This is a genomic window from Rhodanobacter soli (assembly GCF_039523495.1).
Classification (GTDB): Bacteria; Pseudomonadota; Gammaproteobacteria; order Xanthomonadales; family Rhodanobacteraceae; genus Rhodanobacter; species Rhodanobacter soli.
Map to the genome: position 1 here is coordinate 2,205,380 of NZ_BAAAFK010000001.1, position 163,001 is coordinate 2,368,380.

Below are 163,001 nucleotides of genomic sequence, written 5' to 3' on the forward strand. Positions count from 1 at the left end.
GATCGTCTGCCATACCGGCAACGGCGCCGTGGTACGCCTGCTGGATCGACTGCAGCCCGCCGGTGATGCCGAACCGCCATCACCCGGCTTTCTCGCCAGTTGTTCCGCACTCGCCGCGCGGCTTTCGCTGCAGGTTGCGCAGCACTGGGAGTTGCCCCAACGCGTGATCGACGCGATAACGGAATGCCAGGCCCCGGCGACGCCAGCGGCATCGCCGTTGGGCAAGGCCCTGTCCGTGGCCGACCTGCTGGCGATGGCCCAACTGTTGATCGAGCACGAACGGCTCGCCGACAACCCGGATCTCAGCCAAAGTTGGCCCGGTGTCTTTGCGCCAACCCTGATCGCGCGTTGCCAGCAGGATCTCCAGCGCAACTTCCTGATACCGAAAAGCGCGTGAGCTGATCCGCAGGTCACGCCGCCCCGATCAATTGTCGTGACGATGTCGGTGCAGGACAACCGCACAAACCGGGAAACCGCAGCTTGGCATGCTCTGATTTTTTCAAAGTATTCCTTGACCCAGCGGCGCTCATCCCGCCAGCTCCAGGTGCATCGGCTGGGTGACCAGACCAGTACTGCTGGTCGCCAGCGGCCCGCTGGGCACAAAACCGAAGTGCAGGTACACCGGCACCGCCATCGCCGAAGCATTCAGGGTGAAGCGGTGCGTACCGGCGCGCCGCACTGCATCGCACATGGCGCGTTGCCACAGCCGGCGTGCGATGCCACGGCCGTGCATGCGGGTCGCGACGAAAAATTGGAACAGATGGGAATCCTCGCGCATCGCCGCCACTCCGACCAGGCGTCCGTCGTCCCGCCACGCGAGGTGGAAGCGCTGGCCGGCCAGGATCTTCCTGCGGATCACCCGTGCGCTCATGCCGAGCATCAACGGCGGCACCGCACTGGGCGGTTGCTCCGGCAAAATCCAGCGCCGCGTTACCCGGCGCGCCAATACGCCGATCGCGAGCGCGTCCTGCGGACCGGCGAGACGGTAGTGGATGCGCATTGCCTGGCTCATTCCTGCGCGCGAAAGACCCGGCGGCAGCCGGTCATCGCGCCTTCGACCTTGTGCAGCGCGGAAGCGCCGACGGCCGTCATCCGGAAGCCGGCGTCGACCAGCCGCCGACGGCAGAACTGACTTCACGGGTCACGGCGATCCACATGGCTCCTCCTCGGCAGACGCTACTCAGGGATGACGGGCGCGCCACGCGGCCAGCGCGGCCTCGTAACGCTCGAGTGCCTCCTCGTAGACGTCATACACGCAACGCACGCATCCCTCGCCGCAACAGTCGGCGGCATCCGGCTCGGTCGGTCGCACCGGCGGCGGATCGTCCGGGACACGCTCCGGCGCGGTAGGGTCAACGGGATTCACGGCACTCCTCGGCATCGTGCGCCAGGCGTGGGGCCTGGATGACCGATGGTGCCGCCAATCGCCACCGCAGCTCAAGCGGGCCGCGCGATGCATGCACGCGGTCCGCTTGAGTGCGGACCGTTATTTCGCCGGCTTGCGGAAGCGATAGACGAACTGGTCGGTGTGGCCGCGTATCGACTTGTCGAACACCTTGAGATCATGTGCATCGGCCGGGTTGCGCAGCGCGTCGCTTTCGCCGTCGAACACGAAACCGGCCGCTTCCACTTCCTGCTTCACCACCGCCGGATCGATGCGGTGCAAGGTATCGGTGTCGGCGAGACCGGAGCCGGCCGGGGCCGCGTGGTCGATCACCACGAACAGGCCGCCGGGCTTGAGCGCGTCGTAGACCTGCTTGCCGAAGCCGGCCATGTCCACCGGCCCCATGAACGGGTCATGGTAGTCGTGGTAGTTCTGCGCGGTGAACACCAGGTCGACCGACTCCGGCGCGCTCAACTGCGCCGCCGGCTGCTGCAACAGGCTGACGTTGGCGTAATGCGGCGTGGCGACCAGCTTCTGCCATTCCGCAAGGCTCTTGTCGGAGTACTTCGCCATCTCGCCCGGCCAGACCGTATAGACGTGCCCCTGCGGACCGACGATGGCACTGAACACGCGCGTCCAGTAGCCGCTTCCCGGCACCAGCTCCAGCACTTTCTGGCCCGGCTTCACCTCGGCGAACATCATCACCGCGCCGACCTTGCGGCGGGCATCCTCGGAACGATCGGCGTGGCGGGCCGGATCATTGACCGCTTTCTGCACCGCGGCGGAAACCGCCACTTCGTGCGGGTTCGCAGGCTGGGCCAGGGCCACGGCAGGAAGGGCGACGGCAAGCAACACAGCAAGGACAGCGGGACGCATGGTCATACTCCTCAAGTGAGCAAGGGTCCCCGGATTGTGCTCCCGAATCGCGGCGATGGCCCTGTGCCGCTTGGCACAGGGCACCGCCACGGTTCATGCTCCATGCTCGACCGCGGCCATGCCCGCCCGGGCTGGCCATCCGCGCACGTCCCGGCGTGCTGCCACGCGACAGCCTGCGCGTGCCCGTAAAACAGGCAGACGACCTCCCGAACACCGTGTCAGGAGAACCCGATGCCAAACCGTACCCCCTTCCGCGTGTTCGGCCTTGCGCTTGGATTGTGCCTGCCCGGCCTGCCGGGTCACGCGCAGTCGGCCTCGCAATGGCAGGCGGCACAACTCGCCGCATCGCAGAAGTCCGAGCAGATCATGCACGAGGCCAACAAGCACAAGAGCCTGCTGGCCCAGTATCAGGTGATGCGCTATCCGTACGCCACCAACCCTGACCCCGCCTTCCACATCATTTTTGGCCAGTACCTGAGCTGGTACCAGACCTTCATCGGCGACTATCCGGATGCCGCGACCAGCTTCTCGATCAAGCAGCCGGCGCTGCCGGACGACCAGGCCTCACCGCTGGACAACCCCGACTACCGCGCCAGGCCGGCGCTGGAAGCGATTCCCGAGCTGGCCAGGAATTACCGTGCGGTGTTCTTCAACGAGGCACACAACATACCGCTCACCCGCACGCTGACCGTGCAGCTGCTGGGCAAGCTGCGCGCGGAAGGTTTCGACTATTTCGCCGCCGAGACGCTTTACCAGACCGATACCGGGCTGCAAGCGCGCGGCTACCCGATCGCCGACAGCGGTTTCTATACACAGGAACCGATCTGCGCCGAGATGGTGCGTACCGCCTTGAAGCTGGGCTTCAAGGTAGTCGCCTACGAAGCGCTCTCCGATGCCAGCGGCGATGCCCGCGAAGCCGAGCAGGCTCGCAACCTCTACGACCAGGTATTCAAGAACAATCCGAAGGCGCGACTGGTGGTCAACGCCGGTTACGCGCACATCCAGGAATCGGGCGTCTATCTGGGCGGTTCCACGATGGCCGAGCACCTGCACAAGCTCACCGGCATCGATCCGCTCACGGTGGAGCAGACCATGTTGTATCCCCATCCGTCGGCCAGCGACGACCACCCCGACTACGCCTCGGTGATGGGGAAACTGCAGCCCAAGGCACCGCTCGTGTTCGTGAACAAGAAGGGCCGGCCGTGGTCGCTGCGCCCAGGCTATGACGTCAGCGTGTTCTTCCCGCCACGGGAGATCAAACACGGCCGCCCCACCTGGCTCGATCTCGGTGGCAGCCGCAAGCCGTACCTCGTCGGAGGCGAACGGTGCAACCACACCTATCCGTGCATGGTCGAGGCGCGTTATGCCGACGAGAGCAGCGACGCGGTTCCCGCCGATCGCCTGGTACTCGACCCGATCCCGTTGAACGCCGTCACCAGCGACCGTATCAGCAACGGGCTGGTCGAACCCCACAGCGTGCTCTACCTGCGCCCCGGCAAGTACAAACTGACCTACACGGATGCGGATGCGCGCCGGCTCTTCGCCCGGGATGTCACCATCCGGGACAGCGATGCGGCCCGGCCATCCGACCTCGGCGATCCGCCTCAGCCGGTGCAGCCGGCAGAATCCACCACAACCCAGGGGGAATGACCCATATGACCCGATACGCGATACGGCCCGTGCTGGCCCTGACCTGTCTGCTGGCAACCTTCGCCGTCGCCGCCGCGAACGCATCCGGTCACGCCGATGACGGCCCCATGTTCGGCTTCAGCACCGCCGCAGCGACTGCCGAACAAGACCTCGAACGGCGCTTCGACGCCCAGCTCGATCCCGCCGAACTGCGTAGCTGGCTCAAGCAGATGTCGTCGCAGCCCAACCAGGTCGGCTCGCCGCACGACCGGGCGAATGCCGAATTCATGCTGGCGAAGTTCCGCGAATGGGGCTGGGATGCGCACATCGAGACCTTCAACGTGCTCTACCCCACGCCAAAGAAAGTGGCACTGGAACTGCTGGGGCCGAAGCCCTACACCGCCGTGCTGAAGGAGCCGGCCATCGCCGGCGATGCCACCTCCAGCCTCGCCGGCGCCCTGCCGCCCTACAACGTCTACGGCGCCGATGGCGACGTCAGCGCGCCGCTGGTCTACGCCAACTACGGCATGCCGGACGACTACAAGGCGCTGGCCCGGCGCGGCATCGACGTGCGCGGCAAGATCGTGCTCACCCGCTACGGCGGCGGCTGGCGCGGACTGAAACCGAAGCTCGCGCAGCAGCATGGCGCGGTCGGCTGCCTGATCTACTCCGATCCGCATGACGACGGCTACGCCGAAGGCAACGTCTACCCCGAAGGCGGCTGGCGTCCAGCGCAGGGCGTGCAGCGCGGTTCGGTGGCCGACATGCAGGTCTATCCCGGCGATCCGCTGACCCCCGGCACGGGTTCCACCGCGGGCGCCAGGCGCCTGCCGTTGAAGGACGCGGCGACCCTGCTGAAGATCCCGGTGCTGCCGATCTCCTATGCCGACGCCACCCCGCTGCTGCAGGCGTTGAGCGGTCCGGTGGCGCCGGCCGGCTGGCGCGGCGCACTGCCGCTGACCTACCACGTCGGTCCGAGCACGGCGAACGTGCACATGACCGTGCAATCGGACTGGGGCCAGCAGCCGGTCTACGACGTGATCGCCACGATCAAGGGCTCGATCGAGCCGGACCAGTGGATCGTGCGCGGCAACCACCATGACGGCTGGGTGTTCGGTGCCTGGGACCCGCTGGCCGGCAACATCGTGCTGATGGCCGAAGCCAAGGCCATCGGCGGCCTGCTCAAGCAGGGCTGGCGGCCGCAGCGCACCCTGGTCTACGCCAGCTGGGACGGGGAGGAACCGGGCCTGATCGGTTCCACCGAATGGGCCGAGACACACGCCGCCGAACTGCAGCAGAAGGCCGCGCTGTACGTCAATTCCGATACCAACGGCCGCGGCTTCCTTGGCGCCGGCGGCAGCCACTCGCTGCAGCACCTGGTCAACCAGGTGGCCGCCGGCGTGGCCGATCCGGAAACCCACGTCAGCGTGCGCGAACGCCTGCGCGCGCACATGCGGGTGGCTGGCAGCAACAAGGACGCCAAGCCGGAGGTCAAGACGATCGCCGAGCTGGCGGCGGCCGGCGGCGACCTGCCGATCGGGGCGCTCGGCTCGGGCTCCGACTACAGCGCATTCCTGGAGCATCTCGGCATCGCCTCGCTGGATCTCGGCTTCGGCGGCGAGGACGACAATGGCGGCATCTACCACTCGCGCTACGACTCGTTCGACCATTACGCGCGCTTCGGCGACCCAAGCTTCGAATACGGCGTGGCGCTGGCCAAGGTCGCCGGCCACGTCGTACTGCGCACCGCGAACGCAAACATGCTGCCACTGCGCTTCGGCGACTTCAGCCACACGCTCGACCGCTACGTCGGCGAACTGCACAAGCTGGTGGACAGCACCCGCAAGGCCACCGGGCAGCAGCACAAGCTGCTGGACAGCCATGCGTTCGCGCTCGACGCCGACCCGACCCGGCCGGTCGCCCCGCCCGCGCGCGATTCGGACATGCCGGCGATCGACCTCGTCCCGCTCGACCGGGCGGCGAAACAGCTCGCGCAAAGCGCCAAGGCCTACCAGGCCGCGTACGACAAGCGCGCCGCCGCCGGCTTCGACTTGGCAGCCGCACAGCGGCAGCAACTGGACCGCTTGATCGGCAGCATGGAGCAGCGCCTCATCGACCCGTCCGGTCTGCCCGGCCGCGCCTGGTTCAAACACATGATCTACGCCCCCGGCATGCTCACCGGCTACGAGGTGAAGACCGTGCCTGGCGTGCGCGAGGCACTGGAGTCGCGTCGATGGGACGAAGCCGATCATTACGCCGTGGACACCGCGAAGGTGCTTGACGGCTATCGTGCGCAGCTCGACCAACTGACCACGTTACTGAAGCGGTAATCGCAAGTTGCTGCGTCACGCTCGATCAGGAGGCAGCCCGTGCTCCGCGCCCCCTGACCGCTTGATTGCCCCCGACCCTGCTGATCGCTATAAATGGCACCGGGGACGCGGCTGCACGCAAGATGCAGCCGCGAAATCACGACCGGGGGAGTTCAGATGATGAACGTGCGACGCTGGATCGTTGCGGCCTTGCTCTTGCCGTTTGCCGCTGGGTTGCATGCCCAGCCGGTTTCGTTCGCCGAACTGGCGCGACACGCCCAGTACGAGAAAGTCAAGATTTCCCCGGACGGGCAGTATCTCGCGGCCACCGCCGTGGTGAAGGGGCAGACCGTGCTGGCCCTGATCCACCTGTCCGACATGAAGGGCAAGCTGCTTCGTCCGCGCGAGGAAAACGACGTCACCAATTTCTGGTGGGCGTCGTCCACGCGCGTGCTGTACTCGGTAGGCACCCGTGTCGGCGGTTACGATGCGCCGCTGGCGACCGGCGAACTGTTTGCGGTCAATGCCGATGGCAACGGCGCCGACACGCTTTACGGCTACCGCCGGCCCGGCATGAGTACCGGCTCGCACATCCAGCATGCCACGGCGGAATATGGCAGCGCCCGGTTCATCGCCACGATTCCAGACGACCCCAACCATGTGCTGGTGGCGATCAGCTCGTGGTCGGCAGACGGCAACGAGCTGAGCCTGCCGACCGCTTACCGCATGGACGTGCGCAACGGCAACAAGTACCGGCTCATCGTCGCGCCGCTGCGCGGCGCGCAATTCGTCGCGGACCACCAGGGCAGAATCCGTTTCGCCGTGGGCTGGGACAACGACGGCAACACCAAGGTCTACCTGCACCCGCTCGACGGCGACGGCTGGCAGCTGCTGCCGGAGGAAAGCAAAAACCGCTCGACCCCGATCGAGTTCGACCGCGACGACACGGCGGCCTATTTCACCTGCCCCGCGCCTGGTGCTTTCGGCATCTGCCGATGGGATCCGGCGAAGCAGTCCCAGACGGTCGTGTGGAGCAACCCCACCGTCGAACCGGACAATCTGCTGCAAGGCCTGGCCGACGACAGCATCCTCGGCGTGGGCTTCATGGACGGCCGTACCGGCACCGCGCTGTTCGACGGCCAATCGACCGACGCGCAGGTCTTGCTGACCCTTATGAAGCAATTCCCCGGCGAGAGCGTGCGCTTTGTCTCGGGTACGCGCGACGGCAGCCAGAGCGTGGTGCTGGTGGGCGCCGATGTCGACCCGGGAACGTTCCTGCTGTACGACGCGAAAACGCGCAAGCTCACGCCCCTGCTCGCCCGCATGTCGTGGATCAAGCCGGAACGGATGGCGTTCAAGCAACCGTTCGACTTCGCCGCGCGTGACGGCATGAAGTTGCACGGTTACCTGAGCCTCCCGCCCGGCCAGGAAAACGCGAAACACCTGCCGATGGTGGTGCTGGTTCACGGCGGGCCGTTTGGCATGCGCGACCGCTGGGAGTACGACACCCTCGTGCAGCCCCTGGCCACCCGCGGCTATGCCGTGTTGCAGGTGAACTATCGCGGCTCCGGCGGCTACGGCTATGACTACGAACATGCCGGCTGGCGCGAGTGGGGCGGCAAGATGCAGGACGACGTCACCGACGCCACCCGCTGGGCGATCGCACAAGGTATCGCCAACCCCCAGCACATCTGTATCTACGGTGCCAGCTACGGCGGCTACGCGGCGCTCGAGGGGGCGGTGAAAGAACCCGGCCTGTACAAGTGCGCAATCGGTTACGTGGGCATCTACGACCTGCCGTTGATGTACCACCGCGGCGACATCCCGCAGTCCAGCTACGGCGAGGAATACCTCAAGCGGCAACTGGGCGATGACGTGGCCGTACTGGCCCGGCACTCGCCGATCAACCAGCTGGATGCTCTCAAGGCCCATGTGATGCTGGTCGTCGGTGGCAAGGACCAGCGTGTGCCCCCGATCCAGGGACTCAGCCTGCACCAGGCGTTGACGGACCGGCACATCGCGCACGAATGGTTGTTCAAGCCTGATGAAATGCACGGGTTCTACGACGAGGCGCACAACACCGAGTTGTATACCCAACTGGTGCAGTTCCTCGGCACGAACATCGGTCCTGGCGTGACGAAATAACGACGGCGCGCATCGGGCGACGACTGCTCGACCATGCTCCTGCCCGCAAACCGGCAAGGGCATGGTGAGAAGGTTCATGCCGCATGCCCCGGTCGCGCTCACCCAACCAATGGGCTACACGCTTCCGTCCATGTTCTGGCAGAGTGCAACGATCTGTCGTCGGCCGTCCCAGGGGAATCCATCATGCGTGTATCCGTTCGGCTCTCATTTGCCACTCTGCTGGCGCTTGGCACGGCTGGCGCCATGGCATCGGCCACTACGGGCGACGTGGCGATCACCGCATCGCCATACGCCCGCGACACGGCCCAGCCGATCGACCAGGCGTACACGGCGCAGATCCTGAAGTTCACCACCGACCCTTCGTTCAACTCGCCGCTGACTGACTACCTGCCCGCCTCCGCCAGCGTACCCACGCCGGACAAGGTGCTCGGCCACATCGCCGGCGCACCGAACTACCTGCCGCATGTGGCCGACGTCCACCGCTACTTCCGCGCACTGGCCGCCGCCAGCCCGCGGGTGAAGGTATTCTCGATCGGCAAGAGCGAAGAAGGCCGCGAGATGATCGCGGTGGCGATTGCCGACGAAAGCCTGCTAGCCGACCTCGACGCGAACAAGGCGCGCCTGGCCAAACTGGCTGACCCGCGCCGCATCGGCATGGACGACGCCACTGCCGACCAGCTGATCGCGCAGTCCACGCCGGTCTACTACATCACCGGCGCCATCCATTCCACCGAGACCGGCTCGCCCACCGCGCTGATGGAACTGGCCTACCGCCTGGCGGTGGACGAGGCGCCGTACATCCAGCACATCCGCTCGCACGTGATCACCCTGATCACCCCGGTGGTCGAGGTCGACGGCCGCGACCGCATGGCCGACCTGTACAACTGGCACCTGGCGCATCCGGGCCAGAATTACCCGCGGCTGCTGTACTGGGGCCACTACGTGGCGCACGACAACAACCGCGACGCGATGGGGATGACGCTGAACCTCACCCGCAACGTGGCCGACACCTTCGTCGGCTGGCACGCACAGGTGCTGCACGATCTGCACGAGTCGGTGCCGTTCCTGTACGACAACACCGTAGGCGACGGCCCGTACAACGCGTGGATCGACCCGATCCTCACCGGCGAGTGGCAGCAGCTGGGCTGGGACAACGTGCAGCAGCTGACCCGGCTCGGCATGCCCGGCGTGTTCACCCACGGCGACTTCGACACCTGGAGTCCGGGCTACCTGATGTTCATCGCCGCCATGCACAACGGCATCAGCCGCCTGTACGAAACTTTCGGCAACGCCGGCGCCGACACCGTGCAGCGCATCCTCGACCCCGAGGAATACCAGCGCACCTGGTACAAGCCGAACCCGCCGCTGCCGACCGTGCTGTGGTCGCAGCGCAACAACAACAACTACCAGCAGACCGGCCTGCTCACCGCGCTGGCCTACTTCTCCGGCAACGGCCAGCAGTTCCTGAAGAACTTCTACCTGAAGAGCAAGCGCTCAATCGAGAAACCGCAGCAGGCCGGCCCCGCCGCCTACGTGTTTCCGGCCGACGACAAGCGCCCCGGTTCGCGCGCCCAGCTGTTGCGGATTCTGCAACTGCAGCACGCGGAGATCAGCCGCACCAGCGCGCCGGTCACGGTGGCGCTGCCGAAGCGGGACGATGACAAGAAGAAAGCCGCGACGCAGACCTTCCCCGCCGGCAGCTACGTCGTGCGCATGGACCAGCCGTATTCGCGCATCGTCGATACCCTGCTCGACCGCCAGTACTGGTCGCCGAAGGACCCGCAGCAGCACCCCTACGACGACACCGGCTGGTCGATGGGCGACCTGTTCGACGTGCAGGTGGTACGGGTGACCGACACCGCGATCCTCAAGGCGCCGATGAGCCTGCTCGACGGGCCGATCGCCGTGCCGCAGGGCCTGGCCGCGGTCGACATGCCGCAGGCGAAACTGCCGCGCATCGCGCTGATGCACACCTGGCTGAGCACCCAGACCGAAGGCTGGTGGCGCATGGCGCTGGACAAGCTGCAGGTGCCGTACGACTACATCAGCACCCAGGACGTGGCGAAGGCCGGCGACCTGCGCGCGAAGTACGACGTGATCCTGTTCGGTCCGATCGGCGACGCCAGCGCCCAGCAGATCATCGACGGCCAGCCGATGTGGGGCAAGCCGCTGCCCTGGAAGACCACCGCATTGACGCCGAACCTGGGCCACATCGACGCCACCGACGATATCCGCCCCGGGCTGAGCGAGAGCGGCGTCGCGAACCTCAAGCGATTCGTGCAGGCCGGCGGCCTACTGATCACCGCCGAGGACACGGCGAAGTTCGCCATCGATGTCGGTCTGGCGCCGGGCGTCTTCGTCACGAAAACCGACAAGCTGAAAGTCGTCGGCAGCGTGCTGCAGGCAAAATTCGCCGACCGCAGCAGCCCGATCGCCGCAGGCTACAGCCGCGACGAACTGGCGCTGTACAGCGCGGCCGGCCAGTCGTTCAAGGTATCCAACCTGGTCACCGGCGACCGTGGCCTGCCGACCGCGAAGGACTTCCAGCGCCCGACCGGACGCGGTGGCCCGCACGACACGGACACCCCCGAAGGCCGCGCTTCGATCGCTCCGGCCGCCCTGCCCGACGTCAAGCCATGGCAGCCGCTGCCGCTGAACGCCGAGCAGATGCGCAACAACCCGTGGGTGATCCCCGCCGACCAGCGCCCGCGGGTGATCCTGCGCTACGCCGACGCGAAGAACCTCTTGATCTCCGGCCTGCTCGACGGCGGCGACGAGATGGCCGAACGCGCCGCCGTGGTCGACGCCCGCTACGGCAAGGGCCACGTGCTGCTGTTCGCCAGCAACCCGATCTGGCGCGGTGAAACCATCGGCAGTTACCCGCTGGTGTTCAACGCGATCGTCAACTTCGACAAGCTGGATACGCCGCCGGCGAAACCCTGAGGCCGGCGACGAACCCGCCCGGTTATTTCGACGCCGGCGCAGCCGGCTTCACCGGCGGCTTCATCATGGCATCGCGCGCGGCCTTGAACGGGCTGCCGGCATACCACTGCGGCCACACTCCCGCAAGGCTGAGGTGCTGGCCCAACTCATACAGCGCCTGGGTATCCGCGAGGATGCCCTGCAGGTCCCAGTGCGGATCGAACACGTCGTTCGTCGTGTGATAGCGGTGCGCCGTATAGTCGTCGGCCGCCTTCTGGCCGGCAGCCCTGCCGCCATCGAGCAGGTCGAGACCCGAACTGGCCAGCATCGCCGGCACGCCGGCCCGCGCAAAGTTGAAATGATCGGAACGGAAGTAGAAGCCGTTCTCCGGCGTGACCTCCGGCGAGATCACCCGGCCCTGCTTGCGCAACACGCCGGCAAGCATGTCCTCCAGCTCGGACTGGCCCTTGCCGATCACCGTCATGTCGCGTGCAGGGCCGATGACCGGCAACGCGTCGACGGCGATGTCGGCCACCGTGCGATTCAGCGGGAACACCGGCTTCGCCGCGTAGTACTGCGAACCGAGCAAGCCCGATTCCTCCAGCGTCGGCATGAAGAACAGCACGCTGCGCTCGGGCGGCCGCGCCTGGTGCGCGAACGCGCCGGCGATCTGCAGCAACATGCTCAGACCGGTGCCGTTGTCGATCGCGCCCGCATAGACCTGGTGGCCCTTGCGGGTCGGGTCGGTGCCCAGGTGGTCCCAGTGCGCGGTGTAGACCACCACCTCGTCGGGCTTGTCGCTGCCTTCAACCATCGCCACCACGTTCTTCGACTCGATGTGGCCGATCTTGTTGTGCAGGGTGATCGAGACCGTCGCGTGCAACGGCACCGGCTCGAAGCCCGGCCTCGCCGCGGCCCGTTCGAGTTCAGCGAAATCGAGGCCGGCTGCGGCGAACAGCCGGGTGGCCGCGTCGCGCGTCAGCCAGCCGGCCACCGGCAACCGCGGCGACGGATCGACACTGCCCGGCAGGCTCAGCTGCGGCCCGACCGAACCGTTCTGCAACACGCTCCACGGATAGCCGGCCGCGGCATCGCTGGTGTGCACGATGAAGCAGGCGGCAGCGCCCTGCAGCGCGGCCTCCGCATACTTGTACGGCCAACGGCCGTACCAGGTCATCGCACGGCCGTCGAACAGCTTCGGGTCGCGGCTGGCGAAGCCGGGGTCGTTGACCAGCACGATCACCGTCTTGCCCTTCACGTCGACACCCCGATAGTCGTTCCAGTGCCACGTGGGCGCGTCCGCGCCGTAACCGAGGAACACCACCGGCGAGTCCTTCAGCGCGACCTCGGGTTTCGCCTGCAGGGTCTGCGCCACCATGTCGGTGCGGTACGCCAGCTTCAGCGGCTTGCCGCGAGCGGTGACGTCCAGGGTGACGTCGGTATTCAGCAGCAAGGTGGAATCGGCCGGCACGGTCTGGTACCAGGAGCCGTGGTTGCCCGGCTGCAAACCCATCCGCTTGAACTCAGCCACCAGGAAATCGGTGGTGCGCTGCGCGCCGACCGTGCCGGGCTTGCGCCCGCCGAACGCGTCGGAACTGAGCGCCTTGTCGAAGCGCGCGAAATCGGCGGCGTTGATCGACGGCGCCCGTTCCACCTCCGGTCCCGTTGCCGCCTGCAGCGGAAACGCGATCAGGCCCAGGGCGGCCAGCAAGACGGAACTCCTGATGCGCATCGGAACGCTCCCATCGGTGGAATCGGTCACCTTTGTAACGCGCCCCCACCCGGCTGTCCACGCTGCGGGCCCCGTCCACGATCGCCGGTTACGGGGACAAACACGGAATGCTGCGGCCCCCAGCACTGTGATGTTGCCGCCATCGCAAGGACCGCAGGCCATCATGCGCCGCACGACGCTCAGTTGCGCATGCCGACGCCAAAAAGGCTGACCCGGTTGCGCCCCTCGTGCTTGGCCCGATACAGGGCGCGATCGGCATCGATCATCAGCTGCCGCAACTCATAATCGGAGTCGGCCGCGTTGGCCACGCCGAAGCTGGCCGAGATCGGGATGCCGGGCGCGTCTTTGGCGCCCGAAACGGCGGCGATCGCCGCGCGCATCTGCTCGACCCTCACCAGCACGTTGTCCAGCGTGCATTCGGGCAACAACATGCCGAACTCCTCCCCGCCGAGACGGCCGAACACGTCGGTGGAGCGCAGGTGCGCCTGGCAGGCATCGACCGCGCGCCTGAGCACCCGGTCGCCCACCGCATGTCCATGGGTGTCGTTGACCAGCTTGAAGTGATCCAGGTCGATCAGCACCAGGCAGACATCGCGCGCCGATTTGCGGCAATAACGCAACAGCCGCTCGGCCTCATTGACGAAGTGCTGCCGGTTGAAGATGCCGGTAAGGCCGTCGCGCCGCGCCAGCCGCATGAAGCGCAATTGCGAACGCTTGATCCGGTATGTCCACAGCGCAATGGATGCCAGCACCAGCAGCAGCAACGCGATGTACAAGCGGCTGGTTTCCACCGCCTTGCTGTCCAGCTCTCCCTGCAGGGTAAGAATCTTGTTCTTCTTGTCGAGCTCATCGATCTGCAGCTTTTTTGCCAGCACCTGCTGCTTGACGATTTGATAAGCGAGTGCTTTCGCGCTGAGCCGACTCAGGTAGCCATCGTGGGCTACGACGTATTTTTCAAGGTTTGCCATGGCACCATGGCTGTTGCCTACTTTCTTGTCGACTTCGTAAAGCACTTGATAGGCGTTGGCCGTCGATTCCGAATACAGCCTGTTGGCATTTGTCGCCAAGGCATCATTGGCAAATTTCGCTGCCAAGGCGAGATCGCCACTCTTCTGGTAAGCCCTGGCCAACGTAGCCTCGAACTGGGAAATCTGGGGCGGAAAGCCTGCACGCAACACCTTGGGATAGCTCCCTTGCAGCACATGGATCGCCGACTCAGGGCGACCCTGCCGCATCTCGAAGCTCGCCAGCAAATACTGGAAACTGAGGGAGAAAAGCGTATTGCCTGCCTTGCCGCATGCTTCCGCACCCTCGTGAAGTTGATCGACGGACAGCTGTGCGCCGCCACTTTCAAACAACGCATCCGACCTGTAGAACCAGCCTCGGCATGCATTTGGTGCGTCGGTACTTTCCTTGATTATTTGATCGGCATAGCGAACGGACGCATCGTATTGGCCCGCCTCCTTGTACAACTGCGCCGCGACACCGAGCCCTTGCATGCGGACGCCGTTTTCCTTCATGGTCGGCAGTTGGTCCAGCAATGGATTGAGCCTGGTGAAAGCCTCCTCGTATCGGGATTCGGCCACCAAGAGGTCAATCACCGTGGCACCGGCACGAAAAGCCAGAACGGGGTCCGCAGTTTGATCGGCAATCGCTGTCAACGACGGCAGGGCTTCGTCGTAGTTGCCTGCAAAGGCGACCTGTCGGGCCATAAGGTAACGTCGATGCAGCTTCTGCTCGGGTGAGAGCCGCATCGCGACTTGATCAAGTCGGCCCATGAGCTCGTTGAACTCGGCACGATCGGAGGGCTGGGCGCTTTCAGCCTGTCTCAGCAACTGCGCAGGATCGTTGGATGCAGGCACAGTCGCAGCAACTGCACTCGCAACAGACAAGAGCAGAAATGCGCAAGAGGAGAACATCCGTCTGTATCTGCCCACCTGGTTCATGAGCTATCCAGTGGTCACAGGCCCAAGAACGGCAAGTCGTGAAGCCAGACCTTTAATCCCCACCCTTTCTCTTATCATTTTCCTTGTCCTTGTCGTTCTTCTTCTCCTCACCATCTTCGCAGCTGCCGTCACATTCCTCCTGTTCCTCGTCTGGCTTGGCAGGGTTAATCAGGCAACAGAAGGGATCCTGTCCCAGCAACGCCTGCAATCCCTGTTCATCCCTGGCAAGGATCGCCACGCGCAACTCCGGATCAATCTCGGCACTGGACAGCGCAAGCCCCACTTCATCCTGCGATGCATGACGCAATTGCGCGTCCTGTCCCATTCTTTCCAGAAAATCGATCACATCGAACATCGGTCATCCCCCCTTGTCGGGATGATTGAGAGCTGGCGACCCGATGAAGGCCGCATCAATCCGTCTTGCAAGTCTTATCCCCACTACACCCCTACACGTGGCCCACTGCAAGCAGTAAACCTTGGCCCGCCCCAACGAACCGAAAATACACCTTTCCCCGACGGCGCACACAGCGAACCGGTTTTTCCTAGCCAGTCATCGGTAACCCCAGGCCGTCACCGGTTCCGCTGGAGACTCTCCCCAGTGCAAAACCCGTTGCCCGGGATTATCGGCACATTCGGCCCGTCGATCTCGCCCTCAGGCGGATGACGCTTCTGCCACCGAACCTTTCAAATAGCCCCAACCACGACTTGATCTGGCGCTGAAAGCCGCGCCAAACCTTGTGATCGACCTGCGTAGGGTGAACTGGCGACGCCACCATCACATCAGCCCTGCCTGCGTCGACCTGTGGCGGCGTGCAGAACGACAGCTGTTCAATCCGGGCAGGCCGGCAGACAAACGGAAACGGGGGTCACCGCACTCCTTCTGTCGCCACGCCAACAGCGCTCAGGCACGGTTTTTCACGACCGTCGCTCACGTTGATCCGGTTACGACCCTCACGCTTGGCCTGGTACAGCGCGTCGTCGGCAGCCACCAGCAGTTCGCGCAGCTCATAGCCGACATGTGTCGTGGAGGTCACGCCGAAACTGGCGGAAATGGGCACGTCAGGCACCTCGCCACCCTTCGTCGCCGTGGAGATGGCGCGCCGGATCAGTTCGACCCGGGCCAGCACCTGCTGCAGCGTGCAGTCGGGCAGCACGATGCCGAATTCTTCGCCACCGAGTCGACCGAAGATATCGGAGGAACGCAGATGCGCCTGGCAGGCCGTGACGGCGCGCTTGAGTACACGATCACCCACCGCATGACCATGGGTGTCGTTGACGGCCTTGAAATGATCCAGGTCGAGCAGCACCAGGCAGGCCTCGCGCGACGACTTCCTGCAGTACTTCAGCTGCAGCTCGACCTCATTGACGAAATGCTGCCGGTTGTAGATGCCGGTGAGACCGTCACGCCTCGCCAGTTTCATGAAACGCAGCTGCGAACGCTTGATGCGGTAGGTCCAGAAGGCGATGAATGCCAGCACAGTCATCAGCAGAATGATGTACAGCCGGCTTGTTTCAGTCGCCTTCCTGTCGAGAGTCTGTTGCAGCTGCAGGATTTCGTTCCGCTTGCTCAATGTGTCTAACTGCAGTTTTTTAGCTAAGAGTTGCTGCTGGACGATCTGGAAGGCGAGTGCCCTGGTACCCACCTCATCCAGCCAGCCCTTATTTGACGTCATATAGCGCTCATGATGATCAAGAGCGGCCTGCAGGTTTCCCTGTCGCTTGGCAATAAGATAGAGAACGCGCTCGGCAGTACTCATGGATTCCGAATACTTGTTTCCAGCGCTTCGAGCAACAACCTGGAGTGCCGATTGCTTCGATGAAGTGACCTGGCCAGCGCCTAAATATGCCTCAGCCAATAACGCATCAACCTGTGAGAGCAGCCACGAGTAACCGCTTCTCTGTACAGCGTCGTAATTGCTCTTCAAAAGCGTAATTGCCTTCTCAGAATGACCTCGTTGCAATGCCATTCTCGCCAAATACAGGCGAATGCCATTGGCATAAAGATCGTCGCCCACCTTCTGGCAAAGATCTATGCCTTGCTGGAACTGCACGTCAATTCCGTCCAGCCTGCCCGCCTTGTAAAGTGCCGCCAGTTTCGCGTAGCCGGCTTTACATATCCAATCGTTCGGCTGCTGTGTTTCACTGGAAAGCTGGTCAGCATAATTCCAGGCAAGGTCGTATTGCCCCGACTCTTGGTAGAGGAGCGCAGCGACGGTGAGCACCAAGGCACGCGCATCTGGGTCGGAAATTGTATGTAGCTGCGACAGCAGCAAGTTTAAGCGCCGGAATGCATCCTCGTAGCGGGAACGCTCTGCAAGAGAGTTCACCATGAAGGAACCAGTTTTAAAGCGTAAAACTGAGTCCTGCGAATGGTTCAACACCATATCGGCCAACCGATCCGATGTCGCATAGTCGCCCACGTAAGCCGCCTGCCACGCCTGGAGATAATGCAGATACTCCTGCTGCTCGGGCGGCAGCTTCGCAGCCTGCTTGTCGAGGCGCTGCAAGAGTTCCAGGAACCTGTCGTGGTTCTGTGTTCTGCTGCTATCAGCCTCCTTGAGCAGGGAAGCACTTTGGTCAACAGCCGGGAGTACGATCGCATAGGCAGTACTCCCGGATAGTCCGAACAGTAACCACCCCACAATCACCATCCAGCGATTCGTTGCGGACGCGAGCATTGACTTAACCAATCAACTCCGCAGCAGTCAACGCGGCGCGGCTGGTTTCGTCCTCGCGCTCAGGAGTTTCGCCGCCGTCTTCATCCTCCTGCTCTTCCTGCTCCTCGGCGGGCGCGAGCATCGCGCAATGCACCGCAATGCCGAGCAATGCCTCCAATGCCGATGAGTCCTTGGAGAGGATCGCATTCTGCAGAATCGAATCCAGCCCCGTGCTTGCCATTACATGCTCAAGCTCATTGCCCGATGCCCGGCTCAGCTGTGCGTCCTGCCCCATCCGTTCAAGAAATTCGACAACATCCGACATATGCAATTCCCCCGACTGTTGTTGGCTTCGTCAGCGTCCCGGGGAATGCGGCCTCGCTGACGTCTTGCGCCAGCGAGGCCATTCCGACTCAGGCACGCCGCTCTTCGTAGTGTTCATCTTCGTCGTTGATCCCAGGAACCAGCAAGCACCGTACCTGCGCGGGAACCAACAAGCAGCATACATTCTGTGCCCCCACCAGCGCTGTCAATCGTTGCTGATCCCTGGCCAGCACAGCTTGCTTGATATCCTGATCCAGCTGGCTATTGACCAGCATGTGCTGCATCTCCCCGTTCGAAGCGTAGCGCAGATTGGCATCCTGCCCGATGGTTTCCAGGAAATCGATGATATTGGACATGGCGTTCTCTCCTCGAGTGTACGGTTGGTTGGAATACGCAGGCCGCCCGGCCATCGAAACGGGATAAGCCCGTCCGATTACCGGCAACTGCAAGCCTGCGCCAAACCATCCTAGGGACGCCGCCAACGCCAACCTGTCTACCTGCTCACAGAATATCCACTTGGGCCGTAGCCTCCGCCCGATCCAGTTCGGCCAGACGCGCACGGATTTCCGTATTCGGCTGCAGCGGGCCTGCAGGAGGCACGACCACCGTATCCTCCATCTCGACCTTCGCCTGCGGCAGGTCGCGCAGCTTCACCCGCTCGATGCGCGCCTGCTGGATCGGCAAGGTGGCACTGCGGTAGATGGTGATCTCGTGATCGAGCGGGTAGTCGCGCGCCAGCACGTCGACCAGCACCTGCTTGTACGCGGGGCCCGTCGAGAAACGGGCCAGCGACTGATCGCCCACCAGGCCCACTTGCCACAGCACCAGATAGGCGGTCGGGTCGATCCGGCGCCGGTAGAACAGCAGCTGGCTGGCCTCGAAATGCTGGCAGCCGTAACGGCCCGGGTCGATGCCGAGGTCCGCGTAGAGGCAGTCCTCGGCGGAAATGCCCGGCTCCATATGCGCGGGATAGCCCTCGCTGCGGGCTACCTCGATCGACTTGTGCGGTGCCCAGGCGAATACGCCAGGATGACCGTAGAACACCCCGCACACCCGCTTGCCCGCGCGCACCTCGGTGAGGATCGCCTCGACCATCTCACGGTAGGTCTGCATGCGCGATTTGCCTTCGCGGTAATACGGCTGCAGGCTGCGCACGTCCGCATGCATCTTGTTCAGCCACAGCTCGACGATGCCGTCGGAGAGCCCGGCGAACACCACGTCCGCCTGTTCGATATGGCTGCGCGCCAGCGGGCCGAGGTGCGAGCCCAGGGTCATACCTAGGCCCACGCAGACCAGGCTTCCGGGTGAACGTGCTGCATCCATGGTGATCGCTCGTCTTGGCAGGAGGTGAGCGGCATTATTCACCCGCTTTGAACGTCTGCGCCAGTTCAGCGGTTCGAGATCGGATCGGACTTTACCGGGAATGCCTCCATCAGCGGGCGGATCAGGTCCAGCGGCAGCGGGAACACGATGGTCGAGGACTTGCCGTTGTTGGACATGTCGGCCAGCGTCTGCAGGTAGCGCAGCTGCAAAGCCTGCGGCTGCTGCGACAGCATCGCGGCGGCATCGCGCAGTTTCTCGGCAGCCTGCATTTCACCCTCGGCGTGGATCACCTTGGCGCGGCGTTCGCGCTCGGCCTCGGCCTGGCGGGCGATCGCGCGCACCATGGTCTCGTTGAGGTCGACGTCCTTGATCTCCACGTTGGCGACCTTGATGCCCCACGGGTCGGTGGCCTCGTCGAGGATGGTCTGCAAGGTGTGGTTGATCGAATCGCGTTGCGACAGGATCTCGTCCAGCTCGTGCTGGCCCAGCACCGAGCGCAGCCGGGTCTGCGCGAGCTGGCTGGTCGCCTGCAGGAAATTCTCCACCTGCAACACGGACTTGTCGGGTTCCACCACCCGAAAATAGACCACCGCATTCACGCGCACCGAGACGTTGTCGCGCGAGATCACGTCCTGCGGCGGCACGTCCATCACCGTCACGCGCAGGTCGACCCGAATCATCCGCTGCACGAACGGCACCAGCAGCACCAGTCCGGGGCCCTTGGTCCCGGTGTAGCGGCCCAGGGTCAGGATCACTCCGCGCTGGTACTCGGGCAGGATCTTCACCGCGGAGAACAGCAGCAGCGCGCCAAGAATTATCAGTACACCGACGAATCCGAACATGATCATCTCCTGCCTTTCATGAAATGGCCGCGCCGGGTCATGCCGGCTCGACCCGCAACAGCAACCCCTGCCGCGACACCACGCGCACCCGCGCACCGGCCGGCAATGCGGTATCGCAACGCGCGCGCCAGCGTTCGCCGCGCACCATCATCCAGGCCTCACCGCCGGCTTCCACCGGCTCCAGCAGTTCACCGACGTCCATCTGCATCGCCGCATCGCCGGTGACCTGATGGGCGCGGCGCGAACGGAATACCAGCCACACGATCAGCGCCAGCAACCCCGCCGCGCACGCCGCGATACCGGCGATGACGCCGAGATTGACGCCATAACCGGGCACCCCGGTATTCATCAGCATCACCGAGCCCACCACGAACGAGACCAGTCCGCCGGCGCCGAACGCGCCCACGCTGGGATTGACCGCCTCCGCCACCAGCAAACCGACACCCAGCGCCATCAAGGCCAGCCCGGCGTAGTTCACCGGCAGCAGTTGCAACGCGTACAGGCCCACCAACAGGCAGATGCCGCCGGCGATGCCCGGCAACATGGCACCGGGATGCATCGCCTCCAGGGCCAGGCCGAAGATGCCGCCCAGCAGCAGCAGGTAGGCGATGGTCGGATTGGTGATGATCGCCAGGAAGCGCGTGCGCGCACCGGGCGCATACTCGTGCACCGACGCGCCCTTGAGCTGCAGCGTGACGTCGCGATCGCGTACCTGCACCTTGCGCCCGTCCGCCTTGGCCAGCAGGTCGGCCACGTCCGCTGCCACGAAGTCGATCACATGCCGCTGCGCAGCCTCGCTGGCGGTCAGCGTGGCCGCGCCGCGCACTGCCTGTTCGGCCCACTGCGCGTTGCGCCCGCGCAACTGCGCCAGCGAGCGGATATAGGCGATCGCATCGTTCATGACCTTGTGCGATTCGGCGTCGTCGCCTGCTGCCGCCTGGTCTTTCGCAGCGGAACCCGCCGGCGCCGGCTGGTCGCCGGTTTTCGGCAGCGGCATCGGTGTGGTGCCACCCAGCTGCACCGGCGTTGCCGCGCCCAAGTGGGTGGCCGGCGCCATCGCGGCGACCTGCCCGGCATACAGGATGTACGTGCCGGCCGACGCCGCCCGCGCCCCGCCCGGAGCGACATACACCAGCACCGGCACCTCGCTGGACAACATGCTGGTGATGATCTGCCGCATCGAGTCGGCCAGCCCGCCGGGCGTATCCAGCCGCAGCACGATCGCCACCGCGCCATCGGCCACCGCGCGTTTCGAGGCGTCGTCGAAGTACTCCGCGGCGGCCGGGCCGATCGGGCCATCCAGCGTGATCTGCGCCACCATGCCATGGGTCGCCGTGCGGCCGGCAACCACTGGTTCGACGGCAGACGCCGCCTGCACCGGCAACGTCCAAAGGACCGCCACACAGACCAGCCACAGCCAACGCATCATCTCACCGACCTCCGCATGACATCAGCGACGATACCGTCACTGTAACCCGGTCGGCGTTCAAAAACCGATCGCCGACCGGTTCAGCGCAACCAGGATCTGGCCGGTGCACAATGATTCATCGAAAGCCGCCTCCCCATCGCTGCGAGGAACAAGCCATGCCGAAGGTCAATGTCGCCCAGGTTCCCGAGCACCGAGGCTCGGACTATCCGGCGCCTTACGGAGAACCCGTCAGCGGGCGCATCCGACAGGCGCTGGGCCGTGCCGGCGGCCTGACCGATTTCGGCGTCAACCTGACGCACCTGCCGCCGGGCGCGTGGTCGAGCCAGCGCCACTGGCACAGCCGTGAGGAGGAATTCGTCTATGTGCTGGCCGGCGAACTGACCCTGGTCACCGAAGCCGGCGAGCAGTTGCTGCGCGCCGGCGATGGTGCGGCATTTCCGAAAAACGTGCCCGATGGCCACCACATGATCAACCGCGGCAAAGAAACAGCCGTCTATCTCGACATCGGCACCCGCTGCGACGACGACACCTGCCATTACTCGGACATCGACCTGCACCTGAAACCGGGATCCGCCGAATACACGCACAAGGACGGAACAGCATACCGTTGAGTAATCAGTTGCCTCTCTGGGGGCGCCCCGGCGGCGCATTCACGTCGCTTACGCCCATGGTCGGCGTGCTCATGCTGTAGGGCGACGAGGAGCATTTCACCTCGGTATGTGCATTCTCGCGACACGCACCCTGCCCCAAGGTCTTGAGATAGGTCACGTACTCATATTCAGAGAGACGATGATCATGATCCAGGTCGTACTGTCCAAAATTCGCACGCAGACCACTCAGCTCCTTCGGCACCTCGGAGCGGCCGATACTGCCGTCACCATTTTTGTCGACATTGGCGAAGTAAAGCGGGGAATTCTTGGCATTCTCCGGCGTAATGTTCTGTGCCACGGCGAAATCGGAGGTCACCAAACCAGCAGTCATCGAGATCAGGCAAAACGTCACGAACCCGTAATTCTTCATGTAATGATTTCCCTGGCAGACTGAATCCATCGAAAGAGAGCCTGGCTGGACCCTTCGAAAACTGAAAATCGCGGTCCGCCGGTTGCCATGATGGATGATGCGCAACGCACCACACAACTGCCCCGACTCGCGCCCACGGCAATGCGATCGCGATTCTGCGGGGCAGCTGCAAAACACCTTCTGCCTCGATGCCGGATGACCAAGTCAGCCAAGCGACTTCCTCGCTGTCGACGAGAGGCATGCAGCAAGGAACCAAGCGCTTCACCCCGACGGCACCGGCAAGGGCCAGCGTGCAAGCACTTGATAATCCGCCTGGCCGGGAATGCTGTGAACCAGGGCGATCCCATCCATCCGCCATGCCACCGGTTCGATCGGGGTGACTTCCAGCAGTGCCGCATGGCTGTAGGCGACCGTGACATGCGGCGTAAAGCTGCGTGCGACATGGCGGCCCTGCCCGGCCAGCACCAGCGCATGGCGCAGATCCTGCCATAACTGTTGCAGCGGTTCGGGTACGCTCGAGCTGCGCAAGATGCACGGCGGTTGCCGGCCATGGAAGCTGGCCGCCTCATGCAGCACCCAATCAAACGGCACCATGTGCAGCTTGCCCGCGGCAGTCACGGCCGCGTCGACCACATCCTGCCGCAGCAGTGCGTGATCGCCGAGAAAATGCAGCGTGGCGTGATAGCGCGCCGGGTTGACCCAGCGCGCGCGCAGACCAGGATGGCTGGCCTTGAGTGCCTGCGCCGCCTGCGCCAGCCGTGCACGCGTCGCGGCGTCCGGCAGCAACGCGAAGAACAACCGGTGCACTTCGGCAGGCCGGGCATCGGCTGCTCCGAACAGGTCGAGCTGGGGCTGGTCGGAAGGCGTGGGTCGAATGGCCATCGCTGCGGTTCGCAAGCTGGGCGCGCGAGTCTACCCGGCCGTGTCCGCCGGCGCCGGATGCAGGTTCTGCCCGGTCAGCTGCGTGCGGATCGCGCGCAGCTTGGCCTTGATCTTCGCCGCGTTGGCGGGCCCCACGCGCAACAGCAGCTTCTGCCCGGTCGAGCGCGACTCCAGCGCGGGATCGGTATAGACGTAGAACGCCTTCGAGCGCACCAGGGTCGGCGGCTGGGTTGGTTGCGGCGCGGCCAGCAGGTCGTCGATCACCACGATCAGGCGGTCGTTGAAATAGCCCTTCGGGTAGCCCAGTTGCCGGTACGCTTGCTGGAACAGCGGATAGGCGTGCACGTACCAGGCCACCAGCGCCTGCGGGTCGACGGCATCGACGATCTGCATGTACGGCGCATAGCGGGCGTAGTTGCGTTCGCCGAGCATGACGGAGCCAGTGGCCTCATCGACGATGAACGCACCCTTCGGCACACGCGCCGGTAGCGTGAACATAGCCAGTCCATCGTGACGCGGCAGCGCATCGACGGTCGCCACGATGCGCGCGATGACCTGCTGGCGCACCAGTAGCGAGGACAGATCGTTGCCGCCGGCCAGCGCGGCGAGTGCGGCGACCACGCTGGCGTCGCTGTCGTCCAGCGCCGGCAATGCGCTGGTGGAAGCCGTCGCCGGCGCGATTTGCGCCTGTTCGATCGGGTGCTGGATCGGTGCACTGGCGGCACTCGCGGCGGCCGATGCGGATGCAGCGGGTGCGACCGTCGGTGGTGTGTCGGCATGCATCGCCTTGCGTGCCAGGTACGCGCCCGCCACCACGATAGCCAACACCACCACCACCGCCCCGATCCAGCTACCTGTCGATGCCTGTCTGCTCACGATCTCTCCCGTTCTGCCATCGAATGCCTGGTTGGACTTGTCCACGCCCTGTTCGTTCATCCGGCCCGATCGAGTCGGCCTGGCCGCAGCGTACCGACATTGCAGGTAAGCTGGCCATGCTTCCACTTCTCCCAGCGCCTCGCGGCGAATGCCGCTACGCGCTCCCTGCCCACGTTTCATCCCGCTTGCCGATGGCCGGGACGATGCCCTACGGGAGGTGCCCATGCCGGGCTATACCACGCGCGAACTCATGGTCCGCCTCGGCGGCCACGATTACCGCATCCGCGCACTCAGCGATCTGCAGCAATTCGCCGACCCGCACCATCTGGCCAACCGCATTGGCATCTCGTCGGCGCTGTGGAGCCTGTTCGGGCAGGTATGGCCGGCCGGTCGGGTACTGGCCGAGGCGATGGCCACTCACGACATCGTCGGCAAGCGCATCCTGGAACTCGGTTGCGGGCTGGGCCTGTCCAGCCTGGTACTGCAGCAGCGCCGTGCCGACATCACCGCCAGCGACCATCACCCGCTGGCCGAATCGTTCCTGAGCTACAACGCCACGCAGAACCAGCTGGCGGCCATCGTCTATCGCGACCTGCGCTGGGAAGTGCCCGACGTCACGCTGGGGCGCTTCGACCTGATCATCGGCAGCGACATTCTTTACGAAAGCGGCCACGCGGACCTGCTCGCGGCGATGGTCTCGCGCCATGCGCTGCCCGACGCCGAGGTGCTGGTCACCGATCCGGGCCGCGGCAACAGCGCGCCGTTCACCCGCGCGCTGGTCGGCCAGGGCTTCGCCGTCACCGAACTGCGCAGCCGTTTCGACGCAGCCGACGTCGCGCCGTTCCGCGGCCGCCTGCTCAGCTACCGGCGCGGCGCCGTGATGGCGAACGGTATGCCGACGCGGCCCCATTGAGTCGTTTTTGATAACAACCGTGTCACGTGCCCGCAACACGGTTGCTACAAGGATGGATACTGCTCGCCCGCCTTGCCCGCGCGGTACGCACGAGCTCCCGAGAACGCCGTCCGCGCGAGTGATGCCACGCCGCGGAACACGGAGGGAGACCTCATGAAAACCCGATGCGTATTCAGCACACCCGACCTGGCCGCGGCACGCGCCGCGATGGCCGCAGCACGCGCGGCCGGTATCGACGACGCCGACATCTCGCTGGTTGCCCGCGAGGACATCGAGCTGGAAAAGATCCCTGACCATCTGATGCAGGGACGCAATGACTTCTACCCCGCCGCCGTGCGTGGCGGCCTGTGCGGCGGCGGCACCGGCCTGCTGCTCGGACTCATCGCGGTTGCCGTGCCGCCATTGGGCGTGACGCTGGCCGGCGCTGCGGCGATGACCGTCGCCGGCGCCGCGTTCGGCACCTGCATCGGCGAGATGGTCGGCTTCGAGGTGCCGGACGTGGTCAGCCGCAAGTTCAAGGACGAGATCGCAGCCGGTCGCATCCTGGTGGTGATCGACGCCAGCAAGGACAAGCTCGGTGTGGCCGAGCCCGCTGTCGCGCGCACCGGTGCCACGCTGCTGCCGTTCCACGCGCATACCGCGCTGACCTGAGCCGGCTCAGGCTTTCAGCCGGTAGCCGCTGCGAAAGATCCACCACACCGCGGCCAGGCAGGCTGCGAGGAACACCAGGGTCATCCCCACGCTGACGCCCACGCCGACGTCGGCGACGCCGTAGAAGCTCCAGCGGAAGCCACTGATCAGGTAGACCACCGGATTGAACAGGGTGACCTTCTGCCAGATCGGCGGCAGCATGTGGATCGAGTAGAAGCTGCCGCCCAGAAACGTCAACGGCGTCACCACCAGCAGCGGCACCAGCTGCAGCTTCTCGAAGTTGTCCGCCCAGATGCCGATGATGAAGCCGAACAGACTGAAGGTCAGCGCAGTAAGCAGCAGGAACGCCAGCATCCACAGCGGATGCTCGATCTGGAACGGCACGAACAGCCGCGCGGTGACCAGGATGATCAGGCCGAGGATGATCGACTTGCTCGCCGCCGCGCCCACGTAGCCGGCGACGATCTCGAACGGCGACACCGGCGCCGACAGGATCTCGTAGATCGTGCCCACGAACTTCGGAAAGTAGATGCCGAACGAGGCGTTGGAAATGCTCTGCGTCAGCAGCGACAGCATGATCAGGCCCGGCACGATGAAGGCGCCGTAGCTGACCCCGTCGATCCCGTTCATGTGCGAGCCGATCGCCGCACCGAACACCACGAAGTACAGCGAGGTGGAGATCACCGGCGAGACGATGCTCTGCAACAGGGTGCGCCAGGTGCGCGCCATCTCGAAGCGGTAGATGGCGCGGATCGCGTAAATATTCATGTGCGCTCCCTCACCAGGCTGACGAAGATGTCTTCCAGCGAACTCTGGCTGGTCTGGAGGTCCTTGAAGTCGATGCCCGCCTCGCCAAGCCGGCGCAGCAGCACGTCGATGCCGGTGCGCTCGCCTTGGGCGTCGAAGGTATAGACCAGTGCGTTGCCGTCGGCCGACAGCTCCAGCGGATCATCGGCCAGCGCGGCGGGAATGCTTGCCAGCGGGTTCTGCAGGTGCAAGGTCAGCTGCTTGCGGCCGAGCTTGTTCATCAGCTCGGCCTTGTCCTCGACCAGGATCAATTCCCCCTTGTGGATCACCCCGATGCGATCGGCCATCTCCTCGGCTTCCTCGATGTAGTGGGTGGTCAGGATGATGGTGACGCCGGTGGCACGCAGTGCGCGCACCATCGCCCACATGTCGCGGCGCAGCTCCACATCGACGCCGGCGGTGGGCTCGTCCAGGAACAGGATCTGCGGCTCGTGCGACAGCGCCTTGGCGATCATCACGCGACGCTTCATGCCGCCGGACAGGGTGATCAGCTTGCTGTCCTTCTTGTTCCACAGCGAGAGATCCTTCAGCACCTTCTCGATGTGCGCCGGGTTCGCCGGTTTGCCGAACAGCCCGCGGCTGAAACTGACCGTGTTCCACACGGTCTCGAATGCGTCGGTGGTCAGCTCCTGCGGCACCAGGCCGATCTTCGCGCGCGCCGCACGGTAGTCGCGCACCACGTCGTGACCGTCGGCCAGCACCGTGCCCTCACTGGGGTTGACGATGCCGCAAACGATGCTGATCAGAGTGGTCTTGCCGGCGCCGTTGGGGCCCAGCAGGGCAAAGATCTCGCCTCGACGGATCTCCAGATCGATCTTCTTCAGCGCCTGGAATCCGGAGGCATAGGTCTTGCTGAGTTGGCTGACGGCGATGATCGGCTGCACGCGATTTCCTCGGCATGGGGCGGCGGCGGGGAGCGCCGATGGTATGCCCATCCGCGCCGTGGCAGCCAGCCCGACGCCAGCATGCTTGCCGCGACCTTCCCTCGACGACGCAACCGTTGTCTTGCTAAGGTCAAAAGCTCGCCGCTGGAACATGCATGAACTCGATCGAAGTAGCGTTGGCCATGCTGCTGGCCGTGGTCGGCAGTGGCTACCTGGTGCGCATGCTGCCGTTCTCGTTGCCGCTGCCGCTGGTGCAGATCGGGCTGGGCGCGGTGATCGCCGGCGTGTTCAAGCACGGCGTGGCGCTGGACCCGGACATCTTCTTCCTGTTGTTCCTGCCGCCGCTGCTGTTCCTCGACGGCTGGCGCATCCCCAAGGACGGGTTGATGCGCGACCGCGGCGCGATCCTGGCGCTGGCGCTGGGCCTGGTGGTGTTCACCGTGATCGGTGTCGGCTTCCTGATCCACTGGCTGATTCCCGTCATGCCGATGGCGGTGGCGTTCGCACTGGCCGCGATCGTGTCGCCGACCGACCCGGTGGCGGTGTCGTCGATCACCGCGCGCGTGCCGATCCCGAAGCGGCTGATGCACATCCTCGAAGGCGAGTCGCTGCTCAACGACGCGACCGGCCTGGTCTGCTTCCGCTTCGCCGTGGCGGCGGCGGTAACCGGCAGCTTCTCGCTGCTGTCGGCATCGCTGACCTTCCTGTGGGTGGCGCTGGCCGGGCTCGGCGTCGGCGTGCTGTTCACCGTGGCGGTGAGCTTCGCCCAGCGCTGGTTGTCGCGGCACTTCGGCCAGGAGGCCGGCTCGCCAATCCTGATCAGCCTGCTGATCCCGTTCGGTGCGTACCTGCTCGCCGAGCAAGTGCATGCCTCCGGCATCCTCGCCGCGGTCGCGGCGGGCATCACCATGAGCTACGTCGAACTCAGCGGCCGCCTGCTGGCGACCACGCGGGTGCAGCGCACGGCGGTGTGGAACACCGTACAGTTCGCCTTGAACGGCATGATGTTCGTGCTGCTGGGCGAGCAGCTGCCCGCCAGCCTGCAGGACGCGATGGCATCGGTGGCGCAGAGCGGCCATCGCAATCCGTGGTGGCTGCTGGTGTACGCGCTGGCGATCAACATCGGCCTGGCACTGCTGCGCCTTGCCTGGGTCTGGATCTCGCTGCGCTTGAACGTGCTGAAGGCGCAGCACCGTGGCGACCCGGTGAGCAAGCTGCACTGGCGACTGCTGCTGGCCACCTCGCTGGCCGGCGTGCGCGGCGCGATCACGCTGGCCGGCGTGATGACGCTGCCGCTGCTGCTGCCGGACGGCACGCCCTTCCCCGCGCGCGAGCTGGCGATCTTCCTCGCCACGGCGGTGATCCTGCTGTCGCTGCTGGCTGCCAGCATCGGCCTGCCGCCGTTGCTGAAAGGTCTGGAATTGCCGCCGGAACCGGCTGTTCAGCGGGAAGAAAACCTGGCCCGCCGGGCCGCCGCGACGGCGGCGATCGCCGCCGTCGAAAAGAGTCAGCACGAATTGCTGGAAAAGGCTCCGGCCAGCGACGTCGATACCTATACCAGCGCGGCCACCCGGGTGATCGCGCTGTACCAGCATTGGCTGGACGAGGACGACTCCAGCGAGGACGAGGCGCGGCAACTGCGCAAGGCCGACGTGGCCGAACGCGAATTGCGCCTGGCCGCGCTGCAGGGCCAGCGCGAGGCGATCTTCGAACTGGCGCGCCACCATCACGTCTCCGACGAGGTTTCGCGCCGGCTGGTACGCGAAATCGATCTTCAGGAAGCGCGCTACCGATAGCCGCAAGCAGTGCAGTATCTTGCCGGGGGGCCCTTGCCTTGTTCGCACCATGCATCTAACCAACGGAGTCAGCCCATGCGCATGTTCCGCCGACTGCTGATGGTTGCGCTGGTGGCTACTGCGCTGCCGACGGCGGCCGCCACCTTGCCGAATCAGCCCGTACCGTCGCTCGATATCAATCGCTACGCCGGCCAGTGGCACGAGATAGCGCGGCTGCCGATGTACTTCGAACGCAAGTGCCTGGACGCCGTGATCGCCACCTACACGCCGAACCCCGACGGCACGGTCCGGGTCCACAACACCTGTCGCACCGACAAGGGCCGGATGTCCGTCGAGGGAGTCGCGCGGATCAGAGACAACCAGCCCGCGGCGCTCGAAGTGCGTTTCGCGCCCGCCTGGCTGACCTGGCTACCGATGGCATGGGCCGACTACTGGGTGATCGAGGTGGATGCCGACTACCGGTGGGCCGTGATCGGCAGCCCCGAGCGCAAGCATCTATGGATACTCTCGCGCCAGCCCACGATGGATCGCGCACTGTTCCTGACCCTCAAGGAGCATTCGCGCCAGCGCGGCTACCAGGTCGACCAGCTGATCATGACCGCACCGCTGGATTGACCGCCAGGGCGCGCGACGAAAATCTCCGAACGAACCCGACGCCTCAGTCGACCGGAAAGATCGCTGCCGGCGCCAGCCCGAGTCCCAGACCAACGATCAGACGCAAACGCGCCTTGAGCGGCTGCAGGTTGCCCACCGGCAACAGGCCCTGCGCGATCAGGTCGCTCTCGGCTCCCTCGCCGCGGTAGGTGGAGGTCAGCACCGGACCGGCCGCGCAACGGCTGGCAAGCACCACCGGCATGCGCCGGGCCAGCACCCCCAGCACCTTCGCCGCCGCCGGCGGCACATGGCCGCCGCCCATGCCGGCGATTACCAGGCCGTCGGCGTAACGACCCGCCGCCTCGGCGAGACGGCCATCGTCGCCGCTGGCCATGGTCAGCAACTCGACCCGGTGCGACAGTTCACGCGGCCGCCCCAGTATCGGCCCCGCCGGCGCACCCCACAGACGCACGCGTCCCTCGCCGACGACGCCGACCGGGCCGGCATCGGGACTGGCGAATGCCGCGGGGCGACTGGTGTGCACCTTGGTCACCCAGCGCGCCGCGTGAATTTCATCACCGAATACCAGCAACGGCCCCAACGCGGCCGCGGCGGCCTGCGCGGCCACCGTGATCGCCGCAGCGAGATTGGCCGGGCCATCCGAGCCGGCGACCACGCCCGGACGCATCGCACCGGTCAGCACTACCGGCAACCGCGCGCCGCACATCAGCGCGAACAGGTAGGCGGTTTCCTCCAGTGTGTCGGTGCCCTGGCTGATCACCACACCGTCCGGCGGCTGCGCGCCGGCCGCGAGCGCCTCGACACGCTCCACCAGTTGCAATACGTCGGCCAGCGACATCGCGCGGCTCGGCACGGTGAGCGCGTCGACCGCGACGACTTCGATGCCCGCCGGCAACGTCACCCCCGCCAGCAGTTCGGCGCCACGGCCCGTCGGACGAAAACGGCCAGCCTCGTCGGCGTGACCAGCGATCGTTCCCCCGCACGCAATCAGTGTCACTCGGCGCATGTCCAGCCTTGTCAGTCCAGGTCCACCCGGGTGCACGGCACGATACGGCACCCGGCTTGCAGAAGCGGTCACAGGTAACGCGATTGGCCCGCCTTGTCAAAGGCAACGGACAAGAACGCCGGCCGGGTAAATCTCTCGCGTAGGAGATCGGCTACTTCACGCTGCCCAACGGGCTTGGCGCGCACCCCACCTTCTGCACGGTGTAGCTGACGCCGGCCACACGCCAGCCATCGGCGTTGCGCACCAGGCTGAAACTGTCGACGCCGCAGTGGGACAGTTTGCCGTCGACGTGGAAATCGTACGGCGCCCATACCTGGGCAAGGTTGTCCTGCACCATCACCTGCGCGTCCCAGATGCGCTCGCGGAACGCTTCCTTGTGCTGGCCCAGCGCATCCAGGTAGCCGGTGTCGGGCTCGATCTTCACCGTGCCATCGGGCAGCACCACCACGAAACTGGCGCCGGGCAGAATCAGCCGGCGCGAGGCGTCCACGTCATGCTTCGCCATCGCCGCGAACAGCGCATCCACCGCGCCGAGCGCTTCGCGCTGGGGCGCGCTGAAGGTGTCTTTCGCCTGCACGTTGCCGCCGGCCAGCACGGAGAATGCAGCGGCGGCCAGAGTCGCAAGGGTTGTCGTGCGAAGGTTCATGCAAGGGCCTCATGGTGGTTTTCAGCGGTCATCGCCATCACGTCATCGGCACGCCAGCCCGGCCGGCGTGCTGTACTGGTTTCGCGGCCGGTGCCCGCAACAACTCGGCCGTATCGAGCAACTGCACGCCGGACACCTGGGCCAGGTGTCCGCGCAGCCAGTAGCCATGTTCGGCGCCCACGATCACCACGATGCGCTTGCCCGGGTTCTCTTTCGCCGCCTGCAGGATGACGCCGAGAAACTGGCGGTTCCAGCGTTCCCAGCCGACGCGTTCGCCGTCGCCGACCATCGCCTGCTGCAGCTCATGCTTGGCGCGCAACACCGAATCGGTCACCGCATCGTTGACCCGTGCCGGCGATGTCCAGTACGTCTGCAGGCCGATATAGGCGCCGTCGCTGTAGCGCGAGAACGCCTCGGCCTGTTCCGGTGCCCGCACGCTGAAGTCGTGGCCGGCCTCGATGTACGGCTTGAGGATGTCGCTGTAGGTGGGCTCGGCCGGCTCCATCGCATACACGCGATAGTGATGACGGTCGATCAACGGATAGACGACGTCGGGATATTCCTGCTTGGTCGTTTCCGCTGGGCGCAGCTTCAGATCGTCCGGCTGCAGTTCGACGCACAGCACATCGGGCTGCAACTGCTCGATGGCACGGCCCAGTGTCTCGAATGAATAGGCCGGCGTGGTCGCATGCAGTTGGTGCAGCGTGGCGAGCACGGCCACCTGGGTCGGCGGAACCTTCGCCGCCGCCCATGCCGGCAACGCCATGGCCAGGACCAGCAGGACCCGCCTGAGCATCGGCGCGGTGAACACGCCCAGGTGGAGATGGGCCGTGCGGGTGGTCCGGAGGAAGCGATGGGGCAGCAACATGGTGTCCGGGTGCGGCAAGGGAGGCCGTGGCACTGTAACCGCGCCGCCACGCTGCGCCAACGTCGGCGGCGGATTTTCCAGTCGGCGCGCGGTGGTCAGCAGCCCGGCGTCATGCCTTGGCTATCCATGCCAGACGGATGGCCGGAGGCCATGCGGCGGCGAAAGATTGCAGCACGCCCGGGCGAGGGCCGGCATGGCGTCGAGAAGGTGCCCGTAGACCTTCTCTGCGCAGAATCAGGATAGGCTGCAAATCAGCGCTTCCGCCATGGCAAAAAACCACCACCTTGCGTGGGCACGAATGAACCAACCGCTTTCCCCGATCGAATCCGGCACGGGCCTCCCGTTCGGCAATGTGATGGATCTGCTGCTCGACGCAATCTGTGTGGTGGATGCCCGGGGCCACTACGTTTTCGTCAGTGCCGCCTTCGAACGCATCTTCGGCTACACGCCGGAAGAGGTCATCGGTCGGCCGATGATCGAGCTGGTCCACCCCGACGATCGCGAACGCACCCTGCAGGCGGCGAACGAGATCATGGCCGGCCAACCCAAGCCGCATTTCCAGAACCGCTATGTGCGCAAGGACGGTCGGGTCATCCACATCATGTGGTCGGCGCGCTGGTCGGAGGCGGACCAGGTGCGGATCGCGGTGGCTCGCGACGTCACCGAACTCAAGCGTGCCGAACTGATGCAGATGGCATTGCACGCCATTTCCGAGGCGGCGCACTCGGCGGAGGATCTGCTGGCGCTGTTCCGGCACATCCACCGGATCGTCGGCAAGCTGCTGCCGGCCAGAAATTTCTTCGTGGCCTTGTACGACGCGAAAAAGGACGAGCTGAGCTTCCCCTACTTCGTCGACGAGTACGACCAGCCACCCCCGACGCAGAGCCTGGACTCCAGCACGCTCAGCAGCGAGGTGATCCGCAGCGGACAGGCGCTGCTGCTGACGCCGGATACCCGGCTGGACCTGCCCGCGCGGGTACGCCCGATCATCGGCCGGGATTCGCTGGACTGGCTCGGTGTGCCGCTCAGCGGACAGCAGGGTGTGATCGGCGCACTGGTGGTTCAGAGTTATTCCGGTGAAGTGCGCTACAGCCAGCAGGACAAGGCGCTGCTGCAGTTCGTCTCCACCCAGATCGCCGCGGCGATCGAGCGCAAGAAGACCGAGACCCGGCTGCAACATCTTGCCCAGCACGACCAGCTCACCGACCTGCCCAACCGCGAACTGTTCCACGACCGCCTGTGCACTGCCCTGGCCAGGGCCCGGCGCGACCAGCAGCGACTGGCGGTGCTGTACCTCGACCTGGACCAGTTCAAACCGGTCAACGACAGTCATGGCCACGACATCGGCGACCTGCTGCTGTGCGAGGCGGCCGCGCGCATCAGCCAGTGCGTGCGCGAGTCCGATACGGTCGGCCGCATCGGCGGCGACGAATTCGTGGTGCTGCTCAACGGCATCGGCCTGCCCGAACACGCCACCGCGGTCGCCGCGAAGATCCATGCCGCATTCGAGCGGCCGTTCGAGCTGGCCGGCCGCCTGCTGCAGGTACCGGCGAGCATCGGCATAGCCATCTATCCCGACCACGGCGAGGACGACAAGCAACTGCTGCGGCATGCCGACGACGCCATGTACGACGCCAAGCGGCAAGGCGGCAACTGTGCGCTGATGACCGCCGTGTCGCCGTAGCCGGCGGCGCCGCGACTTTTCGCTGCATCCGTTGCCCCGTCGGCACCACCCGGTCGCGGCCACCTCGCCGGGCCGCGCGGCGTTTCGACCGCAGGAAAGTGCGGCCGACCACCATTGGCGCATGAATCCACTCTGCTGATAGGCTCAGAATTGCTGCGCGGTCGCCACCGGGGGCTTGTCTTCGGCGTCATGCGGCCAAGCAAGATGTTCCACCCATCCCAGCCAGCCTGACGAGACAATGCGTGGCCTTTGAGATCGAAGAACAACGCATGGATGTCGGCGACCTGCGGCTCGGCATGTTCGTATGCCGACTCGACCGGCCATGGGAGGAAACCCCGTTTCCCCTGCAAGGTGTCGAGCTGGCCGGCGAGGAGGAGCTCGATACGATCCGCGCGCTGTGTCGGTACGTCTATATCGACCTGCGTCGCCGGGTCGTCATCGCGCCGCGGCTGGCGCTGAGTCGCACCAGCCTTTCCGGCACGCGCTTCAGAAGCACGGTCCGCTACGCCGACCAGACCCCGGTCGAGGAGGAGGCGCCGCGGGCGCATGCCGCGCTGGACAACGCCTCCGAGATGGTCGATCGCATCTTCGAGGACGTCGTCAGCGGGCGCCAGTTGTCCGTCGAGCGCGTGGAGCAGGCCGTGCGCCCGCTGGTCGCCAGCGTGCTGCGCAACGCCGACGCGTTCTTCCTGGTCGAGGGCCTGCGCCGGCACGACAGCTATTCCTATGGCCATGCGGTCGGCTGCAGCGCACTGGCCGCGGCGTTCGGGCGGCACATGGGCTTCGCCGAGGAAACCATCCTCAGTCTGGCCGCCGGCGGTCTGCTGATGGATGTCGGCAAGACCCGTGTGCCCGAACCGCTGCTGCAGCACGCGGGTGCGCTCACGCCGGCCGAAACGGACACCGTGCGCACGCATGTCGCCGCGGGTCTGGCGATCGTGGCCGGCTCGGACATAACCAACCAAGACGTGCTGGATATTCTGCGCACGCACCACGAGCGCCACGACGGCAGCGGCTATCCCGACGGACTGGCCGGCAATCTCATCCCGATCACCGGCCGCATGCTCGGCATCATCGACACCTACGATGCGATGGTGAGCCCGCGCCCCTACCGCGCGGCGATTTCCCGGCACCGGGCGCTGCGGCAGATCTACGCCACGCGCAACAAGCTGTTCCAGGCCGAGATGATCGAGCAGTTCCAGGTCTGCCTTGGCGTGTACCCGACCGGCTCGCTGGTCGAGCTGAGCACCGGCGAGGTGGCGGTAGTGATGGCGCAGAACCAGGTGCGCCGGCTGCGCCCGAAGGTGGTCGTCCTGACCACGCCGGACAAGCAGCCCCTGACGGATTTCCGCCCGGCCGACCTGATGATGCACCAGGCCGACGACGACACCGCGATCGACATCACGCGCAGCCTGGCCGTGGGCGACTACGGCATCGACGCCGCCGGTCTTTTCCTGCAATGACCCGCAATCCGATGCCCGCCGCCCGCGTATCCGCCCCTCGAGTGAGGCTGCTCGACGCATGTTGAACCGACAGCCGATATTCGCCGCGATCCGGCAGCAGATCGCGTCCTGCGCCGACGCCGGCGGACGCTTCGCGGTGATGATGCTGCGCGCGCGCGGCCTGCATGAAATCAGCCTGCGCTTCGGCTATGAACAAGGCGAGCAGGCCGGCGAAAAGGCGCACGAGCTGATCGCAAAGTCACTGCGCCCGATCGACCGGGTCTTTCGTGCCGGCGACGACAGCTACGTGATGGTGTTGCCGGACATGCTCAGCCGCAACCACGTCCTGCTGGCGAGCGCGCGCCTGGCGCAGGCCTTCGAGCAGCCGTGGGCGGGCGCCGACTCGCCATGGCAGTTGCGCGCGGTGATGGGCGTGGCGCTGTATCCGGAACACGGGCTGGACGCCGATCTGCTGTGCCGACGCGCCGGCATGGCGCTGGACGAGGCGCAACACCGGCGCGAACCGTGCGTGGTCTACCAGCCGCACGACACCCAGGTGGAGATCTTCTACGAGGAACTGCGCGAGGCGATCGAGGCCAACCGCCTGCAGGTGTTCTTCCAGCCGGTGCACGACCTGCAGGTCGACCGCATTGCCGGCATCGAATCGCTGGCGCGCTGGACCAGCCCGCGTCACGGCGACGTGTCGCCGGCCAGCTTCGTGCCGTTCTCCGAGCAGAGCGACCTGATCTCGGTGCTGACGCGCTGGAGCATCAACGCCACCCTGCGCCACGCGGCACCGCTGTGCGAGGCACATGGACTGAGCTTCGCCATCAATCTTTCGCCGCAGGTGTTCTCCCGACCCGGCGTGGTCGAGCAGTTCATGGGCGCGCTCGACATCTGGGGCGTGGCGCCGACCGCCGTGATCGCCGAGATCACCGAGACTGCGCTGGCCAACGACCTCGAATTGAGCGTGCAGGTGCTGCGCCGGCTACGCGACCTGGGCGTGCGCATCGCCATCGACGACTTCGGCACCGGCTATGCATCGATCGCCTACCTGCGCCGCTTCCCCGCCACCGAACTGAAGATCGACCAGTCGCTGGTGGGCACCATGCGCGACGACCCACATACTTCCCGGCTGGTCAGCGCGATCATCAACATGGCTCACCACATGGACCTCACCACGATCGCCGAAGGCATCGAGGATCAGGCCACGCAGGACCTGCTCACCGGCATGGGCTGCGATTTCGGCCAGGGCTACCATCTGGGCCGCCCGGAGCCGGCGGCGGATTTCGTTAGCCGATTCAACGCCAGCATGGCCACGCCGTGACCCGCGATGTCCACGCCTGAGCCTGCCGCTGGCATCAGCTTTGCGCTGGAACAGGCCGGCAAGCGCTACGGCAAGGTGCGCGCGCTCGACCGAATCAGCCTGACGTTCCCCGCCGGCACCACCACGGCGCTGATCGGCAGCAGCGGCTCGGGCAAGTCCACCGTGCTGCGCCTGCTGCTCGGACTGGAGTGGCCGGACCACGGCCACATCGAAGTCGACGGCCATGCCCTGCAGCGCTGCGACGTGCTGGCGCTGCGCCGGCGGGTCGGCTACGTGATCCAGGATGGCGGCCTGTTCCCGCACCTCACCGCGCTGGGCAACCTGGCCCTGCTGCCGCGTCACCTCGGCTGGAACCGCGAGCGCATCCACCAGCGTGCGGAACAACTCGCCGCGCTGACTCATCTCCCGGTTGGCGTGCTGGAACGCTACCCGGCCGAACTGTCCGGCGGCCAGCGCCAGCGCGTGGCGCTGATGCGCGCACTGATGGCCGACCCCGACGCGTTGCTGCTGGACGAACCGCTTGGTGCGCTCGACCCGGTGGTGCGGCACGAACTGCAGGACGAGCTGAGGCAGATCTTCGACCAGCTCGGCAAGACCGTGATCGTGGTCACCCACGACCTGGCCGAAGCAGCCTGGTTCGCCGAACGGCTGGTGCTGCTGCGCCGGGGCGCCGTGCTGCAGGACGGGACGTTCCGGGACCTGCGCGACCGCCCCGCCGACGCGTTCGTCAGCCGCTTCGTCGCGGCGCAGCGACGCTTGCCGGAGCCCTTGTGATGCGCCGCCTGCTGAGCGCACTGATCCTGTTGCTGGGCACCTGCCTGCTGCCCGCGTCGGCACAGGACACGCCGGTGCGCATCGGCTCCAAGCAGTTCACCGAGTCGGTGATCCTCGGCGAACTGGCGCTGGCCGGTGCACGCGAGGCCGGCGTCGACGCGGTGCATCGGCGCGAACTGGGCGGCACCAGCATCCTGTGGCGCGCCCTGCTCGAAGGCGAGATCGACGCCTATCCCGAGTACACCGGCACGCTCACCCAGGAACTGTTGAAAGGCGTGCCGGCGAACGCGGATATCGCCACCCTGCGCACGCGGCTCCAGCCGCTCGGCATCGGCATCACCGACTCGCTCGGCTTCAGCGACACCTATGCGATCGGCATGCGCGCCGATGAAGCCACGCGGCTGGGCATCAGGAACATTTCCGACCTGCTGCAGCACCCCGGCCTGCGCTTCGGCTTCTCCAACGAGTTCATGGACCGCGGCGACGGCTGGCCCGGCCTGCGCCAGCACTATGGCCTGCCGCAGACGAACGTGAGCGGCCTCGACCACACGCTGTCGTATCGCGCGGTGGCCAGCGGTGCGGTCGATGCGATCGACCTGTACAGCACGGACGCGGAAATCCCCTACTACCACCTGCGCACGCTGCGCGACGACCGCGATTACTTTCCGCGCTACGAGGCGGTCTACTTGTACCGGCTCGCGCTGGAGCAGCGTGCGCCCGCCTTCGTCGGCGTGCTGCACAAGCTCACCGGCAGCATCGACGAGGACGCGATGCGCGCGATGAACGCGCGGGTGAAACTGCGCGGCACGAAGGAAAACATGGTGGCCGCCGATTTCCTCGGCATCCATGCGGACGACCACGACGGCGGACTGTGGCCGCACCTGCTCCAGCGCAGCGCCGAACACGTCAAGCTGGTGGCGGTCTCGCTGGGGCTGGCCATGCTGCTGGCGATCCCGCTGGGCATCCTGGCGGCCCGCCTGCGACGACTGGGCCAGTGGGTGATCGGCCTGACCGGCGTGCTGCAGACGGTGCCGTCGCTGGCGATGTTCGTGTTCATGATCCCGCTGCTCGGCATCGGCACCTGGCCGGCGATCGCCGCACTGTTCCTGTACAGCCTGCTGCCGATCGTGCGCAACACACACGCCGGCCTGGTCGGCATTGCGCCGGAATTGCGCGAATCCGCCGCCGCGCTGGGCCTGCCGCCCGGCGTGCGGCTGCGCCGGGTGGAGCTGCCGCTGGCGATGCGCTCGATCCTGGCCGGCATCAAGACCGCGGCGGTGATCAACGTGGGCACCGCCACGCTGGCGGCATTGATCGGCGCCGGCGGTTACGGCCAGCCGATCCTCACCGGCATCCGGCTGGACGACGTCGGCCTGATCCTGCAGGGCGCGATCCCGGCCGCGGTGCTGGCGTTGCTGGTGCAGGGCCTGTTCGAACTGGTCGAACGCTGGCTGACGCCGCGCGGGTTGCGGCTCGAAGCGCGCCAGTAGGTCCGCGCCGGCTCACGCCTTCTTGAGGAAACAGACCTTCAGCACCAGCCCCTTGATCTTGTCCGAGTTGCCTTCGATGTGCTCGTCGTCGCCGTCGACCAGGCGGATGTTGCGGATCATCGTGCCCTGCTTCAGCGGGATCGATGAACCCTTCACCTTCAGGTCCTTGATCACCGTCACCGTGTCGCCGCTGTTGAGCACGTTGCCGTTGACGTCGCGCACCACCAGCGCGGCATCCGCCGCATGCGCGCCCGCCGCGATCGGCCACTCGTGGCCGCAGTCGGCGCAGACGTAGTTGTCGCCGTCCGGGTAGGTGTTTTCCATCGCGCAGAGCGGGCAGGCGGGGATAGAGGGCATCGGTCGATCCTGGTCGTTCAATCAAGGAGACCGGCGATTATACGGGCGCGCGTCGCGTGCCTTCACGCGGCCGACATCGGCATGGCGTTAAATCTACGCGCACCGTCACGGAGACTCACCATGCAAGCTCACCAGGTTCTCGCCACGATTGTCGTGAGCGACTTCGCTGCCTCCAGCGCCTGGTACGCCCGCCTGTTCGGGCGTGTTCCCGACAACGGCCCGAACGCCTCCTGCGCCGAATGGCAGATCGCGCGGCGCACGCGGATCCAGGTGCTGCCCAGGAATGCACTGGCCGACGCAGGCAAGCGCACCGGCGCGTCGCTGGGCATCATCGTGGACGACCTCGATGAAATCCTGCTCGGCCTGCAGGGTCGGCAGATCGACGCGCCGCCGCCGCAACTGGCCACACACTATGTGCGCTTCGCTCCGGTATGCGACCCGGACGGCAACCTGGTCACTTTCGTGGAGTCGGCAACCGCTTGAGCCGCCAGCCCGGCTATCCTGACAGTCTCTCGTCAGAAGGCGCCCCGATGCACCGTCTACTCTTGTTGTGGCTGGCACTGGCCATATCCGTTCCCGCCGTCGCCGCCACGCCGGAGGAAGCCGCCATGGGCGGACTTCCCCATGTCGCGTTCCCGGCGCCGCATCGCGTGGCCTCCGGGCGATTGCAGGCGGGCGACATCGCCACGCTGAAGCGCGCCGGCATCCGGCAGGTGATCGACCTCAGCGTGGACAGCGAGACGCCCGGTTTCGACGAAGCCGCCGCCATGCGGGCGGCCGGCATCGGCTACCACAACCTGCCGATCCGCGACGCCGGCGACCTGACCCAGGCCAGGGTCGCGCAATTCGACCGCTTGCTGCTCGATGCCGGCGATCAACCGACCCTGGTGCACTGCGCCAGCAGTAACCGGGTCGGCGCGATGATCGCCTTGCGCGCCGCGCTGATCGACGGCCGGTCGACCGAGGCAGCACTGGCCGAAGGTCGCCGCTGGGGCCTGAAGAGTCTGGAACCCGCCGTGCGCGAACGGCTGCAAGCGTGGTCGAGCGACGGAACGGACGCTGCCGCCGCGCCACCCGCACGCTGAAGTCCGACGCTCAAGACACACGCGTTGCCGCCAGATGTGCGAAAGCCGATGTGCAAGTTGGGGTACCATGCGCGCCTGCTTGGCTATCCCACGGCACGGACCTGGATTCGACCCCCGCATCGCCGCCCTCCTCCACGCCGCTACCCGCACGCGCCGTGCTGCTGATGCTGGGCAGCGCCGGTCTGTTTGCCCTGATGGCGGTAACCATCCGCTTTGCCTCCACCCAGTTGCACCCATTCCAGATCACCTTCTTCCGCAGCACCTTCGGCGTGCTGTTCGCGCTGCCGCTGCTGTATGTGCACGGCTGGCAGTTGCTGCGCACACCGCGCCTCGGCTTTTACGTGATGCGCTGCGTGCTCGGCATGGGCGGCATGCTGGCCGGTTTCTGGGCGATCGTGAACCTGCCGCTGGCCGAGGCGGTGGCGCTGTCGTACTCCTCGCCGCTGTTCGTAACGATCGGCGCGGTGCTGTTCCTCGGCGAGGTGGTGCGCATGCGCCGCTGGAGTGCGGTGGTCGCCGGTTTCATCGGCGTGCTGGTGATCGTGCGGCCCGGCAGTGACGCGTTCACTGCCGGCAGCCTGGTCGCCCTGCTGGCGGCGGGGTTGACCGGCGCGGTGACGATCAGCATCAAGTCGCTGACCGGCAGCGAACCGGCCGATCGCATCGTGCTGCTGACCACCCTGCTGTGGGTGCCGCTGTCGCTGCCTGCCGCACTGCCCGTATGGCAATGGCCGCACGCGAACATCTGGCCGTGGCTGGTGCTGTCCGGTGCGCTCGGCACCGGCGGGCATTACTGCTGGACGCGCGCACTGCGCATGGCCGACGCCTCGCTGCTGGCGCCCTTCAGCTATCTGCAGCTGCTGATCGTGGCCGTGCTGGCCTGGTGGATCTTCGGCGAAGGCGTGGATCGCTACACCGTGGCGGGCGCAACCATCATCATCGGCGCCAGCCTGTACATCGCCCACCGCGAACACAGTCTGGCACGCCAACAGCGCCGGCAGGTACCGGCGGCGAACGCCGAACCGTCGATCTGACATCACGAGCCGCGCGGGTCATGCCTCGTCGGGCAGGTCGGGCAGATCCGTCAGGTTGGCCATCTCCGCCAGCATGTCGACCGGCTCGGGCACGGATGGCGCCGCCAGCGGCCAGCGGCCGATCGCCTCGTACCTGGATTCGCCGAAGAAACTGCGGATCAGCGCGAATTCGGACACCCACCAGCGAATCGTCGCGATGGATTCCTCGATCGCGTCGACCGCATGGCCGTGCAGCATGGTGACGTACGGCAGGAAACTGGACACCCCGCTGACCTGCAGGCCCACGCGAGCCTGTGCCGCGGCAATGGCCTTGCGCAGGCTCAACGCCGCCTCGGTGGTGGCGCCGTCCGCGCACAGCACGAACGGAAACTGCCCGTCCCTGGCGCTGAAGCGCATCGCCGAATCCAGGCTGGCGACGAACCCCGGGGCACGCACCTCGCCGGCCGCGGCCAGCAATGCCTCCTCCAGCGGCTGCCGCAACCGTTCGGGCCTGCCCATCGGGCACAGCGTCAGGTGCAGGCTGTCGATGCCGACCGGCGAGCCGCCGACCCGATGCGATTTGCGGAAACGCTCGCCCACGCCGGCGATCTCGGCGCGGGTCGGGCCATCCGGCAGCAACGCAAAAAAATAGTTGATGCCGGCGGCGAGTTCGGATGGGTTCGATAAGGTGGAAATGAGCTGTGCCTCCAAGCCATCACGCCAGTGATCGGTTACATGTGATTCCCACCCCGCCAGGGCCGCGATCGAAACCGAGCCGGCCCGGCCGATGGCACATGAGCTTGCCGTTTGTGGCCGGGCCATTCAAGTACTCGGCTTGTGCGGTGGTCGTCGATTTCGAGCAGCCCCGTTCATGGCCCTGACGAGAGGCCGCTGCGTCCCACGCGCGAATTGCCACGCCGGGCCCACCGAGGAGCAACGTCGTGACTGCCTGCTTCCAGCGCATCACCTCGTGAAGACGCTGCAGCAGGCGGCCGGGTGATCGCTAGCGCAGTTGGCTGTCCTTGCTGCCGCGGCGGTTGTACAGGCCGGAACTGCGCTGCTCCGCATCCTGCGCTTCCTGGCAGGCCACGCACAGGCGCACGCCGGGCACGGCTTTGCGCCGCGCCGCGGGAATCGGCGCATCGCATTCCTCGCAATGGGTCAGACCCGGGCCCTTGCGCAACTGCTGGCGCGCCCGCTGTACCGCATCGTTGACCGTGGCGTCGATCTGATCCTGCACGGCGCCATCGCCTGCCCAACCGGTTGCCATGGCACACCTCCGAGAAAGTTCGATGTGACCCCGGGCGATCAGTGCGACTTGGACCGCAGATCCTTGATATAGCCCAGTTCATCCAATGACTTGGGTTCGCCGGGCGGGAGTTTCAAGCAATCCCGGTACGCCGTCGCCCGCGCGGTGCACAACGAGCATAACCGAAGCGGCGCCGTGCGCCGGCTGCGTCGATTCGTGGCATGGCCAGTCACGGCGGAAGTGCCAGAATGCGATATCCACCTTCGCCCAGGAGAACGCGTCGTGAGTACCGCCCCGTCCGTCCCAACCGACAACGCCGCCCTGCGCAGCGACGACAGCGTCGCCAAGCAGCTGTTCCTGGGCAACATCCTGGAAGAGAACCTGTTCCCGTACCCTGAGATCCGCGCGCGCGACAAGGAAATGCTGGGCGCGATGACCGACGCGATCGACCAGTTCCTCGCCGACAAGGGCGCCGAACTGAAGCAGTACGACCGCGACGCCGAACAGCCGGCCGAGTTCATCCAGGCGTTGCGCGAGATGGGCCTGTTCGGCCTGATCATCCCGGAGGAATTCGGCGGCATGGAGCTGTCCAACGGCGCCTATGCGCGTGTGCTGGGTCAGACCAGCAGCCACGACAGCTCGGTCTCGCTGACCATCGGCGCGCACAGCTCGATCGGCATGAAGGGCGTGCTGCTGTTCGGCAGCGACGAACAGCAGCAGCGCTACCTGCCGAGGCTGGCCACCGGCGAAATGATCGCCGCGTTCTGCCTCACCGAATCCGGCGCCGGCTCCGACGCCGCATCCATCCGCACCAAAGCCGTGCGCAACGACGACGGCAGCTGGACGCTCTCCGGCGAGAAGATCTGGATCACCAACGGCGGCATCGCGGACTTCTACACCGTGTTTGCGCGCACCGACACGCCCGAGGGCAAGATCACCGCGTTCCTCGTCGAGGCCGCGTGGCCCGGCGTCAGCCACGGTCCGCACGAGGACAAGATGGGCATCCGCGCCTCGTCCACCACCACGGTCGCATTCGCCGACGTGCGGGTGCCGCCGGAAAACGTGCTGGGCCCGGTCGGCAAGGGCTTCAAGGTGGCGATGAGCATCTTGAACTCGGGCCGCACCGGCCTGGGCGGCGGCGCGGTCGGCGGCATGCGCTCGCTGATCCGCCTCGCCTGCGCACAGGCCAAGGAGCGCAAGCAGTTCGGCCAGCCGATCGCCGAGTTCGGCCTGGTGCGCGAGAAGATCGCGCAGATGACGGTGGACTGCTTCGCTGCCGAAAGCGCGGTGTGGATGGTCGCGCACCTGATCGACGGCGGCGGCAGCGACTACTCGGTCGAGGCGGCGATGAGCAAGGTGTTCGCCAGCGAGGCGGTGCAGCGCGCCTCCTACGAGGCGCTGCAGATCGCCGCCGGCAACGGCTTCATGCGCGACTTCCCGTACGAGCAGATCACCCGCGACACCCGCATCCTGTCGATCTTCGAAGGCACCAACGAAATCCTGCACCTGTACATCGCGCTGTCGGGCCTGAAGGGCGTGGGCGCGGGCCTGAGCGAGCTGAAGGCCGCCGTGGGCGACATCTTCAACGACCCGATCAAGGGCTTCGGCGTGCTCGGCACGTACACCGGCCGACGCATGCGCGAGGCCACCGGCTACGGCATCGACCGCATCGTGCACGAGCTGTCGCCGCGCCTGCGCAAGGTCGCCGCCACCTACGAGAAGTACACGGTGGAACTGTCCAAGTCCAGCGACGCGCTGCTGCGCCGCTACGGCAAGCAGGTAGCCGACCAGCAGCACGCGCAGAAGCGCCTGGCCGACATCGCGATCGACCTGTTCGTGGGCCTGTGCGTGCTCTCGCGTGCCGACAGCATGGCGAAGCAATTGCACCCCGCCGCCGACGAGGCGATCGGCATCGCCGAGATCTTCGCGAAGCAGGCGCGCCGGCGCATGGCGCGCAACGTGCGCGGCCTGGAGCGCAACGAGGACGCCGCAATCGAACAACTGGCCGGTGCGGTGCTGGCACACGACGGCTACATGTGGGACGTGATTTGAAACCAACCCCGGAGAAACCTGCCATGAGCTTACCCAGCGTCCGCGCCAGCACCGGCGATGCGCCTTACGCGGTCCACTTCACCGACGACCAGGGCAACACCTGGCAAGCCGACGAGCCGATCGAGGAAGGTGGCGCCAACACCGGCCCGGCGCCGCACCGGTTACTGTTGTCGGCGCTCGGCGCGTGCACCGCGATCACGCTGCAGATGTACGCGGCGCGCAAGCAATGGCCGCTGCAGCACGTCGACGTCGAACTCAAGTTCAATCCCGACGGCACGCCCGAGGCAGGCAACGACATCACCCGCGTGATCACTCTGCACGGCGAGCTGGACGACGAGCAACGCGAGCGCCTGCTGCAGATCGCCAACAAGTGCCCGATCCACAAGGTACTGACCGGCGAGGTGCGGATCGCCTCGAGACTTGGCAGCGATTCGCCGTAACGCGCCGAGACCCCGGCACGGCCGCGCCATGGCCGTCTGGAAGGCTGTTCCCCAACCAGGCTTCGGGCCGGAATCACGGCTTTCCGCCCGCCCCATGCTTCACCCTACCTTGACACCATCGCCAGGGTGGGAGTACATGGCCGGCACGTGGCGCTTTCCGGGGAGAGAACGACCATGATCTTGCAGAACGCGGTGTGGGTCATCACGCTGACGGGGATGGGGCTGGTGGCGCTGGGCTTCATCTATGCGATCACCCAGGCCGGCCGGCCGGCCGATGCGGCCGAAACTGCCAAGGCCAACCGAAGTTCCACCACCTTGCGCCGCGGCCTGTTCCTGGCGCTGCTGCTGCTGAGCATCGGGGTCACCTGGGCCAGCCTCCGGCACTTCCCCATCCCGTTGCAGCATGAGCCATTGCAGGCAGCGCAGGTGGTCGACGTGATCGGCCACCAATGGACATGGGATGTCAGCCAGACGCACTTGACGGCGGGCAAACCGGTGGAATTCCGGGTGACCGCCAGCGACGTCAACCATGGCTTCGCGATCTACGCCCCGGACGGCCGCATCGTCATCCAGACCCAGGCGATGCCCGGCTTCACCAACAAGATCCTCTACACGTTCCAGACCCCGGGCACCTACAGGATCATGTGCCTCGAATACTGTGGCGTCGCACACCACGGGATGACGGCCGAACTTGACGTTGCTGCCCCGGGGGACAAGTCATGAGCTCGCTCGAACTCTACCCGCAGGACGAAAAACTGCCGCGCGGCGAACACGCGGCGTTCAACCTGTACATGATCACCGCCTTGCTGCTGTTCGTGCTGATGATGCTGCTCGGCTTGACCATGCGCATGACCCAGGCCGAGTGGGCGCCGGTCCAGGCTGCCATGTTCTACAAGATCATGACCATGCACGGGGCCGGCATGGTCGGCACCATGAGCCTGGCCAGCACCGCAGTGATGTGGTTCTTCCTGCGCAAGTACGTGTCGTTGCACCTGTGGGCGTTCGTGAGCAACTACGTGCTGTTCATGCTGGGTGCGTTATGCATCATCTGGGCGGTATTCATGGGCGGTTTCGCCAGCGCGTGGACCTTCCTCTACCCGCTGCCGGTGCACTCGATGGGCCTGTGGAGCAACGGCGCAGCCGCGATCTTCATGGTCGGCTACCTGCTGATCGGCGTGGGCATGCTGCTGTTCTACCTGGATGCCGCCGCGGCGATCATCCGGCGCTACGGCAACCTCGGCCGCGGGCTGGGGCTGCCGTGGCTGTTCCGCGGCAGTATCGATCCGACCCACCCCAAGGCCGTCGTGGCCGGCACCATGGTGATCATCGCCAACTCGCTCGGCATCCTGGCCGGCGCGGTGGTGCTGGTGATGTGCCTGATCAACGCCTACGACCCCGGGGTCGCGCTCAACGCGCTGGTGGTGAAGAACCTGATCTACTGGTTCGGCCACATGGTGATCAACGCCACCATCTACATGGGCGTGATCGCGGTCTACGAACTGCTGCCGCGCTACACCGGCAAACCCTACGGGATCTCGCGGCCGTTCCTGTGGTCGTGGGCGGTGAGCACCGTGTTCGTGATCATCGTGTTTCCGCATCACCTGCTGATGGATTACGCCGAACCGCGCTGGATGCTGGTGATGGGCCAGGTCATTTCCTATGCGGCCGGCTTCCCGGTGTTCCTGGTCACCGCGTACGGCGTGCTCACCAACATCCACCGCTCCGGAATGCGCTGGAAGATGCCCTCGATGCTGGCCGTGCTGGCGCTGTTCGGCTGGGCCGCAGGCATCGTGCCGGCGATCATCGACGGCACCATCAGCGTCAACCGGGTGATGCACAACACTCAGTGGGTGCCGGGACATTTTCACTTCTACCTGTTGCTCGGCGTGCTGCCGATGATCCTCACCCTGCTCTACCACGTGGTCGGCAGCCGCAAACGGGCACCGGCGGACAGTCGCACGGACAGGCTCGGCCTCGCCCTGTATGTCGTGGGCGGCATCTGCTTCAGCATGGTGTTCCTCTACGCCGGCCACATGAGCGTGGCGCGACGCTTCGCGGCACATCTGCCGGAGTGGGTGCCGTACGACCGGGCCGGCTCGATCGCCGCGATGGTGCTGATCCTGGGCATGCTGCTGTTTGCCACCCGCCTCATCGTCGGTCTGCTGAAGGCGCCGGCCGATGTCGACCCTGCGCACCATACTGGCTAGCACCCTGCTGCTGGTGCTCGGTGGCGCCGTGCTGACGGTCGCCACCGACGGCTTCCATGCCTTCACCAGCGAAACCGCGCGTCGCCTGGCGGTGCAGCGACACCCGCCGATGGTGCCGGCGGTGTCGCTGGAAACCCAGTCCGGCGCGCAGCTGAACCTGGCCGACCTGCGCGGCAAGTGGCTGCTGGTCGACTTCGTCTACACCCGCTGCATCAGCTGGTGTCTGGTGCAAGGCGGCGAGTTCGCGCAATTGCAGGACCGGCTCGCCGAACCGCTGGCACAAGGCCGGCTGCTGCTGCTCAGCATCAGTTTCGATCCCGCGCATGACACGCCGGCGGAACTGGCCGCGTACCAGCAGCGCTTCCACGGCCGCGACGCCGGCTGGCTGGCGGTCCGGCCACTGCGCGCAGGCGACCTGCAACCGTTGCTGCATACCTTCGGTGTCACCGTGGTTCCCGACACGCTCGGCGGCTTCGTGCACAACAGCGCCGTCGCGGTCGTCGATCCACAGGGCCGGCTGGTACAGATCCTCGACATGGGCAACCCCGAGGCCGTTGCCGGGATCATGCGGCGGAATCTCGGGCCATGACCGCCGCGGCGTGGCGCCTTGCCCCGCCCGTCGCCGCGCTGCTGTTCGTGGCCTTGCTGCTGCCGCCGTCGCGGCGCCTGCTGGAAAGCAGCATGACCCTGCAGATGCTGGTGCAGCTCCCGCTGCTGATCAGCACGGGCTACCTGCTGCGCGAGGCCGTGCCGGCAACGCTCGCGGCGGCCATCGCACGCTGGAACCGGCACGGCATCAGCGGCCTGGTGCTGGCCAGCCTGGCCGGCATGTTCTGGATGCTGCCGCGCTCGCTCGATGCGGCGGTGAGCCTGCCGTGGATGGCGTTCGCCAAGTTCGCCAGCGTGCCGTTGCTGATCGGCCTGCCGCTGGGCCTGAGCTGGTCGCACATGGGCTTCATCGTCAGGGGCGTGTTCCTGCTCGAACTGATCGCCACGTTCTTCCGCCTGGGCTGGCTGTACCTGGTCTCGCCGGTGCGCCTGTGCAACAACTACCTGCTCGACGATCAGCAGCGCGCAGGCGAAACCATGCTGGTGATCGGCAGCGTGATCCTGGCCGGCGTGCTGGCCAAACTGTTGTGGGGTCGCTTCAATTCGACCTGAACGGCAGTCGCCACGACGTTGCCGGAACGCGGCCACCATCGGCGGTGAGGCCGGACATCACCATCCGCCTGAACGGTCCCAGCCGCGCGCCGGCGCCCAGGGCAAGTTTGCGCAACACCCGTGCCGGACGACGGTCATCGGTGTACAGCCCGGCCAGCATCTGCGTGGCCAGGTACAGCGGCCGCGTGGCCAGGCGATGTTCGCGTGCATAGCGTTGCAGCAGCGCCGGACTCCAGATCGGCCGCCCCGCGTCCACCGCCGCGCGCAGCTCGCGCGCCAGTGTGGCCTGCCCGAGCAGGCCGAAATTGAAGCCGTGCGCGGTCACCGGGTGCATGCCCACCGCCGCATCGCCGATCAACGCAAAACGCTCGGCCACGAAACGTTTCGCGTACACGCCCACCAGCGGATAGGAACAGCGCGGGCCGGCCATGCGCATCGCGCCCAGCCGCCCCTGGAACCGTTCGGCCAGCGCCGCTTCCAGCGCCGCATCGTCCAGTGCCAGCAAGACCTGCATCTGTTGCGGCCGCAGGGTCAGCACCACCGAGGACGTGTGCGGGTCGTGCAGCGGCAGCAGCGCCAGGGTCTGGCCGACGCCGAACCACTCCCACGCCACCTGCTCGTGCGGCACCTCGTGACGCATGCGCAGCACCAGCATGGTCTTGCCGAAATCGTGCATGCCGGCGGCGATGCCCATCGCACGGCGCGTCTCGGAGAAGCGGCTGTCCGCCGCCACCACCAGTTGCGCACGCAGCGTGTCGCCGTTGCCGAGGTCGACCTCGGCGCCATCGCCGCCGGTGCGTATCGAGCCGACCCGCGCGCCGGTGATGCGCTCGACCTCGGGCAGGGTCATCACTTCGGCATACGCGGCGCGACGGATCGCATGGTTCGACAGCAGCCAACCCAGCTGCGACTTGCCCGCCTCGTCGTGACGGAACATCAGGCCATCGCGATCATTGCCGTCGAGCACCATTGCATCGCGCAGAGTGCCGATCTCCTCCTCGCGCAGCCGCGCCCACAGGCCGAGCTCGCGCATCAGCCGCTGCGAGTGGTGGGTGATCGCGATCTCGCGCCCGTCATCCGCCGGCGCCACCAGTGCGGCCTCTTCCTGCCGCTCCACCAGCGCGATGCGCAAGCCGCTGCCGGCCAGCGACCGCGCGAAACACAGCCCGGTCGGGCCGGCTCCGACGATCACGATATCGAACGACATGGACAGCACGCTCCAGGGGATGACCGCCGTCAAGCTACGGCCCACCACGCGGGCCTGCGTTGACCTTGGTCAGGAAAAACAGTCCGTAACTGCCGCGTCAGCCGCCGCAGCCGCCGCAGCAGATCGACGGCAGCTGCACGACTTGCTTCGGCGCCACCTGCCAGCCGACCTGCCGCAGTACTTCGATCAAGTCCGCCGAGGTCATCGAAGCGGACACCCGTAGCACCAGGCCGCTCATGTCCAGATCGGCCACCGCCGTCGGATCGACATCGAACAGGGCATCCTGCACGACAGCGGGATCGGGGGACGCATCGGTCAGGGCGATATGGAATTCCATCGGGTTTCCTCGTTTTCATGGGCACCGCATGGTGTCGCTGGAACCGATGTTCCGCAGTGCCGGGCGGCGCCGCCTTGACCCCGGTCAAGCGCGGCCCGAGTCGTCGCCCCATGAAGACGACAGGCCCGCGCAGCGAAGGCCCTCAGCGCACGTGCACCCAGTACACCCGCACGCCGTGTTCCCGATCCCCTTCGCGGCGACCCTCGCGTCCGTCGGCGACCACGCCCCACACGCTGTGCATGCCTTCATCGAACAGCCGATCCACGCGCACGTGCTCGCCGACCGGAATGTCGAAGGTGGCCTCCAGCACCATCGTCTTGTCGCGCTCCCAGACGAGCACGGCGGGCTTGTCCGCACCCATGCCCCAGCCGACGTGGATCTGCACGTCCTGCGTGACATGACCGGCCCGGTTGTCCAGCTTCCAGTGCTCGGTCTTGCTCAGCAGCGACTGCAGATCCGGGTCGTTCCAGTCGACGCGGTGGCCCGATTTCGAGGAATTGCGGCGATGGTTCATTGACGAATTTCCGGTGATGCTGCCGTGGAGGCGTTGTCCGCCCGGATACCTCATTCAATGCGCTGTCAGGTTATTCCATTGTGCACGTCTCGGACGTCGACCATCTCGCTGTTCGACCAAAGAATACCCCAGGAAGTCCCCTTTGGCGGCCAGCGCAAATCCGCGCATCGAACATGCAACCTGCCCTGCCTGCCGGTGTCGATATCAAGCATGGCCGTTCGTCGCATGGAAGAAACCCACGCAAGGTGACCCGCATGACTCTCGAGCTCTACGCCCACCCGTTTTCTTCCTATTGCCAGAAGGTGCTGACCGCGCTGTACGAGAACGGCACGCCGTTCGAGCAGCGCATGCTCGCACCGGACGACGCGAAGACCGCCGAAGAATTCGCGACGCTGTGGCCGTTGAAGCGCATGCCCCTGCTGTGCGACGGCAAGCGCACGGTGCTCGAGTCGAGCATCATCATCGAGTATCTCGACCTGCACTATCCCGGCCCGGTACGGCTGATTCCCGCCGACCCCGGCGCCGCACTCGAGGTGCGCCTGCTGGACCGCGTCTTCGACAACTACGTGCAGACGCCGATGCAGAAGATCGTGACCGACCGCCTGCGCGCCGAGGCCGACCGCGACGGCTTCGGCGTGGCCGACGCGCGCAGGATGCTGGACACCGCCTACGCCTGGCTCGACCAGCAGCTCGCCGGGCGTCGCTGGGCTGCCGGCGACGCGTTCAGTCTGGCCGACTGCGCCGCCGCACCGGCGCTGTTCTACGCCGACTGGACGCACCCGATCCCGACATCACGCACCAACGTCACGGCCTACCGGCAACGGCTGCTCGCGCGCCCCTCGTTCGCGCGCGCCGTCGACGAGGCACGGCCATATCGTTCGTACTTCCCGCTCGGCGCACCCGACCGCGACTGAGCGAACCCGAAGGAGACTGCCATGAACCATCCACCCATCGTCACCCGCGAACAATGGCAGGCCGCACGCCGCGCCCTGCTTGTGGAGGAAAAGGCGCACACCCGCGCGCAGGATGCCCTGAGCGCCCGCCGCCGGCGCCTGCCGATGACGCGCGTCGACGACAGCTACACGTTCGGCTCACCCGCGGGCACGCACACGTTCGCCGACCTGTTCGAGGGCCGGCCGCAGCTGATCGTCTACCACAACATGCTGGCGCCGGATTCGGATCACGTCTGCCCCGGCTGCTCGTTCTACTGCGACCAGATCGGCAACCTCGAGCACCTGCACGCGCGCGGCGTCACCTTCGCCGTGGTCTCGCGCGCCAGGGTGTCCGAGATCGAACCCGTCAAGGCGCGGCTCGGCTGGAGCTTCCCCTGGTACTCCTGCCATGGCACCAGTTTTCACGAAGACTTCGTCGCCGCTGAAGACGCACCGTTCGGCCTGTCGGTGTTCTTGCGCGAAGGCGACGGGATCTTCCAGACCTGGTTCACCACCGGCCGCGGCATCGAGCTGCCCACCAACACCTTCGGCCTGCTCGACGTCACCCCGTGGGGCCGCCAGGAAGTCTGGGAGGATTCGCCCGCCGGCTGGCCGCAGCAGCCGACCTGGAGCCAGGTGAAGATCCACGACCAGTATTGATGCCATCGTCTGCGCCGCCGCGACAGCGCGGTTTTGCAGGGTGGGCCGTGCCCGCCCTGCAAAACCGCGACCGACCAATCACTCGGCCGGCAGGGCCACGGCCCGGCGCGCCCGGCGTCCCTTCCACGCATAACCGATGCCCAGCAGCACGAACCACACCGGGCTGGCGATCAGCGCTTCGCGGGTATCCGGCTGCAGGCTCAGCAGCACCAGCACGAACACGAAGAACGCCAGGCAGGCATAGCACATCGCCACGCCGCCGGGCATCTTGTAGATGGACGCCTCATGCAGATGCGGACGCTTGCGCCGGTAAGCGATATAGGCAAACAGGATCAGCGACCACACGAACATGAAGAGCACCGCGGACAGCGTGGTGATCAGGGTGAACGCGGTGATCAGGTCGGGGATCAGGTAGATCAACGCCGCGCCCAGCAGCAGGCAGAAGCAGGAGAACAGCAGGCCCAGCGACGGCACCGCCGCCCGCGACAGCCGCGCGAACGTCTTCGGCGCGTGCTGCTCCTCGGCCAGGCCATAGAGCATGCGGCTGGTGGAGAAGATGCCGCTGTTGGCCGACGAGGTGGCCGAGGTCAGCACCACGAAGTTGATCAGGCTCGCTGCGGCCGGGATGCCGGCCAGCACGAACAGTTCCACGAACGGGCTCTTGCCGGCTTCCACCATGCGCCACGGCGTCACCATCATGATTGCGACCAGGGCCAGCACGTAGAAGATGATGATGCGGATCGGGATCGAGTTGATCGCCTTGGGCAGGTTGCGCTTCGGGTCGGCCGTCTCGGCGGCGGTGGTGCCGACCAGCTCGATGCCGACGAAGGCGAACACCGCGATCTGGAAACCGGCGAAGAAGCCGCTCATTCCCTTCGGGAAGAAGCCGCCGTCATTCCACAGGTTGGCCACGGAAGCCTTGTGCCCGGTCGGCGATTCGAAGCCCCAGGCGACCAGCGCGAAGCCGGTGGCGATCAGCGCGCAGATCGCGATGATCTTGATCAGCGCGAACCAGAACTCCATCTCGCCGAACAGCTTCACCGTCACCAGGTTCAGGCTGAGCAGCAGCAGCACGCACAGCACCGCGGGGATCCACGACGCCAGTCCCGGGAACCAGAATTGCGTGTACGCCGCGATCGCGATCACGTCGGCGATCGCGGTGATGATCCAGCAAAACCAGTAGGTCCAGCCGCAGAAGAAACCAGCCCAGGGTCCGAGCAGGTCGGTGGAGAAGTCGATGAAGGATTTGTACTCGAGGTTGGACAGCAGCAACTCGCCCATCGCCCGCATCACGAAAAACAGCATCACGCCGATGATCAGGTAGACCAGCAGGATCGACGGCCCGGCCAGGCTGATCGTCTTGCCCGAGCCCATGAACAGGCCGGTGCCGATCGCGCCGCCGATGGCGATCAGTTGCAGATGTCGGTTGGAAAGGCTGCGTCGCAGGTGATCCGGTTGTTCCAGCGTTGCGGTCATGCGGCGCGCCTTGGCGAATGGGAAAGTGCCAACATACAGAAAAGCGCACGCCGCATCCACGCCACGCACAACGCACCGACTTTCGTGCCTCGCTAACCCTGTCCGCGCGGCTTCGCCGGCAGGCTGCGGAAGTAGGCGTACAGGGCGCCGACCTCCTCGTCCGTGAGGTACTTGGTCACCCGCACCGGCATGTAGTCGGTCTTCAGTGCCCGACCGCCCGGCGCCACGCCGTCGCGCAGCGCCTTCTTCAGGTCGGCCTCGCTCCAGTTCGCCAGGCCGCTCGGGTCCGGCGTGAGGTTGGCGGCATCGGGCCAGTCCGGCGGCGTGCCGGGAATGTGCCCACCGGAGAAGCCCTTGCCGTGGCAGCCGGCGCAGGCAGTGGCGAGGTAGGCGCCGTAGACGGCGGTGGGACCGGCCACGGGCGGCTCGCTGCGCTGCACGGCGTGGTCGACGATCTCCGCCGACAGCAGCGGCACCTTGCCGGCCACGAACAGCACACGTCCCAACGGGCCGACCCGGTTCGCCGGCGGCGTGCGCTCGACCGCCGGCACGCTGCGCAGATAGGCCAGCAGGTCGCCCATGTCCTGATCGCCGAGGTGGCTGAACTCCTGTGCCGGCATGAACAACAACGGGTGCCCGTCCGGCGCCACGCCGTGGCGGATCGCGCGCACCCGGTCCACGTCGGTGAGCTTGCCACCCGCCCCGCCAGGCGTGAGGTTGGTACCCGACAGGCGGGCGAACAGCGGATCGTCGATGAAAGTGGCGCCGCCCAAGTCAGCGCCATGGCAATCCTTGCAACCGCGGATCGCGGCCAGATGGCTGCCTCGTTCGACCGCCGCCGCATCGGCAGGCACCGCCGGCACCGGCGGGTCGATCCGATACACCTTGGCCATGCGCCGCTCGCTCAGCCCATAAGCCGAAAGCAACACCACCACCAGCAGAACCAGCACGACGACCGCCAGGCGGCCGAGCCACTTCCATGCCTTGCGCATAAAACCCCTTCCCCATCTCCCCATGCGGAAGCGCGCAGGCTAGCGCGATGTCCGATGTCGCGCCATCGGAATCCAGGGCCGGTGCCCGGCCGGCAAGCACGCCATCACCGTCACCGTCAGTGGCATGAACTCACGGCACCACCGGTTCAAACTCAGCAAACATTTGCTGGGATTCCGCCAAATTTGCTAGCGGTGTGTAATCGCAGGCAGCACCGAAATCAGCCCAAAGCGCTTGAACGGCTGGATTGCCATGAGCCTGATGGATGGCCTCGGCAGAGCGCCACTCAAATACTTCGACAATCGTGTTGTCGGCCGAACGCATGACATAAGCCGGTTTGTCTGTGACCAAATGTTCGGACCTCAATACTTCGAGGTGCTTCGCTACCGCGGCCAAGAGCTGCTGATCCATGTCAGGCTTTGGTTTGTACGCGACAATCACAAAACGGCCCATCGCGAAATCCTCCAGTACCGCCTGACGCCCAAGCCGTGAATCGGCGTCGGCTTGAATGAATTGTCTGGCCGCGCCTTCATTGCAATGAGTGCAGCCCGATCATGTTGCCTTCGGTATCGGTAACCAACGCAATAAACCCGTACTGGCCAATAGAAAACTTATCTTTGAAAATCTTTCCGCCGCTTCCGGAGGCCCTTTTTGCTTCAGAAGCGCAGTCCGAACAAGTGAAATAGACCAGAGTGCTGTTACCTCCGGATGGGAAGCCCTCCATCTTGACGAGAGCCCCAGGAGCACCTGGTCGCTCCGGCTCAAAAGCAAAGGTCCACATTTCAATGTCCGGGCCCTCCAGCCGCTCCAGGCGAGTTGAGAAAACGGACTCATAAAAGGCCTTGGCTCGATTCATGTCTTGCACATAAATCTCGAACCAGCCGACAGGGTTATTTGCCATGACACATCTCCGAGCTTCGGGAGTCTTGGACAGCGGCCTAACGCCGGAACTATCCCGTCCGCCTCGAACGGATTGTTAGACGCCACTTGTTTTGTCGGCACCGTCTGCTACCGCCTTGACCGCATAATTGTGGCGAAAGATGAGAACTGCCGCGAACACAGAGGCCGCAATGAATATGGCTGCCGCCATAGGGGCAAGATGCCAGATTATGGAGGACAGGCTTGTGGCGAGGCACCCCATGCCTATTGCGGCGAGCCCGACAGCTAAGCCCGAGCCCCGCACACTGCTGAAGTGGCTGTAGGAGTCGCGGCCGTAAAGGCTGTATGCCTCGATGAATTGCCATGCAGCGATCCAAGCGGGTACAGCCAATGATGCGGAATAGAGAGCTAGCCTGAGCGCAGTGCTGTCTACGCCGGTTTGCAACAGAAGTAGAACTATTGCGGTGGAGACGCTCGCGCCACCGATAGCGGAGGCGCGCATGCTGCTGAGATGCGATTCCGTGAGCCGACGCGTAACTGAAGCAATTTCGCTCTCGTAATGTTGATTCATTGGCGACTTTCCATGAAGCCTAACGCTAAGTAGACCCCAAAAGTGGGGTGTTGCACCGAGTATGCAGTTCCATCCTCGACCGTTCAAGCAACGAACTTCTGCGGCAAATCAGACGTTTGCGCTGAAGCGTCGGTACGGGCGTGGATGCGGGAGACCGGTGTTATCCGACGCACTTGAGGGTGTACGAGTTATGCAGGCGAAAGTGAGGGTGTAACGGGAGCAAAAACCCCGCGGTTACCTCGAACCGGTGCGAGCGCGTCAGGGACATGGAGCCGGACTCATGGTCCCGAATCGGAGGCGAACTTGCCCCTGCCTCGGTCCTTCTATGTCCCCAGATTCCACGCCACCTGATTGCGACCCAGGTGCTTGGCCCGATACAGCGCGGCATCGGCGGCGCTGACCAAATGTTCGAAGTTCGCGTCGGTGGCGGCAGCTCCGCCGATGCTGGTGGTGATGTTGATGGGGCGGCCGTCGAACATTGCGGGCTTTGCCGCCACGGCGGCGCGCATGCGTTCGGCCAGGGCGCCGGCTTGCGCGGACTCGATCGCGGGCAATAGCAGCACGAACTCCTCGCCGCCGTAGCGCGCGAACAAGGCGTCGTTCATGAGGCCCATCCTGCGGATCACCTCGACGAAATGGCTGAGCACGGCGTCGCCCGCGGCATGGCCCCAGCTGTCGTTGATCGTCTTGAAATGGTCCAGGTCGAACATCAGCACGCTGCAGGCCTGACCGCGCGCGCGGCAGGCATCGACCAGGCGGGCGCCCGCCTCGATCAGCGCGCTGCGGTTGAGCAGCCCGGTGAGTCCGTCGGTGCGCGCCAGCCGGCGCAGGTCCAGAGTCAGCCGCTCCGCCAGCATCAGGGTGAACCCGGTGCTCAGCAGGAACGAGGACAGGATGCCAAACAGGTAATTCCAGGTGGTAAGCAGCTCGTCGAGCGGGGTGTGCGCGAGCAGCTGCGGAAACAGCACGACCACCGAACGCAGCAGGTAGAAGACCGCGTCGATGATGAAAATCAGGGCGGTGAAGCCGCAGGTGTTGCGCATGTCCCGCGGCGAGCGCCACAGCAGCACCCAGACCATCCACACGTCCCAGACCACGCTGTACGCGCCGAACATCAGCGCCGATACCGTCTGCGACGGCGGCAACAGGTAGACGTGGAGCTGATTGGCGGCGAACAACCCGACCACCGCCAGTGGCCAGCGCCAGCGCAGCGGGTAGCGCAGGTGGATGGCGATGCCCATCAGCATCAGCGCGTTGGCCAGCGCGATCAGGCCGCCGCCCGCGACCGTCGAAAGCAGGCTGCCGTTTTCGTTGAGGCCCTGCGCGAGCGCGGCGGCGGTCAATACCCAGAATGCGCTGGCCCAGATGCGCAGCGCCGGCAGGCCGCGCAGCACCAGTCCGAGCAGGGTGAAACTTATCGAGATGGCGATGCCGATGGCTGCGCCGATAACGCCGAGCGTATAGAGATCGAAGTGCATGCCCATTCCCGTGTGCAGCCCGAAAGTCAGGGTCGGCGTGACGCTTCCATCATGCGCACGCGGGACGTTCGGACTGACACGGCCTGCAAGGTAGCACGCCAGAGCACCCGCCTCCCCGGTTGATGCCATGCCGCGCCGACATCACCACCGCTGCGACCCGTGCATACTCCGCGGGCAGATACCCCACCAGCACCATGAAACCGCGCAGGAGTTTTCCATGAAGGCCCTGACTCCACTCCTGTCCGCACTCGCCATGTTCACCCTCGCGGCGATCGTGCCCGCCACCGCATCCGCACCCACCTCCACGGAGCCCGCCGCCATGCATGCCACCGGCCATTTCGACGTCAAGGTCGCTCCACAGACTCCCGACAATCCGCAGGCCCGGGCTTCGGGTCTCGGGCGGCTGTCGCTGGACAAACAGTTCCACGGCGACCTCGACGCGGTGAGCCAGGGCGAGATGCTGGCCGCGGGCGACGGCACGACATCCGGTGCCTACGTGGCGCTGGAGAAAGTCAGCGGCAAGCTGCACGGTCGCAGCGGCAGCTTCGTGCTGGTACACCGCGCCTTGATGGTCGACGGCACGCCGCAGGAGTGGACCGTGGCGGTGGTGCCCGGTTCCGGCACCGGCGAACTGGCCGGCCTCGCCGGCGCGATGACGATCACCATCGCCGCCGGCAAGCACAGTTACGACCTCGGCTACACCCTGCCCGGCCGCTGAGCGGCCTGACCCGCCCCATGAAATCCCGGGAAGCGCCGCCATGAGCCAGCACACGGAAGCATCCGGCAGCGCCGCGGCGCGGGCGCCTTCCGTGCTGCGCCGGATTCCGGCCGGCATCTGGGCGCTCGGCATGGTCTCGATGCTGATGGACATCTCCTCGGAGATGATCCACGCGCTGCTGCCGGTGTACCTGGTCGGCGTGCTCGGTGCCTCGGCGCTCGCCGTCGGTTTGATCGAGGGCATCGCCGAATCCACCGCAGCGATCACCAAGGTGTTCTCCGGCGCGCTGTCCGACTGGCTCGGCCGGCGCAAGCTGCTGGTGGCGATCGGCTACGGGCTGGCGGCGTTCACCAAGCCGATCTTTCCGCTGGCGAGCACGCTTGGCTGGGTGGTCACGGCACGCTTCGTGGACCGCATCGGCAAGGGCATCCGCGGCGCGCCGCGCGATGCGCTGATCGCCGACCTGGCGCCGGCCGAACTGCGCGGCGCCTCGTTCGGCCTGCGCCAGTCGCTCGACACCACGGGTGCATTCCTTGGTCCGGCGCTGGCGATCGCGCTGATGTGGCTGACCGCTGACAATATCCCGCTGGTGTTCTGGTTCGCCGTGCTGCCAGCCTTCGCCGCGTTCGCGCTGGTGCTGTTCGGCGTGCACGACGTGCCCGGCGACCGGGAAATGAAGCGGGTGCGCGCGCCGTTGTCACGCGCCGAGCTGGCGCGTCTGCCGCGGCTGTACTGGGGCGTGGTGGCAATCGCCGCGGTGTTCACCCTGGCCCGTTTCAGCGAAGCGTTCCTGGTGCTGCGCGCGCAGGAACTGGGGTTGGGGCTGGTGCTGATCCCGCTGGTGCTGGTGGTGATGAACGTGGTGTATGCGTTGTCGTCCTACCCGGTCGGCGTGCTGGCCGACCGCTTCGACCGCGGCACGCTGCTGGCGCTGGGCGTGTTGGTGCTGATGCTGTCGGACCTGGCGCTGGCCTTCGTCGGCGGGCTGGCCGGGCTGGCGTTGGGCGTGGTGCTGTGGGGCCTGCACATGGGCATGACCCAGGGCCTGCTTGCCGCGATGGTCGCCGACACCGCGCCGGCCAACCTGCGAGGCACCGCGTACGGCATGTTCAACCTGGTGAGCGGATTAGCCTTGCTGGCGGCCAGCGTGGTCGCCGGCGGCTTGTGGGATGCGTTCGGTTCGCGCGCCACCTTCCTCGCCGGCGCGGGCTTCGCGATCGTGGCGCTGCTCGCGCTGATCCCCGTCGCGCGGCGGGTGCGCCGGAACCGGCCGGCGCAGGGCTGACGCCCCCCATCTCCTACGGCTGCCCGGCGAAGCGGCCGTAGGGATTGATCGAGGTGGCGTGCCACCACTGTTTTTCCGGCCCCAGCAGCTGGACCTCGAAATGCAGATGGGGTGCGTCGGCGCTGGCATTGCCGGTGCTGCCGACGAAGCCGAGCAGGTCGCCGCGATGCAGCAGCTGGCCCTCGGCCAGGCCGGGCGCATAGCCGTCCAGATGCGCGTAGTAGTACACGACCTGCTGCTGCGGATCGAACTGGTAGACGGTGAGCCCGCCCGGCTTGCTGGTGAACAGCTTGACCACCCTGCCGTCGTTCACCGCAACCACCGGCGTGCCGCGCGGCGCCATGATGTCGATCGCATCGTGCACCCGGCCTTCGCCGCGAGCCTGGGTGAAGGTGTCGGCGAGATCGGCGGGCGCGACACCAGCGACGGGAATGAGCAGCCCGTACACGGCCGTCGTGGACGCCGCTGCAGGCGTCGCCGGCACACTGAATGCCGACGCAACCGTGATGCCGGGCGCCACATCCGGCGACGTCACCGGCGGTGGATCGACCAGCGCCACGCTCGGCGACGACAAGGTGGTGGCAGCGACCGGCGGCAGCGGCGTGGGCGGCGTGGCAGCCATGGACGGCCGGGCCATCGCGACGTCGTGCATGGTGTCGACGCTGCCCAAGCCGGCGCTTGTCATGTCGCTGCGCCTGGTCAGGTAGAACAGCGCGGCCACGCCGCACAGCACGCCCAGCAGGAAGAGGAAAAGCCGGTTCATGTCATTCCTGCAAGGTGGCCGTCATGCCCGGCTTCACTGCCTGCGACAACGCCAGCGCACTCCAGTTGGTCAGGCGGATGCAACCATGCGACTCGGTCTTGCCGACCTTCGACGGTTCCGGCGTGCCATGGATGCCGTAGTGATCCTTGGACAGGTCCACCCATACCACGCCAACCGGGTTGTTCGGGCCGGCCGCAAGCGTGGTCTTGGCATCCTTCGCCTTGGCATCCCAGAACAGCTTCGGGTTGTAGTGGAACACCGGGTTCTTGCCCACGCCCTTGATCTTCCAGTCACCGATCGGCAACGGATCGTGCTCGCTGCCGGTGGATGCGGGGTACTGCGCCACCACCTTGCCGGCTTCATCCAGCAGGGACACGGTGGAATCCGATCTGTCGACCAGTACCTTCGCCACCACCGGCATCGGCGTGGCGGCCTCGACGGCCGGCACCACCAGTTGCTCGCCGGCACGGCCAAAATCCCTGCCCGGGTTGAGCTGCTGCAGCAGGGCCGGACTGGCGTGGAATCTCTCGCCCAAGGCTTCCAGCGACGAGCTGTAGCCGAGTGCATCCAGCTTCGACCGCGCCATCATGCCCGCCGGCAGTGGCCTGAACGGACCGGCCACGTCCGCGACGTCCAGCGTCATGCTTACCAGCACCGGCGCGCTGTCACCGCCGAGCGCCGCCCAGGTTGCCGCATCCATCGTGCCGCTGACCGGCAGCCCGCGACTGGCCTGAAAACCGACGATCGCCTGGCGCATGTTGGAACCGTAGGCGGCATCCAGCTCGCCCGGCGAAAACCGCGCACGGTCCAGCAGAATCTGCGCGCGCAGCACCGCCGCGCCCTTGTCGCCGGCCTGCACCGGGGTCATCAAGGCAGCATCGTTGACCATCTCGGGCGCGAGCGTGGCCGGCATGGCCACGGAAGTGGCGGCGGCCGCCTGCGCGCAGGTGCCAGCTATCGCGCAGCCGAGCATGCGGAGCATGAGGTTTGCAGTTTTCATCGAACACTCTCCCATCGGGATCGTGAGCATGACCATGGCCTTGTGAAGAAAGCGGCCGCAACCTAGGCTGCCGTTCAGCAATGCCTGCGGGCCGGTGTCGACTGGCCTCGCACCCGTTCGCCATCGGAACAGGCAACCCCACAGAGACCGATCACGACGCAGGCCAGCGCCCTCGTTCCCGCCGCCGAATTGGCGAAGCGCAACCGCACGAGATTTCCCAACGAAAGCGACGACTACCGCCGCGCACGCATCGCCCTGCTGGCCGAGGAGATCGAATTGCGCCGGCGCATCGAGCGTGTCGCGCGCTCGCCGATCGAGCGACTGGTCGCATTCAAGCGCGAGTGCGGCGGCACGACCTCAGACGTCAGCCGTGCGCCGCTGCCCTACCCGTCGGGCGGGCGTGCTTCCGCGAGCAAGGTGGGGATGAGTTCCGACACGGTCGGATGGATCGGAACCGTGTGCTGCAGCCGGGTGGCGGTGGCGCCCACGCTCATCATGTCGATGATGCCGTGGATCGCCTCGTCGCCTTCGGCGCCAAGAATCGCAGCGCCGAGGATCGCCTTCGTTTCGGCGTCGACGATCACCTTCATGAAGCCCTGCGTCTCGTCCTTCTCCACCGCGCGGCCGACCCGGCTCATCGGCCGCTTGCCGACCAGGAACGGACGCCCGCGCTTGCGCGCCTCCGCCTCGTTGATGCCGACGCGACCCAGCGGTGGGTCGATATACAGCGCGTAGCCGCTGACGCGCTCGCTGAGCTTGCGGTGCTCGCCATCGAGCAGGTTCGCCGCGACCATCTCGAAGTCGTTGTACGCGGTATGCGTGAACGCGCCGCGGCCGTTGCAGTCACCCAGCGCCCAGATGCCGGGCACGTTCGTGCGCAGCTCGTCGTCGACCGTGATGTAGCCACGCGCATCCGTCGTCACGCCGGCCTGGTCGAGGCCGAGATCACCGGTGTTCGGCACGCGCCCCACCGCCACCAGCACGTGGCTGCAGGCGAGCCGTTCGCCGTCGACCGTCACCGCGAGCGTTTCACCGGCGCCCGCGAACGCGAGATCGGCGACGCCGGTACGGATGTCGATGCCCTCGCCTTGCAGAATTTCGCGCACCGCCGTCGCCACGTCCTCGTCCTCGCGTCCGATCAGCTGCGCGCCTTTTTCCACCACGGTGACGCGGGCGCCGAAGCGACGGTACATCTGCGCGTATTCCAGCCCGATGTAGCTGCCGCCCACGATGAGCAGATGCGCCGGCACGCGGTCCAGGCCCAGGATCGAGGTGTTGGTGAGGTACGGGATGTCATGCAGGCCGGGCATCTCCGGCACCGCAGCGCGGGCGCCGACATTCAGGAAGATCTGCGGCGCGGCGAGCCGTTCGTCACCGACGCGCAGGGTTTGCGCATCCTCGAATTGCGCATGGCCTTCGATCACCGTGCAGCCGTCCATGCCGTCCAGCCAGGTGCGCACGCCGTGGCGCGCGTTCGCGATGACGGTATCGGCGCGCGACTTCACCTTGGCCATGTCGATGCCCACCTCACCCGCCAGCACCACGCCGAAATCGGCCGCGCGACGGGCCACGTGCGCGGCGCGCGCGCTGGCGACCAGGGTCTTGGTCGGCATGCAGCCGGTGTTGACGCAGGTGCCGCCGAACAGCTTGCGCTCGACCAGCGCGACCGACTGGCCGGCCTGGGTCAGCCGGTTCGCCAGCGGCGGGCCGGCCTGACCGGCGCCGACGATGATGGCGTCGAAGCGGCGGCTCACGACGCGGCCGCCGCGAGCGGCAGCGTGCCGGTGATCGACCATGCAGACAGGTGGAGGGTCATGCCGTTACTCCCTGCGCGGATGGGTCACGCGGTGTCCATGGTGCCACCACCGCACATCACGGCCGCGCGAATTCCAGCAGGTCGGCATGGCCCCGCTCCTTGCCGGCGATGCAACAGCCTTTCAGGCGGGTCGCGAAATCGGCCAGCACACGGACCTGGCTCACCTCCGCCTCCGCACACCAGCGCTTCAATTCTTCCAGCAGGGCCTGGGCGTCGCGGCCGTTGCGCTCGGTCAAGCCAGCGAGTCGTGCGCGGAACTCGCATACGGTGGACAGGCGCAAACGCTGGTACAGAAACGCAGCAAGCTCCCGGCGCGACGCCGGATCCAGCCAGCGGCCCCCACTTGCCAGTCCCCGCCGCAATCGGCGCGACAGCCGCCCATCGTCGAGGCCTTCCGCGCGCAAGGTCGGGGTGATGACGCCGACGACGTAGTCCTGCAGGATGCGGCACCGCTGCGCCAGCAACGCCCGGACCGTTTCCACATCCGGCTGCTGCACGTGGGTACGGAAGTCCAGCACCGGCGCAAGCCGCCGTACCTGCGCGAGACCCAGCCGGCGCAGCAGGCAGATCAGCATCCAGCCGCCATCGAATTCGAACCTGCGCTGCGAGAACTTCGCCGAACTGGGAAACGCATGGTGGTTGTTGTGCAGTTCCTCGCCGCCCACGATCAGCCCCCACGGCACCAGGTTGGTCGAGGTGTCGGCCGTCTCGAAGTTGCGGTAGCCGCACCAGTGCCCGAGGCCGTTGACGACACCGGCGGCCCAGAACGGGATCCACGCCATCTGCAACGCCCAGATCGCGATGCCGACCACGCCGAACAGGGCAAGGCTGATCATCGCCAGCAGGGTCGGCCCCGCTGCCGACCAGCGCGCATAGAGATGGCGTTCGATCCAGTCGTCGGGCGCACCGACGCCATAGGTCGCCAGGTCGCCCGCATTCGCGGCGGCCTTCTGGTAAAGATCCACGCCGCCCCACAGGACCGCACGGATGCCATACACCCGCGGGCTGTGCGGATCCTCGGCGGTCTCGCATTTCGCGTGATGCTTGCGATGCACCGCGATCCATTGCCGGGTCACCATGCCCGTCGTCAGCCAGCACCAGAAACGGAAAATATGGGCGACGGCCGGATGGAAATCGACGCCGCGGTGCGCCTGGCTGCGATGCAGGTACAAGGTGACCGTGGTGATCGTCGCCTGCGTCATGACCACGAAGTAGATCAGCCAGGCAACCCACGATGCCTGGGTCAGTCCGCGTGCCGCATAGGAAAGCAGGTCCGACATGGATCCCTTCGAAACCGCCCGCGCCGGGCGGAGCCGCATGGTTCCCTTCTTGTAACGCGCACCACCGAACGCGACCGGAAAATTTCCGTGAAGCCGCCGTCCTTTTCGTCGAGGCAAGGCGTCGTGGACTCGGTCGCCGGAGATGCGCACTTGCGACAGGAGCGGAGGTCACCAAGACGATCAACGACCGCCATCCTCCTGGTCCCGACCATCGGGCGGCACGTCAAACCTGTAAGCCGTGTTTCCCGCCGAGGCCCGCTTGCCGAACTCCAGGGCGAAAGCCGTGAGGCGGCCATAAGGCGCGAGCGGGATGGTTTCGCGGAAGGCCAGATGCTCGACGAGGCAGAACAGCGACACTTCCAGCATGCTGAGATCGCGCGGCGGCAGCGCGTCGATGACCGACGGCAGCCTTTCGTCGAGCCACGCCAGGGCATTGCGCAACCCCGCAGCCGCCTTGACGAAGTAGACGCTGTCCGCCGGAAGTTTCGCGATCTGCGTACCGAAGCCGAGCTGCACCTGCGCCTGCATGGCATGCCAGACGAGTTCCTGCGCATTGCGCGCCTTCACGTCACGCACATCCTCGGGCCAGACGATGCGCCGACGCTCCGGCGCGGACTCCGCCAGCACGCGGCAGATGTTTTCGGCGCCGAACACGACCGCATCGCCCTGCGTGAGCACGGGCAACTTGAGCGCGGGATTCCCGGCATAGTCACGCGGATCCAGCGACGCCAGGTCGTAGACCGGAACGAACTCGCAGGCCACGCCAAGCTCCAGCGCGAACACGCGCACCAGACGGGTGAAATGCGAACTGCTGCGGCCGGTGATCCGCAGGGTCGGACTCCTGCCGGCCATTTCACCTTCACGAGACAAGGCACCACCTCATGGGCAAGCGAGCAAACGGGAGTCGGCAGATTACTCCTTCGAATCCGGGCCAGCTCGCCGGGTTCGCTTGACCGCCGCTCTACGGGTTCCCCGCCGAGCGGTCTTGCGCGAAAGCGACGAAACCCTCCACGAACTTGCGCAGCGAGTCATGGGTGCGCGCATCGGCGATGGCGCCGTCGGCATCGAACACGCTGCCCGCGCGCGACACCAGCAGGCGGCCGCCGGCCCACAGTTCCGCACCAAGCGTGCGCAGCACCGGCAGCCAGGCGTTCTGCGACAGAATTGTCCCGAAGCCGCCGGGTGACGCACCCATCAGCGCCACCGGCTTGCCGGCGAACACGCGCGGGATGTCGGCCGGCGGTCGCGTCAGCCAGTCCAGCGCATTCTTGGTCACGCCGGGAATGCTGTTGTTGTATTCGGGCGTGGCGATCAGCAGGCCGTCGGCCGCGGCGATCGCATCCTTGAGCGCCGCGACCCCGGCAGGGATGCCGTGCGCGGCTTCATCGTCGCCGTTGTACAGCGGAAACGCGGCGATCGACATCATCTCCAGCCGGCTGCCGACCGGCATCATCGCGCCCGCGGCACGCAGCAGCGCGGTGTTGAACGAGTCCTTGCGCAGGCTGCCGGAAAACCCCACCAGAACGGTCATGTTCCACCTCCGACACCGTCGCGACGACGGGAGCGGCAAGCATAACGCAGGGAAAACGCGGCCGCGCCACGAGCGGGACTTTCGGCCCGGTCGGGTCCAACGCGCTTCCTCTACCATCGAAGGATTACCGATCCGGAGTTCCCCATGTCACTGCTTCGCCTCGCGATTCTCGCCACCCTCTCGCTCGCGCCCGCATCGGCGTTCGCCGCCGACGAGAAGGACGGCAAGACGTCCAAATGGGACGTCAATGCCGCGCATGGCCCGACCAAGACGGTCAAGTTCACCACCGACGAGGGCACCTGGATCGACCTCGACGTCAGTCCGGACGGCCGCAGCATCGTGTTCGCCCTGCTCGGCGACCTCTACCTGATGCCGATCGAAGGCGGCAGCGCGAAGCGGCTCACCTCGGGCCCGGCCTGGGACGTGCAGCCGCGGTTTTCGCCGGATGGCAGGGAAATCGCGTTCACCTCGGACCGCGGCGGCGGCAACAATCTCTGGCGCATGCCGGTGGGCGGCGGCAGCGCGAGCGCGGTCAGCAAGGAGGATTTCCGCCTGATGAACAACCCGGCGTGGACGCCGGACGGCCAGTACCTGGTCGGTCGCAAGCATTTCACCGGCGAGCGCTCGCTCGGCGCCGGCGAGCTGTGGATGTATCACAAGAGCGGCGGTGCCGGCCTGCAGCTGACCAAGCAGAAGAACGACCAGCAGGATCTGGGCGAACCCGCGCTGAGCCCGGATGGCCATTACGTCTATTACTCCGAAGACGTCAGCGCCGGGCCGTACTTCCAGTACAACAAGAATCCGCATGACGTGATCTACGCGATCAAGCGGCTCGACCGCCGGACCGGCGAGACCGAGACCATCGTGGCGACGCCCGGTGGCGCGGTACGGCCGCAGCCATCGCCGGACGGAAAATCGCTGGCCTTCGTCAAGCGCGTGCGCGACAAGAGCGTGCTGCACCTGGTCGACATCGACACCGGCGACGTGCGCGCGCTGTGGGACGGCCTCTCGCACGACATGCAGGAAGCCTGGGCGATCTTCGGCCCCTACGCGAACTTCGCCTGGACCCCGGATTCGAAAAACCTGGTGATCTGGGCGCAGGGCAAGCTGTGGCGCGTCGATGCCGACCAGGGCACGCCCACCCAAATCCCGTTCAGCGCCGCCATCGAGCAGACCGTGGCGCAACCGCTGCGCTTCGAACAGAAACTCGACCAGGGCAGCTTCGCGCCGAAGATGATCCGCGACGTAGCCACCAGCCCCGACGGCAAGACGCTGGTGTTCCACGCGGTCGGCCACCTGTGGACCAAGGCGCTGCCGGATGGCACGCCGCAGCGGCTGGTCGCCGAAGACGGCCAGTTCGAATACCAGCCTGCGTTCAGCCCGGACGGCCGCAAGCTGCTGTACACGACCTGGTCCGACGCGGCACAGGGAGCACTGGTCGAACGCGATCTCGCCAGCGGCCAGACCCGCACGCTGACCAACAAGCCCGGCTTCTACTACGCCCCGACGTACTCGCGCGACGGCAGCCAGATCGCCTACGCGAAGACCGCCGGCGGCTCGATCAGCGGCAACCTCAATGCAGGCGAAGTCGGCATCTACCTGATGCCGGCGAACGGCGTCATGGCGACGCGGATCGCGAAATCCGGCAGCAACCCGCAGTTCGCCGCCGACGGCCAGCGCGTGTACTTCCTTACCGGCGGCGGCCTCAAGAAAAAGCTGCAAAGCGTGGGCATCCATGGTGAGGAACCGCGTGACGTGTTCGACCTGAAATACGTCGACGCGGTCAGCCTGAGCCCGGACGGCCAGTGGGTCGCGTTCACCGAACTGTTCAACGTCTACGTCGCGCCATTGCCGCAGACCGGCACGGCAATCGAGCTGTCGAAGGACACCAAGGCGATCCCGGTGACCCAGGTCAGCAAGGATGTCGGATCCTACCTGCACTGGTCGGCCGACTCGAAGGCGCTGCACTGGATGGTCGGGCGCGACTACCACTCGCGCGATCTCAAAGACGCGTTCGCCTTCGTGCCCGGCGCGCCGAAACGACTGCCCAAGCCCGGCAGCGAGCGCGGCATCGACGTCGGCCTGAGCCTGCCGATGGACCGCCCGACGGATACCTTCGCGTTCACCGGCGCACGCCTGATCACCATGAAGAACGCGCATTCCGGCGAGCAGGAAGTGATCGAGAACGGCACCCTGATCGTCGAGGGCGACAGCATCCGCGCACTCGGCGCGGCGGGTAGCGTGACGATTCCGGCCAACGCGAAAGTGATCGACGTCACCGGCAAGACCATCGCGCCGGGCTACGTCGACGCGCACGCGCACGCCAACCACTTCTTCACCGGCGTGGTGCCGCAGGCGAACTGGGCGTATTACGCCAACCTCGCGTTCGGCGTGACCACCATGCACGATCCGTCAGCCGCCACCGAAACCGTGTTCTCGCAGGCCGAGCTGCTCAAGTCCGGCGACCTGGTCGGCCCGCGCGTGTTCTCCACCGGCACGATCCTGTACGGCGCGGATGGCGACTTCAAGGCGGTGATCAATTCGCTCGACGACGCCCGCGCCCACCTGCGCCGGATGCAGGCCAACGGCGCGTTCAGCGTGAAGAGCTACAACCAGCCGCGCCGCGAGCAGCACCAGCAGATCAACCAGGCGGCGCGCGAGCTGGGCATGCTGGTGGTCGAGGAAGGCGGCTCCACGCTCAACCACAACCTGCCGATGATCCTCGACGGCGTCACCAGCATCGAGCACAACCTGCCGGTCGCACCGCTGTACGCCGACGTGATCAACCTGTGGAAGCAGACCGACGTGCGCAACACGCCGACCCTGGTGGTGAACTACGGCGGCCTGTCCGGCGAGAACTACTGGTATGCGCGCGACAACGTGTGGGAGGACAGGAAGCTCAACCGCTTCTTCCCGCGCGAAACCCTCGACGCCCGTTCGATCCGCCGCGACACCGCGCCGGAATGGGACTACTACTACAAGACCGTGGGCGCGGCCGCGAAGAAACTGCGCGACGTCGGCGTGAAAATCCAGACCGGCGGCCACGGCCAGCTGCAGGGCCTGTCCGCGAACTGGGAAATCTGGATGCTCGCGCAGAGCGGCTTCAGCAACTGGGAAGCCCTGCGCGCAGCCACCTACGACGGCGCCGACCTGCTCGGCCTGGCCCGCTACATCGGTTCGCTGGAGCCGGGCAAGCGCGCCGACTTCGTCGTGCTCAACGGCAACCCGCTGGAGAGCATCCGCGCCACCGCCGACACCCGCTACGTCGCCGTCAACGGCCGCGTCTTCGACATCGACGCCGACATGGCCGAAGTCGCCGGCAAGGGCCGTCCCGCGCCCGAGTTCTACTGGCAACGCCACCGCGACGGCCGCAGTTTCGGCACCGAGTTCGGACCCACCGCGCAATGCCACTGCCCGAAGTCCGGCACGCTGCACCGGCATTGAGGTCCAGGAGGCCTGCTTGCGATCTCGGGCGCCTCCTCCGGGGCAGATCCGGGGAAGGCGCCAAATCGGCAGTCGCACGCAGCTTCAGCACCGAGATGGGACCGACCCGGAACGGTCGGCGATGCCGGCCGCCACGCCATTCGTCGCGCTGCGCCGCGGCGTCTCTCTACTGCTTCAGAAGACTGTTTTTGCCGCATTTTGGCTCACATAACATCATGTTCATGGATGTTTGCGTACGATGCGCGGACTTCCCTCTACCCCAAGCCCCCGTGTCCGGGAGCTTTACCGCGCGCTTCAGTCGCGCCGCAGAGAGAAGTCATCGAGCGAGGTGATGGGTGCCCAGCACTCTTCGCCCGCACGTCAAGCCGCCGGTGCAGGCCCATGCGCCCGCCACCGCGGAGCCACCATCAAGAAGGAGACACCATGTCCGGCAATCCCACCCAAGCCGTCAGCAAGCCCAGCACCACGTCACGCCTGTTCGGTTCCGGCAAGGGCAAGAGTCTGAGCCGAAGCATGACCAGCGAAACCATCGCCGACGACATCGCAGCGTTCAAGAAATACGGCGGCCGCATCGAGGTCCTGGGCAACACCCCGCTCCACAGCCCTGCCCGGGCCAGTGCAGCCCGCGCCAAGGAAAATCTCCAGACCGCCACCTCCGGCAAGGCTTCTGCGCCGGGCTGACGCCGGCGGCACACGCGGAGCAAACGGGTTCATTGCACTCCGCGGCGGCCACGCCAATGGGTTACGATGCCGCCCCGTCGTCGCACTGCGGCAAGCTGTCGTCGGTTCAGTGCAGCTATTTCAGGAGATCGCCCGTCGTGCCGCATTATTCCGGCCCCCTGCTCACGCGTCCGATCGCCGAGGCGCTGCTGGCCGCGCGCGATGCCGGTGCGGGCGAATGGGCCGGCTCGCTGGATCTGGGCCGCTCGAACGGCACTGCGTCGCTGGAAACGGATGAGTGGCGGTGGCAGGGCCAGCGCTATGCCTATCCGCACAAGCTGAAAGACCGCACGATCCATTACTGGGACGGTGACGAGTTCGCGCCGGTGTCGCGCTATGCCGGCTCGCTGATCAAGCTGGTACCCACCGATTGGGGCGCGCCCACGTTCGAGATCGACGGCATCAAGATGCTGCCCACGTCGAAGGAATCGCCGGTCACGGATGCGCGTCGCAAGGTGGCGCTGGTCGAGCCGCACGGCAAGGTGGTGCTCGATACCTGCGGCGGCCTGGGCTACTTCGCGGCATGCTGCCTGGAAGCCGGCGCCGCGCGCATCCACTCGTTCGAGAAGAACGCCGACGTGCTGTGGCTGCGCACGCTCAACCCGTGGTCGCCGGACCCGGATGCCCCGGCAAGCGGCGGCCGCCTGCAACTGGTCCATGCCGACGTGTCACACGCGATCGCGCAGATCGCCGACGCTTCGGTGGACGCCTTGCTGCACGACCCGCCGCGCTTCGGCATCGCCGGCGAGCTGTATTCGCAGGCGTTCTACGACCAGCTGGCGCGCGTGCTGCGTCACGGTGGCCACCTGTTCCACTACACCGGCAGCCCAAACAAGCTCACCAGCGGCCGCGACGTGCCGCGCGAGGTCGCGAAACGGCTGGAGAAAGCCGGCTTCAAGACGCAGCTGGCACTGGACGGCGTACTGGCGACGCGGCGCTGAAGAGGGCCGACCGGAATGTAGCTCCACGCTGACTGGATTCAAGGCAAAACGGGCGTGATGGGACACTACCCATCACGCCCGTTGGTTGGCGTTTCGTCGAGGCCTCAGAGCCCGACAGCCGAGATACGGGTCGCCCAGTTGCCCAGCGCACCGCGCGTGCCGCCACACTGGAACAGCGGAGCGGTCAGGTATTGGCTCAGGGTGCACGTCTGCGCGATGTACTCCGAAGCGGTCCAGATCGTGTTGCCGTCGGCCGCGGCCGCACCATAGTCGCCCCAGCGCGGCCCAGAGCCGAAGAAGGGGATGCCGGTAAAGCCGTCCCACGGACCGGCACCCGCTGCGGCGACATGGACATCACCGGCACCCAGCTTCGCATCCAGGCTGGCGTAACCGGCACTCGGATGATCGTTGGGGCCAACGACGGTGAACGCGATGACGCCGCGCCCGCTTTGCGTAACGGCCGCCGCGCCGTAGGTCAGATTCGCATCGGGCAGGGCCAGCGTGCCGTTGGCGAAGACGCCGCCGGAGTTCGGACTGATGACGAAGTAGTTGATGCCCGAGCCATGGCTGCCATCAGCCAGCAGGACATCGGTATCCAACGTCCCCCAGAGTTTGCCGTTGGCGTAGCTCACCTGCTGCATGCGCGAGTCGTTCACCGCCATGTCGCGCGGCGCCGAATAGACGATGTTCGGGTAGCCGAGATACGTCGGTGCGCACCCGGTCAAGGCGAAGCAGTCCCGCAGCGGCGTGCTGCCCGGCTTCTGCTTGGCCAGGCTGCTCGGCACGGCATAGGTCTGCACGGTCAGCGGCGAGACGCCCAGCACCAGCGCCGTGGGCGCGGTGTCGATCGCCTGCGTGTTCGACACCGACCACAGCCAGAGCGTGTTGGACGTGCCCGAGTCGTAGAACACCGCGTCCGAACTGAGCAGGTATTCGGTTCCACCCAGCGTGTCGACATACTGTCCGCCGGACGAGATGGCCGGCCAGACCGTGAACGCGGGCGCCGGAATGCTCGGATCGCCACCGTTGAACAGCACCACATTCGGTGAGGCGGCACCCGATGCCAACGCCTGCTTGGAGATGGCGTAGATCTGCGCGCCGTAGAAGCCGTCTTCGAACAACGCGAACTCGTTGGTGGTCAGGAAAATGGCATGGGCGTCAGCGCCGATGTGCGGGTAGTCGCCCAGACAGAACCCACCCGCGCATCCATGATCCGGAGTGCCTTGCGTGCCGTTGTTCTGCACCGGCAGGTGGTAGATGTTCCAGGCACCGGTGGGGTCGGCGGTCTGGCTGACCGCGATGTCCAGGTGATTGCTGCCCGCCAGGGACGAGGTCGTGCCGATGCGGTCGAGCGTCAACACGACCTGGAACCAACGCCGCGTGCCTGCATCGTAGTAACAGGACGGGTCGGTGATGCTGGGGCCGTACGCACCGGTGGTGCGATTGATCGCCGCGGGGTAGCCGTAGAACGTGTTGAGATCGACGGGGCCGACGAGTTCGTTGCCGGATCTGTCATAGATCGCCAATACGTCGTTGACGCTTTCCATGACGAATCCGTTGCCGACGCACAAGCCTTGATCGGGCGGCTCCACCGAGAACTGATTACCACCATTGGCGAAACGCTGGTCGTGGAAGTTGAGGCCGTTGAAGCCGCCGAGAAGCTGGGGGTTCGACTTGGCACGCTTGGCATTTCCCATCCGGTTGCTGCCGGCATGCCCGTGGGCGATGCTGCGGTTCACCACGGGCTGCCCTCCGAGTTCACCGCCATCGCCCGAATCGGCATCCCCGGCGGTCATCGCCGGATCCTGTTCCAGGGTTGTCAGCGGCGCACCCCCAAGCGGCGTGGTCACTGGCACCGTGGTGCCTCCTTTTTGCAGTTTGAGCATCGTCGGCGAGGCGCCCAAGGCGCACGTGGCGAACGCCATGGCCGCTGCCGCAATGAGCAGTCGAGTCTTCATATCATCGGTCTCCCGTTCGTTTGATAGGTGACCGCGTCCCCTGAAGACGCTGATATCGGTTGCGCCGATGAGCGTCCACGCAAGTACGCACATTGACATATGCGCTCGCGTACGATACGCGCGTGCAGAGAAGGCCGCCATAGGCCCACCGGGCCGGGGCTCTCTGGCCAAAAGACCCCCGCTGCCGCTAGACCCCACCGAGCATACCGGCAGCCGACACCGAGGATGGCAGTCTGATCAAAGCCTGAAGCCCCGGGTTTCGGGGACGATGGGGCGACTTGCGCGAAGGCGTGCTCCAGGCCTGTTTTGTCCTCCTGGCCCTTCAGGAAATCGGCGTCCTGCCGATGTCTATATCAGACCCGAAGGATCCATCGATGTCACGACACGTCCGGATGCTCTCTTGCATAACGACGCCACCTGCCGAAAACGGAGACCGCCGACCGGTGCGGCCGTGCCCGCCGGGCGCGTGCCGCAGGCACAAGAATGGGTGTGGCGGGTCTTGCCGCGCCACCGACGCCCGCCTCAGCGGATGACCGACATGATGGCCGACAGAAGCAACCCTACCCGCGCAAGCAACCGTGTCGATTGGAACGATCCCCAATTGCAGAAGTTGCTGGGCAAGATCGAAGGCTGGGACCTGGACAACCGCGAAAGCCAACCGCGGATGGATGTGCAGATCCACGTCGGCTGGAGTGCCGGTGGCGGCAAGATGGCAACGCTGGTGTGGAGACGCGAAAAGGTCATGGTGCTGGAAGCCAACTTCCCGATCCCCACCGGTGAGTATGTGCGCGTGGATACCTTCTTCGGGGACGGCATGCGCAGCGTATGGGGCGTGGTGGTCGAAGGCAGGGCCGGGAGACGCGCCGATGACTGCAGCAACGGCGTGAGCATCTACTGGCTGCACGAGTGCTGATCGTCGGCCACGCTCGCCCCTGATACCTCTTCGGCGCCTGCGGTAATGCCGTCAGCCAATGCGCAATTTGCTCAAAAACAGGCCGTGCTCGCGATCCCCGACGCGGGAACCCTCGCGTCCTTCGACCATCCAGCCCCACACGCTGCGCATGCCGTCCGCATGCTGGCTATCCACGCGTACGTGATCGCCTTGCGGAACCGGAAACCGGGTCACCACCACCATGGTTTGCTCATCCATCGAAACCAGCTGTGCAGGCTTGCTGACGACGGAGTTGGCCGTCCATCCGGAGCTGATGTGGATCTGCACTTCCTGCGGTGAATGGTCGCTGCGGTTGTCGAGCCTCCAGCCGTCGACTTTCTGCAGCAGCGCATCCAGGTCCGGATCACTCCAGTCGACCGTGCCGACCGTGACGCTCGAACGTGACTTGTCGTGGCCCATGTGGCTGACCTCCCGCCGGATAAATACGAATGGACATGCAGGCGTATTCCCGGCGCCAACATACCAGAACTCCCGCCCGGCGGCTGAGCCCGGAAAAGGAAGCCATGGCCATGACGCCTCTTGCCGGGTCAGCGGGAATCAACCAGGACTCCCGAGCCATTGCGGCACCCGTCCGGGCACTTCTGGCGTATAAATCGACTGGCCCGTCAGCCAGAGGAATCTCCCCATGAACGCCTTGTTGAAATTCGCAGCCCTCGCCCTCGTCGGCACCGCCACCCTTGCCTCGCCGGCGTTTGCAGCGCTGAAGGAAGGCACGCAGGCGCCCGACTTTTCCGCGCCGGCCTATCTCGCCGGCCAGCCCTTCACGTTCAAGCTCGCCGACGCCCTGAAGAAAGGGCCCGTGGTGGTGTACTTCTTCCCTGCCGCGCACACGTCGGGCTGCAATCTGGAGGCGCACCTGTTCTCGGAGGCCATCGACCAGTTCAAGGCACAGCACGCCACCGTGATCGGCGTCACCGCCGGGAATATCACGGAGTTGGCGGCCTTCTCGAAGGAAACCGAGCACTGCGGCGGCAAGTTCCCGGTCGCCGCCGACGAAGGCGCAAAGATCGCCAAGGAATACGACGCGCTGCTGCAGATGCGGCCCGGCTGGTCAGACCGCACCTCATACGTGATCGCCCCGTCGGGGAAGATCGTGCACGTTTATTCGAACCTGAACCCGAAGCAGCACGTGCAGGAAACGCTGGACGCGGTGAAAGCGATCGCGAAGTAAAACCCGTGCGCGCCGCCCGCAACGGCGGCGGACGGATCAGGGATGATCTGCGCCGCCGCTGAGCGGGCCGGCCCCGCCTGCTGCGGCATTCCCCGATGCATCGCGACCAGGAACCTGTGTGCGCCTCATGCATCTCGACATGCCTTGCACACCGGGCCGGCTAGCCTGCATCGGAGCAATCCAACGAACCGCATGGACCTGGCAACGGCAACGCGCAACCGCTCCAAGCCCGCGGCCATTTCATCCGAATCGGACAGCAGCCCATGAGTTCTCGTATCGCACCGCGCCGCTCCGTCGTGGCCAATGCCGTCTACGAACTTCTCAATCCGGTTCCGTTCGGCTTCTTCGTCGCCACGCTGATCTTCGACATCATCTATGCCCGCAGCGCCGAGGTGATGTGGGTAAAGGGCGCGGCCTGGCTCGTCACGTTCGGGCTGCTGTTTGCGGTGATCCCGCGACTGATCAACCTGGTGCAGGTCTGGATCACCGGCAGGCGGTACTCCACGACCGCCGACAAGCTGGATTTCTGGCTCAACCTGTTTGCCATCGTCGCGGCGATCTTCAACGCGTTCGTGCACAGCCGCGATGCCTACGCGGTGGTTCCCACCAGCGTCTGGCTTTCGGTCTGCACGGTCATCCTGCTGTCGATCGCCCACGTCGTCATTGCCGCGCAGCGCTCCGCACCGGGGGATGTCATCCATGAATAAGACCGCCTGTCGCAGCGCGCTTACGCTGGCCTTCGTGGTCATCCTGGGTGGATGCAGCGGAAAAGCGAAATTTGAACCGGCGCAGCAGTCGGGCAGCAACCCGCCACTGCCCGCGGCGCAGAACTACCTCGTGCCGCCCATGCAGGTTCCCGCCATGGCCGGCTGGAAGCAGGGCCAGACGCCCACGGTCGCGGCGGGACTGAAGATCGAAAAGATTGCCGGCGACCTGATGCACCCGCGCCAGCTCTACACCCTGCCCAACGGCGACGTGCTGGTGGTGGAGTCCAATAGCCCCGGCACCGAGCCGGTGACGACCCCCAAGCAATTGATTGCCGGCAAGGTCAAGAACCGCTCGGGCAAGGGTGGCAAGGGCGGCAACCGGATCACCCTGCTGCGCAAGAACGACGCCGATGGCACATGGGAGAAGCATGTGTTCGTCGAACACCTGAACTCGCCATTCGGGGTGCAACTGATCGGCGACACCCTTTATGTCGCCAACACCGACGCCATCGTGAAGTTTCCCTACGTGACGGGGGAAACGCAGATCACGGCGCCCGGCGTGGAATTCGCGGACCTGCCGGGCACCATCGACCACCACTGGACCAAGGCCATGGTGGCAAGCCCGGACGGCAAGACGCTGTATGTCGGCGTCGGCTCCAACAGCAACATCACCGAGAACGGGCTGGCCGTGGAATACCGGCGCGCGGCCGTGCTCGCGGTGGACGTGGCCACCGGCGGCAGCCGCATCTACGCGGCAGGCCTGCGCAATCCGACCGGGCTGCAAATCGAGCCGCACACCGGCAAGCTCTGGGCCATCGTCAACGAACGCGACGAGATCGGCGCCGACCTGGTCCCGGACTATCTGACCTCGGTCCAGGAAGGAGGCTTCTACGGCTGGCCCTACAGCTATTATGGCCAACACGTGGACAGCCGCGTCATGCCGCAGCGCCCCGACCTGGTCGGCAAGGCGATCAAGCCTGATTATGCGCTGGGGTCGCATGTCGCCGCGCTCGGGCTGCTGTTCTCCAACGACAACGCCCTCCCGGCCAAGTATCACGGTGGCGCCTTCATCAGCGAGCACGGCAGTTGGGACCGCTCGCCATTGAGCGGGTATCGTGTGACCTTTGTCGCCTTCCAGAACGGCAAGCCGGTCGGCCTGCCCCAGCCCATCGTCACCGGCTTCCACTCGAACGACGAGAGGCAGCTATACGGCGCGCCGGTCGGGCTGGCCGTGGACAAGGATGGCGCGCTGCTGATCGCGGACGATGTCGGCGACGTGGTCTGGCGGGTGACGGCGGCGGACGCGCGATGATGTCGCCGAGGGCGTAGGCACCCTCGCCCAGAGCTGGACGGCTCCTGATTCTGTGGCTGCCGTCCAAAGCCACGTTCGAACCACCTGAAGGACGGGGCGTCATGCGGGAACACGGGGGCAACCTGATCGTCTGTACGGGTATCGCAGGCATGCTGCTCGCAGCCCCGGGACATGCGACGGACACGACCCTGCCTGCGGTGCAGGTCAACGCCATACGAATGGACATCCCGCCATTCGACCTGCCCGCTTCGCTCAGCGTCGTTGCCGTCGCCCCGGCCGATGCCGGCCTGCCCGGCGTGAATCTTTCCGAGACACTGGTCGGCGCGCCGGGCATCCTCGCGCGCGGCCGGCAGAACTACGCGCAGGACGAGCAGATCTCGATTCGCGGCTACGGCGCACGCGCCACGTTCGGCGTGCGCAGTATCCGGCTGTATGTCGACGGCATTCCCGCCACGCTGCCCGACGGCCAGGGTCAGATCGCGCATTTCAACCTGGACAGCGCCGAACGGGTGGAAGTGCTGCGCGGCCCGTTTTCAGTGCTGTACGGCAACGCCGCCGGCGGCGTGGTGCAAGTGTGGAGTGCGGACGGCACGCCGACGCCAGTGACCACGCTGGGCATCAACGCCGGCAGCAACGATACGTTCCGCTACAGCGCGAACACGCGTGGCACCGTGGGGGCGGTCGACTACAACATTGCCGTGTCGGAATTTCTCTCCGGCGGTTACCGGCAACACAGTCGGGTGCTGCGCGAATCGGACAACGCGAAGTTCGGCGTCGACCTCGGCAAGCAGCGCCGTCTCACCCTGGTGCTGAACCGCTACAACCAGCCCACGGCGCAGGACCCGCTCGGGCTCACCCGGGCCCAGGTCGATGCCGACCCGCGTCAGGCCACGGCGGTTGCCGGCCAGTACGACACGCGCAAGAGCGGCCGGCAGACCCAGTTCGGCGCGATCTATGAGCAGTCGTTCGACGCGGGCGACCAGCTGCGGCTGCTCGCCTACTCCGGCCAGCGCCGCATCGTGCAATACCTGTCGATTCCACCTGGCACGCAGCAGAACCCACTGCAGTCCGGCGGCGTGGTGGCGCCGACCACCCGCTACGGCGGCCTCGATGCGCGCTGGACCCATCGCGGCGAACTGGCCGGCGGCGGCTACGAATTCGTGCTGGGCGCCAGCGGCGACTACCAGCGCCAGCACCGCCTGGGCTACGAGAACTTCGCCGGCGATGCCCTCGGCGTGATCGGTCGACTGCGCCGCAACGAGAACGACAACGTCGACAGCGTCGCCGGGTACGCGCAATGGTACTGGCGCTTCAGCGAACGCTGGGCGCTGCTGCTGGGGCTGCGGCACGACGACGTGCGTTTCAGCGAACACGATTTCTACGTCACAGCGCTCAATCCGGACGACAGTGGCCACGCCAACTACGCGGCGACCACGCCGGTGGCCGCACTGGATTTCCGGCCGACCGATGCGTTGCGTATCTACGTCAGCTACGGCAAGGGCTTCGAGACGCCCAGCTTCAACGAACTGGGCTACCGCAGCGACGGCCGCGCCGGGCTGGCGTTCGATCTGCGGCCGGCGCACAGCCGCCACCTGGAGGCGGGCGCGAAATGGCAGGCCACCCGCGCACTGGAATTCGACCTGGCCGCTTTCCGTTCCGATACGGACGACGAACTGGCCGTGGCGACCAACGTGGACGGTCGCGCCACCTACCAGAACGCAGGCAACGCGCGTCGCCAGGGCATCGAGCTTTCGTTGACCGGACAGCTCGCCGACGCCTGGCAGATCAGCGCCGGTCTCACCCATCTGCAGGCGCGTTTCCGCAGCACCTTCTTCACCTGCCTCAGCGCGCCATGCGCCGAGGCCAGGCTGCCTGTAACGGCAGGCTCACGCATTCCCGGCGTGCCCGACAACTACGGTTCGCTGCGGTTCCAGCATGGTCGCGAGCTGGGCTGGCGCGAAGGCCTGACCCTGAGCGGCGTGGGCTCGGTCACCGTCAACGACATCGACTCGCAGCGCGCGGCCGGTTATGGCCTGCTCGACGCCGATGTCAGCTACACCTTCGCCCTGACTTCCAGCGCGCGCCTGCAGCTCAGCGCGCGCGTGAACAATCTGACCGATCGGCGCCATATCGGTTCGGTCATCGTCAACGACGGCAATGGTCGCTATTTCGAACCCGGCCCAGCCCGCACCTGGATGCTCGGGGCGCGGCTGGTTTTCTAGCACGCCTGCCGGAGCACACGGCCACGCATGACGACGGGCCGGCAAGCCGGCCCGTCGGTACCACGCTGCTGGGAATCAGTTTTCCAGCAGCGGCTTGCGCGGCAGTTTTTCCTCGCGCATGGCGGCGTGGTAGACGAAGGACGCGACGATGGCCGCCGCCTGCTTCAGGTCTTCCGGCTCGGCGTGATCCCAGGTGTCCAGGTGGCTGTGGTGGACGTTGCTGAAGTAGTCCAGACGATCCTGGATGAACTGGAACCCCGGCAGGCCGACGCGATCGAAGGACACGTGGTCGGTGCTGCCGGTATTGCGGGTGACCACGGTGGTGGCGCCGACGTCATGGAACGGTTCCAGCCAGGCCTGGAAGATCGGCATCACCGCCAGGTTTTCCTGGGCATAGATGCCGCGGAAGCGACCCGAGCCGTTGTCCATGTTGAAGTAGGCCGCGAAGCGGTCGTAGTCGCGCTTCTTCTGCAACGCACCGGTCGGTTGGCGCAGTGATGCCGGCAACGCCTTCTGCTTCGGATCGGTCGGCTCCGGATATGCGGCGAAGTGCTTGGCCACGTACGCCTGCGAACCGATCAGGCCCTGCTCCTCGCCGCTCCACAGTGCCACGCGGATGGTGCGCTTCGGCTTGGCGCCCACCGCCTTGAGGATGCGCATGGCCTCCATCATCACCGCCACGCCGGCGGCGTTGTCGGCCGCGCCGGTGCCGGTGTGCCAGGAATCCATGTGCGCGCCCAGCATGACGATCTCGCCAGCCTTGCTGCCGCTGCCCGGGATCTCGGCCAGGGTGTTGTAACCGGGCTGGTTGGCTTCGTCGGTGAAGCGTGCTTTCACGTTCACCCGCAGCTTCACCGCCTGCTTGCGCTCGATCGCGCGCGCCAGCTGGTTGTAGTGCTCGGCCGCCATCGCCAGCTCCGGCACGCCGACCGATTCACCGGCCTTGCGCGAACCGCCGCCGCCGACACGGATGATGCCGTTGTCCCAGCCGCTGATGCCGAGGGTGGCCAGCACGCCTTCGGCGACGAAGAACTCGTTGGTGGCGCGGGTCAGCTCCTGCCGCTCGGTGTAGGTCTTGATCCGCTTGGCGCGATCCTTGTCGGCATCCTTGGGCACGGCGAACGCCTGCAGTTCGGCCAGGCCGGCCTCGTCGTGGCGGTGCGAATCCGCTTCGACGCCGCGCTTGTAATCGCGCGCGTCGTTCAACAAGAGGATCTTGCCCGCCAGCTTGCCCTTGTACTTGTCCAGGTCGGCGCGCTTCTTGATGGTGACCGCGATCACCTCGCCCTCGACCGGGCCGTTGGTGCCCGGCGTCCACGCCTTGGGCAACGCATGCAGCGGCAGCGTGCGCGGGCTGAGCATTTCCACGCTGGCACCGCTGAATTCCCAGCCGCGGCCGAAGTCGTCGAAGGCCTCGTCGTGGACGTTGGCCAGACCCCACTCGCTGAATTTCCCGCGCGTCCAGGCATTGGCCTGGGCCATCTGCGGCGAATTGGTCAGACGCGGACCGATGCTCTCGGTCAGGTGGCTGAAGGTGGCCATGACCTGCGAACGATGGAAAGCCTCCTGGCGGATACGGCTGACCATGTCCAGGTCCACCGGCTCCTGCGCCGCGGCCATGCCGCTGACTCCCAGACACATCATCACCAACATGCAACGCTTGATCACAGCTTTCCCCTGGCACAGTTGAACGCAAGAACCTTCGAATCTAGCGTCCTGCCTCCTCGCGCTCATGGGCCTTTAGTCATGCTCCTGCCCGATCCCCGGGAATTGCCTTCTCAAGGTGTACACGTCCACGAGCGCCCAATCGAAGTAAAGGCGGCCGCGTTTGCCGAGTCGACACCGTTCTTCGTCAGTCGCAACGAGCCGGCAAGGTCGGAAGCCGCTGCCGGCTGTACCGATTGCTCGATTTGCCGGATGCGATCGCGAAATCTTGCAACCTCATCCGACGGCTTATCGGGCGAGTATCGCCATGTGAAGGCGGGTGTCTCTTGAATGCGTTTGGCTGAACGCCAGCCAGTGCCCGCGGCCCCGGCTTGTAATACCGTCGGCGCCGTACAGTGACTTGAGCCCGAGGAGGTCGCATGAACACTGTCGCCACGCCTGCACCCGGCCAGCCGCCCGCCCACTTCCAGGGCAACGACCGCCTGCTGCTGGGCATCATCATGGGCGTGGTCGCGTTCTGGCTGTTCGCCCAGACCACGCTCAACATCGCACCCGACATGCAGCGCGACTTGGGGCTGGATGCGGCCACCATGAACATCGCGGTGGCGCTGACCTCGCTGTTCTCGGGCATCTTCATCGTGGTCTTCGGCGGGCTGGCCGACCGGGTCGGACGGTTGCGGATCACCCGCATCGGCTTCTACCTGAGCATCGCCGGCTCGCTGCTGGTGGCGATCACGCCCACCGGCGCGATGGCCGCACCGGTGCTGCTGGCGGGGCGCGCATTGCAGGGGCTGTCGGCGGCCTGCGTGATGCCGGCCAGCCTGGCGCTGGTGAAGGCGTACTGGGACGGCGCCGCGCGCCAGCGCGCGGTGTCGATGTGGTCGATCGGTTCGTGGGGCGGCGCCGGGCTGTGTTCGCTGGTCGGCGGGCTGATGTCGCAAAATTTGGGCTGGCGCTCGATCTTCTGGCTGGCGATCGCGGTCAGCGTGCTCGGCCTGTGGCTGATGCGCGGCACCCCCGAGAACAAGGCGGAGACCCGTGGCGATTACAAGTTCGACCTGCCCGGGGTGCTGGTGTTCATGGTCGCGATGCTGGCGCTGCAGGTGCTGGTGACCCAGGGCAATACGCTGGGCTGGGCCAGCCCGGCCAGCCTCGGCCTGATCGCCGCCACGCTGGTGTTCGGCGCGCTGTTCGTGGTGATCGAACGCCGCTCGGCCAATGCGTTCTTCGATTTCCGCCTGTTCGGCAATTCGACCTACACCGGCGCCACGATTTCCAACTTCCTGATCAATGCCACCGCCGGCACGCTGATCGTTTCGCTGCAGCTGGTGCAATTGGGCGGCGGCATGAACGCGCAGCAGGCGGGCATGCTGACGCTGGGCTACGCGATCGCGATCATCGCCTTCATCCGCGTGGGCGAGAAGCTGCTGCAGCGCTTCGGCCCGCGCAAACCGATGATCTGGGGCTGCCTGATCACCGGCGTGGCGATCGCGCTGCTGATGCCCACCCAACTGATGCTGGGGCAATACACGATCCTGGCGGTGATCGGCTACTCGCTGTTCGGCCTTGGCCTGGCCTTCTACGCCACGCCGTCCACCGACGCGGCGCTGTCCAATCTGCCCGCGGCGCAGGGCGGCTCGGGCTCGGGCATCTACAAGATGGCCTCGTCACTGGGCGCGGCCTTCGGCGTGGCGATCTCCGCCGCCGTGTTCACCGCGCTGGCAGGCGACAGCGGCAGCGTGCGCTGGCTGGAGGGCGTGATCACCTTCGCCGGCCGCCAGGACAACCTGGCGGTGCGCGAAGCCGCCTTCGTGGCGCTGGGCTTCAACGTGCTGATGGTGGCGGCGGCGATCGTCTCGATCGTCCTTACCGTACCCAAAGGCCGCAAGACCAACGACTGAGCGCGGTCCGGCGGACCAGCGGCGTCACGCCGGCTTGCACAGCCACGCCGAGGCCGCGGCCAGCATCGCGCGCGCGCCGACCTCGAAGGTCGGTTCCAGCACCGGCGCGAAACGCGGCGAATGGTTGCTGGGGATGGTGCGCACGGCGCCGTCGGCCACCGCCTTGGCGTAGGTTGCTGGATCGGTGCCGCCGACGAACCAGAACACATAGGGCACGTTCCAGGCGCGGCCGAATTCGCTGAAGTCCTCGCTGGCCGACGCGCGTTGCGCCTCGCGGGCGGCGTCGCCGAACTCGGCGTGGAACGCCTCGGCCACGCGCGCGGCAGCCGCGGCGTCATTCTCGGTCAGCGGATAGCGGCTGAGGTTCTCGAAGTCCGGTGGCTTCGGCGCGCCGGAGGCGTCGGCTTCGGCACGGCAGATGCGGTGGATCGCGCCGAGCATGTGTTCGCGCACGCCCTCGTTATAGGTGCGCATGTTGAGCTTCAGCGTGGCCTGATCGGGGATGATGTTCTCCTTGGTGCCGGCCTGCAGCGCGCCGACGGTCAGCACGGCGCTGTCCAGCGGCGAGATCTCGCGCGAGACGATGGTCTGCAGGCGCAGCACGGTCGAGGCGGCCATCACCACCGGATCGATCGAGGTCTGCGGCTGCGAGCCGTGCGAGCCGCGCCCGTGCAGGGTGACCTGCAGGCTGTCGGCGGCCGACAGGATCACGCCGGGGCGGTGGCTCACGCTGCCGGCCGCGCCGACCATCACGTGCTGGCCGAGCACGACATCCGCGTGCGGCAGCCCGCGCGCATCCCAGTCGGCAACCATCGCGCGGGCACCCTGGGCCGTCTCCTCGCCGGGCTGGAAGACTGCCAGCACGGTGCCGCTCCAGGCCTCGCGCGACGTCGCCAGCACCTGCGCGGCGGCGATCAGCCAGGTCACGTGCAGATCATGGCCGCAGCTGTGCGCCACCGGTACCTCGTTGCCGTCCGCATCGCGCGCGGTGGCGGTGCTGGCGTAAGGCAGGCCGGTGTCCTCGGCCATCGGCAGCGCATCCATGTCCGCGCGCAGCATCACGGTGGGGCCGTCGCCGTTGCGCAGGATCCCGACCACGCCGGTGACGCCGACGCCGCTGGTCACCTCGTAGCCCATCGCCCGCAGCCGTTGTTCCACCAGGCCCGCGGTGCGGGTTTCCTGCATCGACAGTTCCGGGTGCGCGTGGATGTCGCGGTACAGCGCCAGCCAGTCCGGCTGGTGCTCCTTGAGCAACGGCCCCAATGCCTGCGTGAGCGGATTCATCGGATACTCCTGGCGGCGCGGCGGGCCTGCCGCGCCCTATCCTAGCGCCGATGCCGGCAGCGCGCGCACGCCACCGTCGATGCGGTAGCGCGCGCCGGTGATGATGAAACCCCGTCGTGCAAACGTTTCACGTAACGCTCTCCTTCGCCGCCGTTCATCATCGTGATGGAGCCGGAAGCTGTCATTGGCAGCACCGGTTATGGAACGATGCATCCTGGTTCGTTTTGCCATGAGGATTCGATGAAGACGATTCATTCACCGCTGCACGCCCTGCATGACGGCGGCATGGAGCTGCACCGCGGCGAGCTGGTGCCGTGCTTCGAGATGCCGGCGCGGGTCGACCATATCCTGGCGGCGATCGCGCGCACGGGCTGGGCGGTGGAAGCGCCGCGCGAGTACGACGATGCCGTGCTCGCCCGCGTGCACGATGCGGACTACCTGGCGTTCCTGCGCGGGGCCTATGCGGAATGGCAGGCGGAGGGCCGCGACGGCTTCATGTTGCCCGGGGCATTCCCGGCGCGCGGCATGCGCCGCGATCGCGTGCCCGCGGGACTGCATGCGCGCCTGGGCTACTACGCCTTCGACGCCGGCAGCCCGATCATGCAAGGCACCTGGCAGGCGGCACGCGCGTCGGCGTTCTGCGCACTGACCGCCGCGGACCTGGTCGCCGCGGGCGAGCGCAGCGCCTATGCCTTGTGCCGCCCGCCCGGCCACCACGCCGGGCGCGCGATGTTCGGCGGCTACTGCTTCCTCAACAACGCGGCACTGGCGGCGCAGCGCCTGCGCGATGCCGGCCTGGCCCGGATCGCGGTGCTCGACGTGGACTACCACCATGGCAACGGCACCCAGGACATCTTCCGCGAGCGCGACGACGTGCTATTCGTCTCGATCCACGGCGATCCGGACACCGAGTACCCGTTCTACCTCGGCTACGCGGACGAACGCGGCGCCGGTGCGGGCGAGGGCTACAACCACAATTTCCCGCTGCCGCGCGGCACCGATTGGGCGCGCTATGCGGAAACGCTCGAGCGCGCGCTCGGGCTGGTGGCCGACTACGCCCCGCAGGCACTGGTCGTGTCGCTGGGCGTGGACATTTTCGAGGGTGACCCGATCAGCCAGTTCCGGCTGGGTGTGGAGGATTTCCCGCGACTGGGCGCACGCATTGCCGCGCTGGGCCTGCCGACGGTGCTGGTACAGGAAGGCGGCTATGCCGTGGCCGGGATCGGCGACAACGTGGTCGGCGTGCTCGCGGCGTTTGCCGGCCCATGAGCCCGGCGCCCAAAGGTGCTGCGCTGGCGCGCCGGCTGCGCACCGAATGGCAGCACCTGGCCACCTTCCATCGCTCGCGCCGACGCTGGCAGATGCCGGTGGCGGCCGGGCTGGCCACCGGCTTGCCGGTGTTGGTGGGCGTGTACTTCGGCCGGCTCGATTACGGACTGATCTCGTCGCTGGGCGGGCTGGCGTTCCTGTACCTGCCCGACACGCCGATGTACCACCGCATGGCCAGGTTGATGGCCTGCGCGTTCGGCATCGCGGCGTGCTACGCGCTCGGCATCATGAGCCACGCCGTGGCGGCAGCGACGGTGCCGCTGCTCACGGCGATCGCGGTGCTGGTCACGATGGCCTGCCGCTACTACCGCGTAGGGCCACCGGCCAGCCTGTTCTTCGTGATGGTCGCGGCGATCGGCGCCTATTCGCCGGTGCCGTTTCTCGAACTGCCGCTGATGGTCGGGCTGGTCTTCCTCGGCGGGCTGCTGGCGGCCGTCATCGCCTTCGGCTACAGCCTGATCGTGCTGCGGCTGCAGGCGCCGACGCCGGTGCAGCCGCTGCCCCAACCTACCTTCGAGCATGTGGTGCTCGACTCGGTGCTGATCGGCGCGCTGGTCGGCCTGTCGCTGCTGCTCGCGGTGACACTGCAGTTGGAGCGGCCGTACTGGGTGCCGGTGAGCTGCATGGCGGTGATCCAGGGAACGACGCTGCGCGCGGTCTGGAACCGCAACCTGCAACGCGTCGTCGGCACCGCGCTCGGCATGCTGGTGGCGTGGGGGCTGCTGTCGCTGCCGCTGGACCCGTGGGCCGTGGCGCCGATGCTGATGCTGCTGTCGTTCACGGTGGAGTGGCTGGTCGTGCGCCACTACGGGTTGGCGACGGTGTTCATCACCCCGCTGACGATCCTGCTGGCCGAGGCCGCCCGGCTCGACCCGCAGGTTTCGCACGCGGCGCTGATCCAGTCGCGTTTCATGGATACCACGCTGGGCTGCGCGGTCGGCCTGCTCGGCGGCGTGGTCATGCACCAGCCGCGCCTGCGCGCCGCGGTCAGCCAGGCGTTGCGGGCGTTGATGCCGCACGCATGAAAGGCAAACGCGACCGCGACCTCCGTTGAATGCACGCTCTCCGCACCGCCCGACGCACGGGCGCGTCCGCTCAACGGCGACGCAGGATCTTCGGGTTCGAGGTGCCCCAGACCGTGTATTGGTCGGCCAGGATGACGCCGGTGATCTGCTCGACCTCGGCCAGGGTGATTTCGGCATTGCCTTGCTTGCCGAACAGCACGACCTCGTCGCCCGCCTGGACGCCGGGGATGTCGGTCACGTCGACCATCGTGGTGTTCATGGTGACGTTGCCCATCACCGGCGCCCGCTGCCCGCGGATCAGCATCGCGCCCTTGTTGGAATACGCGCGCCGGTAGCCGTCCGAATAGCCCACGGGAATGTTGGCCAGCAGCGAATCGCGCTTCAGCACGCAGGTGCGGTCGTAGCTCACCGTGTCGCCAGCGGGATAGGCCTGGACCGATGCCACCCGCGACTTGAAGGACGCCACGTGCGCGAACGGCGGCTTGGGCGTGCCGCCATAACCGTACAGCGCGCCGCCCGGACGCACCATGTCCAGGTGCGCTTCGGGAATGTGCTGGACGGCGTAGGAATTGGCGGCATGCAGGATCACGTCCTCGCGCCGCAATGCGGTATGAGCGAACAGCCAGTCGGCCTGCGCCTTGAAGGCGTCGATTCCCTGCAGGATGTCCGCGCGCCCTTCGGTCGGGAAGTGGGTCATCAGGCCGACGATCTGCAGGCCCTCGATCTTCGTCAGCGCTTCGGCGTCCTGCCGACCTTGTTCGGTGTCCATCTCGATCCCGTTGCGGCTCATGCCCGCCGAGTTCAGCGCCAGGTGCACGCGCAGCGTGCGGCCGCGCTTGCGCGCACTGTCGCCCATGGCCTGTGCCTGGGCGAGATTGCCCACCAGCTCCTCGACCTTGTAACGCAGCGCATCGTGGATCTCGTCCAGCGTGGCGGCACGCACGCGCATCACGCGGCCCTTGTAGCCGCAGGCGCGCACCATGCGGGCTTCCTCGGTACTCGCGATGCCGACATAGGGGATGCGCGCCTTGATGATGCTGGGCATCACCAGGTCGATGCCGACACCATAGGCATCGGCCTTCATGACGGCGCAGACCTTGGGATCGCCGACCAGGGCCGCCTCGACGAGCCGAAGGTTGCTTTCGAAAATCGCCGGATCGATCTCGATCCAGGCATTGAATGCGCCCGCCTTCCGCTTCCCCGGCAGGCCGAGCAGCGGTGCGGCGGGCGCGGGAATGGCCACCGCCAAGGCCGCCCCGGCGGTGACCAGGAGGAATTGGCGGCGGCTGAGAGAGGGAGGTGCGGAATGGCGCTCTGGCATGGTGCTCTCAAGGTGGCCGCCGCCGGTCTCCCGGCAGCGGCTGGATGCAGATCGGATCAGGCGGTCGCCGCTATCAATCGAACCGGTATTCGGCCGTCAGGTAGAACGAGCGGCCGCGCGGATCGGCCACACGCGGTTCCCACGCGGCGCCCGAGGCGAAGTCGACCTGGTGCGCGGTGAACGGCGGATCGGTGTCCAGCAGGTTGCGCACCGCGAAGGTGAGCCTCGTGTTCTTCAGGCCCGACCAGCTCAGGCTGTAGTTGTAGAGGGTGTAGTCATCGACGTCGGGGTTCCAGTTCGCCGGGATGTAGCTGCCGTTGGCGACGCTGACCGGCTCTTCGTCCTTGTAGCCGGCGCGGTAGATCTGGCTCAGCGTATGCGTCCAGTCACCCTTGGACCAGTCGAGGCTCAGGGTGTGCTTCCACTTCAACGGCAGGTTGTAGAACTGCACGTACTCGCCCACCTTGTTGCCGCTGTAGGACTCGTCGGCCAGCGGCTTTTCCTTGAAGGTGTTGATGTAGCTACCGTTGAGGTTGGCGTGCCAGCGGCCACCGGCGAGTTCACCGGTCAGGTTGGCGTCCAGTTCCACGCCGCGCATCAGGGTGCCGCCGGAGTTGATGAAGCGGCGGTCGATCGCGATCACCTTGCCGCTGCTGTCGCGGATCCAGTTGGCGGAGAACAGGCCGTAGTTGTCGATCAGCGTGGGCAGGTTGGGCGAGCGGATCGTGTTGGTGCGCTCGATCTCCCACCAGTCGAGGCTGACGTTGAACTTGCCGGTGGGCGCATAGACGAAGCCCACGCTCTTCTGCCTGGACGTCTCCGGCTGCAGGTCGATCTTGCCGCCGGTGATGATGGTCGGCTGGATCAGCGCACAACCCGGCACCGCCGAGTTGGCCACGCCACCGGGACAGGTCGCCGGATCGGCCAGGTCGAGGCCGAAATAGTCGACTTCGTTCACGCCGGCGAAAAGCTTGGTGAACTCGGGCACCTTGAAACCGGTGCTGTACGCGCCGCGAAACGCCAGCGATTCGATCGGCTGCCACTTGAACGAATACTTCGGATTGGTGGTGCCGCCGAAGGTGTCGTACTGGTCGCGGCGCACCGCCAGGGTCACGTCCAGCGTCTTCACGATCGGCAAATAGGCTTCCGCGTAGACCGCCTTCACATTGCGGTGCACCTTGGGCAGGTCGCTCGTTTCGTCGAACGGTGCCTGGTAGATGGTGTCGTAGTTGAGCGGCACCCCGTTGCGCACCTGCACCCCGCCGAACTTGAATTCCTCGCGCCGCACTTCGAAGCCGGTGGCCAATTGCACTTCGTCGCCCCACAGGTTGAAGCCCAGCCCGCCGCTGAAGCTGGCGTCCAGCGAGGTGACCGTGGACTCGCCGCCGTACAGATGGATCCCGGTGGCCGATGCCGCCTGCAGCGCGGAAACGCCTGCGGGGTTCTGCTTCTCGCCCGGCATCAGGAACGGATTCAGCAAGCCACTGCCGAGAACCTGCTTGAGTCCGTCCGAGAAGTAATAGCCGCCGGCGAGAACCGACTCGGCCTTGCTGGACGCGTGCGACAGGCCCACGGCGTAGTCCCACCTGCCGATGATGCCCTGCATCCCGGTCAGCAGGCGGTAGGCCTTGGTGGTGGTCTCGATCTCGCGCGGGCCGCAGGGGACGCAGCGCCAGCGATACGGAATCTTGTTGCCATACACCAGGTTGCCCGTGCCGAAGAAGTCGGCCATGGCGTCGTAGATCTTGTCATAGGTAGGCTGCGTGTCCGCGTTGAGCGGATACCACGTGCTCGGATCGAGCACGGCAGTCGCTGACGCGCTGGACGTGAGCTGCAACGGCTCGTACTCGCGCCGGACCTTCACGCGCGAGTTCATAGCCTCGGCATAGAACCGATGACTCTCGCCCATCTTGTAGGTGGCGCGGCCCAGGAACTGCACACTGTCCTGCGGCTGCTGCAGGGCCTGCGCGGCCGGATAATCCCAGGCACAGGCGTACTTCGAACTGGCGCCGTCCCACAGCCGGTAATCGTACGGCCCCATGTTGTCGCCGCCGTTCTCGCAGCCGGCACCGCCCGGCAGGTTCAGGATGTTGATGAATCTGCGGCTGCCACCGCCGTCCGGGTCGATCAGCGCGCCGTTGATGATGCCGCCGGTGGCGTTGGTCACCGTGGCGAACGGCGTGCCGCGCGTGTCAGGCGATACGCCGCGGTCGGGCTGGAAGCTGTTGGCGAAGTCGCGCTGGCCGCTGCGCAGGATCTGCGCGCGCCGGTAATTGATCGTGCCCCACGCGTTCCAGCCGTCGCGGTCGAGATCGCCAACTCCGCCCAGCACGCTGTAGGTGGAGATGTTGCCGCCGCCGTCCCCGGTCACGTCGACGCCGGCGTTGAGTGTGACGCCCCGGTAGTCGGTGCGGGTGATGAAGTTGATCACGCCGCCGATGGCGTCGGTGCCGTACATCGCCGAGGCGCCGTCGCGCAGCACCTCCACGCGCTCGATCGCCGCGAACGGAATCGAGTTCAGGTCCACCGCCTGGCCGCGCAGGCCATGGGTCGCGACGCGGCGACCGTTCAGCAGCACCAGCGTCGCATCGGAACCCTGCCCGCGCAGGTTGGCACCGGACACGCCGGCGGTGCCGCGCAGTTCGCCCAGATCCATGTCGACGGCGGCCGAGGTGAGCCCATCGGCGCCGTTGCCGGCGACGTTGAGGAACTGCAGCAGTTGTTCCGCCGAGGTGATGCCCTGCGCGTCGATTTTCTCCTTCTCGATGATGGTGATCGGCAGCGCCTGTTCCACGTCGGTGCGCTTGATGCGCGAGCCGGTGACGGTGATTTCCTTGAGCGTGACCGGCGCGGACTGGTCGGCGCCCGGCACAGACTGGCCGGCCTCCTGCGCCGCGGCCGGAACAGCGATCGCGACCAGCAGGGCCGCACAGAGGAGATTCAATCGGAGGTCGCGCCGGATATGCATGATGTGGCCTCTAGGTGATGAACGACGGATCGGGGTGGGACCAGCTCTTCAATACGGAAATCGGAATCAGTGCGGCTCGGCTTGGGCGTCGGCCATGAACCAGCGGCCGATCGAGATCGCCAGGTCGTACGGCGTCGGGTCGTTGCGGTTGCTCAGCACGACCACGGTCAGGCGCTGCTTCGGCCAGCGCACGATGGTGTTGCGGAAGCCGACGCTTTCGCCGGAATGCCATTGCAGGCCATCGGCGAGGCGCCAGCCGAAGCCGTACCAGGTCGCCTCCGGCGTGCTGGAAACCTGCGCCTGGCGCTCGAAGGCCAATGCGCGCGACGCTTTGCCGAGCAGGCGGTCGTCGTCCAGCGCGGCTGCCCAGCGCGCCATGTCGGCGATGTTCGAATAGATGCCGCCATCGCCGAGCACGGCGCTGTAGGCGTTCTGGTCGGTGCGTGTCCAGCCGTCGCAGGCTTTGCTGTAACCCCACGCGCGGTGCGGAACTTCAGGCCCGCCGGCCACGTAGGCCAGGGTGTCGCGCATGCCCAGCGGCTGGAAGATGCGCGTGCGCAGGTACTCCGGGAAGCTCTTCCCGGAAGCGCGCTCCGCCACCAGCGCGAGCAGCGCATAACCGCTGTTGCTGTAGCGGAAGCTGCTGCCCGGCGGGAAATACAACCGGTCTTCCTTTTCCAGCAGGGCCAGCACGCCGGCATCGCGGATCTGCCCTTCGTAAGGCGCCGCCATCAGGTCTTCGTAATCCAGCATGCCCGAGGTGTGGTCGAGCAGGTTGCGCAGGGTGATGCCGTCCGCCACCTTCGGCAGCGATGGCAGCCAGCGCTTGACCGGATCGTCGATGGCGAGTTTCCCGTCCTGCGCGAGCAGCAGGATCGCGGCGGCGGTGAACTGCTTGGTCACCGAGGCGAGCCGGTAGCCGGTCGCCGGGCTCGCCTCGATACCCCGCTCCAGGTCGGATCGCCCGTAGCTGCGGCTGAGAACGACCTTGCCGTCCTTGAGCACCAGCAGCGAGACGCCCGGCACGTCGCCGTCATAGGGCTGCATCAGACGTTCGATCTCGGCCTGCCGTCCGGAGTCGGTGGGGGCCGTCACCGGGATGTCGTAGAGGGTGTCCGGCGTGGGTTCGAGACGAAGGGTGTAGTGCCACCACTCCATCGCGTAGTTGCGAAAGCCCTGGGCTTCCATCGCGTCGCGCAGCAGGTGGCGATTCGCGCGCTGCGCGGCATTGACCTCGGGCGAATCGGTATGCGCGCGGATTCCGAAGAAATCGAAACCGGTACCCATGTCCAGCGGTTCGCAATCGACGTCATGCGCATCACATCGCAGCACGGTCAGGTCGACGGTGGCGCCGCGACTGTGGCCGGAGACCGGCGCAATGTAATCGCCGAGCAGCTTCGACTTGTCGAGGTCGGGGTAATGCGTGGCCTTGCTGCGCTGGTCGGCGCGGTCGTTCGCCCAGCGCACGAAATGGGCCACCGCGCGCACCGGTCGGTAGCAGTCGAACACGCGCAGGCGCATGTGGCGTTCGCGCAGCGCGGCATCCACCCGCGCCAGTGCCTCGGCGGCTTCGTGCTTCAGCCAGCAGCGCGGTGCCTGATAGCCGCGGATCGGCGCGCCGACGAAGTTGTTGCTGCCGGCGTAGGCGATGGATTGCGAGATGTCCGGCACCAGGCTGCGGATGTCGACCATCCTGGCCTGCTCCATCGTGACCGCTGCCGACACGCGCGGCGTTGCGTCGACTTGCGCCAGTGCCGATACCGATGCCATGCACAGTGCAAGCAGCAGGGCGAGCCGCACCGAGCCGGGAACTTCGCAGCGCTTCCGAGCACGACCGGCAGAATTTGTGGAAGGAAAATCGAACGCAAGGTATTGCGAAATTGACCACCGGTATTGTTGGATTGGCACGGCATCTCCCGGAAGCCAGATCGATGTGGATGGGCAGCGTCCATGCCGGGCTGACCCGACCCGGATTTCCGTGCCCGCCTCTTTCCCCTTTTGGGCCGTGTTTCGGGTTCCCCTCCCGATGCCCTCGATCGCATTGCACGCTGTCGTGTACGCGACCGTATCTGCCGTCGCTTGTGTAAGTAGCACGGCCATTTCAAAAGCGTCAACGACGTGCCGCGAAGGCGTCACGACCCGTCCGGAGCGGCTTCCGGCGCGATGGCATGCGTGCGAGCGGCCATGGACGCTGGCTCTGTCCGTCGGCGAAAGATCATGCGAATCCGCAAGTTACCGGGATCGTCGCCGACCCATGCGGCAGCGAACAACGCCCGGACGCGGCGCCGTGCGTCGAGGCGCGGCGGCGAAAATCCATAACCAGGGGTTGGGGTACTAGCAAATCATTCCATGGATGACCGACGCTTTCTGCGCGTTGGCGGGCACCCCGCGGACACTCCGACCCCGAAAACGCGTCAGGGACAATTCGAAGTACGCGGTGGTCTTCCGAACACTTCAGAAAAGAGTTCACGGCCACCGACGCGCGCGCGTCGGGACTCGGATCCAGGGCGGCCGACGCGAGCCGAAAACAAGCCCGACCGCTTTCAACTTCCGCCGCCCCGGTTTCGCACGCCTCAATGCGGTAACAATGACGGGGATATCCCCCACAGGAAACCGCCCCATGATCCAGCGTTTCGATACCGGTCCCCGCATGTCCAAGATCGTCATCCACAACGGCGTGGCCTATCTCGCCGGGCAGGTGCCCCAAGACGCCAGTGCCGGCATCGCCGGTCAGACCGAGCAGGTACTCCATGCCATTGACGATCTGCTGCAGCGGGCGGCGACCGACAAGGCCCATATCCTGCGTGCGGACATCTTCCTGGCCGACATGGCCGATTTCGACGGCATGAACGACGTCTGGGAGCGATGGGTGCCGCAAGGCGCCGCGCCGGCGCGTGCCACGGTGCAAGCCAGGCTCGCCCGGCCGAACTTGAAAATCGAGATCGTGATCATTGCCGCGGTGCCGTGATCAAATCAACGCGGGTCAGAGCCACTTCGTGCGGCGCTTCTCCCGCGCCGGCTCATCAGCCCACGCCCCTCGCCATGCCAGCCGCCGCGAACCATGCCGGCAAGGGGCTGACCGTCAGCCTGGGCCCTTGGCCTGCTTGACTCTGCGAAGCCATGCCGGCAAGCATGCCGAACCGGCTCAAGCCCGCCTTGCGCGGGCGGAGCAATCGGAGAGGCTACCTGGGGAGTAGCGCATCCGGCGCCGGCAGCAACGCCCATGCAATCGAGCTCCCCTTGCCCGCTTCCGACACGGGCTTCGTTACGGTCTGGTAACCACCACGGGAGAACCACGATGATCCATCGATCCTTGCTCCTGCCGCTGCTGGCGGTCCTGCTGGCGGGCTGCGATCCGGCGTCGAAGGCGACCGGCAACACCGCCGCCGCTTCGGAAGCCGCCGCGTTGCCGCTGTTCGATACCTTCGGCGACCTGCACCACGACGTGGCCACCCGCGTGCCCCTGGCGCAGCGCTATTTCGACCAGGGCCTGCGCATGACCTACGGCTTCAACCACGAAACGGCCGGGCGCTCCTTCGCCGAGGCGGCGCGGTTGGACCCGCAATGCGCAATGTGCGTCTGGGGCCAGGCCCTGGTGCTGGGGCCGAACATCAACCTGCCGATGGACCCGGCGCAGGCGAAGGATGCCACCGCCCTCGCCGCGCGCGCAGCAAGCCTGGCCGCCACCGCACGCCCGGTCGACCGCGCACTGATCCAGGCATTGCAGGCGCGTTACGCCGACCCGGCTCCGCAAGACCGCACGCCGCTGGACCGCGCCTACGCCGACGCGATGGCACGCGTGGTCGCGCAGTTCCCCGAAGACGACGACGCGGCGACCCTGTACGCAGAAGCGTTGATGGATCTTTCACCCTGGGCGTATTGGGAAAAGGACGGCGCCCCGGCCGCATTCACCCCGCGCCTGCTTGGCGAACTCGAACGCGTGCTGGCGCGCAACCCGCGTCACATCGGCGCGATGCATTACTACATTCACGCCACCGAGTCCTCACCCGAACCGCAGCGCGCCGAACCCTGGGCCGATGCCCTGGCGGCGCTGGCGCCCGGTTCGGGCCATCTGGTGCACATGCCAGCGCACACCTACATCCGCGTCGGCCGCTACCACGACGCGACGCTGACCAATCTCTCCGCCACTACCGCGGACAAGGATTTCCTGGCGATGTGCCGCGGCAGCAATGGGGTCTACCCGCTGGGCTACGTGCCGCACAACTGGCACTTCGCCACCATGACCACGGGCCTGACCGGCTCGCGCACGCTGGCGCTGCAGGCGGCGGAGCAGACCGCCCGACGCGCCGACCGTGCCGTGATGGGCGAAGCGCCGATGGAATTCATGCAGCAGTTCGTGGTGACGCCGCTGCTCACCCAGGTCCGCTTCGGCGACTGGGACGCGATCCTCGCCGATGCCGCCGCGCCGCCGGAACTGCCGTACCCCGCCGCGATCCGGCACTTCGCCCGCGGCATGGCGCACGCGCGCAAGGGCGCACTGGCCGAGGCCGCGCGTGAGGCCGCCGCCCTGCATGCCATCGCTGGCGACCCGGCCATGGCGAAGGTGAGCTTCTTCGACATCAACCATGCCGACGGCGTGTTGCGAGTGGCCGATGCCCTGCTGCACGGGGAACTGTTGCGTGCGCGGGGCAAGCACGCGCAGGCCATCGCCGCGTTGCGCGAAGCGGTGGCCGCCGAGGATGCCCTCGCCTACAACGAACCGGCCGACTGGCCGCTGCCGGTCCGCCCCTACCTGGGCGCCGCGCTGCTCGAAGCGGGCGACGCCAAGGGCGCGGTGGAAGCGTTCGACCAGGACCTGAAGACTTACCCGCTCAACGGTTGGTCGCTGTTCGGCCTGGCGCAGGCCCAACAAAAACTCGGGCGGGCCGACGCCGCACGCGAAACCTCGAAGCAGCAGGCAGCCGCGTGGCAGTGGGCCGATGCGCCGTTGACGGCAGCGCGGTACTGAGGACCATTCGGTGATTCCGGGGCACGGCCGACCGCTCGACCGGGGGCGGCGGAAGCCACGCCGCCTTCGTCATTCACGCTCGCATCAAACGATGCGTCGACGCCCTGATTTGTCATGGCTGACCCGATGACGAGGCCGGCGTCTTCCAGCGGCGACTGCCCGATCGAATAGCTGCCCATCGCGTCGGGATAGCAGGTCCAGCCTCGTTGCAGCGTGTTCTACCACTCTCTTCTTTGCTACGGCGGAATCGATGATCCGCGGTGCCGTGACGCTTGAGCATCCGACACCTCCCAAGGGATCGTCCGCGTTCAAAAGTGCCCGCCAAATCCGGGGCAGCTCACTCCGTTCCGGTTCCGCCCGGTTTGTCCCCGAGATGTGTTTCCTTCCTTGAGAAAGCGCACTTCGGCCCTGATGCTGTTGACCTGCGACTCCCTCCAGCATGTGGCCATGTTCGACAAAATCAGAAACTGGCGCGTACGGCGCACCATCGCCCGGCATCCGATCGACGAATCGCTCTGGCGAAACGCGCTGCGGCGCTGTACCGCAGCGCGCCGGCTGGGCGCTTCCGACCAGGCCACGTTGCGCGTGCTGGCAACGCAGTTCCTGCAGAGCAAGTCGCTGGAGCCGACCCAGGACTTGCATCTGGAGGACGCCGACCGCGTCCTGATCGCCGCGCATGCCTGCGTACCCATCCTGAAACTGGGCATGGACTGGTACGACGGTTGGCACAGCGTCATCGTGTACCCGGACGCGTTCATTCCGCGTCGCCCGCAAACGGACGCAGCGGGCGTGGTGCACCAGACGCACACCGTGATGGCCGGTGAGGCATGGGGGCGTGGACCGGTGATCCTGTCGTGGGCGGACGTGCTGAACAGCGGAAAGAAGCCCGGGCACAACGTGGTCATCCACGAAATGGCGCACAAGCTCGACATGCTCAACGGCGACGCCAACGGCTTTCCGCCGTTGCACCGGCGCATGGATCGCCGCGCGTGGTCGCGGGTCTTCTCGAGCGCGTGGGATCGCCTGCAGGAAGAGCAACGCAACGGGGCCGAGTTGCCACTTGACCCGTATGCGCTGGAAAGCCCGGCCGAGTTTTTTGCGGTGGCCAGCGAGCAATTTTTCGAGAGCCCGGCAACCTTGCGCGAGCACCTACCAGACGTCTATCGACAGCTTGAGCAGTTTTACCGCCAGCACCCGTTCTGAGCGGTATTGAACAGGGTCGGCTCCGGCTTCAACCCACGCGGGGGAACGACCTGATCCCCAGTCCCTGCACTCTTTGCTCAGTGACTCAGCCTTCCTTCGTCCAATTTGACCGCCTCAAGTTTCTTGTCGGTCCACGGTGTGGGCTGGATGTTGCTGGCTTTCTGGTACGCGTCCCTGGCGGCCGTGACGTCGCCTTGCGCCCAAAGCATGTCGCCTTTCATGCTCAAGCCGTATGCCTTCAGCGAGGGCACGGCCTGCATCCTGGAGGACAGGTCCGACCAGGCATGCAAATCATCGACGCCCAGACCCTTGGGCCTGGCCACGGACGAAATGGTTACCTTGGCATACGTCACGTCGGCGCTGACCATTTCCCCAGGTTCGCCCTTCGGCAGTTCCAGCGTCGGGTCTCGCAAGACATTCGGCACACCCGACTTTGCGGAAATCACATTGGCGATCATTTGGGCGCCCTGCGTACTGACGATGCGCGGGGACGCCTGCTGCGCGTTCTGCAGTGCGGTGTTTGCAGGCGTGAGCAGCCCCAGCGACGCGAGCGCATCCGCCGTCAGCACCCACTTCGCCGCGGACGGAAGTTCCGGCGCCGTGCGGGAAACTGATTCGCCGGCAACATCGGCGATTTTCGCGAACTGCTGTTCCCTCGGCAGCCGGGTCAGCTCGGCGATGTTGTCGGATGACGACAGGTAATCGGTCACCTGCGCCGTCACCTGGCGTATCACGGCGTCCTGCTTGGCCTGCACACCTTCCACGTCCTTGATGCGCACCATGATGAGTCGATCATCCAGTGGAGGCACGCTGAGCGTGAAGTGATATTCCTTTTGCAGCTGCCCGCGCATGAGCACCAGTTTCAGATTGTCACTGTGCTGTGCGGGAATGTCCTTCGGCGTGTCGTCGGGCAGCACCAGGAGATGAGGGTCCGAGATCTGCCCGATGGTGTAGCTGAGCTTGCGCGCCCCGTTGTTGATCAGGCGCGCGTCGTTCTTGCCGTTCGGGTCGGTGAGCTCGTACGTCCAGTGAGCACCTTCGGGTTGGAAGTCCGGTGTCGAGAGCAGGGGCTGGCTGGAGCTGCCGAAAACATACTTGTTGAGGGCATTGACCAGCACCACCACCGACGGATGCGTCAGCCGATCGGGCTTGACGATGGTGAGATGGTCGGTGCCCTCGATGGCGGTGGGCACGTCCTTGCAGAAGCGGGTGGCGCTGGACCATGGGACGATCATGACGCCAGCCAACGGCGCCGTTTCGTAAGCGCAGATGATGGTCGGCTTGTCCTGGTCGGGCACACGTCCCCATTCGTCGCTCAGCAATTGCAGAAAGTCGTTCTGGTCCGCCATCAGCATCTGCCTGACAGCCGGGTTGTTGACCACGTGTTGGGCGATGGCAGTGATCTGCGAACCCTCCTGTGGTGTCGCATAGAACACCATGAGCGGCACCTTGTCCCGGTGCGACGGGTTGTCGATCATCTCGCGCATCGCGACCAGCCCGCCCATGCTGTGGGCGACGAACACGACGGTCGGATAGTTCCACACGCCGTGGTACTGCAGCGACTGCTCCAGCATGTTCGCCGCCTCGCGGATATCCAGCGAACCGCCCTTCAGCTTGTTGGACGTGAATCCGAACGCAAAGATATCGACCTGGTTGCCGATACCGGGCGCGGACTTCAGCAGCGTGAAGAAGCTTTTCCCGTTGGCGTTCGTCCAGGTGCCGTCCGTATCGCCGAACAGACCGTGGACGAAGACCACCGCCACCCTGGATGGCGGCGTGGCTTGCTGGACCCAATGAGGGTCGGTGGTATTCGTCGCCGTGTTGTCGCTACCGCAGCTCGCACCGAGGGCGCTGATCCCGATCAGCAGAGCCGTGCAGAGGAAAAAACGTAGCGCAGGGCGACGCCAGGCCACCCAAGCCGATAAACGCCGCAGAGTGTCCATGGACCCTCTCCCGAAGCAACGACACGGCAGTCGCCAACGCATACTAAAGCTGCCGATTGCCGCCTTTCAATCGAAGCGGATCCGCTTTGCGTTTCGAGTCAGTTTTGCGCCGTTTTTCCGGCCGCCGCGGTCTCCACCGCCTTCAGCGCGAGTTCCTTGATCTTGAGAACACGCAACTGCTCAGCCTTCTTGAGTCCTTCGCGAGCCTCCTTGATCACCTCATGGGCCAGATTCTGGCTGGTGTGATGTCGCTTCGCCTCGATGGCGGCATCCAGCCGCAGCTGGGCTGCCTTGATCGCTTTGTCGACGCGGTAGAGGGGAGCATGCGGGTTCGTGGTCAGGGGTGGGTCGTAGCTCTTCGTCATGATGTTTCTTCGTGATCAGGACGGCACGATAGCCCGGTTTTCAGTTTTCACGGGAATCCCCTCTTTGAACACGGCACCATCCCGTTGGCAGGAAAGGTACGTTTTGCTCGGGTTTGCCACGCCCGGCGGACTCCCTGACGAATGGAGTGACCGGCCGGGCGTAGCGCATCAGATCTAGATTTGCGCCAGGCCGCCGTCGACGGCGACCTCGCTGGCGGTCATGAAGCTGCTGTCCGACGACGCGAGGAAGGCAGCCACTGCGCCGATCTCGGCCGGATCGCCCATGCGCTGGAGCGGAGTCATCGAACCGAAGGCCTTCAGACCTTCCTCGCCCAGTACTTCCTTCGCCAATTCGGTCGCTGTCGGCCCGGGCGACAGCACGTTGACACGGATGCCGGTGCCCTTCAGATCCTCCGCCCAGGTCTTCGCGAGGTTGCGCACGGCCGCCTTGCTCGCGCCGTAGGCGCTGAAGGCCGGGGCGCCCGTGGTGCCGGCGCTCGATCCGGTCAGGATGGTCGAACCGCCCGCGCCCATCAGCGGCAGCGCCTTCTGCACCGTGAAGATCGTGCCCTTCACGTTGGTGTCGAAGGTTTCGTCGATGTGTTCGGCGGTGATCTCGCCGAGCGCAAGCAGGCTTCCCGTCCCGGCATTGGCGAAGACGATGTCGAGGGTGCCGCGCTCGGTCTTCACCGCCGCGTAGAGCCGGTCCAGGTCGGCCTCGTCGGACACCGAGCCCTGCACCGCGCGGGCGTTGGGCCCGAGGTCGGCGACGGCGGCGTCGAGCGCTTCCTGCCGCCGGCCGAAGATGAAGACGAAGGCGCCCTCTTCGATGAAACGCTTTGCCGCCGCGCGGCCGATGCCGGTGGCGCCGCCGGTGATCACGGCGGTCTTTCCCTTCAGTCTGCTCATGTCTTTGATCCTTGGTTGGGATGGCGCAAATAGGTGATTACGATGCGGCGCCGGCGGTCGCCGGTCGCTCGGGTTCGTTCTTGAACAGGTCCTGGAAGATCAGCGGCGCCCAGCTCTTGTCGAGCACCTGTACCAGCGCCCCGCCCTCTGCAAGCTTCCCGAGATTCACGGGTGCGAAACCCAGTTGCTCGGCGATGTCCGCCACTTGCGCTGCGGCGGCCTGGTCGTCGCTCGACAGGAACACGACGCGGCGGCTGCCGTTGACGTTCGGGTCGGCGGCCAGCGTCCGCGCGGGCAGATGATTGAAACCCTTCACGAAGCGTGCGCCGAGGAAGGCCTTGGCGACGTCGGCCGTAGACAGACCCTCGAAACCGTTCATCGCGTCCACGACCGTCTTGCCCTGCCAGCTCGACAGTGCCTTGGCGACATCGCGATGCCCCTCGAAGAGAACGGCCAGGAAAATCACGTCCGCCTTGAGCGCTTCCTGCAGCGTCGTGGGAACGACCTTGGATCCGATCGCCTGCGCCTGCGGCAGCAGCGCTTCGGGCGCTCGCCGGCTGGCGACGGAGACTTCGATGTTGTTGCGGGCGAAAGCGCGGGCGAGGGCCTGGCCGATGGCGCCGAAACCGATGATGGCGTAGCTCATGGAGATGGTCCTTTTCAGTACGGGGTTGGGGTGGGCTGGCCTGTTCGGGCCGGTTGCCCCATCAATCTGGGTCGCTTGACGCATCAAACCAATTGACGAAAGATCGCTTGATACGATCTATTTTCTGGATAACCCGTGCTCGACAACGTCACCATCAACCAGCTGCGTGCGTTCGTTGCGGTGTGCGATCAGGGAAGCTTCTCGGGTGCGGCGCGGAAACTCGCACGCGCGCAGTCGGCCATCAGCCACGCGATCAAGGCGCTGGAAGGCGCGTTCGATGTCGAGTTGTTCGAGCGCAACACACGCAAGGCGCAGCTCACCGCGGCGGGGCGCAGCCTGTTGCCGGATGCGCGTGCGGTGATCTCCCGCACGGAAGAAATGAAGAACCGCGCCGGCGCGATCGCGCGGACCGGGGTGCCGCAGGTTTCGGTGGCGATCGACGCCTACTTCCCGCGCGTCCACCTGATCGACTGTTTGCGGACGCTGCAAGAGGAGTTCCCCACCGCAGTGATCAACCTGCGAATCACGAGCATGCAGGGCGGCGAAGACCTGGTGCTTGAAAGGGTGTGTGCCCTGGCCGTCACGATCGAGAACGTGCCGGCGGTGAACCCGGATGCGATGGAACGCCACTGGCTGTGCGAAGCGAAGATGGTGACGGTCTGTGCGCCCTCCCATCCGCTCGCTTCGGCACCGAAACCCATCCCGCTGGACGAGTTTGGCCGGCATGTCCAGATCGTCGTTACCGACAACCAGCCCGGAGCGGAAAAGACCCAACAGGGAGTGGCCGGCAAGCGCCAGTGGCTGGTCAATGACCTCGGCGCCAAGTGTGATCTTCTCAAGGCCGGTCTCGGCTGGGGCCACTTGCCGTGGCACCTCGTCGGCGAGGATCTGGCGAGCGGACAGCTCGTCGAACTTGAACGCCGCGCCTGGCACGTCGGCCCGCTCACGTTCGTGCTCTCGCAACGACGGGGCTATGACCTCTCCCCGTGCGAGTCGCGACTGGTCGAACTGCTGGGCCAGGCGCAGTGCATCCCGAAGAAAGCCAGGCAGCGCTCCGCCTCGGCTAAAGGTGCAAAAGCCTGAAGGCCCCGTGCGTGGGCAACACAGCCCGCATGGCTTGCTGCGCATGGACCAACGCCCGCGAAGCAGATCAGCGGCAGTCTGCTTTCCAGAACATGGGTCGGCGTCGGCTTTTCAAATCAGGTGCGCTCTGACCCCTGCTTTGATGCCTGCCGTGGAGGAAAATGGACCCGACCACTTTGGTTGGAGCGTCAGGACGAGGACCCGCGGATGCGGTTGAGCAAGGTCGTGTATGTGCGGGTGAAAACGCCGCTGGGTGTGTTCGTGGTGGCGGCACGCGACGGGGCGCTGAAGGGCGGCTGGTTCGAGGGGCAGAAGTATTTTCCCGAGATCGACCCGGACACCGGTTGGCGCGAGGACGAGACGGCCTTGTTGCACGCGGCTCGGCAACAGCTCGATGCTTATTTTGCCGGCGCGCTGACGCGTTTCGAGGTGCCGCTGGCGCCCGAAGGCACGGCGTTCCAGCAACAGGTGTGGAACGCGCTGTGCGCGGTGCCCTGCGGTGAGACCACGACTTATGCGGCGCTTGCACGCGCGCTGGGCCGGCCCGACGCCTTTCATCCGGTCGGGGCCGCGATCGGACGCAACCCGATCTCGTTGTTCGTTCCGTGTCATCGCGCCCTGGGCAGCGACGGTTCGTTGACCGGTTACGCGGGCGGGCTCGAGCGCAAGCGCTGGCTGTTGGCTCACGAAGGCCGGGAGCGCGACCTGTTCGACTGAGAAAACGCCGGGGCGGAGTGCACTTTCCACGCGCTTCCTTGACGCATGCTAGCCCGCGAGCAACTCCTCGCACCGCTCCCTGAGAAACGAGCGTCATTGCGTGATTGCTGGCGTCAGCCTCGACCGGTGTGCGCAGACAAGATGCAGGGGCGCCGGTTCGCCATGCGACGGCGGGATGACCTCGGCCAAGCGACCTGCACCAAGTCCGGCATCAGATCGAGGCGCGATTTGTAGATCAGGCCTTCCGCAGCCACTGCCCGGCGCCACACGGCATCCGCGTCATCGCTGATGCGATTACCCGATGTCGCGACGGTCCGGTCGCCTGCCGGCAGCGTAAAGCGCCAGCGCTCTTGGAGCGGCTCGCTCCACACGAAGCGCAGGCAGTTGTGCCGGTCAGTTTGCTGGAATTGTCGTCGGCAGCTTCGCGTTGCCGTCACCGGGTGCTTACGCGCCAAGGTCCACAATGGTCGTACCGCCCCTCGATCTACATCGCCGCCGCCCGACCCATCGCGGCGGTCAGCCGTAGATTTGTGCGACGTGATCACGCGAAGGCTTTCTTGTCCTCGTCCGGAAGATGGGAGCCCGAAGCGGAGAACGCGTCGTTTGCTTCCACCCAGTCGAGGAGAGGAACGATGAAATGTCCAGCCCGTAGTGCGAGGTTCGCCAAGTCCATGCTGCTTGGCGTCGCGTTCGTCACCATCCCGGTCGCGGCCTTGCATGCCCAAGACAACCAGAGCAGGGTCAGGCAGGGTTTCGCGTTGAACCCGGTGCCGCTCAATCTCAACGGCAAGAATCCTGCACTGGTTGGCCTCGGTAGCTACATCGTCAACACGGGAGGCTGCAACGATTGCCATACCAATCCGGCGTTTGCCGCTGGCGGCAATCCCTATCTCGGTCAGCCTGAGCGGATCAACACAGCCGAATTCATGGCAGGTGGCCGTTTGTTTCCGCCATCCCCATTCAAGTCGGCCAACCTCACGCCCGATGCAACCGGCAAGCCGGCAGGCCTGACTCTTTATCAATTCATCGCGACGTTGCGCACGGGACACGACCCACTCGACCCGCCAGGCGCACTGCTGCAGATCATGCCGTGGCCGGCATTCGGGAAGAAAACCGATCTCGACCTCCGCGCGATCTATGAATACTTGCGCGCGATTCCACCGCTGCCCGACAACCCGCATCCCAGTCCCAATCCGTAAAGTGGGATTCAGGCAAACCCTGACGCGGGCGGGCGAGCAGCTGAGCGAACAAAACGGGGACCAGAGTCGACTTTCAAGAAAGCGCACTCTGATCTCTGTTTTCGCCTGGTCCCGGTTTCCCGGGCCAGCTCGCTCCGCCCCCGTTGTTCCTGCTTGCGGCCCTACCCGCGCAACAGGAAGAACGGAAGCGTCACCAAGGCCAACGCGAAGAGGATGCCCAACAGGCTCATCACGACGCGCAGCGGGTCTGCACGAAGCAAGGTGATGAACGTCGCCGCGGTGCCTGCGCGCTTGGCAGCGGCGTATTCGGCACGGGCGCGCGTCGCGCGCTGCTGCTGGTAGTCGTCCATCGCGCGCCTGGCGTCCGCGAAGGCCGCGTCTTCCGTGATCCAGATGCCCCCAGCCGAGATACCCCAGATGCTGGGCCTGGTTTCGTAGTACGCGATCCCCTGCGCGTCGAGCATCGCTCGCACATCGTCGGCTTCATCACCGGGGACGTCACGCAGATTCATGAGCAGTTTGGACATGCCGCCATGATAGCCGCCCCCAAGCCCTCCGGCCGCGTTGTGCCAGTACGGAATCACGTGAACCTGACCGGGTTCTTCGGCCGCTCAAAGCTCGGGTACGTCCCCCGACTCGAACAGCACTCGCGGGGTGCCGTACTCTCCGCTGTCTTCGTCCACGTCCATGCTGTACGCGACGACGCCGGCATGCTTGCCGGCCAGCAGCCCTGCCCTGCGCGCTGCCTCATCGGCCGTCTTGAACTGCAGGACCTGGCCTGGTTTCAGGCCATTCTTCACCCGGTCGAAGGGCTGTACTACGTGGATCGTTTCCATATTTGCTCCTGGGTTGAAGCAAGTATGACGGGTTGGTATATCAGCACGACAAAGGCCAGAGTCGCCTTTCTTGAGAAGGCCCACTCTGGGCCCGGTTTCGATTTACCTTCCTCCGTCCCGGTTCCGGTTTCTCTGCTGGGCGGCCAAGGCCAACCCTCGCCAGGGACGAGACTTAATTAGCCATGAGATGGCCCGACCCCGCTTTTCCAGCCGTGCCGCGTCCACCTCGGCAATGGACCCATCGTGGATCGGGGGCGGGCTGTGGTTTTCGCGTACGATCCGACGACACGTTCGCCCACTTCATCCAGGAAATCCCATGCCGCTTCGCCACGTGCGCGCCTGCGTCTTGCTCTGCCTCGCCCTGTTCCTGGGTGCCTCGCCGCTGCTGGCCGAGGAGCGCGTGGATGCCGCCACATGGGGTCCGTACGCGCGCCTGGTTGACCACACGCAACAATCGGAAACTGGCTACCGCCTGCATTGGCACTGGGCCGAACCGAACCGGAAGCTACTCGAGGACTGGTACGACGCCTATAGCGGCGAGCTGTCCTACACCACCACCATCGTGCCGGGCGCGCAGCCCGGACAACTGGTGCTGGAAAGTCCGAAGTTCGGCCACAAGCGATGGCTCGGCACCGTCGAGCCCGACGGCTCGGTGCTGTACATCGGCGTGGGCATGCTGAAGGCGCCCTACCGCGTGCGTGTCGACGACGAGGGCCGCATGGCGATGGTCTTCGTGCGCATCAAGGGCGACCAGATCACCGAGAACTTCACCACCCAGTACGACCATGCCGACGCGAAAGGGCTGATCCTGCGCCCGGTCGCGACGCCGGCCGACCCGAAAACCTGGGGCGTCTATGCGCGCCTGGTCGGCACCCGCCTGGCCGGCAAGATGTGGACCGGCATCTCCTGGCGCTGGACCAGCGACAACGTGATGCTGCAGGACCACGGCGTGCTGTACGGAAAGATGCAGATCGACCTGGAAGGCGGCAACGGCCTGCGCATGACCTCGGGCAAGTCCGATGAAGTCTGGACCGGCCGCGTCGGACCGGACGGCGCCGTGGTCTGGACCGACAAGAAGGGGGATTCGGTGCGGATGCGGATCGACGGCGACGAGGCGGTGATGGATCGCGTGACGCTGAGGGATGGCGTGGTCGTGAAGTCGCGTGCGGAGCAGCGCTTCAGGGGCCACCTGGGGGCGGCGGCACTGTAGGCACACAACTAACCGGGCCAGCTCAACCTGACACCCTTTTTCCTGCATACCGGCGGCACGCCGGCCCTGTTTCCTGTCCGACATCGAGCGACGTGCATTCCCTGGAGCCCCTGCATGAAAAACATCCTGTCGAACGCACGCCACGCCATCCCGGCGGCGTGCCTTCTCCTTCTTTCGGTGGCGCTGTCCGGCTGCAGCGGCCCCGCCGACAGCGTCAAGGCGGCGAGCCATGACCTCGCGATCACCAACGCGACCATCGTCGACGGCACCGGCAAGCCTGCGTACAAGGGCACGGTGCTGATCCGCGACGGCCGGTTTGCGGCGGTCGGCAACTTCGACACCTCCACGCTGGACGTCGCGCGCACCATCGACGCCGGCGGCAAGGTGCTCGCGCCCGGTTTCATCGACATGCATTCGCATGGCGACCCGGTGACGCAGTCGTTCGAGAATTTTCTCGCGATGGGCGTGACCAGCGTCGTGCTCGGGCAGGATGGAAGCAACCCGGTCGACACGCCATTGAAGCCTTGGCTTGCGACGCTGGAAGCCGACGGCGCCGAGGTCAACGTGCTGGCGCTGGCCGGCCATGGCGACATCCGCCGCGAGGCGGGCATCCCCGACGCGGTGCGCAAGCTCGACGCCGCACAGTCGCAGCGCCTGGCCGAGGTGCTGGAGGCATCACTGGCGCTCGGCCTGCACGGCATGTCCACCGGGCTGGAGTACGTTCCCGGGATCTACTCCGAGCCGTCGGAAATCGTCGCGCTGGGCAAGGTCATCAACCGCCGTGGCGGCATCTTGATCAGCCACATGCGCAGCGAGAACGACGACCGGATCGAGGATTCGATCCGCGAGCTGGTCTCGCACAATCCGGACGGCCGCGTGCACATCTCGCACCTGAAGGTCATTTACGGCAAGGGTGCGGAGCGTGCGAAGTCGCTGCTCGACTTCATCGATAACCTCGCACAGCAAGGTCATGCCTTGACGGCCGATGCCTATCCCTACACCGCCGGTTACACCTGGATCGGCATCGTGTTTCCGGAGTGGGCGCTGCCGCCCACCGACTACACGAAGATAGTGGCCGAACGGCGCGACGAGCTGGCAAAGTATCTGCAGGAGCGCGTCACCGGCCGCGGCGGCCCGGAGGCGATCCTGTTCGGCACGGCCCCTTATCCGGGCAAGCGGCTGGCCGAAGTGGCGGCGAAGAAAAAACAGTCCTTCGTCGACGTGCTGATCGAGCTTGGCCCCACGGGCGCCTCCGCGGCGCACTTCACCATGGACGCAACGTTGCAGGACGCGCTGGTCGCAAGCATGAAAACCGCGCTGTCGACCGATGGCGGCCCGGGTCTTTCGCATCCGCGCAGCAGCGGCACCTATGCGCGGCTGATCGAGCACTTCGTGGTCAAGACCGGGCAGTTGAGTCTGGAAGATGCGGTGTACAAGGTGAGCGGGCTGCCGGCACGAATCATGGGCCTGCCCGATCGCGGCACGATCAAGGTCGGCCAGTGGGCCGATGCGGTGCTGTTCGACCCCGCGTCGGTGCGCGAGCGTTCGACCTATGTCGAGCCGCATGCCCTCGCCGAAGGGTTCGACCTGGTGCTGGTCAACGGTCTGGTCGCGCGCGAGAACGGACGCCTGCAGGAAAAGCACGCCGGTATGCTGATCAAGCCGGCGGCCGCCGAGTAAGTTCGCTGCGCGGGCCTGCCCTGGCGGTGCCCGCGTGACACGCACCAGTCGACGTCGCCGCCAACCAAGTCGGGTCAGAAGCGAATGGCACTGAGCCACCTCTCAAAAGGGGCTCTGACCACGCAGCACGTATTACCTCTGGCAGATGGCGGGCGTCACCGACGGGCGCACTCTACGCTCGCAGGGCGGGTCTTCGAGAGGCACGATCATGTCCCCCTCCGAACTGGACGACCACTGGCTATACCAATGCGATGGCATCGTCGTCGACCCATCCGCACACCTGCTGGAACGTGACGGTCAAGCACAACCCGTGGAGCCCAAGGTCTATACGGTGCTGGTGACGCTGCTGCAGCAGGCGGGCAAGGTGGTCGACAAAGATGCGTTGCTTGATGCGGCATGGGGTCACCGCTGCATCACACCGGGCGTACTGAGCCACGCGGTCTCGCAGCTGCGTCGCGCCCTGGGTGATTCGGCGCTCCATCCGCGCTACATCGCCACCGTGCACACCATCGGTTATCGCTTCATCGGCGAGGTGCACCGGCGCCCCCGCCGTACTCCCGTACTGACCGAACCATCACCCGGTGGACGCGTTCGCTGGCATCGAGGCCACCTTCTCAGCAACTTCAGCTTCCGCCTGGCCACCCGGTGAATCAAAGCGGGTCAGAGCCCGTTCCGAAAGCATCCTTGTTCCGTCGCGGGCGGTGGGCTGCACGGACGCTGGTGCAACGGCCGATCATCGCCTCGATCTCGCGCTGGAATCGCGGCGTGCCAAGCGCGTTGCTGTTGCACGTACGCACTCATCTCGGCCAGGCAATCATCGCGGACTTCGAGCCAAAGGGCATTTAACTTCCTCCGTCCCGGTTTCGCTCAAGACCCTCGGCCTATCAATCCGCCGCAGCGCCTCCGCCTCGATTGGGATTAGGATGGTGCGTGCGACAGCAAGCCAATCTGCGTACGGCGCGCAAACGCCGAAAACGCCGAAAACGCAACACGCCAATTGATCAAGGAGCGGACCATGAGTTCGACTCGCAATCCAGGCCGAGTGGCGGGGCTTTGGTATCTGCTGCTGGTCTTCGCCGGCCCGCTGCGCCTTATCTACATCCCCGACAAGCTGTTCGTGACGGGCGACGCCGGCGCCACTGCGAGCAACATCGCAGCGAACGAGTGGCTGTTCCGCCTCGGCATCGTCAGCCAGTTGGCCGGCGGGCTGATCCTGATCTTCCTCGTGCTGGCCTTTTACCGATTGTTCGAAACGGTCGACCGGAAACTCGCCGCGATGGTGGTGATCTTCGGCGGCATCATGCCGGCGCTGCTGGATTTCGTCGGCGCCGCGCTCGACGGCACTACCCTGCTGATCGCACGCGGGGCCGACTTCCTGTCCGCTTTCGACAAACCGCAGCAGGACGCGCTGGCCATGCTTTTCGTCAAGCTGGCCGGCCAGCAAATCACGGCAGCGGAAATGCTCTGGGGCGTGTGGCTGTTGCCGTTGGCCCTGCTGGTTTACCGGTCGCGCTTCCTGCCGCGTTTTCTGGGCGTGTGGCTCGCCATCAACGGCCTGGCCTATGTCCTGCTGTGCCTGACCGGCGAACTGTGGCCGCAATACCACGCGGCCGTGTTCAACTACGGGCAACCCGCGTTCTTCGGCGAGGTGGCGCTGATGCTGTGGCTCGTGGTTAAAGGCGGCAGACCACCGGTGGAGGCGTAAGCTCCCCCGTCAAGCGGACACCTGCAAAGCAGAATCGCTGGCGTGCCGTTGACAGTACTCGACGGGGCTCAAACCGCCGCAAAACCCGCAGCAAAAAGGCGCCCCCAAGGTGTCAGGACAATTTGAGCCACCGGGCGGACGGCCAACCGGCCGCACCCGGCAAACCGACCCGTGCGCGCCTCGACCCATGCACGGAACCGGTCGGATCCCAACACCTTCTGCTGCTGCAGATGGCAGCGGATCTCCGTGACCAGTTCGTCAGGCAAGGCATCCGCAAACAAAGCCCGATAGGCCGCTGCACGAGCCGCAGGATCGGCACCCAGCGCAAGGAACTCGGAAAAGGCGGAAAAGGCGTCGGGGACAATTTGAACGATGCGTGACAGCGTCCCGCCTCGGGCCGCCTGCGGCCGCACAAATCTAGTGGCCGCTTCGTCCCAAGCATTCAACCGCCGTCAAAAATTGTCCCTGACACCTTTTTCCTGACGGTCGCAGGCCGGAAACGGGGTTTGGCTTCGAGCCAGTCACTCTGAGAGATCGCGACCGTCGGCACCCGTGTTGTACGCAGGACCGCACGCGGACCGAGCCATCAAGGGGTGGGCCATGAGCCCGAGACTCTGTGCGACGCATGACGCGCACCTGGACGGGATCCGCGATGACCGATGAGTGTTTGGCAAGCAGCAGGGGCCGCTGACGCGGCCCTAACCAGAACGGTGACTGGCGCGATCTTGGCGCTGCATGAAACACAGCTGCGGGTGATCAGCGGCAAGATGGGCACTCACTCTTCGGGGTCACCGGGGAAGAGCAAGTGCGGGCCTACGGACGGCGAAATGGTGACACCTTTTTTGCCTAGGTTAGCCCTTGCTCAACCTAATCCTGTTGTGGTTCAAAATAGCCAGAGCTACAAATATCAAGCCAAGCCTGGCCAAATGGGCTATTTGTCGCCTGCTTCTCAGCCAAAACTAATTTTTCGCCATCGTCAACACTCAAAATCTCATCACCAAAATAGCAAAAGCAAAAAACCTTAACGGAGCTATTGGCAGCCAATCCTAAAAGTTCGCCAAAACCACTAGATGAGGTAGGTGGAGAGCCCACGTCGTAAACACACCAACTATCATCCTCATACACAGAATTAAGCTGACGCCACAGAAATTGTGGGAGGCCACTCCCCTTTTTTAACAAAAATTTGTTTGCGTCACTCCGAATAAAAAACCGCATCCCAAAAACTCTTTCGCCATAGGACTTAAAAGGATTTTCATAACCCCAGCATGAACCCTCCATAATTGACCTAACAAAACCAAGAGTGACACCCAATCCAGAGCTCTCCACCAAAAACGGAGCGATCAAGAGATCTGGATGCTTCAAGAAATTTATCCCGGATATTAACCAGTCAGAATCATCTCCAGATCCGAGTTCAAGCATCACCTCTTTGGGCAGACGATCTTGAAGCAAGAAATCATCCAATGGGATCCATCCACTCTTAGCCAAACCAATTAACTGTGCACGCGCCTTAGCTCCATACTTTTTAAGACAGTCACCAACTCTCTTTATAGCCAGAGGAATATTGGACGGAACAGCATCGATGGAAAGCGCAAGATAAATATCTCTGCAATACTCATCGGCGACAGACTGTACAAGCTCATCCTGAAAGGGATAACGATCCTCCGCCAAGCCACTTCTTTGAATGGTAAGTGGAAGTCGACCATCCTTATCATCAATAAGTAGTGATGGGTGAGCGACGCGGAATCCGCTCGAAGCGCCAGAAATATTTATATCCGGCAAACTCGAATGGTACTCCACGTTGCATACAAACAATCCATTGCAGCAAAGATAGCTGTAATTAGAATAATACCCAGAAATTTTACTCTCGTAACTCCAAAAAACACCGTCAAAGCCCTTGGTAGATACTGAAGTCCAAGAACTTTCCCTATCCACCAAAGGCCCCTTTATAGTTACCTTGGGATTACGATCTTTCCACTCGCCCTCGCTATGAATTCTGTACCGGACAATTGGGCGATCATAGACATACCAATCCGCAAAGCCCACCTCGCGAGATGAGCCTTTTAGCAATTCTTCCGACACGCGCTCATCCGTAATCTTCACCGAAATACTTGTACCAATTTCCATAGCAACGCGGGAAATCTGAATTAGGCCATTATCAAGCCTAATTTCAAACTTAAGTCCTCTACCAGTTTCATCTAGGAAATGGCGCGTTGATAGCGTGATTACAGGGCCTATTAGAAAAGCAGCCAACGCTCCCACTCCGAAGCGACCAGAGCGCCGCACGGCAGATCCGCCTGTCTCATCAAGGTATTCGCTCTTCCACCACTTGCTATTTCGGAACGAAGCTCCCGCGCGCAAGAAAAATGACTCGACAGTCTCTAACGTCATACCAACACCATTGTCAGTAATCCGAAGATAACTAGACGAGGGGTTAGATACGTCGAGCTCCAACTCAACCATGGGCACGTATGGCTCGCCCAAGCCAATATGATGAGTGGAGGAACAGCTTTCACGCTCAAGCGATGCGTCAATAGAGTTCTGCAAAAGCTCCCTGACACCTACGCTTGGTTTATTTCCATATAACGGCCCAACAAGCAAGTGGAGAAGCTCAGCAGACGCAGTGGTCAACCTAACTTCTCTTGGGATGTAAACTGGCCTATTAGTTCGCTCAAACTCTTCGACATCATCCAAATTAGAATGAAGCCGCCTTACGGTTAGACCTAAATTTGATAAATCCCTTACTCGCCCATAGACTTCTCCAAGGAGGGCCCAAGACTCATCTAACTCCCTTTGCAGATCCTTGAACAGAGATCGTAGTCCGCAAAATATATCCACGTTTTTGGGATCGGCAACCACATTCAGCGCTTCCGGATCATCACCTAGCTGATGCAGCTCTAAAACCGCGTGATGTTTTGCCCACTCCTTTCTTGAAACTGGGCTTTTAAGACCACGCAGCTGGAGGATCTGCGTAGGCGCACGCGCCGAATCTATCTGAATATAATCGGCAATACGCAAGATAGCCATTACAAATGGCGCGTGAATTTCCATGTATATACGACGACTCAGGCGAGGAATCATATCAACGGAAGCGCGTATACTCATATTATGGCTGCGAGCAAGGAAACCGTACAGATCCCTCAACTCCATTGGAAAGTTCTTAAACGGAATGAAGTGAGTGCAGCCTTCGCTTCCAGGCACGCCGTTCAACGCGATTTGATGCGCCACGCGAGCATGATTTCTGCGCAAAAATTCGCCCACCAAAAGCTTCTGACGGTCGCTTAAGGAATGAAATTCCTTAAGCATTTCTGGCGGCTCAGAATCACCAAATACTGAAATTAATTTATCAGCATCCCAGCGGCCCGCTTCTTGCTCGAAATTCGCGTACTCATCTTGCCAAGGCGACTCACCAAAGAATAGAGATGACTCAACTTCGCCCGCTGTTTTCAGGAGCGTGAAAAAGCCATCCACGGAGAGGTGCATGGCGCAATCGTGAAGTAGAACGGCAGAAATTATTGCCGCCCCATCTTCTGGCGTGAGAAAGTCCCACGCGTCCGGCGCAATCAGGCTCTCAGCTGATCTAAGGACATTGGTAACATGCGCAATTCCATGATCAGTATATTCAAAAAAGAATGGCGTTTTGTTATCCGCTAACCAGATGGAAAAATCGGACACTGCGCTTTCAATTAAACCATAAATCGCCGAGTCCGTTAAAATTAGTTGTGCGAGTTTTCCCGGAAGTTCAATTTTCAGAACATATGGCTTGATCATTTTCTCACGGTCCCTAACATGAAATAGCTTCCTTATTGAGTTTCCGGAAACGGAGTCACCATTTCGCCGCCTAAGTCAAACGATCAAAGCCTATAAGTCCCTGCCCTCATCACACCCGCCCTCGGCCACACCGGGCACAACGCCTCCACCGCCTCCATCAACTCCACCCAATCCGACAGATCACCCCTGCCCGCCTGCACGACATCCAGCACGTCGCTACCGACCAGCGGCTAGCGGACACCTTCATGCTCTGTCGTTGGCGATTTCGGCGAGTAATTCATCCAGCAGCCCCCTGCAATCGAACAGCGCGAAGTGCCCCTGCACGTCGGCTACTACTCAAGCCACCTTCTTGCCGCGCACCAGCCTTCCCTCATCCTGCAACCGCTGATACAACGACCCCGCACTGAAATCCAGGCCGTTCGGCCAAGCCAGTGCACCAAGCTCGATGAAGTGGCGTGCAAAGAACGCCGGATCACGCAGTGGCACTGTCATCTCCGTGTCCATTTCAACGAACCTGGAAAAATCGAACACACCCGAAGCACCGTCGGAGAAACGCAGCAACAGCTGATGCCCCTCTCTTGGTTCGACCGCGATCAATTTAATCATTGTCGGCTCCCGGAATCCGGCTAAGTGGCTGCAGCGCCTGTGCGCGCATCCAATTCTGCTCCAGCTCTTCGTGATGGTCGAGGCACCACTGTTTCACCAGGGCAAGCGCGCGCTTCGGCAGCTCGCCTTGCACGATGCTGCCATCTTCGATGGCAACCAGCGCCTCGTGCCCCTGGTATTCCACGTGTACGTGTGGCGGCGCGTGATCGGCGAAATACATGCGCACATAGATACCGAAGAAGCTGGAGATGATCGGCATGGGTTACATGTTCCGCCGGTATTCGCCGCCGACTTCATACAACGCATGACTGATCTGCCCCAGCGAGTTGGTCTTCACCGCCTCAATCAGCTGCTCGAACACATTCCGCCGATCGCGCGCCGTCGTCTGCAACACCTTCAAACTATCTGACGCCAACGCATTGCGCGCCTCCCCGTAGCGCTTCACGTTGTCGATCTGCTGCCCCTTCTCCTCCGGCGTGGAGCGGATCAGCTCGATCTTGGTGGCAACTTCGCCAGCGTGCTCTTTGGGCAGGAAGGTGTTGACCCCGATCAGCGGCAGCGAGCCGTCGTGCTTCTTGTGCTCGTAGTACATCGACTCTTCCTGGATCTTGCCGCGCTGGTACATGGTGTCCATCGCGCCGAGCACGCCGCCGCGCTCGCTGATCGCCTCGAACTCCTTGTACACGGCTTCTTCCACCAGGTCGGTGAGGGTGTCGACGACGTAGCTCCCCTGCCACGGGTTCTCGTTGAAGTTGAGGCCGAGTTCCTTGTTGATGATCATCTGGATCGCCACCGCGCGGCGCACGCTTTCTTCGGTGGGCGTGGTGATGGCTTCATCGTAGGCGTTGGTGTGCAGGCTGTTGCAGTTGTCGAACAGCGCGTACATCGCCTGCAGCGTGGTGCGGATGTCGTTGAACTGGATTTCCTGCGCGTGCAGCGAGCGGCCGGAGGTCTGGATGTGGTACTTCATCATCTGGCTGCGGCTGCTGGCACCGTAGCGCTCGCGCATGGCGCGGGCCCAGATGCGGCGCGCGACGCGGCCGATCACGGTGTATTCCGGGTCCATGCCGTTGGAGAAGAAGAAGCTGAGGTTCGGCGCGAAGTCATCCACCTTCATGCCGCGGGCGAGGTAGTACTCGACGATGGTGAAGCCGTTGCTGAGGGTGAAGGCAAGCTGGCTGATCGGGTTCGCGCCGGCTTCGGCGATGTGGTAACCGCTGATCGACACCGAGTAGAAGTTGCGCACCTTGTGGTCGACGAAGTACTGCTGGATGTCGCCCATCATGCGCAGCGCGAATTCGGTGGAGAAGATGCAGGTGTTCTGCGCCTGGTCTTCCTTCAGGATGTCGGCCTGCACGGTGCCACGCACTTTGGTGAGCGTGTCGGCCTTGATGCGGGCGTAGGTTTCCGCGTCGACCAGTTCGTCGCCGCAGACGCCGAGCAGGCCGAGGCCGAGGCCGTCGTTACCCTTGGGCAGGTCGCCGTGGTACTGCGGGCGCGGCACGTTCTGGTAGAGCTTGTCGATGGTCTGCTGCGCGGCGGCCCAGCGCTTGTCGTCTGCCTTCAGGTACTTCTCGACGTTCTGGTCGATGGCGGTGTTCATGAACATCGCCAGGATCATCGGCGCGGGGCCGTTGATGGTCATCGAGACGGAGGTGCTGGGCGCGCTGAGGTCGAAGCCGGAGTACAGCTTCTTCATGTCGTCCAGGGTGGCGATGTTGACGCCGGAGTTGCCGATCTTGCCGTAGATGTCCGGGCGCGGCGCGGGGTCTTCGCCGTACAGGGTGACCGAGTCGAACGCGGTGGACAGGCGCGTGGCGGCGCCGCCCTGGCTCAGGTAGTGGAAGCGGCGGTTGGTGCGCTCGGGCGTGCCTTCGCCGGCGAACATGCGGGTGGGATCTTCGCCGCTGCGGCGGTACGGATACACGCCGCCGGTGTACGGGTAGTGGCCCGGCAGGTTTTCGCGGCCGAGGAAGCTGACCAGTTCGCCCCAGTCCTTCGACTTCGGCGGGGAAACCTTCGGGATTTTCTGGTGGCTCAGCGAGTCGCGGTAGTTGTCAACGCGGATGACTTTGTCGCGCACCTTGTATTCGTTGACGTCGGCGGTGACGGATGCATACAGCGCCGGCCATTCGCGCAGCTGGTGGATGGCTTCGTGGCTGAGTTCCTTGAGCGCGGCGTTGTAGCGCTGGCGCAGGAGCAAGATGCTGCGATCCACCACATGCTCGTCGCGCTCTGGTTCTTTTTTGCCGTCATTCCGGCGCAGGCCGGAATCGCTCTTCGTCGCCGAATGCGCGGCCTTTGCACTGTGTGCTTCGTGCGCGATGGGTGATGCGATCCCGGCCTGCGCCGGGATGACGGCTTGGGGGGTTGAAGCGTTTGGGGTGGTGACGGGCTGGTGCAAATCCGCGCTGGCGTAGAGGTCGAGCGGGCGCGGCAGCTTGTCGTCGCCCAGTTCCTTCAGCGCCTCGTAGTAGTGCTGCGCCTTGCTGGCGAATTCGGCCTGGTGCGCGATGCCGCTGTTGATGCCGCGGCCCTGCTCGGCGATCTCGGCGAGATAGCGCACACGGGCACCAGGGATCAGCACGGTGGCGCGCGGCGATTTCAGCGTGGTGTCGAGCTGGGGCGACCATTTCTCCGCCGGCAACTTGAGCTTGTCGCGCATCAGCCGGCACAGGTTGGTGAACATCCAGGTTACGCCCGGATCGTTGAACTGGCTGGCGATGGTGGGATATACCGGCACGTCTTCGTCGGCCACCTTGAACGCGGTGTGGTTGCGCTTCCACTGCTTGCGCACGTCGCGCAGCGCGTCTTCGGCACCGCGCTTGTCGAACTTGTTCAGCACCACCAGGTCGGCGAAGTCGATCATGTCGATCTTCTCCAGCTGGCTGGCGGCGCCGTAGTCGCTGGTCATCACGTAGACCGGGAAGTCGACCAGGTCGACGATCTCCGAATCGCTCTGGCCGATGCCGGCGGTCTCGACGATGACCAAGTCGTACGGCTGGCTCTTCAGGAAATTGATGCAGTCGTGCAGCACGATGCTGGTGGCGGCGTGCTGGCGGCGGGTGGCCATCGAGCGCATGTAGACGCGCTTGGAGCGCAGCGAATTCATGCGGATGCGGTCGCCCAGCAAGGCGCCGCCGGAACGACGGCGGGTGGGATCGACCGCGAGCACGGCGATGCGCATGTCGGGGAACGCGTGCAGGAAACGCAGCAGCAGTTCGTCCACCACGCTGGATTTGCCCGCACCACCGGTGCCGGTGAGGCCGAGCACGGGCGTGTGCTTGCCGGCCAGCTTCCACTGCTTGCGCTGGTGTTCGAGTTCGGCGTCGCCGAGCTTGCCTTCCTCGATCGCCGAGAGCATGTGGCCGATCGAGATCTCGTCGTCGATGTCGACCTGGGGCAGTGCGTTGGTTTCGGACTCGGCGTGCTTCGCGGCGGCGCTGCCGGCGCGCTGCATCACGTCCTCGATCATCTCGACCAGGCCGAGCTTCATGCCGTCGTTCGGGTGGTAGATGCGCTCGACGCCGTAGGCCTGCAGCTCGCGGATCTCTTCCGGCGTGATGGTGCCGCCACCGCCGCCGAACACGCGCACGTGTCCGGCGCCGCGCTCGCGCAGCATGTCGATCATGTACTTGAAGTATTCGACGTGGCCGCCCTGGTAGGACGACAGCGCGATCGCGTCGGCGTCTTCCTGCAGCGCGGCGCGCACCACGTCCTCGACCGAGCGGTTGTGGCCGAGGTGGATCACTTCCGCGCCCTGCGACTGGATGATCCGTCGCATGATGTTGATCGCCGCGTCGTGCCCATCGAACAGGCTGGCCGCAGTGACGAAACGCAGTGGGGTGGTTTCCGTCTGCGGGGCGCTGGCGGGGACGTGCTTGGCGGGGGAACTCATGGCAACTCCGGACATCGTATGCGATCAACTGGGCAATTCTAATGGGGATCGGCGCCAAGGGCTTGCTGCGGCGCGTGTACCGGACCGTATAGGGCGATGATCCCGACGGGATCCGGACGCGCCCGACCGGCTTACGCAAGCCGCGATTTGCTTGCATACTCGCCACCGGCGAGGTGTGGCGGGGGCCAGCCAAGGGGACAAATCACGAAGAGGCACAGAGGGCCACCAGGCCCGGCGCGACGTTGCCGGGCGCGGCGCAGACGGACGCGTGGCTGCCGAAAGCGACGCGGACGCCGGAACCGGCGAGCCCAGATGCTCCCGTCTGCCGCGCGGAGCCGATCGAGTTTCACGCAACCTGAGGGAAAGCACGCATGAAGAAAGCAATGTTCGGCGCACTCCTCGCCATGGCGACGATGGTCGCCCAGGCCAGCTCCATCAAGGATATCGAGTCCTCTGCCGTCGTCAGCGGAACCATCGTGCTCGCCAAGGACGGCACGGTGCAGATGGCTGTCGTCGACGACGGGGCCAAGTACGGGCAGCCCATCGCGGACCTGGTGCGCAAGGCTGCATTGCAGTGGCGGTTCCAGCCCGTACTGCTCCATGGCGAACCCGTGGTCGCCAAGGCCAGCATGCACGTCCGGGTCGTGCTCAAGAAAATGTCCGACGGCAACTTCAACGCGCGCGTCAAGGGCGCCACGTTCGGTGACAGCAACGCGGACTCCGCCGATACGCTGCACAACGCCGAGGGCAACAAGAGAATCCCGCCGAAATATCCCGAGGCAGCGATCCGCGGCCGCGTGCAGGGAACGGTGTACCTGGCGTTGCGCGTGGATCGCAGCGGTCACGTGGTTGAAGCCGTCGCCGAGCAGGTCAACCTCGGCAATATCGGTTCGGACCACATACTCAAGCAATACCGCACGATCCTGGCCGAGTCGGCCCTCAAGGCGGCGCGCCAGTGGAGCTACGCGATTCCCACGACAGGCCCGCTGGCCAAGCAGGACAGCTGGACCGCGCATGTCCCGGTCAACTACACCTTGAATGTGATGAATGCGCCCAAGCCCGACCGCACTTGGGTGAGCTACGTTCCCGGGCCGTACACGCCGGCGCCGTGGATCGACAAGCCGGACATGAACGCGGCTGACGCCCTCGCCGACGATGCCGTGCGGACCGATGGCGCAGGACCGACGCTGCTCTCCCCGTTCAACCATGGCTGACACGTCGCAGCGCACGCCCATCCGGACGGGCGTGCGCCAACCAGGGCCCTAAGCCACGCCGTACGGCAAATTGGGCGAACCTACCACGCGCTCGCCCACCGACTCGCCGCGCACGAAGGAGAGCGCGGTGTCGATCACCTCCGGCGCATCGAGCACGCGGCGATGACCCAGCCCCTGCGTGGTGAACAGTCGCGCACCGGGCCAGAACTGGGCGTAACGCTCGCCCTCGCCCCATGGCACGTCGGCATCGTCGAGATCGTGCACGATCAATGCGGGCTGGCCCAGCGCAGGCAGATGGCGATGCACCTGCAACTGCTCGACGCTGATGCCGGTACGGCGCAGCAGCCAGTCGTAGAACGGCTGGCGCAGGTGTTCGCCCAGGCGCACGAAGCGGAAGAAGCGGCTTGCCGCTGCCTTCATGTCGGCGGCGGGCGCCACCAGGATCAGCCGATCGGCATGCCAGCTTTCGTCCTGCGCAAAGGTGACCGCGGCGCCGCCGAGCGAGTGGCCGATTGCGAGCGCGGCGTTGCCGTAGCGCGCGCCGATCGCGCGGACCGTGGCGATGAATTCCGGCAGCGTGCACAGCTTGCCGGTGCTGTGGCCGTGGCCGGGTTGGTCGAAGCTGACCACGGCCAGGCCTTGCGCGCGCAGTTGCGCCACCCACGGCAGGAAGCGCAGGCCGAAGCTGGACCAGCCGTGCGCCAGCAGCGCGTAGGGCTGGCTCGATGGGTCGCCCCAGATGTAAGTGGCGATGGTTTCGCCGTTGACGTGCAGCTCGCCGCGCTGCATGTCCTCGTCGCCCTGCGCCGCCTGCGCGCGGCTGCGGCTGCTGGCAAACGGGGTGGCGAACAGGCGCGCGGCGCGGTTCACCGTGCGCTTCGGCGCGATCCGGCCGCCCAGCACGAAGCCGGTGCGCACGGTGGTGAGCTTGAGTCGGTCGATCACGGTGGACATGGGTGTTGCCTCAGGTTTGCCAGCTGCGCCACAGGCGCTCGAAGGCCGCGCGGGTGCGGCGGCCGGCTTCGTCGAACCCGAACAACCCGGCGTCGTGGTGCAGGCCGAGCATCAGGGCGTAGATCTCGAAGGCGAGCTGGGCGACGTCGGTGTCGCGGCGCAGGTGGCCCAGTTCGACCGCCTGCGCGATCGCCTTCTGCAGCTCGTCGCGCCAGCCGGCCTGCTGCCGCACCACGCCGTCGTGCAGCGCGCCGTCGCGGCCGTCGTACTCGCTGGCGGCGGACAGCAGCACGCAGCCGCTCTGGTGCTCGCGGCCCCACTCGAACCAGTTCGCTACGATCGCGCACAGCCGCGGCAGGCCGCGCGGCTGCTTCAGCGCCGGCAGCAGCACCCGGGTCATGAAGCGCTGCCGGCCGGTGTCGAGCACGGCCAGTTGCAGGTCCTCGCGCGAGCCGAAGTGGGCGAACACGCCGCTCTTGGACATGCCCACGTCACTGGCCAGATTGCCGATCGACAGGCCTTCCAGCCCGTCGCGGCGGGCCAGCGCGTAGGCATGGTCGAGGATGGTGTCGCGGGTGGCCGCACGCTTGCCGGGGTGGGTGGCGATCGTCATGGCTGCATAAATAGCACGACCGTTCGTTCTATATCAAGCAAAAACTCACGCGGCCTCTGCAGAGCCTGTCGGTATGCTGGCCGCTGCAAGCCCAAGGAGGTTCCCGCATGAAAATCCGCAACCTGAGCATCCCGCTCGCCACCGCCCTGCTGGCCGCCTGTGTCACCTCGCCGACCGGCCGCTCGCAGCTGATGATGGTGTCGGACAGCCAGATGAGCGAGATGGGCCTGAGCGCGTTCAACGACATGCGCAAGCAGGGCAAGTTCGTCGACGCGCCGCGCGAACGCGCCTACGCCACCTGCGTGTCCAACGCGCTGATCGCGGTGCTGCCGCCGCCGTGGAACACCCAGCAGTGGGAGGTGCAGATCATCGGCGACGACGCGGCCAATGCGTTCGCCCTGCCCGGTGGCCGGATCGGCGTGAACCGGGGCATGTTCAAGCTGGCCGGCAACCAGGATCAGCTGGCGGTGGTGCTTGGCCACGAACTGTCGCACGTGGTGTCGCGCCACGGCGCGGAGCGCGTGTCCGACAACATGGCGGCCCAGGCCGCGGTGGCCGCCGGCACCGTCTACGCCGGTTCGCGCGGCAGCGACGCCGGCAACGCCGCGGCGCTGCTCGGCGTGGGCGCGCAGGTAGGCATCCTGCTGCCGTTCTCGCGCACCCAGGAAAGCGAGGCTGACACGCTGGGCCAGCGCTACATGGCCCAGGCCGGTTTCGATCCGCGCGCGGCGGTGACGCTGTGGGACAAGATGGGCGCACAAGGCGGCAGCAAGCCTCCGGCGTTCCTGTCCACCCACCCGTCGTCCGGCAACCGTGCGCAGGCGCTGGACAGGCAGGCGCAGCAACTGCTGCCGGTGTACCAGCAGGCGCGCGCCAGCGGCCATGCACCGAACTGCCGGATGTAGACATCGGTACCGATGTAATCGCCGGCTGAACGAAGCGGCGGCGCAGCGTCAACTGCGCGCGCCGCCCGTCGTTCTCCGTCCTGCCTGCCGCGGTTCGCGGCGCTGACGGAGAACACGATGACCCGCACACCGCTCAAGCTGGCCCTGCTGGCCGGACTCGGCCTGACGTTCGCCGGCGCCATGTATGCGCCGCCCGCCGCTGCACGCGCCCAGGTGGCGGTCGGCGTCACCATCGGCATGGCTCCGCCGCCGCCGCGTTTCGAGCGGCTGCCGCCGGCGCGTCGCGGTTACGCATGGGCGCCGGGCTACTGGCGCTGGGATGGTTATGCCCATCGCCATGTGTGGGTCGGCGGCAGCTGGGTCCGGGTGCATCCGGGCCGCCACTACCGCCCGGCACACTGGGTGCACCACGGTCGCCAGTGGCGCTTCCAGCCAGGTTACTGGGGTCGTTGAGCATCCCACGCGCCCATGGCTTGTTGCGTCGCGTCACGACCCGCGGGGGCGACGTATTAAACTTGTCGCTTTGATTCATCGCCCCGGCTGCGGTCGGGGCGATGAGTTTCAAGCGTTTTCACACCCCCTGGCAGGGTCCCACCCGCTCCCCGCCGCCCATCTGTAGATGCCCATCGGCACCGTAAATCATGGAGTCACCGTTCCAATGATCTTTGAAACCATCGCCAACACGGGTCACGAAGAAGTCGTCTTCTGCCACAACAAGGACGCCGGCCTGAAGGCCATCATCGCGATCCACAATACGGTGCTGGGCCCCGCGCTCGGCGGTTTGCGCATGTGGCCGTACAAGACCGAGCAGGAAGCGGTGAACGACGTGCTGCGCCTTTCGCGTGGGATGACCTTCAAGAACGCGGTGGCCGGCCTGAACCTGGGCGGCGGCAAGGCGGTGATCATCGGCGATCCGAGCAAGGACAAGTCCGAGGCGCTGTTCCGCGCGTTCGGCCGCTTCGTCAACTCGTTGAACGGCCGCTACATCACCGCCGAGGACGTCGGCATCGACGTCAACGACATGGAATATGTGTTCCGCGAGACCGAGTACGTCACCGGCGTGCACCAGGTGCACGGCGGTTCGGGCGACCCGTCGCCGTTCACCGCCTACGGCTCGCTGCAGGGCCTGATGGCCGCGCTGCAGTTCAAGCACGGCAACGAAGATGTCGGCAAGTACAGCTACGCCGTGCAGGGTTGCGGCCACGTCGGCGGCGAGTTCATCAAGCTGCTGCGCGAACAGGGCGCCAAGGTGTTCGTCACCGACATCAACAAGGAAGCGGTGCAGCGCTGCGTCGACGAGCTCGGTTGCGAAGCGGTGGGCCTGGACGAGATCTACGACGTCGACGCCGACGTGTACTCGCCGTGCGCCCTGGGCGGCACGCTGAACGAGCAGACCATCAACCGCATCAAGGCGAAGATCATCTGCGGCCCGGCCAACAACCAGCTGGCCACCGACGAGATCGGCGACGAGCTGAATCGTCGCGGCGTGCTGTATGCGCCGGACTATGCGGTCAACGCCGGCGGCGTGATGAACGTGTCGCTGGAGATCGACGGCTACAACCGCGAGCGCGCGATGCGCATGATGCGCACGATCTACTACAACCTCGGGCGCATCTTCGAGATCTCGAAGAACGAGGGCATCCCGACCTACAAGGCCGCCGACCGTCTGGCCGAGGAGCGCATCAACGCCATCGGCAAGATCAAGCTGGCCCACATGGGCAACCACGGCACCCGTTTCCAGGGTCGCATGCGCGGCCAGTAAGCCGCGACACGGCGTGCCGGTGGCTTCACCGGCATGCGATGCTCGCCAAAGGCCTGCCGCGTTGCGCGGCAGGCCTTTGCATAGGTGGGGTGGCAACCGAATAATCGGACGCAGGAGGTGCCACGGATGCGCAGGGTGATGATCTGGCTGGGCTGGAGCGTGCTGGCGCTGTTGCTGCTCATGCTCAGCGGACTGCTGCTGGCCGACCGCCTGACTCCGCGCGCCACCGGTGCGCCCGGCACGGCGTTGCCGCTGCAGCCGGCACAAACTGCGATCGACCGCGAACTGGCGCCGTACCTGGCCACACACCCGGGCGAGACCGCGGCGACCCTGCTGCCCGACGGCCTGGATGCCTTCGCCGCGCGCGCCGCTTCGGCACGCCTGGCCGGGCGCAGCCTGGACCTGCAGTACTACATGTGGCACGACGACCTGGTCGGCCACCTGCTGGCGCGCGAGGTGTACGCCGCGGCCGAACGTGGCGTGCGCGTACGCCTGCTGCTGGACGACATCAATACCAAGGGACTCGACCCGGCGCTGCTGGCGCTGGACGCGCACCCGAACATCGAAGTGCGGCTGTACAACCCGTTCCGCAATCGCAACGGCGTGTGGCGCCTGCTGGAAATGGTGCAGCGTTTCTTCAGCGTCAACCATCGCATGCACAACAAGGCGTGGATCGCCGATGGCCGGGTCGCGCTGGTCGGCGGTCGCAACATCGGCGACGAATATTTCGACGCCGGCAGCAGCGTGAACTTCCGCGACCTCGACATGCTCCTGCTCGGCCCGGCGGTGGCCGACGCCAGCGCGATCTTCGACGATTTCTGGAACTCCAGCGCGGCCGTGCCGATCGAGGCGCTGAACCCGCAGACGCCGGAAAACCTGCACAGGCTGGTGGCCGCACTCGCCCACGAGTCCGCCGACGCCACCGCGCAGGTCTATCTGAAGCGGATCGCCGCCTCGCCTTCCGCGCAGCGCCTGGCCAACCACGAACTGTCGCCGCACTGGAGCGCGAACATCGTGGTGGCCTCCGATCCGCCGCTGAAGACGAAGTCCGCCGATCGCGGCGGCTGGCTGCAGCCGCGGTTGGCCGGCCACCTGGGCGGCGTGCACAGCGAGGTGCTGCTGATCTCGCCCTACTTCGTCCCCGGCAGCAAGGGCACCGCCACGCTGCTGGCGCTGGTGCATGCCGGCGCGCGGGTCGGCGTGATCACCAACTCGCTGGCCGCGAACGACGTACCGGCCGTGCACAGCGGCTACGAGCGCTACCGCTCACGCCTGCTGGCCGGCGGCGTGAGCCTGTTCGAGATCCGCCGCAACGGCCCGGTCGCCACCCACGGCCTGTTCGGCAGCAGCGGCGCCAGCCTGCACACCAAGGCGTTCGTGATTGACGGCGCGCGCGGCTTCGTCGGCTCGTTCAACCTCGACCCGCGCTCGGCCAACCTCAATACCGAGATGGGCGTGCTGTTCGACGACCCCGGCCTGGCCCGTGACCTGCGCCAGGAGTACCTGCGGCTGGCTGCGCCGGCGCTGAGCTACCAGGTTCGCCGCAGCGCGGACGGCTCGACGCAGTGGCTGGACCGCGCCACGCAGCCGCCGCAGGTGCTCGGGCACGAGCCCGACGCCGGCTGGTGGCTGCGCGCGATCACCCGGGTGATGAGCTGGCTGCCCATCGAATCGCAGCTGTAAGAACCTGTTCCTGGCCGGCGCTGCAAGGCCACGTGCGCTAAAATTGCCGACCTGCATTCAAGGAGTTCGCCATGCGTCCGTTCCCGCTCGGAGAAGACATCGACCTGCTGCGCGAGTCCGTGCATGCGTTTGCGGAAAAGGAAATTGCCCCGCGCGCCGACCGCATCGACCGCGACAACCTGTTCCCCGCCGACCTGTGGCGCAAGTTCGGCGAGATGGGCCTGCTCGGCGTGACCGTACCGGAGGAATACGGCGGCAGCGGTCTGGGCTTCCTGGCGCACATGGTCGCGATGGAGGAAATCTCGCGCGCGTCCGGCTCGGTCGGACTGTCATACGGCGCACACTCCAACCTGTGCCTCAACAACATCTACCACAACGGCAACGAGGCGCAGCGCCGCAAGTACATCCCGAAGCTGTGCTCGGGCGAGTACGTCGGCGCGCTGGCGATGAGCGAGCCCGGCGCTGGCTCCGACGTGGTCGGCTCGATGAGCTGCAAGGCCGAGCTGCGCGGCGACGTGTGGGTCGCCAACGGCAGCAAGATGTGGATCACCAACGGCCCCGACGCCGACGTGCTGCTGGTCTACATGCGCACCGCGCCGCGCGTGGCCGGCAGCCGCTGCATGACCGCCTTCATCGTCGAGAAGGGCATGCCGGGTTTCAGCACGGCACAGAAGCTGGACAAGCTCGGCATGCGCGGCTCCAACACGTGCGAACTGGTGTTCGAGAACTGCGAGATCCCGGCCGAGAACATCGTCGGCGAAGTCAACGAAGGCGTGCGCGTGCTGATGAGCGGCCTGGACACCGAACGGCTGGTGCTGTCCGGCGGCCCGCTCGGCCTGATGCAGGCGGCGCTGGACCTCGCCCTGCCCTATGTGCGCGAGCGCAAGCAGTTCAACGCGCCGATCGGCACGTTCGGCGTGATGCAGGCGAAGATCGCCGACATGTACACCGCGTTGCAAAGCTCGCGCGGCTTCGCCTACATGGTCGCGCAGCAGTTCGACAGCGGGGTGAAGTCGCGCATCGACCCGGCCGCGTGCCTGCTCAACGCCTCGGTCAACGCGGTGCAGGTGGCGCTGGAAGCCATCCAGACCCTCGGCGGCAACGGCTACATCAACGAATTCCCCGCCGGCCGTTTGCTGCGCGACGCCAAGCTGTACGAGATCGGCGCAGGCACCAACGAGATCCGCCGCATGCTGATCGGCCGCGAGCTGTTCCACGGCAAGGCATGAACTTTTCGTAGGGCGGGCAATGCACGCCCTAAGAAGCGGGTTCTCGCAAAGCCGTCAGAACGACCAGCTGAAGTTCGCCGTGGCCATCTGCGCCTGCTGACGCTGGCCGAGGTAGCGGTCGTAGCCAAGCTGCAAACTGGCGCGTGAAGTCATCTGCCAGTCCAGCGTGGTGCCGAGCACGCCGCCGTAGCGCGACAGGCCGATGCCGCCGACCGGGGCGAACTGGTCGATCCCACTGAAGCTGGCGTCGAACACTTCGCCGCGCAGGCCAAACGATTGCTGCCACAGCATACGTGTCTGCAGACTGAGGCTGCCACCGCCGGCCAGCACCCAGTCGCGCGTGGCACGCAGGCCCAGGCCAGCCTGCCAGCGCGCGGTCGTCTGTGCGCCTGACTTCAGACCGAAGCCATACGCGCCGCGCTCGTTGAAGCCGTCGCGCCGCACCTGCGCATACTGCAGGTTCACGTACGGCGTGAGCTGGGTGCGGCCGAGCGCCAGACGGTAGCCGCTTTCGCCATAGGCCACGCCGTAGCGGCCGTTGCCGTCGCTGACCACGCCGGCGAACTGGTCGCCGAGTTCGAGCCGACGACGCATGCTTTCGCGATAGCTGCCGATCCCGAAGCGGCCCATCGTGTACCACGCGCCACGGATCACGCCGCCGTAGAACATGCCTTCCAGCGCATGGCTGCGGCCCTGGTCCGCGCTTTCGGCGAGCCGCCCCAAGCCCTGGCTCCGGCTCAGTGCATAGCCGGCGATGCCGTTGCTGCCCACGCGGTGATCCTGCCCGACCAGCCAGCCGCTGAGGTCGTAGCCGACGCTGTCGTAACCGCTACGCGACAGGTCGCCGTGATAGCCGAGGTTTTGCGTCCAGCCGCCGGCCTGCGGCGTATCGAGCAAGCTGTCGAAACGATCGGACAGCGCACGCGTGCCCGCGTCGATCGCCTCGAACGTCATCGCCGCACTGGCCGCATGCAACTGGCCCGAGAGACTTGCCAGCGAATGCGCCAGCGCAGTCGTCGAAGGAGACTGCTGCAGCCCCGCCGCGCCATCGATGAACTGGCTGCTGACCGCCACCGAACTGCCCGTACCCGTAAGCGAGCCAAGCGTGCTGTCGATCTGTCTGAACGCACTCTCCACCCGCTGGGCAGCACCGAGCGATGCGCCGGTGTAACTCATGCCCTGCACCGAAGTGACATCGGCACGCGTCACATCGAGCCACATGCTGCTGCTGTCGTAGCCAGGCGTGGCGGTAAGCAAGACGCCGGCGCCGGCGTTGATTGCGCTGAAGGTGCCGGTCAGTCCGCCAACCGCATTGATGATATCCGTGCGCAAATGGACTACATAGCCGGCACGCTTGCCCATTACTAGCAGTGTCGTGGTACCGGACAACGTTACCTTGCCGTTGACTTGCAAGAGCGATCCCAACACGACGTCGAGCGACCCATTGTTGGTTTGGCTGTAGTCACCGCCAATAGTGATGGGGCTATCACTGTTCAACGTGAAGACTCCGCCGTTGGCAACCGAGCCACCGATTCCCACACTCGGATACAACGTGGCACCTTGCGAAATGGTCACCGACGAGGCCAGCGACGTCACATTGAGGTTGCCCATCTGGACCAGGGTCGGTCCGGTATAGTTGGCGTCCCGAGTGAGATTGAGGGTGCCGGTACCCTGCTTGATCAAGCCACCGGCCCCAGCAATGGGATTGGCCCAGGTCGACGACGTGCCGTAACCGGGCAGGTTGACCGTGACATCACCCCAGTCGAACTTTGCCGGGCCCAGCACGGCCTTGCCCGCATTAAGTTCGCCGTAGCCGAACACCGGGTCCACACCAGGCGCCCCCAGATCGTCTGCCGTTCCGAGCAGGGTCTGCCGCACCAGGTCGTTGTTGAAGTACGGAAAGGCCTGCCACACCAGCGCGGCGGCACCGGAAACGATGGGCGCCGAGAACGATGTACCACTCACCACCCAGTAGGTCGGGCGGGTGCCGGCAACGGCGTCCTTGTCGCTGACGATCACGTCGCCCGGAGCCGCAAGGCAGTAGTTCATCGCCCTGCCGCAGGCGTTCGAGTAGCTCGCCAGCTGGCCCGGATGGTTGCTGTCGACCGCCACGGCGACCAGCCAGCCCGGCTCCAGTTGCGGCGCCAGGCTGGGCAGGCTGGCGATGTCGCTGGGGTCGCTGCGGGAGTCGTTGCCGGCAGCGAACACCACCAGCCCGCCATGCTGCAGCACGAACGGCTCGTAAGCCTGGGCGAAGGCCTGGTTGATCGAGGCGTTGCCGGTATCCCAGTAGATGCCGCCCCAGGAGTTGTTCATCACCTGCACGCCGGCGTTGATCAAGGCCGGATTGAGCGTCTGCGCGAAGAAGTCGGCATCGGCCGCGGTCACCGCGTTGCCCTGGCCCGAACCATCGTCCTTCGGCTCGACGTCGCTGATGATGCGCGCCGAAACCAGGCTGGCACCGGGCGCGATGCCGCCGGGAAAGCGGTCGAACGCCTGGCCGGCGGCGATCTGCGAGACCCAGGTGCCGTGGCCGACCACGTCGTCGATCGCGGTGTTGTTGGTCGATGGATCGACGTAGATCAATTCCTGCTTGACCCGCCCGACCAGCGCCGGGTGGTTGCGCATGATGCCGCTGTCGACCACGCCGATGGTCACGCCGGCACCGGTGTAGCCCAGGGTGTGTGCGGCGGAGGCGTTGGTCAGCGCAAGCTGGGCATCCAGCGGCGGCTGATCGGTCGGCGTGCTTGGCGGCGGCGACGAACTCGGCACCGTCGGCGGTGGGGTCGGTTTGACATTGCCGCCTCCGCCGCAGGCACTCAACCCCAATGCCATGGCCACCAGCCAGGCCATCTCGCGACGCCGCAGACCCGAGTCGAGTATTTTCATCAATTCCCCTGCCAACAAAGTCCCTACCCCATGCATCGCCGGCGTGGCGGATACGCCGCGGTGCTGCCCTGCGGCGTATCTTGGCACAACGAAAATCCAATGAAACAGGACGCAAATGCCTGCGCCGCAAGGACTTGCAGCCGTTTGCCGAGTTTCGCGGCAGGCTGCGATAATTGCGGGGTTATCTGTCAGGCGTTCGCGCCCCTCAAGTCTTGCAAGCGGAGTTATCCATGTCGGATGTCAGCGTCGTCATCGTCGGTGCCAAGCGCACGGCCATCGGTTCCTTCCTCGGCCAGTTCACCGGCGTGCCCACCCCCAAGCTCGGCGCCACCGCGATCCGCGCCGCGCTGGAACAGTCCGGTGTCGCCCCGGCCGATGTCAGCGAAGTGCTCATGGGTTGCGTGCTGCCGGCCAACCTGGGCCAGGCGCCGGCGCGCCAGGCCTCGCTGGGCGCGGGCCTGCCGGCGGGTACCGGTTGCACCACGATCAACAAGGTGTGCGGTTCGGGCATGAAGGCGATCATGCTGGGCAACGACCTGATCAAGGCCGGCTCGGCGAGCGTGGTGGTGGCCGGCGGCATGGAGTCGATGACCAACGCGCCGCACATGGTGCAGGCGCGCACCGGCATCCGCTACGGCGACGGCCAGCTGGTCGACCACATGGCCTGGGACGGCCTGACCAACCCGTACGACGGCAAGGCGATGGGCGTGTTCGGCGAACTGTGCGCCGACAAGTACCACTTCACCCGTGAGGCGCAGGACGCATTCGCGATCGAGTCGGTCAAGCGCGCACTGGCGGCGCAGCAGAACGGCGGGTTCGCCGGCGAGATCGTCCCGGTCACCGTGAGCGGCCGCAAGGGCGACGTGGTGGTCGACACCGACGAGCAGCCTGGCCGTTCCGACATTGCCAAGGTTCCCTCGCTGAAGCCGGCCTTCCGCAAGGAGAACGGCACGATCACGGCGGCCAGCTCGTCCAGCATCTCCGACGGCGCCGCCGCCGTGGTGCTGCTGTCGGCCGACGATGCGAAGGCGCGTGGCCTGAAGCCACTGGCGCGCATCGTCGCGCACGCCACCCATTCGCAGGAACCGGAATGGTTCACCACCGCGCCGGTCGGCGCGATCCAGAAAGTGCTGGACAAGGCCGGCTGGAAAGTCGGGGACGTCGACCTGTTCGAAATCAACGAGGCGTTTGCGGTGGTCGCGATGACCCCGATGAAGGAACTCGGCATCCCGCACGACAAGCTCAACGTCAATGGCGGCGCCTGCGCGCTGGGTCATCCGATCGGCGCCAGCGGTGCCCGCCTGGTGGTGACCTTGTTGAATGCGCTGAAGACGCGTGGCCTCAAGCGCGGCATCGCGTCCCTGTGCATCGGCGGCGGCGAGGCGACCGCGGTTGCGGTGGAGTGCATCGACTGACGTCACCCGGCAGAAATTGGGTGACTATCGCGCGGCATTCACATGACGGCCGGCTAAATCAGTTTTTAATGTGCCCTGAAGCCCTGTCACAAAGATCTGGCGCAATTTCCGCGAAAGCGCTATTAATACACGGCCAAACGGCATTCCACGGCAAAGGAGATCCACCATGAAGTTTACGCGTACCCTACTCGCCGCCGCGCTCGTCGCGCTGTTGGCGGCATGCAGCAACGGCGCGCAGGATTCCGCGCAGGACGCCCAGAAGTCGGCTGATACCGCCCAGCAAGCTGCCGATACGGCGCAGCAGGCTGCCGCGGCAGCACCGACCACGGCGACTGAGCAGGCTGCAGACCAGGCCCACACCGCTGCCAACGCAGCCGGTCAGGCCGCCGACCAGGCTGCACAGGCTGCCACCGCAGCTTCCGCAGCAGCTCCGGCCGCTGCCGGCGCTGCTGTCGACCAGGCCAAGGACGCCGCCAACAATGCTGCCGACGCTGCCGCCAAGGCCGCCGACGCTGCCAAGGACGCTGCCAGCAACGCCAAAGACGCTGCCAAGGACGCCACGAAGGATCATTGATCCTTTTCTGGTTTCCTGAAAAAACGGCCGCCTCGTGCGGCCGTTTTTTTTGATTCGAACATTACGGCACCACTCGTTGTCATGCAGGACCTCACCACCCAATGAAAAGCCCCGGTTCGCACCGGGGCTTTTCCGTCTCTCCTCCTGGCAAACGGCCTTCGCCTAGAAATTCTGCGTAAAGCGGAGACCGATGGTGCGCGGCTGGTTGGTTACGGTATAGACCTGTCCGTTGGGGTATTGCGACACCACGCCGTGGGCTGCGCAAACCGCCTCAGCGCATTCGGCGTACTTGAAGAGTTGCCCCCGTTTGTCGAACAGGTTGTTGACGTATACGTCCACCAACCAGCCGTTCTTGTGGAAGCCTGCAGAGACGTCCATGGTCGTGTAGGCGGCGAGATTGCCGGTCAGACCGTTTTCAAACGTCCGCAGGTCAGACTTGCGTTCGCCCACATGCACCAGCGCACCCTGGATGAACGCCTCGTTTTCACCAAGGTCGAAGGTGTAGCGGGCTATGAGGTTGCCCTTGAACTTCGGCGTCACCGGCAACTGGGTGCCCTTCGGCGCCTGCTCGGCACCAGGACAGTCGGTGACCGGCGTACCGCTGGCGTCGGTGAACCCGCAATAGTTCGCGGTCAGCTTGGCATCGTAGAAAGCCACGCCGCCACTGAGCTCCAGGTTGTAGGTGGCGGCCCAGTTCAACTCGGCCTCCAGGCCTCTGATGCGTGCCTGGTTGGCGTTCTTGATCTCGGTCAGGCCGTTGGCACCGAGGATGCTGAACTGGAAATCCTTCCAGTCCTGCTGGAACACCGAACCGTTGAACGACACCCGGTTGCCGAACCAGGTGGATTTCCAGCCAAACTCGTAGTTGGTCAGGTAATCCGACTTGTACGGCGGCAGCGACCCGCGACGATTCAGGCCGCCGGGGCGATAGCCCTCGGACCGCGTGAGGTACACCAGCTTGGTCGGCGTGATGTTCCAGGTCAGATTGGCCTTGCCGAGCGAGCCGGTTTCCTTCACGTTCTTGTCGAAGTCCAGGCACGGTGCGCCACGGTATGGCTGTGGCGAGATGCAACCGGCCTCGCCATAGCTGGAACCGGGATAGTAGCCAGCGCTGAAACCGTAGAAGCCGCCCAGGCTGTTGTTGGCGCGGAAGTAGCGCCCGCCGATGGTGCCGGTGAGCGTGTCGGGAATGAAGTCGTAGGACAGTTCGCCGAATACGGCCTCGTCGCGATCGATGCGAACCTGCTCGGTCAGCCAGATGGTGTTCGGCCAGCCCGTCACGGTAAGCGAGTCCGCGAACCCGTTGATCATGTAGCGCTGTTCGATGTCGTGCACCGACCTTTCCCAGAACACGCCGCCGACCACGCGCAGACGGTCTTCCTTCGGCGAAGCCAGGCGCAATTCGTGGCTGTCCATGGCGTAGCGATCCTTGCCGATGATGTACTGCGACGGATTGATCAGCGCGCCGCTGTTGTCGTAGATGTAGGTGCCGTACGAGTAGGGAAGCTGGTCGTACCAGAACGAATAGTCGCTGTAGTCGTTGTGCTCGACCTGGATCCGCTTGAGGTGCGCATAGGCATAGGTCAGGTCGAAGTTGCCGATCTTGCCCTGCACCGTCAGCGCCGCCTGCCACCAGCGGTCGGAAGTGCGCTCCGGGTAGAAGTGGGTCACGGCGAGGTCGCCGATCGCCGGATCGGTGGCGATGTTGCCATGGGCCACCGTGTTTTGCCCCATCAACGTCCCGTTGATCGACCAGTCGTCATTGAGATCGACCTTCAGCGCCGCGCGTGCACCGTCGATGTCGTTGCCGTTGTAGTTCTTCCTGGCTGCGGGCATGCAGACCAGCAGGCTCGACGACGTGCAATTCCTGGCATTGCTGACGGTGATGCCGGAGGTCGGGAAGGTGCGCGTGCCTTCCTTGTTGTCGATATAGCCGGCGTCATGTTCGTGCCAGCCAACGAGGCGGACCGCCGCATTTTTCGAGATCGGGATATTGACCATCCCTTCGGCCACATGCCCGATGGCACCGTGGGCGACCGAGTCGACACCGACACTGTAACTGGCAGCAAAACCGCTGGCATCGGGCTTGTTGGTGATGATGCGCAATGCGCCGGACTGCGCGCTGGCGCCGTACAGGGTGCCCTGCGGTCCGGCCAGGACCTCCACCCGGGCGATGTCGTACATGTGGATGTCGAGCGGGCCGGTGACCGTGGTGACCGGCTGTTCGTCGAGGTACACGCCGACGCTCGGTCGCGAACCGGAATGGTTGCCGTCACCGCCGCTGGCCACGCCGCGCATGTAGATCTCGGAGAAACCCGGGCCGGCGCTCTGGTAGGACACGCTGGGCAGGTACTTCACGTAGTCGTCGAAGTTGCTGATGTGCAGCTGCTCGATTTTTTCCGTCCCCAACACCTGAATGCTGATCGGCACTTTCTGCAGGTTCTCGGTACGTTTCTGTGCGGTCACGGTCACCGCGCTCAGCGTCGCGACCTTCTGCTCCGCGGCAGGCGCCGTCCCGGTCGGCGCCTGGGTCTGGCCGGTGTCCTGCGCGAAGGCCGCCGAGCTCATGGCGAAGCAGATCGCCGCGGCGAGCGGCAACCGGTTCAATCTCGCCCGTCGTGTTCCTGCTGGTTGTCTACCCCTGGTCCTGTGCATTGGCTCCCCTCTCTTTGTTGATGACGATCAATCGGAAATTGCCACATCGAATTCAAATTCCGGCACGTCGGGGTAGTGCTGCAGTACCTGCCCCAGTGTCGATTCCAACGGCACCAGCCATGGTGCGTAGTTCCGCCAGTGATCCACGCCCTCGCGGTAGATCGGCCGGCGCACTTGTTCCGAACTCGCGGTGCGTACGGGTCGCTCGTTCTGGAAGAACCGCAGGCACGATTCCTCGAACGGCAGGCCGCAATGGTCGAGCAGGCGCCGAATCTCCCCTTCGGTGTCCTCGACCATGCGTTCGTAGATGACGCGGTGGATGCGACCAGGCAGCACCGCGTCGAAATGCGCCATCAGCGCGACATAGTCGCGGTAGTAGCAGCCAAGATCATCCAGGCTGTAGCTGAAGCCCTGCCCGCGCGCGAAGTGCTGCTTGAAGCCCGAGAAACAGCAGGCCAGCGGATGCCGGCGCGCATCGATGATGGTCGCGTTCGGCAGCATCAGGTGGATCAGCCCGATGTGCATGAAGTTGTTCGGCATCTTGTCGATGAACAACTGCGCCGCGGTCTTGCGCTGGATGCGGGTATTGGCGAGGTAGCGCTCGCCCAGCTCGCGCAGCGCGGTGGCATCCAGCGCCGCCAGCGCATCGTGGTAGGGCATGTCGCCCTCGGCGCCGGCCTGCTCGCGCAACAGGCGCGTGATCGAGGTGACCTCGGGCAGTTCCATCGTGCCCTCGACCTGGCTGTGGCTGGCCAGGATCTGCTCGATCAGGGTGGAACCGGAACGTGGCAGGCCGACGACGAAGATCGGGTCGCGCGCCGGGCTGCCGCTTCCCGCGCGCGCGGCGAAGAATTCGCGGGTGTAACGCCGGCGGATGTGCCGCACGCGCGCGCTGGTCTCGTCGGCGCTGTAGTGCAGTTGCGTGCGGCGGATCGCGTTGCCCTGCGCGTAATGGCGGAAGGAAGGCTCGTAGTCGCCGGCGTCCTCGAGCGCCTTGCCGACGGCGAATTCCAGGTGCAGCCGATCCTCGTCGGCCAGGTCGGTGCGCGCGAGCTGCCGGCGCATCGTGGCAAGGTCGTCGGCGCCGAAGCGGAAGGTCTTGAGGTTGGCCAGGCTCCACCAGACTTCGCCGAAGGACGGTTCCAGCTCCAGGCTGCGGCGGTAGGCAGCGATCGCACGCCCGGTGTGGCCGGCGGTCTTGAGCGCATGACCGTAGCTCATCCATACCTTCGGATTGCCCGGGTACTTCTCCAGCAGGTCGGCGTAGATGGCGATGGCCGGCTCGTAGTCGCCGACCCGACACAGCACCACTGCCTTGAGGTTGCGATAGCCGGGATGGGCCGGCGCCGATGCCAGCAGGCGCTCGATCTGCGCCAGCGCCTGCTCCGGCTGATTGCTGCGATGCAGGACTTGGGCGTAGTTCTGGCGCGCGGCATCGAAACTGGGCGCCAGCTCCAGGCAGCGCTCGAGCAGGTGCCGGGCGTCCTCGTTGCGACCCAGCCGGGCAGCGACCTCGGCGAACATGCGGATCGCGGCGACATCGGTCGGCGCCTGCTTCAAGTGCTCGCGCAGCAGCCCCTCGGCCTCGGGGATGCGGTCCTCGACCAGCGCAATGGCAGCGGCCAGCAGGCGCGGGTCGCGGGTGGAATGGCGCACGTGGTTGGCGTACGCAGCGTCGGCAGCCTCGTGTTCGCCGGCGGCCATGAGATGGTCGCCGAGCGCCCGCCAGGCCTGCGGCAGGTCGGGCTTCAGCGCCACCGCCCGGCGCAGCGCGTCGATCGCCTGCTGGCCGCGCCAGGCGCGGCCCAGCGCCAGGCCCAGGTCGAGATGAGCGGCCGCCCAGTTCGGCTGCGCGTGGGTCAACGCCAGCAGGGTACCGATGGCGCCCTGCAGGTCGCCTTGCGCGTCCTGCGCCGCGGCCAGCAGCTGCAGCGCGAGCGGGTGGCCGTCGGCCACTTTGAGGATTTCCGTCGCCTGCTCGCCGGCCAGTACCGGGTCGCGGTCCAGCAACTGTGTAGCATGCGCCAGCGCCTGTTCCAGCGTGCCGGTGGCGACCGCGTCCGTCACGGTTCACGCCCCCGTGGCGTTGCGACGTGCCGCCCGGGAACAGCTATCAGGCGATGCGAAAAACGAGTGGCGTCCGACATGGGTGACAGCGACTCCTCACAGGTTCTTCAGCAATCTATAGTCGAATTCGAGCGAACGATAGTGGGCATCGACCAGAATACGCCCATCCTGGCCGTGGGAACGGTCGTCTCGGCGACGCAGCGCTCGCGCCCGGCAGTAGTGCCATCGCGGTCAGCAACCATGAGGGGGATCGCACGGCTCACGGTTGCTCCAGGGCCATGGCCAGACCCTGACCGACGCCGACACACAAGCTGACCAGCGCGCGGCGCTGCCGATGGCGACGCAGCGCGAACGCCGCGGTCATGGCCAGGCGTGCGCCGCTGGCGCCGAGCGGATGGCCTAGAGCGATGGCGCCGCCGTTCGCGTTGACCTGGCCAGCGTCGTCGGGCAGACCGAGCGCGCGCGTGCACGCCAGCACCTGCGCGGCGAACGCCTCGTTGATCTCGATGCGCTCGAAGTCGGACAGGCCCAGACCGCTGCGCGCAAGCAGTTTGTGGATTGCGGGCACCGGGCCGATGCCCATCAGCCGCGGCGCGACGCCAGCCGAGGCCATGCCGACGACGCGTGCCAGCGGCTCCAGGCCATGCCGTGCCAACGCCGATTCCGAGGCCAGCAGCACGGCGGCGGCGCCGTCGTTGAGCCCCGACGCATTGCCGGCGGTGATGCTGGTGCCGGGACCGAGCAACGGCTTGAGCGCGGCCAGCTGCGCCGCCGTGGTGGCGCTGCGTGGATGTTCGTCGAGCTGCACGACGATCGATGCCCTGCCCTGCGGCGCATGCACTGCGGTGATTTCCTCTGCCAGCCAGCCCCGCCGCTGCGCGTCCGCGGCCCGCTGCTGGCTGCGCAGGGCGTAGGCGTCCTGGCTGTCGCGGTCGACGCCGTGCTCGCGCGCGAGGTTCTCGGCGGTCTGCGTCATCGAGTCGACGCCGTAGCTGGCCCGCATCTGCGAATTGACCAGGCGCCAGCCGAGCGTGGTGTCCTCGATCTGCTGGTCGCGGGCATGGGCGCTGCCCGCCTTGGCCATCACGTAGGGTGCGCGGGTCATGCTTTCGACGCCGCCGGCGACGATCAACTCGGCCTCGCCGCAGGCAATCGCGCGCGCCGCCTGGCCGATCGCTTCCAGGCCGGATGCGCACAAGCGGTTCACGGTGACCGCGGGAACACTTTCGGGCAAGCCGCACAGCAGCACCGCCATGCGCGCCACGTTGCGGTTGTCCTCACCGGACTGGTTGGCGCAGCCCAGGATCACCTCGTCCAGCGCCGCCCAGTCCAGCGCCGGATGGCGTGCCATCAGCGCGGCGATCGGCAGCGCCGCCAGATCGTCGGCACGCACGCCCGCCAGCACACCGCCCAGACGGCCGAACGGGGTACGCGTGGCATCGACCAGATAGGCGCTATGCATAGACCTGCTTCATGGCCATGTGCGGCAACCAGCTGCCGCGCCGGATCGCCTGTTCGATGGCGCGCTGCGTTTCGCGCAAGACCGGCAGTATCTGCTCCACCGCGCGCACGGGGGCTTCCTCGCTGTACGGCATGCCGACGTTCAACGCGGCGACCGCGCGGCCGTCACCGGCGCGGATCGGCACGGCAATCGAACACAGCCCGGGCTCGAGCTCGCGCACCACCAACGCGTAACCCTGTTTGCGCACACGCAGCAACTCCGCCTTCAACGCGCTGGCGGTGCGGATAGTCTGCGGCGTGTAGGCGCGGAACTTTTGCACGCGCAGCCAGGCAGCCAGCTCGGCATCGGGCAGATCCGCCAGCATCACCCGCCCCATCGAGGCGGCGAAAGCCGGCAGGCGCGCGCCGACACCGAGTGCCACGCTCATCACCCGCCGCACCGGCACGCGCACCACATAGACGATGTCGCTGCCGTCCAGCACGGCCATCGAGCACGACTCACCCAACCGCTGCGACAGCTGCTCCATGCTTTGCTGGGCCAGCTCGGTCAGGTCCAGCGAAGTGAGATAGCTGTAGCCCAGTTCGAGCACGCGCGGGGTCAGGAAGAAGCTGCGACCCTGGCTGCCCACATACCCCAGGTGCTGCAGGGTCAGCAGCGAGCGGCGCACCACGGCGCGCGACAGGCCGGTGCGCTCGGCGACCTGGGACAGGCTGGGACTGGGCTGCTCGCGATCGAACGCGCGCAGCACCTTGAGGCCGCGCGCCAGCGATTGCACGTAATCCGCACTGTCCTCGAATGCTGTCGATCCCATGCGCTGAGCGGCCTCCATTGACAGGCCGAGCGTAGAAGGTTTCCAATGGGTTCGCAATACGAATTGTTGTGCGATTACCGAACAAATCGGATTGAGGGGGAGGCACCTTGGCAAGCGAACGCGACAATGTCCTGCACAGCTGGTGCGTGCAGTCGGCATGGCACGCACCGACCGTGGTCGGCGGCAGCGGCGCACACCTCGCCCTGGAGGACGGCCGGCGCATCCTCGATATGAGCAGCCTGGCCGAATGCAGCAACCTCGGCCACCAGCATCCGCGCGTGGTCGCGGCGATCCGTGAGCAAGCGCAGCAGCTGTGCTTCGTCACCTCGGCCTGGGGCGCGCAGCCGCGCGCGGCGCTGGCCGAGGCGCTGCTGGAGAAGGCTGGCTTCGACGGCGGGCGCGTGTTCTTCACTCTCGGCGGCGCGGATGCCAACGAGAACGCGGTCAAGTTCGCGCGCCAGGCCAGCGGCAAGCCGCGCGGGCATATCGTCACGCGCGACCGCTCCTATCACGGTGCCAGCTACGCCTGCATGGCGCTGTCCGGCGACACACGCACCAGCTCGCAGGTCGACCCGGAGGCGTTTGGCGTGCTGCACGTGCCGCCACCGGATACCTATCGCTGCCCGTTCGGCAGCGAGGATGCGCAAACCTGCGGCGAACGCGCGGTCGCGGCCGTGGCAGAGACGATCGGCCAGCACGGCGCGGCGACGATCGCCGCGGTGCTGATGGAACCCAACGCCGGCACCAACGGCATCGTGGCGCCGGACAACTACTGGCCCGGCCTGCGTGAAGCGACCCGCGTGCGCGATGTCTACCTGATCGCCGACGAGGTGATGAGCGGCTTTGGCCGCTGCGGCGAGTGGTTCGCCTGGCAGCGTCATGGCGATGCCGGCAAGCCCGACCTGATGACGCTGGCCAAGGGCCTGACCGGTGCGCACCTGCCGCTTGGCGCGGTAGTGCTGTCGGCCGAAGTTGCCGCCAGGCTGCAGCATGAAATGCTCTACACCGGCCTGACCTACTTCGGGCACCCGCTGTCGTGCGCGGCCGGCCTGGCGGCACTGCGTGCGTACGAGGACGACGGCCTGATCGCACGGTCGCGTGTCCTCGGCAAATGGATGCATGCCGAACTGCAGGCGTTGCAATCGCGCCATGCCGTCATCGGCGATGTGCGCGGCGGCCACGGCCTGTTCGCGGTGGTCGAACTGGTCGCCGACCGCGGCACGCGCGAGCCGCTGGCGCCATGGCCGCAGACGCCACCTGCGTTGCATGCCCTGGTCGACGCGGCGATGGCCGAAGGCGTGTCGTTCGCCTGCCGCGGCAACCTGATCCTGCTGGCGCCACCGCTGGTGATCGAAGGACACGCCCTGGCCGATGCGCTGGCCCTGCTCGACCGCCTGCTGGCGCGCTTCTTTCCTGCTGCCTGCTGAGGATTCCCGATGAGCTTCCGTCTCACCTACGCCACCATGTACAACCCGCCGGAGACGATGCACGAACGCTTCGAGGCAGCGCTGGCGCGGGTCGAGGCCACGCTCGGCGCGCGCCACCGGCTGTTCATCGACGGCGCCGATCGCGATGCCGCGCAGCATGCCGAGCGCCATGCTCCCTTCGACAGCGCGCTGCGGCTTGGCGAGTTCGCGCTGGCCAGCCAGGCCGATGTCGATGCGGCGATGGCCGCGGCGCGCGCGGCGTACCCGGCCTGGTGCGCGACGCCGGTTGCGGAGCGGGCGCGCCTGCTGCGCCGCGTCGGCGACCTGCTGGAGGAACGCGTCTACGAGATTGCCGCCGCGATGGTGCTGGAGGTCGGCAAGAACCGCATGGAGGCGCTCGGCGAGACGCAGGAGACCGTCGACTTCTTCCACCACTACGCCGACGATTTCGAAAGCCATGCCGGCTACACGCACGTGCTGCCCGACGACCCGATCGAGGGCGTGGCCTCGCACAACGCCAGCGTGATGCGGCCGTACGGCGTGTGGGTGGTGATCGCGCCGTTCAACTTCCCGTTGGCGCTGGCCGGCGGCCCGGTGGCTGCTGCCTTGGTCACCGGCAACACCGTCGTGCTCAAGGGCGCCAGCGACACGCCCTGGGCCGGTCGCATGCTCGCCGATTGCATCCGCGATGCCGGCTTGCCGCCGGGCGTCTTCAACTATCTGTCCGGCTCCGGCCGCGACGTCGGCGAGGCGCTGGTGCAGCACCCGCTCACCGCCGGCATCACCTTCACCGGCTCGGTGCCGGTCGGACGGCACCTGATGCAGCAGATGGCCGGCGGCGCGTATCCGCGGCCGTGCATCGCCGAGATGGGCGGCAAGAATCCGTGCATCGTCACCGAGCACGCCGAGCTCGACCGCGCCGCCGCCGGCATCGTGCGCTCCGCCTACGGCATGGGCGGGCAGAAGTGCTCGGCGCTGTCGCGACTGTACGTGCATGAAAGCGTCGCCGATGCGCTGATCGGACGCCTGCAGGCGCAGATCGCCGCGATCCGCATCGACGATCCGCGCCGACGCGAGAACTGGCTGGGCCCGGTCGTCAACGCGACGGCCTACGACAACTACCAGCGCCACGCGGACGCACTGCGCGCCGGTGGCGCCAGCGTGCTCTGCGGCGGCGCCCGGCTCGGACCGGGTACCGCCGGCAGGGCGGCGCTCGCACGCGGCTACTACGTCGAACCGATGCTGGCCGACGTGCCGCTGGCCCATCCGCTGTGGCAATACGAGATGTTCCTGCCGATCCTGATGCTGCATCGCTACCGGGAACCCGACGAGGCGATGCGATTGGCCAACGATTCGACGATGGGGCTGACCGCGGGTTTCTTCGGCGGCGCCGACGAGGTGGGCTGGTTCCACGACAACATCGAGGCCGGCGTGACCTACGCGAACCGCCCGCAGGGCGCCACCACCGGCGCGTGGCCCGGCTACCAGCCGTTCGGCGGCTGGAAGGGCTCGGGCTCCACCGGCAAGGCGATCGCCTCGTTCCACTACCTCGCACAATACCTGCGTGAGCAGTCGCGCACGGTGGTCGAATGAGCGCGGCGGTCCTGACACTGGCAGAAGCGATCGAGCACTACGTCGCGGACGGCGCCAGCATCGCGCTGGAGGGCTTCACCCATCTCATACCGTTCGCCGCCGGGCACGAGATCATCCGCCAGCGCCGGCGCGAACTGCACCTGATCCGGATGACGCCGGACCTGATCTACGACCAGATGATCGGCATGGGCTGCGCGCGCAAGCTCACGTTTTCCTGGGGCGGCAACCCCGGCGTCGGCTCGCTGCACCGGCTGCGCGACGCGGTGGAACACCAGTGGCCGCGCCCGCTGGAACTCGACGAGCACAGCCACGCCGGCATGGCCGCGGCGTTCTGCGCGGGTGCGGCACGGCTGCCGTTCGGCGTGCTGCGCGGCTACCTGGGCACCGACCTGCCGGCGCACAACCCGAACATTCGCACCGTGCAATGCCCGTTCACCGGCGAGTCGCTGGCGGCGGTGCCTGCGCTCAACCCGGACGTGACCATCCTGCATGCGCAGCGTGTCGATCGCGCGGGCAACGTCGCCATTCACGGCATCCTCGGCGCGGCGCGCGAGGCCGCGCTGGCGGCGACGACGCTGCTCGTGACCGCCGAGGAAATCGTCGACGAACTGCCGCCGGCGATGAACGCGATCGTGCTGCCGCACTGGGTGGTCGCTGCCGTCGTGGTCTGCCGTGGCGGCGCGTACCCGTCCTACGCGCAGGGCTGCTACGCACGCGACAACGCGTTCTACCGGCACTGGGACGCGATCGCGCGAGAGCGCGCGGGCTTCCTCGCCTGGATGGACGAACACGTGCTTGGCACCACCGACCACCGCGCATTCCTCGCCGGCCTGCAGCAGGCTGCCGCATGAACGCATGCACGCGCGACGAGTGGATGACGATCGCCGCGGCGCGCCTGCTGCAGGGTCGCTGCGTGTGCTTCGTCGGCATCGGTCTGCCCAGCGCGGCCTGCAACCTGGCTCGGCTCACCCACGCGCCGGAGCTCGTGCTGATCTACGAATCCGGCGCGATCGGCACGCGCTCCGACGTATTGCCGCTGTCGATCGGCGACGGCGAACTCGCCGAAACTGCAGCCTGCGTGGTGCCGCTGCCGGAGATCTTCAGCTACTACCTGCAGGCCGGCCGCGTCGATGTCGGCTTCCTCGGCGCGGCGCAGATCGACCGCCACGGCAATCTCAACAGCACCGTGATCGGTCCCTATGACACGCCGCAGACGCGTCTGCCCGGCGCCGGGGGCGCGCCGGAAATCGCCCTGCACGCCCGGCAAGTATTCGTGATGCTCAAGGCTTCGAAACGCAGCTTCGTCGAACGCCTCGACTTCCGCACCAGCGCCGGCTACTTCGACGGCCACGGCGCGCGTGCCCGCAGCGGCGCCCCCGGCGGCGGTCCGCGCGCGGTGATCACCGACTTCGGCATGCTCGCGCCACACCCGCAGAGCGAGGAGTTGCAGCTCACCGCGCTGTTCGCCGACGCCAGCGTCGACGAAGCCCGCGCCGCGGTCGGCTGGCCACTGCTGCTCGCCGACCGTCTCGACACGATTGCCGCACCGAGCGCATACGAACTCGACACCCTGCGCGCACTCGACGCGCGCACCCGCGAGGCGCACGCGCGCGCCGTGCGCATCCCCCTCTAGCCCCGGAAGACCGCCGTGAACGCCATGCCGAACCCTGCCCACATCAAGACCGCCCTGCCCGGCCCGAAGGCGCTGGCGCTGATCGCCCGCGACGCCGAGGTGATCTCGCCCTCGTACCCGCGCGACTACCCGTTCGTGATGTCGCACGGCAGCGGCACCGAGGTCTGGGACGTCGACGGCAACCGCTTCCTCGACTTCATGGCCGGCATCGCGGTGTGCGCCACGGGCCACGCGCATCCGCAGGTGGTCAAGGCGGTGCAGGACGCCGCCGCGAAGTTCCTGCACATCTCCAGCGACTACTGGCACGAGGAGATGACCGGGTTGGGCGAGCGCCTCGCCGCGGTCGCGCCGCTCGGCGAGCCGGCGATGAGCTTCCTGTGCCAGTCCGGCACCGAGGCGGTGGAGGGCGCATTGAAGCTGGCGCGCTACGTCACCGGCCGCCCGCGCTTCATCGGCTTTCTCGGCGGCTTCCACGGCCGCACCTTCGGCTCGCTGTCGTTCACCTCCAGCAAGTACACCCAGCAGAAGGGCTTCTCGCCCACGCTGGCTGGCGTCACCCATGTGCCCTATCCGAACCCGTACCGCCCGCTGTTCGCCGGCGACGACCAGGGCGCGGCGGTGCTCGACTACATCCGCATGCTGTTCCAGCGCAGCGTGCCGCCGAGCGATGTGGCGGCGATCCTGATCGAGCCGATGCAGGGCGAAGGCGGCTATCTCACGCCGCCGGACGGCTTCCTCGCCGGCCTGCGCACGCTGTGCGACGAGCACGGCATCCTGCTGATCTTCGACGAGGTGCAGTCCGGTATCGGCCGCACCGGCAAGATGTTCGCCTGCGAGCACTGGGGCGTGCAGCCGGACATCCTCACCTCGGCCAAGGGCCTGGGCTCGGGCCTGCCGATCGGCGCGGTGATCGCGAAAAAATCCATCATGTCACAGTGGAAGCGCGGCGCGCACGGCAACACCTACGGCGGCAACCCGATCGCCTGCGCCGCCGCCAACGCCACGCTCGACCTGGTGCGCGGCGGCTTGATGGACAACGCCGCGAGAGTCGGCGCGCACTTCATCGCCCGTCTGCACGAACTGCAGCGGGACTTCCCCTGCATCGGCGAGGTGCGCGGCAAGGGCCTGTGGCTCGGCATGGAGCTGATCGAGAACGATGGCAAGAAGACGCCGGCCACCGCCCTGTGCGATGCGGTGGTCACCCGTGCGTTCCACAACGGCCTGCTGCTGCTCTCCTGCGGCACCAGCACGGTACGCTTCATGCCGCCGTTGAGCGTGAGTACCGACGAGATCGACGAGGCGATGACGCTGCTGCGCGCCAGCCTCGATCAAGCACTGACGGGGAGCTGACGCCATGCCGCGCCGGCTGCTTGTCCTGTTCACGCTGTTGTTGTGCGCGGGTGCAGTGCAGGCCGCGCGCGAGCCCGTGCTCAAGCAGGTCGACCTGCCGCACAGCTACTACTGGCGCGAGCTGTACCTGCCGCAGCTGACCACCGGGCCGTCGTCGGCAAGCTTCCTGCCCGACAGCGCCGCGCTGGTCTACAGCATGGCCGGCTCGCTGTGGCGTCAGCGCATCGACGGCGACACGGCCACCGAACTCACTCACTCCGCGCGTGCCTACGACTACCAGCCCGACGTGGCACGCGACGGCCGCAGCGTGGTGTTCGCCCGCTACGACGGCAACGCGATCGAGCTGTGGCGGCTGGATCTGACCAGCGGCCGCGAACAGGCGCTGACCAGCGAGGGCGCGGTCAACGTGGAGCCGCGGCTGTCGCCGGACGGTCGGCAGATCGCCTGGGTCTCGACGCAAGGCAGCGGTCACTTCAACCTGTTCGTCGCCGACATCGACGCGGCCGGCCTGCATCATGCGCGACCGCTGCTCGGCGAGCGCAAGAGCACGCTCGACCGCTACTACTATTCCGCCTTCGACCATGCGATCAACCCGTCGTGGTCGCCGGACGGCAAGACGCTTTACTACGTCGGCAATCCGGAGATCGGCTGGGGCACCGGCGACATCTGGTCGGTGCCGGTGGCCGATCCGGCGCAGCGCCGCAAGGTGCTCAGCGAGGAAACCAGCTGGAGCGCACGTCCGGAACTCGCACCGGACGGCAAACGCCTGCTCTACGCCACCTACCACGGCCGCCAGCACCAGCAACTGTGGCTGACCACGCCCGACGGCGCCGCGCCGCTGCCGCTGAGCTTCGGCGATTTCGACCGTCGCAACGCGCGCTGGTCGCCTGACGGCAGCCGCATCGCCTACATCGACAACCGTGACGGCAACACCGCGCTGCGCGTGGTCGAGGCGCTCGGTGGCGTCACCCGCACGGTCGCGCCGACGCATCGCCAGACCCGCTTCGCGCAGGCGCATCTGGTGCTGGACATCGTCGACGAGCGCGGCGAACGCACGCCGGCACGCGTGGCCGTGCTCGCCAGCGACGGTCGCGCCCATGCGCCGGACGATGCCTGGATGTACGGCGACGACGGTTTCGACCGCACGCGACAGACCACCGAGACGCACTACTTCCACTGCACGTCGCCGTGCGCGATGGACGTGCCCGCAGGGCCGGCGACGGTGTGGGTGCAACACGGTTTCGCCTATGCGCCGTGGCGAAAGAGCATCGCCGCGGTGGCGGGCCGGGACACGCCGATCAGGGTTGCGCTGCAGCCCCAGCGGCTGCCCGCCGCGTTCGGCGATTTCATCAGCGCCGACCTGCACATCCACATGAACTACGGCGGCCACTACCGCAACACGCCGACGCATCTCGCGCAGCAGGCGCGCGCCGAGGACCTCGACCTGGCCTACGACCTGGTGGTCAACAAGGAAGAACGCGTGCCCGACATCGCCGCGTTCCGCACCGACCCCGACCCGGCCAGCACGCCGCATACGCTGGTGCTGCATGCGCAGGAATACCACACCAGCTTCTGGGGCCACCTGGGCCTGCTCAACCTCGGCGACCACTATCTGACGCCGGGCTTTTCCGCCTACCGGCACACCGCGCTGGCCAGTCCGTATCCGCACAACGGCGTGATCGCCGACCTCGCGCATGCGCAAGGCGGCGTGGTCGGCTACGTGCATCCGTTCGATACCCTGCCCGATCCCGCGCACGACGCGGTGCTCAGCAACGAACTGCCCGCGGACGTCATCGAAGGCAAGGTCGACTACATCGAAGTGATCGGCTTCTCCGATCACAAGGCCACGGCCACGGTGTGGTACCGGTTGCTCAATCTCGGTTTCCACCTGCCCACCGGCGCGGGTACCGATGCGATGGCCAACTATGCCTCGCTGCGCGGCCCGGTCGGCCTCAACCGCGTGTTCCTCGACGCCGGCGGCAATCGCGATGGCGCCGCGGCGATGGCCGCGCTGAAGGCCGGTCACGGCTTCGCCAGCAACGGCCCCTTGCTCGGACTGCTGCTGGACGACGCGAAGCCCGGCGACACGCTCGCCGCGCCTGGCCGGCACCGCTATCGCGTGTCGCTGCGTTCGCCGGTGGCAGTCGATCACCTGGAGCTGGTGCAGAACGGCGAGGTGGTCAAGGCGTTCACGCTGCACGGCGACCGCCGCCGTCTCGACGCCGAGGGCGAACTCGACCTCGCCGCGGGCTGGGTGCTGCTGCGCGCCTGGAACGACGGCGCCGATCCGCAGGTGCTGGACCTGTATCCCTACGCCACCACCAATCCGGTCTGGCTCGGCGAGCACGTGCGGGCGCCGAGCGCGCGCGCCGACGCAGCCTGGTTCGCTCACTGGCTGACGCGAACGATCGAAGCGGCCGACGCGCGCGACGACTACAACAGCGCCGACGAGAAACGCGCCACGCTCGACTACCTCGGCCGGGCACGCGACGCCTATCTCGCGCTGGCGGCCGACACGCCACCCGCCGAAGCCGCCACGAGGTAGCCGATGAGCCGATCCCTGTTGCTGTGCCTGCTGCTGGCCGCGACTCCCGCGCTGGCCCATGCCGATGCCCAGGCCGGCGGCGCGCGCTTCACTGCCGCCGACCTCAGCCGCCTGGCCGACGTCAGCGCACCGACGCTGTCGCGCGACGGCAACTTCGTCGTCTACACCGTGACGACGGCCAACCCCGATCGCGACCAGCCGCAGTCGGACCTGTGGCGCGTGCGCTACGACGGCCGCGAACGCACGCAGCTCACGCACACCCCGGACAGCGACGAGTCGCATCCGCAGTGGTCGGCCGACGGCAGGTCCATCGCGTTCCTGTCCGATCGCAAGCGCGACGCCGAACAGGCCGACGACGAGCGGAAGACCCAGGTCTGGCTGATGCCCGCCGACGGTGGCGAGGCACGCCAGGTCACCGATCTCCCGGGCGGCGTCGAGGATTTTGTGTGGTCGCCCGACGGCACGCAGCTCGCCGTGATCGCCTTCGATCCGGAACAGCCGCCCGGCGCGAAGAAGCCGAAGAATTCGCCGCCGATCGTCACCGACCGTTTCCAGTTCAAGGACGACGACAGCGGCTGGCTCGGTCGCCGCCACAAGCACCTGCATATCGTCGACGTCGCCAGCGGCAAGGCCACGCTGCTCACGCCGGGCATGCACGACGAGCAGCTCCCCGCGTGGTCGCCCGACGGCAAGCTGATCGCCTACGTCACCAAGCGCGGCACCGATCCCGACCGCCACCTCAACTACGACATCTACGTGATCGCGCCGCACGCCGGCGCGCAGGAGCGCCAGCTCACCCGCTTTCCCGGTTCCGATCTCGATCCGTACTGGGAGACGCGCCCGGCCTGGTCGCCCGACAGCACGCGCATCGCCTATCTGCAAGGCGGCGAGGACAAGTGGATCTACTACGCGCCATGGCAGCTGGCGGTGATCGATGTCGCCAGCGGCAAGGCCACGCTACCCGCGCCGATCGACCGCTGCTTCACCAAGGTGCACTGGTCGCCGGACGGCCGCAGCATTTATGCGCTGGTCGAACAGCGCCAGGTCACGCAGCTGTCGCGCATCGATCTGCGCAGCGGCAAGGTCAGCGAGCTCACCCACGGCGACCGCTTCGACGTCGACCTCGACGTCTCGGCGAACGGCCGCATCGTCGTACTCGGTGGTGACGACACCCATCCCTACGCGCTGGCCGCGGTGGAACGCGATCGCCTGCGCGCGCTTGACGACCACAACGGCTGGCTGCGCGACAAACACCTGGCACCGGCCGAGTTGCTGCATTTCCGCAGCGCTGACGGCACCGCGCTGGACGCGCTGCTGGTCAAGCCGCTCGACTACGTGCCCGGCCAGCGCTACCCGACGATCGTGCGCATCCACGGCGGCCCGGTCTACCAATTCAGCCGCGAGTTCATGCCCGACTGGCAGGTCTATGCCGCGAACGGCTACGCGGTGCTGGCGGTGAATCCGCGCGGCAGCTCCGGCCGCGGTTTCGATTTCGCGCGGGCGATCTATGCCGACTGGGGCAACAAGGACAGGCAGGACGTGCTCGCCGGCCTCGACCATGTGGTGAAGCTCGGCATCGCCGATCCCGACCGCCTCGGCATCGGCGGCTGGAGCTACGGCGCGATCCTCACCGACCAGATCATCGCGCGCGACACCCGCTTCAAGGCGGCGATCAGCGGCGCCGGCAGCGGCAACATGTACGGCATGTACGGCGACGACGAGTACGCGCGCGAGTACGAGCTGGAGCTGGGCACGCCGTGGGGCAACCGCGAGGCGTGGGACCGCGCGAGCTACCCGTTCCTGCATGCCGACCGCATCACCACGCCGACCCTATTCCAGTGCGGCGAACGCGACTTCAACGTGCCCTGCATCGGCGCCGAACAGATGTACCAGGCACTGCGCTCGCTGAAGGTGCCGACCGAACTGGTGGTCTATCCTGGCCAGCACCACGGCATCACGGTGCCGAGCTACCTGCGCGACCGGATGCAGCGCAACCTGGCCTGGTACGACCGTTTCCTGAAGCCTGCAGGCAGCGGCCCGTGAACCGGACGGCGTCAGTGCGGCGGACGGTAGCGGTTGAAGCGCTTGAGCAGCTTGACCAGCGCCGCATGCGGAATCGCCCTGGCGTAATGTCCGCCGTCGCCCTGCATGTCGCGCGCGGCGACCAGCGCGTTGACGATCGCTTCCTCGGCTGCCTGCGCGGTCGCCTCGAACAAGCCATCGAGATGGTCGTTGCCGATGAAGCTCGCCTGTTGCAGCGGCTGGTCGCGCAGCGCGTCGGCATTGGCGGTGGAGAAGGCCACGAAGATGTCGCCGGAACCATTGCCGGCATAGCTGCCCATCCGCGCCAGGCCCATGCCGGCGCGCTTGGCGATGCGCTTCAGCTGCTGCGGCAGCAGCGGCGCGTCGGTGGCGACCACGATGATGATCGAGCCGGTGTCGCCCGCGGCGGGGTTCGGCGCGCTGTAGATGCGGTCGTCGCGCAAGTGCTGGCCCACCGGCACGCCGGCGATGCGCAGGCTGTCGCGCAGGCCATAATTGGCCTGCACCAGCACGCCAATCGTGTAGTCGCGCCCGCCGACGCGCACGCGCCGCGAGGCGGTGCCGATGCCGCACTTGAACTCGTGGCAGATCATGCCGGTGCCGCCGCCGACGTTGCCCTCGGCGACCGGTCCGCCCTTCGCCTCGTGCAGGGCCCGCGCGGCATCCTCCGGGTGCACGTGGAAGCCGTTGATGTCGTTGAGCTCGCCGTCCCAGGTTTCGGCCACCACCGGCAGCGACCACCAGTAGCCCGACGCGTCGGCGCCGCCGGCGCGCACCCGCTCGGCGATCACCGCATCGCGCACCACACCCACGCTGTGGGTATTGGTCAGCATCACCGGGCCTTCGAGCTGGCCGGATTCCTCCAGCCAGGCGGTGCCAGTCATCTCGCCGTTGCCGTTGAGCGCGAACCACGCACCGAACGCCGGCAGCTCGTAGCTGGCGTGCCCGCGCGGCAGGATCGCGGTGACGCCGGTGCGTACCTTGTGGCCGTTGGCGAGATCCTCGATCAGGGTGACCTGGCCGACCGCGACGCCGGCCACGTCGGTGATCGCGTTCAACGGCCCCGGCGTTCCGTCGAACGGCACGCCAAGATCGCGCGCTCGCGGTTCGGCTGCAGACACGACGCCGCACAGGACACACAATGCAAGTGCGAGACGGAAGCGGGGCATGCAGACTCCGGTAGATGGCCGTTCGTCGCACCAGTCTATCCCGAGAGTGGAGCCCACCATGCAAGCTGACACCCTGCCCGACGATCTCGACCGCGCGCGCGCGCTTTCCCCCCGCTACTACTTCGGCGATGCGATGCTGGCGATGGAGCAGCGTGCGGTGTTCGCACGCAGCTGGCAGCTGGTGGCGCACCAGGGTCTGCTGGCCGAGCCGGGCGACCACGCGGTCGAGCAGATCGCCGGCGTGCCGGTGCTGCTGGTGCGCGGCCAGGATGGCGTGCTGCGCGCGTTCCCCAACGTCTGCCGCCACCGCGCCGGGCCGCTGGCGCTGTGCAACGGCAAGGGCGCCAAGGCACTGCACTGCAAGTACCACGGCTGGACCTACACCCTCGCCGGCCAGCTGCGCAGCGCGCCGGAAATGCAGGACGCCTGCGACTTCAAGGTCGAGGACATCCGCCTGCCGCCGCTGCGCGTGCACGAATGGCAGGGCCTGGTGTTCGTGGCGCTAAGCGACGACGTGCCGGCGTTCGACGAGGTCTACGCCGGCATCGCCGAACGCATCGTGCCGATCGACCTCGCCGCGATGCGCTACCTGCGCCGCGACAGCTACGAACTCGAGTGCAACTGGAAGGTGTACATCGACAACTTCCTCGAGGGCTACCACCTGCCGCACGTGCACCCGGGCCTGTCCCGCGTGCTCGACTACCGCGCCTACGACACCGAGCTGTTCGCGTGGCATTCGCTGCAGTCCTCGCCGCTGCGCAACAGCGGCGACATCTACGGCGATGGCGAGGCGTTCTACTACTTCATCTACCCCAACGTGATGCTCAACATCATGCCCGGCCGCATGCAGACCAACCGCATCCTGCCGCTCGGGCCGGGCCGCTGCCGGGTGGAGTTCGACTACTACTACGCGCAGGACGAGCAGGCGCAGGCGCGCATCGCCGCCGACCAGTCGTTCAGCGACGAAGTGCAGGCCGAGGACATCACGATCTGCGAAGCCGTGCAGAAAGGCCTGGCGTCTGGTTTCTACACTGCCGGACGGCTGTGCCCGAAGCGCGAAGGCGGTGTCTGGCATTTCCAGAACCTGCTGCGCGCCGCCTATGCCCATGACACCGGGGAATCCGCATGAGCACGAGACTGTACGGCCTGTGCTTCGCGCTCGCGGCGCTCGCAGCCGCGCCGTTCGCCCACGCCCAGGATGCGCAACGGACCGTGGTGCGCGCCGGCCACCTGCTCGACGTCGACAGCGGCCGCCTGCTCGCCGATCAGGCGGTGACGATCGAGCACGGCCGCGTCGTCTCGGTCGCGCCGTGGACGCCTGCCGCCGCAGGCACGCATGTGCTCGACTGGTCGGCCTGGACCGTGGTGCCGGGCCTGATGGACATGCACACCCATCTCGCCGACGAAGGCCAGATGGCCGACCCGGGCGCGCCGCTGAAGAGCAATCCCGCACGCGACGCCTTCATCGGCGCGAAGAACGCACGCGACACCGTGCGCGCCGGCTTCACCACCGTGCGCGATGTGGGTGTCTACCGCGGCTTCGCCGATGTCGCCCTGCGCGATGCGATCAACGCCGGCTACGTGCCGGGCCCGCGCATGTTCGTGGCCGGCGCCTACATCACCGTGCCCGGCGGCGGCGGCGAGATCACCGGCCTGCCGCCGGGCACCGTGGTGCCGGACGTATTCCGCCGCGGCGTCTCCAGGGGCGTGGACGACGTGCGCCGGCATGTCGACATCGTGCTCGATGGCGGCGCCGACCTGATCAAGGTCATCGCCACCGGCGCCGTGCTGACCGCCGGCACCGAACCCGGGGAATCCGAATACAGCGAAGCCGAGATCCACGCCGCGGTGGCGGAAGCCGCGAAGCGCGGCGCCTTCGTCGCCGCACACGCGCATGGCGCCGAAGGCATTAAGCGCGCGATACGCGCCGGCGTGCGCTCGGTCGAGCACGCCTCGCTGATCGACGACGAAGGCATCGCGCTGGCGAAGCAGCATGGCACCTGGCTGGTGATGGACATCTACGACGGCGACTACATCGACAGCGTCGGCCGCACGGCGGGCTGGTCGGCGGAAATCCTGCGCAAGAACATCGAGACCACCGAGGCGCAGCGCGAAGGTTTCCGCAAGGCGGTCAAGGCCGGCGTGCATCTGGCATTCGGCACCGATGCCGGCGTCTACCCGTACGGCGACGATGCGCGCCAGTTCGCCTACATGGTGCGCTACGGGATGACCCCGCTGCAGGCGATCCGTTCGGCCACCATCGACGCCGCGCGCCTGCTCGGCAAGGAACACGAGCTCGGCTCGATCGCGCCCGGCAAGGCGGCCGACCTGGTCGCGGTGGGCTGCGACCCGCTGCAGGACATCGAATGCCTGCGCCAGGTGCGCGGCGTGATCAAGGCCGGCCAGCCGGTTTCCCTCGACTGAACACCAACGAGTGCTGACATGAGCGACGGTAACAAGATCGGCTTCTGGACCTGCACCGCGCTGGTCGTGGGCAATGTCATCGGCATGGGCATCTTCCTGCTGCCCGCGTCGCTGGCGCCGTTCGGCTTCAATGCGCTGATCGGCTGGGTCATCGTGCTGGCCGGCTGCCTGGTGCTGGCCCGCGTGTTCTCGCATCTTGCGCATGCATTGCCGAACGCGGATGGACCGTACGGCTACATCCGCAGCACCCTCGGCGAGCTGCCGGCGTACATGGCGCTGTGGGCGTACTGGGTGTCGCTGTGGCTCACCAATGCCGCGCTGGCGACCGGCGTGGTCGGCTACATCACCGTGGTGTTCCCGATGCTGGGCACGATCCAGCCGGCGCTGTTCGCCCTGCTGCTGCTGTGGTCGATGGTGATCGTCAACCTGTTCGGCGTGCGTACCGGCGGCCGCGTGCAGATCGTGACCACCGCGCTGAAGCTGCTGCCGATGCTGGCGATCGCGCTGCTCGGCGGCTGGGTGCTGCTCACCTCGCCGGCGAGTTATGTCGCGCATCCGCCGACCACGCCGGTGACCCTGGGCGCCGTGATGGCGGCCTCGACGATCGCGCTGTTCGCGATGCTCGGCATCGAATCGGCCAGCGTGCCGGCGGCGCGGGTCGACAACCCGGGGCGCACGATCCCGCGCGCCACGATGACCGGCACCGTGCTGACCGCGATCATCTACATCATCGTCTCCACCGTACCGCTGCTGCTGATCCGGCAACAGGAACTGGCCGATGCGAGCGCGCCGTTCGCGCTGCTGATGGAACGCTTCGGTGCCGTCGGCTCCGGCCGCTGGCTGGCGCTGTTCGTGGTGATCAGCGGACTCGGCGCACTCAATGGCTGGACCTTGCTGGTGGGCGAGCTGACCCGCACGATGGCCAGCAACGGCGTGCTGCCGGCGGTGTTTGCGCGCAACAACCGCCATGGCGCGCCGATGGTGGCGCTGCTGGTCACCGGCGCGCTCGCCTCGGCGATGATCTGGATGAGCTACAGCAAGTCGCTGGTGTCGGCATTCACCTTCCTCACCCGGGTGGTGACCGCGGCCAATCTGCCGCTTTATTTCTGTTGCGCACTGGCACTGGCGGTGCTGTGGCGGCGCGGCACCGCGAACTGCACGGCGCGCAAGGTGCTGCTGGTTGCCATCGCAGGCACACTCTTCGTGGTCTTCGCCTTCATCGGCATCGGCCGCGAGCCGTTCCTGTACGCGCTGGGTCTGGGCGCAGCGGGCCTGCCGCTGTACGTGTTCATGCGCCTGCGCCGCAAGCCCGCGCCACCCGCCAAGGCCATCGCCGAATGAGAGATCCACGCTACGACATCCTGTTCACCCCGGTGCAGATCGGCCCGGTCACGGCGAAGAACCGCTTCTTCCAGGTGCCGCACTGCAACGGCATGGGCCACGCGATGCCGCTGGCGCACGCAGCGATGCGCGAGATCAAGGCCGAGGGCGGCTGGGCGGTGGTCTCCACCGAGGAATGCGAGATCCATCCCAGCGGCGACCTCACGCCTTACGTCGAGGCGCGATTGTGGGATGACCGCGACATCCCCGCGCTGGCGCTGATGTGCGACAAGGTGCACGCGCACGGCGCGCTGGCCGCGCTGGAGCTGTCCCACAACGGGCCCACCGCGTCGAACCTGTATTCGCGCGAAGTGCTGCTGGCGCCCTCGCACCAGCCGTCGAAGTACGGCTACCCGTCGCAGGCGCGCGCGATGACCCTGCACGACATCCGCGAATACCGCCGCTGGCACCGCGAGGCGGCGATCCGCGGCAAGCGCGCGGGGATGGACATCATCTACGTCTACGCCGCGCACGACCTGTCGCTGGCGATGCACTTCCTGCAGCGCCGGCGCAACCAGCGCAGCGACGCCTACGGCGGCTCGCTGGAGAACCGCGTGCGCCTGCTGCGTGAAGTCTTGCAGGACACCAAGGATGCCGTCGGCGACACCTGTGCGGTGGCGCTGCGCTTCGCCACCGAGGAACTGCTCGGCCCCGGCGGCGTGGAGCTGGCCGAGGCGAAGGACATCGTCGGCATGCTGGCCGAGCTGCCCGACCTGTGGGACGTGAACCTTGCCGCCTGGTACAACGATTCGGTGCCCTCGCGCTTCGCCAGCGAGGGCGCGCAGGAACCGTTCATCGACTTCGTCAAGCAAACCACCAGCAAGCCGGTGGTCGGCGTGGGCCGATTCACCTCGCCCGACACCATGGTGTCGCAGCTCAAGCGCGGCGTGCTGGACATGATCGGCTGCGCGCGTCCCTCGATCGCCGACCCGTTCCTGCCGCGCAAGATCGAGGAGGGCCGCATCGACGACATCCGCGAATGCATCGGCTGCAACATCTGCGTCTCCGGCGACATGACCATCTCGCCGATCCGCTGCACGCAGAACCCGACCATGGGCGAGGAATGGCGCAAGGGCTGGCACCCGGAACACATTCAACCGAAGCGCTCGGCCAGCCGCGTGCTGGTGGTCGGCGGCGGGCCGGCCGGGCTGGAGGCCGCCCGCGCGCTGGGCCAGCGCGGCTACGAAGTGAGCCTGGCCGAGGCGCGCCGCGAGCTGGGCGGGCGCGTCACCCGCGAGGCCCGCCTGCCGGGCCTGGCCGAATGGGCGCGCGTGCGCGACTGGCGCGTGGGCCAGATCGGCAAGCTCACGAATGTGGCCGTCTATCTCGATTCCGTGTTGAGTGCGCAGGACGTGCTCGACTTCGGCGCGGAACACGTGGTGCTCGCCACCGGTTGCCACTGGCGCCGCGACGGCTACGGGCGCAGCAACGGCTTCGCCATCGCCGGCCTCGCCGACAACCCGCGCGTGTTCACGCTCGACGATCTGATGGACGGTCGCCTGCCAGAAGCCCAATTGTCACAGGGCCGCGTGGTGGTCTTCGACGACGACGGCTTCTACTACGCCAGCGTCGCGGCCGAGATGCTGCGCGCGCACGGCTGCGACGTGACCTACGTGACCCCCGACGACAGCATCGCCCCGTGGAGCCTGAACACGCTGGACTACCGGCATATCCGCAAGCGCATGGCCAAGCTCGGTATCGAGCCGGTGGTGTCGCACAACATCGCCGGCTTCGACGGTTCGACGCTGACCCTGGAAGACGTCTGGAGCGGCCGGCGCCGCGAACTCGCCTGCGATGCGCTGGTCACCGTCACCGCGCGCGTGCCCGACGATGCGTTGCACCAGGAGCTGCGGCAGCGCGAAGCGGCATGGAGCGACGCCGGCATCCGCTCGCTGCGCTGCATCGGCGACGCCGAGGCGCCGGGACTGATCGCCCACGCGGTCTACGCGGGCCACCGCTACGCACGCGAGCTGGAGGAGCCGGCTACCGGCGACGTCGCGTTCAAACGGCACTTCCACACCGCGGACGCCACCGACCTGCGGCGCGAGCCGCAGGCGTAGAAGCTGTCCCCGCGGGCCGCCCGCCGAAGTCCGTGGTTCTGATGGGGGGCGTGCGCCGCTATCATCGGCATTCGACTCCCTACAGCCAGCACGCACCATGAGCATCATCGCCTCGCAGATCGACCCGCGTTCGCCCGAGTTCCAGACCAGCAGTGCCCAACTGCGCGCCGTGGTCGACGACCTGCAGCGCGAGCTGGTGCGCAGCGCCGAGGGCGGCGGCGTCAAGGCACGCGAAAAGCACGTCGCCCGCGGCAAGCTGCCGCCGCGCGAACGCATCCGCGCCCTGCTCGACCCGGGCTCGCCGTTCCTGGAACTGTCGCCGCTGGCTGCGCACGGCATGTACGACGGTGCGGCGCCGGCGGCCGGCCTGATCACCGGCATCGGCCGGGTCAACGGCATCGAGGTGGTGGTGGTCGCCAACGACGCCACGGTCAAGGGCGGCACCTATTTCCCGATCACGGTGAAGAAGCATCTGCGCGCGCAGGAAGTGGCGCTGGAAAACAACCTACCCTGCATCTACCTGGTCGATTCCGGCGGTGCGTTCCTGCCGCTGCAGGACGAGGTGTTCCCGGACAAGGAGCACTTCGGGCGGATCTTCTACAACCAGGCGCGGATGTCGTCGCTCAACATCCCGCAGATCGCGGTGGTGATGGGCTCGTGCACCGCCGGTGGCGCCTACGTGCCGGCGATGAGCGACGAGACCATCATCGTGCGCGGACAGGGCACGATCTTCCTCGGCGGCCCGCCGCTGGTGAAGGCGGCCACCGGCGAGGTGGTCGACGCCGAGACGCTGGGCGGCGCGGACGTGCACACGGCCATCTCCGGCGTGGCCGACCACTACGCCGAGAACGACGCGCACGCGCTGTCGATCGCGCGCGACATCGTGGCCCACCTCAACCGGAAGAAGGACATGCCGCTGGCGCTGCGCACTCCGGTCGAGCCGAAGTACCCGGCCGAGGAACTGTACGGCGTGATCCCGCCGGACACCCGCCGCCCGTTCGACATCCGCGAGGTGATCGCGCGCATCGTCGACGGCTCCGAATTCCACGAGTTCAAGGCGCGTTACGGCAAAACCCTGGTCTGCGGCTTCGCGCACATCCATGGCTATCCGGTGGGCATCGTCGCCAACAACGGCATCCTGTTCGCCGAGAGCGCGCTGAAGGGCGCGCACTTCATCGAGCTGTGCAACCAGCGCAACGTGCCGCTGGTGTTCCTGCAGAACATCACCGGCTTCATGGTCGGCAAGAAGTACGAGCAGGCGGGCATTGCCAAAGACGGCGCAAAGATGGTCACCGCGGTGGCCTGTTCGCACGTGCCCAAGTTCACCGTGGTGATCGGCGGCAGCTTCGGCGCCGGCAACTACGCGATGTGTGGCCGCGCGTATGGCGCGCGTTTCCTGTGGATGTGGCCGAATGCGCGGATCAGCGTAATGGGCGGCGAGCAGGCGGCCAGCGTGCTGGCCACCGTCAAGCGCGACGGCATCGAGGCGCGCGGCGGCGAATGGTCGGCGGACGAGGAAGAGGCCTTCAAGGCACCGATCCGCGACCAGTACGAACGCCAGGGCCACCCCTACTACGCCAGCGCGCGGCTGTGGGACGACGGCATCATCGACCCGGTCGACACCCGCCGCGTGCTCGGCCTGGCGATCTCCGCCTCGCTCAACGCGCCGATCGAACCGCAGCGCTACTGCGTGTTCCGCATGTAGCGCTGCGGTAGCGGGTGGCTCAGAAGAACTCGTATTCGAGCTGGGCCAGCCAGGTGCGACGCGGCGCCGCCGCGTTGATGCCCAGCAGCACGCCGAAGCGGTATTCCAGGTTGCCGCTGCTGTGCGGCACATGCCATTCGCCGGCGACGACCGGGCCGGCCTGGTACGCATCGTCATCGGGGCGACCATAGGCCTCGATGCCCGGGCGGAACGCGCTCGACACGGCGTAGGTCCCTGCGTAGCTGTAGCGGAACTCGGTTCCGGGCGCGGCACCCGCGCCGACGTGCTTCTCCCAGATCAGGTTGACCCGGTGGTCGAAGCGACCGACGGTCTTCTCGATCAGCGGACCGAACTCGAATTCGCCGGGTCCACCATCCTTGGGGTGGCCATAGGATGCGAGCAAGCCGAAGTCCGCCCAGTAGCGACCCGGTTCGGTGAGCTGAAAGGTGTTTTCGAACTCGTAGCCCACCAGACTTCCGCCGGCGCCCGGTTCCCTTTCGTATTCGGCGAGATAGAGCTCGGGCTTCCACCAGCCGGTGAAGGCGTGCGCCACGGACAATTCGGCGGCGCGCTGGCCATCCATGTCCGACCGGCCGTCGCCGAAGCTGTAGCCGCGCAGCTCGATCTCGGTCTGGGTCGCGATCACGTGCGGCGAATACACGATGAAGTCATCGGCATGCGCACGCCCGGCACCTGCCAACGTAACGGCAGCGAACAACATCAGGCAGGTGCCGCGGGAGAATCGGAGATGGGTGATCACGCAGGAGCTTCCTTGGCATCAGGTTCGGATGAATCGGGCGCGCACCGCACCCGCTCGAGGCGGCAAGCCGCGACGGCGTGGTCGGTACGCGGAATCAGGACTGGGGTTGCGCTGCGATCGCGGCGGCCGCAGGGCCGGCACGCGGGGCGGCAGCGCGAGCGACCCAGCGCATGCCGCCCAGCAGGATCAGCAGGGTGGCGGTGTAGAACACCAGCATGATCCCGGACGGGCGGGCGTCGTAGCCGATCAGGATATGCAGCGTCTGCCCCGGCAACGAGTCATTCGACAACAGCCAGGAGCTGTCCCACAGCGGGTCGGTGAGCGCCGGCAGCAGATCGGCCTGCACCAGATAGCGCGCCGCCGACGACGCCAGGCCAGCAGCCAGCAACATCAGCATCGCATTGGTCGCATCGAAGAAATACCGCAGCGGGATCCGCAACAGACCGTAATACAGGGCAAAACCCACTGCGATACCCGCGATCACGCCCAGCGCCAGCCCGCCGAGTACACCCACCGCGCCACCGGCCACCATGCCATACAGAAACAGCACCACTTCCGAGCCCTCGCGCAACACCGCCAGGGCCACGACCAGCAACAGCATCATCAAGGAGCTTGAGCCGCTCTGAACGGCGCCTCCCAGCGCCTTCATCTCCACCGCCATCGCCCGTCCATGGCTGGACATCCACAGCACATGCCAGCTGATCATGAGTACGGCGGCCAGCAGCACGCCGGCGTTGAAGACTTCCTGGCCGACGCCGCTGAAGGAATTCGCCAGCGCACCGGCGAACAGCGCGACCAGCAGCGCGCCCAGCACGCCCAGGATCAGGCCGCCGCCGACAAACAGCCCGCGCCGCGGTACCCCGCGGGTGGCCGCACAGACGATGGTGATGATCAGGGCAGCTTCCAGGACTTCCCGGAAAACCAGCAGTGCGATACCTGGCATATCGCTACTCCACCAACAGCGTGCCTTGCGCCGTGTCCTGATGGAAGTCGCCGAAGAACTTGTAGTGCCCAGCGGCAAGCGGGCCCACGTAGATATGGGCCGAGCTGTTCGGCATCACGATCTTCTCGCGATTGAACTCGGTGCTCTCGAACTCTTCAGGAGAAGCGTCGCGGTTCTCCACCACCAGCTTGAACTTGATGCCGGCAGGAACCTTCAGCTCGGCCGGCTGGTAGCGGTGATTGCTGATCACCAGTTTGTATTCCGGTATTTCACCTGCATGCACGGAGAAACCGGCAAGCATCAGGCTGGCAGCGATGAAAAATCCGCGCATCAACATGCTCCACTAAAGCAAAGTGGAGTTGATGATAATCATTCTCGTTATCGCGCACAAGTGGTGCCCGCTCACGACCGTCGCCGCCGGATGTCATGGGCAACCGTCGGACCGCGTCGTTCCGAAAGCGCGAGGCCTCACTCCGAAAGGATCGACGACGGACGTGTGCCTGCCGGGCCACCATCGAATCCGCGGATCAGCCTTGCGGCGGCAACTCGCCGCGCAAGCGCACGTCGTTCGGCAGCATGTCGGTGCGTTCCACGCTGGCCTCGCGTTGCGACTCGAAGAAGCGCTGCACCTGTTGGCACACGGCCATGGTGTTCTCGCGGGCGATCGCCGAGACCAGGAACCACGGCTGGGTCCAACCCAGCTCGGCGACGATCTTCTCCGCCACGGCCTGGCGCTCGTCCGCGGCCAGCATGTCGGCCTTGTTCAGCACCAGCCAGCGCGGACGCTCCAACAGCTCCGGATTGAATTTCAGCAGCTCCTGCTCGATCGCGCGCACCTGGGCGGCCACGTCGGAGCCATCGATCGGTGCGATGTCGACGATGTGCAGCAGCAGGCTGGTACGCGCCACGTGGCGCAGGAACTGGATGCCCAGGCCGGCACCTTCGGAGGCACCCTCGATCAGGCCGGGAATGTCGGCGATCACGAAACTCTGGTCGGTGCCGAGGCTGACCACCCCCAGGTTCGGGTGCAGCGTGGTGAACGGGTAATCCGCCACCCGCGGCGTTGCCGCGGACACCGCGCGGATGAAGGTGGACTTGCCGGCGTTCGGGAAACCGAGCAGGCCGACGTCGGCCAGCAGGCGCAGTTCCAGCTTCAGTTCGCGCGCCTCGCCCGGCGTGCCCGGCGTGGCCTTGCGCGGTGCCCGGTTCACCGACGTCTTGAAGTGGATGTTGCCCAGGCCACCCTTGCCACCCTGCGCCACCAGCATGCGCTGGCCATGGGCGGTGAGGTCGCCGATCACCTCGTCGGTGTCGACGTTGGTGATCATGGTGCCGACCGGCACGCGGATCGTGGTGTCTTCGCCGCCCTTGCCGTACATCTGGCTGCCCATGCCGTTCTCGCCGCGCTTGGCCTTGAAGCTGCGCTGGTGACGGAAGTCGACCAGGGTATTCAGGCCCTCGTCGGCCACCAGCCAGACCGAGCCGCCGAAACCGCCGTCACCGCCGTCGGGACCGCCGAACGGAATGAACTTCTCGCGGCGGAAGCTGATGCAGCCATTGCCGCCGTCACCCGCCTGGACTTTGATGTTTGCTTCGTCGACGAATTTCATGGGTGGTCCGGGAACGGGGAACGGGGAACGGGGAACGTCAGCAGTCACAGAGTACCGGGAAGCATGCATTCCCTGTTCCCCATTCCCTGTTCCCCGCTTCAAAAACAAAAACCCCGCCGAAGCGGGGCCTTCGCTATCGCGTCGCGAAAGGCTTACGCCTGGACGACGTCGACGAAACGGCGGTTCTTGTCGCCGCGGACGGCGAACTTGACGGTGCCGTCAACCAGCGCGAACAGCGTGTGGTCGCGACCCAAGCCCACACCCGTGCCCGGGTGGAACTGGGTACCGCGCTGACGCACGATGATGTTGCCGGCTTCGATGGCCTGGCCGCCGTAGATCTTGACGCCGAGGTATTTCGGGTTCGAATCGCGACCGTTGCGGCTGGAACCTACGCCTTTTTTATGTGCCATGACTCAATGCTCCAGTTGCTCAGGCGTTGATGCCCGTGATCTCGATTTCGGTGAAATGCTGCCGATGGCCCTGCTGACGCTTGTAGTGCTTGCGGCGGCGGAACTTGATGATGCGGATCTTGTCGGCACGGCCGTGCTTGCGCACGGTGGCGCTGACGGTGGCGCCTTCGACGACCGGTGCACCAACGGTGACCGACTCGCCGGAACCGACCAGCAACACCTGGTCAAAGCTCACGGTGGCGCCTTCTTCGGCGGTCAACAGCTCCACGCGCAGCACGTCGCCCTGCTGCACACGGTACTGCTTGCCACCGGTCTTGATGACTGCGTAACTCATGGGAATGCCCTTCTGTCGTTATTCTCTTGGGTATCGCCATGACCTTGTCGGGTCTGGCGAACCGCAGATTATAACGACCTGCCCGCGCACTGGTCAAATACTGACCACAACCGGCCCCGAACCCCGCCGGATGGCCGTGGACCGGGGCTTGCGCGGCTCAATGGCCCGCCTTCGGCACCGGCTTCGGTGCGGTGGCCGCCGGGCTGGCCGGGCAGCGCCCGCTGGCGTCCAGCGTGCCATTCTGCTGCAACTGCCGGATCATCGCCTGGCCGCGCTCGCGGCCCCACTCCTGGCCGGTCTTCATGCCCTCGGCCATGGTCACCGGCATCTGCGTGATGACCTTCTGGCCCAGCGGCGACTTGTAGAACTTCAGCAGACCGGCCACGTCGTCGGCGCTGAAGTGACGCTGGTAGATCGGCACCATCCGCCCGAGCAGCTGCTGGCTGCCGCTGGCGTCGATGAAACCCTGCCAGTACGCCGCCGGTACGCACGGCACCGCCTGCCCCATCACGCCGGCCATCTGCGAGTTCATCTGGTCGAACATGCGGTCCATGTGCATCACCTGGAACAACTGGCGCACCTGCTTTTCGCTCGGCTGTGCCGCCATGATCTGGCCCGCTGTCCCCAGCGCCAGCACGCCGCCGACCGCCATTCCCACCCACTTCCGCATGACTTGCCTCCCACATTCGGCCATGGCGAACATGGCCATGAAACCGGAATCCACCGGGCATTCCATCAACCAGCACAATGAACTATCGAAACTCCTTGGTATAGTAAACGATCCCCCCCATATCCGGCGTCCATGGACACCATTCGCATCCGCGGCGCACGCACGCACAACCTCAAGAACATCGACCTCGACCTCCCGCGCGACAAGCTGATCGTGATCACCGGCCTGTCCGGCTCCGGCAAATCCTCGCTGGCGTTCGACACCATCTACGCCGAAGGCCAGCGGCGCTACGTCGAATCGCTGTCGGCTTACGCGCGGCAATTCCTGTCGATGATGGAGAAGCCCGACGTCGACCACATCGAGGGCCTGTCGCCGGCGATCTCGATCGAGCAGAAGTCCACCTCGCACAACCCGCGTTCCACCGTCGGCACGATCACCGAGGTGTACGACTATCTGCGCCTGCTGTACGCCCGCGTCGGCACGCCGCGCTGCCCCGACCACGGCATTCCGCTGGAGGCGCAGACGGTGAGCCAGATGGTCGACGCCACCCTGGCGCTGGACCCGGAACAGCGCTACATGCTGCTGGCGCCGGTGATCCGCGAGCGCAAGGGCGAGCACGTGCAGGTGTTCGAGCAGCTGCGAGCGCAGGGCTTCGTGCGTGCCCGCGTCGACGGTGCGGTGTACGACCTGGACGCGGTGCCGCCGCTGACCCTGCGCCAGAAGCACACGATCGAGGTGGTGATCGACCGCTTCCGCCCGCGCGAGGACATCAAGCAACGCCTGGCCGAATCGTTCGAGACCGCGCTGCGACTGGGCGACGGGCTGGTGATCCTGGCCAACATGGACGCCGCGCAG

At 66.1% G+C, this 163,001-nt stretch carries 140 protein-coding genes and 1 pseudogene (1 of these 141 cut by a window edge); 70 read left to right on the forward strand and 71 right to left on the reverse strand.

Annotated features, from left to right (window positions below; all coding sequences use genetic code 11):
- Positions 1–397 carry the 3' end of an HDOD domain-containing protein gene (locus ABD024_RS10100; protein ID WP_343852173.1) on the forward strand. It extends 563 nt beyond the left edge of the window, so the window shows 397 of its 960 coding nt (coding positions 564–960); its start codon lies off the left edge, out of view; the stop codon is at positions 395–397.
- Positions 398–526: 129 nt separating this feature from the next.
- Here ABD024_RS10100 and ABD024_RS10105 read toward each other — a convergent pair whose 3' ends face one another.
- The 3 genes from ABD024_RS10105 to ABD024_RS10115 form a co-directional block, all read right to left on the reverse strand.
- The gene (locus ABD024_RS10105) at positions 527–1,000 is read right to left on the reverse strand and encodes a GNAT family N-acetyltransferase (RefSeq protein ID WP_343852175.1); all 474 of its coding nucleotides are present in this window, start codon (positions 998–1,000) and stop codon (positions 527–529) included.
- Between the two features lie 180 nt (positions 1,001–1,180).
- Complete coding sequence (locus ABD024_RS10110) at positions 1,181–1,366, reverse strand: oxidoreductase-like domain-containing protein (protein ID WP_343852177.1); 186 nt, start codon at positions 1,364–1,366, stop codon at positions 1,181–1,183.
- A gap of 120 nt (positions 1,367–1,486) precedes the next feature.
- A complete protein-coding gene (locus tag ABD024_RS10115) occupies positions 1,487–2,260 on the reverse strand; it encodes a class I SAM-dependent methyltransferase (RefSeq protein ID WP_343852179.1) in 774 nt (257 codons plus the stop codon).
- Between the two features lie 231 nt (positions 2,261–2,491).
- On the opposite strand from ABD024_RS10115, the gene ABD024_RS10120 reads away from it, so the two are divergent.
- The 4 genes from ABD024_RS10120 (at position 2,492) to ABD024_RS10135 (ending at position 11,286) form a co-directional block, all read left to right on the forward strand.
- On the forward strand, positions 2,492–3,910 hold the full coding sequence (locus ABD024_RS10120; RefSeq protein WP_343852181.1) for a hypothetical protein: 1,419 nt from the start codon (positions 2,492–2,494) through the stop codon (positions 3,908–3,910).
- Positions 3,911–3,915: 5 nt separating this feature from the next.
- Positions 3,916–6,219: a transferrin receptor-like dimerization domain-containing protein gene (locus ABD024_RS10125; protein WP_343852183.1), complete on the forward strand. Its 2,304-nt coding sequence runs from the start codon at positions 3,916–3,918 to the stop codon at positions 6,217–6,219.
- 156 nt (positions 6,220–6,375) lie between these two features.
- On the forward strand, positions 6,376–8,343 hold the full coding sequence (locus ABD024_RS10130) for an alpha/beta hydrolase family protein (RefSeq protein WP_343852185.1): 1,968 nt from the start codon (positions 6,376–6,378) through the stop codon (positions 8,341–8,343).
- A 243-nt stretch (positions 8,344–8,586) separates the two neighbouring features.
- Positions 8,587–11,286, forward strand: coding sequence for a M14 family zinc carboxypeptidase (locus ABD024_RS10135; RefSeq protein WP_343852187.1), 2,700 nt, complete (start codon positions 8,587–8,589; stop codon positions 11,284–11,286).
- Positions 11,287–11,308: 22 nt separating this feature from the next.
- On the opposite strand, the gene ABD024_RS10140 is transcribed toward ABD024_RS10135, so the two are convergent.
- From ABD024_RS10140 to ABD024_RS10180, 9 genes are all read right to left on the reverse strand, one after another.
- On the reverse strand, positions 11,309–12,976 hold the full coding sequence (locus ABD024_RS10140; RefSeq protein WP_343852189.1) for a M28 family peptidase: 1,668 nt from the start codon (positions 12,974–12,976) through the stop codon (positions 11,309–11,311).
- Between the two features lie 200 nt (positions 12,977–13,176).
- Positions 13,177–14,943, reverse strand: a complete 1,767-nt coding sequence (locus ABD024_RS10145; protein WP_343852191.1) for a tetratricopeptide repeat-containing diguanylate cyclase — start codon at positions 14,941–14,943, stop codon at positions 13,177–13,179.
- Between the two features lie 52 nt (positions 14,944–14,995).
- A complete protein-coding gene (locus ABD024_RS10150) occupies positions 14,996–15,298 on the reverse strand; it encodes a hypothetical protein (RefSeq protein WP_343852193.1) in 303 nt (100 codons plus the stop codon).
- 511 nt (positions 15,299–15,809) lie between these two features.
- The gene (locus ABD024_RS10155) at positions 15,810–17,594 is read right to left on the reverse strand and encodes a tetratricopeptide repeat-containing diguanylate cyclase (RefSeq protein ID WP_343852196.1); all 1,785 of its coding nucleotides are present in this window, start codon (positions 17,592–17,594) and stop codon (positions 15,810–15,812) included.
- A gap of 31 nt (positions 17,595–17,625) precedes the next feature.
- Positions 17,626–17,925: a hypothetical protein gene (locus tag ABD024_RS10160; RefSeq protein WP_343852198.1), complete on the reverse strand. Its 300-nt coding sequence runs from the start codon at positions 17,923–17,925 to the stop codon at positions 17,626–17,628.
- A gap of 88 nt (positions 17,926–18,013) precedes the next feature.
- Positions 18,014–18,280, reverse strand: a complete 267-nt coding sequence (locus ABD024_RS10165) for a hypothetical protein (RefSeq protein ID WP_343852200.1) — start codon at positions 18,278–18,280, stop codon at positions 18,014–18,016.
- A gap of 145 nt (positions 18,281–18,425) precedes the next feature.
- A complete protein-coding gene (locus ABD024_RS10170; RefSeq protein ID WP_343852202.1) occupies positions 18,426–19,247 on the reverse strand; it encodes an SAM-dependent methyltransferase in 822 nt (273 codons plus the stop codon).
- Between the two features lie 65 nt (positions 19,248–19,312).
- Positions 19,313–20,089, reverse strand: a complete 777-nt coding sequence (locus ABD024_RS10175; protein WP_343852204.1) for a slipin family protein — start codon at positions 20,087–20,089, stop codon at positions 19,313–19,315.
- 37 nt (positions 20,090–20,126) lie between these two features.
- Positions 20,127–21,518 carry an NfeD family protein gene (locus tag ABD024_RS10180; protein ID WP_343852206.1) on the reverse strand — a complete coding sequence of 464 codons (1,392 nt, stop codon included), beginning with the start codon at positions 21,516–21,518 and terminating at the stop codon, positions 20,127–20,129.
- Positions 21,519–21,673: 155 nt separating this feature from the next.
- On the opposite strand from ABD024_RS10180, the gene ABD024_RS10185 reads away from it, so the two are divergent.
- Entirely contained in the window at positions 21,674–22,129 is a 456-nt protein-coding gene (locus ABD024_RS10185; RefSeq protein WP_343852208.1) for a cupin domain-containing protein, read from the forward strand.
- 4 nt (positions 22,130–22,133) lie between these two features.
- Here the strand turns inward: ABD024_RS10185 and ABD024_RS10190 are convergent, their stop codons facing one another.
- From ABD024_RS10190 to ABD024_RS10200, 3 genes are all read right to left on the reverse strand, one after another.
- Entirely contained in the window at positions 22,134–22,538 is a 405-nt protein-coding gene (locus ABD024_RS10190; protein ID WP_343852210.1) for an EF-hand domain-containing protein, read from the reverse strand.
- A 261-nt stretch (positions 22,539–22,799) separates the two neighbouring features.
- A complete protein-coding gene (thpR, locus tag ABD024_RS10195; RefSeq protein ID WP_343852212.1) occupies positions 22,800–23,420 on the reverse strand; it encodes an RNA 2',3'-cyclic phosphodiesterase in 621 nt (206 codons plus the stop codon).
- A gap of 30 nt (positions 23,421–23,450) precedes the next feature.
- The gene (locus ABD024_RS10200) at positions 23,451–24,296 is read right to left on the reverse strand and encodes a DUF3014 domain-containing protein (RefSeq protein ID WP_343852214.1); all 846 of its coding nucleotides are present in this window, start codon (positions 24,294–24,296) and stop codon (positions 23,451–23,453) included.
- A 223-nt stretch (positions 24,297–24,519) separates the two neighbouring features.
- Here ABD024_RS10200 and ABD024_RS10205 point away from each other — a divergent pair, with 223 nt between their 5' ends.
- Both ABD024_RS10205 and ABD024_RS10210 read left to right on the forward strand, forming a co-directional pair.
- Positions 24,520–25,209 carry a class I SAM-dependent methyltransferase gene (locus ABD024_RS10205; RefSeq protein ID WP_343852216.1) on the forward strand — a complete coding sequence of 230 codons (690 nt, stop codon included), beginning with the start codon at positions 24,520–24,522 and terminating at the stop codon, positions 25,207–25,209.
- A gap of 153 nt (positions 25,210–25,362) precedes the next feature.
- On the forward strand, positions 25,363–25,860 hold the full coding sequence (locus ABD024_RS10210) for a hypothetical protein (protein ID WP_343852218.1): 498 nt from the start codon (positions 25,363–25,365) through the stop codon (positions 25,858–25,860).
- Positions 25,861–25,866: 6 nt separating this feature from the next.
- Here ABD024_RS10210 and ABD024_RS10215 read toward each other — a convergent pair whose 3' ends face one another.
- Both ABD024_RS10215 and ABD024_RS10220 read right to left on the reverse strand, forming a co-directional pair.
- Entirely contained in the window at positions 25,867–26,628 is a 762-nt protein-coding gene (locus ABD024_RS10215; RefSeq protein WP_343852220.1) for an ABC transporter permease, read from the reverse strand.
- Entirely contained in the window at positions 26,625–27,551 is a 927-nt protein-coding gene (locus ABD024_RS10220) for an ABC transporter ATP-binding protein (RefSeq protein WP_343852222.1), read from the reverse strand. The genes ABD024_RS10215 and ABD024_RS10220 overlap by 4 nt, the downstream gene beginning before the upstream one ends.
- 155 nt (positions 27,552–27,706) lie before the next feature.
- Between ABD024_RS10220 and ABD024_RS10225 the strand changes: the two genes are divergently transcribed.
- The gene (locus ABD024_RS10225) at positions 27,707–29,347 is read left to right on the forward strand and encodes a Na+/H+ antiporter (RefSeq protein ID WP_343852224.1); all 1,641 of its coding nucleotides are present in this window, start codon (positions 27,707–27,709) and stop codon (positions 29,345–29,347) included.
- 75 nt (positions 29,348–29,422) lie between these two features.
- Positions 29,423–29,962, forward strand: a complete 540-nt coding sequence (locus ABD024_RS10230; protein WP_343852226.1) for a lipocalin family protein — start codon at positions 29,423–29,425, stop codon at positions 29,960–29,962.
- A 43-nt stretch (positions 29,963–30,005) separates the two neighbouring features.
- Here the strand turns inward: ABD024_RS10230 and ABD024_RS10235 are convergent, their stop codons facing one another.
- From ABD024_RS10235 to ABD024_RS10245, 3 genes are all read right to left on the reverse strand, one after another.
- A complete protein-coding gene (locus ABD024_RS10235) occupies positions 30,006–30,959 on the reverse strand; it encodes an asparaginase (RefSeq protein ID WP_343852228.1) in 954 nt (317 codons plus the stop codon).
- A 160-nt stretch (positions 30,960–31,119) separates the two neighbouring features.
- Positions 31,120–31,614 carry a nuclear transport factor 2 family protein gene (locus tag ABD024_RS10240; RefSeq protein WP_343852230.1) on the reverse strand — a complete coding sequence of 165 codons (495 nt, stop codon included), beginning with the start codon at positions 31,612–31,614 and terminating at the stop codon, positions 31,120–31,122.
- Between the two features lie 37 nt (positions 31,615–31,651).
- Positions 31,652–32,482: a hypothetical protein gene (locus tag ABD024_RS10245; protein ID WP_343852232.1), complete on the reverse strand. Its 831-nt coding sequence runs from the start codon at positions 32,480–32,482 to the stop codon at positions 31,652–31,654.
- A gap of 298 nt (positions 32,483–32,780) precedes the next feature.
- Between ABD024_RS10245 and ABD024_RS10250 the strand changes: the two genes are divergently transcribed.
- The 5 genes from ABD024_RS10250 (at position 32,781) to ABD024_RS10270 (ending at position 39,199) form a co-directional block, all read left to right on the forward strand.
- A complete protein-coding gene (locus ABD024_RS10250; RefSeq protein ID WP_343852235.1) occupies positions 32,781–34,166 on the forward strand; it encodes a diguanylate cyclase domain-containing protein in 1,386 nt (461 codons plus the stop codon).
- Positions 34,167–34,408: 242 nt separating this feature from the next.
- Positions 34,409–35,629 carry an HD-GYP domain-containing protein gene (locus ABD024_RS10255; RefSeq protein WP_343852237.1) on the forward strand — a complete coding sequence of 407 codons (1,221 nt, stop codon included), beginning with the start codon at positions 34,409–34,411 and terminating at the stop codon, positions 35,627–35,629.
- Between the two features lie 58 nt (positions 35,630–35,687).
- On the forward strand, positions 35,688–36,935 hold the full coding sequence (locus tag ABD024_RS10260) for a putative bifunctional diguanylate cyclase/phosphodiesterase (RefSeq protein WP_343852239.1): 1,248 nt from the start codon (positions 35,688–35,690) through the stop codon (positions 36,933–36,935).
- 6 nt (positions 36,936–36,941) lie between these two features.
- Positions 36,942–37,709: an ATP-binding cassette domain-containing protein gene (locus tag ABD024_RS10265; RefSeq protein WP_343852242.1), complete on the forward strand. Its 768-nt coding sequence runs from the start codon at positions 36,942–36,944 to the stop codon at positions 37,707–37,709.
- Entirely contained in the window at positions 37,706–39,199 is a 1,494-nt protein-coding gene (locus ABD024_RS10270; protein ID WP_343852244.1) for an ABC transporter permease/substrate-binding protein, read from the forward strand. The genes ABD024_RS10265 and ABD024_RS10270 overlap by 4 nt, the downstream gene beginning before the upstream one ends.
- A 12-nt stretch (positions 39,200–39,211) precedes the next feature.
- Here the strand turns inward: ABD024_RS10270 and ABD024_RS10275 are convergent, their stop codons facing one another.
- Complete coding sequence (locus ABD024_RS10275; protein ID WP_343852246.1) at positions 39,212–39,556, reverse strand: zinc ribbon domain-containing protein YjdM; 345 nt, start codon at positions 39,554–39,556, stop codon at positions 39,212–39,214.
- A 120-nt stretch (positions 39,557–39,676) separates the two neighbouring features.
- Between ABD024_RS10275 and ABD024_RS10280 the strand changes: the two genes are divergently transcribed.
- The 3 genes from ABD024_RS10280 to ABD024_RS10290 all read left to right on the forward strand — a co-directional run bounded on the left by ABD024_RS10280 (position 39,677) and on the right by ABD024_RS10290 (position 41,675).
- On the forward strand, positions 39,677–40,039 hold the full coding sequence (locus ABD024_RS10280) for a VOC family protein (protein WP_343852248.1): 363 nt from the start codon (positions 39,677–39,679) through the stop codon (positions 40,037–40,039).
- Between the two features lie 47 nt (positions 40,040–40,086).
- Positions 40,087–40,641: a protein tyrosine phosphatase family protein gene (locus tag ABD024_RS10285; RefSeq protein WP_343852250.1), complete on the forward strand. Its 555-nt coding sequence runs from the start codon at positions 40,087–40,089 to the stop codon at positions 40,639–40,641.
- Between the two features lie 164 nt (positions 40,642–40,805).
- Positions 40,806–41,675, forward strand: coding sequence for a DMT family transporter (locus ABD024_RS10290; protein WP_343854631.1), 870 nt, complete (start codon positions 40,806–40,808; stop codon positions 41,673–41,675).
- 18 nt (positions 41,676–41,693) lie between these two features.
- On the opposite strand, the gene ABD024_RS10295 is transcribed toward ABD024_RS10290, so the two are convergent.
- Positions 41,694–42,365, reverse strand: a complete 672-nt coding sequence (locus ABD024_RS10295; RefSeq protein ID WP_343852252.1) for a 2'-5' RNA ligase family protein — start codon at positions 42,363–42,365, stop codon at positions 41,694–41,696.
- Between the two features lie 292 nt (positions 42,366–42,657).
- On the reverse strand, positions 42,658–42,924 hold the full coding sequence (locus tag ABD024_RS10300; RefSeq protein WP_343852254.1) for a DksA/TraR family C4-type zinc finger protein: 267 nt from the start codon (positions 42,922–42,924) through the stop codon (positions 42,658–42,660).
- A gap of 261 nt (positions 42,925–43,185) precedes the next feature.
- On the opposite strand from ABD024_RS10300, the gene ABD024_RS10305 reads away from it, so the two are divergent.
- The 6 genes from ABD024_RS10305 (at position 43,186) to ABD024_RS10330 (ending at position 48,763) form a co-directional block, all read left to right on the forward strand.
- Complete coding sequence (locus tag ABD024_RS10305; RefSeq protein WP_343852256.1) at positions 43,186–44,955, forward strand: acyl-CoA dehydrogenase family protein; 1,770 nt, start codon at positions 43,186–43,188, stop codon at positions 44,953–44,955.
- Positions 44,956–44,978: 23 nt separating this feature from the next.
- The gene (locus ABD024_RS10310; protein WP_343852258.1) at positions 44,979–45,395 is read left to right on the forward strand and encodes an OsmC family protein; all 417 of its coding nucleotides are present in this window, start codon (positions 44,979–44,981) and stop codon (positions 45,393–45,395) included.
- A gap of 147 nt (positions 45,396–45,542) precedes the next feature.
- Positions 45,543–46,118 carry a cupredoxin domain-containing protein gene (locus tag ABD024_RS10315; protein ID WP_343852260.1) on the forward strand — a complete coding sequence of 192 codons (576 nt, stop codon included), beginning with the start codon at positions 45,543–45,545 and terminating at the stop codon, positions 46,116–46,118.
- The gene (locus ABD024_RS10320) at positions 46,115–47,602 is read left to right on the forward strand and encodes a cbb3-type cytochrome c oxidase subunit I (protein WP_343852262.1); all 1,488 of its coding nucleotides are present in this window, start codon (positions 46,115–46,117) and stop codon (positions 47,600–47,602) included. The genes ABD024_RS10315 and ABD024_RS10320 overlap by 4 nt, the downstream gene beginning before the upstream one ends.
- On the forward strand, positions 47,574–48,191 hold the full coding sequence (locus ABD024_RS10325; protein ID WP_343852264.1) for an SCO family protein: 618 nt from the start codon (positions 47,574–47,576) through the stop codon (positions 48,189–48,191). Before ABD024_RS10320 ends, ABD024_RS10325 begins: the two co-directional genes overlap by 29 nt.
- A complete protein-coding gene (locus ABD024_RS10330) occupies positions 48,188–48,763 on the forward strand; it encodes a hypothetical protein (protein WP_343852266.1) in 576 nt (191 codons plus the stop codon). Before ABD024_RS10325 ends, ABD024_RS10330 begins: the two co-directional genes overlap by 4 nt.
- On the opposite strand, the gene ubiM is transcribed toward ABD024_RS10330, so the two are convergent.
- From ubiM to ABD024_RS10345, 3 genes are all read right to left on the reverse strand, one after another.
- Positions 48,750–49,970, reverse strand: a complete 1,221-nt coding sequence (gene ubiM, locus ABD024_RS10335) for a 5-demethoxyubiquinol-8 5-hydroxylase UbiM (RefSeq protein WP_343852268.1) — start codon at positions 49,968–49,970, stop codon at positions 48,750–48,752. The genes ABD024_RS10330 and ubiM overlap by 14 nt on opposite strands.
- A gap of 97 nt (positions 49,971–50,067) precedes the next feature.
- Complete coding sequence (locus ABD024_RS10340; RefSeq protein WP_343852270.1) at positions 50,068–50,307, reverse strand: hypothetical protein; 240 nt, start codon at positions 50,305–50,307, stop codon at positions 50,068–50,070.
- 142 nt (positions 50,308–50,449) lie between these two features.
- Positions 50,450–50,821 carry a hypothetical protein gene (locus tag ABD024_RS10345; RefSeq protein WP_343852272.1) on the reverse strand — a complete coding sequence of 124 codons (372 nt, stop codon included), beginning with the start codon at positions 50,819–50,821 and terminating at the stop codon, positions 50,450–50,452.
- 254 nt (positions 50,822–51,075) lie between these two features.
- On the opposite strand from ABD024_RS10345, the gene ABD024_RS10350 reads away from it, so the two are divergent.
- Both ABD024_RS10350 and ABD024_RS10355 read left to right on the forward strand, forming a co-directional pair.
- Positions 51,076–51,735: a glutathione S-transferase family protein gene (locus ABD024_RS10350; RefSeq protein ID WP_343852274.1), complete on the forward strand. Its 660-nt coding sequence runs from the start codon at positions 51,076–51,078 to the stop codon at positions 51,733–51,735.
- Between the two features lie 21 nt (positions 51,736–51,756).
- Positions 51,757–52,413, forward strand: a complete 657-nt coding sequence (locus tag ABD024_RS10355; protein ID WP_343852276.1) for a DUF899 domain-containing protein — start codon at positions 51,757–51,759, stop codon at positions 52,411–52,413.
- A 78-nt stretch (positions 52,414–52,491) separates the two neighbouring features.
- Here the strand turns inward: ABD024_RS10355 and cycA are convergent, their stop codons facing one another.
- From cycA to ABD024_RS10385, 6 genes are all read right to left on the reverse strand, one after another.
- Positions 52,492–53,889 (reverse strand): D-serine/D-alanine/glycine transporter, encoded by a 1,398-nt coding sequence (gene cycA / locus ABD024_RS10360; protein WP_343852278.1) that lies wholly within the window; start codon positions 53,887–53,889, stop codon positions 52,492–52,494.
- 92 nt (positions 53,890–53,981) lie between these two features.
- The gene (locus ABD024_RS10365; protein ID WP_343852280.1) at positions 53,982–54,881 is read right to left on the reverse strand and encodes a c-type cytochrome; all 900 of its coding nucleotides are present in this window, start codon (positions 54,879–54,881) and stop codon (positions 53,982–53,984) included.
- Between the two features lie 130 nt (positions 54,882–55,011).
- Positions 55,012–55,332, reverse strand: a complete 321-nt coding sequence (locus ABD024_RS10370; RefSeq protein ID WP_343852282.1) for an antibiotic biosynthesis monooxygenase family protein — start codon at positions 55,330–55,332, stop codon at positions 55,012–55,014.
- A 76-nt stretch (positions 55,333–55,408) separates the two neighbouring features.
- A complete protein-coding gene (locus ABD024_RS10375; RefSeq protein ID WP_343852284.1) occupies positions 55,409–55,780 on the reverse strand; it encodes a VOC family protein in 372 nt (123 codons plus the stop codon).
- Between the two features lie 75 nt (positions 55,781–55,855).
- Entirely contained in the window at positions 55,856–56,329 is a 474-nt protein-coding gene (locus ABD024_RS10380; protein WP_343852286.1) for a hypothetical protein, read from the reverse strand.
- Between the two features lie 323 nt (positions 56,330–56,652).
- Entirely contained in the window at positions 56,653–57,807 is a 1,155-nt protein-coding gene (locus ABD024_RS10385; protein ID WP_343852288.1) for a GGDEF domain-containing protein, read from the reverse strand.
- Between the two features lie 217 nt (positions 57,808–58,024).
- On the opposite strand from ABD024_RS10385, the gene ABD024_RS10390 reads away from it, so the two are divergent.
- On the forward strand, positions 58,025–58,525 hold the full coding sequence (locus ABD024_RS10390) for a DUF3224 domain-containing protein (protein ID WP_343852290.1): 501 nt from the start codon (positions 58,025–58,027) through the stop codon (positions 58,523–58,525).
- Between the two features lie 40 nt (positions 58,526–58,565).
- Positions 58,566–59,810 carry an MFS transporter gene (locus ABD024_RS10395; RefSeq protein ID WP_343852292.1) on the forward strand — a complete coding sequence of 415 codons (1,245 nt, stop codon included), beginning with the start codon at positions 58,566–58,568 and terminating at the stop codon, positions 59,808–59,810.
- A gap of 13 nt (positions 59,811–59,823) precedes the next feature.
- Here ABD024_RS10395 and ABD024_RS10400 read toward each other — a convergent pair whose 3' ends face one another.
- The 6 genes from ABD024_RS10400 to ABD024_RS10425 form a co-directional block, all read right to left on the reverse strand.
- Entirely contained in the window at positions 59,824–60,573 is a 750-nt protein-coding gene (locus ABD024_RS10400) for a M23 family metallopeptidase (protein ID WP_343852294.1), read from the reverse strand.
- A 1-nt stretch (position 60,574) separates the two neighbouring features.
- Complete coding sequence (locus ABD024_RS10405; protein WP_425543137.1) at positions 60,575–61,573, reverse strand: L,D-transpeptidase family protein; 999 nt, start codon at positions 61,571–61,573, stop codon at positions 60,575–60,577.
- A 383-nt stretch (positions 61,574–61,956) separates the two neighbouring features.
- Positions 61,957–63,327, reverse strand: coding sequence for an FAD-containing oxidoreductase (locus tag ABD024_RS10410; RefSeq protein ID WP_343852296.1), 1,371 nt, complete (start codon positions 63,325–63,327; stop codon positions 61,957–61,959).
- Positions 63,328–63,445: 118 nt separating this feature from the next.
- Positions 63,446–64,669 (reverse strand): DesA family fatty acid desaturase, encoded by a 1,224-nt coding sequence (locus ABD024_RS10415; protein WP_343852299.1) that lies wholly within the window; start codon positions 64,667–64,669, stop codon positions 63,446–63,448.
- A gap of 180 nt (positions 64,670–64,849) precedes the next feature.
- A complete protein-coding gene (locus ABD024_RS10420) occupies positions 64,850–65,539 on the reverse strand; it encodes a glutathione S-transferase family protein (RefSeq protein ID WP_343852301.1) in 690 nt (229 codons plus the stop codon).
- A 91-nt stretch (positions 65,540–65,630) separates the two neighbouring features.
- A complete protein-coding gene (locus ABD024_RS10425; RefSeq protein WP_343852304.1) occupies positions 65,631–66,200 on the reverse strand; it encodes an NADPH-dependent FMN reductase in 570 nt (189 codons plus the stop codon).
- A 144-nt stretch (positions 66,201–66,344) separates the two neighbouring features.
- Here ABD024_RS10425 and ABD024_RS10430 point away from each other — a divergent pair, with 144 nt between their 5' ends.
- From ABD024_RS10430 to ABD024_RS10440, 3 genes are all read left to right on the forward strand, one after another.
- Positions 66,345–69,644, forward strand: coding sequence for an amidohydrolase family protein (locus tag ABD024_RS10430; protein ID WP_343852306.1), 3,300 nt, complete (start codon positions 66,345–66,347; stop codon positions 69,642–69,644).
- 423 nt (positions 69,645–70,067) lie between these two features.
- Positions 70,068–70,325 (forward strand): hypothetical protein, encoded by a 258-nt coding sequence (locus tag ABD024_RS10435; protein ID WP_343852308.1) that lies wholly within the window; start codon positions 70,068–70,070, stop codon positions 70,323–70,325.
- Between the two features lie 137 nt (positions 70,326–70,462).
- Entirely contained in the window at positions 70,463–71,305 is an 843-nt protein-coding gene (locus ABD024_RS10440; protein WP_343852310.1) for a class I SAM-dependent methyltransferase, read from the forward strand.
- A gap of 104 nt (positions 71,306–71,409) precedes the next feature.
- Here ABD024_RS10440 and ABD024_RS10445 read toward each other — a convergent pair whose 3' ends face one another.
- Positions 71,410–73,263, reverse strand: coding sequence for a hypothetical protein (locus tag ABD024_RS10445; RefSeq protein WP_343852312.1), 1,854 nt, complete (start codon positions 73,261–73,263; stop codon positions 71,410–71,412).
- 400 nt (positions 73,264–73,663) lie between these two features.
- Here ABD024_RS10445 and ABD024_RS10450 point away from each other — a divergent pair, with 400 nt between their 5' ends.
- Positions 73,664–74,176, forward strand: coding sequence for a hypothetical protein (locus ABD024_RS10450; protein ID WP_343852314.1), 513 nt, complete (start codon positions 73,664–73,666; stop codon positions 74,174–74,176).
- A 51-nt stretch (positions 74,177–74,227) separates the two neighbouring features.
- Here ABD024_RS10450 and ABD024_RS10455 read toward each other — a convergent pair whose 3' ends face one another.
- The gene (locus ABD024_RS10455; RefSeq protein ID WP_343852316.1) at positions 74,228–74,614 is read right to left on the reverse strand and encodes a hypothetical protein; all 387 of its coding nucleotides are present in this window, start codon (positions 74,612–74,614) and stop codon (positions 74,228–74,230) included.
- A gap of 226 nt (positions 74,615–74,840) precedes the next feature.
- On the opposite strand from ABD024_RS10455, the gene ABD024_RS10460 reads away from it, so the two are divergent.
- The 4 genes from ABD024_RS10460 to ABD024_RS10475 all read left to right on the forward strand — a co-directional run bounded on the left by ABD024_RS10460 (position 74,841) and on the right by ABD024_RS10475 (position 79,627).
- Positions 74,841–75,386 (forward strand): peroxiredoxin, encoded by a 546-nt coding sequence (locus ABD024_RS10460; protein WP_343852318.1) that lies wholly within the window; start codon positions 74,841–74,843, stop codon positions 75,384–75,386.
- 296 nt (positions 75,387–75,682) lie between these two features.
- A complete protein-coding gene (locus tag ABD024_RS10465; protein ID WP_425543138.1) occupies positions 75,683–76,093 on the forward strand; it encodes a DUF2231 domain-containing protein in 411 nt (136 codons plus the stop codon).
- The gene (locus ABD024_RS10470; protein ID WP_343852322.1) at positions 76,086–77,405 is read left to right on the forward strand and encodes a PQQ-dependent sugar dehydrogenase; all 1,320 of its coding nucleotides are present in this window, start codon (positions 76,086–76,088) and stop codon (positions 77,403–77,405) included. The genes ABD024_RS10465 and ABD024_RS10470 overlap by 8 nt, the downstream gene beginning before the upstream one ends.
- Before the next feature lie 101 nt (positions 77,406–77,506).
- Entirely contained in the window at positions 77,507–79,627 is a 2,121-nt protein-coding gene (locus ABD024_RS10475; protein ID WP_343852324.1) for a TonB-dependent receptor family protein, read from the forward strand.
- 75 nt (positions 79,628–79,702) lie between these two features.
- On the opposite strand, the gene ABD024_RS10480 is transcribed toward ABD024_RS10475, so the two are convergent.
- A complete protein-coding gene (locus tag ABD024_RS10480; protein ID WP_425543139.1) occupies positions 79,703–81,271 on the reverse strand; it encodes a M28 family metallopeptidase in 1,569 nt (522 codons plus the stop codon).
- A 440-nt stretch (positions 81,272–81,711) separates the two neighbouring features.
- Here ABD024_RS10480 and ABD024_RS10485 point away from each other — a divergent pair, with 440 nt between their 5' ends.
- Positions 81,712–83,193: an MFS transporter gene (locus ABD024_RS10485; protein WP_343852328.1), complete on the forward strand. Its 1,482-nt coding sequence runs from the start codon at positions 81,712–81,714 to the stop codon at positions 83,191–83,193.
- Positions 83,194–83,217: 24 nt separating this feature from the next.
- Here ABD024_RS10485 and ABD024_RS10490 read toward each other — a convergent pair whose 3' ends face one another.
- A complete protein-coding gene (locus ABD024_RS10490) occupies positions 83,218–84,477 on the reverse strand; it encodes an amidohydrolase (protein ID WP_343852330.1) in 1,260 nt (419 codons plus the stop codon).
- Positions 84,478–84,717: 240 nt separating this feature from the next.
- Between ABD024_RS10490 and ABD024_RS10495 the strand changes: the two genes are divergently transcribed.
- Positions 84,718–85,746, forward strand: coding sequence for a histone deacetylase family protein (locus ABD024_RS10495; RefSeq protein WP_343852334.1), 1,029 nt, complete (start codon positions 84,718–84,720; stop codon positions 85,744–85,746).
- Positions 85,743–86,831, forward strand: a complete 1,089-nt coding sequence (locus tag ABD024_RS10500; protein WP_343852336.1) for an FUSC family protein — start codon at positions 85,743–85,745, stop codon at positions 86,829–86,831. Before ABD024_RS10495 ends, ABD024_RS10500 begins: the two co-directional genes overlap by 4 nt.
- Before the next feature lie 70 nt (positions 86,832–86,901).
- Here ABD024_RS10500 and alr read toward each other — a convergent pair whose 3' ends face one another.
- From alr to ABD024_RS16300, 3 genes are all read right to left on the reverse strand, one after another.
- Positions 86,902–88,152 carry an alanine racemase gene (gene alr, locus ABD024_RS10505; protein ID WP_343852338.1) on the reverse strand — a complete coding sequence of 417 codons (1,251 nt, stop codon included), beginning with the start codon at positions 88,150–88,152 and terminating at the stop codon, positions 86,902–86,904.
- A 73-nt stretch (positions 88,153–88,225) separates the two neighbouring features.
- The gene (locus ABD024_RS10510) at positions 88,226–91,096 is read right to left on the reverse strand and encodes a TonB-dependent receptor (RefSeq protein WP_343852340.1); all 2,871 of its coding nucleotides are present in this window, start codon (positions 91,094–91,096) and stop codon (positions 88,226–88,228) included.
- Between the two features lie 90 nt (positions 91,097–91,186).
- A complete protein-coding gene (locus ABD024_RS16300; protein WP_425543140.1) occupies positions 91,187–92,890 on the reverse strand; it encodes a serine hydrolase in 1,704 nt (567 codons plus the stop codon).
- Between the two features lie 850 nt (positions 92,891–93,740).
- On the opposite strand from ABD024_RS16300, the gene ABD024_RS10525 reads away from it, so the two are divergent.
- The 3 genes from ABD024_RS10525 to ABD024_RS10535 all read left to right on the forward strand — a co-directional run bounded on the left by ABD024_RS10525 (position 93,741) and on the right by ABD024_RS10535 (position 97,292).
- Positions 93,741–94,088, forward strand: coding sequence for a RidA family protein (locus tag ABD024_RS10525; RefSeq protein WP_343852342.1), 348 nt, complete (start codon positions 93,741–93,743; stop codon positions 94,086–94,088).
- 330 nt (positions 94,089–94,418) lie between these two features.
- Positions 94,419–96,089: a tetratricopeptide repeat protein gene (locus ABD024_RS10530; protein ID WP_343852344.1), complete on the forward strand. Its 1,671-nt coding sequence runs from the start codon at positions 94,419–94,421 to the stop codon at positions 96,087–96,089.
- 447 nt (positions 96,090–96,536) lie between these two features.
- Positions 96,537–97,292: a M90 family metallopeptidase gene (locus tag ABD024_RS10535; protein ID WP_343852346.1), complete on the forward strand. Its 756-nt coding sequence runs from the start codon at positions 96,537–96,539 to the stop codon at positions 97,290–97,292.
- Between the two features lie 77 nt (positions 97,293–97,369).
- Here the strand turns inward: ABD024_RS10535 and ABD024_RS10540 are convergent, their stop codons facing one another.
- The 4 genes from ABD024_RS10540 to ABD024_RS10555 form a co-directional block, all read right to left on the reverse strand.
- A complete protein-coding gene (locus ABD024_RS10540; protein ID WP_343852348.1) occupies positions 97,370–99,235 on the reverse strand; it encodes an esterase/lipase family protein in 1,866 nt (621 codons plus the stop codon).
- 98 nt (positions 99,236–99,333) lie between these two features.
- Positions 99,334–99,600 carry a hypothetical protein gene (locus ABD024_RS10545; protein ID WP_343852350.1) on the reverse strand — a complete coding sequence of 89 codons (267 nt, stop codon included), beginning with the start codon at positions 99,598–99,600 and terminating at the stop codon, positions 99,334–99,336.
- Between the two features lie 174 nt (positions 99,601–99,774).
- Positions 99,775–100,509: an SDR family NAD(P)-dependent oxidoreductase gene (locus ABD024_RS10550; protein ID WP_343852352.1), complete on the reverse strand. Its 735-nt coding sequence runs from the start codon at positions 100,507–100,509 to the stop codon at positions 99,775–99,777.
- 37 nt (positions 100,510–100,546) lie between these two features.
- Positions 100,547–101,155, reverse strand: a complete 609-nt coding sequence (locus ABD024_RS10555) for an NADPH-dependent F420 reductase (protein ID WP_343852355.1) — start codon at positions 101,153–101,155, stop codon at positions 100,547–100,549.
- A 135-nt stretch (positions 101,156–101,290) separates the two neighbouring features.
- On the opposite strand from ABD024_RS10555, the gene ABD024_RS10560 reads away from it, so the two are divergent.
- From ABD024_RS10560 to ABD024_RS10570, 3 genes are all read left to right on the forward strand, one after another.
- Positions 101,291–102,238, forward strand: coding sequence for a LysR family transcriptional regulator (locus tag ABD024_RS10560; protein ID WP_343852357.1), 948 nt, complete (start codon positions 101,291–101,293; stop codon positions 102,236–102,238).
- Between the two features lie 180 nt (positions 102,239–102,418).
- Positions 102,419–102,955 carry a methylated-DNA--[protein]-cysteine S-methyltransferase gene (locus ABD024_RS10565; protein ID WP_343852359.1) on the forward strand — a complete coding sequence of 179 codons (537 nt, stop codon included), beginning with the start codon at positions 102,419–102,421 and terminating at the stop codon, positions 102,953–102,955.
- A 632-nt stretch (positions 102,956–103,587) separates the two neighbouring features.
- Positions 103,588–104,154, forward strand: coding sequence for a hypothetical protein (locus ABD024_RS10570; RefSeq protein ID WP_343852361.1), 567 nt, complete (start codon positions 103,588–103,590; stop codon positions 104,152–104,154).
- Positions 104,155–104,315: 161 nt separating this feature from the next.
- Here ABD024_RS10570 and ABD024_RS10575 read toward each other — a convergent pair whose 3' ends face one another.
- Positions 104,316–104,681 (reverse strand): DUF6164 family protein, encoded by a 366-nt coding sequence (locus ABD024_RS10575; protein WP_343852363.1) that lies wholly within the window; start codon positions 104,679–104,681, stop codon positions 104,316–104,318.
- 84 nt (positions 104,682–104,765) lie between these two features.
- The gene (locus tag ABD024_RS10580) at positions 104,766–104,990 is read right to left on the reverse strand and encodes a hypothetical protein (protein ID WP_343852365.1); all 225 of its coding nucleotides are present in this window, start codon (positions 104,988–104,990) and stop codon (positions 104,766–104,768) included.
- 316 nt (positions 104,991–105,306) lie between these two features.
- On the opposite strand from ABD024_RS10580, the gene ABD024_RS10585 reads away from it, so the two are divergent.
- The 4 genes from ABD024_RS10585 (at position 105,307) to ABD024_RS10600 (ending at position 109,585) form a co-directional block, all read left to right on the forward strand.
- The gene (locus ABD024_RS10585; protein ID WP_343852368.1) at positions 105,307–106,200 is read left to right on the forward strand and encodes a hypothetical protein; all 894 of its coding nucleotides are present in this window, start codon (positions 105,307–105,309) and stop codon (positions 106,198–106,200) included.
- Between the two features lie 114 nt (positions 106,201–106,314).
- On the forward strand, positions 106,315–107,880 hold the full coding sequence (locus ABD024_RS10590) for an N-acyl-D-amino-acid deacylase family protein (protein ID WP_343852370.1): 1,566 nt from the start codon (positions 106,315–106,317) through the stop codon (positions 107,878–107,880).
- 208 nt (positions 107,881–108,088) lie between these two features.
- Positions 108,089–108,529 (forward strand): winged helix-turn-helix domain-containing protein, encoded by a 441-nt coding sequence (locus ABD024_RS10595; RefSeq protein WP_343852372.1) that lies wholly within the window; start codon positions 108,089–108,091, stop codon positions 108,527–108,529.
- A gap of 348 nt (positions 108,530–108,877) precedes the next feature.
- Positions 108,878–109,585: a DUF4386 domain-containing protein gene (locus tag ABD024_RS10600; protein ID WP_343852374.1), complete on the forward strand. Its 708-nt coding sequence runs from the start codon at positions 108,878–108,880 to the stop codon at positions 109,583–109,585.
- A 68-nt stretch (positions 109,586–109,653) separates the two neighbouring features.
- On the opposite strand, the gene ABD024_RS10605 is transcribed toward ABD024_RS10600, so the two are convergent.
- From ABD024_RS10605 to ABD024_RS10625, 5 genes are all read right to left on the reverse strand, one after another.
- Entirely contained in the window at positions 109,654–110,031 is a 378-nt protein-coding gene (locus ABD024_RS10605) for a hypothetical protein (protein WP_343852376.1), read from the reverse strand.
- A 421-nt stretch (positions 110,032–110,452) separates the two neighbouring features.
- Complete coding sequence (locus tag ABD024_RS10610) at positions 110,453–113,353, reverse strand: HD domain-containing protein (RefSeq protein WP_343852378.1); 2,901 nt, start codon at positions 113,351–113,353, stop codon at positions 110,453–110,455.
- A gap of 336 nt (positions 113,354–113,689) precedes the next feature.
- Positions 113,690–113,959: a DUF2442 domain-containing protein gene (locus ABD024_RS10615; RefSeq protein ID WP_343852380.1), complete on the reverse strand. Its 270-nt coding sequence runs from the start codon at positions 113,957–113,959 to the stop codon at positions 113,690–113,692.
- Positions 113,952–114,218 (reverse strand): DUF4160 domain-containing protein, encoded by a 267-nt coding sequence (locus ABD024_RS10620; RefSeq protein WP_343852382.1) that lies wholly within the window; start codon positions 114,216–114,218, stop codon positions 113,952–113,954. Before ABD024_RS10620 ends, ABD024_RS10615 begins: the two co-directional genes overlap by 8 nt.
- Before the next feature lie 3 nt (positions 114,219–114,221).
- Positions 114,222–117,857, reverse strand: coding sequence for a methylmalonyl-CoA mutase family protein (locus ABD024_RS10625; RefSeq protein ID WP_343852384.1), 3,636 nt, complete (start codon positions 117,855–117,857; stop codon positions 114,222–114,224).
- A 371-nt stretch (positions 117,858–118,228) separates the two neighbouring features.
- Here ABD024_RS10625 and ABD024_RS10630 point away from each other — a divergent pair, with 371 nt between their 5' ends.
- Positions 118,229–119,071 (forward strand): energy transducer TonB, encoded by an 843-nt coding sequence (locus ABD024_RS10630; protein WP_343852386.1) that lies wholly within the window; start codon positions 118,229–118,231, stop codon positions 119,069–119,071.
- A gap of 48 nt (positions 119,072–119,119) precedes the next feature.
- Here ABD024_RS10630 and ABD024_RS10635 read toward each other — a convergent pair whose 3' ends face one another.
- Both ABD024_RS10635 and ABD024_RS10640 read right to left on the reverse strand, forming a co-directional pair.
- A complete protein-coding gene (locus ABD024_RS10635) occupies positions 119,120–120,025 on the reverse strand; it encodes an alpha/beta hydrolase (RefSeq protein ID WP_343852388.1) in 906 nt (301 codons plus the stop codon).
- A gap of 10 nt (positions 120,026–120,035) precedes the next feature.
- Complete coding sequence (locus ABD024_RS10640; protein ID WP_343852390.1) at positions 120,036–120,638, reverse strand: TetR/AcrR family transcriptional regulator; 603 nt, start codon at positions 120,636–120,638, stop codon at positions 120,036–120,038.
- Between the two features lie 107 nt (positions 120,639–120,745).
- On the opposite strand from ABD024_RS10640, the gene ABD024_RS10645 reads away from it, so the two are divergent.
- The 5 genes from ABD024_RS10645 (at position 120,746) to ABD024_RS10665 (ending at position 126,217) form a co-directional block, all read left to right on the forward strand.
- Positions 120,746–121,543: a M48 family metallopeptidase gene (locus tag ABD024_RS10645; protein ID WP_343852392.1), complete on the forward strand. Its 798-nt coding sequence runs from the start codon at positions 120,746–120,748 to the stop codon at positions 121,541–121,543.
- A 117-nt stretch (positions 121,544–121,660) separates the two neighbouring features.
- Positions 121,661–121,996 carry a hypothetical protein gene (locus tag ABD024_RS10650; protein ID WP_343852395.1) on the forward strand — a complete coding sequence of 112 codons (336 nt, stop codon included), beginning with the start codon at positions 121,661–121,663 and terminating at the stop codon, positions 121,994–121,996.
- Positions 121,997–122,201: 205 nt separating this feature from the next.
- Entirely contained in the window at positions 122,202–123,305 is a 1,104-nt protein-coding gene (locus ABD024_RS10655; RefSeq protein WP_343852397.1) for a Glu/Leu/Phe/Val dehydrogenase dimerization domain-containing protein, read from the forward strand.
- A 126-nt stretch (positions 123,306–123,431) separates the two neighbouring features.
- The gene (locus ABD024_RS10660; protein ID WP_343852399.1) at positions 123,432–124,988 is read left to right on the forward strand and encodes a phospholipase D family protein; all 1,557 of its coding nucleotides are present in this window, start codon (positions 123,432–123,434) and stop codon (positions 124,986–124,988) included.
- Positions 124,989–125,059: 71 nt separating this feature from the next.
- Positions 125,060–126,217 (forward strand): isovaleryl-CoA dehydrogenase, encoded by a 1,158-nt coding sequence (locus tag ABD024_RS10665; protein WP_343852401.1) that lies wholly within the window; start codon positions 125,060–125,062, stop codon positions 126,215–126,217.
- Positions 126,218–126,271: 54 nt separating this feature from the next.
- On the opposite strand, the gene ABD024_RS10670 is transcribed toward ABD024_RS10665, so the two are convergent.
- On the reverse strand, positions 126,272–129,106 hold the full coding sequence (locus ABD024_RS10670) for a S8 family serine peptidase (protein WP_343852403.1): 2,835 nt from the start codon (positions 129,104–129,106) through the stop codon (positions 126,272–126,274).
- A 230-nt stretch (positions 129,107–129,336) separates the two neighbouring features.
- On the opposite strand from ABD024_RS10670, the gene ABD024_RS10675 reads away from it, so the two are divergent.
- The gene (locus ABD024_RS10675) at positions 129,337–130,521 is read left to right on the forward strand and encodes an acetyl-CoA C-acyltransferase (protein WP_343852406.1); all 1,185 of its coding nucleotides are present in this window, start codon (positions 129,337–129,339) and stop codon (positions 130,519–130,521) included.
- A 166-nt stretch (positions 130,522–130,687) separates the two neighbouring features.
- Positions 130,688–131,095: a hypothetical protein gene (locus ABD024_RS10680; RefSeq protein ID WP_343852408.1), complete on the forward strand. Its 408-nt coding sequence runs from the start codon at positions 130,688–130,690 to the stop codon at positions 131,093–131,095.
- A gap of 162 nt (positions 131,096–131,257) precedes the next feature.
- On the opposite strand, the gene ABD024_RS10685 is transcribed toward ABD024_RS10680, so the two are convergent.
- The 4 genes from ABD024_RS10685 to ABD024_RS10700 all read right to left on the reverse strand — a co-directional run bounded on the left by ABD024_RS10685 (position 131,258) and on the right by ABD024_RS10700 (position 138,090).
- Positions 131,258–133,750: a TonB-dependent receptor gene (locus ABD024_RS10685; RefSeq protein ID WP_343852410.1), complete on the reverse strand. Its 2,493-nt coding sequence runs from the start codon at positions 133,748–133,750 to the stop codon at positions 131,258–131,260.
- 27 nt (positions 133,751–133,777) lie between these two features.
- The gene (locus tag ABD024_RS10690; RefSeq protein WP_343852412.1) at positions 133,778–135,817 is read right to left on the reverse strand and encodes a tetratricopeptide repeat-containing sulfotransferase family protein; all 2,040 of its coding nucleotides are present in this window, start codon (positions 135,815–135,817) and stop codon (positions 133,778–133,780) included.
- Between the two features lie 259 nt (positions 135,818–136,076).
- Positions 136,077–137,279: a 3-oxoadipyl-CoA thiolase gene (pcaF, locus tag ABD024_RS10695; RefSeq protein ID WP_343852414.1), complete on the reverse strand. Its 1,203-nt coding sequence runs from the start codon at positions 137,277–137,279 to the stop codon at positions 136,077–136,079.
- Positions 137,272–138,090 (reverse strand): IclR family transcriptional regulator domain-containing protein, encoded by an 819-nt coding sequence (locus ABD024_RS10700; protein ID WP_343852416.1) that lies wholly within the window; start codon positions 138,088–138,090, stop codon positions 137,272–137,274. The genes pcaF and ABD024_RS10700 overlap by 8 nt, the downstream gene beginning before the upstream one ends.
- 107 nt (positions 138,091–138,197) lie before the next feature.
- Here ABD024_RS10700 and ABD024_RS10705 point away from each other — a divergent pair, with 107 nt between their 5' ends.
- Genes ABD024_RS10705 through ABD024_RS10735 form a run of 7 tightly spaced genes read left to right on the forward strand, consistent with a single transcriptional unit; the run spans position 138,198 to position 148,681 of the window.
- A complete protein-coding gene (locus ABD024_RS10705; RefSeq protein WP_343852418.1) occupies positions 138,198–139,517 on the forward strand; it encodes an aminotransferase family protein in 1,320 nt (439 codons plus the stop codon).
- A gap of 9 nt (positions 139,518–139,526) precedes the next feature.
- The gene (locus ABD024_RS10710; RefSeq protein WP_343852420.1) at positions 139,527–141,110 is read left to right on the forward strand and encodes an aldehyde dehydrogenase family protein; all 1,584 of its coding nucleotides are present in this window, start codon (positions 139,527–139,529) and stop codon (positions 141,108–141,110) included.
- A complete protein-coding gene (locus ABD024_RS10715) occupies positions 141,107–141,961 on the forward strand; it encodes a CoA transferase subunit A (RefSeq protein ID WP_343852422.1) in 855 nt (284 codons plus the stop codon). Before ABD024_RS10710 ends, ABD024_RS10715 begins: the two co-directional genes overlap by 4 nt.
- The gene (locus tag ABD024_RS10720) at positions 141,958–142,743 is read left to right on the forward strand and encodes a CoA-transferase subunit beta (RefSeq protein ID WP_343852424.1); all 786 of its coding nucleotides are present in this window, start codon (positions 141,958–141,960) and stop codon (positions 142,741–142,743) included. The genes ABD024_RS10715 and ABD024_RS10720 overlap by 4 nt, the downstream gene beginning before the upstream one ends.
- Before the next feature lie 24 nt (positions 142,744–142,767).
- Positions 142,768–144,093 (forward strand): acetyl ornithine aminotransferase family protein, encoded by a 1,326-nt coding sequence (locus ABD024_RS10725; RefSeq protein WP_343854642.1) that lies wholly within the window; start codon positions 142,768–142,770, stop codon positions 144,091–144,093.
- Positions 144,094–144,097: 4 nt separating this feature from the next.
- Positions 144,098–146,638, forward strand: a complete 2,541-nt coding sequence (locus tag ABD024_RS10730; protein WP_343852426.1) for a CehA/McbA family metallohydrolase — start codon at positions 144,098–144,100, stop codon at positions 146,636–146,638.
- Positions 146,639–146,641: 3 nt separating this feature from the next.
- Positions 146,642–148,681, forward strand: coding sequence for a S9 family peptidase (locus tag ABD024_RS10735; protein ID WP_343852428.1), 2,040 nt, complete (start codon positions 146,642–146,644; stop codon positions 148,679–148,681).
- Between the two features lie 11 nt (positions 148,682–148,692).
- On the opposite strand, the gene ABD024_RS10740 is transcribed toward ABD024_RS10735, so the two are convergent.
- A complete protein-coding gene (locus tag ABD024_RS10740) occupies positions 148,693–149,766 on the reverse strand; it encodes a DmpA family aminopeptidase (RefSeq protein WP_343852430.1) in 1,074 nt (357 codons plus the stop codon).
- A gap of 142 nt (positions 149,767–149,908) precedes the next feature.
- Between ABD024_RS10740 and ABD024_RS10745 the strand changes: the two genes are divergently transcribed.
- The 5 genes from ABD024_RS10745 to ABD024_RS10765 all read left to right on the forward strand — a co-directional run bounded on the left by ABD024_RS10745 (position 149,909) and on the right by ABD024_RS10765 (position 157,419).
- The gene (locus ABD024_RS10745) at positions 149,909–150,979 is read left to right on the forward strand and encodes an aromatic ring-hydroxylating oxygenase subunit alpha (protein ID WP_343852432.1); all 1,071 of its coding nucleotides are present in this window, start codon (positions 149,909–149,911) and stop codon (positions 150,977–150,979) included.
- The gene (locus ABD024_RS10750; protein ID WP_343852434.1) at positions 150,976–152,274 is read left to right on the forward strand and encodes a Xaa-Pro dipeptidase; all 1,299 of its coding nucleotides are present in this window, start codon (positions 150,976–150,978) and stop codon (positions 152,272–152,274) included. Before ABD024_RS10745 ends, ABD024_RS10750 begins: the two co-directional genes overlap by 4 nt.
- A gap of 18 nt (positions 152,275–152,292) precedes the next feature.
- Positions 152,293–153,615, forward strand: a complete 1,323-nt coding sequence (locus tag ABD024_RS10755; RefSeq protein ID WP_343852436.1) for an amino acid permease — start codon at positions 152,293–152,295, stop codon at positions 153,613–153,615.
- On the forward strand, positions 153,612–155,714 hold the full coding sequence (locus ABD024_RS10760; RefSeq protein WP_343852438.1) for an oxidoreductase: 2,103 nt from the start codon (positions 153,612–153,614) through the stop codon (positions 155,712–155,714). Before ABD024_RS10755 ends, ABD024_RS10760 begins: the two co-directional genes overlap by 4 nt.
- A 97-nt stretch (positions 155,715–155,811) precedes the next feature.
- Complete coding sequence (locus ABD024_RS10765) at positions 155,812–157,419, forward strand: carboxyl transferase domain-containing protein (RefSeq protein WP_343852440.1); 1,608 nt, start codon at positions 155,812–155,814, stop codon at positions 157,417–157,419.
- A 19-nt stretch (positions 157,420–157,438) separates the two neighbouring features.
- Here the strand turns inward: ABD024_RS10765 and ABD024_RS10770 are convergent, their stop codons facing one another.
- The 7 genes from ABD024_RS10770 to ABD024_RS10800 form a co-directional block, all read right to left on the reverse strand.
- Complete coding sequence (locus ABD024_RS10770; RefSeq protein ID WP_343852442.1) at positions 157,439–158,179, reverse strand: hypothetical protein; 741 nt, start codon at positions 158,177–158,179, stop codon at positions 157,439–157,441.
- 94 nt (positions 158,180–158,273) lie between these two features.
- Positions 158,274–159,122 carry an FTR1 family iron permease gene (locus ABD024_RS10775; protein WP_343852444.1) on the reverse strand — a complete coding sequence of 283 codons (849 nt, stop codon included), beginning with the start codon at positions 159,120–159,122 and terminating at the stop codon, positions 158,274–158,276.
- Between the two features lie 4 nt (positions 159,123–159,126).
- On the reverse strand, positions 159,127–159,453 hold the full coding sequence (locus tag ABD024_RS10780; protein WP_343852446.1) for a cupredoxin domain-containing protein: 327 nt from the start codon (positions 159,451–159,453) through the stop codon (positions 159,127–159,129).
- A 196-nt stretch (positions 159,454–159,649) separates the two neighbouring features.
- Positions 159,650–160,732 carry an Obg family GTPase CgtA gene (cgtA, locus tag ABD024_RS10785; RefSeq protein WP_343852448.1) on the reverse strand — a complete coding sequence of 361 codons (1,083 nt, stop codon included), beginning with the start codon at positions 160,730–160,732 and terminating at the stop codon, positions 159,650–159,652.
- 152 nt (positions 160,733–160,884) lie between these two features.
- Positions 160,885–161,142 carry a 50S ribosomal protein L27 gene (rpmA, locus tag ABD024_RS10790; protein ID WP_149363639.1) on the reverse strand — a complete coding sequence of 86 codons (258 nt, stop codon included), beginning with the start codon at positions 161,140–161,142 and terminating at the stop codon, positions 160,885–160,887.
- 19 nt (positions 161,143–161,161) lie between these two features.
- Positions 161,162–161,476 (reverse strand): 50S ribosomal protein L21, encoded by a 315-nt coding sequence (gene rplU, locus ABD024_RS10795; RefSeq protein WP_056384909.1) that lies wholly within the window; start codon positions 161,474–161,476, stop codon positions 161,162–161,164.
- 157 nt (positions 161,477–161,633) lie between these two features.
- A complete protein-coding gene (locus ABD024_RS10800) occupies positions 161,634–162,146 on the reverse strand; it encodes a DUF2059 domain-containing protein (RefSeq protein WP_343852455.1) in 513 nt (170 codons plus the stop codon).
- Positions 162,147–162,278: 132 nt separating this feature from the next.
- Between ABD024_RS10800 and ABD024_RS10805 the strand changes: the two are divergent.
- Positions 162,279–163,001: pseudogene (locus ABD024_RS10805) on the forward strand (excinuclease ABC subunit UvrA); the annotation flags it as partial.

Excerpts from the sequence above, each read along its gene's own strand:
- ABD024_RS10105 (WP_343852175.1), bottom strand. The coding sequence starts at position 1,000 with ATGCGCATCCACTACCGTCTCGCCGGTCCGCAGGACGCGCTCGCGATC.
- ABD024_RS10115 (WP_343852179.1), bottom strand. The coding sequence starts at position 2,260 with ATGCGTCCCGCTGTCCTTGCTGTGTTGCTTGCCGTCGCCCTTCCTGCC.
- ABD024_RS10120 (WP_343852181.1), top strand. The coding sequence starts at position 2,492 with ATGCCAAACCGTACCCCCTTCCGCGTGTTCGGCCTTGCGCTTGGATTG.
- ABD024_RS10125 (WP_343852183.1), top strand. The coding sequence starts at position 3,916 with ATGACCCGATACGCGATACGGCCCGTGCTGGCCCTGACCTGTCTGCTG.
- ABD024_RS10130 (WP_343852185.1), top strand. The coding sequence starts at position 6,376 with ATGATGAACGTGCGACGCTGGATCGTTGCGGCCTTGCTCTTGCCGTTT.
- ABD024_RS10135 (WP_343852187.1), top strand. The coding sequence starts at position 8,587 with ATGGCATCGGCCACTACGGGCGACGTGGCGATCACCGCATCGCCATAC.
- ABD024_RS10145 (WP_343852191.1), bottom strand. The coding sequence starts at position 14,943 with ATGAACCAGGTGGGCAGATACAGACGGATGTTCTCCTCTTGCGCATTT.
- ABD024_RS10150 (WP_343852193.1), bottom strand. The coding sequence starts at position 15,298 with ATGTTCGATGTGATCGATTTTCTGGAAAGAATGGGACAGGACGCGCAA.
- ABD024_RS10155 (WP_343852196.1), bottom strand. The coding sequence starts at position 17,594 with ATGGTGATTGTGGGGTGGTTACTGTTCGGACTATCCGGGAGTACTGCC.
- ABD024_RS10160 (WP_343852198.1), bottom strand. The coding sequence starts at position 17,925 with ATGTCGGATGTTGTCGAATTTCTTGAACGGATGGGGCAGGACGCACAG.
- ABD024_RS10165 (WP_343852200.1), bottom strand. The coding sequence starts at position 18,280 with ATGTCCAATATCATCGATTTCCTGGAAACCATCGGGCAGGATGCCAAT.
- ABD024_RS10170 (WP_343852202.1), bottom strand. The coding sequence starts at position 19,247 with ATGGATGCAGCACGTTCACCCGGAAGCCTGGTCTGCGTGGGCCTAGGT.
- ABD024_RS10175 (WP_343852204.1), bottom strand. The coding sequence starts at position 20,089 with ATGTTCGGATTCGTCGGTGTACTGATAATTCTTGGCGCGCTGCTGCTG.
- ABD024_RS10180 (WP_343852206.1), bottom strand. The coding sequence starts at position 21,518 with ATGATGCGTTGGCTGTGGCTGGTCTGTGTGGCGGTCCTTTGGACGTTG.
- ABD024_RS10185 (WP_343852208.1), top strand. The coding sequence starts at position 21,674 with ATGCCGAAGGTCAATGTCGCCCAGGTTCCCGAGCACCGAGGCTCGGAC.
- ABD024_RS10190 (WP_343852210.1), bottom strand. The coding sequence starts at position 22,538 with ATGAAGAATTACGGGTTCGTGACGTTTTGCCTGATCTCGATGACTGCT.
- thpR (WP_343852212.1), bottom strand. The coding sequence starts at position 23,420 with ATGGCCATTCGACCCACGCCTTCCGACCAGCCCCAGCTCGACCTGTTC.
- ABD024_RS10205 (WP_343852216.1), top strand. The coding sequence starts at position 24,520 with ATGCCGGGCTATACCACGCGCGAACTCATGGTCCGCCTCGGCGGCCAC.
- ABD024_RS10210 (WP_343852218.1), top strand. The coding sequence starts at position 25,363 with ATGAAAACCCGATGCGTATTCAGCACACCCGACCTGGCCGCGGCACGC.
- ABD024_RS10215 (WP_343852220.1), bottom strand. The coding sequence starts at position 26,628 with ATGAATATTTACGCGATCCGCGCCATCTACCGCTTCGAGATGGCGCGC.
- ABD024_RS10225 (WP_343852224.1), top strand. The coding sequence starts at position 27,707 with ATGAACTCGATCGAAGTAGCGTTGGCCATGCTGCTGGCCGTGGTCGGC.
- ABD024_RS10230 (WP_343852226.1), top strand. The coding sequence starts at position 29,423 with ATGCGCATGTTCCGCCGACTGCTGATGGTTGCGCTGGTGGCTACTGCG.
- ABD024_RS10240 (WP_343852230.1), bottom strand. The coding sequence starts at position 31,614 with ATGAACCTTCGCACGACAACCCTTGCGACTCTGGCCGCCGCTGCATTC.
- ABD024_RS10245 (WP_343852232.1), bottom strand. The coding sequence starts at position 32,482 with ATGTTGCTGCCCCATCGCTTCCTCCGGACCACCCGCACGGCCCATCTC.
- ABD024_RS10250 (WP_343852235.1), top strand. The coding sequence starts at position 32,781 with ATGAACCAACCGCTTTCCCCGATCGAATCCGGCACGGGCCTCCCGTTC.
- ABD024_RS10260 (WP_343852239.1), top strand. The coding sequence starts at position 35,688 with ATGTTGAACCGACAGCCGATATTCGCCGCGATCCGGCAGCAGATCGCG.
- ABD024_RS10265 (WP_343852242.1), top strand. The coding sequence starts at position 36,942 with ATGTCCACGCCTGAGCCTGCCGCTGGCATCAGCTTTGCGCTGGAACAG.
- ABD024_RS10275 (WP_343852246.1), bottom strand. The coding sequence starts at position 39,556 with ATGCCCTCTATCCCCGCCTGCCCGCTCTGCGCGATGGAAAACACCTAC.
- ABD024_RS10280 (WP_343852248.1), top strand. The coding sequence starts at position 39,677 with ATGCAAGCTCACCAGGTTCTCGCCACGATTGTCGTGAGCGACTTCGCT.
- ABD024_RS10285 (WP_343852250.1), top strand. The coding sequence starts at position 40,087 with ATGCACCGTCTACTCTTGTTGTGGCTGGCACTGGCCATATCCGTTCCC.
- ABD024_RS10290 (WP_343854631.1), top strand. The coding sequence starts at position 40,806 with ATGCTGGGCAGCGCCGGTCTGTTTGCCCTGATGGCGGTAACCATCCGC.
- ABD024_RS10300 (WP_343852254.1), bottom strand. The coding sequence starts at position 42,924 with ATGGCAACCGGTTGGGCAGGCGATGGCGCCGTGCAGGATCAGATCGAC.
- ABD024_RS10310 (WP_343852258.1), top strand. The coding sequence starts at position 44,979 with ATGAGCTTACCCAGCGTCCGCGCCAGCACCGGCGATGCGCCTTACGCG.
- ABD024_RS10320 (WP_343852262.1), top strand. The coding sequence starts at position 46,115 with ATGAGCTCGCTCGAACTCTACCCGCAGGACGAAAAACTGCCGCGCGGC.
- ABD024_RS10325 (WP_343852264.1), top strand. The coding sequence starts at position 47,574 with ATGTCGACCCTGCGCACCATACTGGCTAGCACCCTGCTGCTGGTGCTC.
- ABD024_RS10330 (WP_343852266.1), top strand. The coding sequence starts at position 48,188 with ATGACCGCCGCGGCGTGGCGCCTTGCCCCGCCCGTCGCCGCGCTGCTG.
- ubiM (WP_343852268.1), bottom strand. The coding sequence starts at position 49,970 with ATGTCGTTCGATATCGTGATCGTCGGAGCCGGCCCGACCGGGCTGTGT.
- ABD024_RS10340 (WP_343852270.1), bottom strand. The coding sequence starts at position 50,307 with ATGGAATTCCATATCGCCCTGACCGATGCGTCCCCCGATCCCGCTGTC.
- ABD024_RS10345 (WP_343852272.1), bottom strand. The coding sequence starts at position 50,821 with ATGAACCATCGCCGCAATTCCTCGAAATCGGGCCACCGCGTCGACTGG.
- ABD024_RS10350 (WP_343852274.1), top strand. The coding sequence starts at position 51,076 with ATGACTCTCGAGCTCTACGCCCACCCGTTTTCTTCCTATTGCCAGAAG.
- ABD024_RS10355 (WP_343852276.1), top strand. The coding sequence starts at position 51,757 with ATGAACCATCCACCCATCGTCACCCGCGAACAATGGCAGGCCGCACGC.
- cycA (WP_343852278.1), bottom strand. The coding sequence starts at position 53,889 with ATGACCGCAACGCTGGAACAACCGGATCACCTGCGACGCAGCCTTTCC.
- ABD024_RS10365 (WP_343852280.1), bottom strand. The coding sequence starts at position 54,881 with ATGCGCAAGGCATGGAAGTGGCTCGGCCGCCTGGCGGTCGTCGTGCTG.
- ABD024_RS10370 (WP_343852282.1), bottom strand. The coding sequence starts at position 55,332 with ATGGGCCGTTTTGTGATTGTCGCGTACAAACCAAAGCCTGACATGGAT.
- ABD024_RS10375 (WP_343852284.1), bottom strand. The coding sequence starts at position 55,780 with ATGGCAAATAACCCTGTCGGCTGGTTCGAGATTTATGTGCAAGACATG.
- ABD024_RS10380 (WP_343852286.1), bottom strand. The coding sequence starts at position 56,329 with ATGAATCAACATTACGAGAGCGAAATTGCTTCAGTTACGCGTCGGCTC.
- ABD024_RS10385 (WP_343852288.1), bottom strand. The coding sequence starts at position 57,807 with ATGCACTTCGATCTCTATACGCTCGGCGTTATCGGCGCAGCCATCGGC.
- ABD024_RS10390 (WP_343852290.1), top strand. The coding sequence starts at position 58,025 with ATGAAGGCCCTGACTCCACTCCTGTCCGCACTCGCCATGTTCACCCTC.
- ABD024_RS10395 (WP_343852292.1), top strand. The coding sequence starts at position 58,566 with ATGAGCCAGCACACGGAAGCATCCGGCAGCGCCGCGGCGCGGGCGCCT.
- ABD024_RS10400 (WP_343852294.1), bottom strand. The coding sequence starts at position 60,573 with ATGAACCGGCTTTTCCTCTTCCTGCTGGGCGTGCTGTGCGGCGTGGCC.
- ABD024_RS10405 (WP_425543137.1), bottom strand. The coding sequence starts at position 61,573 with ATGAAAACTGCAAACCTCATGCTCCGCATGCTCGGCTGCGCGATAGCT.
- ABD024_RS10415 (WP_343852299.1), bottom strand. The coding sequence starts at position 64,669 with ATGTCGGACCTGCTTTCCTATGCGGCACGCGGACTGACCCAGGCATCG.
- ABD024_RS10425 (WP_343852304.1), bottom strand. The coding sequence starts at position 66,200 with ATGACCGTTCTGGTGGGGTTTTCCGGCAGCCTGCGCAAGGACTCGTTC.
- ABD024_RS10430 (WP_343852306.1), top strand. The coding sequence starts at position 66,345 with ATGTCACTGCTTCGCCTCGCGATTCTCGCCACCCTCTCGCTCGCGCCC.
- ABD024_RS10435 (WP_343852308.1), top strand. The coding sequence starts at position 70,068 with ATGTCCGGCAATCCCACCCAAGCCGTCAGCAAGCCCAGCACCACGTCA.
- ABD024_RS10445 (WP_343852312.1), bottom strand. The coding sequence starts at position 73,263 with ATGAAGACTCGACTGCTCATTGCGGCAGCGGCCATGGCGTTCGCCACG.
- ABD024_RS10455 (WP_343852316.1), bottom strand. The coding sequence starts at position 74,614 with ATGGGCCACGACAAGTCACGTTCGAGCGTCACGGTCGGCACGGTCGAC.
- ABD024_RS10460 (WP_343852318.1), top strand. The coding sequence starts at position 74,841 with ATGAACGCCTTGTTGAAATTCGCAGCCCTCGCCCTCGTCGGCACCGCC.
- ABD024_RS10470 (WP_343852322.1), top strand. The coding sequence starts at position 76,086 with ATGAATAAGACCGCCTGTCGCAGCGCGCTTACGCTGGCCTTCGTGGTC.
- ABD024_RS10475 (WP_343852324.1), top strand. The coding sequence starts at position 77,507 with ATGCGGGAACACGGGGGCAACCTGATCGTCTGTACGGGTATCGCAGGC.
- ABD024_RS10480 (WP_425543139.1), bottom strand. The coding sequence starts at position 81,271 with ATGATGTGTCTGGGAGTCAGCGGCATGGCCGCGGCGCAGGAGCCGGTG.
- ABD024_RS10485 (WP_343852328.1), top strand. The coding sequence starts at position 81,712 with ATGAACACTGTCGCCACGCCTGCACCCGGCCAGCCGCCCGCCCACTTC.
- ABD024_RS10490 (WP_343852330.1), bottom strand. The coding sequence starts at position 84,477 with ATGAATCCGCTCACGCAGGCATTGGGGCCGTTGCTCAAGGAGCACCAG.
- ABD024_RS10495 (WP_343852334.1), top strand. The coding sequence starts at position 84,718 with ATGAAGACGATTCATTCACCGCTGCACGCCCTGCATGACGGCGGCATG.
- ABD024_RS10500 (WP_343852336.1), top strand. The coding sequence starts at position 85,743 with ATGAGCCCGGCGCCCAAAGGTGCTGCGCTGGCGCGCCGGCTGCGCACC.
- alr (WP_343852338.1), bottom strand. The coding sequence starts at position 88,152 with ATGCCAGAGCGCCATTCCGCACCTCCCTCTCTCAGCCGCCGCCAATTC.
- ABD024_RS16300 (WP_425543140.1), bottom strand. The coding sequence starts at position 92,890 with ATGGCATCGGTATCGGCACTGGCGCAAGTCGACGCAACGCCGCGCGTG.
- ABD024_RS10525 (WP_343852342.1), top strand. The coding sequence starts at position 93,741 with ATGATCCAGCGTTTCGATACCGGTCCCCGCATGTCCAAGATCGTCATC.
- ABD024_RS10530 (WP_343852344.1), top strand. The coding sequence starts at position 94,419 with ATGATCCATCGATCCTTGCTCCTGCCGCTGCTGGCGGTCCTGCTGGCG.
- ABD024_RS10535 (WP_343852346.1), top strand. The coding sequence starts at position 96,537 with ATGTTCGACAAAATCAGAAACTGGCGCGTACGGCGCACCATCGCCCGG.
- ABD024_RS10540 (WP_343852348.1), bottom strand. The coding sequence starts at position 99,235 with ATGGACACTCTGCGGCGTTTATCGGCTTGGGTGGCCTGGCGTCGCCCT.
- ABD024_RS10545 (WP_343852350.1), bottom strand. The coding sequence starts at position 99,600 with ATGACGAAGAGCTACGACCCACCCCTGACCACGAACCCGCATGCTCCC.
- ABD024_RS10550 (WP_343852352.1), bottom strand. The coding sequence starts at position 100,509 with ATGAGCAGACTGAAGGGAAAGACCGCCGTGATCACCGGCGGCGCCACC.
- ABD024_RS10555 (WP_343852355.1), bottom strand. The coding sequence starts at position 101,155 with ATGAGCTACGCCATCATCGGTTTCGGCGCCATCGGCCAGGCCCTCGCC.
- ABD024_RS10570 (WP_343852361.1), top strand. The coding sequence starts at position 103,588 with ATGAAATGTCCAGCCCGTAGTGCGAGGTTCGCCAAGTCCATGCTGCTT.
- ABD024_RS10575 (WP_343852363.1), bottom strand. The coding sequence starts at position 104,681 with ATGTCCAAACTGCTCATGAATCTGCGTGACGTCCCCGGTGATGAAGCC.
- ABD024_RS10580 (WP_343852365.1), bottom strand. The coding sequence starts at position 104,990 with ATGGAAACGATCCACGTAGTACAGCCCTTCGACCGGGTGAAGAATGGC.
- ABD024_RS10585 (WP_343852368.1), top strand. The coding sequence starts at position 105,307 with ATGCCGCTTCGCCACGTGCGCGCCTGCGTCTTGCTCTGCCTCGCCCTG.
- ABD024_RS10590 (WP_343852370.1), top strand. The coding sequence starts at position 106,315 with ATGAAAAACATCCTGTCGAACGCACGCCACGCCATCCCGGCGGCGTGC.
- ABD024_RS10595 (WP_343852372.1), top strand. The coding sequence starts at position 108,089 with ATGTCCCCCTCCGAACTGGACGACCACTGGCTATACCAATGCGATGGC.
- ABD024_RS10610 (WP_343852378.1), bottom strand. The coding sequence starts at position 113,353 with ATGATCAAGCCATATGTTCTGAAAATTGAACTTCCGGGAAAACTCGCA.
- ABD024_RS10615 (WP_343852380.1), bottom strand. The coding sequence starts at position 113,959 with ATGATTAAATTGATCGCGGTCGAACCAAGAGAGGGGCATCAGCTGTTG.
- ABD024_RS10620 (WP_343852382.1), bottom strand. The coding sequence starts at position 114,218 with ATGCCGATCATCTCCAGCTTCTTCGGTATCTATGTGCGCATGTATTTC.
- ABD024_RS10625 (WP_343852384.1), bottom strand. The coding sequence starts at position 117,857 with ATGAGTTCCCCCGCCAAGCACGTCCCCGCCAGCGCCCCGCAGACGGAA.
- ABD024_RS10630 (WP_343852386.1), top strand. The coding sequence starts at position 118,229 with ATGAAGAAAGCAATGTTCGGCGCACTCCTCGCCATGGCGACGATGGTC.
- ABD024_RS10635 (WP_343852388.1), bottom strand. The coding sequence starts at position 120,025 with ATGTCCACCGTGATCGACCGACTCAAGCTCACCACCGTGCGCACCGGC.
- ABD024_RS10640 (WP_343852390.1), bottom strand. The coding sequence starts at position 120,638 with ATGACGATCGCCACCCACCCCGGCAAGCGTGCGGCCACCCGCGACACC.
- ABD024_RS10645 (WP_343852392.1), top strand. The coding sequence starts at position 120,746 with ATGAAAATCCGCAACCTGAGCATCCCGCTCGCCACCGCCCTGCTGGCC.
- ABD024_RS10650 (WP_343852395.1), top strand. The coding sequence starts at position 121,661 with ATGACCCGCACACCGCTCAAGCTGGCCCTGCTGGCCGGACTCGGCCTG.
- ABD024_RS10655 (WP_343852397.1), top strand. The coding sequence starts at position 122,202 with ATGATCTTTGAAACCATCGCCAACACGGGTCACGAAGAAGTCGTCTTC.
- ABD024_RS10660 (WP_343852399.1), top strand. The coding sequence starts at position 123,432 with ATGCGCAGGGTGATGATCTGGCTGGGCTGGAGCGTGCTGGCGCTGTTG.
- ABD024_RS10665 (WP_343852401.1), top strand. The coding sequence starts at position 125,060 with ATGCGTCCGTTCCCGCTCGGAGAAGACATCGACCTGCTGCGCGAGTCC.
- ABD024_RS10670 (WP_343852403.1), bottom strand. The coding sequence starts at position 129,106 with ATGAAAATACTCGACTCGGGTCTGCGGCGTCGCGAGATGGCCTGGCTG.
- ABD024_RS10675 (WP_343852406.1), top strand. The coding sequence starts at position 129,337 with ATGTCGGATGTCAGCGTCGTCATCGTCGGTGCCAAGCGCACGGCCATC.
- ABD024_RS10680 (WP_343852408.1), top strand. The coding sequence starts at position 130,688 with ATGAAGTTTACGCGTACCCTACTCGCCGCCGCGCTCGTCGCGCTGTTG.
- ABD024_RS10685 (WP_343852410.1), bottom strand. The coding sequence starts at position 133,750 with ATGCACAGGACCAGGGGTAGACAACCAGCAGGAACACGACGGGCGAGA.
- pcaF (WP_343852414.1), bottom strand. The coding sequence starts at position 137,279 with ATGCATAGCGCCTATCTGGTCGATGCCACGCGTACCCCGTTCGGCCGT.
- ABD024_RS10700 (WP_343852416.1), bottom strand. The coding sequence starts at position 138,090 with ATGGGATCGACAGCATTCGAGGACAGTGCGGATTACGTGCAATCGCTG.
- ABD024_RS10710 (WP_343852420.1), top strand. The coding sequence starts at position 139,527 with ATGAGCTTCCGTCTCACCTACGCCACCATGTACAACCCGCCGGAGACG.
- ABD024_RS10715 (WP_343852422.1), top strand. The coding sequence starts at position 141,107 with ATGAGCGCGGCGGTCCTGACACTGGCAGAAGCGATCGAGCACTACGTC.
- ABD024_RS10720 (WP_343852424.1), top strand. The coding sequence starts at position 141,958 with ATGAACGCATGCACGCGCGACGAGTGGATGACGATCGCCGCGGCGCGC.
- ABD024_RS10725 (WP_343854642.1), top strand. The coding sequence starts at position 142,768 with ATGCCGAACCCTGCCCACATCAAGACCGCCCTGCCCGGCCCGAAGGCG.
- ABD024_RS10730 (WP_343852426.1), top strand. The coding sequence starts at position 144,098 with ATGCCGCGCCGGCTGCTTGTCCTGTTCACGCTGTTGTTGTGCGCGGGT.
- ABD024_RS10735 (WP_343852428.1), top strand. The coding sequence starts at position 146,642 with ATGAGCCGATCCCTGTTGCTGTGCCTGCTGCTGGCCGCGACTCCCGCG.
- ABD024_RS10745 (WP_343852432.1), top strand. The coding sequence starts at position 149,909 with ATGCAAGCTGACACCCTGCCCGACGATCTCGACCGCGCGCGCGCGCTT.
- ABD024_RS10750 (WP_343852434.1), top strand. The coding sequence starts at position 150,976 with ATGAGCACGAGACTGTACGGCCTGTGCTTCGCGCTCGCGGCGCTCGCA.
- ABD024_RS10755 (WP_343852436.1), top strand. The coding sequence starts at position 152,293 with ATGAGCGACGGTAACAAGATCGGCTTCTGGACCTGCACCGCGCTGGTC.
- ABD024_RS10760 (WP_343852438.1), top strand. The coding sequence starts at position 153,612 with ATGAGAGATCCACGCTACGACATCCTGTTCACCCCGGTGCAGATCGGC.
- ABD024_RS10765 (WP_343852440.1), top strand. The coding sequence starts at position 155,812 with ATGAGCATCATCGCCTCGCAGATCGACCCGCGTTCGCCCGAGTTCCAG.
- ABD024_RS10775 (WP_343852444.1), bottom strand. The coding sequence starts at position 159,122 with ATGCCAGGTATCGCACTGCTGGTTTTCCGGGAAGTCCTGGAAGCTGCC.
- ABD024_RS10780 (WP_343852446.1), bottom strand. The coding sequence starts at position 159,453 with ATGCGCGGATTTTTCATCGCTGCCAGCCTGATGCTTGCCGGTTTCTCC.
- cgtA (WP_343852448.1), bottom strand. The coding sequence starts at position 160,732 with ATGAAATTCGTCGACGAAGCAAACATCAAAGTCCAGGCGGGTGACGGC.
- rpmA (WP_149363639.1), bottom strand. The coding sequence starts at position 161,142 with ATGGCACATAAAAAAGGCGTAGGTTCCAGCCGCAACGGTCGCGATTCG.
- rplU (WP_056384909.1), bottom strand. The coding sequence starts at position 161,476 with ATGAGTTACGCAGTCATCAAGACCGGTGGCAAGCAGTACCGTGTGCAG.
- ABD024_RS10800 (WP_343852455.1), bottom strand. The coding sequence starts at position 162,146 with ATGCGGAAGTGGGTGGGAATGGCGGTCGGCGGCGTGCTGGCGCTGGGG.